The 230,686-nt window shown below is 55.8% G+C and carries 193 protein-coding genes, 1 tRNA gene, 1 pseudogene and 1 riboswitch (1 of these 196 running past the window's edge); of the genes and pseudogenes, 98 read left to right on the top strand and 97 right to left on the bottom strand.

Annotated elements, in window-relative coordinates; all coding sequences use genetic code 11:
• Positions 1-42: 42 nt before the first annotated feature.
• The 4 genes from Q0778_RS06080 (at position 43) to Q0778_RS06065 (ending at position 2,394) form a co-directional block, all read left to right on the top strand.
• Positions 43-606: a hypothetical protein gene (locus tag Q0778_RS06080; protein WP_298334775.1), complete on the top strand. Its 564-nt coding sequence runs from the start codon at positions 43-45 to the stop codon at positions 604-606.
• A 165-nt stretch (positions 607-771) separates the two neighbouring features.
• A complete protein-coding gene (locus Q0778_RS06075; RefSeq protein ID WP_298334773.1) occupies positions 772-1,200 on the top strand; it encodes a DNA starvation/stationary phase protection protein in 429 nt (142 codons plus the stop codon).
• An 85-nt stretch (positions 1,201-1,285) separates the two neighbouring features.
• Positions 1,286-1,906 (top strand): 6-phosphogluconolactonase, encoded by a 621-nt coding sequence (locus Q0778_RS06070; RefSeq protein WP_298334771.1) that lies wholly within the window; start codon positions 1,286-1,288, stop codon positions 1,904-1,906.
• Positions 1,894-2,394, top strand: coding sequence for an NUDIX domain-containing protein (locus Q0778_RS06065; protein ID WP_298334770.1), 501 nt, complete (start codon positions 1,894-1,896; stop codon positions 2,392-2,394). Before Q0778_RS06070 ends, Q0778_RS06065 begins: the two co-directional genes overlap by 13 nt.
• On the opposite strand, the gene dinB is transcribed toward Q0778_RS06065, so the two are convergent.
• Positions 2,376-3,500, bottom strand: a complete 1,125-nt coding sequence (gene dinB / locus Q0778_RS06060) for a DNA polymerase IV (protein WP_298334768.1) — start codon at positions 3,498-3,500, stop codon at positions 2,376-2,378. The two genes, Q0778_RS06065 and dinB, sit on opposite strands and share 19 nt — an antisense overlap.
• 137 nt (positions 3,501-3,637) lie before the next feature.
• Here dinB and Q0778_RS06055 point away from each other — a divergent pair, with 137 nt between their 5' ends.
• Complete coding sequence (locus tag Q0778_RS06055) at positions 3,638-4,873, top strand: multidrug effflux MFS transporter (protein WP_298334766.1); 1,236 nt, start codon at positions 3,638-3,640, stop codon at positions 4,871-4,873.
• A gap of 2 nt (positions 4,874-4,875) precedes the next feature.
• Here Q0778_RS06055 and Q0778_RS06050 read toward each other — a convergent pair whose 3' ends face one another.
• The 8 genes from Q0778_RS06050 to crtY all read right to left on the bottom strand — a co-directional run bounded on the left by Q0778_RS06050 (position 4,876) and on the right by crtY (position 13,991).
• Positions 4,876-6,426 carry a carboxyl transferase domain-containing protein gene (locus Q0778_RS06050; RefSeq protein WP_298334764.1) on the bottom strand — a complete coding sequence of 517 codons (1,551 nt, stop codon included), beginning with the start codon at positions 6,424-6,426 and terminating at the stop codon, positions 4,876-4,878.
• A 158-nt stretch (positions 6,427-6,584) separates the two neighbouring features.
• The gene (locus Q0778_RS06045) at positions 6,585-8,465 is read right to left on the bottom strand and encodes an acetyl/propionyl/methylcrotonyl-CoA carboxylase subunit alpha (protein WP_298334762.1); all 1,881 of its coding nucleotides are present in this window, start codon (positions 8,463-8,465) and stop codon (positions 6,585-6,587) included.
• A complete protein-coding gene (locus tag Q0778_RS06040) occupies positions 8,462-8,932 on the bottom strand; it encodes a nuclear transport factor 2 family protein (protein WP_298334760.1) in 471 nt (156 codons plus the stop codon). Before Q0778_RS06040 ends, Q0778_RS06045 begins: the two co-directional genes overlap by 4 nt.
• 137 nt (positions 8,933-9,069) lie before the next feature.
• Positions 9,070-10,023 carry a phytoene/squalene synthase family protein gene (locus Q0778_RS06035; RefSeq protein WP_298334758.1) on the bottom strand — a complete coding sequence of 318 codons (954 nt, stop codon included), beginning with the start codon at positions 10,021-10,023 and terminating at the stop codon, positions 9,070-9,072.
• A gap of 90 nt (positions 10,024-10,113) precedes the next feature.
• Positions 10,114-10,695: a TIGR00730 family Rossman fold protein gene (locus tag Q0778_RS06030; protein ID WP_298308901.1), complete on the bottom strand. Its 582-nt coding sequence runs from the start codon at positions 10,693-10,695 to the stop codon at positions 10,114-10,116.
• A gap of 1 nt (position 10,696) precedes the next feature.
• Complete coding sequence (locus tag Q0778_RS06025; RefSeq protein WP_298334756.1) at positions 10,697-11,053, bottom strand: hypothetical protein; 357 nt, start codon at positions 11,051-11,053, stop codon at positions 10,697-10,699.
• Between the two features lie 80 nt (positions 11,054-11,133).
• Entirely contained in the window at positions 11,134-12,705 is a 1,572-nt protein-coding gene (locus tag Q0778_RS06020; protein ID WP_298308907.1) for a phytoene desaturase, read from the bottom strand.
• Positions 12,702-13,991, bottom strand: a complete 1,290-nt coding sequence (gene crtY, locus Q0778_RS06015; RefSeq protein WP_298334754.1) for a lycopene beta-cyclase CrtY — start codon at positions 13,989-13,991, stop codon at positions 12,702-12,704. The genes Q0778_RS06020 and crtY overlap by 4 nt, the downstream gene beginning before the upstream one ends.
• A 102-nt stretch (positions 13,992-14,093) precedes the next feature.
• Here crtY and Q0778_RS06010 point away from each other — a divergent pair, with 102 nt between their 5' ends.
• From Q0778_RS06010 to Q0778_RS05995, 4 genes are all read left to right on the top strand, one after another.
• Entirely contained in the window at positions 14,094-14,693 is a 600-nt protein-coding gene (locus tag Q0778_RS06010) for a DUF2585 family protein (RefSeq protein ID WP_298334752.1), read from the top strand.
• A gap of 73 nt (positions 14,694-14,766) precedes the next feature.
• Positions 14,767-15,753, top strand: a complete 987-nt coding sequence (locus Q0778_RS06005; RefSeq protein WP_298334751.1) for a MipA/OmpV family protein — start codon at positions 14,767-14,769, stop codon at positions 15,751-15,753.
• Between the two features lie 72 nt (positions 15,754-15,825).
• On the top strand, positions 15,826-17,148 hold the full coding sequence (locus tag Q0778_RS06000) for an amidohydrolase family protein (RefSeq protein ID WP_298334750.1): 1,323 nt from the start codon (positions 15,826-15,828) through the stop codon (positions 17,146-17,148).
• Positions 17,149-17,162: 14 nt separating this feature from the next.
• Positions 17,163-18,050, top strand: coding sequence for an MBL fold metallo-hydrolase (locus Q0778_RS05995; RefSeq protein WP_298334749.1), 888 nt, complete (start codon positions 17,163-17,165; stop codon positions 18,048-18,050).
• 41 nt (positions 18,051-18,091) lie between these two features.
• Here the strand turns inward: Q0778_RS05995 and Q0778_RS05990 are convergent, their stop codons facing one another.
• The 4 genes from Q0778_RS05990 to Q0778_RS05975 form a co-directional block, all read right to left on the bottom strand.
• Entirely contained in the window at positions 18,092-19,027 is a 936-nt protein-coding gene (locus Q0778_RS05990; protein WP_298334748.1) for a hypothetical protein, read from the bottom strand.
• 166 nt (positions 19,028-19,193) lie between these two features.
• Positions 19,194-20,327 (bottom strand): nitronate monooxygenase, encoded by a 1,134-nt coding sequence (locus Q0778_RS05985; RefSeq protein ID WP_298334746.1) that lies wholly within the window; start codon positions 20,325-20,327, stop codon positions 19,194-19,196.
• A gap of 13 nt (positions 20,328-20,340) precedes the next feature.
• Positions 20,341-21,321: a glutathione S-transferase family protein gene (locus Q0778_RS05980; RefSeq protein ID WP_298334744.1), complete on the bottom strand. Its 981-nt coding sequence runs from the start codon at positions 21,319-21,321 to the stop codon at positions 20,341-20,343.
• Between the two features lie 11 nt (positions 21,322-21,332).
• Positions 21,333-22,559, bottom strand: a complete 1,227-nt coding sequence (locus tag Q0778_RS05975) for a cytochrome P450 (RefSeq protein ID WP_298308935.1) — start codon at positions 22,557-22,559, stop codon at positions 21,333-21,335.
• 160 nt (positions 22,560-22,719) lie between these two features.
• Between Q0778_RS05975 and Q0778_RS05970 the strand changes: the two genes are divergently transcribed.
• The 3 genes from Q0778_RS05970 to Q0778_RS05960 all read left to right on the top strand — a co-directional run bounded on the left by Q0778_RS05970 (position 22,720) and on the right by Q0778_RS05960 (position 26,404).
• Positions 22,720-23,328: a thiamine biosynthesis protein ThiC gene (locus tag Q0778_RS05970; protein ID WP_298334742.1), complete on the top strand. Its 609-nt coding sequence runs from the start codon at positions 22,720-22,722 to the stop codon at positions 23,326-23,328.
• A gap of 36 nt (positions 23,329-23,364) precedes the next feature.
• Positions 23,365-23,475: riboswitch (TPP riboswitch) on the top strand.
• A gap of 36 nt (positions 23,476-23,511) precedes the next feature.
• Complete coding sequence (gene thiC / locus Q0778_RS05965) at positions 23,512-25,401, top strand: phosphomethylpyrimidine synthase ThiC (protein WP_298334740.1); 1,890 nt, start codon at positions 23,512-23,514, stop codon at positions 25,399-25,401.
• Between the two features lie 100 nt (positions 25,402-25,501).
• Entirely contained in the window at positions 25,502-26,404 is a 903-nt protein-coding gene (locus tag Q0778_RS05960) for a hypothetical protein (protein WP_298334738.1), read from the top strand.
• A gap of 265 nt (positions 26,405-26,669) precedes the next feature.
• Here the strand turns inward: Q0778_RS05960 and Q0778_RS05955 are convergent, their stop codons facing one another.
• Positions 26,670-26,966, bottom strand: a complete 297-nt coding sequence (locus Q0778_RS05955; RefSeq protein ID WP_298334736.1) for a GIY-YIG nuclease family protein — start codon at positions 26,964-26,966, stop codon at positions 26,670-26,672.
• A 163-nt stretch (positions 26,967-27,129) separates the two neighbouring features.
• Between Q0778_RS05955 and Q0778_RS05950 the strand changes: the two genes are divergently transcribed.
• The 4 genes from Q0778_RS05950 (at position 27,130) to Q0778_RS05935 (ending at position 29,998) form a co-directional block, all read left to right on the top strand.
• Positions 27,130-27,639 carry a RidA family protein gene (locus Q0778_RS05950; protein WP_298334734.1) on the top strand — a complete coding sequence of 170 codons (510 nt, stop codon included), beginning with the start codon at positions 27,130-27,132 and terminating at the stop codon, positions 27,637-27,639.
• A 259-nt stretch (positions 27,640-27,898) separates the two neighbouring features.
• Positions 27,899-28,870, top strand: coding sequence for a hypothetical protein (locus Q0778_RS05945; protein ID WP_298334732.1), 972 nt, complete (start codon positions 27,899-27,901; stop codon positions 28,868-28,870).
• Between the two features lie 62 nt (positions 28,871-28,932).
• Positions 28,933-29,493: a hypothetical protein gene (locus tag Q0778_RS05940; protein WP_298334730.1), complete on the top strand. Its 561-nt coding sequence runs from the start codon at positions 28,933-28,935 to the stop codon at positions 29,491-29,493.
• Between the two features lie 160 nt (positions 29,494-29,653).
• Entirely contained in the window at positions 29,654-29,998 is a 345-nt protein-coding gene (locus Q0778_RS05935) for an HPF/RaiA family ribosome-associated protein (RefSeq protein WP_298334728.1), read from the top strand.
• A gap of 17 nt (positions 29,999-30,015) precedes the next feature.
• Here the strand turns inward: Q0778_RS05935 and Q0778_RS05930 are convergent, their stop codons facing one another.
• Positions 30,016-31,242 carry an FAD-binding domain-containing protein gene (locus tag Q0778_RS05930; RefSeq protein WP_298334726.1) on the bottom strand — a complete coding sequence of 409 codons (1,227 nt, stop codon included), beginning with the start codon at positions 31,240-31,242 and terminating at the stop codon, positions 30,016-30,018.
• A 140-nt stretch (positions 31,243-31,382) separates the two neighbouring features.
• On the opposite strand from Q0778_RS05930, the gene Q0778_RS05925 reads away from it, so the two are divergent.
• Together Q0778_RS05925 and Q0778_RS05920 are read left to right on the top strand one after the other, a co-directional pair.
• Positions 31,383-31,967 carry a fasciclin domain-containing protein gene (locus tag Q0778_RS05925; RefSeq protein ID WP_298334724.1) on the top strand — a complete coding sequence of 195 codons (585 nt, stop codon included), beginning with the start codon at positions 31,383-31,385 and terminating at the stop codon, positions 31,965-31,967.
• A gap of 97 nt (positions 31,968-32,064) precedes the next feature.
• The gene (locus Q0778_RS05920) at positions 32,065-32,496 is read left to right on the top strand and encodes a hypothetical protein (protein ID WP_298334722.1); all 432 of its coding nucleotides are present in this window, start codon (positions 32,065-32,067) and stop codon (positions 32,494-32,496) included.
• 89 nt (positions 32,497-32,585) lie between these two features.
• On the opposite strand, the gene Q0778_RS05915 is transcribed toward Q0778_RS05920, so the two are convergent.
• Complete coding sequence (locus tag Q0778_RS05915) at positions 32,586-34,046, bottom strand: S41 family peptidase (RefSeq protein WP_298334720.1); 1,461 nt, start codon at positions 34,044-34,046, stop codon at positions 32,586-32,588.
• A gap of 246 nt (positions 34,047-34,292) precedes the next feature.
• Here Q0778_RS05915 and Q0778_RS05910 point away from each other — a divergent pair, with 246 nt between their 5' ends.
• Entirely contained in the window at positions 34,293-34,886 is a 594-nt protein-coding gene (locus tag Q0778_RS05910) for a YbhB/YbcL family Raf kinase inhibitor-like protein (protein ID WP_298334718.1), read from the top strand.
• A 28-nt stretch (positions 34,887-34,914) separates the two neighbouring features.
• Entirely contained in the window at positions 34,915-35,166 is a 252-nt protein-coding gene (locus Q0778_RS05905) for an SWIB/MDM2 domain-containing protein (RefSeq protein ID WP_298308976.1), read from the top strand.
• A 113-nt stretch (positions 35,167-35,279) separates the two neighbouring features.
• On the opposite strand, the gene Q0778_RS05900 is transcribed toward Q0778_RS05905, so the two are convergent.
• Positions 35,280-35,681 carry a DoxX family protein gene (locus Q0778_RS05900; protein ID WP_298334716.1) on the bottom strand — a complete coding sequence of 134 codons (402 nt, stop codon included), beginning with the start codon at positions 35,679-35,681 and terminating at the stop codon, positions 35,280-35,282.
• Between the two features lie 132 nt (positions 35,682-35,813).
• Here Q0778_RS05900 and Q0778_RS05895 point away from each other — a divergent pair, with 132 nt between their 5' ends.
• Positions 35,814-37,166: a dipeptidase gene (locus Q0778_RS05895; RefSeq protein WP_298334714.1), complete on the top strand. Its 1,353-nt coding sequence runs from the start codon at positions 35,814-35,816 to the stop codon at positions 37,164-37,166.
• On the opposite strand, the gene Q0778_RS05890 is transcribed toward Q0778_RS05895, so the two are convergent.
• Positions 37,157-37,309, bottom strand: a complete 153-nt coding sequence (locus tag Q0778_RS05890; protein ID WP_298334712.1) for a hypothetical protein — start codon at positions 37,307-37,309, stop codon at positions 37,157-37,159. The two genes, Q0778_RS05895 and Q0778_RS05890, sit on opposite strands and share 10 nt — an antisense overlap.
• 61 nt (positions 37,310-37,370) lie before the next feature.
• On the bottom strand, positions 37,371-38,192 hold the full coding sequence (gene dapD, locus Q0778_RS05885; protein WP_298334711.1) for a 2,3,4,5-tetrahydropyridine-2,6-dicarboxylate N-succinyltransferase: 822 nt from the start codon (positions 38,190-38,192) through the stop codon (positions 37,371-37,373).
• A 559-nt stretch (positions 38,193-38,751) separates the two neighbouring features.
• Here dapD and Q0778_RS05880 point away from each other — a divergent pair.
• Entirely contained in the window at positions 38,752-40,881 is a 2,130-nt protein-coding gene (locus Q0778_RS05880) for a S8 family peptidase (RefSeq protein WP_298334709.1), read from the top strand.
• Positions 40,882-40,903: 22 nt separating this feature from the next.
• On the opposite strand, the gene Q0778_RS05875 is transcribed toward Q0778_RS05880, so the two are convergent.
• The 4 genes from Q0778_RS05875 to Q0778_RS05860 form a co-directional block, all read right to left on the bottom strand.
• Entirely contained in the window at positions 40,904-41,974 is a 1,071-nt protein-coding gene (locus tag Q0778_RS05875) for a phosphotransferase family protein (RefSeq protein WP_298334707.1), read from the bottom strand.
• Positions 41,975-42,042: 68 nt separating this feature from the next.
• A complete protein-coding gene (locus Q0778_RS05870; protein WP_298334705.1) occupies positions 42,043-43,377 on the bottom strand; it encodes an acyl-CoA dehydrogenase family protein in 1,335 nt (444 codons plus the stop codon).
• Positions 43,378-43,475: 98 nt separating this feature from the next.
• The gene (locus tag Q0778_RS05865; protein WP_298334703.1) at positions 43,476-44,915 is read right to left on the bottom strand and encodes an MFS transporter; all 1,440 of its coding nucleotides are present in this window, start codon (positions 44,913-44,915) and stop codon (positions 43,476-43,478) included.
• Positions 44,915-45,790 carry a glucose 1-dehydrogenase gene (locus Q0778_RS05860; protein WP_298334701.1) on the bottom strand — a complete coding sequence of 292 codons (876 nt, stop codon included), beginning with the start codon at positions 45,788-45,790 and terminating at the stop codon, positions 44,915-44,917. Before Q0778_RS05860 ends, Q0778_RS05865 begins: the two co-directional genes overlap by 1 nt.
• Before the next feature lie 186 nt (positions 45,791-45,976).
• On the opposite strand from Q0778_RS05860, the gene Q0778_RS05855 reads away from it, so the two are divergent.
• The 4 genes from Q0778_RS05855 (at position 45,977) to Q0778_RS05840 (ending at position 50,126) form a co-directional block, all read left to right on the top strand.
• Positions 45,977-47,170, top strand: coding sequence for an acyl-CoA dehydrogenase family protein (locus Q0778_RS05855; RefSeq protein WP_298334699.1), 1,194 nt, complete (start codon positions 45,977-45,979; stop codon positions 47,168-47,170).
• A 72-nt stretch (positions 47,171-47,242) separates the two neighbouring features.
• Positions 47,243-48,382 (top strand): acyl-CoA dehydrogenase, encoded by a 1,140-nt coding sequence (locus tag Q0778_RS05850; protein WP_298309001.1) that lies wholly within the window; start codon positions 47,243-47,245, stop codon positions 48,380-48,382.
• Between the two features lie 15 nt (positions 48,383-48,397).
• Entirely contained in the window at positions 48,398-49,204 is an 807-nt protein-coding gene (locus Q0778_RS05845) for an SDR family NAD(P)-dependent oxidoreductase (protein WP_298309003.1), read from the top strand.
• Positions 49,205-49,505: 301 nt separating this feature from the next.
• Positions 49,506-50,126 carry a hypothetical protein gene (locus Q0778_RS05840; RefSeq protein ID WP_298334697.1) on the top strand — a complete coding sequence of 207 codons (621 nt, stop codon included), beginning with the start codon at positions 49,506-49,508 and terminating at the stop codon, positions 50,124-50,126.
• A gap of 48 nt (positions 50,127-50,174) precedes the next feature.
• Here Q0778_RS05840 and Q0778_RS05835 read toward each other — a convergent pair whose 3' ends face one another.
• The 4 genes from Q0778_RS05835 to Q0778_RS05820 all read right to left on the bottom strand — a co-directional run bounded on the left by Q0778_RS05835 (position 50,175) and on the right by Q0778_RS05820 (position 53,261).
• Positions 50,175-51,539: a dienelactone hydrolase family protein gene (locus Q0778_RS05835; RefSeq protein ID WP_298334695.1), complete on the bottom strand. Its 1,365-nt coding sequence runs from the start codon at positions 51,537-51,539 to the stop codon at positions 50,175-50,177.
• Positions 51,540-51,616: 77 nt separating this feature from the next.
• A complete protein-coding gene (gmk, locus tag Q0778_RS05830; protein ID WP_298309012.1) occupies positions 51,617-52,261 on the bottom strand; it encodes a guanylate kinase in 645 nt (214 codons plus the stop codon).
• A 59-nt stretch (positions 52,262-52,320) separates the two neighbouring features.
• Positions 52,321-52,728: a hypothetical protein gene (locus Q0778_RS05825; protein WP_298334692.1), complete on the bottom strand. Its 408-nt coding sequence runs from the start codon at positions 52,726-52,728 to the stop codon at positions 52,321-52,323.
• 14 nt (positions 52,729-52,742) lie between these two features.
• On the bottom strand, positions 52,743-53,261 hold the full coding sequence (locus Q0778_RS05820) for a ClpXP protease specificity-enhancing factor SspB (RefSeq protein WP_298309022.1): 519 nt from the start codon (positions 53,259-53,261) through the stop codon (positions 52,743-52,745).
• A gap of 148 nt (positions 53,262-53,409) precedes the next feature.
• Here Q0778_RS05820 and hisB point away from each other — a divergent pair, with 148 nt between their 5' ends.
• The 12 genes from hisB to pal all read left to right on the top strand — a co-directional run bounded on the left by hisB (position 53,410) and on the right by pal (position 61,646).
• A complete protein-coding gene (gene hisB / locus Q0778_RS05815; RefSeq protein WP_298309025.1) occupies positions 53,410-54,015 on the top strand; it encodes an imidazoleglycerol-phosphate dehydratase HisB in 606 nt (201 codons plus the stop codon).
• 116 nt (positions 54,016-54,131) lie between these two features.
• A complete protein-coding gene (gene hisH, locus Q0778_RS05810; RefSeq protein WP_298334690.1) occupies positions 54,132-54,758 on the top strand; it encodes an imidazole glycerol phosphate synthase subunit HisH in 627 nt (208 codons plus the stop codon).
• Positions 54,755-55,483 (top strand): 1-(5-phosphoribosyl)-5-[(5-phosphoribosylamino)methylideneamino]imidazole-4-carboxamide isomerase, encoded by a 729-nt coding sequence (gene hisA, locus Q0778_RS05805; protein ID WP_298334688.1) that lies wholly within the window; start codon positions 54,755-54,757, stop codon positions 55,481-55,483. Before hisH ends, hisA begins: the two co-directional genes overlap by 4 nt.
• Complete coding sequence (hisF, locus tag Q0778_RS05800) at positions 55,480-56,337, top strand: imidazole glycerol phosphate synthase subunit HisF (protein ID WP_298334686.1); 858 nt, start codon at positions 55,480-55,482, stop codon at positions 56,335-56,337. The genes hisA and hisF overlap by 4 nt, the downstream gene beginning before the upstream one ends.
• Positions 56,338-56,352: 15 nt before the next feature.
• Positions 56,353-56,667, top strand: coding sequence for a phosphoribosyl-ATP diphosphatase (locus tag Q0778_RS05795; RefSeq protein WP_298309038.1), 315 nt, complete (start codon positions 56,353-56,355; stop codon positions 56,665-56,667).
• Between the two features lies 1 nt (position 56,668).
• Entirely contained in the window at positions 56,669-57,043 is a 375-nt protein-coding gene (locus tag Q0778_RS05790) for a histidine triad nucleotide-binding protein (protein ID WP_298309041.1), read from the top strand.
• A gap of 120 nt (positions 57,044-57,163) precedes the next feature.
• Complete coding sequence (locus tag Q0778_RS05785; protein WP_298334684.1) at positions 57,164-57,631, top strand: YbgC/FadM family acyl-CoA thioesterase; 468 nt, start codon at positions 57,164-57,166, stop codon at positions 57,629-57,631.
• A 3-nt stretch (positions 57,632-57,634) separates the two neighbouring features.
• A complete protein-coding gene (tolQ, locus tag Q0778_RS05780; protein WP_298309046.1) occupies positions 57,635-58,345 on the top strand; it encodes a protein TolQ in 711 nt (236 codons plus the stop codon).
• Positions 58,345-58,794: a biopolymer transporter ExbD gene (locus Q0778_RS05775; RefSeq protein WP_298334682.1), complete on the top strand. Its 450-nt coding sequence runs from the start codon at positions 58,345-58,347 to the stop codon at positions 58,792-58,794. Before tolQ ends, Q0778_RS05775 begins: the two co-directional genes overlap by 1 nt.
• A gap of 12 nt (positions 58,795-58,806) precedes the next feature.
• Positions 58,807-59,622 (top strand): cell envelope integrity protein TolA, encoded by an 816-nt coding sequence (locus Q0778_RS05770; RefSeq protein ID WP_298309053.1) that lies wholly within the window; start codon positions 58,807-58,809, stop codon positions 59,620-59,622.
• 2 nt (positions 59,623-59,624) lie between these two features.
• Complete coding sequence (gene tolB / locus Q0778_RS05765; protein WP_298309056.1) at positions 59,625-61,037, top strand: Tol-Pal system beta propeller repeat protein TolB; 1,413 nt, start codon at positions 59,625-59,627, stop codon at positions 61,035-61,037.
• Between the two features lie 78 nt (positions 61,038-61,115).
• Positions 61,116-61,646 carry a peptidoglycan-associated lipoprotein Pal gene (gene pal, locus Q0778_RS05760; protein ID WP_298334680.1) on the top strand — a complete coding sequence of 177 codons (531 nt, stop codon included), beginning with the start codon at positions 61,116-61,118 and terminating at the stop codon, positions 61,644-61,646.
• A gap of 67 nt (positions 61,647-61,713) precedes the next feature.
• Here pal and Q0778_RS05755 read toward each other — a convergent pair whose 3' ends face one another.
• On the bottom strand, positions 61,714-61,869 hold the full coding sequence (locus Q0778_RS05755; protein ID WP_298334678.1) for a hypothetical protein: 156 nt from the start codon (positions 61,867-61,869) through the stop codon (positions 61,714-61,716).
• A 223-nt stretch (positions 61,870-62,092) separates the two neighbouring features.
• On the opposite strand from Q0778_RS05755, the gene Q0778_RS05750 reads away from it, so the two are divergent.
• Entirely contained in the window at positions 62,093-62,626 is a 534-nt protein-coding gene (locus Q0778_RS05750) for a J domain-containing protein (RefSeq protein WP_298334676.1), read from the top strand.
• Between the two features lie 9 nt (positions 62,627-62,635).
• Positions 62,636-63,166: an NAD(P)H-dependent oxidoreductase gene (locus tag Q0778_RS05745; protein WP_298334674.1), complete on the top strand. Its 531-nt coding sequence runs from the start codon at positions 62,636-62,638 to the stop codon at positions 63,164-63,166.
• Between the two features lie 16 nt (positions 63,167-63,182).
• On the opposite strand, the gene Q0778_RS05740 is transcribed toward Q0778_RS05745, so the two are convergent.
• The 4 genes from Q0778_RS05740 to Q0778_RS05725 form a co-directional block, all read right to left on the bottom strand.
• A complete protein-coding gene (locus Q0778_RS05740; protein WP_298334673.1) occupies positions 63,183-65,075 on the bottom strand; it encodes a DUF1963 domain-containing protein in 1,893 nt (630 codons plus the stop codon).
• A gap of 158 nt (positions 65,076-65,233) precedes the next feature.
• Positions 65,234-66,079 carry an SDR family NAD(P)-dependent oxidoreductase gene (locus Q0778_RS05735; protein ID WP_298334671.1) on the bottom strand — a complete coding sequence of 282 codons (846 nt, stop codon included), beginning with the start codon at positions 66,077-66,079 and terminating at the stop codon, positions 65,234-65,236.
• A gap of 42 nt (positions 66,080-66,121) precedes the next feature.
• Positions 66,122-67,438 (bottom strand): cystathionine gamma-synthase family protein, encoded by a 1,317-nt coding sequence (locus tag Q0778_RS05730; RefSeq protein ID WP_298334670.1) that lies wholly within the window; start codon positions 67,436-67,438, stop codon positions 66,122-66,124.
• Between the two features lie 277 nt (positions 67,439-67,715).
• Positions 67,716-69,164 carry a DASS family sodium-coupled anion symporter gene (locus Q0778_RS05725; protein WP_298309081.1) on the bottom strand — a complete coding sequence of 483 codons (1,449 nt, stop codon included), beginning with the start codon at positions 69,162-69,164 and terminating at the stop codon, positions 67,716-67,718.
• A 128-nt stretch (positions 69,165-69,292) separates the two neighbouring features.
• On the opposite strand from Q0778_RS05725, the gene Q0778_RS05720 reads away from it, so the two are divergent.
• On the top strand, positions 69,293-69,847 hold the full coding sequence (locus Q0778_RS05720; protein WP_298334668.1) for a GNAT family N-acetyltransferase: 555 nt from the start codon (positions 69,293-69,295) through the stop codon (positions 69,845-69,847).
• 57 nt (positions 69,848-69,904) lie between these two features.
• On the opposite strand, the gene infC is transcribed toward Q0778_RS05720, so the two are convergent.
• Positions 69,905-70,423 carry a translation initiation factor IF-3 gene (infC, locus tag Q0778_RS05715; RefSeq protein ID WP_298309087.1) on the bottom strand — a complete coding sequence of 173 codons (519 nt, stop codon included), beginning with the start codon at positions 70,421-70,423 and terminating at the stop codon, positions 69,905-69,907.
• Between the two features lie 99 nt (positions 70,424-70,522).
• A complete protein-coding gene (gene pdeM / locus Q0778_RS05710; RefSeq protein WP_298334666.1) occupies positions 70,523-71,245 on the bottom strand; it encodes a ligase-associated DNA damage response endonuclease PdeM in 723 nt (240 codons plus the stop codon).
• A 142-nt stretch (positions 71,246-71,387) separates the two neighbouring features.
• Between pdeM and hemF the strand changes: the two genes are divergently transcribed.
• The 3 genes from hemF to Q0778_RS05695 all read left to right on the top strand — a co-directional run bounded on the left by hemF (position 71,388) and on the right by Q0778_RS05695 (position 76,588).
• Positions 71,388-72,245, top strand: coding sequence for an oxygen-dependent coproporphyrinogen oxidase (gene hemF / locus Q0778_RS05705; protein WP_298309098.1), 858 nt, complete (start codon positions 71,388-71,390; stop codon positions 72,243-72,245).
• A 290-nt stretch (positions 72,246-72,535) separates the two neighbouring features.
• Entirely contained in the window at positions 72,536-74,626 is a 2,091-nt protein-coding gene (locus tag Q0778_RS05700; protein WP_298334665.1) for a bifunctional (p)ppGpp synthetase/guanosine-3',5'-bis(diphosphate) 3'-pyrophosphohydrolase, read from the top strand.
• Positions 74,627-74,770: 144 nt separating this feature from the next.
• Positions 74,771-76,588 (top strand): HAMP domain-containing methyl-accepting chemotaxis protein, encoded by a 1,818-nt coding sequence (locus Q0778_RS05695; protein ID WP_298309104.1) that lies wholly within the window; start codon positions 74,771-74,773, stop codon positions 76,586-76,588.
• Here Q0778_RS05695 and Q0778_RS05690 read toward each other — a convergent pair whose 3' ends face one another.
• Positions 76,589-76,906 (bottom strand): DUF1905 domain-containing protein, encoded by a 318-nt coding sequence (locus Q0778_RS05690; protein ID WP_298334663.1) that lies wholly within the window; start codon positions 76,904-76,906, stop codon positions 76,589-76,591.
• Positions 76,899-77,996 carry a peptidylprolyl isomerase gene (locus tag Q0778_RS05685; RefSeq protein ID WP_298334661.1) on the bottom strand — a complete coding sequence of 366 codons (1,098 nt, stop codon included), beginning with the start codon at positions 77,994-77,996 and terminating at the stop codon, positions 76,899-76,901. The genes Q0778_RS05690 and Q0778_RS05685 overlap by 8 nt, the downstream gene beginning before the upstream one ends.
• A gap of 231 nt (positions 77,997-78,227) precedes the next feature.
• Here Q0778_RS05685 and Q0778_RS05680 point away from each other — a divergent pair.
• Positions 78,228-78,318: transfer RNA gene (locus tag Q0778_RS05680), tRNA-Ser, on the top strand.
• Positions 78,319-78,655: 337 nt separating this feature from the next.
• On the opposite strand, the gene Q0778_RS05675 is transcribed toward Q0778_RS05680, so the two are convergent.
• The 3 genes from Q0778_RS05675 to Q0778_RS05665 are packed head-to-tail and all read right to left on the bottom strand — an operon-like array spanning position 78,656 to position 80,870.
• The gene (locus Q0778_RS05675; RefSeq protein WP_298334659.1) at positions 78,656-80,257 is read right to left on the bottom strand and encodes a recombinase family protein; all 1,602 of its coding nucleotides are present in this window, start codon (positions 80,255-80,257) and stop codon (positions 78,656-78,658) included.
• Positions 80,257-80,673, bottom strand: coding sequence for a DUF2924 domain-containing protein (locus Q0778_RS05670; protein WP_298309170.1), 417 nt, complete (start codon positions 80,671-80,673; stop codon positions 80,257-80,259). The genes Q0778_RS05675 and Q0778_RS05670 overlap by 1 nt, the downstream gene beginning before the upstream one ends.
• A complete protein-coding gene (locus Q0778_RS05665) occupies positions 80,670-80,870 on the bottom strand; it encodes a DUF3489 domain-containing protein (protein WP_298309174.1) in 201 nt (66 codons plus the stop codon). The genes Q0778_RS05670 and Q0778_RS05665 overlap by 4 nt, the downstream gene beginning before the upstream one ends.
• A 48-nt stretch (positions 80,871-80,918) precedes the next feature.
• On the opposite strand from Q0778_RS05665, the pseudogene Q0778_RS05660 reads away from it, so the two are divergent.
• From Q0778_RS05660 to Q0778_RS05610, 11 genes and pseudogenes are all read left to right on the top strand, one after another.
• Positions 80,919-81,179 (top strand): annotated as a pseudogene (locus tag Q0778_RS05660) (integrase core domain-containing protein); the annotation flags it as partial.
• 262 nt (positions 81,180-81,441) lie between these two features.
• The gene (locus Q0778_RS05655) at positions 81,442-81,774 is read left to right on the top strand and encodes a hypothetical protein (RefSeq protein WP_298309177.1); all 333 of its coding nucleotides are present in this window, start codon (positions 81,442-81,444) and stop codon (positions 81,772-81,774) included.
• A gap of 21 nt (positions 81,775-81,795) precedes the next feature.
• The gene (locus Q0778_RS05650; protein WP_298334655.1) at positions 81,796-82,155 is read left to right on the top strand and encodes a hypothetical protein; all 360 of its coding nucleotides are present in this window, start codon (positions 81,796-81,798) and stop codon (positions 82,153-82,155) included.
• Positions 82,156-82,207: 52 nt separating this feature from the next.
• The gene (locus Q0778_RS05645; protein WP_298334653.1) at positions 82,208-82,570 is read left to right on the top strand and encodes a hypothetical protein; all 363 of its coding nucleotides are present in this window, start codon (positions 82,208-82,210) and stop codon (positions 82,568-82,570) included.
• Between the two features lie 23 nt (positions 82,571-82,593).
• Positions 82,594-82,953 (top strand): hypothetical protein, encoded by a 360-nt coding sequence (locus tag Q0778_RS05640; protein ID WP_298334649.1) that lies wholly within the window; start codon positions 82,594-82,596, stop codon positions 82,951-82,953.
• Positions 82,954-82,967: 14 nt separating this feature from the next.
• Positions 82,968-83,501 carry a hypothetical protein gene (locus tag Q0778_RS05635; RefSeq protein WP_298309191.1) on the top strand — a complete coding sequence of 178 codons (534 nt, stop codon included), beginning with the start codon at positions 82,968-82,970 and terminating at the stop codon, positions 83,499-83,501.
• 109 nt (positions 83,502-83,610) lie between these two features.
• Positions 83,611-85,680, top strand: coding sequence for a DUF6531 domain-containing protein (locus tag Q0778_RS05630; protein ID WP_298334647.1), 2,070 nt, complete (start codon positions 83,611-83,613; stop codon positions 85,678-85,680).
• A gap of 14 nt (positions 85,681-85,694) precedes the next feature.
• The gene (locus tag Q0778_RS05625; RefSeq protein WP_298334645.1) at positions 85,695-88,412 is read left to right on the top strand and encodes an RHS repeat-associated core domain-containing protein; all 2,718 of its coding nucleotides are present in this window, start codon (positions 85,695-85,697) and stop codon (positions 88,410-88,412) included.
• On the top strand, positions 88,409-88,645 hold the full coding sequence (locus tag Q0778_RS05620; RefSeq protein WP_298334642.1) for a hypothetical protein: 237 nt from the start codon (positions 88,409-88,411) through the stop codon (positions 88,643-88,645). Before Q0778_RS05625 ends, Q0778_RS05620 begins: the two co-directional genes overlap by 4 nt.
• A gap of 608 nt (positions 88,646-89,253) precedes the next feature.
• Positions 89,254-89,598 (top strand): hypothetical protein, encoded by a 345-nt coding sequence (locus Q0778_RS05615; protein ID WP_298334640.1) that lies wholly within the window; start codon positions 89,254-89,256, stop codon positions 89,596-89,598.
• Positions 89,599-89,637: 39 nt separating this feature from the next.
• Positions 89,638-89,985 (top strand): hypothetical protein, encoded by a 348-nt coding sequence (locus Q0778_RS05610; protein ID WP_298334638.1) that lies wholly within the window; start codon positions 89,638-89,640, stop codon positions 89,983-89,985.
• Between the two features lie 274 nt (positions 89,986-90,259).
• Here the strand turns inward: Q0778_RS05610 and Q0778_RS05605 are convergent, their stop codons facing one another.
• Genes Q0778_RS05605 through Q0778_RS05565 form a run of 9 tightly spaced genes read right to left on the bottom strand, consistent with a single transcriptional unit; the run spans position 90,260 to position 99,378 of the window.
• A complete protein-coding gene (locus Q0778_RS05605) occupies positions 90,260-91,672 on the bottom strand; it encodes an RHS repeat domain-containing protein (RefSeq protein ID WP_298334636.1) in 1,413 nt (470 codons plus the stop codon).
• 24 nt (positions 91,673-91,696) lie between these two features.
• The gene (locus Q0778_RS05600; RefSeq protein WP_298303442.1) at positions 91,697-92,092 is read right to left on the bottom strand and encodes a TrbC/VirB2 family protein; all 396 of its coding nucleotides are present in this window, start codon (positions 92,090-92,092) and stop codon (positions 91,697-91,699) included.
• Positions 92,089-93,066 (bottom strand): P-type DNA transfer ATPase VirB11, encoded by a 978-nt coding sequence (virB11, locus tag Q0778_RS05595; RefSeq protein WP_298303444.1) that lies wholly within the window; start codon positions 93,064-93,066, stop codon positions 92,089-92,091. Before virB11 ends, Q0778_RS05600 begins: the two co-directional genes overlap by 4 nt.
• On the bottom strand, positions 93,063-94,118 hold the full coding sequence (locus Q0778_RS05590) for a TrbI/VirB10 family protein (protein ID WP_298334634.1): 1,056 nt from the start codon (positions 94,116-94,118) through the stop codon (positions 93,063-93,065). Before Q0778_RS05590 ends, virB11 begins: the two co-directional genes overlap by 4 nt.
• Positions 94,115-94,816 carry a TrbG/VirB9 family P-type conjugative transfer protein gene (locus tag Q0778_RS05585; RefSeq protein WP_298334633.1) on the bottom strand — a complete coding sequence of 234 codons (702 nt, stop codon included), beginning with the start codon at positions 94,814-94,816 and terminating at the stop codon, positions 94,115-94,117. Before Q0778_RS05585 ends, Q0778_RS05590 begins: the two co-directional genes overlap by 4 nt.
• Complete coding sequence (locus Q0778_RS05580; RefSeq protein WP_298334631.1) at positions 94,813-95,550, bottom strand: VirB8/TrbF family protein; 738 nt, start codon at positions 95,548-95,550, stop codon at positions 94,813-94,815. Before Q0778_RS05580 ends, Q0778_RS05585 begins: the two co-directional genes overlap by 4 nt.
• The gene (locus Q0778_RS05575; protein ID WP_298334629.1) at positions 95,547-96,737 is read right to left on the bottom strand and encodes a type IV secretion system protein; all 1,191 of its coding nucleotides are present in this window, start codon (positions 96,735-96,737) and stop codon (positions 95,547-95,549) included. The genes Q0778_RS05580 and Q0778_RS05575 overlap by 4 nt, the downstream gene beginning before the upstream one ends.
• Positions 96,737-99,112 carry a VirB4 family type IV secretion system protein gene (locus tag Q0778_RS05570; RefSeq protein WP_298334627.1) on the bottom strand — a complete coding sequence of 792 codons (2,376 nt, stop codon included), beginning with the start codon at positions 99,110-99,112 and terminating at the stop codon, positions 96,737-96,739. The genes Q0778_RS05575 and Q0778_RS05570 overlap by 1 nt, the downstream gene beginning before the upstream one ends.
• Entirely contained in the window at positions 99,091-99,378 is a 288-nt protein-coding gene (locus tag Q0778_RS05565; RefSeq protein WP_298334625.1) for a VirB3 family type IV secretion system protein, read from the bottom strand. The genes Q0778_RS05570 and Q0778_RS05565 overlap by 22 nt, the downstream gene beginning before the upstream one ends.
• 712 nt (positions 99,379-100,090) lie before the next feature.
• Here Q0778_RS05565 and Q0778_RS05560 point away from each other — a divergent pair.
• The 4 genes from Q0778_RS05560 (at position 100,091) to Q0778_RS05545 (ending at position 102,812) form a co-directional block, all read left to right on the top strand.
• On the top strand, positions 100,091-100,504 hold the full coding sequence (locus Q0778_RS05560) for a DDE-type integrase/transposase/recombinase (RefSeq protein WP_298334623.1): 414 nt from the start codon (positions 100,091-100,093) through the stop codon (positions 100,502-100,504).
• Entirely contained in the window at positions 100,488-100,808 is a 321-nt protein-coding gene (locus tag Q0778_RS05555) for a DDE-type integrase/transposase/recombinase (protein ID WP_298334621.1), read from the top strand. The genes Q0778_RS05560 and Q0778_RS05555 overlap by 17 nt, the downstream gene beginning before the upstream one ends.
• A 459-nt stretch (positions 100,809-101,267) precedes the next feature.
• Complete coding sequence (locus tag Q0778_RS05550) at positions 101,268-101,483, top strand: DDE-type integrase/transposase/recombinase (RefSeq protein ID WP_298334619.1); 216 nt, start codon at positions 101,268-101,270, stop codon at positions 101,481-101,483.
• Between the two features lie 657 nt (positions 101,484-102,140).
• Positions 102,141-102,812 carry an AraC family transcriptional regulator gene (locus tag Q0778_RS05545; RefSeq protein ID WP_298303463.1) on the top strand — a complete coding sequence of 224 codons (672 nt, stop codon included), beginning with the start codon at positions 102,141-102,143 and terminating at the stop codon, positions 102,810-102,812.
• A 28-nt stretch (positions 102,813-102,840) separates the two neighbouring features.
• Here the strand turns inward: Q0778_RS05545 and Q0778_RS05540 are convergent, their stop codons facing one another.
• The 5 genes from Q0778_RS05540 to Q0778_RS05520 all read right to left on the bottom strand — a co-directional run bounded on the left by Q0778_RS05540 (position 102,841) and on the right by Q0778_RS05520 (position 112,150).
• Entirely contained in the window at positions 102,841-103,557 is a 717-nt protein-coding gene (locus tag Q0778_RS05540) for a LytTR family DNA-binding domain-containing protein (RefSeq protein WP_298334617.1), read from the bottom strand.
• Positions 103,551-104,567, bottom strand: a complete 1,017-nt coding sequence (locus Q0778_RS05535) for a histidine kinase (RefSeq protein ID WP_298303467.1) — start codon at positions 104,565-104,567, stop codon at positions 103,551-103,553. The genes Q0778_RS05540 and Q0778_RS05535 overlap by 7 nt, the downstream gene beginning before the upstream one ends.
• Positions 104,568-104,631: 64 nt before the next feature.
• Positions 104,632-105,699 carry a hypothetical protein gene (locus Q0778_RS05530; RefSeq protein WP_298303469.1) on the bottom strand — a complete coding sequence of 356 codons (1,068 nt, stop codon included), beginning with the start codon at positions 105,697-105,699 and terminating at the stop codon, positions 104,632-104,634.
• Positions 105,700-106,815: 1,116 nt separating this feature from the next.
• Complete coding sequence (locus Q0778_RS05525; RefSeq protein WP_298334615.1) at positions 106,816-111,231, bottom strand: hypothetical protein; 4,416 nt, start codon at positions 111,229-111,231, stop codon at positions 106,816-106,818.
• A gap of 25 nt (positions 111,232-111,256) precedes the next feature.
• Positions 111,257-112,150: an EAL domain-containing protein gene (locus Q0778_RS05520; protein ID WP_298303473.1), complete on the bottom strand. Its 894-nt coding sequence runs from the start codon at positions 112,148-112,150 to the stop codon at positions 111,257-111,259.
• Positions 112,151-112,660: 510 nt separating this feature from the next.
• Between Q0778_RS05520 and Q0778_RS05515 the strand changes: the two genes are divergently transcribed.
• Both Q0778_RS05515 and Q0778_RS05510 read left to right on the top strand, forming a co-directional pair.
• Positions 112,661-113,566 carry a hypothetical protein gene (locus Q0778_RS05515; protein ID WP_298303475.1) on the top strand — a complete coding sequence of 302 codons (906 nt, stop codon included), beginning with the start codon at positions 112,661-112,663 and terminating at the stop codon, positions 113,564-113,566.
• 106 nt (positions 113,567-113,672) lie between these two features.
• A complete protein-coding gene (locus Q0778_RS05510) occupies positions 113,673-114,494 on the top strand; it encodes a hypothetical protein (protein WP_298303477.1) in 822 nt (273 codons plus the stop codon).
• Positions 114,495-114,696: 202 nt separating this feature from the next.
• Here Q0778_RS05510 and Q0778_RS05505 read toward each other — a convergent pair whose 3' ends face one another.
• Positions 114,697-114,843, bottom strand: a complete 147-nt coding sequence (locus Q0778_RS05505; RefSeq protein ID WP_298334613.1) for a hypothetical protein — start codon at positions 114,841-114,843, stop codon at positions 114,697-114,699.
• A 138-nt stretch (positions 114,844-114,981) separates the two neighbouring features.
• Here Q0778_RS05505 and Q0778_RS05500 point away from each other — a divergent pair, with 138 nt between their 5' ends.
• From Q0778_RS05500 to Q0778_RS05460, 9 genes are all read left to right on the top strand, one after another.
• Positions 114,982-116,325, top strand: a complete 1,344-nt coding sequence (locus tag Q0778_RS05500; RefSeq protein WP_298334611.1) for a hypothetical protein — start codon at positions 114,982-114,984, stop codon at positions 116,323-116,325.
• A 3-nt stretch (positions 116,326-116,328) separates the two neighbouring features.
• Positions 116,329-118,089 (top strand): hypothetical protein, encoded by a 1,761-nt coding sequence (locus Q0778_RS05495; protein WP_298303483.1) that lies wholly within the window; start codon positions 116,329-116,331, stop codon positions 118,087-118,089.
• Positions 118,090-118,118: 29 nt separating this feature from the next.
• Positions 118,119-119,234: a hypothetical protein gene (locus Q0778_RS05490; RefSeq protein ID WP_298334609.1), complete on the top strand. Its 1,116-nt coding sequence runs from the start codon at positions 118,119-118,121 to the stop codon at positions 119,232-119,234.
• 73 nt (positions 119,235-119,307) lie between these two features.
• The gene (locus Q0778_RS05485) at positions 119,308-119,625 is read left to right on the top strand and encodes a LuxR C-terminal-related transcriptional regulator (protein ID WP_298334608.1); all 318 of its coding nucleotides are present in this window, start codon (positions 119,308-119,310) and stop codon (positions 119,623-119,625) included.
• A gap of 621 nt (positions 119,626-120,246) precedes the next feature.
• Positions 120,247-134,469, top strand: a complete 14,223-nt coding sequence (locus Q0778_RS05480) for an Ig-like domain-containing protein (RefSeq protein ID WP_298334606.1) — start codon at positions 120,247-120,249, stop codon at positions 134,467-134,469.
• Between the two features lie 29 nt (positions 134,470-134,498).
• A complete protein-coding gene (locus Q0778_RS05475) occupies positions 134,499-135,995 on the top strand; it encodes a TolC family protein (RefSeq protein WP_298334604.1) in 1,497 nt (498 codons plus the stop codon).
• Positions 135,996-136,035: 40 nt separating this feature from the next.
• Complete coding sequence (locus Q0778_RS05470) at positions 136,036-137,016, top strand: efflux RND transporter periplasmic adaptor subunit (protein WP_298303492.1); 981 nt, start codon at positions 136,036-136,038, stop codon at positions 137,014-137,016.
• Positions 136,997-138,385, top strand: coding sequence for an HlyD family secretion protein (locus tag Q0778_RS05465; RefSeq protein ID WP_298334602.1), 1,389 nt, complete (start codon positions 136,997-136,999; stop codon positions 138,383-138,385). The genes Q0778_RS05470 and Q0778_RS05465 overlap by 20 nt, the downstream gene beginning before the upstream one ends.
• Complete coding sequence (locus Q0778_RS05460; RefSeq protein WP_298334600.1) at positions 138,382-140,541, top strand: site-2 protease family protein; 2,160 nt, start codon at positions 138,382-138,384, stop codon at positions 140,539-140,541. Before Q0778_RS05465 ends, Q0778_RS05460 begins: the two co-directional genes overlap by 4 nt.
• 74 nt (positions 140,542-140,615) lie before the next feature.
• Here Q0778_RS05460 and Q0778_RS05455 read toward each other — a convergent pair whose 3' ends face one another.
• The gene (locus Q0778_RS05455; RefSeq protein ID WP_298334598.1) at positions 140,616-141,755 is read right to left on the bottom strand and encodes a glutathione S-transferase C-terminal domain-containing protein; all 1,140 of its coding nucleotides are present in this window, start codon (positions 141,753-141,755) and stop codon (positions 140,616-140,618) included.
• 527 nt (positions 141,756-142,282) lie between these two features.
• Between Q0778_RS05455 and msrA the strand changes: the two genes are divergently transcribed.
• The 7 genes from msrA (at position 142,283) to Q0778_RS05420 (ending at position 148,826) form a co-directional block, all read left to right on the top strand.
• Positions 142,283-142,948: a peptide-methionine (S)-S-oxide reductase MsrA gene (gene msrA / locus Q0778_RS05450; protein WP_298303499.1), complete on the top strand. Its 666-nt coding sequence runs from the start codon at positions 142,283-142,285 to the stop codon at positions 142,946-142,948.
• Between the two features lie 183 nt (positions 142,949-143,131).
• Positions 143,132-144,034: a sterol desaturase family protein gene (locus Q0778_RS05445; RefSeq protein ID WP_298334596.1), complete on the top strand. Its 903-nt coding sequence runs from the start codon at positions 143,132-143,134 to the stop codon at positions 144,032-144,034.
• A gap of 104 nt (positions 144,035-144,138) precedes the next feature.
• Entirely contained in the window at positions 144,139-144,471 is a 333-nt protein-coding gene (locus Q0778_RS05440; RefSeq protein WP_298303503.1) for a hypothetical protein, read from the top strand.
• A gap of 46 nt (positions 144,472-144,517) precedes the next feature.
• Positions 144,518-146,572, top strand: coding sequence for a glycosyltransferase family 2 protein (locus Q0778_RS05435; protein ID WP_298334594.1), 2,055 nt, complete (start codon positions 144,518-144,520; stop codon positions 146,570-146,572).
• A gap of 46 nt (positions 146,573-146,618) precedes the next feature.
• Positions 146,619-147,461: a DUF547 domain-containing protein gene (locus Q0778_RS05430; protein WP_298334592.1), complete on the top strand. Its 843-nt coding sequence runs from the start codon at positions 146,619-146,621 to the stop codon at positions 147,459-147,461.
• Between the two features lie 52 nt (positions 147,462-147,513).
• A complete protein-coding gene (locus Q0778_RS05425; protein WP_298334591.1) occupies positions 147,514-148,101 on the top strand; it encodes a TIGR04282 family arsenosugar biosynthesis glycosyltransferase in 588 nt (195 codons plus the stop codon).
• The gene (locus Q0778_RS05420; protein ID WP_298303511.1) at positions 148,098-148,826 is read left to right on the top strand and encodes a glycosyltransferase; all 729 of its coding nucleotides are present in this window, start codon (positions 148,098-148,100) and stop codon (positions 148,824-148,826) included. The genes Q0778_RS05425 and Q0778_RS05420 overlap by 4 nt, the downstream gene beginning before the upstream one ends.
• A 23-nt stretch (positions 148,827-148,849) precedes the next feature.
• Here Q0778_RS05420 and Q0778_RS05415 read toward each other — a convergent pair whose 3' ends face one another.
• Both Q0778_RS05415 and Q0778_RS05410 read right to left on the bottom strand, forming a co-directional pair.
• Complete coding sequence (locus tag Q0778_RS05415; RefSeq protein ID WP_298303513.1) at positions 148,850-149,890, bottom strand: SDR family oxidoreductase; 1,041 nt, start codon at positions 149,888-149,890, stop codon at positions 148,850-148,852.
• A gap of 16 nt (positions 149,891-149,906) precedes the next feature.
• Positions 149,907-150,953, bottom strand: a complete 1,047-nt coding sequence (locus Q0778_RS05410) for a methyltransferase domain-containing protein (protein ID WP_298334589.1) — start codon at positions 150,951-150,953, stop codon at positions 149,907-149,909.
• 118 nt (positions 150,954-151,071) lie between these two features.
• Between Q0778_RS05410 and Q0778_RS05405 the strand changes: the two genes are divergently transcribed.
• Complete coding sequence (locus Q0778_RS05405) at positions 151,072-152,031, top strand: radical SAM protein (RefSeq protein WP_298334587.1); 960 nt, start codon at positions 151,072-151,074, stop codon at positions 152,029-152,031.
• A 21-nt stretch (positions 152,032-152,052) separates the two neighbouring features.
• Here the strand turns inward: Q0778_RS05405 and Q0778_RS05400 are convergent, their stop codons facing one another.
• From Q0778_RS05400 to Q0778_RS05375, 6 genes are read right to left on the bottom strand one after another with little or no spacing between them, the layout of a single operon-like run.
• Positions 152,053-153,786, bottom strand: a complete 1,734-nt coding sequence (locus Q0778_RS05400; RefSeq protein ID WP_298334585.1) for an ABC transporter substrate-binding protein — start codon at positions 153,784-153,786, stop codon at positions 152,053-152,055.
• A 34-nt stretch (positions 153,787-153,820) separates the two neighbouring features.
• The gene (locus Q0778_RS05395) at positions 153,821-154,093 is read right to left on the bottom strand and encodes a DUF2160 domain-containing protein (RefSeq protein ID WP_298334583.1); all 273 of its coding nucleotides are present in this window, start codon (positions 154,091-154,093) and stop codon (positions 153,821-153,823) included.
• Positions 154,094-154,110: 17 nt separating this feature from the next.
• Positions 154,111-154,917, bottom strand: a complete 807-nt coding sequence (locus tag Q0778_RS05390; protein ID WP_298303523.1) for a carbohydrate ABC transporter permease — start codon at positions 154,915-154,917, stop codon at positions 154,111-154,113.
• Complete coding sequence (locus tag Q0778_RS05385) at positions 154,914-155,789, bottom strand: sugar ABC transporter permease (RefSeq protein WP_298303525.1); 876 nt, start codon at positions 155,787-155,789, stop codon at positions 154,914-154,916. The genes Q0778_RS05390 and Q0778_RS05385 overlap by 4 nt, the downstream gene beginning before the upstream one ends.
• Positions 155,789-156,868: an ABC transporter ATP-binding protein gene (locus Q0778_RS05380; protein WP_298334582.1), complete on the bottom strand. Its 1,080-nt coding sequence runs from the start codon at positions 156,866-156,868 to the stop codon at positions 155,789-155,791. The genes Q0778_RS05385 and Q0778_RS05380 overlap by 1 nt, the downstream gene beginning before the upstream one ends.
• Before the next feature lie 2 nt (positions 156,869-156,870).
• Entirely contained in the window at positions 156,871-157,968 is a 1,098-nt protein-coding gene (locus Q0778_RS05375) for an ABC transporter ATP-binding protein (protein WP_298334580.1), read from the bottom strand.
• A gap of 266 nt (positions 157,969-158,234) precedes the next feature.
• Here Q0778_RS05375 and Q0778_RS05370 point away from each other — a divergent pair, with 266 nt between their 5' ends.
• From Q0778_RS05370 to Q0778_RS05360, 3 genes are read left to right on the top strand one after another with little or no spacing between them, the layout of a single operon-like run.
• Positions 158,235-160,157, top strand: coding sequence for a DUF3604 domain-containing protein (locus tag Q0778_RS05370; protein ID WP_298334578.1), 1,923 nt, complete (start codon positions 158,235-158,237; stop codon positions 160,155-160,157).
• Positions 160,158-160,166: 9 nt separating this feature from the next.
• A complete protein-coding gene (locus Q0778_RS05365) occupies positions 160,167-160,967 on the top strand; it encodes a peptidylprolyl isomerase (RefSeq protein WP_298303532.1) in 801 nt (266 codons plus the stop codon).
• 5 nt (positions 160,968-160,972) lie between these two features.
• A complete protein-coding gene (locus tag Q0778_RS05360) occupies positions 160,973-161,965 on the top strand; it encodes a HupE/UreJ family protein (protein WP_298334576.1) in 993 nt (330 codons plus the stop codon).
• Positions 161,966-161,971: 6 nt separating this feature from the next.
• Here the strand turns inward: Q0778_RS05360 and Q0778_RS05355 are convergent, their stop codons facing one another.
• Together Q0778_RS05355 and Q0778_RS05350 are read right to left on the bottom strand one after the other, a co-directional pair.
• A complete protein-coding gene (locus Q0778_RS05355; RefSeq protein WP_298303537.1) occupies positions 161,972-163,459 on the bottom strand; it encodes a tryptophan halogenase family protein in 1,488 nt (495 codons plus the stop codon).
• A 17-nt stretch (positions 163,460-163,476) separates the two neighbouring features.
• On the bottom strand, positions 163,477-164,172 hold the full coding sequence (locus Q0778_RS05350) for a DUF6445 family protein (RefSeq protein ID WP_298334574.1): 696 nt from the start codon (positions 164,170-164,172) through the stop codon (positions 163,477-163,479).
• 467 nt (positions 164,173-164,639) lie between these two features.
• Here Q0778_RS05350 and Q0778_RS05345 point away from each other — a divergent pair, with 467 nt between their 5' ends.
• Positions 164,640-167,354 carry a TonB-dependent receptor gene (locus Q0778_RS05345; protein ID WP_298334572.1) on the top strand — a complete coding sequence of 905 codons (2,715 nt, stop codon included), beginning with the start codon at positions 164,640-164,642 and terminating at the stop codon, positions 167,352-167,354.
• A gap of 104 nt (positions 167,355-167,458) precedes the next feature.
• On the opposite strand, the gene Q0778_RS05340 is transcribed toward Q0778_RS05345, so the two are convergent.
• Genes Q0778_RS05340 through Q0778_RS05325 form a run of 4 tightly spaced genes read right to left on the bottom strand, consistent with a single transcriptional unit; the run spans position 167,459 to position 173,513 of the window.
• Positions 167,459-168,979: a tryptophan halogenase family protein gene (locus Q0778_RS05340; protein WP_298334570.1), complete on the bottom strand. Its 1,521-nt coding sequence runs from the start codon at positions 168,977-168,979 to the stop codon at positions 167,459-167,461.
• 1 nt (position 168,980) lies between these two features.
• Positions 168,981-170,009: a substrate-binding domain-containing protein gene (locus tag Q0778_RS05335; RefSeq protein ID WP_298334567.1), complete on the bottom strand. Its 1,029-nt coding sequence runs from the start codon at positions 170,007-170,009 to the stop codon at positions 168,981-168,983.
• Positions 170,010-170,013: 4 nt separating this feature from the next.
• Positions 170,014-171,630 (bottom strand): alpha-glucosidase, encoded by a 1,617-nt coding sequence (locus Q0778_RS05330; protein WP_298334884.1) that lies wholly within the window; start codon positions 171,628-171,630, stop codon positions 170,014-170,016.
• A gap of 38 nt (positions 171,631-171,668) precedes the next feature.
• Positions 171,669-173,513: an alpha-amylase family glycosyl hydrolase gene (locus Q0778_RS05325; RefSeq protein ID WP_298334565.1), complete on the bottom strand. Its 1,845-nt coding sequence runs from the start codon at positions 173,511-173,513 to the stop codon at positions 171,669-171,671.
• A 303-nt stretch (positions 173,514-173,816) separates the two neighbouring features.
• On the opposite strand from Q0778_RS05325, the gene Q0778_RS05320 reads away from it, so the two are divergent.
• Both Q0778_RS05320 and Q0778_RS05315 read left to right on the top strand, forming a co-directional pair.
• Positions 173,817-175,424: an MFS transporter gene (locus tag Q0778_RS05320; protein ID WP_298334563.1), complete on the top strand. Its 1,608-nt coding sequence runs from the start codon at positions 173,817-173,819 to the stop codon at positions 175,422-175,424.
• A complete protein-coding gene (locus Q0778_RS05315) occupies positions 175,421-176,794 on the top strand; it encodes an alpha-amylase family glycosyl hydrolase (protein WP_298334561.1) in 1,374 nt (457 codons plus the stop codon). The genes Q0778_RS05320 and Q0778_RS05315 overlap by 4 nt, the downstream gene beginning before the upstream one ends.
• Here the strand turns inward: Q0778_RS05315 and Q0778_RS05310 are convergent.
• Positions 176,791-178,476: a CRTAC1 family protein gene (locus Q0778_RS05310; RefSeq protein WP_298334559.1), complete on the bottom strand. Its 1,686-nt coding sequence runs from the start codon at positions 178,474-178,476 to the stop codon at positions 176,791-176,793. The genes Q0778_RS05315 and Q0778_RS05310 overlap by 4 nt on opposite strands.
• A 157-nt stretch (positions 178,477-178,633) precedes the next feature.
• Here Q0778_RS05310 and Q0778_RS05305 point away from each other — a divergent pair, with 157 nt between their 5' ends.
• Positions 178,634-180,706: a glycoside hydrolase family 97 protein gene (locus Q0778_RS05305; RefSeq protein ID WP_298334556.1), complete on the top strand. Its 2,073-nt coding sequence runs from the start codon at positions 178,634-178,636 to the stop codon at positions 180,704-180,706.
• 1 nt (position 180,707) lies between these two features.
• On the opposite strand, the gene Q0778_RS05300 is transcribed toward Q0778_RS05305, so the two are convergent.
• Both Q0778_RS05300 and Q0778_RS05295 read right to left on the bottom strand, forming a co-directional pair.
• The gene (locus tag Q0778_RS05300; protein ID WP_298334554.1) at positions 180,708-181,634 is read right to left on the bottom strand and encodes an alpha/beta fold hydrolase; all 927 of its coding nucleotides are present in this window, start codon (positions 181,632-181,634) and stop codon (positions 180,708-180,710) included.
• A 32-nt stretch (positions 181,635-181,666) separates the two neighbouring features.
• Positions 181,667-183,250, bottom strand: a complete 1,584-nt coding sequence (locus Q0778_RS05295; RefSeq protein ID WP_298334552.1) for a sodium/sugar symporter — start codon at positions 183,248-183,250, stop codon at positions 181,667-181,669.
• Between the two features lie 308 nt (positions 183,251-183,558).
• Here Q0778_RS05295 and Q0778_RS05290 point away from each other — a divergent pair, with 308 nt between their 5' ends.
• Genes Q0778_RS05290 through Q0778_RS05280 form a run of 3 tightly spaced genes read left to right on the top strand, consistent with a single transcriptional unit; the run spans position 183,559 to position 188,651 of the window.
• Positions 183,559-186,318, top strand: coding sequence for a bifunctional aconitate hydratase 2/2-methylisocitrate dehydratase (locus Q0778_RS05290; RefSeq protein ID WP_298334550.1), 2,760 nt, complete (start codon positions 183,559-183,561; stop codon positions 186,316-186,318).
• A 3-nt stretch (positions 186,319-186,321) separates the two neighbouring features.
• Positions 186,322-187,578 carry an adenosylhomocysteinase gene (locus tag Q0778_RS05285; RefSeq protein WP_298334548.1) on the top strand — a complete coding sequence of 419 codons (1,257 nt, stop codon included), beginning with the start codon at positions 186,322-186,324 and terminating at the stop codon, positions 187,576-187,578.
• Entirely contained in the window at positions 187,578-188,651 is a 1,074-nt protein-coding gene (locus tag Q0778_RS05280) for a hypothetical protein (RefSeq protein WP_298334546.1), read from the top strand. The genes Q0778_RS05285 and Q0778_RS05280 overlap by 1 nt, the downstream gene beginning before the upstream one ends.
• A gap of 23 nt (positions 188,652-188,674) precedes the next feature.
• On the opposite strand, the gene Q0778_RS05275 is transcribed toward Q0778_RS05280, so the two are convergent.
• The gene (locus Q0778_RS05275) at positions 188,675-189,367 is read right to left on the bottom strand and encodes a GntR family transcriptional regulator (protein ID WP_298303566.1); all 693 of its coding nucleotides are present in this window, start codon (positions 189,365-189,367) and stop codon (positions 188,675-188,677) included.
• A gap of 139 nt (positions 189,368-189,506) precedes the next feature.
• Between Q0778_RS05275 and hutI the strand changes: the two genes are divergently transcribed.
• From hutI to Q0778_RS05235, 8 genes are all read left to right on the top strand, one after another.
• The gene (hutI, locus tag Q0778_RS05270; protein WP_298334544.1) at positions 189,507-190,664 is read left to right on the top strand and encodes an imidazolonepropionase; all 1,158 of its coding nucleotides are present in this window, start codon (positions 189,507-189,509) and stop codon (positions 190,662-190,664) included.
• Entirely contained in the window at positions 190,658-192,202 is a 1,545-nt protein-coding gene (gene hutH, locus Q0778_RS05265) for a histidine ammonia-lyase (protein WP_298334542.1), read from the top strand. Before hutI ends, hutH begins: the two co-directional genes overlap by 7 nt.
• A complete protein-coding gene (hutU, locus tag Q0778_RS05260) occupies positions 192,195-193,862 on the top strand; it encodes a urocanate hydratase (RefSeq protein ID WP_298334540.1) in 1,668 nt (555 codons plus the stop codon). Before hutH ends, hutU begins: the two co-directional genes overlap by 8 nt.
• 2 nt (positions 193,863-193,864) lie before the next feature.
• Positions 193,865-194,794: a formimidoylglutamase gene (gene hutG, locus Q0778_RS05255; RefSeq protein ID WP_298334538.1), complete on the top strand. Its 930-nt coding sequence runs from the start codon at positions 193,865-193,867 to the stop codon at positions 194,792-194,794.
• Positions 194,795-194,976: 182 nt separating this feature from the next.
• On the top strand, positions 194,977-196,248 hold the full coding sequence (locus Q0778_RS05250) for a serine hydrolase domain-containing protein (RefSeq protein WP_298334536.1): 1,272 nt from the start codon (positions 194,977-194,979) through the stop codon (positions 196,246-196,248).
• Positions 196,245-197,678 carry a metallophosphoesterase gene (locus Q0778_RS05245; RefSeq protein WP_298334533.1) on the top strand — a complete coding sequence of 478 codons (1,434 nt, stop codon included), beginning with the start codon at positions 196,245-196,247 and terminating at the stop codon, positions 197,676-197,678. The genes Q0778_RS05250 and Q0778_RS05245 overlap by 4 nt, the downstream gene beginning before the upstream one ends.
• On the top strand, positions 197,675-201,493 hold the full coding sequence (locus tag Q0778_RS05240; protein ID WP_298334531.1) for a GMC oxidoreductase: 3,819 nt from the start codon (positions 197,675-197,677) through the stop codon (positions 201,491-201,493). The genes Q0778_RS05245 and Q0778_RS05240 overlap by 4 nt, the downstream gene beginning before the upstream one ends.
• A 190-nt stretch (positions 201,494-201,683) precedes the next feature.
• Positions 201,684-212,270, top strand: coding sequence for a LysM peptidoglycan-binding domain-containing protein (locus tag Q0778_RS05235; protein WP_298334529.1), 10,587 nt, complete (start codon positions 201,684-201,686; stop codon positions 212,268-212,270).
• A gap of 850 nt (positions 212,271-213,120) precedes the next feature.
• On the opposite strand, the gene Q0778_RS05230 is transcribed toward Q0778_RS05235, so the two are convergent.
• The 24 genes from Q0778_RS05230 to Q0778_RS05115 form a co-directional block, all read right to left on the bottom strand.
• The gene (locus tag Q0778_RS05230) at positions 213,121-214,425 is read right to left on the bottom strand and encodes a hypothetical protein (RefSeq protein ID WP_298334528.1); all 1,305 of its coding nucleotides are present in this window, start codon (positions 214,423-214,425) and stop codon (positions 213,121-213,123) included.
• Positions 214,426-214,483: 58 nt separating this feature from the next.
• The gene (locus tag Q0778_RS05225) at positions 214,484-214,825 is read right to left on the bottom strand and encodes a hypothetical protein (RefSeq protein ID WP_298303589.1); all 342 of its coding nucleotides are present in this window, start codon (positions 214,823-214,825) and stop codon (positions 214,484-214,486) included.
• A gap of 63 nt (positions 214,826-214,888) precedes the next feature.
• Positions 214,889-215,482 (bottom strand): hypothetical protein, encoded by a 594-nt coding sequence (locus tag Q0778_RS05220; protein ID WP_298303591.1) that lies wholly within the window; start codon positions 215,480-215,482, stop codon positions 214,889-214,891.
• A gap of 14 nt (positions 215,483-215,496) precedes the next feature.
• Entirely contained in the window at positions 215,497-216,246 is a 750-nt protein-coding gene (locus Q0778_RS05215; protein WP_298303593.1) for a sigma-70 family RNA polymerase sigma factor, read from the bottom strand.
• Positions 216,243-216,992 (bottom strand): flagellar type III secretion system pore protein FliP, encoded by a 750-nt coding sequence (fliP, locus tag Q0778_RS05210; RefSeq protein WP_298303595.1) that lies wholly within the window; start codon positions 216,990-216,992, stop codon positions 216,243-216,245. Before fliP ends, Q0778_RS05215 begins: the two co-directional genes overlap by 4 nt.
• On the bottom strand, positions 216,989-217,387 hold the full coding sequence (locus Q0778_RS05205) for a hypothetical protein (RefSeq protein WP_298334526.1): 399 nt from the start codon (positions 217,385-217,387) through the stop codon (positions 216,989-216,991). The genes fliP and Q0778_RS05205 overlap by 4 nt, the downstream gene beginning before the upstream one ends.
• A 21-nt stretch (positions 217,388-217,408) precedes the next feature.
• Positions 217,409-217,708, bottom strand: a complete 300-nt coding sequence (locus Q0778_RS05200) for a FliM/FliN family flagellar motor switch protein (protein ID WP_298303599.1) — start codon at positions 217,706-217,708, stop codon at positions 217,409-217,411.
• Positions 217,705-218,454 (bottom strand): FliM/FliN family flagellar motor C-terminal domain-containing protein, encoded by a 750-nt coding sequence (locus Q0778_RS05195; protein ID WP_298303601.1) that lies wholly within the window; start codon positions 218,452-218,454, stop codon positions 217,705-217,707. Before Q0778_RS05195 ends, Q0778_RS05200 begins: the two co-directional genes overlap by 4 nt.
• A gap of 2 nt (positions 218,455-218,456) precedes the next feature.
• On the bottom strand, positions 218,457-219,635 hold the full coding sequence (locus Q0778_RS05190) for a flagellar hook-basal body complex protein (protein WP_298334524.1): 1,179 nt from the start codon (positions 219,633-219,635) through the stop codon (positions 218,457-218,459).
• On the bottom strand, positions 219,635-220,084 hold the full coding sequence (locus Q0778_RS05185; protein WP_298303605.1) for a flagellar hook capping FlgD N-terminal domain-containing protein: 450 nt from the start codon (positions 220,082-220,084) through the stop codon (positions 219,635-219,637). Before Q0778_RS05185 ends, Q0778_RS05190 begins: the two co-directional genes overlap by 1 nt.
• A gap of 1 nt (position 220,085) precedes the next feature.
• Complete coding sequence (locus Q0778_RS05180; protein ID WP_298334523.1) at positions 220,086-220,682, bottom strand: hypothetical protein; 597 nt, start codon at positions 220,680-220,682, stop codon at positions 220,086-220,088.
• A 296-nt stretch (positions 220,683-220,978) separates the two neighbouring features.
• Entirely contained in the window at positions 220,979-221,377 is a 399-nt protein-coding gene (locus Q0778_RS05175; RefSeq protein ID WP_298334521.1) for a hypothetical protein, read from the bottom strand.
• A 41-nt stretch (positions 221,378-221,418) separates the two neighbouring features.
• The gene (locus Q0778_RS05170; protein WP_298334519.1) at positions 221,419-222,693 is read right to left on the bottom strand and encodes a FliI/YscN family ATPase; all 1,275 of its coding nucleotides are present in this window, start codon (positions 222,691-222,693) and stop codon (positions 221,419-221,421) included.
• Positions 222,694-222,728: 35 nt separating this feature from the next.
• Entirely contained in the window at positions 222,729-223,445 is a 717-nt protein-coding gene (locus Q0778_RS05165) for a hypothetical protein (RefSeq protein WP_298334517.1), read from the bottom strand.
• Positions 223,442-223,837 (bottom strand): hypothetical protein, encoded by a 396-nt coding sequence (locus Q0778_RS05160; protein ID WP_298334515.1) that lies wholly within the window; start codon positions 223,835-223,837, stop codon positions 223,442-223,444. Before Q0778_RS05160 ends, Q0778_RS05165 begins: the two co-directional genes overlap by 4 nt.
• Position 223,838: 1 nt before the next feature.
• The gene (fliF, locus tag Q0778_RS05155) at positions 223,839-225,083 is read right to left on the bottom strand and encodes a flagellar basal-body MS-ring/collar protein FliF (protein WP_298334513.1); all 1,245 of its coding nucleotides are present in this window, start codon (positions 225,081-225,083) and stop codon (positions 223,839-223,841) included.
• 15 nt (positions 225,084-225,098) lie between these two features.
• Positions 225,099-225,440, bottom strand: coding sequence for a flagellar hook-basal body complex protein FliE (locus Q0778_RS05150; protein WP_298303619.1), 342 nt, complete (start codon positions 225,438-225,440; stop codon positions 225,099-225,101).
• Positions 225,437-225,871 (bottom strand): flagellar basal body rod protein FlgC, encoded by a 435-nt coding sequence (gene flgC, locus Q0778_RS05145; protein ID WP_298303621.1) that lies wholly within the window; start codon positions 225,869-225,871, stop codon positions 225,437-225,439. The genes Q0778_RS05150 and flgC overlap by 4 nt, the downstream gene beginning before the upstream one ends.
• A 2-nt stretch (positions 225,872-225,873) precedes the next feature.
• Positions 225,874-226,218, bottom strand: coding sequence for a hypothetical protein (locus tag Q0778_RS05140; RefSeq protein ID WP_298303624.1), 345 nt, complete (start codon positions 226,216-226,218; stop codon positions 225,874-225,876).
• A gap of 20 nt (positions 226,219-226,238) precedes the next feature.
• Complete coding sequence (locus Q0778_RS05135) at positions 226,239-227,360, bottom strand: flagellar basal body P-ring protein FlgI (RefSeq protein ID WP_298303626.1); 1,122 nt, start codon at positions 227,358-227,360, stop codon at positions 226,239-226,241.
• Positions 227,361-227,362: 2 nt separating this feature from the next.
• On the bottom strand, positions 227,363-227,938 hold the full coding sequence (locus Q0778_RS05130) for a flagellar basal body L-ring protein FlgH (RefSeq protein WP_298303628.1): 576 nt from the start codon (positions 227,936-227,938) through the stop codon (positions 227,363-227,365).
• Positions 227,935-228,591, bottom strand: a complete 657-nt coding sequence (locus tag Q0778_RS05125; RefSeq protein WP_298334511.1) for a hypothetical protein — start codon at positions 228,589-228,591, stop codon at positions 227,935-227,937. The genes Q0778_RS05130 and Q0778_RS05125 overlap by 4 nt, the downstream gene beginning before the upstream one ends.
• Before the next feature lie 24 nt (positions 228,592-228,615).
• Positions 228,616-229,389, bottom strand: coding sequence for a flagellar hook basal-body protein (locus tag Q0778_RS05120; protein ID WP_298303633.1), 774 nt, complete (start codon positions 229,387-229,389; stop codon positions 228,616-228,618).
• The gene (locus Q0778_RS05115; RefSeq protein ID WP_298303635.1) at positions 229,389-230,087 is read right to left on the bottom strand and encodes a flagellar hook-basal body complex protein; all 699 of its coding nucleotides are present in this window, start codon (positions 230,085-230,087) and stop codon (positions 229,389-229,391) included. Before Q0778_RS05115 ends, Q0778_RS05120 begins: the two co-directional genes overlap by 1 nt.
• A gap of 547 nt (positions 230,088-230,634) precedes the next feature.
• Here Q0778_RS05115 and fliQ point away from each other — a divergent pair.
• On the top strand, positions 230,635-230,686 hold the start of the coding sequence (gene fliQ, locus Q0778_RS05110; protein WP_298303638.1) for a flagellar biosynthesis protein FliQ. The gene runs 218 nt beyond the window's last position; the window shows 52 of its 270 coding nt (coding positions 1-52); it begins with the start codon at positions 230,635-230,637; the stop codon falls past the right edge of the window.

Here is a 230,686-nt window from a genome sequence, read left to right as displayed (position 1 = left end):
GGTATAGCTGGCAAGCGGCTTTGCTCATGCTAGGGGAGGTCAATGGATGCTTTTTTGCTTGCCTTTATCCTGACATTTCTGATCGCGCTTGGCGGGCGTGAGCAGCTCATTATTGCGCAGTTTTCCAGCGCGTTAGAGCGCAATGTGCCGCTGCTGATCATCGGGGTCGTTTGCGCCATCGGAACGGCGGCTACGATGGCTTACGCCGGCTCCACAATGGCTGCGATCTTGCCCCGGAGAGCCGCTGAGATGCTCGTCGCGTTTGCCCTCGTTGCAGGGGCTGTTGAGCTTGCCTGGCCGGTCAAAGTAAAGCCCATGAAAGAGCCCACGCGCTCATATGTGGCGATTGCCGCCGTGCTGGTGTTTCGCCAGATGCAGGACGCGGCGCGCTTTGCAATTTTCGCCCTCGCTGCATGGGCTGTCTTCCCCACCACAGCGCTGATCGGAGGGGCTTTGGCAGGAAGTGCAGCGGTAGTTCTGGGATGGTCGCTGGGCGCGCCGACTTTGCAAAAACTGCCTTTGCGCACGATCCGTCTGGTCTTTGCGCTTTGTATGATTATTGCGGGAATAGTGATCGGCTTGAATGCTCGTTTCACGTTCCTGTGATCGGTTTGTACGATCACTGCCAATTGGTCTTTCTATCGAAAAATACCTTTAAATCGATCGCTTAACTCCCATCTCTTGTTGTGAAGGCAGCCAGCTATACTGTTGGCCCGACAAAGCAAAAGGAGATAAGCTATGCTTGACCCTAACAATAATTCAACAACCCAAATGGTTGCAGAAATCAATGCTCTGTTGGCCGATCATTTCGCTCTTTATGTAAAGACCAAGAACTTTCACTGGCATGTGACCGGCCCGCGTTTCCGCGACCTACACTTGCTATTTGACGAGCAGGCCATTCAGATCCGCGATGAGATCGACAAGATCGGCGAGCGCGCCCGCAAGATTGGCGGCGATACGCTGACATCCATCGGCTCAATCGCAGCGCACACCCAGATCGCAGATCAGGACAATGCAAACCTCTCAGCTGAGGAAATGCTGGCCGAGCTTCGCGATGACAACGCGAAACTGGTCACACGCCTCAAGGCGATGAAAGAAACCGCTGATGCCGCAGGCGATAACGCGACCGATGGTATGATCGACGATTGGACTGACGCCGCCGAAGAGCGTGTGTGGTTCCTAAAGTCAGCGCTCGGCTAAGTAACAAACACATGAAATCCTATTCATAGGTCGCTTGGACCGTTCCCGCTTTGCGGGAGCGGCACTTTTGCTATGCATCTTGCCCATGGGCAAAGTGAACTTGGTGAATGACCAGAGCGCCGGCGATATTGCGCATTGGATTGCGGGGCAGTTGAGCGCTGCGATGGCTGCATCAGACGGCGAGATCGCCATTAGTGTACCGGGCGGCTCGACGCCGTTTCCAATATTCGAAGAGTTGGTGAAGGCACCTCTTGATTGGCCGCGCGTTGCAGTGTGGCCGGGTGATGACCGCATTGTGCCAGAGGATCACGAAGCGTCCAATACAGGAAAGATCAGAGCGATCTTCGAACCGGTTGGTGCTCAAGTGGTGGCGCTCAGCGAAGAGGCCGAGCCTCCCCATTTCACACTGTGCTGGATGGGCATGGGCGGGGATGGGCATATTGCTTCGCTTTTCCCGAACACCGACCCGCAAGTCGATGATGCAAAGGTCATGCGCCGCCTCACGCCAGACCCACTTCCACCCGAAGCGCCCTTTGACCGCATCACTTTGACCATTCCTGCGTTGTTAAACAGCGCCGGCGTTATGTTTGTGATCCGGGGTGATGATAAGTTGGACGTGTTCAAAGCCGCTATGGCAGGCAAGCACGACTTACCCATTGCACGCTTGTTGGGAGCGGCGAACCAGCAGGTCACATGCTTCACCTAATCACCGACTGGGTTGAGCGGGCATTACCTGCGTCGCTCCATCGGGCTCTGCTGCCATTCGCGCACAGGATAAGGCATCGTTGGCGCAAGTGGCGCAAAGCACCGATCTTCGGGGTCGGCGTAATTCTTACAAATGATAGGGGTGAGGTCTTGCTCATCAGGCATTCCTACGGTCCACAAGTTTGGACTTTGCCGGCTGGAGGCAAGAAAGCGGGAGAGGATCCAACCGAATGTGCACGGCGAGAGGTGCGCGAAGAGCTAGGCGTTGAGGTCGGCGAAATGCAATCGCTTGGCGTGATCGAAGAGGAGTTGTCAGGCTCACCGCATACGTCGCACCTATTCACAGGAACAGGCGCGACTGTTCCCAAACCCGATCAGCGCGAAATAGTCGAGGCGCAGTTCTTTCCTGTCTACGACCTGCCCGAACCGCTCGGCTGGAATGTACCTAGGCGGATCGAGATTTGGCAGAATTACAGTAAGGACAGCTGAGCGCTGTCTGCCTCTTGCTCTTCCTCATCGCCATGATCGAGATTGGATAGGGTGAGCCCCATCAGTCTGATCGGCATGGGTAGGGGAAGCGCTTCTTCCAGGAGCTCACGGCTGATCTCGGACCATTCCTTTTTCGTTTCAATCCAGTGGGTCACTGATTTGGAACGGGTCATACTCTTGAAGTCGTTGAATTTTACTTTGAGCGTCACAGTGCGGCCGCGTGCTTTTGTTCGCTCGATGCTCTCCCATACATAATCGATTGTATTATATAGCGTTTCTCGCAGCGCTGAGCCGCTGGAAATATCCTCGCTAAATGTCCGCTCGCCGCCGACCGATTTGCGCACCCGGTGCGCGCGTACGGGACGCAAATCGATCCCACGTGCAGCGCGGTAGAGATAATCGGCAAAGCTCCCAAAATTTGTCTTTAGGAATGCGATGTCCTTGGTCACGAGGTCTGCGCCGGTTTCGATCCCAAGCCGTTTCATCTTCTCTTCGGCCTTGGGACCAACCCCATGGAAGCGTCGGATCGGTAAGCCTGCCACAAAGTCTGCACCTTGACCGGGCCGGATCACACACATGCCATCGGGCTTATTCTGGTCGCTCGCGAGCTTCGCGAGAAACTTGTTGTAGGAAACACCAGCGCTCGCCGTCAGCTTAGTCTTGGCGCGGATTTCCTGCCGGATTAGCTCAGCAATGCGTGTTGCTGAGCCTATGCCAAGCCGGTCCTCAGTCACATCCAAATACGCCTCGTCGAGGCTCAATGGCTCGACATGCGGCGTGTGATGTTCAAAGATCGCACGAATCTGGCGGCTAGCCTCTTTGTAAGCATCGAAGCGATGCTTCACAAAGATAAGATCGGGGCATAACCGCTTGGCCGTGACCGAAGGCATGGCACTACGTACCCCGAATTTGCGCGCCTCATAGCTGGCCGCCGCCACTACGCCGCGTCCGCCCGAACCGCCGACTGCGACGGGTTTGCCGCGTAGCTCCGGGTCATCGCGCTGCTCAACGCTGGCAAAGAAGGCATCCATGTCGACATGGATTATCTTGCGCAGACCCGGTGCCTCGTGAGGCAACTCTTCAGGGTCTTGAGCTTTGTCGGCCATGCAGTCGAAACTAGAACTTTTGCTTGCGCGAAGAAAGTGGGGCGGTGCCCAGATTGACCCAGGGGCTGCCAAACCCACTTTGTGCACATGCGAAAAGAACTGTGGCAAATGAACCGTCAAGCGTGCACAGCCGCTTGATGTCAGCATCAATCCCAATCAAACTAGCGCCTAAAGATCTGGGCGAGCGCGAGTTGATAGTGCTGATGGCGGCGCTGATGAGCCTTCAGGCCTTTGGCATCGATGCGATGCTGCCCGCGCTGGGCGAGATCGGTCAGGACTTGGGCGCAACCGGAAACGACCGCCAACTTGTGATCGGCACCTATTTCCTGGGGGCAGGAATCGGGGCGCTTTTCCCAGGCGCTTTGGCCGACCGATTTGGGCGGCGACCGATCCTGTTTATTTCGCTTGCGGTTTACATCAGTCTTTCTGCTGCATGCATGTTTGTACCCGATTTTCAGAGCCTTCTGGTAATGCGCTTTACGCAAGGCATGTGCACCGCCGGGCTCAGTGTGCTTCCGGCCGCGATCGTGCGCGACAAGGTGGGCGGGGATCGAATGGCAAGGCTGATGAGCCTTATCATGATGACCTTTCTCGTCGTGCCGTTAATCGCGCCTGCGATTGGACAAGTGATCATGATGGTTGCCGGGTGGGAGGCGATTTTCGGCGTAATGGCAGTGATGGGCCTAGGTGTTGGCGCATGGGCATTTTTGCGCATGCCAGAGACTTTGGCGCCTGAAAATGCCCAGCCGATCCGCCTCGGCGTAATCCTGCGCAACATGGGCGAGGCGCTCTCAAACAGACAGGCGATTGGCTATGTTATTGGTTCGGCTTTGGTCTTTGGGTCGCTCTTCGGATTCCTCAATTCCTCGCAGCAGTTGATTGCGGAAAGCTTTGGTATGGGCGACTACTTCGCGGTTATTTTTGGCGGCGCGGTGCTTGGCATGGTGCTCGCCAACTTCCTCAACTCGCGCATCGTAGAGCGCTTCGGCGCGCGCCGGGTGAGCCACTCGGCGCTGTTCGTATTCATTATCTCAGCCAGTCTGCAATTGTGGTCAGCATCCGATGGCGAGCAGACCTTGTGGGAGTTCCTGCCACTGCTCAGCATCAACATGGCCTCACTTGGATTTGTTGGTGCTAACTTCTCGTCGATTGCGATGCAGCCGTTTCAGCATATTGCGGGTGCAGCTAGCTCTATCCACACGGCTTTGCGCATGAGCACTGGCGGCGCATTGGGGGCGGTTATTGGCGCATATTACGACGGCACGGCCTATCCGCTCGCCGTGTCGATGTTGCTATGCTCGCTCGCCAGTCTTTGCTTTGTGCTGATGAGCGAGAGGGGTAGGCTCTTCACCCGTCCTAACGCGGGGAATTGAGTTCAGCCTTCCGCTTGAAGCCTGCGCCAAGCCAGATAAGCAAATTCACACAGCAAAGGCCGCGTGTCACGCGGGTCGATGATATCCTCAACGTTGAAGAGTTCTGCTGAGCGGAAGGGCGAGGTGACCTTGTTGAGGCGCGCCTTGATCTCTTCTAGCTTCGCAGCCGGATCATCTGCGGCTTCGATGTCCGATTTATAGGCGACTTCTAATCCGCCTGCGATGGGAAGACTGCCCCAATCACCGCTCGGCCAGCAATAGCGATATTGGTACAAATCCGCATTGCTCATCGCGCTGCCCGCAATGCCATAGGCGCGGCGCATGACGACGCTCGCCAAAGGCACGGTGGCCCTGTAAATCGCATTCATCGCTTGGACACCATATCGGATCGTCCCTGCCAACTCCGCCTCGCGCCCGATCATAAAGCCGGGGTTGTCGACAAGGTGCACTATAGGCAGGCGGAATTGGTCGGCGAGTTTGATGAAGCGTTCGACCTTTTCGGACGTCTTCGCCTCCCATGATCCGCCCAGATAGCTTGGGTCACTCGCCACCACTGCTACAGGCCAACCATCAAGGCGCGCCAAGGCAGTGATCGCGGCGCGGCCCCAGTTTTTGCCGATCTCAAACACGGTGCCCTTATCGAGGATCAAGTCCATCGCGCGGCGCATGGAATAGACCTGCTTGTCATCGCGCGGGACTAGGGAAAGCAGTGCCTCCTCGCGCCGGTCGACCGGGTCCGTGCATTCGGCGCGCCTCGCATGCTGGCCGACATGTTCAGGCATAAAGGAGAGGAAATAGCGCGCTCTTGCGAAGGCCTCTTCCTCGCTTGCAACCTCATCATCGACCACGCCGTTGCGAGTGTGGATGTCAACCCCGCCAAGCTCTTCTTTCGCCCGTTGATGGTCCGCGGCGCTCTTATAGGCTTCACCAAGACCATCGACCACCGCAGGGCCTGCTGCGAACAATTGGCTGAGCCCGCGCACCATGATCGAATAGTGACTTGCCGCAATGCGTGCAGCACCAAGGCCAGCGGTTGGGCCAAGCGCGAGCGCCACCACGGGAACGGTATCGAGGTTCTTGACCGTATCGCCCCATCCCGGAACCGCAGGGATATAGGTCGCACCGATCTGCTCCAGTGTTTTGACTGAGCCGCCGCCGCCGGTGCCGTCGATCATCTTGATGATGGGGAGCTTTAGCTCATGCGCCATCTGCTCGGCCTGCACCATCTTGCGCTTGATGCCAGCATCCGCTGCGCCTCCGCGAATGGTGAAGTCGTCTGCTGTGGCAACCACAGGCCGGCCGTTTACCGTCGCTTTGCCGAACAGGAAGGGGGCAGGGGTGACGCCTTGCAGATCGCCGTTCTCGTCATAGTGGCCTTTGCCAGCGATCTTGCCAATCTCGCGGAAGGAACCGGGGTCGCAAATCGCGTCCAGCCGCGCGCGGGCATCCATCTTGCCTCGCGAATGTTGGCGAGCAACCTTGTCCGCCCCGCCCATTTCTTCGGCCAGCGCCTCGCGTGCGCGCAGTTCTTCGAGTTCTTTTTCCCAGGTCACGGGTGTTCCCCCTCTCCTTTAGGGGAGGGGGTTAGGGGGAGGGGGCGGTGCGCGCAATGCCTGATGTGGGCCCCTCCCTGCTGCGACTAGGCAGCCCTTCGTCAAGCTCAGGACTGCCAAGTCTCGCTGCCCCTCCCCTAAAGGTGAGGGGGTGGGAGTTATTCGGAAGCTGGCGTCACCGCGCTGGGCTCAACAATACAGAGCACCGCTTCCACCTGAACTTGGCCGCCTTCGCTCGCTTCGAGCCCGGTGACAGTCCCATCAAACGGCGCGGTGAGCGCGTGCTCCATCTTCATCGCCTCAAGCACCATCAGGCGCTGTCCAGCGGTGACTTGGTCGCCCTCAGCAACGTCCACAGCGATGACCTTACCCGGCATGGGAGCGAGGATTGCTCCGTCGGCGGCGGAGGAGCCAGCAGCATCGTGGCGAGCAATGGTGGCGACGAATGTTGTGCCAAGGTCGTTGACCAGTGCACCCTCATCCACCGCAGTGACATGCCGACCTGCGAGGGGCGAATTCCAGTCATGTGAGTGCTCGAATTTAGAGCTACCGACACTGATATGTACGGCGGGTTTCGCCTTGGGTGCGTTTAGTCGAAGACCCTGTAGGGCTTCGTCAAATTCGTGGCTTTCAAGAAAGTGATCTGTCAGAGATTGAAGCGCCTCTGCAGAGGGCTCGCCTGTTGGTACAAGTGACTCGCTCTCGGCCTCTAGGAAGGCGGTGGTCATACTGCCTTCGCGGAAGATGGAATGTTCGAGCGAACGCCAAAGGAATTCGGCGTTCGTACGTACTGGCCAGCAAATTACATCGGCGCAGTCGAGTGCGAGCGAGCGAATGGCGCTCTCACGATCCTCGCGATGGACGACGAGCTTCGCAATCATGGGGTCGTAGAAGGGTGACACTTCGCCGCCCTGCTCAACCCCCGTTTCGATCCGATCTCCAACGAGATCGAGGTACGTCAGTGGGCCTGTACTCGGCAAAAACCCTTTCGCTGGGTCCTCCGCATAGAGCCGCGCTTCAATCGCCCAGCCGTTGATGGAGAGCTCTTCCTGTTTCACCGGGATCGGCTCGCCGCTCGCAACCCTCAGCTGCCACTCCACCAAGTCCACGCCGGTGATCTCTTCGGTGACGGGGTGTTCGACCTGGAGCCTTGTGTTCATCTCCATGAAGAAGATGCGGTCGGCGCGCAGGCCTTCGCTGGCGTCGGCGATGAATTCGATTGTGCCTGCGCCCTCATAGTCCACCGCTTTGGCGGCGCGCACGGCAGCTCCGCAGATTTCCTCGCGGGTGGCCTCATCCATGCCCGGCGCAGGGGCCTCTTCGATCACCTTTTGGTGGCGGCGCTGGAGTGAGCAATCGCGCTCGAACAGGTGGACGACATTGCCGTGGCTGTCCCCGAAGACTTGCACCTCGATATGGCGCGGGGAGGTGATCCACTTCTCCAGCAGCACCTCATCATTGCCAAAGGAGGCTTTGGCCTCGCGCTGGCAGCTTTCGAGGGAGGCCGCGAAATCGGCAGGATCATCAACTTTGCGCATCCCCTTACCGCCGCCGCCTGCCACAGCCTTGATTAGCACGGGGTAGCCGATCTTCTCGGCCTCGGCGGTAAGGCGCTCCAGCGATTGATCTTCGCCCAGATAGCCCGGTGTCACCGGCACTCCTGCGGCAATCATGCGTTCTTTCGCGGCGTCTTTGAGGCCCATCGCCTCAATGCTCTCCGGCTTTGGTCCCACCCAGATAAGGCCAGCGTCAATCACCGCGCGCGCGAAGTCTGCGTTTTCGGACAAGAAGCCATAGCCGGGATGGATCGCCTCTGCGCCGGTCTCTTTGGCGGCAGCGATGATCTTTGCGCCGACCAGATAGCTTTCCGCCGCTGGCGAGGGCCCAATATGCACCGCCTCATCGGCAGTGCGCGTGTGCAGCGCCTTTGCATCCGCATCGGAATAGACCGCGACCGTCGCGATCCCCATCTCACGCGCTGTGCGCATAATCCGGCAGGCAATCTCGCCGCGATTGGCGATGAGGAGTTTGGTGATCATAGCGCAGGGGCCTCTTCGCAAGGCTCAGTAATGTGGCTGTAGGTGATGGTGGCGATTTTCCATGCGCCGTCTTGCTGAACGAGCGTGAATATATCGACGCCACAATGGCTGCGTGTCCCGTCGACAAAGAGCGAGAAATCGGCCCAAACCATGGCGACTGGCCCGTCGACCATGACGTTCTTGATAGCGATGGGCTCTTTCAAATCAGCGGGCGAACTGGCGATATTCGCGGCAAGCTGCGCCAAAGGAAGGCTGCGCACGGTGTCACCGTCTTCGCGCGGGCGTACCAAGACAACTTGTGCGCTCTCTATGATCACCGACGTCATGCCAGCCTCATCGGCCCGATCAAATGCGTCGGTAAAACTACGAACAGCGGCAATGGCGTCTTGCGCGGGCTCGGCAAGGGCCTGTGCGAGCACCGGCGTAGCGGCCAGTACTGCGGCTAAGAATGTCAGAAGTCCTCTCATGGTGAAAAGGATTAGCGCAACTTTATTACAATGGGAACAGGTCCCTTTTGTCGTCATCCCGGACTTGATCCGGGATCCAGCTTCTTCAGCCACAACGCCCAAAAGAAGCTGGACCCCGGCCTTCGCCGGGGTGACGGTTATGTTGAGGTAGGCCGAAAATCCTTGATGCCCCATGTGATCTCACCATCGGGATGCTTTTCGCGGTTGATCGCGGCGGACAGGAAAGCGCGCACGCCGTAAGCCGCTTTCTCCCAGCGGGGTACGAAGGTGCGGCTGTTCCATGCCTCGGTCCCGCGTGTGCGCACCTTGCGGCCAATCGCGCCGTAAATGCGGGCGGCGGCAAGCACGGCCCAGCGGCTGCGAAAAGGTAGGCGTTCTGCGCCCACTCGCGCGGCGGCTTCGTGCTTTTCGACCAGAGCAACAAGGCGCGCGGCCATTTCGGCAAGCTCTTCGCGGTGGTGGGGTTTGGTGTGTTGGCCGGGCTCAATATCCTGCTCAACCAGCCAATTGATGGGGAGGTAACAGCGGCCAGCGGCGTCATCCTCAACGATATCGCGGGCGATGTTGGAGAGCTGGAAGGCGAGGCCCAGATCGTTTGCGCGGTCGAGTGTGTCTTGGTCCTTGGGGTCTACGCCCATGACGACCGCCATCATCACGCCGACCGCGCCCGCTACGTGGTAGCAATAGCGCATCATATCGGCCTCGGACCGCGGCCTCCAATCATCGGCATCGAGCGCGAAACCTGCGATGACATCTTCCGCCATCTGGGGGGTGAGACCGCATTCTTCAGCGACCACACCTAATGCATCGAAGGCCGGGTCCCCGGTGGGCTTTCCTTCAAAAGCGAGGGCAGTGAGGCGGCGGATATGGGCGAGGCGCTCCTCAAGATTGGATTGATCGCCCAATTCGCCTCCGAGCACTTGATTGTCCGCAATATCATCGCACTGACGGCACCAGGCGTAGAGTAGCCAAGCACGCTCTCGGGTTTCGCTGTCGAATAGTTGCGAGGCGGCAGAGAAGCTTTGCGAGCCATGTTTGATCGTGGCCCTTGCATGGGCGACCAGCTCAGCGCGCCTTTCGGGATTTGCCACTATGTCACCCGCGAGTCCCCGCGAAGGCGGGGACCTCCTGCCAAGATGAGAGAGGTCCCCGCCTTCGCGGGGACTCGCGTTTGGAACGCATCACAAATCATCAGCCTTCATCCGAAAGATCGGAGTGTGGGGCTCATACTTCGCCATTTTGTCGATGAGATCGCTGATGGTTGTCGCATGGACGAGGATGCCGGAATGAACCTCTCGGACAAAGCCAACATCGGCCATTTTCTGATTGAAAGCGATAAGCTCATCGTAAAAGCCAAAGACGTTGAGGAGCCCCACGGGGTCAGAGTGATAGCCCAATTGCGCCCAGCTCATCGCCTCCCACAATTCGTCCATGGTGCCGACCCCGCCGGGCAACGTCACAAAGCCATCGGAGAGGTCGGTGAAACGCTGCTTACGTTCGTGCATGCCGGAAACGGTGTAGAGCTCAGTGCAATCGTGATTGGCAACCTCGCTCTTGGCGAGGGCTTCAGGGATCACCCCAATCACTTCGCCGCCTGCATCAAGAGCGCCCTTCGCAACCGCGCCCATAAGGCCAAGCCGCCCGCCGCCATAAACTGTGCCAATGCCGCGTGTCGCAAGCGTTTTGCCGACGTCATAGGCAAGTTGGATATAGCGCGGATCCTCAGGCGAGGCGGAGCCGCAATAGACTGCTAGGCGTTTCATATCAGTCGACAATCTTCAATTCGAATTGAGACCCATCTGGTAGGTCCTTGATTTGCTCTGTAGCCGAGCCTGTAAAGTGGATTAGCTCTTCCAGCGATACAATCCAGAGATTCTCAGGAGAATAATTTCCTTCAAGTAGGCACATGGGCTTCAGATTGATCACTGAACCCTCAGGCGGCTCACCCAATCGCTCAAGACCTTTCTTCAGCAGCTCGCCGCCCCACCAAAGTTCATTGGCTTCTTCGCCATCGAGATGCGCCTGTGCCTCTTCTTTCGTTCCAAGCGGGAGGACTGCCATACCGTCTGGATCAATGTAGAAAAACTGCTCGTCCGGGTCACTGACTAGCAAGTGTCCCATTGGACTTTGTGCCCGAATCCTAGACGCAGTGATCCCGGTCCAACCCCAGGCTTCATTCACTGCGTCAACTAGGCTCACACTCAGGCCTTTACCGCCAAGTCTTCAAGCATCAGCCCCGCCGTTGCTTTCGCGCTGCCGACAACGCCGGGGATGCCAGCGCCGGGGTGCGTGCCTGCGCCGACGAGGTAGAAATTGTCGATCACATCGTCGCGGTTGTGGCCGCGCATGTAAGCGCTTTGCCACAGCACGGGCTCGAGGCTGAAGGCGCTGCCCATGTGGGCGTTGAGGTCGGCTTGGAAGTCCTTGGGTGCGTAGGAGAATTTGGTGACGATCCGGTCGTGGATGTCAGGGATCAAGCGGCGGCCTACTTCGTCGAGGATCGCTTTTTCAAACTTCGGACCTTCGACGTCCCAATCGATCGGCATCTTGCCCATGTGAGCGACGGGGACGAGCGCGTAGAACGTGCTCATGCCCTTGGGTGCCATCGACGGATCGGTCACGGTTGGGTGGTGGAGGTAGATTGAGAAGTCCTGCGGCAGAACGCCGTGTTTGTAGATGTCATCGACAAGGCCATGATAGCGCGGGCCAAACAGGATTTGGTGGTGCGCAATGCCGGGCCATGTGCCTTCGAGACCAAAGTGGACTACGAAAAGCGAAGGCGAGTAGCTCTTGCGGGAGAGCGACTTTGCGTACTTTTTGCCCCGGTCCGACTGTCCAAGCAGGTCTTTGTAGGAGTGCATGATATCGGCGTTTGAACACACGGCATCAAAGCGTTGTTTCCAGCCCGACTTGGTTTCAACCTCGGTCGCTTTTGTGCCAGCGGTGTGCACCTGAACCACCGGATCGCCAACGCGCATTGTTCCGCCGAGACGCTCAAAATGGCGCACCATTCCGGCGATTAAGCGGTTGGTCCCGCCGCGTGCCCACCAAACGCCGCCGTCTTTCTCAAGCTTGTGAATGAGAGCGTAGATCGCAGATGTTTTCATCGGCGAACCACCGACCAGCAGCGTGTGGAAGCTGAACGCTTCGCGCAGGCGCTCATCCTTGATGTAGGAAGAGACCATGTCGTAAACGCTGCGCCATGCGCGCTCTTTGACGAGAGCAGGCGCGGCTTTGAGCATGGACTTGAAGTCGAGGAAGGGCACGGTGCCGAGCTTCACATAGCCTTCGTCATGGACGCGGGCTGAGTATTCCAAAAAACGCTGGTAACCGATCACATCGTCGGGGTTCAGCTTAGCGATCTCGGCGTTCAATTCCTCATCATCGTTGGAATAGTCGAAGTTGGTGCCGTCGGGCCAGTTGAGGCGGTAGAAAGGATGGACCTTCATCAGCTCTACGTCTTCGGCAATGTCGTGACCGGTTAGCTCCCAAAGCTCTTTGAGGCATGGAGGGTCGGTGATGACCGTGGGGCCTGCATCAAAGGTAAAGCCGTCTTTTTCCCAGTAATACGCACGGCCACCTGGCTTGTCGCGCGCTTCAATGACTGTGGTCGAAATACCATGTGATTGTAGACGCAGCGCCAGTGCCATGCCGCCAAAACCGGACCCGATCACACAAGCAGTTTTGCCAGCATACTTTTCGGCGATGACCGGATTGATCCCGCGCTCACCGCTTACCGGTGGTGCGAAATTGAGGGTGGGATCGGCGTTCATGCCCCCGTTTCCTTCTGCATGACAATCTCCGTTTGCAGTTCGTTTTCCAGCTCTGCTTGTGCCGTATTCGACGCTTTCGACTTCAGAGCTGGACCCGATTTGAAAATGGCCACTATGGCCTTGTGGATAGGTACGGGGGGCTCCCCCCACAGGACGCGGACCTTGTCGAACATGGATGAACGCGCGGCGTAGAACCGCTCGATCAGCCCCTCGCGAAGCTTGTAAAAGCGCTGGAACACTTTGACTCGTTTTTCCGGCTCGGCCGCGAAAAACAGGAAACGTGCGAGTAGCCTGTAATATCCCGTCTTTGCCCAATGTTGTCTCGCGCGCGTATCGAAGAAGGCGGCAAGCTGCTCGCCTGACAGATCCGGCTGCTCTGCAATGGCAAGAGCGTTCTCAACCGCCACGCACATAGTGTAACTGGTAAGCGGGTGGGTAAAGCCACCGCGTGCACCGGCGATGGCAACACCGGGAATGCGTATTTCTTCCTGATAGCGGGCAAAGTTACCGCCGGTCAGAACCGGCAAGACCCCTGCCTCATGTCCCACAGGCGTGCCATCTGACCAACCATGAGCATGCGCATATTGGTCGATCCGGCCTGACAACGCGTTCCTGTCAAGCAGCGGGTCATCGGCATAATAGGTGTCTTCGATAAAGACATCATGCGCGCCCAGAGGGAGCACATAGACGAAACGATAGGAGCCGCCATTGCCGTGCGGGGCTAACTGATCGACGGTTGCATCCATAATCACCGGATGGTCGATCTCGTGAGGCTTCTCGAGCCGCACATGCCGTCCGAGGAAAACCTGCCATCCGCCCTTTAAATGGGGGCTCGGCTTGAAGCTGCGGCAATCGATGACGCTGCGTGCGCTGATGCGTTCAGCCGGGTCATATTGCGAAGGGGCAAGGTCCACCCCGCGCGCATCGAGGCTCTCGGCCTTGCGGTTCAAAATGACCGAACCGTGTGGCAATGCACGCATGATCCCTTCATGGAAATCAGGCGACGCCATCGACCGATAGGCGGTCTTCAGCTCGCGGCGATATTTGGGGAAGCGGACCTCATAGCCATCTTCCCAATCGATCTGCCGAAAATCGCTGAGGAGCGCTCTGCCTTGATTCGACAAATCGCTGTCAAACCAGCTCCAACGATGATTTCCGCCGATGCTGCGACCGGCCTCGATCAGGCGAATACGAAATTCGGGTCGCGCACGTTGGAGTGCAAGCGCAATCAAGCCGCCTGCAAGACCTCCGCCAACTATGACGCAATCAACCTGTGAGTCGCTCATCTGAGTAAAGGCCCTAGGACACAGGCGATGTAGGAGCAACTTTACAGTCGCTCAACCGGACTGCCCTTGCGTCTTTAGCGCAATTGATTCAGAACTTTGTCCATGGCCATTCTAAAACCCAACCGCACGACCGTGCTTGTCTCCATTATGATCGCCCTTGTGACGGTCGCGATCTTGATTGCCATGGGCCGCCCGCCAATTTGCGAATGCGGCTATGTGAAGCTGTGGCATGGCGACATCAACTCGATGGGCAATAGCCAACATATCGCCGATTGGTACACGCCCAGTCACATCATCCACGGGCCGATATTCTACGCCTTTGGCTGGCTGTTGTTCGCCAAGTGGAAGATTGGCGGAGAGAATGCGGTCAAATGGGGGCTCCCGCTCGCGGTCTTTCTGGAAGCAGCGTGGGAAGTGCTTGAGAACACACAGATGGTGATTGATCGCTTTCGTTCAGTCACCGCCAATTGGGGGTATTCGGGCGATAGTGTGCTCAACTCTTTTGCCGATATCGGCTGGATGGCCTTTGGGTTCTATCTCGCTATGCGCTTGCCGATCAAAGTGACTATCGTGCTGTCCGTGGTGCTGGAACTGCTTGCTGCATGGGTGGTTCGCGATGGGTTAACGTTGACTGTGATTATGCTTCTTTTCCCGGTTGATGCTATCGCGGAGTGGCAGGCGGCTGGCTCGGCTGGAGCTTAGACAACCACGCTTAGTTGCCTCCGGGGAACCCCATGAGATCCAAGCGGTTTTGTGGCAAGGAACGGAGTGCACCATGATGACTGCCAAATTGTTTTTGAGAGCTTCAGTCTTTGCCAGCGCAGGGCTCGCAGCCGTGCCAGCAGCTTCACAAGAGGCCGCCCAAGAGGTTGATGCCACTGCGAATAAGTCACCGCCCTTAGTCAACGGTGGAGAGAGGTTTCCGCAAGCGAGGCCCGATGGACCGCCTGCGGGACCGCCACCAGGTATTCCCTTCGAAAATCCCGTCTTCGATGACACATGGGCCACAGTCGGGATTGGTGCAGGATTGGTCCCCAGCTATTCGGGATCAGACAATTACCGCGTGTTCCCTCTACCATTGGTCGTCGGCCGCGTGGCAGGGATTGGGATTAGCCCAAATGGTCCCGGCTTCGCACTCAATTTCCTGTCGGAGGCCCCTGTTGCCGGCCCTCTATCAGCGGATCAAAAGCCCAGCTTCTCCTTCGGTCCTGCGTTCCGCATTCGTAGTGATCGGGTAAATCAGATCCAGGACGAGGTGGTCGAATTGGCAGAGCCGCTCGACACCGCGCTCGAAGTGGGAGCGAGTGCCGGAGTGAGCTTCCCAAGCGTGCTGCGCCCGCGCGACCGGGTGAGTTTCAATACGCAAGTGAGCTGGGACGTTTTGGGCGCGCATAACGGCATGCTGATTTCGCCGAGCGTGGGTTATTTCACGCCGCTTGGCCGCGCCGCCAGCCTGCAATTGAGCGCCAGCGCGAGCTTCGTCGATGATGATTATGCCGATTATTATTACTCGGTGACACCAACCCAAAGCGCGGACACTGGCCTTGTTGAATTCACCGCGGATGGTGGGCTGGACTCGGTCGGACTCACTGCGATCTGGACGCTTGATCTGGATGGCAATGCCTTGAACGGCGGTTTCAGCCTTTATGCGATCACAGGTTACTCGCGGCTCGTGGGTGATGCGGCAGACACGCCGTTCACTTCGGTGCAGGGCAGCGCCAATCAGGCCATCGCCGGGATTGGTGCGGCTTACACCTTCTAGGACCGGCCCCTTGCAAGACGGCGCCCAGCGCTGCATCAGATAACTCAAACGATAATGAGAGGGCCCTGATCCATGAAACTCCCAAAGCTTGTCCGCTACACCGTTGCTGCTTTCGCTGCATGGGGGCTTGCCAGTGTCGCTCAGGCACAAGAGCAAAATGAGACCGTTATCTTCGCAGGTTCGGTGATTAGCGACGCCGATAGTGAGCCTAGCGGTCCTGCGGTCATATTGGTCACAGACGGCAAGATCACCGGCATTTATCCCGTCGATAGCAGTGATGCGCGCGTGCTGAGCACCGATTCTGGCGTGGTGGGTAGGACGGTCATCGACCTCTCGGATAAAACCGTTCTTCCCGGCCTGATCGATCTTCACACTCACCTCTCAGGTGATCCGTCGGGCGAGTTCTGGCGCCAAGCCACTACGCCGCCTGAGTACTCTACGCTGATCGCCGCCAAGAATGCGCGCATCACCGCGCTCGCAGGCTTCACTACCATCCGCGATTTAGGGAGTCGCACGGATCAAGTTACCCAGTCGTTGCGTCAGGCAACCGAGCAAGGTCTTGTGCCCGGCCCACGTGTTGTGACGGCTGCGCGCACCATATCAATCGTTGGTGGACACGGCGATGTTAGCGGCTTCACAAGGCAAGTGAACGATGTGCTGACCAGCGGTTTCACTTGCACTGGCCCAATCCAATGTGCGGAGAAAGTGCGGCAAGCCTCGCAATATGGCGCGGACCTGATCAAGATCACTGCAACCGGCGGTGTCCTTTCACAGCAAGGCCGCGGCCTTGAAGCGCATTTCACCAATCCTGAAATGGTCGCGATTGTCGAAACTGCTACCAGCCTTGGCCTCAATGTTGCGGCTCACGCCCACGGGGCGCGCGGGATCGAGGCGGCGGCACGTGCCGGAGTGCAGACTATCGAGCACGGCACTTACATTGACGAAGACGCAGCCGAGGCGATGAAAGCCAGCGGGACGTATCTTGTGCCAACCTTGATGGCCTTTGAAGGCATCAAGAAAGGTCTTGGCAAAGGCGTTTACACACCGATTGTTGAAGAGAAGATCCGCGTGGTCGCATCCTATGCCGACAACCTTGTCCCGCGCGCGCTTGAGCTGGGTGTGCCGATTGCGTTTGGCACCGACGCGGGCGTTTTTCCTCATGGTGAGAATGCGGGTGAATTTGCTCTGCTTGTCAAAGGCGGTCTCAGCAATCGCGAGGCGCTTGCCAGTGCCACCACGGTAGCAGCGGACGTACTTGGCCTTGGTAACGAGATCGGCCAGCTCAAGCCGGGCTATTCGGCCGACATTATCGCGGTGGACGGCGACCCACTGCAGGACGTGACCGTTCTGGAAGATGTCGATTTTGTGATGGTTCGCGGGCGGGTGATTGAGTGAGTGCACATCATATCATGACCGGGAAGGGGATCATCACCCTTGCGCTTTGCGGAATGCTGGCTGCGTGCGGCGCGGCGCATTCGGGAAATGGCGAGGAACAAGCTGATCCCGCTTCGGCCCAAGCCGGGAGCCAAGCAACCTCGATCTTGAACGCCGGGGTTATGACTGCCCATGAAACGGCAGATGATGAGCGCGCAAAGTTCCTGTTTGATCCGCTCTATGATGACCATTTTGGTTCTCTGGCGCAGCTTAAACCTGACCTGATTGATCAGATCATTTCAGGCGCTGCGCCCTATGACGGCGTAGATGCAGTGTTTGTCAGCCACGCGCATGGCGATCATTTCTCCGTCTCGCAGCTAACGGCGATGCTGGCAGCCCAGGAACAGCTCACTCTCGTCATCCCCGAGCAAGGACTTGAGCAAATGCGCGAAGGTCCAGATTGGAGGGCAGAGTTTGAAACCCGTGTGCGCGGTATTTCGCTTGAGAATGGTGAAGCGAGCGAGCCCTTTGTGGTGGCTGGCGCGAGCGTCGATGCGTTCCGCAGTCCCCATTCTGGTTGGCCAGATCGTCATGCCAGTGTTCACAACATTACCTACAGGGTGAGCATCATCGACAACGTTGGAACAGCGAGCCGAGTGATGCATCTTGGCGATGCGGATCCGGATCCGGTTCATTATGAGGCGCTCCAGACCTTGCTTCAGGCCCAGCGCACGGGGCTTGCGATTGTGCCCTTCTGGTTCACAGGCCGCGAGGATGTTTCGCAGATCATCGACCGAACACTGAATGCCGAAGCAATGGTCGCCGTCCATGTGCCAGTGAGAGTGCCCGAACGCCTTAAGGAAGGCGAATGGACCTATTTCAGCAAAGTGGGCGAAGTTTTGGAGATACCGACAACCGAGTGAGAGGGAACGCAGAAGCGCCTCTTACCCATCTAGGTGTCCGATCAGTCCTGGAGCAGCCCTTCATCGTTGAGGCGGCGAGCCATGTTTGCGGCAATTGAGGTGCGCACAGCCGCCGCGTTCGACAACGGATTCTCGTCCGAATAGATCGCTGTCAGCATCGAACGATCTAACCGTGACATCTCATCAGGTGCATCAAGCTCTGGATCTTCTGTATAGAAGAGATTGAGGATCGAGTCAGAGGGAACCTCTTTCGCTTCGCCCGGCACAAATTCAATCATGATCTGCAGGGTCAGAAAATCGCCCAATTGTGTGGTCGACATGCCGTTGATCTTCTGACGGTCGACTACGGTGAAACTGTGCGAAATCGGCGGCGGAGGAGCTTGGTCAATCCGTGATGTGAGGGCACCAGCGGAAGAGGCAATGATCTGTTGATTCACAAGTTGTTCGCCAACACCGGCACCGCTACGCCCGGTTTCCACCTGGTCTGGAATGAAGACCCAGCTGTAAACCGGGCGCACATCACGCAAAAGACGCCGTCTCTCAGGCTTATACATAGCGCGGAAAGCAATCGGGCGGTTGTCGACAAGCCAGTTTACAAAGCCGTGAGGGTCGTCGTGGAACACAATCGAAGCGTTGACCGTGCAGCCTTCATCACCAATCGGGATATTGGCCTGTTCAAGATTCTGGCGGATGCGGGTAGCGATCTCGTCAGATACGCTTGCGAGAACGTTATCGATACCAAAGCACACAGGCTCCACGCGCCGAGCGATCTTGTCGCCGGTTTCCTTAAGGGTGCGCCACAGGAATTGGCGGACTTCCTTCTCGGTATAGCCTTCCACAATGATTTCGTTGGTGGTCTCAAACTCTGGAGCGGGTGAAGTGGTGTCTTGTGCGTTTGCAGGGACAGCGACAAGTGCCGTTGATGCGGCTATTAGTGAGCCAATCACAGCCTTGGTTGGTTCGTATGTGGCGATCATTCGCTGGCTCCTTAAAGGGACGGGGTCGTTCGTGATTGGTGGTGCGTGTAAGATTACGCGCCTGAACCAGCAATGGACGCTCGATTATTGGCAAAAGCGGATGGACCAGCGGCTTCGCTTTTAGACGAACGCATGAGTTACATCGAGAAACTTCAAAGGACTGAGCTCAGTTCTTCGATGTGTATTCAACCGCTTCGGCAAGTCCTTCAAACCCTCGCGCAAAGCCTGTTTTGAAGTCTTGTACAATCGTGCCCACGCCGCGTTGATCTTCGACCAAACCCAAACCTTGGCCGACCCAATAGCTTGAAAGAGCTTGCGCCTGTGCGTTGCCGCTAACCGCCGCTTGGTCGAGGGCGCGCATCACGGGTTCTGACAAGAGGCTCATCAGCGGCATCGGAAGGGCACGAAGACCCGCTTCATCCCATTTCTCGTGCCATTTGCTCTTGAGCTGGCGCGAGTATTTGCCGGTGCGGTGTTTAGAGCGAATGGTGTCGCGCGAGCCTGCTGCGACCATTTTCTCACGGAATACGGGCGTCGTTTCGGCTTCGGGTGAAGCAAGCCAGACGCTGCCGCACCATGCGCCCGCCGCTCCCATCGCCATCATGCCTGCCATCTGTTCGCCGGTCATAATGCCTCCTGCGGCGAGCACGGGAAGATCCACGCCCGCCTCCTTGATCGCGTGGACCACCTCGGGAATCAGAACTACCGTTGAGACATCGCCGCAATGCCCGCCACCTTCGCCGCCTTGGGCAACAATAATGTCCACGCCTGCCTCGACCTGTTTGAGCGCATGTTCTTTTGCACCCACGAGGGCAGCCACAGGTATCCCGTGCTTCTTGCCAGCGGCGATCATCTCCGGCGGAGCAGTGCCAAGCGCATTGGCGATCAGGCGCACTGGGTGGTTGAAGCTAACCTCGAGAAGCTCCTGTCCCAGCGATGTGTTGGGTGCTTGGCTCCCCCCACGAGGTTTTCCCGCCTCTTCAGAAACTCCGGCATCGCGCAAGATTTTGGCGGTGAGGTCGCGATATTCGGATGGAATCTGCGCAACGATGGCATCTGCGCTGACCGATTGATCGACCGCCTGTACCTCTGGGATCAGCACATCAACGCCGTAAGGCTTGCCCTCGACATGATCGTCGATCCACTTCAGCTCATGCTCGAGCTCTTCGGGTGTATAGCTAACAGCCCCAAGCACACCAAAGCCGCCTGCCCGGCTGGCGGCTACCACCACATCTCGGCAATGGCTAAATGCAAAAAGCGGAAATTCACATCCCACCATATCGGTCATTTTGAATGGCATTGTGAGGTCTTTCCTATCCCAAAAGCTTATTCCATCCGGTCCCAATCCAGCACTCGACGCGCGCGCGGTTTGTTTCAGTTAGAGCTGCATAGCGATTGCGTAGATCGGCGAGGCATTTCGCCTGATATTTGAACACGGGTTGGGAAAAACTATGGCCCAAGGCAGAAAAACTGAGGGTGTCTGCTCCCTCTTTAATTGCTGCGGCGTTAGCGGCGAGGAAGGGCGCGTAAACTTCTTCGGCAACACCCAGTATCGCGAGTGCGGCATCGCTCGGGGTTTCGTCCCAATCCTTGCCTTCCACACCTGACCAATCCTCCGCGTGGGCAAGCCATCGAGCTGTGTAGGGGAATTCCTCGCGAATCATCGCAAGCGGCGTTGGGTCAACTGCGAGTTGCGAGAATTGACCAAGGATCCCGAATTCGGCGAGGCTTGGTCGGTTTCCGAACAAGAAAAACCTTTTGGTGACTTGTTCCTCAAGCGCGGCGAGCACCGCTTTGGTGGAAGCCTCAATCAGTGCAAAGTTTGCATGAGTGCAACCCACCAAAGGCATCCGCCCAACTTGCCGGTCGCGAAACTTGCTTGCTTCTGCCTGTATAGCCTCTGCACCGCCCGATTTCATTCGGTCAAAAGCAAGCCAATTGCTCATCACATTTTGGTCTATTTGCTCAAGCCAGCGATAGCCAAACATGGCTTTGGTCAGCCATTCATCGGCGAAATCTTCTATCAAGTGTGCGACGAATGCCATCGCTGGATCGGGCGGCACGATTGAGCGATCCTTGTGTGTGTCCTCCAGCATGTAAAGGAGCGGCGTACTGTCATTCGCGAACTTACCTGCGGGTGTCTGTAGGACCGGGATAACAGGGGCGCGAACGTTGGCGAGGGCGGCGAGTGTCTCTTCCCCATCCTTCCATACAAATGGCAAGCGGCGATAGCGCAGGATTGCCCGCATTTTGATCGAATACGGCGAAGCGATCGCGCCATAGAGTGTATACATTGTCGCTGCTCCTATCCGCGTTTGTCGATCCGCACGGGCATAGTGGAAAAGGCGCGTAGGAACGGGCTCTTGACGCGCTCCACCCGACCATCTTGCACCACCCGCCAATTGCGCTCGACAATCTGATTGATCACCGTGCCGATTTGTATCTCAGCCAGACGCGCACCAACGCAGCGGTGGACACCGTGTCCAAACGCCAGGTGCCGCCGCGCATTAATGCGGGTAACATCAAATCTGTCCGCATCTTCGAAGATACTCTCGTCACGGTTGGCAGAGATGTACCACATGACCACTTTTTCACCTTTGGCGATGTGCTGACCATCGAGCTCGGTATCGCGCATGGCGGTGCGGCGCATATGAAGGACGGGCGACTGCCACCGGATGATCTCCTGCGCGGCATTGGGGATGAGCGCCGCGTCCGCTTGCAATTTGTCTAGCTCTTGCGGAAACTCATTCAATGCCGCGATTAAACCGCTCATCGAATTGCGGGTCGTGTCATTGCCACCCACAATCAACAGGGCAATGTTCGCCAGCCGCTCAAACGGGTTCATATTGCCCATGGCATCTGAGTGTACCATCCGGTTGATCAGGTCATCGGCGGGGTCAGCCTCGCGACGTGCATCGAACAATTGGTCAAAACGCGCGAGCATAGACTGCATATGTTGCATCCATTCGGCGCGCCATTCGTCGGTCAAATGGTCAGACGAAACGCCGCCTGCATAGTCGGACCAGAGTTTCATCTGAGGTCGTTCATCAAGAGGGATGTCAAACAAAATGCAAAGCATGCCCATGGTCAGAGGGATCGACACCCTGTCCACCCAATCGAAGGTTTCCGCATGGGGCAATCCATCGAAGAGTTCGGTGCACAAGCCCACCACCTGCTCTTCCCGTGTGTGCATCTGACTAGGTGAGAATGCGGGGGTGATAACCTTACGCTGTTCTGTATGCGTAGGAGGGTCAGCGGCGATAAAATTCGGCAAATTGCTCTCAGGCGGAGGGTCCGCAATCACAATATTGCCGTTCTTGTAGGAGCTTGAATACGTCTCCCAGTCGAGCTCAACCGCCCTCACCAAATCGTGTGTCACCACCGACCAATAGGGACCAAAGGGGCTTTCTGGACAATAGCTGACAGGCATTTCTGCACGCAGCTTTGCGAATTTATCGCGCCAGCTGTCTTCGACATAAAGTGTCTCATCGCTCACATCGAATGGTGCAATCGCTCGCGCTGCGGTTGCCATGGTTCTTGTCCTCTTTTCTCACCTCAACAGGGGTTTGCACTGGCAGCCGGTATCTGTCATCCCCGTTGTGAAAATTTGTCTTATGCAGTTCAAACGTGACCAAGTCTGTGTGGTGAACGAAATGCGGAGTTAACAGGTTACAAATCGGGGACTTTCAAAAATGGATATTACTTACGATCGCACTGTTAAGCTGACGGCGTGGCTGCTGCTGCTCGCAGCCCTCTCACAGCCCGTTTACACCGCGCTTTATATCCTTGCGCCTGAGGTTGATCGTGGCCCGCTATGGTCGTTTGAGGCTCTGCTCTTCACGCTAATGGCGGCGCTCGCTGGCTCGGCTTTGGTGCAAGCCAAGAGCCTTACGCTGGGCTGGTCGGCAATTGCGATGTCAGCTGTGCTCAACGTCATTCAGGTTGGTATTGGCCTCGTACAATTTGGCCCATTTCGCGAAGTCGCTGAGGCGAACGCGGCGCTAGAGCCCGCTGCAAGCGCAGTCGTAGCGCTTTCTTTCTTCGGATATAATGCGGCGAAGGTTTTGCTCGGTCTGGCCGCGATGGTTTTCGGCTATGCGAAGGTCCAACAGGGTTCCAAAGCGCTCGGCGGTCTGACATTTGTGGTCGGTGCATTATCGCTCTTTAGCAATGCGATCGTTATGGGCTTTGGCCTCGGCATGTCAGTCACCGGCGGGGGCTTGATGCCTTCAGGTGCTAGCGGAGTGGCCGCGACGCTGCTGTTGGCGGTGTGTTTATTCACACTACCCAAAGAAGATTGATCGAACTGGACAGCGGGGCCGTTGGGGCCTACTCCCAACGCATCCCCGGGGAGCCAGCTTGTGGCTGAGAGGGGCGGGATAAGCGCCGCCTGACCCGTTGAACCTGAACCTGTTAACACAGGCGGAGGGAGTGGGCTCGCTTGGACGCACTTGCCCGCAATCCGCCTTTAGGAGCGAGCAAACATGGCCGACATCAACTCACCCGTCGAAATCGGGGTCACCACCGGACCCATTCGCGGCAGCCGCAAAGTCTATGTCGGTGCGCGCACAGGCTCTGGCATTCGCGTCGCCATGCGCGAGATCGACCTTGAGGGCGATGAGCCATCGGTGCGCGTCTACGACACCTCCGGTCCCTACACCGATACTGATGCGAATATCGACATCAACGCCGGGCTCCCGGGCCTTCGCTCCGACTGGATCCATGCACGCGGTGATGTCGAGGAATACGACGCCCGCGAGGTAAAGCCAGAGGACAACGGCCAACTCGGCCCCGACCGCTCTGGCGGCGTTCCGCAATTCCCCAATGTGGTAAAGCGGCCTCTCAGAGCCAAAGCCGGCCATAACGTCAGCCAAATGCACTATGCCCGCAAAGGCATCATCACGCCGGAGATGGAATATGTCGCCGAGCGCGAGAACCTTGGTCGCGAACTCGCCGCTGATTTTAAGCGTGATGGCGAAAGCTGGGGCGCGGAAATTCCCGATGTGATCACGCCGGAGTTTGTCCGCGATGAAGTCGCACGCGGCCGCGCGATCATCCCCAACAACATCAACCATCCGGAAAGCGAGCCCATGGCGATCGGGCGCAATTTCCTTGTTAAGATCAACGCCAATATCGGCAATTCTGCCGTCGCCTCCGACGTTGCGACCGAAGTCGACAAAATGGTCTGGGCCACCCGCTGGGGCGCGGATACGATCATGGATCTCAGCACAGGGCGCAACATCCATGACACCCGCGAATGGATCATCCGCAACTCCGCCGTGCCCGTTGGCACCGTGCCAATTTACCAAGCGCTTGAGAAAGTGGGCGGGGTTGCCGAAGACCTCACTTGGGAGATATTCCGCGACACCCTCATCGAACAGGCCGAGCAAGGCGTCGACTACTTCACCATCCACGCAGGCGTGCGCCTCGCCTATGTGCCCATGGCCGCAAAGCGCGTCACCGGCATCGTCTCGCGCGGCGGATCAATCATGGCGAAATGGTGCCTCGCGCACCACAAGGAAAGCTTCCTCTACGAGCATTTCGACGACATCACCGAAATCATGAAAGCCTATGACATCGCCTATTCGCTGGGCGATGGCCTGCGCCCGGGCTCCATCGCGGATGCCAATGACGAGGCGCAATTCTCCGAACTCTACACGCTTGGCGAGCTCACCCACCGCGCGTGGGAGCAGGACGTTCAGGTCATGATCGAGGGGCCGGGCCACGTCCCCATGCACAAGATCAAAGAGAATATGGAAAAGCAGCTGCAGGTCTGCGGCGAGGCGCCTTTCTACACATTGGGCCCGCTCGTCACCGACATTGCGCCCGGATACGACCACATCACCAGCGGCATAGGCGCGGCACAAATCGGTTGGTACGGCACCGCCATGCTTTGCTACGTGACGCCCAAGGAGCACTTAGGGCTACCCGACCGCGACGACGTAAAAGTGGGCGTTGTGACCTACAAACTCGCCGCCCACGCAGCCGACATCGCGAAAGGCCACCCGGCAGCCAAGGTGCGCGACGATGCCCTGTCAAAAGCGCGCTTCGAATTCCGCTGGCGCGACCAGTTCAACCTCAGCCTCGACCCCGAAACGGCGGAGGAATTCCACGACCAAACGCTTCCCGCAGAGGGCGCGAAAACCGCCCACTTCTGCTCCATGTGCGGGCCCAAGTTCTGCTCGATGCAGATCAGCCAAGAAGTCCGCGATTTCGCCGCCAAGCAAAACGAAAGCCCCGAAAGCTTCCTTGCAGCCGAGAAACTGGGCGCAGAGACGGCGGAGGCCAGCAGGCAGGCCGCAATCAAGGGGATGGAGGAGATGTCCGACAAATACCGCGACGGCGGGGACTTGTACGTGAAGATGGTGGAGTGAGGCGGATCACCATAGAGATCACACTAGCTGAGCGTATGACATGACCCAATGTCCAGTTTGCCAATCGCGTGACGGTTTTCCCTGCAAAAAGTGGGGCGGAATGGGTGCGGATGGTTACCGCTATGATTGCGACGTTTGTGGGAGCTTCATTTTCACAAGAAGTGCTGCAGCATCTCAGTATTTGGATTTTACCCTGCCATTTCGTGCGGTGCTTTCACGCCGAATTAGGCTGCAAACAGATAGCTTGGGGTCTCAAGATGATATTCCGGTTGTAACGACATACGACATCGAAAACTTAATCGAAGAAGCTCCCTCACTTCCATCGCCTGCGCAACAAGCGAGCGGAATTATCCGCTTCGTCGGCGACTATGTGATCAAAGCCGCAGAGCCTCTTCGTCAGTTTCCGCCAGAATTTCATCCTTTGGTCGGTGCTGTGGATCGGCGCTCAGCCGAGAAAATTGCGAGCGAATTGATCGAAAGAGGGGTCCTCATCGGTATTGATGCCAGTGATCTTCAACACCAATACCAATCGATTGAACTCGATCTGACCTTAGCAGGTTGGGAAATTTACGAGGCGGAAAAGCGAGGTGTTACAAAGGCTAAAACCGGTTTCATTGCGCTTAAATTTGGTGATGCCACACTTGATGGCCTATTAGATCAACATGTGAAGCCCAAACTTCAGGAGATAGGACATCCTCTGATTGATCTGCGAGATGTCTCTCGCGCTGGCATCATTGACAACATAATGCGCGCCCATATCCAAGACGCTGCTTTCATCATTGCCGATCTCACTCACGATAACCCAGGAGCTTACTGGGAGGCAGGATATGCTGAAGGCCTAGGCAAACCCGTTATTTATATCTGCGAAAAGTCCAAGTTTGATGATCGCCAAACTCACTTCGATACAAACCACTGCACCACTGTTATGTGGACGAAAAACGAACCTGATGAGTTTGTGGAGAAGCTTGCAGCTACGATCCGACGTTCGCTCGATTACCAGTGACCTTCCTTCCCCGTCATCCTGAACTTGTTTCAGGATAACGGCGAGTTTGTGCCAAATGGCTAGTGTTATTCCGAAACGAGTTCGGAATGACGGTTTTGCCTTTAGGATGACGACTATGGGGGACGTTTCCTCTTTTTGTCATCCCGGACTTGATCCGGGATAACCCTCGAACCTTGGCTTATAGTTGGTGGGGTTATCCTGAAACGAGTTCTGGATGACAAATGGGGATGACGAACGGTGACGACGGCTGTGCGATGACGGCTCCTCACCGCAACCCCATCTCCGGCCCCAAATCGCGCCAGTCCGGATTAACACCCTCCACCAAGTTGATCTTCCAATCGCGGTGCCAGTTTTTTAGCTGCTTCTCGCGGGTGATGGCCTCGTCCATTGTCGCGAACATCTCAAGATGCACCAGCCGCTTGCAATTGCGGCGCCGCGCGAAGCCTTCGAAGGTGCCTTCTTGGTGTTGGTGGTATCGCGCGGCCATGTCTGAGGTGACGCCGATGTAGATGTAGCCGCGTTTGCCGCTGGCTAGGATGTAGACGCAGGGGTGTTTGGCCATAGCGCGAGGGTAGCGCCCTACACCCAATTCGTCATCCCGGGCTTGATCCGGGATAACCCTCGAAGTTTGGCGCTTGGCTGATGGGGTTATCCTGAAACGAGTTCAGGATGACGGTGCAGGGCGCAGGGTTCAGGATGACGGTGAATTGGTGTAGCGTCATGGGATGCCCCACCCAACCACTATCCTAACAGCAGCCCTCACCCTAGTGCTCGCCGGCACGCCTGCCCTCGCGCAAAACGCGCCAGCCACCACCCCTGAGTTCCTCCCCAACACCGGCTCCTCAGCGCCGTTCTCGCGGGCGGTGCAGGTGGGCGATACGCTTTATCTCGCAGGACAACTCGGCTTTGCGCGTTCCACCGACGCGGACCAAACAAACGGCATCGAAGCTGAAACGCGGCGGGCTATGGAGCGGATTGGGGAGACTTTGGCGCTTTATGGCCTGACCCACGATGCGCTGTTCAAATGTACGGTGTGGCTGGCGAATATTGACGACTTTGGGGCGTTTAACGCCGTCTATCGCACCTTCTTCAAAGAAGGGCGCTATCCCACACGGTCAACCATGGCGGTAAAGGCGCTTGCCGCTGGCGCTCAAATTGAGATTGTGTGCATCGCGTATAATCCCAAGACTAACTCAAGACTGGGTGCGCGATCTCCAACATCTTTCAGTCAGTAAAGCTGCATACGCCTTTACTCTGATTTACAAAGAACTGTGACCAACTGCACAGTAATCTTCGCAGGTGCACAATACGAATGGCCTTATGCGGGGTGCGTAGACCGCGTGGGCAACAATAGCCCAGTAAATGACCCAATCATGGGCTCCCAGCACGAGCCTGTATTGCAGGTTCAACCGGTGCACCGCTCCCCTTGACGAAGAATTTTGCGCGAGCTGCCCCTCTAAAACTTGCGCTGTACCAGAGGCTTAAGGAGTCACCATGCCTTGGAGAGGACCGCTTGGCGGAGATCCGCTAGAGACATTGCCTGGGCCGAGCAACCCTTGGCTTGCCTGCGATGGTAGCGGCAATGATCGAACCGGAAAGCCCGGTGAGAACGATCCAAAGCTCCCTGATTTCCCAGTGCCTGATGAAGGCTCGGTCGGGATCGATTGGAAGAAGATTGGTGTTGGTGTCGGCATGGTTGTCGCCGGGGTCCTTGTAATCGTCGCCGCTATTGTCGGAGCGCTTGCGGTCGCTGCGACCTTACCAGCGACGGCGACAGGCGCAGCTGCTGCGGTGGTGGTCGCCATCGTGGGCTCAATGTTGGCCGCCGGTGGATCGATCCTGATGGGGGCAGGAGGTGCAACGGTTATCGGCGGCATCGACCCTAAGATCAGCGACTATAAAAAGCATGTGCCCGCGGTGCCGATGCGCAAGCTCGCGCTGCCCGGTGATCTGCCCCCGGCAGTCGCGACATTCATGCAATCGGTGGCAGAGATCGAGCGGCTTTCGACAGCCGAGACCGACATTATCGACCACGCCAGAGCAGCGGCAAAGGCCAATGACAAAAGCTGGACCGAGTTGCATCTGCGTGATCTTTGGCATGTTCAAAACGCCAAGCAGCATTTCGTCGGCACGCTTTCCGGGGCCTTGCGTGAGATCAATGCGGCCTTTGGCCAGGACTTTGATCAGCACCATGTCGATCCACAAGAGCCGGTGCGTGATCTTATCAACCCGCTGATCGAAATGCGTGCGACACTCAATGAGGTGGCGAGCATCAGCAGTGCAGAGGTTAACGGAATTCTGGCGACCGTGCGCGTGCCTTCGCCCATGTCTGAAGCAATTGACACTTCGGTGAGGAAATTCGCGACTCAAGCCAAGGGCCAGCCTTCGGAAATGGTCAATATCGCTGCCGACCAGCTTGAGTGCCTGGACGTGATTGATCACGAAGCCTTTGGGAGAAAACCTTGATCCTGTGCTATCGCTCATAATCCCGAAGAAGGTGTGAGCTCCCCAAAGAAGGTTTGAGCAGCGTGACACAAGAGATCATTAGGAACAGCAGGACTGGCGCTACCTGGCCTCTTGTCCATGAGGCTCTTCTTGAAAAACTGAGCGAATATGACGGCAAGGCGACCACCTTCCTAGGCGAAGCAGAGGCGATGTTTTCGGGACCGGATGACTATCTCGATGCGCTTGTAGAGCTGGTGGGGGAGCCCAACGGAAATCTTGCAAATGGAGCGAGCTGGCTGATCAAATCTGCAATAGAGAAAGGCATGGTGTTGAGCGAGGAGCAGACTGAAGCTCTCATTGCACAACTGCCTGCGATGACCGACTGGGCCGCGCAATTGCACATTTGCCAGTTTATGCGGCGGCTGGACGTTAAGGCGAAGAGGGCCCACGATGTTGCAAGTTGGTTGACGGGCTTTCTGGGCCACAACAGACCTTTACTGCGCGCGTGGTCGCTTGACGCATTTGGCGCGTTGGCTGAAACGCACAGGGAATTCGCCGATGCCTTCAACGCGGCACTTTCTCGCGCACAGCACGACGAGGCAGCCTCCGTGCGCGCCCGAGCAAGGCATATCGCGCCGATCTAGGTTGCTCAAAACTTTGCTCCGGCTCCAATGGTCTTAACCCAAGAATCCTGCGCCGTAAGGAGCAATTGCCAGGATATTGCCAGGATACAAGGACTCAAAATTTGGCCCATCAATCGCCACATTCTTGTTGCAGACAACCGAAAACGAAGGAGAAGCGCACATGCAGTTTCAATTCAATTCCGACAGCTCGGTCATGGGTACGCATAATGTGGCAGAGCGGATTGAGGAGATGGTGCGAGAGAAGCTGTCGCGCTTCAACGAACGGCTCACTCGGATTGAAGTGCATGTGTCAGACGTCAACGGCTCCAAGCATGGTGCGGATGATAAGCACTGCATGATCGAAGCGAGACCACGCGGTGGCCGTCCGATTGGCGTGACTGGCAGAGCTGATAAGGTTGATGACGCGGCGAGGCGTGCAGCCAACACTTTGGCACAGCGCTTGGAGCGGTTGTTCGGCAAAGAAGCGCGGCACAAGCACGACGCCCGTCCCGATAAGGCCCTGTAGCCGGCGATGACCGGCGACTAACCGCTCTCCAGCCCCAGCTCGCCAAGAATGCCGGGAATGACTTTCTTGACCCGGAAGAAACCGGCTTTTGCATGCGGCCATGTCGCTCGGTCGAGTTGAGCCACGAGTTGGGTAAGTTCGCCATGCTGTTGCAGGATGGATAGCTCTGCCCACAATGCGTTGCGGGTCCAACCCGTGGGGAGATAGGGTGTCGCAAGGCACTCAATGCCGGCATTTTCTAGAAGACTGGCGAGGGTTTCTTTGGGCCCCCACTGAACCACCTCGCAACCGAAAGCTTCGCCAGCTGCCTTGCCACCGTTGAGCACCGCTTGGCTGGCAAAGTCTCGAGCTTGAGTACCAATATCCCGAGGTGAACGTGCTTTGGGGCGGGCGGCAGCGATGATCAGCGAAGGTTTGTGAGGCAGTTCCAGCGGCCCATGGCTCGCTCCTTCGTCGTGGAGCAGTAGCGCGTACGGCGCATCTACCGAACACTGAGAGGGCAAGTCGGGCATTGAGCGGGCGTGTTCGATTGGCTCTTCTAGCGGCTCGGCGTGCTCGGCTAGGCCCTCGGCTGCAAGAGGACCATCCGGGTGCCGATCAGTGAAGCGGGCGATGTTGTCGGCGCGGGCGAGATAGGTTTTACCCTTGGTGTGCAAGCCTGCGACCCAACGCCATGAGAGCGTGTTCGAGGCCGCATCACCATCGATCAGATGGCGCAAGAAGAAGTCTGCACCAAGCTGCCAGTCGAGCTTGAGTGTGAAGATCCAGATGCTCGCAAACCACATGCGGGCATGATTGTGGAGGTAGCCAGTTTGAGTGAGTTCGCGGGACCAATGATCAAAGGCGGAAATCCCGGTGCGTCCTTCGGTCGCTTTGGTGTAGGGCTCTGCCAGAGCGGCATCGGCATCCAGCACCGCGAATGCAGCGTCCCGGCCTTTACAGTAGCTTGTCCAGATCGAGGGACGTTGCTCGAGATAGCCTTTGAAATAGATCCGCCAGAAGACTTCCGAGATGAAGCTTTCTGCATCAGTTGGTCCATGGTGCTCAAGAATGGCCTTGATCACTTCGGTTTCGCCGAGAAGACCTGCGTGCAACCAGGGAGAAAGCTGTGAGACATTTTGGCGCATTTTCTCGGCAGCCGCCCCATCGTCGAAATTGCGCGTGCGAGTGTAGGCGTTGCCTGCATGAGGCACAAAATCGCTCAGGCGTTCAAGACCTGCGGTGCGGGTAGGGGCAAATGTCATGTGGCGGACTTTCGACGTGGTAAGGCATCCATCAGCGGGACTGTTGCGTATGTTAAACTGAAGTCATGAGAACCATTGCGACTTCGCGAAGTTCCCCTGCGACTCCCAATTGGTCGCTAATTGAAGGATTGTTGCCCCCGATGATTACGCTGAAGAAAACCCTCACCACCTCCTTCGTCACGGTGGGCGCGCTGGCGCTTGCTGCATGTGGAGCCGAACCAGCTAGTGACGAAACTGTTGCCGCTGACGAGAGTACAGCGGTGGAAGAAACAACGACCGGGAGTACCATCGTCGACGTAGCAGCAGGCGATGAGAGTTTCTCTACCCTCGTTGCAGCAGTGACCGCTGCCGACCTTGGTGAGACCCTTTCGGCTGAAGGCCCGTTTACCGTCTTTGCCCCTGTCAATGACGCCTTTGCCAAACTTCCCGAAGGCACGGTTGAAACGCTGACTACCGAAGACACCGAAACACTCACCAGCATCCTTACCTATCATGTAGTCCCAGGCACGATCGATGCCGCGACTTTGATCGCTGCAATCGAAGCAGCGGGCGAGGAAGGCTATACGATAACCACCGCTGGCGGTGGCACCTTCACTGCCGCAGTGGTCGATGACAGTGTCGTGCTCACCGATGCGACAGGTGCAACCTCGACGGTCACCGCAACCAACGTGGAAGCATCGAACGGTCTTATCCATGTGATCGACACCGTGCTGATGCCGGGTTGACCTGGCGACTGATCTAAGTCTGTCTGCGGGTGGTTTCCTACTGCCCGTAGACAATGCTACAGGCCCAGGGATGCTATCGCTAAAGCGCCATCGAAAAATGTGCCTCATTGGCGTTTCGCCGTTCTTTTTAGCGGCATGCAATAGCACTCAAGGCGAAATCAGCCGGGATAGCGAGCCGTTCAACGAGATAACCCAAGACGCGATCATCTCCGTTGGTGGAACTGAGCCCTTTTGGGCGCTTACTGTCACACCCGTCGATGAAGGCTATCAGGCGCGCTATTCCGCACCAGAATTGCCGGACGGGGTCGAGTTTTCGGTTTCACGCTTTGCGGGCAACAACGGCCTCGGTTTTTCGGGAACATTGGACGAGGAAGCCGTCAGTGTGGCGATTACTCCCGGTGATTGCAGTGATGGAATGAGCGACCGCACCTATCCCTACACAGCGACCGTCCTGCTTGGGGACTTGACGCTTTATGGTTGTGCGCACACCGATCTAGACCCTTTTGAGGAAGGGGAGACCATTCCCTAATGGTGCTGGTGGCGCTGGCCGGTTCGCTGACAGAATGATGAAATGCCAGCGAACCAAACCGTAGTAGACCGCTCGTACAGCCGAGAGATCTAGAAGAGGCCAGGGATCTGATATTGCGCAGCATTTGGCTGCGCCGGCGTCAGTATCTGGCGCCGGTTCAGGCTTTGCGCAGTCTGTCCGGGGCCTCCGCTAATCGGCGTGCAGCTGCGCCCCGCAAGGAAATCGAGAGCGGTTGCAATCGATGCCTCGCTTGGATCGCCGAGCGGGCTCGTGAAATCATCGACAGCTCGACAAGTGTTAGGCATGACGCTGGCGAGGCCCGTAAAGTAGTCGCCCTCGTCATCGGCATTCAACGTCTGGAAGGTTACGGCGCGCACTCGTAGATCGCATTCGTCCAGATCGAACGCAAACTGACCAACTGGCTTGCCTGAGGTGTCATCACCGACAAGAGCAATCCGATTGGGTGAGACATAGGAGAGCATCGAATTTGTAACGAGCTCGCTCGCTGACGCTGTGCTTCTAGTGCCGATAAGAACAAGCCCCTCGGGCTGAAGCGCGTTCATCTCGCTCTCAAAAAGGCGGGTTGTGTTGTTGTCCGAGCGCTCTTCACGCAGCACAGTCTGGCTAAAAATATTGCCGATCTGGTCGCGGCCCATCAAATCGCCCAGAGTCTCGGCCACGCTTACAAGACCGCCACCGTTGTAGCGAAAATCGAGTATCAACTCATCTACGTTGTTCGAAGCAAACAACTGGAACGCGCTTCGCAATTGGTCGGCCGCATCGCTTACAATGAAGGTGCGCAAGTTGAGATAGCCTACATTCCTACCGCCATCTTCGATGATGAGCGCTCCGTATCGGTCCGAAACGGGGTCGAGTGAGAAGTCCGACTTCGAAACGCTTGTCTCGATCACCGTACCATCATCCTGCACAAATCGGAGTACGCGTGTCACGCCCGCATCAGATGGACCAAGAGCGTTTACCACCGCTTGCGGTCCACCGTCGGCCAATAGATCACTGACTGCTTGTAGATTCGAAGCGTCTGTCCCGATCGACAGGATTTCTGTCCCGCGATCGATGCCCGCCTGAAAACCAGGTGCGTTCTCGAAGGCTTCCAGTATGAATAAGCGATTGTTGTCTTGGTCAAAGCTTAGTCGAACACCAAAGCCAGCGCTCGACCCCGAATTGATGAGCGCATTCTCGTCCGCGATCGAAGTCGCGAATGTAAAGCCCACATCCCTTGACTGGGCGCGTGCTGGAGCAACGCGCGCATCGAGGAAGGATTGTACTGTATCGAAGTTTGCAGCGTTGACGGTGTTGTCGAGCAGATCGGGAAACAGATACCAATCGTTCAATACATCATCGGCAAAATCGATCTGATTAGCTGTCGAACACGCAGAATTTGTGGGAGGAGGCGTAGGTGCCGGAGTTGCCCCCGGCGGCGGACCAGCGATAGGCGCACTGGATCCCCCGCCACCACCACAAGCGGCAAGCGCCAACGCAAGTGTTGCAGAAAGGGCCGAACGCCCGGCTGTCTTATAGTCGATTTTCATGAGACGGGTGCGACTCCGCAAATTTGTGATTTTGTAAATTACCCTAGCCGAGTTCACTCATGCATAGATATGTGCGTTGGGCAAGTTTTCACTTGTAACGCCGCAATCTTGGCAAATGATCGGTTCTAGACGTTCCTGCATTCAAAAATTGTGGAGTTTTCCTCAGAAACCGGGGCAAATCGTGGAGAGCTCTCTCGTGTTGCCCCCGTGTTCCGACTAGCAAAGGCGGAATGGAAAGACAGAATCATGCCTGACCTGCCAGATTGGCTGAGCGCTGCATTGCCTGAAGCGGCACGACATCACGGACTAGCGGTTGCTAGCCTCGGGGATGCAAAGACGCTTGGCAAAGGTGGTTTCAAGCTATGGAGCCCTGCCTTCAAAGTTGGAGAAGAGCTCGACCCTTGCTTTACTGCGGTTGAAGAGGACGCGGTTGCTCCTCCACTTGAGTGGAGTGCTCCCCCACCCGGTTCACAGGAATTGGTTATCTTTGTCGAAGAAGCGTCGAGCGGCGGCGATGAACCAGCGGCTCAATGGGTTGTGTGGGGACTTCCGGGCCAGAAGGGCAAGCTGCTCGAAGGGGAAGTGCCTCCCCGTTCTGGCAAGAACGCACTGGGCAATTCCGAATGGCTTTTGCCTGATCCACCGATTGGTGAGACGCGCCATTACGTTTTTCAGATTTTCTCCACTGATTTGCCACTGACGATTATGCCAGGGGCCAACCGGGAGGAAGTCAAGAAAGCAATTGAAGGATTCGTGACCGGCTGTGCGGTCCTCTACGCCCCCTTTACCGGGGTTGAGGCCGCGGATGCCGATTTTGAAGATGACTTTGATTTTGATTGAACTGCCATAATTACAAGGGAGACTATCCATGGCTGGCAAGACAAACGCACTGCAAAAGCCCGTGACGCTTTCAGGTGATCTTGAGGCGGTGATCGGCAAAGGCCCGATGACCCGTGCTCAGGTGACTTCGAAAGTTTGGGAATATATCAAGGCAAACAGCCTGCAGGACAGCAAAGACAAACGTCAGATCAATCCTGACGGTAAACTTGGCGCGGTGATCGGCAAAGATCAGATCTCCATGTTCAAGATGACAGCTGCGGTGTCTAAGCACCTTAGCTAAGGCCAATCTATCATTGGATTGAGGCGGCGCGCTGTGTGATTGGCACAGCGCGCCGCTTTTTCGTGTGCGATTGATAGTATCTGGGCAGATTGCATGCCGTTATCGATGTGATCTCAAGCGCTTCGCCTGAACCGGGGCGTGGGCAGCTCTCCAACCCAAAGGGCGAGCCAGATTAGAACTGGTTGCGCGAACATGCGCGGCACATGGTAAATAAGGCCGAGTCCACCATCTTCTCGTTCCATATCAAGGATGAAGTGGTTGATGTTGGCAGGCCAAACACACAGAGCATAGAGCGCAAGGCCAATCCCGCCCGCCTGCCTCAGACACAAATGAAACGGCTGCAAAAGCGCGATTGCGCCGAAGATTTCGGCGATCCCCGTCCAGAGGACAACGTGCTCGGGGAAGGGCACCATGCTTGGCATGATCGACAGAAAGGGTTCAGGCCGCACAATGTGCATGTAGCCTGCAAAAGCATAGAATGCGCTGAGCACGAGGCGGAGAATTTTCTTGATCATTTCGTTTGCTTCACAGGAGCGCTAAGTTCTGGTTCGGCGTCACTGCGCGATTGTTTGAGAAACACACACGCGCTATTCAGGGCTTGCAAATCTGCACCTTTCCAAGCCGATCTATCGGGAGACCTTCGCGCGATGCAACAGTTTGCTTTTTCCCTTGCGGCAATCGCTGCAATTGCTGGTACGCCTGTTTGTGCTCAAGAGGCCGAGCCTATAGGTTCGAACGGCTTGGAGGAAGTTGCAGTTGCAGAACCAGTTTCTCCGCCTGATCCGGCATTGGAGGAAGCGCTGGTTGCACTTGAGATCGCCCCAGTTTTTGACGGCCACAATGACGTGCCTTATCAATTGCGCATCCGATATGAGAACCAGATAGACGGGTTTGACTTCACTGACACGACCGGCACGGGCGAAAACCATCCCCAGGGACGCGTAATGCAAACCGATCTCGTTCGGCTCCAAGAAGGGCGCGTGGGTGCACAGTTCTGGTCGGTCTTTGTGTCAGTTAATCAAACCGAACCCGAAGCTGTGCAACAAACTATCGAGCAGATTGACGTGCTGAAGCGGTTGATCGAAGTCTATCCGGACCAGATGGCGTACGCAGACAATGTCGACGCAATCCAAAACGCGATGGCGAGTGGAAAGGTCGCCTCAATCATCGGCATTGAGGGCGGCCACTCTATCGGCTCAAGCCTTGCGGTGCTTCGCCAGATGTATGTACTTGGCGCGCGCTATATGACGCTTACCCATTTTCAGAATACCCCTTGGGCTGACAGCGCGACAGATGATCCGGAACATGGCGGCCTTACTGAATTCGGCAAGGACGTCGTGCGAGAAATGAACCGGCTGGGAATGCTGGTCGACCTAAGCCATGTGAGCGAAAGCACGATGATGGATGCGCTCGATGTGACGCGTGTTCCGGTGATCTTCAGCCACTCGGGCGCACGTGCAATCAATGGTCATTCACGCAATGTGCCTGATAGCGCCCTCCTTCGTCTGCCTGAGAATGGTGGAATAGTGATGGTGGATGCGGTGCCCGGTTATCTTAGCGAAGAACGTCGACTTTGGTTCGCTGAACGTGTGGCCGTCGAGGCGGGCCAGAATTCGCTCTACCCGGGACAACCCGATGTTGTTGAAGCGGCACTCGAAGAGTGGGATGCAGCGAATCCTGAACCAGAAACCACTATCAGCCATATGGCTGATCATATCGATCACATCCGAGAGCTCATTGGGGTCGAATACATCGGAATTGGAGGTGATTTCGATGGGATCCCCAACGGCCCCATCGGCTTTGAAGATGTGAGCGGCTACCCACAGCTATTCGCAGAGCTCGTCCGGCGCGGCTACAGTCAGGTCGAGCTTGAATTGATCGCTAGCCGCAATGCGCTGCGTGTATTGCGAGAGGCCGAGCGCTACGCGGCTCGCATCAAAGGCCAGCGTCCGATCGAGACCCTGATCCCTGAAGAAAGTGAGCTTTTGTCTCAGCCGTAAAGGGCAGGGATAATCCAGACGAGGCTCATTGCGATCACCGCAAACAGCAGGCTGAAGGCCAGAACATAACGGAGCACTCCCGGCGTGCTTGCGCCGCGAGCGTCGTCATCTTCGATATGAATTGCGTTGTCTTGATCGGGCATAGAACTCTCTCTTTCGTTTCCCTTACGGAAATCAATGAATGGAGGGTCTAATGGTTCCTACCTAGTCGCGCAGTAACTCATTAATACCCGTTTTTGACCGAGTTTGAGCGTCCACAGTCTTCACAATCACTGCGCAAGAAAGCGATGGTCCACCATTAGGATCGGGCAGCGTGCCAGGAACAACGACCGAGTATGGTGGAATATGGCCTTTGATGATCTTACCCGTATCGCGGTAAACGATCTTGGTCGATTGGGTGATGAAAACACCCATTGCAACCACACAGCCTTCGCCAACGATCACGCCTTCGACGATCTCTGAGCGCGCTCCGATAAAGCAGTTGTCTCCGATGATCGTGGGGTTGGCCTGCATCGGTTCAAGAACGCCGCCAATCCCTGTGCCAGCGGAAATGTGGCAATTTTTGCCTACTTGCGCGCAGGAGCCAACGGAGCCCCAAGTGTCGATCATAGTACCTTCGCCGACATAGGCGCCGATGTTTACGAAGCTAGGCATCAGCACACAGCCGGGTGCGATGTAGGAGGCATGGCGGGCAATCGCTCCTGGCACCACGCGAATGCCTGATTCGGCGAATCGCGCTTCGTCCCAGCCTTCAAACTTGCTCGGCACCTTGTCATAGGCGGGTGCGCCAGCAGAGCCGCTGTCCATGATACGGTTGTCATTGAGACGGAAGGACAGAAGCACGGCCTTCTTAAGCCATTGATTGACCTGCCATCTCCCTTCGGCCCTGGGTTCGGCAACTCGAGCCCTTCCACTGTCAAGCAGAGAGAGCGCTTCTTCCACTGCGCCGCGAACGTCGCTCTGGGGGGTTACCGTGTCGCGCTCTTCCCAAGCTTGTTCGATGTTTTTGATCAGGGTCTCGGTCATAAGTTCTCCGCAAGTAGAGGGCCTTGACTTCGTTCAGGGATAAGCAAGGCGAGAAAGTCAGAATCGCCGCTGCTGCTAGCTGCTCATGCGTATAGCGGCAAGGCCGACCGATCGTCTCAGCTTGGTCCCAAATGGATGTAGTGTTCGACGTCAGGACCTTGATCAGCGTCGAAACATCAGCTTATGGTGAGTCAAGCCTAGGGGGTTACGGGCAAAGGAACCAATTATGTCTCTCACCTCTCGGCTCATGACCGGAGCGTCAACGCGATCGCTTGTCAATTGGTCACGAATCTTACCGACCAAACTTGGAACAGCAACCCCCGCCAAAGAACCCGCTTCGCCGATCGCATGGAAAGTGGCAGCGGCTGCATTTGCCTGTGCGGCATTGACAGCGTGCGGAGGAGGTGGCGGTGGTGGTCCGGGTGTTGCTGCAATTCCACCAGCACCTCCAACACCGCCCCCACCGCCACCGCCTCCACCACCGCCTCCTCCTCCTCCGTCATCTTTTGATACTGCGGAATTTAGACGATCGGATGGGCCCGGATTTCACGGGGCGGAAGTGGCCTGGCTCGATGGGAGCACTGGTGCAGATGAGATTATCGCGATTGTCGACACGGGAATTGATATCGACAGCCCAGAATTTGAGGGTCGAATTCACCCCGACTCACAGGATGTAACGGGATCAGCGCGTCCAGTGGATCCTGAGGATGATCACGGAACAAATGTTGCCCTGGTTGCCGCAGGTGGGCGCGATGACATTGGCGTGCTTGGAATTGCCTTTGACGCGCAGGTATTGGCTCTTCGAGCTGATAGGCCGGGCTCGTGCGGCGAAGATACGCCGCAAGACTCGACGCTAGGCTGCGTGTTCGCTGACAGCGATATCGCGCGCGGCATAGATGTCGCAGTGGCTGCGGGGGCTGCAGTGGTCAATCTGAGCTTGGGAGGAAGCGCGGCATCACCTGAATTGCAGGATGCCGTGCGCCGTGCAGCGGATGCCGGTCTGGTGATTGTCGCCGCGGCGGGCAATGATGGACTTGGGCCAAACGAGACTGATGAGTTCACGCGCACATTGCTGGAGGCAGGCGGAGACAGTGTGATTGTCGTCGGATCGGTCGACGATAACGGTGACATCTCGAGTTTTACGAACGTCGCGGGAAGATTTGCCAACAGCTATATCTCTGCTCGTGGTGAGCGGATCTGTTGTGTCTACGACGACGGTGAGCTGTTCGTCGAGAACATCGATGGGCAGGACTTTGTGACGCTCTTCTCTGGGACGAGTTTTGCAGCCCCACAAGTAGCAGGTGCGGTTGCACTGTTGGCGCAAGCCTTTCCTAATCTCACCGGTCAAGAGATTGTCGAGTTGTTGCTCACGACAGCACGCGATGTGGGTGAGATTGGAACGGATAATATCTTCGGCACGGGTTTGCTGGATATCGCCGCGGCATTTGAACCTCAAGGCGCGACGACCGTGGCCGGGACTGGGAATGTCTTGGCGCTGGCAGACAATTTCGCAATGGGTTCGGCGGCCATGGGTGATGCGTTGAGCACAGCTTCGCTTACCACAATCGTGACCGACCGGTTTGACCGTGCTTTCACGCTGGACCTTGGCCAGAACACTAGCAATGCCCCTCAAGTTCAACGCCTGCGCGGAGCAGTGGAGCAGGGTGGGCATACGCGCGTGGCTGGTAATGATTTGCTATCGGTGGCTGTGACGGTTGGTGAAGGGCAGCGCGCAGCCGGGCTTGGCTGGGTTGAGAGCCTTCAACTGAACAGCGGAGAGGCATTCGGCGCTCGCGTGTTGGCGGGACGCGTGGCGGCGAGGATTGCGCCAGACATGCAGGTTGGATTGGCCATCGCTCAAAGCGCGTCTGGCCTGGTGGCCCAATTGCAAGGCTCAAGGCGTGGCGCATTCCAAATTGCACCCGAAGCTGGCAACGACAGCGGCTTCCTCGGCAGTAGCGAGATCGCGGTCGCCACCCGGCGTGAGATCGGTGACTGGGGCTTTACTGTATCGGCTGAGCGTGGGCGCGCATGGCTTACAGACTTCCGTAACGCAGACGATGCACGTACCGGCAGGCGCGATCGCAGACCGACCACTCGTGTTGGCCTCGCGGCGGATCGCCAATGGGCAGGATTTGACATCAATGCCGGAGCAACCCTTCTGTTAGAGCAGGACACGCTTCTTGGCGCACATTTCAACCCAGCTTTGGGATTGCAAGGGGCGCAGAGCATATTCCTGGATGGAAGGCTTTCACGATCTATCGGAAGATATTGGCAAGTGGGCGCGACCTATCGGGCAGGCTTTACCCGCCCCCTTGGCGGTTCTCTCATCGGAGCGGGTTCGCAGATCAATACGCAAGGGTGGTCTCTAGATTTGACCCGCTATGGGGTCTTCTCGCAATCCGACAGCCTTGGCCTGCGGTTTAGTCAACCCTTACGCGTAAACGGCGGCGCGTTGCAGTTTGAGCTGCCGGTTGACTATGACTACGCAACCGAGAGCGCGATTGCAGGCAGACAGTCGTTGTCGCTGACACCTTCGGGTCGTGAAGTCATTGGTGAACTTGGCTGGCGCGGGAGCCTCCCATTCGGGACGGTTTCAACCAGCGTTTATTATCGCAATCAGCCAGGGCATTTCCGCGATGCGTCAAGTGATGTAGGCGCACTGATCTCGCTTAGCTCTTACTTCTGAAGTTGATTTGGAGCGGGATGCCTTACTCCGGCATCCCCGCTTCAAGCGCGAATTCATAAGCACGATCGACCAAGGGCGCGACCCTCTCGCTCATAGACTTGGCATGGGCTGATGATGCCGTGCCATCGAGAACGCGCTTTTTGATCCCCTGCATAATCCCAGCTAGCCGGAAGAGATTGTACGCAAAGTACCACTCCATCGGGGGCACTGGGTAACCTGTGCGCGCAACATAGCGGTCAACAGCCTCCTGAACCGTGGGAATTCCAAGTGCCTCAAGATCGAGGTCGAGCAGGCCCGCCCGCCCTTCGGATGGCTGGAACCAGTTGAGCATCAGGTAAGAGAAGTCGGCAATCGGATCGCCAAGGGTGGAGAGCTCCCAATCAAGCACCGCAATGATCCGCGGTTCTGTTTTGTGAAAGATCACATTGTCGAGGCGATAGTCGCCATGGACGACCGAACTCTCATGTTGTTGCGGAATGGTCTCTGGGAGCCATTCAATCAACCGCTCCATCTTTGGCATATGCTCGGTCTCAGAGAGCTTGTATTGCTTGGACCAACGCGCGATCTGCCTGGCGCAATAGTCTGTCGGTTTGCCATAGCTGCCAAGTCCGATTTCGTCGGGCTTGTTTAGGTGCATGTCGGCAATGGTGTCGATGAGAGCGTTATAGATCGCCCGGCGTTCATCAGGTTCCATGCCGGGAAGGGCACCGTTCCACAGCGAGCGGCCATCGGCCATGCTCATGACGAAGAATTTGGAGCCAAGAACTTCTGGATCTTCGCAAAGACCATAGGTTTTTGGCACGGGGAAGCCGGTTGGATGCAGACCCTTCATCGCGGCGTATTCGCGGTCAACTGCGTGCGCGGAGGGCAGGAGTTTACCGAATGGCTGACGGCGAAGGACGTAATTGGTGGCGGTCGTTTCGATTTTATAGGTCGGGTTCGACTGGCCACCTTTGAACTTGGTATAGCTGATCGGTCCTTCAAAGCCGTCCACATTGGCTTCGAACCACGCGGTCAGAGCCTCCAGGTTGAGCTTGTCTTTGTCTGGCACCTCAATGGTGCCGACCATTTCCTTGTCGAAATCAATATCCATCAATTGTCCTCGCCGCTTCCATGGCGTTGCCTAGTAGGCGTCGCCAGTTGAGGCGACGCCTTCATTGATCACCGAGCTACGCCCATGTCGCCAGAGCTGAAGCTGCTCCCGGCATTGGCAGCCTTTGCACCGCCGCGAAGGGCGTTGGCCGTTGGTCCTTCGTTGGGAACGTGCTTACCAAATTCCATACGTGCGATGGACCGTGCGTGCACTTCATCAGGACCATCTGCGAGGCGAAGAGTGCGTTGATGCGCATAGGCATTGGCAAGGCCGTAGTCGTTCGACACGCCGCCGCCGCCGTGGGCTTGGATGGCATCGTCGATGATTTTGAGAGCCATGTTCGGTGCCTGCACCTTGATCATGGCGATCTCTTGCTTGGCTGCTTTATTGCCGACTTTGTCCATCATATCGGCCGCTTTGAGGCACAGGAGACGTGTCATATCGATGTCAATACGGGCACGCGCGACGCGCTCTTCCCAAACCGAATGCTTGTAGATTGGCTTACCAAACGCTTCTCGCTCTTGCAGACGCTTACACATCTTCTCCAGCGCCTCTTCAGCAACGCCAATGGTGCGCATGCAGTGGTGGATACGGCCTGGGCCAAGGCGCCCTTGAGCGATCTCAAACCCGCGACCTTCGCCAAGCAGCATGTTGGTGACAGGAACGCGAACATCCTTCATTTCCACTTCCATGTGGCCGTGCGGCGCATCGTCATAGCCGAACACTGGCAGGTGACGGATGATGTTCACGCCCGGCGCATCGTTTGGCATAAGCAGCATGGATTGCTGTGCATGACGGCCCGCGGATGTGTCGGTCTTACCCATCACGATGGAGACCTTACAGCGCGGATCGCCCAGACCCGACGACCACCATTTGCGGCCATTGATCACATATTCATCACCATCGCGAACAATGCTGGTTTCAATGTTGGTTGCATCTGATGAAGCGGTGAAGGGCTCTGTCATAAGGAAGGCAGAACGGATTTCGCCGTTCATAATTGGGCGCAGCCACTGTTCCTTTTGCTCAATCGTTCCGTAGCGGTGGAACACTTCCATATTGCCGGTATCAGGCGCGGAGCAGTTGAACACTTCTGAGGCCCAGCCAATGCGGCCCATTTCTTCGGCACACAGAGCATATTCGAGGTTGGTAAGACCGGGGCCTTCAAACTCAAACGTCTCTTCAACGTGGTGGTGGCCATCATTGCGCGGCGGCATGAAGAGGTTCCAAATGCCCTCTTCTTTCGCGATTGCCTTCTTGTCTTCGATAATCTGGATGACTTTCCAGCGGTCACCCTCAGCGTCCTGCGCTTTGTAGGTATCCATATTGGGGCGCACGTGCTTTTCAATGAAATTGCGCACTCGGTCGCGCCAATAGACCTGGCGTTCTGTGGGTTCAAAATCCATGGCTGGTTTACCTCTCTTATCTCGATCAAATGGGGTGAAGTTGGAAATCATCGTGGCATGGCTGAGCGGCCGCGCCAAGGTCTCATTTTTGTGAAGCTTTATACGGCGCCTTTTGTGAGGCGCTGAATGCGTGCCTCGTGTTCCTGACGAGTGATTGGGAAGCGCCACAGCCAATATGCAGAGTTTGCGAGCAATGCTGCTGTACCAAGCGCGAAGAATAGTATCAGATTGCCGATAACGGCCTCTGGTACCTCGCCAGGCTTGGCGTCCGTTGCGAACTGAATAGCGCTCAAGAACTGTCCAGTCAGGAAGATGCCTAGCCCTGTTGCGCACTTCTGGATCAACCAATTGCCTGAATAAAATGCGCCCTCAGCACGGCGGCCAGTGCGTTCGAGATAGGCCTCTACGATCTCAGCAAGCATGGACGTAGCTGAGATCAAAGTGACGATGGAAAGCGTGTTTCCGATCAGAAGCATCGCATAAAGCAGGGTAGCCGATGCAAGCGTGTCGAGCGCTGGCCAGAACCCGAAATAGAGCGCCATATAAGGAAGCAAGGTGAAGAGTGCTGTGCCTCCGGCCCCAAGCGCCGCGCTTGCTGGCTTGCCAAACCGTGTGTGCATGGGGCCAACCAAAAAGAACATCGCGAAAGCAGAGATCGCCAAAATCAACGGGTACAGGCTAAGCGCCGTGATGCTTTCAGGTAGACCTGGAATAGCAACCGTATCGAGCCGCCAGATGTATGCGGTGACATAGGGGGTGAGCGAGAAACTGATACCTTGATTGACATATGCCGTGAGAGCGCCTGCTCCGAAGATCAGGAAAGCCCGCTCTCTAAATGCCTCAAAGATCTCTTCGAAACAGGCCTTAAATGTAAATCGCTCTGGCTTTGTTTCCGGCAATCGCGCCAACACCTTGTGCTGTCCCAATGCTGAGCCCACGACTGAGATCACCATCAGGATACCGCCTACAATGGCAAAGTCGCGATACCCATCCGCGTTAAGCTGGCCGTTCTCGCCCCCAAGGAAGATTGTGTACGATAGGGTCAGCATCAAGATGCCGCCGAGCCACCCTTCGATGTAGCGGAAGCGAAAGAGTGTGGTTCGCTCGTCATAGTCGGCCGTGATCTCTGGAATAAGCGAAGCCGAGGGCACTTCACAGCACGATAGAAGGACCCGAACGACGACGGCAATTCCGAGGAGTTCCCAGAATGTCGGTACGCTCCCACCGGGCGCTGACCAAAGCACCACCCAGGCGAATGCCAGAGGTACGGGGGCTGCATAGAGCCACGGCAAACGCCTGCCCCATTTGGTGTATGTCCTGTCGGACAAATTTCCGAGGATCGGATCGATCACCGCATCGATCAGCAAGGCGCAAAGGAGGGCCAAGCTTACAAGCGAGGCATCCATTCCCATGACCTGGCTGTAGTAAAACAGCAGGAAGAACTGGAAACCAATGTCTTTCACACCGAACGCCACAGCACCGAAGCCGTGGATCAGTTTGAAACGAAGCGGAATGGGACCAGTGATGGCGCTTTGCATCAGGTGGCAGCCGCCGCTGATTTTTCAGCAGCCGCTTTGGCTTCCGCTTCCATCTTTTCAAGACCTTCAAACAAGGTCGCTTCATCGGGATCCCAGGAATGGCGCGGACCTAAAGTAATGCCACCATCAACAATGAGCGATGTGCCCGTAACGAAACTTGCTGCATCGCTGGCAAGATAAGCAACTGCTTCAGCAATATCTCCTGGCTGACCGCCGCGCTTGACCGGCTGCGCGTTCGACGACATTTGCGCAATCATCCCCTTGGCGGCCATCTTCATCTCTTCGGGCACCTCGATCGACTCAGTGAAGATGTTGGTGTTGATGAAGCCAGGCTGCACCGCGTTTACGCGGATATCGTGCTGCGCTAAGTCCGCGGCTGCACATTTGGTAAGGTGCAAAACACCCGCTTTTGCAACGGCATAGGCGGTGGGTGAATAGCCGGGGCCTACCGCAGCAACGCTTGAGACATTTACGATTGAAGCCCCTTTACGGCCCTTCATATGCGGCGCCGCATAGCGGATGCCAAAGGCGACCGATCGAAGGACCAAGTCCATCGTCCAGTCCCACTCTTCGGGCTCAATCTCATCGATGGGAGCCCGCGCTCCGCCAGCAGCGGCGTTGTTGAAGACCACATCAATCCCGCCGCTTTCGTTTGCGGCATGGTCCATCAGAACCTTTATCGAGGCTGGATCCGTGACATCGCAATGCACAAAGCGGACATCGCCGTCAGCTTCGGCAGCCAGTTTCGCACCGCCATCGCTATCAATGTCGCTGGCGAACACCACCGCCCCTTCGCGGGCAAAGAGCCTTGCGCTTTCAGCACCGATCCCAGAAGCGGCGCCGGTCACGACCACGGTCTTTCCCGAGAATCGCATGGTTGACTTTCCTCTCTCAATCTCAATTTGCAACCTAACGGAAGTGACCGGGTCGTCAACGCTAGTGAAGGTGACGTTACGGCAAACGGCTCTTCTTGCATTTCGCGTCGAACGAAGCTTGCGGCAAGAGCACAAATGACCATAACGTAAGCGTCAAGCCTTAGAACTCATTTGAGAGGAGTCGGCATGTCCGATTTGGAGAACTTCCGCCAAGAAACCCGCACATGGCTCGAGGCGAATTGCCCGCAAGAAATGCGTCAGCCCGTTCGCGATGATGGCGATGTCTATTGGGGGGGGCGCAACGCTACCTTCCAAAGCGATGCCCAAAAGGCATGGTTCGAGGCTGCCCGTGACAAGGGCTACACCGTTCCATCATGGCCCAAGGAGTATGGCGGTGCTGGTCTTAGCGCACCCGAAGCGAAGGTTTTGCGCCAGGAAATGGCTCGCATCGGAGCTCGTCCACCGCTTTCCAGCTTTGGCATCTGGATGCTTGGCCCAGCGCTTTTGAAATTTGGTACAGAAGGCCAGAAAAAGCGCTTCCTCAATGAGATCGCCCGCGGCGAAATTCGCTGGTGTCAGGGATATTCAGAGCCGGGCTCAGGCTCTGACCTCGTCTCGATGCAGACTTACGGCGAAGACAAAGGCGATCATTGGATCGTCAATGGCCAGAAAATCTGGACCTCTTATGCAGACAAAGCCGATTGGATTTTCTGCCTTGTGCGGACCAACAAGGAAGACAAATACAAGGGCATCACTTTCATGCTCTTTGATATGACGGGCGATGGCGTATCGACCAAGCCGATCCTCCTCATCAGTGGCAACAGCCCATTCTGTGAGACTTTCTTTGACAATGTCAGCGTCCCCAAAAGCTATGGCGAAGATTGCCCGGGCTTTGTGGGTGAGATCAATCGCGGCTGGGATGTTGCGAAGTACCTCTTGGGTCACGAGCGTGAGATGATCTCTGGTATGGGTGGCGGCGAACGCACCACCGCAATCGGCACCGCGATGAAGCGTCACGCTGGCAAAACCGGTGATGAGATCGACGCGGTTCTTCGTAGTGAAATGGCATTGTTCGACGTGGATGCACTGGCGTTTACCGCCATGGCCGAGAAGTTCATGGACGAGATGAAGGCTGGCAAAGGCCATCCGGCACTGCCCAACATGATGAAATACGTCGGAACCGAGATCAACAAGCGCCGCCATGAGCTTATGATGAGCGCTGGTGGTTCGCGTGCTCTTGAATGGGAAAGCGAAGAGACACGTGGTGGTAAAGCACCTCGCGATTGGCTGCGTACCAAAGCGAACTCGATTGAAGGCGGCACTTCGGAAGTGATGCTCAACGTCATTTCGAAGCGCATCCTCGAATTGCCAGGCGGCTAAGCATAATGACATTGGATGCCCCTTTTCCCTACATCCTGCGGGGTGGGGAAGGGCGGTATAGGAGACAAAACAATGCCTCTGTTTCACACAGAAGATCAGGCGATGCTCGCCGACAGCGCCTCCGGCTTCATGGCCGAAGAAGGCAACATCAATAAACAACTGCGCCATTGGCGTGATCGCGATTGCCCGGATGGGTTTGGTCATGCGCTTTGGAAGCAAATGGCTGAGATGGGCTTTACCGGTATGCTCGTTGCCGAGGATGACGGCGGGCTTGGCATGGGCCATGTCGAGGCTGGCATCGTGCTCGAAGAGATCGGCCGCAATCTGACACCTTCGCCATTTCTGACCTCGTCTGTATTGGCGGCGACTGCGCTCGGCCATGGGTCTTCCGATCTCAAAGGTCGTTACTTGCCTGGCCTTATCGAAGGCGATAGCGTCTTTGCCGTAGCAATTGACGAAACCGCAAAGCACCGCCCAAGTCGGATTTCGACCAAGGCGGAAAAATCGGGCAACGGCTTCAAGCTCTCGGGTTCCAAGAGTTTCGTCATCCAAGGCGCAAGCTCGGATATGATCGTGGTGGCTGCGCGCACAAGTGGCTCGGACGAAGACGAGGACGGCATCACTCTCTTTGCCGTTCCTAAGGACGCGAGCGGCATGCACCAAGACCCGGTTCGCCTGGTCGATAGTGCGATGGCGAGCCACATCAAATTTGACGGCGTCGAGCTTGATGGTGATGCGGTCATCGGTGAGGTCGATGGCGGACGCGAGATCCTCAACGCTATGCTCGCCGCAGGCCGTGTAGGCGTGGCTGCTGAAGGCGTAGGCGTTGCACAAGGCGCGATGGATATGACCGTCGACTACCTCAAACAGCGCAAGCAGTTCGGCAAGTTGATCGGGGAGTTCCAATCGCTCCAGCACCGGGCAGCCCACCTCTACTCCGAGGTCGAAATCGCCCGGGCTGTCACGATCAAGGCCCAGCAATTGCTCGACGAAGGCGCGCCATCGGCGGACCTTATGACGAGCGTAGCCAAATCCAAGGTTGCCAAGGCTGCAGGCCTTGCGGTCAAGGAAGGCGTGCAAATGCACGGCGGCATCGGGATGACCGACGAATACGATATCGGCCTGTATATGAAACGCGACCGCGCGCTCGCCGAGTTCCTTGGCGATGCGTACTTCCACGCCAACCGCGTGGCGGAACTCAGCGGCTACTAAGAGAGAGAATACAACATGGATATCAATTCACTTTTCAGCCTTGAGGGGCGCGTCGCACTCGTCACCGGCGGTTCGCGCGGCATCGGCAAGATGATCGTCGAAGGGCTCCTCGCTGCTGGCGCTGAGCGTGTTTACATCTGCGCACGTAAAAAAGAGCAGGTCGATGCGACCACCGCTGAGCTTGGCGATAAAGTGATCGGCCTAGTCGCTGATCTTAGTCAGATGGACGGCATTCAAACGCTCGCCGATGAGATAGCATCGCGCGAAGACAAGCTCGACATTCTCGTGAATAATGCTGGCGCTGCTTGGGGCGAACCGTTCACCGAATTCAGTGAAGCGGGCTGGCACCGTACGATGGATCTGAACGTAAAAACTCCGTTTTTCCTGACCCAGAGATTGCACGGTCTTTTGAAGGCGGCTGGTACTGCTGAGCGTCCTGCGAAGGTCCTCATGATTGCTTCGATCGACGGGATGAAGTCGAACCCTTGGCCGACCTATCCCTATCAGGCATCCAAGGCTGGCTTGATCCACTTGACCCGCCGGATGGCCGCCGAGCTTGTGAACGACAATATCATCGTCAACGGTATCGGCCCAGGCGCATTCCCAAGCGACATGAATAAGGCGGCGCGTGACAACGAAAAATTGGTCGAACGCGGCATCCCATCAAAGCGCGTTGGCGATACGATGGATATGGCGGGCGGTGCGATCTACCTGCTCAGCCGCGCAGGCGATTACGTTGTGGGTACAACCATCGCAATCGATGGTGGCGTGGTGAACGCCAACGTCGGCGCAGGAAACTTCGTCGACCCATCCGGCGAGTAGTCTGGCCGCCTGCACCGGCAGCAAGTCTTGAAAACACTGAAGGACGAAGGCATTTGGAAATGCTCGAATAACGCCTTTTCCCATATTATGAAAAGCCCCGCCGACCAGCGGGGCTTTCTACTTGGAAAGATAGAACGATAGTCAATGTGGTCCAGCAGAGCTTGCCGCTGTGAGGCAAGTGCGTTCCTAGCCCTGGCCCGAACGCAATTTCTCTCCAAACGTTGTAACGGCAACCCCATTTCCAACGAAACATGTTCAAGAGCTTTCACAAGTTTCACAAGAAGGAGAGTGCCCCGTGCCAATGCCCAAACGTCGTCGCCTAATGATCACTCTGGGCGCGCTTGGCCTGAGCGGGGCCGCCTATCAAATGGCCTTGGCTCAAGAGGTTCAGCCTTCTCCTGGACTCAGCGGTGAGGCAGCATCTCCGGAGAGTGATGGTTCGGCCGCGATCTCACCTGAGAACCAGGCTTCGCTAGACATGATTGGCGAAGTCATCGGTGCACTTGACGGTGAGGCCGAGCGCAATGGCAACAATTGGCAGTTCACCGTCGAAGAGCGGATGTTGATTGTGGTGACCGATGCAAGCGCTGGCCGGATGAGGATCATCACCCCGATCGCGGAAGCCAGCGCACTTCCTCCGCAAGCGCTCGAACGGTTGATGCAGGCCAATTTCGATACCGCGCTGGATGCGCGATATGCGATTGGTCAGGGCGTTGTGTGGGGCGCGTTCGTCCACCCGCTCGACAGCCTGACAACACGCGACTTTGCTTCAGGCGTGCTTCAGACCAAATCGCTCGCCGACACCTTTGGTACGACCTTCACAAGCGGTGTTCTCAACTACGGTGGCGGCGACAGCGGCGCGATTTTGGAGAACCAGTTGAATGAACTGCTTGAGCAATTAGAACGCCGGCAGACGACTTGAGGTAAGGCCCGAAGTCTCAGTGCATTGAAATAAACTGCGCCGCCTCATTCACTCCCGCGTTGATATTTCTCCGCGTTCGCCCGCTGAGACGATGTGAAGGTCCATCCCGACGGCCCATCGGCGTTGAAATCCGCGCCAATGGCTATCCTGCTTTTCGCCAGCCAAGGTGCCGTTCAGGTGTTCGTTGAAACCTATCGGCCATTCGCTTTCGTTTGAGTCGGTTGTCGGCACATCAAGGTATGCGGCAGCCTCCGCGCGCCCCTTGAGTTTCCAATCGAGGAACGATGTAACAAAGTGCTGATTGATCGCGTTCAACCGGTCGGTGCGCCAGACAGGTTCGCGCAGGAATTCAGTCGCACTGAAGGGAACGTCAGGCCCAACGTCAAATTGGTTGCCAGCGATGTTGTGGCGAGCCTCGCGATAGACCAAGAGATAGCGGTCGCTGTTCACCATATTGTTGAACAACCAACTCACACCCTGATCGAAGTTTACGATATCGTCCTGATCTCCCGAGATAATCAGCGTCGGCACCTCAAGCTCTGCCAGTGACCGTTGAGACCAAGCGCGGTTGTCAGGTTGACCACCCCACGGCGCAAGAGCAACCAAGGCGTCGATATCGAGCTCAGTTGCCTCAGCCTCAGCCATGCGTTCGATTGAAGCTGTGGGGAGGTTGGAGAGCGGGCCCTCGTCAGTCCTGTATGAAGCGCCTGCTGTGGTAATTGCGCCATATCCGCCCATCGAATACCCGATCACCCCGATCTTTCCGACATCGATCAAGGTGGGATAGCCAAGCTGCGCCGTATTTGCATTTGTGACGAGTTGTTCGAGCACTTGAAGCTGATCGACCGTACGATCGGCAAGCACGTTTCCAAATGAGACGATAAAGCTTGCGGGGCTGTCTACGGGCATGTCGTCATGATCGATGGAGGCCGTGACATAACCGCGCGTCGCGAGGTGCTCAGCGAGGTTGCTCAGCTGCGTGTTCCAGCCTCCGAAGCCATGAGAAATCAAGACCAATGGGTACTTCTCACCGGTCGCCGCTTCGGCATCTGGTCGGGCGATGCTTTGGCTGACAATCTCAAAGGGGGCTAGTCTCGGCATTTCCATCAGGTGGGCGAGCGGTTGGGGGTCTTCGCCGGTGCCAGGGACTGCAGGATACCAGATTCGAACCTGGATCGAGCGATCAACCGGTTCAAGATTGCCTGTAACAAGGCTCGTGCCCGTGATTGCGCTTCGGTTGGCAAGTTCAAAAGAAACCTCAACCGTGCCGATTGCATAGGAGCCGTGTCGGCCAAGTTCGGGAGCTTCTCCGGTCTGCCCGGGATGGATTGTTGGCGCGACGACATAGGCACCGCCGCCAACTACAATCGCGGTAAGGCCCAACGCGCCAGCTAAGAGATATCGCTTTTTCATTTAGTGTCTCCTCGCAGCCAGATGTCTATTTGCAGGCAGGCAACACCGCTGCACTTGGGTCGACAACAGATCCAAAGCTACCCCATCAATTCGCGCACAAACGGGATCAGCCCCGTCTGCCGTTTCCGCCGCATTCTTTCTGCGTGGAGGATTTCGCACACTTGCGCAAAGCAGCCCTCCATATCGTCATTGACCACGACATAGTCGTATTCGGCCCAGTGGCTGATTTCATCGCGTGCGCGCTCCATGCGACCATCAATCACTTTGGCCGAATCTTGCGCGCGGTTTTCCAAACGGCGGCGCAATTCAGTGAGGCTGGGAGGAAGTACGAAGACGGTAACGACGTCTTGATCATCCTTCTGTTTCAGCTGCTGCGTGCCTTGCCAGTCGATGTCGAAGAGGTAATCCTGCCCGCGCTTCAACCCTTCGCGGATCGCACCTTTCGGTGTGCCATAGCGATGGTCAAATACTGGCGCCCATTCGTAGAAATCGTCTTTTTCAACCATCCGATCGAACTCTGCGTCCGAAATAAAGTAATAGTCCTTACCATCCACTTCACCAGGGCGAGGCGGCCGTGTTGTGGCGGATACAGAAAGCCGAATATCCTCATCCTTGGCCAGCAATTCGCGCGACAAGGTGGTCTTGCCAGCGCCCGAAGGCGAGGAGAGTATGAACAGGAGGCCGCGGCGGGCGAGTTTATCGTTGCTCTTGTCGTCGCTCATAGGTCCCGATGCGCTTGGCTGGCGCTGAAATCAAGACCTCCAAGCAGGTTATCGCGAGCCTATCGTCTGCGCTTGCGTCTTTCGCGCACCGCTTTGCCACGGTCATAGAGTGATTTTGCCAGAAGCCCTCCAGCCACAAGCCCAAGTCCCGCCCGCGAGCGCTTGGCGAGACGCGCTGCGCCATAAAGGCCCACCGAGGTTAGGAGTGAGCGCCCATCGACCGCGTCGGCTTGATCGGCTTTGCGTTTTTCTATGACGGCCTTGGAGATATCTGCCTGAACCTTGCCACGCATCCGGTCTGCAACGCCCCGCAACACGATCTCGGCAATAGCGAGATTTACCGCTGTTCCGGCAGTTGGAGCAGGGGGGAGTTTGCCTTTAGAGGGCTTGGCGTTGGACGCACCCCCCTGGTGATCGGGTGCACTTGCGTCACGATCGCTCGATTGGCCCTGGGATGGCGAGGTCATTGGACCCAGCTTGCCTATTTCTTGCGCCCAAAATCAACCGTCACAACGTTGGAGCCATCGCTGTCATCGGGCTCCTCGCCGATTGCGCTTTCGGCTGTATCGCTGCCAAGCTCGGCATCGTTCTCGGCAAGATCGTGCTCTTCGTGCTCGAGATCGGAAACTGACGCCTGAAATTGAAGGCCAAAATCGACCGCCGGATCGACGAATGCCGTTATCGCAGCAAACGGAATCTCGAGCTTGGCCGGAATTTGATTGAAGGACAGCCCTACAGTGAAGCCGTCGTCCCGCACTTCCAAATCCCAGAATTTGTTCTGGAGTACGATGGTCATCTCATCGGGGAAGCGTTCGCGAAGGTGATCGGGGATCGATACGCCGGTCGCACCTGTCTTGAAGGTGATGTAAAAGTGATGATTGCCGGGCAGTTCACTGCCACCGCGCACAATTTCACCGAGCACGCGCCCGACCACAGCGCGGAGCGCTTCCTGCACGATCTCGTCATACGGGATCAGGCTATCGGGTGTATCTTCTGTCATCACGTTGACTAGTGGTGACGAGAGGCGGGAGCCGGGTCAAGCATTTCGTGCGCGATTCGCCTCATAATCGGCGGGATAACTACAAACCGATGCTGCTCATGGTCCAATCGCTTGCAAGCCTTGAGGGCACGGTTATAGGCTTTCTCTCATGAGCACAGGCACACGCATCGGCAAAGTTGAGCGCAACACCGCTGAAACCTCCATCCTGATTAAAGTCGATCTGGATGGGACCGGGGCCTATGATGTTTCGACCGGAATTGGCTTTCTGGATCATATGGTTGAGCAGTTTTCCAAACACTCACTTATCGATGTAACGATGAAGGTCGAAGGCGATTTGCACGTTGACCAGCATCACACGACCGAAGATTCGGCGATTGCCCTGGGGCAGGCGCTTTTGGATGCACTGGGAGATAAGGCTGGGATTGGCCGTTATGGCAGCGCCTATTCGCCCATGGATGAAACGCTGAGCCGTGTGGCGTTGGATATCTCCGGGCGGCCTTATTGTGTTTGGAACGCGAAGTTTTCTCAGGAAAAACTGGGCGAATGGGACACAGAGTTGATCCAGCATTGGTTTGAGAGCATCGCGCAATCAGCAGGTCTGACATTGCATTGCGAGCTGCTCTACGGCCAAAACAACCACCATATTTGTGAGAGCCTATACAAAGGCTTTGCACGCGCCATGCGCATTGCGGTCGAGCGTGATCCTCGCAAAGGTGAAGCAATCCCAAGCACGAAGGGGCAGCTTGGTGGTTAGGAAAACGCCTCTCGGTCGCGCTGCGATCGCAAGGCCGATCGGCCGCCCGCAGCGGGGGCAGTTTGTATGCCCGTCTAGCGAGGACGCGCGCCCGGATGGGCGCGCGCAAAGTAAAAATGACTAATACCGTCGCCCTGATTGATTACGGGGCAGGCAATCTCCATTCGGTGCACAATGCTCTTAGAGCGGTCGGTGCCAATGTCACCGTAACGGCCGATGCCGATATGGTGCGCGGGGCGGACCGGATTGTCCTGCCGGGCGTTGGCGCGTTCAAGGCGTGCGCTGATGGGCTGCGCGCGGTCCCTGGGATGATCGAGGCGCTGGAAGAGCGTGTTCGCCTTGGCGGCGCGCCTTTCCTTGGTATCTGTGTGGGCATGCAATTGCTTGCGACCCGCGGGCTGGAACACGGCAGCCACGAAGGGCTCGATTGGATTCCGGGGGAGGTCAAACTGATCACCCCGCATGATCCTGCAATCAAAATCCCGCACATGGGCTGGAATGATGTTGCGCTTATGCCCCATGCGAAGAACCACGAGGTTGTGGAGGCGGGTGAAGCGTATTTCCTTCACTCCTATCATTTTTTCGCTGATGACCCCTATCATGTCGCGGCTCTTACCGATCATGGAGAAGGGCTTGTCGCTGCTGTCACCAGAGGTAATATTTGCGGCGTTCAATATCACCCTGAGAAGAGCCAAGATTATGGGCTGGCAACCCTCACACGTTTTCTGGAGTGGAAGCCATGATCGTATTTCCAGCCATTGACCTTAAAGGCGGCGAAGTCGTACGCCTTGCCGAGGGCGATATGGAACGCGCCACAATCTATGGTGACGACCCAGCCGCCCAAGCAATGATCTTTGCCGAAAGCGGGGCAGAGCATTTGCATGTGGTGGACTTGGACGGTTCATTCGCAGGCGAAGCGCGCAATGTCGAAGCGGTGAAGTCGATCATCGAACGCTTCCCCGGCTATGTGCAATTGGGAGGAGGCATCCGCGATGCAGCGGCGGTTGAAGCTTGGTTCAATCTTGGTGTGGCCCGCATCGTGATGGGTTCAGCGGCATTGAAAGACCCCGAATTCGTCAAAGAAATGGCCCGCGAATGGGAAGGCGGCATTGTTGTGGCTGTGGATGCCAAAGATGGCATGGTTGCGACCGAGGGCTGGGCGGAAGTGTCCGATGTGCCGGTGGCGGACTTGGCGCGCCGGTTTGAAGATGCAGGCGTTGCCTCATTGCTCTTCACCGACATTGGCCGCGATGGTCTCCTCAAAGGTGTCAACATTGATGCAACGGTGGAGCTTGCACAGCGCGTTGACATTCCCGTCATCGCCAGCGGCGGGGTGAAGGGCATCTCCGACATCCACATCCTATCGATCCAAGCGCACCTTGGCATCGAAGGCGTGATTACCGGGCGGGCGCTTTATGAGGGCAAGCTTGATTTGGCCGCAGCAATCCAAATGGGAGCGCGGGAGTGACCGTCCGCATCCGCGTCATACCCTGTCTCGACGTTGCCGATGGACGCGTCGTCAAAGGCGTGAACTTCGTCGATCTCAAAGACGCTGGCGATCCGGTGGAGCAAGCGCGCGCCTATGATGCAGCGGGGGCGGATGAGCTTTGCTTCCTCGATATCTCCGCAAGCCACGAAGGGCGCGGGACGTTGCTTGATATCGTCAAACGCACAGCAGAGGTCTGTTTTATGCCTCTCACCGTTGGTGGCGGGGTGCGATCGCCCGAGGATGCGCGTGCACTTTTGCTCGCAGGCGCAGACAAGGTTGCGATCAATTCAGCGGCCGTCGCTCGGCCTGAGCTGGTGAGCGAAATTGCCGCCAAGTTCGGCAGTCAATGCGTTGTGGCGAGTGTCGATGCTCGAAGAGTGACCGAACCAAGCTCCGTTCGCCCTGAGCCTGTCGAAGGGCGCTCTCAGCTATCTGACCAAGGTTTGCGTGCTTCGACAAGCTCAGCACGAACGGATGTGGGTAAATGGGAAATCTTCACCCATGGCGGTCGCAAACCCACCGGGATTGATGCGGTCGAATACGCGAGGCACGTCGCTGAGCTTGGAGCGGGCGAATTGCTTGTGACCAGCATGGACGGCGACGGGACGCAAGCGGGTTATGACCTTGAGCTAACCCGCACCATTGCGGACGCGGTCTCGATTCCTGTCGTCGCCAGCGGTGGTGTTGGCAATCTCGATCACCTCGTGGACGGCGTGACCAAAGGCGGAGCAAGCGCGGTTTTAGCCGCCTCAATTTTCCACTTCGGCACGCACTCGATCGCAGAAGCGCACGCAGCGCTACGGAATGCGGGCTTGCCCGCGCGCAGCACTTGAGTGAAGAGAGCCGAAATGGACACACTCCAACGCCTTGAAGCCACGATTGCCGAGCGCATGACCGCCTCGCCCGAGACTTCTTACGTCGCAAAGCTCTACTCTCGCGGCACCTCTAAGATCGCTCAGAAGGTCGGCGAAGAGGCGACCGAGGTAGTGATCGCGGCGATGACGGGGGTGAGCGATGAGCTGGTGGGCGAAAGCGCCGACCTGCTCTTCCACCTGCTGGTCTTGTTGCAAGCGCAAGGGGTAAGCCTTGAAGACGTGCTCGCCGAACTCGACCGGCGCGAGGGGCTTTCGGGCCTCGATGAAAAGGCCTCTAGGAACGAATAAGATGCCCATTGATCCAACGCTACCCTACGACCCAAACAACATATTCGCGAAAATCCTGCGCGGTGAAATCCCTTCGAACAAAGTCTATGAGGATGAATGGGCCTACGCCTTTGAGGACATCAATCCTCAGGCCGAGGTCCACACTTTGGTGATCCCCAAAGGTGAATATGTGAGCTGGGACGATTTCAGTGCGAAAGCCTCAGACGGAGAGATTGGCGGTTTTGTGCGGGCCGTCGGCGCGGTTGCGCGGGCCAAAGGGTTGGTGGAGCCGGGCTATCGCCTGCTTGCCAATATCGGCGCGCACGGAGGCCAAGAAGTCCCCCATCTGCATGTCCATATCTTTGGCGGGCAGCCTCTGGGTCGGATGATCGCCTGACTGTTTCATCCCCAGATTGGCTCGCTCCACCGTATCAAAGATTCGTTCTGTCGACATTCATGTGTGCGCAGTCAGATGCGGCTGGAATGCTCCAATCACACGCGCTAACCCGTCCACGTAATGGTTAACCAAACTTCCCGCACTCCCAACACTCCGGGCGGCGTCATCGATGGCTCTCGCCACCTCTATGCTGTTCGGGTTTACTACGAAGACACCGACCTTTCGGGGATCACTTATCACGCCAACTATCTGCGTTGGTTTGAGCGGGCACGCTCGGACCTGCTTCGATTGCTTGAGATCGATCAGCGATCGGCGATCGAGAGTGGGGAGGGAGCCTATGCGGTCACCGAGATTTTGGTGAAATACATCAGCCCTGCCAAGCTTGATGACGACGTGGTGATCGAAACAACTGCCATCCAGGTGGGCGCCGCTAGCGTTCGGATGGAGCAGGTCGCCAAACGTGGTGATGATGTACTTTCAACGGCCGCCGTGCGTGCGGGGTTCCTCACCCCCGATGGCCGACCGCGCCGGCAACCGGCCCAATGGGTCACAAGTTTCAAAGATTTCATTGATGGAAAAGGACACTAATACGTGGGCTTAACCCTTTTGAGTGCTGCTGCAAGTGAAGCGCTCGGTTCGACCCGGCTTGATCCGCTGGAGCTGTTCCTCGATGCCGATATCATAGTGCAGGCTGTGATGGTTGGGCTTATCCTTGCCAGCATCTGGAGCTGGGCGATCATTATCGCTTTCGTGCTTCGGGTAGGCAAGCTGAACGGTACGAGCCGCGAGTATGAACTCGACTTCTGGAGCAGCAACGATCGCGAGGCTGCGCTATCCAAGAGCAAGCGTCAGGCCATTCCCTCGGCGCGTGTCGCAGGAGCAGGGCTCGACGAATGGAGGCGCTCGACGAAGAATGGCAGCCCAGACCGTGCAGCGACCCGCGAGCGGATTGGGCAAGCGATGGAAAGCCAAGTCGCCGAGGAAGCCGATGAGCTTGCGGGAAAGCTGACTTTCCTTGCCACCACCGGTTCGGTCGCGCCATTTGTCGGACTTTTCGGGACCGTTTGGGGCATCATGAACAGCTTTTTCCAAATCGGCGCGCAGCAATCGGCTTCGCTTGCCGTGGTGGCTCCCGGTATTGCTGAGGCGCTTTTTGCAACCGCAATTGGCCTGTTTGCTGCGATCCCTGCGGTGATTTTCTACAATCGGTTCAGCAATACTGTGAACCAGTATGAGGCGAAGCTCCAACGGTTTGCCGACAAAGTTCATGCTGGGCTGAGCCGCGAACTGGATAAAGCGTAATGGGGATGGGTGTTGCCTCATCCGGTCGTCGGCGGGGCAAGCGCACTCGGCGCGCGGCGATGGCTGAAATCAACGTCACGCCTCTGGTCGATGTGATGCTGGTGCTGCTCATCATCTTCATGGTGACGGTGACATTGCCAGCTGTGGGAGTTCCAATTGAGCTTCCAGAAAGTCGCGCAAACCCTGTTGAGGAAACGCCTACACAGATAACAATCAGTATCGATGATGCTGGCCGCGTTTATCTCGAGAATGAGGTTGTGGCCGTTGGCGGCCTTCCCGATGCACTCGCTGCGATTGACCGAAATGCGGGCGGCGAATTGCCGACTATCGTGCTTCGCGGCGATCGGACTCTTGATTACGGCCGAGTGATGGCAGTGATGGGGGAACTCGGCCGTGCGGGTTTTACCTCTATCTCGCTGGTCACCGACGGTTCAGTTAGCGCGCCATAGCCAGTGTCAGGTATGGAGCTCAGGCATTTTCACAAAGAAGACCGCATCGGCTTGATTGCCGCTGTGGGCCTGCACGTCCTGCTCGTTGCGGTTTTGGCAGCACAAGTGCTGTTTATGTCTAACGAACCCGATATACCTGAGCGCATGACGGTGAGTCTTGCGACTGAAGTCAGCCTTGAGTCGACCGCACCAGATCCGGTTGTCGAAAGCCGCGCATCCATTGGTCCAACCTTGACCGAGGAACCTGCACCGCCGGCGGAAGAGGCACCCTTAGAGCCCGAGCGTACTGAAACGACCCCGCCTCCGCGTCCACAAACTCAGCCCGCACCTCGACCCCAGTCACGAACCGCGCCTCCAAACGCAAGCCCACGTCGACGTCCCGAAGCCGAGCGCCAGCCCCCTCGAGAACGGCCATCGGAGCGCCCCGGTGGAAGTAGGATTGGGAACAACTTTTTGCCTGGTGAGGGTGCGGCAACAAACACTGATGAAACCCGCATTCCTGCAAATGAAATCGGCCGGAGCGCACGGGCATCGCTCCAACAGGCGATTAACCGGCAATTGCGCCCTTACTGGGATGCGCCTTCGGGGCTCGATGCCGAGCAGTTGGTGACCGTGCTCGCCTTTCGCCTCAATGAGGACGGTTCACTCAATGGTCGTCCGCGAGTGGTGAGGCAGTCGGGCGTTACCGACAGCAACCGGCCACAAGCTCCGCTGCACGCTGAACGGGCCATTCGTGCGGTTCAACGCGCGGCCCCTTTCGATTTGCCGGATGAGTACTACAACGCTTGGAAGAACATTACCGAGTGGAGGTTTGATAGAAGGCTGTGAGTATGAGAATTTCACTTGGTATCGGTTTGGCGTTGACCTTGGGAGTCGCGCCGTTGGCTGCGCAGAACGAGGATTTGGGTGACCCCCTCTCCGATGGTGGCGCAGTGGAGACAGCGTTTGAAGAGACTGCCGAGCAAGAAGATGGTGGAGGGCTCACAGGCTCCACCACCGACGAAAGCGACTGGGAGGATCTCGGCATTGCCATTCCTGCTTTTGCCACTGATAATGATGTCTCGACCCCTGCAAACGCCAATGGCACGGGTGCCTTGGGTCGCGAGATTGCTCGGGTGATCACCGCAAACCTGCGTAATAACGGCCTCTTCGAGCCTACCGGGCCCGATAGCCTACCGAGTCCAGACTTCCCACAAATCACCGATCCCAGCTGGTCAAGCTGGACTGGGCGCGGGGCTGAGATGCTGGTGCACGGTTATGTTCGCGCGCGCGCCGATAATCGGCTGGTTGTAGGCTGCTATCTCTATGACGTGATCCTGAAGGATGAGCTGATCCGTGAGGGTTGGGTTGTGCGTCCGGCCGATTGGCGCAGGGCGGCACACAAATGCTCTGACCTGATCTACGCGCGGCTCACCGGGGAGGACCCGTTCTTCGACAGTCGGATCGCCTATATCGCTGAGACTGGTCCAAAAGATAATCGAGTGAAGCGCCTTGCGGTCATGGATTCAGATGGCGCGAACCACCGCTTCCTGACCTTGGGCAGCGCCACCGCGCTCACCCCGCGTTATTCGCCCGATTATTCGAAGATCATGTATCTGTCCTATGTTGATGGGAACCCGCGCATTTATGTCTATGACATTGGCTCGGGCAAACAGACGCTGGTCACTGAAAATCGCAATCCCACTCTCGCGCCGCGCTGGTCGCCGGATGGGCAGTCGATCCTCTATTCGATGGCGGTGGGTGGTAACACTGATATCTACCGTGTTTCCGTAAACGGCGGGCGCAGCACCCGTCTGACTGATACGCCCGGAATTGATATCGGCGGGTCTTACTCTCCCGATGGCCGTCGGATCGTATTCGAAAGCGACCGTTCGGGTTCACAGCAATGCTATATAATGAATGCTGACGGCTCGAACCAGAGGCGCATCACATTCTTCGGCGGACGCTGTGCAACACCGGAGTGGAGCCCTCGCGGTGACCAGATTGCCTTCACGCGTATTGCCGGAGACTTTAATGTTGCGGTTATGACACCTTCTGGCGGTAACCTTCGGGTGCTTACTAACGGATGGCAAGATGAAGCCCCCACTTGGGCACCCAATGGTCGCATTGTCCAATTCTTCCGGACAACGCGCAATTCGGGACGTTCGTCTCTTTGGCAGGTCGATTTGACCGGCCGAAATGAGAGGCGACTGCCAACCCCGGTGGACGCTTCAGATCCCGCATGGGGCCCCATTCGGCCCTAAACATGAGCGCAGCATTAGTTGTTGACCCCCTTGAGACCCCCGCGCATGATTGCCCGGCAAAAAACGGAGAGTAAAATTATGACCTTCTCTGCACGCAGCACCGCCACCATCGTTCTGATGACTTCTGCATTGGCTCTGGGGGCCTGTTCGAAGAAAGCACCCGAAGAGCTTCCTCCTCCACCAGCTGCAACCCCGGCACCGACGCCGCCACCGGTCACAACCCCTGCGCCTACTGGCCCGACGGTTGGTACTCAGGCACACTTTGAACGGGCTGTTGGATCATCGACCACGATCTTCTTTGACACCGACCGTTTCAACATCGACAGCACTGATGCAGCCGCACTTCAGGCTCAGGCACAATATTTCGCACAATTCTCGCAGTTGACCTTCACCATTGAAGGCCATGCCGATGAACGAGGCACGCGCGAATACAACCTGGCTTTGGGCGAACGGCGCGCCAATTCGACGAAGAATTACCTCGTCAGCCTTGGCGTCTCACCGGACCGCATCAATGTTTTGAGCTATGGTAAAGAGCGCCCTGTCGCACTTGCGTCGAATGAGACTGCCTGGGCGCAGAACCGCCGTGCGGCCAGTGTCATCATCAATTAGTAGTGTTTTACAGAGTTAGGCGCGCCTGTTCTCCTTTTCGGAGGGCGGGCGCTTTGCTTTTAGGCGATCAAGACTGACTGGCAGCTTGAGTGAGCATTTGCACAATTGGGCCTTCGCCCTTGGCAAGCCGCAGTTCTCCGTCGCCATCGGCGCGCGTGAACAGGCACAGGCAAACGAGCGCAAGAGCGCTAAAAAGGCTGGAGATTTGCAACTGCTGGCTCATGGAGCGGGCCTGATAATCCCTAATTGGAATGTCGTATTGAGCGAGGTGCTCTACGCAGCATGTATGAACGAACTATTGCAATGCAACATTTCATTTCGCAACTTGTTCCTCAGGCCATTCACATATCTTTCTTTTGCGCGCCACACAGCCTAGATAGCCTGCGTGACTGATCCGACGAATGACATGGCTTTTGGGACTGACTTCGCCTTCAGCTTGGTGATCCGTGCCTAAGGCGCGGCGCTCCAACGACTGGGGGTTTCCGCGCTGGAGGGGCTATGGCTCTTCGCGTGAAGCAACCAATGTCCGCATCTGTGACCGTCATGGTTGCGAAGAACCAGGTGACTGCCCTGCGCCCAAGGCACCCAATAGTCCGGATCGCTGGTACTTCTGTCAAAAGCACGCGGCCGAATACAATTCCAGATGGGATTATTTCGAAGGGCTCGACAAGGCTGAAAAGGCTGAACGGACCAAGGCTGAGCGTCAACAGTCCGAAGGTTATGCAGAGGCTTCGCATTATGGTTGGACGGGTTCTGGCGATGGCTCGCGCAGCGCCGATGAGATGCGTGCACTGGAACTGCTCGAAGTAGAGGCGGATGCCGATTTTACTGCGGTAAAGAAGGCCTACCGGGCGAAGGCCAAGCTCGTGCACCCCGATGTAAAACCGGGCGACAAGAAGGCTGCACAAGAGTTTCAGAAGTTGCAAATCGCCTATGACGTACTTCGCGTTGCGGAAGAGCGCCGCGAATGGAAAGGTTAGACACCACTGATGCGAATACTTGCGTTTGCCGCCAGCAATTCCAGCGTTTCAATCAATCGTCAGCTGGTTGAGTATGCAGCTGGTCTTGCGCGTGATTCTGAGATCGAGACGCTCGACATTCACGATTATGAGATGCCCATTTACCGTCATGATCGCGAGGAAGAAAAGGGCATCCCCCAAAAGGCCTATGATTTCCTCGCCCGGATCGGCGCGGCTGATGCTCTGATCATTTCCTTCGCCGAGCACAATGGGGCCTACACTACCGCTTTTAAAAACCTATTCGACTGGTGTAGCCGCGTGGGCCGTGAAGTTTGGCAGGGCAAGCCCATGGTTCTCCTGGCCACATCACCCGGCGGGCGCGGAGCCCAAGGTGTGCTCGATTTCGCGGTTGAAGCGGCCCCGCGGTTTGGTGGCAAAGTGATCGGGTATTTGTCGGTGCCCAGTTTTGGCGAGAACTTTGACAGTGGGGCAGGTAAACTCTGGGATAAAGCGCTTGATGCCGAGTTGCGTAGACTAGTCCAAGCTCTGAGGTCCGGCTAGCCCAACAGACCTCCGATCAATATCCGCTCAGCACCGATTTGACCTGATCGAAGCGACCGGCGGCGAGGTCTTCCGGTTTGATCAGATATTGGAGAACGCCCTCGCCGAAGTGATGCTCGGGGCCTGAATAGCCGGGCAGTTCGAGTAACAGAAGGTGGTCGTCGACCATGCCTTCGACGTAGCCCTGAACGAAGCTCGGCGGGCCAAACATATGTTCTGGCGTTGGAGCATGAACATGCCTTACGCGCTTCAATTCTCCAGCCTTCTTGCGTTCCTGCCACTCATCCCAACCTCCTGGTTTCGAATGATCCGGGTACTCGTCTGTAATGTATTCGCTGGCAAAAGCATGTTTGCGCATTGTGTCTTCGATCAACTCATGCGGTACACCTGGGAGTGCTTCGCTACCAACGCCAAGGCTGAGATCGATAGATTCCTCAACAAGTTGATAGAAGCCGAGCTCGATCATCGTTTTGCGCGCTTCGACCCATTGCCAGATGTCGTCGGAGATTTCTTGTTCGACAGAGTGGCCAAGAGGGCGTTGGCATCCGAGATTGTAGAGTTCTTTGGCTTCCTCAAGCCAGCTCTCAAACTGTTGTTTACGATCTTCATCGCTCAAGTCGGGATATGCCTTCTTCACCGTGGATCGATCTGTCCGCTGCAATTGCTCAATCATTTTCGCAGCAAGTACGCGGATCGCTCCGAAATCATGCGGAAATGAAGGGAATGGGCGGGCAAAGCCCGGCTTTGGCGCATCGAGATCGCGGATATCAGCGTCATCCTCAATGCCGCTTTGTTGAGCTGCCAATACCGCTTCGGCGCAGTGGTCTTCAGTCCAGAATAGCTGCTCGCTTTCTTCGTCTGCAAACTGAGGCGACGGATATTCGAACGCGATTGGCTCAAACGGGAACCGCGGCATAAGGCGTGGTACAAAATCCTCGGCGTTGTCCACCTGGTTGGAGCAGCCGCTCATTTGCCAAGCACCTTCGGGACCAAAGACAGGCGGTGCATCTTCTGGGGTGTCGATCTCAGTCCAACCATCTGTCGGGCCCGAGTGATGAATAAAGCGATGGCCCTCGATGAATTCCTCGCCGTTGCCCCAATCCAGATTGAGAAAGCAATAAAGCACGCCGTCCTCAGGCAGCAGCCCGGTCTCGTCTTGTTGCGAAAGCTGAGTGCAATCCCATTGCATGATAAAGGTCAGCGGCTGACCGCCTTCGGCGCCACGCCCGCGGGGCCATTCGAAGCCTTCGGGACCAATGGGCTTACCTCCATAGAATGACAGACCGTCATCCGCAGGAGATTTCGGCAAGAATTGCCGAAATACGATCGGACGCATCCGAGCTGCGGTGATTGTGGGCGCGATCGAATCCTCATCGTCTGGGCTCTTGCTCGTCGCGACCGCTGCAACGACAACTGGCGTGACCTCTTCCGCTAGTTCGGGCTCCGAAGTCTCATCAGGGTTACCCTCGATCCCGTGCGGCTCAGGCACGTTCTCTACAGTGGCTTCGTCACAATCGGTGAATTCGGCCTCTTCAATTTCTGCCTCATGCGCCTCTGGTTCTTCTGCCTCGGCAAGCTCAGCTGCTGGTACAGGCTCTTTCTCAGGCTCTGCTGTTTGAAACTCTCCTGAAGGTGTGCCTTCTTGGCGCTCTGCATCGGCCACCAGCGAACGGCGGCGGCCAGCCTGTACTGGAGCACTCTCAGGTGAGAATGCAGATTTCGTTTCATCAGGAAGGGCATCTTCGACCACTTCAAATTCTGCAACCCCGCTTTCAGGATTGGCGGTCTTCTTACGCCGCCAAAAAACGAAAGTCGCGCCTCCTACGGCAAGCAAAAACCCGCCCGCCATAAGCAACAGCGGCGCAAGAAGCCCGGGGGCAATTATCGCGAGAAGAGTTTCAAAGTGCATTCCAGCATTCCCAAAGAGGCTTTCCTGGCTGAGACCCGATCCGCATGCACGGGAAAGCTCAGTCAGGATTAAAGAATGCCTGCACCTACAAAAACTTGGTCAATTCAGAGTTAACGCTCCAAGCTGGATTTGCCAAAGATCACCCAGTCTTCGGGGCGTTAATCTTCTTGTGAGCCCTGTACCTGTTTGGGGCTGCGCAAACTGGTGTTGGTGGCGGATGGGGGATTGTCATTCCACCACGGCACATCGGTCCAGGGCCGAATGTCGATCTCATGTGTCCAGCAATTGCGCGGTTGCTGTGCGAGGTTCCAATAAGTCTCGGCAACATCGACCGGCTCGACTACGCCTTCGTTGCCTTTTAAGGCTTTGTAAGCCTCGAACTTGTCACCCAGAAGCTTGCCAAGCGTATCAGGCGCGTTGACTGAACCATCGACCACTATGTGCGCGATATGGACACCTTGCGGGCCAAATTCGGCATTCAACGTCTGACACAACATTCGCCGTCCCCCCATGGCCGCGGCGTGACTATGTTGCCCTGCATTACCGCGCACCGCCGCTGTAGCAGAGGTAACCAGCAAAGTGCCGTGCCGCCCGACCCTAGCGCGTTCCACCATGTAAGGGAAGAGCGCGTGAGAGAGACGGAATAGCCCAAAGCAACCAAGCCGCCAGCCCAGTTCAAAAGTGCGGTGGGGCGTATCGAGCAGTGCGCGGTTTCCGATTTGTGCACCCAGATTATAGAGCGCTGTGTCGATCGGACCGATATCGCGTTCGGTGCGCTCGACTAACTCCTCAATAGAACCATCCTCGCTCGCATCGACCAGCGCGCCAGAAGCGCTGCCACCTGCCTTTTCAATCTGGGCGACCAGCCGTTGCAGTCCCTCTTCGTCAGAACGCCGTGCAAGCACCGCGTGATATCCGCCGGCCGCAAAGCGGGCAGCGACATTGCCACCAATGCCAGCACCCGCTCCGAACACCAAAAATACAGGTTTGCGACTATCGCTCATGCCTCTCTCCCATCGACAATGAGAGAGAGGTTAGTCTGGAAATCAGACGTAGTCCAGAGCCTGTTCGAAGTCGGCGATCAGATCATCCGGATCCTCGATCCCGATACTGATCCGGACAAGGCTGTCTGTGATGCCGAGCGCGGCGCGGCGATCCTCGGGAACCGAAAGGTGGGTCATCGAGGCAGGGTGGCTGGCCAGCGTCTCTGTACCGCCTAGGCTTACCGCAAGCTTGGCAATTTGCAGGTTGTCGAGGAAGCGGAAGCACTCTGCCTCGCCGCCTTTCAGGAACACGCTGAAGGTAGAACCTGCACCCATGCAGTGACGGTCGTAGATATCCTGCTGGCTCGCTTCCTCGATCATGCCGAGATAGCCGAGGCCTGTGACCTTCGGATGGTCTTTTAGGAAAGCACAGACCTTAGCGGCATTCTCGCCAGCGCGGGCCATGCGCAATTCAACCGTTTCAAGACTGCGAAGGAGCATCCATGCGGTGTTGGGATCGACGATCCCGCCCATAGTGTTGCGAAGCGCGCGCACGGGGTCCATCCACTTCTTTGCGCCTGCAATGCTTCCTGCGACCAGATCGGAGTGCCCGCCCACATATTTAGTGAGCGAGTAGGCGACAATATCCGCGCCGTGGTCGAGCGGGCGCTGCCACAATGGCCCGAGGAATGTGTTGTCGATCGCGATGGGGCAGGGCTTGCCGAGCACCTTGTCGCGGGCTGCCTTCACAGCCTCAACATCGACCAAAGCATTTGTCGGATTGCCCGGGCTTTCAAGGTAGATCATTGCGACCTTGCCGCCATTTTCGCCCGCTTGGCATTTCGCGCGCGAAATGACCTCCTCAATCTCTTCAGCGCTCGCCCCCGCGGGGAAGTCGACATAAGTCACTCCAAACTTTGAGAGGACTTTGGCAACGAAGCCTTCGGATGCGGCATATAGCGGGCCAGAGTGGACGATCACGTCGCCCTGGCTGACATAGGCCATCATCAGGATACAGATTGCCGTCATTCCGCTCGAGAAGGTAAGCGCATCTTCTGCTCCGTCCCATATCGCAAGACGATCTTCGAGGATCTCTTGATTGGGCCCGTTGAAGCGCGAATAGACAAGGCCTTCTGCGCCGCCTTCGCGTTTACCAGTGATGCCTTCAAAGTGACGTTTTCCATCGGCTGCGCTTGGGAAGGCGAATGTCGAGGTAAGGAAGATTGGCGCTTTCAAGGAGCCTTCAGACAAGGTTGGATCATATCCATGTCCCATCATCAAGGTAGATGGCTTCAGGGGGCGCCCACCGATTTCTGTGCGCTCCGGCTTGGGTTTGCGGCGCGGCGTTGGGTTTCCAGTTGCGTCGATTGCATCGGTCATGATGCTGATCTCCTTCCTAAATATACGTCCCTAGGAAGGCAGGGACTTTTCGCTGTTGGATCCGATGGAGCGCCCGCTTCTAACCTCCGCAGAAGCGCCTCTCCCCAAAGACCGCGTGCTGTAGCTTTTGGATATGTCGATGCGGTTTCATTTGCAACCGGATTTGTGGTGGCAATCCCTAAGGAACCTATGCCGCATATGTTGGGTGACCATCTTAAGTATGCACTCAGACTACAGCTTTTATGCATTGTGGAATACCCACAGGGATCAACCTGGCTCAGAAGATGAAAGCCACCCCCCAGACCAACGCGACGATCAGAAAAATACCAAGAATATCAAGCACCAGACCCGCACGGACCAATTTCTCGATCCGTAACCTCCCGGTGCTCCATGCGATGGCATTGGGCCCCGTACCGGCAGGCAGGATAAAGCCCCAGCTTGCGGCAAGCGCCGCGGGCATTGCTATCAGTATCGCCGCCTCACCAAGGCCGAGCCCCGCGGCAAGGCTAGCGACCACGGGGATGATCGCACTTGCTGTTGCGACATTGCTGGCGAATTCGGTGACCAGAACCACCATCGCAACCACCGCCAGCGCGACGATAAACAAGGGCAGGGTCTCCAAGGGAAGCAAGGATTGCCCCAGCCAATCGGCAAGACCGCTTGCTTGCATGCCTGCAGCCAAGGCCAGCCCGCCGCCAAACATCAGGATCACGCCCCAGGGTGCGCGGTCCGCTTCATGCCATTTGAGCAACGCCCGGGTCTTGCCATTGTCGTTGGACCCATCTGGCAGGAGAAACAGTGTGAGTGCCGCAACCACAGCAATTGTCCCATCGGTCCAGCTGCCCTCCGGCAAGTACGGCGCAACCCAGCGCCGCGTCATCCAAAGAGCAAAGGTGATGGCGATGATAGGCACCAGCCGCTTCTCAGCAGGGGTCCACGCGGCGTGATCGTCAATTGCTGACCGCGCAGCGGCCACGTCAAAGGTATGTGCATTGACCTTCTGCACCCGTGCGATGATCACGCAGGCGAGCGGCACACCGATCAGAACTATCGGCAGTCCAAAGGTCATCCACTGGGCGAAAGAAATCTGCAATCCGATCATATCGTCGAGCAGCTGAACCGCGATCCCATTGGTGGGCGAACCGACAATCGTGCCAAGTCCACCAATCGTGGCGGCAAAGGCAATCCCCATAGGGAGTGCGCCGTATATTCCATTGGTTTGAGGCGCTTCTCCTTCGACCATTTGCAAGGACGCGCCCCCTGCAAGAACTGCAAGCGCCATGGGCATCATAATCAGCGTGGTCGATGTGTTCGAAATGAGGCCTGAAAGGATTGCGGCGCTGATCATAAAGGCGAACAGCAATCGCACCTGCCCTCCTTGGCTCCCGATTGCCTTCAGGATCGCGAGGCTCAACCGTCGGTGCAGTCCGGTTCGCTCAATCGCGAGCGCTATGAAGGCTCCCCCAAGCAAAAGGAACAAGATTGGCGCGTAATAAGCGCTTGCCGTCTCGCGCGCGGTCATCACTCCGGAAAGCGGCAAACATACGAAGGGCAACAGCGCGGTGACAGGCAGTGGCACAGCCTCGGTCATCCACCATGCTGCCATCCATACAACCAGCCCCGCAACGAGCCATGCGGCTGGCTCCATCCCCGCGGGTGCAGGCGCGAACACGGAAATCGCAAAGGCGAGGGGACCCAGAAAAAGGCCAATCCTTTGGGCTGTCATAGGGGCACAACGTCCTTTGCTTACGCGCTTTCCCCTATCGTGCCAGCTTCCGCCACAAGCGCAAGATTGCGCACGCCATCGCTGTGGATCGATTGGATGTGCGGGCGAAAGCGGGTTGATAGTGAGGCATGCGTCAAGATCGACCGATTGAGATTGTGCCCGAGAACGTTGCATTGGTGCCTTTCACGGGCACACTTGCAGCCCCTTTTCAGGATGATCCGGCACTTCGCTGGATCGAACCAGACGCAGCCAAGCGTCGCACGATGCTGACGGGCTTTTTCAAAGTGATGGCCGAACACGCACGCCGCCATGGAGAGATCCTGGCATCACCCGATGAGGCCGCTGCCAGTTTGTGGTATCCGCCAGGCAAGGTGAGTGATGGGTTCCTTGCTACGGCTTATGACAATCTGCGAATGCTCGCAGGGTTTCGCTTTGCTCTCCCGCGAGGTCTCTCTGTTGCGGAAGAGATGTACAAACGCCACCCAAACCCGCAGCTTTACTCCTACCTGCGCTATGTCGGTGTCGCTCCGGATGCCCAGGGCAAAGGCTGGGGCGGTGCGATCGTGCGTGCCGGGGTCGCGAAAGCGGCGGCGCAGGGGCTGGGCGTAATGCTAGAGACCGCGACACCAGACAACGTCACGATTTACACGCGGCTGGGTTTTGAGATTTTCGAAGAATGGTAGGTGCCGGGAGGCGGTCCTCAATTCTGGACAATGATCCACCCGGCTCGCTGAACGTTCTTACTTCGGTGCCAACACCATCAGCATTTGACGGCCTTCAAGGCGTGGGAACGCTTCGACCTTTGCGGTTTCTTCGACATCTTCCTGCACGCGTTTGAGCAAGTCCATGCCTAAATGCTGGTGCGCCATTTCGCGACCGCGGAAGCGCAAGGTCACTTTCACCTTGTCGCCATTGTCGATGAATTTGTTCACATTGCGCATCTTCACATCGTAATCATGAGTGTCGATGTTGGGACGCATCTTCACCTCTTTGATGTCCTGCGTCTTTTGTGTCTTACGAGCCGCGTTGGCCTTTTTCTGGGCCTCATAACGATATTTGCCGACATCAAGGAATTTGCACACGGGGGGGTCTGCGTTGGGAGACACCTCAACCAGGTTCAGGCCCTTGTCCTGAGCCTGCTCAACCGCTTCATTCGTGAACATTACGCCCAAGTTTTCGCCTTCATCGTCGATGACGCGCACTTTGGGCACCTGAATAAACTGATCATAACGAGGGCCGCTTTTCGTTGGCGGGGCCATCTGACGCCGAGGTGGACGGGCTATGTGGGTTCTCCTGTTGTAGCCTTTTGCTGAGTCTCAAATATAGGCGCAAAGCCCTTAAGATACTAGGCGTGCGCGTCAAGCTGCACTTCGATAAAGCGGGAATGTGACCAATTTGCCCTTTGCGGGCAGCACAGCGTCTACTTCGCTCGCCGGGCTCAGCGCCTCAAGTATCTCTGGGGCGCCTGCATCCATGCCGCCAGTGTAAGCGCCAAAGGCTGGTGCGATCATGCGGTCTGGGCCGCTGTCAGAGCGGCTGAGCACGGCGCAGGGCCTCGCAATATGCCGGTCTCTCACCCTCACGCGCATCTTGGGATGGTAGTGTCCGGAAAGTTCAGGCCGCGTTTCACCTGTGCGGGCTTCGTGGCGCAAAATGATCCCCCCAATCTCGAGCTCATCAGTGCTTTCAGCGCCAAACGTCCGGTGCATTTGCTCATCATGATTGCCCGTGACCCAAATCCAGTCATGGGTGCGGATAAGCCCTTCGAGCATTCCGGCGGCATAGGGCTCTAGCCGGCTGGTCCCCGCATCATCGTGGAAATTGTCTCCCAGAGTGATTACCCGGCGCGCGCCTGTCGCCTTGATCGTATCAGCCAATCGTTCGAGCGTTTCGCGACTGTCATAGGGCGGGAGCATCTGCCCCGTCTGCGCATACCAGCTGCCCTTTTCGAGGTGCAGGTCGGCCACCAACAGTGTCCGCTCACGCGGCCAGTAAAGCGCGTTTGGCTTGGTAAGCACCAACTCCTCCCCCGCAAATCCAAGCGGCGCACCAGAATCGGATGGGAACGAAACAAGAACCATACTCTTCAATTGCCGCTTCCACGCGCGGTTGGCAAGGGGCTGCAAGCTTAGCTGCCCGGTTGACTTGATCTTTGTCAAAGCGGATGGACAGCGGATATGTATCTGCAGTCTTGCAGAATTAACGAGAGTCACGGGGATCACTATGAGCGATTGGGCAGGTCACACGCAGCGGGCAAAGACCTGGTTCGGAAGCCTTCGCGACCAGATTTGCGCCGAGTTTGAGAGCATCGAGCGCGAGGCGGGTTCCGAGGCTAGCTTTGAGTACACCCCTTGGACCCGCGAGGAAGAGGGCAATGAAGACCCTGGCGGCGGCGTTCAGGGTCTGATGAAGGGAAAGGTGTTTGAAAAGGTCGGCGTTAATGTCTCGACCGTGCGCGGAATGTTCTCACCGCAGTTTGCCGATCAGGTGAACGGGGCGAGTGTCGAACATCCCAATTTCACCGCAACCGGCATCAGTCTGGTCGCGCATATGCACAATCCGCATGTGCCAGCGGTACACATGAACACCCGGTTTCTGACGACTCAGGCCGCATGGTTCGGGGGCGGCGCGGATCTTAATCCGCCACTTCCCTATGAAGAGGACACCGAGGAGTTCCACGCTTCGATGCGAGCGGCTTGCATGGGCCACAATCCGACCTATTACGAGCGGTACAAGAAATGGGCGGATGAGTATTTCTACATCCCCCACCGTGAGGTGCATCGCGGGGTCGGCGGGATATTCTATGACCATCTCGAATGCGATGACGATCCAAGCTTTGATCGCAATTTCGCTTTCACGCAGGATGTCGGCAAGGCCTTTCTCGACATCTATCCTAAGCTGGTGCGCAAGCGGATGGGACACGAATTCGATGATGCAGACGTGGTCCAACAGCTCGAGTATCGCGGGCGTTATGCAGAATTTAATCTGGTTTATGACCGGGGCACGATTTTCGGCCTGAAAACCGGCGGAAATATTGAAGCGATCCTGATGAGCCTGCCTCCACGCGCGACTTGGAGCTGATCCCTGAGGCCAGTTCCTCTATTCTAATGCACCATGCGAGAAAGTTCCGCGAAAGTCGCATTCTTACTTGCAACTGCGAGTAAGTCGCAACATCAACGCGCGTAAGCGTATCTATATATTCTGGGCTTCCCGGGTCGAGCGGTCCACAGGGTAATCACACCCAGTCAGCGCCAGAGCGGCCGCAGTTACAACGAGCCAAGACTGCTTAGAAATTCTAAATCGACCCTTTTGCATGCTGCCCCCGCGATTTGGCCTTGCCTATCGCTGTTAGGGGCACCAAACTTGAGTCAATGCTGCGCCAATATGAACTTGTGGAACGGGTCCTTGATTACGATCCAAGTGCCGATGAGGCGGCGCTTAACCGCGCCTATGTTTACACCGTGCAAAAGCATGGCACGCAAAAGCGCGCGAGCGGGGATCCCTATTTCTCGCATCCCGTCGAAGTGGCCGGACTGATGACCGATTTGCAGCTCGATCAAGAGACGATCATGACTGCACTCCTGCATGACACGGTCGAAGACACCTTGGCGACAATTGAAGATATCGAGGCCAATTTCGGGCCCGATGTCGCAAGGCTTGTCGATGGAGTGACCAAGCTCTCCAAGATTGAGGCCATGCCCGAAAATGAGCGAGCGGCGGAAAACCTGCGAAAGTTCCTGCTTGCTATGTCCGAGGACATCCGCGTGCTGTTGGTGAAGCTGGCGGATCGATTGCACAATATGCGTACGCTTCACTTCATCAAGAAGCCTGAGAAACGCCAGCGGATCGCACGCGAGACCATGGATATCTACGCTCCGCTCGCTGAGCGGGTGGGCATGTATGAATATATGCGTGAAATGCAGGCGTTGGCGTTCCAGGAGTTGGAGCCAGAAGCCTATGCGACCATCACTGATCGGCTCGAAGCTTTGCGCGGCGAAGACAGCGGCGAGGTCGATGCGATTGCGCTGAAAATCAAACAGGCGCTGGCCGAAGCGGGACTGTCGGTTGAGGTAACCGGGCGCGAGAAGCACCCCTATTCGATCTGGCAAAAGATGTCAGAGCGGCACGTGAGCTTTGAGCAAGTCACAGACATTATGGCATTCCGCGTCATCACCGAGAATGTTGCCGATAGCTATGCATCCATGGGCATTCTGCACACCACGTGGCAGTTCCTTCCTGGCAAATTCAAAGACTATATCTCTACACCCAAGACCAACGGATACCGCTCGATCCACACTTCGCTCATGTATGAAAACTCGATGCGGGTCGAAGTGCAGATTCGTACGCGTGAGATGCATCATCGCAATGAGTTCGGTCTTGCCGCGCACTGGGCGTATAAGCAGCATGATCGAGCTGATGGACAAGTTGGCTGGCTGCGCGATCTTATCGAGATTGTCGATGCCAGCCATGATGCGGAGGAATTGCTCGAGCACACGCGCCTGGCGATTTATCAAGACCGCATCTTTGCCTTCACCCCTAAGGGGGCCCTGTTTCAGCTGCCCAAGGGGTCAACTGCGGTCGATTTTGCCTTTGCCGTGCACACCGATATGGGTCTCTCAACCGTCGGCGTGAAGATCAATGGGCGGCACATGCCGCTGCGCACCCAGCTTTCCAATGGCGATGTGGTGGAGATCATCAAGGGCGGCGAGGCGGAGCCGCAGCTTTCCTGGCTTGGCTTTGTCGTGACTGGCAAAGCGCGCGCCTCTATTCGAAGAGCGGTGCGCCTCAAAGAGCGCGATGAAGTAGCCGAGATCGGGACCAAACTCTTCGATGAGATTGCAACCCGCGTCCCCGCTAAGATTGGCAAAAAGGCAATTCGCATCGCAATTGAACGGCTTGGAATGGAAGAGCCGGAAGATCTCATGTTCGCCATCGGCGCCGGCAAGATCAGCGACCGAGAGGTGATGGAAGCATTGGTCCCAGGGTGCACCTCGGAATTCGACGAGGATGAGGAATGGACTGGACGCGAGCGTCAGATTTCTATCAGAGGTCTGACACCCGGTGTCGCTTTTGAACTCGCCGAATGCTGCCATCCGGTTCCTGGCGACCGGATTGTTGGCCTTAGGAGGAAGGGCGAGCGGGTAATCGTTCACACGATCGATTGCCTTGAGCTTGTCAATGGAGTCGACAGCGATTGGCTTGATCTCAATTGGGGGAAACGATCGCATGGGGCTGTGGGGCGGTTTGCGGTTACGATTTATGATCGCCCGGGTACTCTGGCCGAGATGGCGGGAGTGTTTGCGCAGCACAAGATCAATGTGACCAATCTACGGCAGACCCATTTGGAATTGCCTTTTGCGACTTATGAGATTGATGCCGAGGTCAACGATGTCGCGCACCTATCGCGCATTCTTTCTGCCCTACGCGCAAGTGATGCGGTGGCGCAGGCCGACCGGATCTGATTGCGGCACATTCTGACAGCTGATCCTTCGATACCGCATAGTGTGTGGTTAATTTGGGTTTACCATGTCTTAAGCCTCTCTGCGTAAATCTCCTCAGGTTACCGGTTCCGTTGAAGGACCGACACATCGAAGGGAATTGGGGCAGTGACTTCGCTCAACCATCAGTTTGAGAACGATTTTTCCTCTAGTGATTCTGAGGAACGCACCGTTGAGTTGAGCAATAGATGGCTCGATCGGCTCTCGGTTGAAAAAAAGCTGCGGTTTGCGGTTCTGGGCAACACGCTCGTCTTGGCATTTCTGGTCAGCCTGATTCTATGCGCCGCTTGGTTTTTCACTGAGACTGGGCGTGAACACTCGATTTCTAATGCCGTTGAGGCGCGCAGTAACAACGCCGTTGTCGCTCTCTACGATGCGGTTGAAAGCGTTGATGCGGCTGAAGATGCAAGGTCTCAGATCCGACGTGATGAGGCTCTTCTTCAATCTAATGAGGCGCTTATCCTTGCTGTTGCGCTGCTTAATGAGCCTATTGCCCAAGCGTCAGCTTCTCTGCCGCAGGATTATAGCCAAACGTATATCGGTCTTCGCGATGATGTGCAGGCGCTGCAAAGTCGAGCTGATGCAGCGCGCGGCACAACCGCCACATTAGCGGAATTGCGTGGCGAGATTATCGAAACCAAAAACGACCTTAAGGACTTCACCGCTTTTCTTCGCACACGCATGAAATCCAGCACAGCCGCTTTGTTTGGAGAGATTACGACATTTCTTCTCGTATTGGTGATCATCAGCGCTGGCTGCATAGCCGGTTCAATATTTGGCGCACGGCGCATTGCTTCCAGTGTTTCGGCCAAGATCAAAAAGCTGACCTCGACGATGGAGAAGATCGTCGAAGGTGACACCTCTATCGAAATTCCAAGTCGCCATCGCCAGGATGAAATCGGCGGCATGGCGCGGGCCCTAGAAGTGTTCCGCCGCTCATCTTTGGAACTGAGCGAGCTAACACAAAGGCGCGCAGCCGAAGTTGAAGAACAGCTTGCGCAGCAGCAGTACACTTCAGACGAAATGCGCGCCTTGCGACAGCAGAAAAGTCAGCTGCTCGAAGATCTCGCCAAAGGGTTTGAGGTCTCGGTTGGTGAGCTGATCACCTCAGTATCGGCAGCCTCGGAGCAGCTCAAAGCGACATCTGCGCAAATGGTTAAGGTGGCCGATGGGTCGAATGAGCAGGCCGATAGTGCCAGCGCGGCTATGAAAAGCGCCTCTTCTAACGTCACTGCTGCCGCAGCGGCGACAGACGAGTTTGCACTTTCGATTAATGAGATCAGCCAACAGGCAACTGCCTCGGCAACTCTCGCGCGCGATGCGACTGCCCTAGTGGCCTCTGCCAACACCCGTATGGACGATCTTTCGAGCGCAGCCGAAGAAGTCGGCGAGATTGCCGGGCTTATTCAAACCATCGCTCAACGCACCAATCTGCTCGCGCTAAACGCGTCGATTGAAGCTGCACGCGGGGGCGAGGCGGGCCGCGGCTTTGCGGTGGTGGCCAGCGAGGTCAAGGAACTCGCCATGCAGACAAGCGCGGCGACAAGCTCAGTGGCCGAGAAAATAACCGCAATGCAGGATTCCACCCGTTCCAGCGCAGGGGATCTCACCTCGATCTACGATCAGATCGGAGAACTAGAGAAGGTTGCGGTCGTGATCGCAACAGCGGTTGACCAACAATCGGTCTCGGGCGAAGAACTGGCGCGCAACATCGACACGGTTGCCGAGGGTTCTCGCCAAGTGAGTGAGCGTCTTGTTGCGCTGCGCGAAGCGAGTGAGGAAACGGGTTCGGCTGCGGGGGATGTTGTAGCGAGCGCCAATGCACTTGGCACCCACGCTAATGATCTGCGCGAAAAAGCCGGCCGGTTTATTGCCGATGTTCGCAAGTCCGCGCGCGAATTGGAAGCTGATTGCGAAGCCGCGTAACTAAAGCGGTGTCACGCTCAGCGCGAATTCGTCTCCAGGCACCAAGTTTTCGGCCCTGCGGATCGCAGCTTTGACCGGCAGTAGCCAGCCGCGTTTCTTATCAGGAAAAACGCTGGTATTCCATTCGCTTTCACCGATCCGAGCGAGCACTTTCAGCGAACCAAAACCTGCGCGGCGACCGAATTCGAGCTTTCGCATCAGGGCGATGCCCGTGAGCGCTTCACCCGCTTCACCGTCGATTGTAATGAAGTGCCAGCTGCCCTTTTCTTGCGCACGCCAGACCCAGATAGGGCCGGTATGGTGCACGGTTTCATCCATCGCCAATCGCCCGGACCGGCACAGGGATATTGCAAATATCTGCGCCGCCTGCCGGCACGATGAAGAATGGATCGCGGCGATTAGCGCGGGCGTCGGCATATTTGGCGAAAGTCTCGCCTTCGGTCGACAGATACTCGAACTGCGGGCGCTCGCCTTCGGGGAGGTCTGACGCCACACGGATCGAGACGATCGGTGTGCGCAAGCCAGCCTCTTCCTCAGTGTAGAAGCCCAAGACACCAGAGCCGCGACGGAGTGAGGAGAGATGCTCCATCCCATCGATAATGCGACCAGCAAGCGCGATGTTGCGATCAAGATGGCGCGGCGCATGGCCGATGACGGTGTAGAGCTCTGCGCCAGAGCCAGTGTCTGGAGAGAAATTGCGGCCTACGCCGACCATCCCGTAGCAGTGGATTGGCCAGCTTCCTTGCCGGTTAACACCAATCGGCCAACCGTCGTATGGCATTGATAGACTTCCATAGGGTTCGAGTAGAACCAGAGCATTGGCGGTTGCTGCCATTGCTAATTCTTTGAGGTCATCAAATGTCTCAGCTTGTCCTGCTGGTCGTAGTGTGGCTGTGTGGAGAGCTGCGGATTGATAGCGCTTGCTTGCTTCGTCAAAGACTTTCTGCCCATCAGCATTTCCGTTTGAGACGAGGTATCCTTCCTCGTCCATTACATTCAGTCCATCAGGCAAAGACTTCGTTTCGATCCCTTCACCTTCGGGATTGTCATGCCCCGGATCGCCCCATTGGACGACGTAATTGTCCTGTACTCGGTTGACGCTGATGCCGTCGTACCATCCGCTGCGAGCAAGAGTGCGGATGTTCTCCACCCACCCTTGAGAGAATGGCGCTGGCAAGAGCTGGATCACAACGCTGCGTTCATTCCCATCGCGGTCTGGAGCGAGGGTCATCACCAGCAAGTCCTCGGCATCAATCACCACCCATTCCTCAGGCGACGCATTGGCTACGATCTCGTTCGGGCTCATTGCTTCTGAAGGCAATGGGGGAGGTGGCTCGGTCCCGATCTGCCCGATAGCGGCAGTTGAAAGGGAGATCGCGGCTGCGACAGTAAGGACATGCTTCTTCATGGCCACCTTGTGCCATTGGCATCTCAAAACAAAAACCCCCTTCCACGCGTTTTTGAGGGTGGAAAGGGGTTCTTGGTAAGCGGCGTTCGCAGCGAATGCCTTATGCGCGCAGCGCCGACCAATGAGACTCGAATACCACATTTCCACGGTCGGCCCAATAGACTGTTCAACGGAGCAGTTGCGGTCTGATCCGTTCATGGCTAAAGGCACGCTTCCCAAGTCAGGGCATGCGGAGACGTGGCCGAGTGGTCGAAGGCGCACGCCTGGAAAGTGTGTATACGGTAACCCCGTATCGTGGGTTCGAATCCCACCGTCTCCGCCACCTAGTCCTGCCCGAGTAGGGATTTCCAAAACCACTGCCTGAAAGCCCCGCGTTCCGGCGGCTTTTTCGCGTGCACTCAGCACCGTTGAGACTCCAGATTTCCGTCTCAATACGACGTTTTCCGCGATAGTCTCAGAACGAAATTTGGCCGGTGCTGAGACGCCATTAGCAGGGAATTTTGCGTTTTTTCATGACCCTCATCGTGGCAGAAGCCGTTAAACTCCTGCGAACAGGCCAGAATCTGCCAAATTTCGGGTTTCAAAACAGGGAATTCATTTTCAGATATCAGGGAATTTACCCCTGCAGAACAGGGTATTTTGCTCGCAGAACAGGGAATTCAATTTCCCTGTTCGAGAAGGAGCTTTTCCTGGGCTTTCCAGCATAGAGGAAGCTGAGAGGAGATGATGCGTTGCAGGGTCAACGATGCAGGTTGTGTGCCTTTTGCGATCGTCATCTGGATCGTTGGTGAGAGAACAGCGAGCCGCATTCTTCGGGCTGTTACCTGGACACTCAAACTATCGGCCTTTGCGATATCGGTCATAGTGTCGCCAGCAACCAGACGGGCTTTCCATCCGATAGCCTTGAGAAGGGCTTGCTGAAGCACGGGATCGGGATAGGTGACAGTCGCATCGTAGACGAGCTTGAGTTCGTGCTTGCGTTTGATCAGCTCGACATCGAACTTTCGTTTCAGTCGAGTGTTGGAATGAAGATTGGTCTCGATCGCATCTTCTAACTGACTGCGCGAGAGCTGAATTCTGATATCACTGGGACCCAGGGCAATGGTCTCGACCAGATCAAGGATCTTGGCGCGTGAACGCTCAAGCAACTCCGCCTGGGCGGTTTCAAAAGCCTTGATCTGCGAAGGACTGTTTAGTTCATCGACATCGCTAGGCCGTAACCCCTTGATGATCTGCCTTGTTGACCAGGTCACGCAGCCTTCGATGTCCGTGGCACGGATCCGCCAGTCGTGCGGGCTCACTTCGCCAGAGAGATAGTAGGTGTAGACCTTTCCGCGCGGATTGGCGGTATGGCGCGTCATTGCGATGCCGTCAGCATCGTAGAGCCGTCCTGATAGCGTGCCCGACACGTAGCGACCGCCTTTGGTGCAGTTTGCAGCGGCCAGCTTTGCCTGCACCTTATCCCAAGTCGCCTGATCGATGATCGCCTGATGCTGCCCCGGATAGCTCGTATCCTTGTGCGGAATACGGCCGATGTAATGGGCGTTACTGAGGATGCGGTAGATCAATCCGCGTGTAAATGGACGGCCACCCAGCATGCGACCCGTCTTGGCCTGATAGCGCTTCGTGAGAAGCCCTTCGCGCGCGGCTTGCTCAACCACTTTGGGAACCTGCCCAAGCTCCAGATAGAGGTCGAACAATCGACGTATCGTGTTGGCTTCCTCGTCGTTTACTTTGAGGCTTCGCCCATCTGCATCATAGCCGGTTGGTACCCTGCCGCCCATCCAGAGACCTTTGGCTTTGGAGGCTGCAATCTTGTCCCGGATGCGCTCTGCTGTGACCTCCCGCTCGAACTGCGCGAACGAAAGCAGCATATTGAGCGTGAGCCGTCCCATGCTGGTGGCGGTGTTAAAGCTCTGCGTTACCGAAACGAACGTCGCATCAACCGAATCCAAGTCTTCAGCCAGCTTGGCAAAGTCAGCCAGTGAGCGAGTGAGTCGATCGATCTTGTAAACGACGATGCGATCCACCTGACGGGCACGGATCGCCTCCATCAACCGCTGGAGAGCAGGGCGCTCCATATTGCCACCGGAGAACCCGCCATCGTCATATCGTTTTGGATCGAGCTGCCAGCCCTCATGCGCCTGGCTTTTGATGTAGGCTTCACATGCCTCGCGCTGGGCATCCAGGCTGTTGAAGTCCTGATCGAGGCCTTCTTCGGTGGATTTGCGGGTGTAGATGGCGCATCGAATGCGTGCCATCAGCTCTGCACGCCGAAGAAACGTGGGCCCGACCAACGCGTGCCGGTGATGAGCAAGGCTATCTTGGAGAGGCTGCGATAGGTCTCGCCCTCCCACTCGTAGCCATCCTCGCTTACTCGAACCGTATGGCGCCTACCCTTCCAATCGCGGGAAAGCACGCTTCCTGAATTGACCAGCGGAGCCTGTTTTTCTGATCCGGTATCGAGGCTGCGTCTCAGGGTCCGTAAGATGCTGCCGTCGGTTGGCAATTTGGGATGCCGCTTACGCTGGATCGCACCGGCAAGTAGGTGACGCATCAGTTCGGGACTTAGCCTTGGTGGTAGCGCTTCGAGGCTGGCTTTGGCGCATCCAATGCGAAGCTGATGGTAGTTCAGGTTTTCCAGACCATCGAGCTCGCTCAGCGCGGTATTGCTCATGCGTCATCGCCAGCCTTGAGGACGTAACGATTGCCTTTGGCAGTATTCGTAAGCTCGATTGCGTGGCCGTCTTTGCGCAGCCGCGATATGGCAGCGCGGACAGTGTGCGGCTGCCATTCAAGCGCTTTCGATGCATCGGCAAGGCTCACGCCCTCTTTCCGCTTCATCAATTGGATCAGTTTGGCCTTCTTGCTCATGGCTTGTCTCCGTTTCTGTGGGACATTGGCGTCCCACTGAGACAAGCCCAGGGCAAGATCAAAAGATGGCACCAAACCTTGAAGAACCGTGTGCTGCTGGAGAACTACTTCCTACCCGGTGATCTTGAGGCTCAGATCGAAGCCTTTGTCGAGCATTGCAACAGCCAGCGCTACCACGAGAGCCTCGACAACGTCACACCTGCCGATGCCTACTTCGGCAGGGCCACAGCCATCATCCAGCGAAGAGAAAGGATCAAACGACAAACACTCAAACATCGCCGCTTGCGTCACCGAAAGCTTGCGGCCTAAACAGAAACCAACAGACGAGGACAATCCTCCAAACGATCAACACTCAGTCTGTGCCAAATGTCCTGACGACGGACAATGCATCAAAGTAAGTTGTGGAAAAATACAGTAATTAGGCGGTCTGATATTCGTTCTGCGACCACTTTTTTACTCATTCACCCAGTGTAATTCATGCGAAGGGTGCAATATATGAACAGTTTTGGATGACCTTGATTGTCGGAAGAGAACTCGCTTAGATCGCCATAAATCGAGCAAGAGTGGCTACATGAAAATTGTATTACAAAGCTGTATTGGAGCGACTATCATTCTGGCAGCAACAAGTGCAGCGTCAGCCCAGCAGAGTACCGAAACCTATACCTACGATGCCTTAGGTAGGCTGGTTAAAGTGCAGACCACGGGCGGCGCTAATGGCGGCGTGGCGCAAGATTACACATACGACGATGCCGGCAACCGGACCAACGTGAGAGTGGCCGGCGCCTCTTCTTCATCGGGAGATGGCTCCGGCGATCAAAGTGGTGACAATGGTTCGAGCTCAAACACAGCAACCGGCAGGCGGCCATACTTCAATGGCCTCTTCACGATCTTTGTTTCTCAATGATCACGGAAAAAGGGTGGGGCTATGATTAGAAATCTACTTGGGGCCACTCTGCTCATGGCTATGGCTGCAATACCTGCAAATGCCGCAACGCGAGCTTGTGTCGGTTATGTTGATTTTGTGTACGTCCGTGACGATGGCTCGGCCTATGTGGATACGACATGGTCGCAGTCATCCCATCAGGTTTGTAACGTCAAAGCTGACTGGAAAGGCATCACTCCCGATCTGTGTTTGAGTTGGATGGCTCAGCTTGGTGTGGCGATCGCCTATGGCAAGAACACCCGCATTGACTACCGTGACATACCTTCATGCGGCACTCTTCCCTCATACAACAGCGCTCCAGCACCCTTATTCATAATGGTGCGCCATGAGGACCGCCCATAGGCTCGAGGGAAAGGCAAACTGTCGATCGTTTACTTTAGGAGTGAATAGAAAGATGAGAAATTTGGCAATTGCAGGGGGACTTATTCTCGCTGCCGCAGTGCCCGCAAGCGCCCAGTCGCAATCGTGCCAAGGGTTTCTTACAGGTAGTTACATTTATGACGAGGGGTCGGCGGTTGTGAACACAGATTGGTCGCCGACCTGGTTTCAGATTTGCAATGTAAAGACCACTTGGAAGGGCATCACGCCAGACATTTGTTTGAGCTGGCTTGCGAAGGTCGATGCGGCCGTAACGCACGGTAAAAATGTCAGATTTTACTACCAAGGCAACAAGATTTCGGCATGCAACCAGATCCCGAGTTATGTGGACGCCCCAGCGCCAAACTATGTGATGTTGTTGCCTCAGGACTGGCCGTAGACTTCTTGATCGAAAGGTTGACCATGAGAAATATTATGATTGGAGTGGCAGCGCTCACCGCTTTCGCCGTCCCGGCTAATGCTCAGCAGCAATATTGCTTCGGCTATGTTGATGGAAGTTACATCAGCAAGAGCGGGGATGCTTACATCAAGACCAACTGGACCTCTGGCTCCTGGTATCAGGTTTGCAATGTCAAAGCGGTCTGGAAGGATGTCACTCCTGATCTCTGCGTGAGTTGGTTAGCAAAGATCGACGTCGCGATCGCTTATGGAAAGCGTCTCGGCATTTATTACAGCAATGCGCCGGCTTGTAGCTCCATTCCGACATACAATGATTCTCCCTCGCCCGACTATGTGATGCTTCTCAAAGATACGCAGCCGTGAGTGGAAGCCCTTCAGTGATAAGATCTGCATTTGCCTTGGCTGCGGCAGCGACTGTTTTTCTGCCGCCGAGCATTCAGGCAAGTTCAAGTAGAAAGGTCTACGACTACAATGCTCTGGGCCGACTGAGGCAGGTCTGTAATCACGCAGACAGCAATGCATTCGCCGAAGAGCGCGATTATGCCTATGACAAAGCAGGAAACCGATCAGCAACCGGTTCGCGCGACAATGTCCGTAGTATCTCCGCTGGGCAGCAATGGACGTCTGACAATGGGCAGTTCCGATTGGTGATGCAGGGTGACGGCAACCTTGTCCTCTATCAAGGCGGAGCTGCACTCTGGGCAAGCAACACGGTCGGCAGCGGTGCCAACAGAGCCATTATGCAGGCCGATGGCAATCTTGTCCTTCGAACCTCTTCGAACACGCCAGTTTGGGCAACAGGCACTCACCGCAATCACTGCGCAAGACTACAGATCCAAAACGATGGAAATGTAGTCATCTACTCGAAAAATAGCGCGGTGCTCTGGGCGACTAATACCAGTGGTTTGTGATGACAGTTGACCAAAAGCTCTGCCCGTCTTGGTTTAGGCAAACTTCTTTCATGAGTTCGAACATTCCCTGTCGCGAATTCGCGAACCATAAATCTGATCTGAGGACTATATGTTGAAGACATTTACCAAGCCAATTGTTCTCACAGCTGTGGCTGGACTTGGGCTTGCCAACGCATCCGCTCTCTTAGCGCAGACTATCCCAGGCGATGGTGGGGGTGGCGGGAACTCATCGGCGCCTCCGCCCGTTGGTGTGAATCCGCCGCCTAGTATCGAAACAACGAGCCCCGGTGGCGTGGACCTTTCCACGGGCGCTTTTTCCTTGCAGGAGACCGATCTTTCGATCGGCAAAGGGAGTTTTGCTGAAGGCGGGCTTTCGCTCGTTCGCAGCTATAACAGCTCAAGCGGTGGTGAATTCGGATGGCTGTCAGGATACCGCGCCAGAGGCTGGTCGCACAATTGGGCAATGTCTGTTCGTCAATCAACAGTCCCACGAGATTACTATAATATCGGCACCGACCCGGCTTGCCCGAATGGGGACCCGACCTGCATCGAGCTAACAAACGAGTTTTACACTGTGGTGTCGTTTGGGAACGGCTCGGCGAAATTCACCAATGGACTCTCCGGAGCGTCAAGTGCACAGAATATACTTGGAGTGTATGAGGCGCTGGAGCCTCAGAACCTCAATCAAGAGCTTGAGTTTGTGGCGGCACCAGGAAGCTCAAATCAGCATACTGACGGCCACTTCGAGCTGACTGACTCGGATGGCACACTATACATTTTCGGCGCTGCCAACGCCTCGCCTGGGCCCGTCGTCACAGCAATTGTTGCACCAAATGGTCGGCGAGCAGATTTCACATATCAAAACAGCGCGGTCAAAAGTGTCTTTACCAGCGATGGCTACGCTTTGCTCTTCGAGTATTCATCCATATTGGGTGCACAGCGTGTCACCAAAGCATGCGTTGTGAACCGCGCTCACCATAACGTCAGTACAAATAGCAACTGCCCTGCTGCTGCTCAGTCAGTGACTTACTCCTATGGAAATGTGGCGGTTAACTACCCTGCTATTCAGCAACTCCCAGCGCGAACTATTCAAGCTCCTCAGCTTTTCTCGGCATCAAACGCTTTGAGCCAAACAACAAGTTATGAATATGACGACGGTCAGCACGTCGATTGCGTCAAGCAGCCTGGCCAGTCCACATGCCAAGTCCGGCTAACGTACAATAGCTGTCGTTATCGGAACGAGTTGGTAAATACGTCACCACTTCCCTCGACGCTGCCAGATATTCGGCTAAGTGAAGCTGTGCTAAGCCAGGTCTACGCGACGGGTGAGTCATTGACCTACGCGGGATGGGGGACAAGTCCGGAATGTCCGGACGATCCCGCCGATGATTTTGGCTTCCAAGGTTCGTTTTCCGATGCGCAGGGCAACACTACCGCGCTCACAATGAGCTATAACAAACCGGCAAGCATCGCCGATCCTCTAGGTCGTACGACTACCCAGACGTATTGGAAGCCTGGAAATATGGCGAACGTCCCAGGGGTCACTGGTGATGGGCTCCTTAGCGAAACGGTGCTGCCAGAGGGTAACCGCACGGAGCTTGAATACGATGCTCGTGGGAATCTCAAGCTCTCCCGAGCGATTGGCAAGCCAGGGAGCGGCGCACCCACGCTGACCACCACCGCGTCTTTCCCCTCAAGCTGCTCAAGTTCGACACGAAAGACTTGCAACCAGGCGACATCGGTGACCGATGCCAATGGCAACACTACCAACTTCGAGTTCAGCAATACCCACGGAGGTATGACGCGGTCACGAGCGCCAGCCGTTGGCGGAATACGGCCGGAAACCCGTTATACTTACGGTCAGTTCTATGCGTGGGCTAAGAGCTCGGGCAGCAGCTTCAGCCGTGTGAATACGCCTGTGTGGCTGGTAACTTCACAATACAGCTGCCGGACAAGTGCCATGCAGAGCAACGGCAATTGCGCCGCTGGCTCTGCGGACAAGGTCACCACGACTTACGAATATGAACAAGGCAGCTCTTCAAAGGGCAGCAACCTCCTCCTTTTGGGGACGGCAGTAACGGCAGGCGGGCAAACTCTAAGGACGTGCATGACCTACGATGACCAGGGGCGACCGATCTCCGAAACGCAGCCCAACGCCAATCTTGCAAGCTGCCAATAAGGGGGGGGCGACCGATGAAGACACTTCTTTCCGCCGCCGTCCTCGCAACCGCGGGCCTTGCGACACTCACTCCTACCATCGCGAACGCACAGAGCTCAGCCTCTCCTTATACCTCAGCAACGCGATATGACGCGCTTGGACGGGTTGTCGGCACAATTGCGCCTGATCCTGATGGCAGTGGTGGTATCTTAAAGCACCTCGCCACCCGCACGACCTATGATGTGCGCGGCAATGTCACCATGGTCGAGACGGGCGACCTGTCGGGCTGGAGAAGCGAGGCCATTCAGCCGAAAGACTGGACCGGCTTCACAGTCCACACCATCGCTGAGACGACCTATGATCTCTCCAACCGCAAGACCACGGACAAAGTCAGCGGAAAGAGCGGAAACACAGTCACTACCATAAGCCTCACGCAATACAGCTATGACAGCGTGGGCCGTCTCGAATGCACCGCCGTGCGCATGAACCCGGCGCGGTTTAACAATCTTCCTGCCAGCGCCTGCACCAAGGACAGTGTTGTCGGCGAGCACGGCGAAGATCGCATTACCCGCACCTACTATGATGCCGCTGGCCAAGTCCTCCAAGTTCGCCGCGCAGTTGGCACAAGCGTGCAGATCTCTGAGGTCACTTACACCTACACACAAAACGGCCAAATCGAGAACCTGGTCGATGCCAATGGCAACCGCGCCCACTACGATTATGACGGTCACGATCGCATGTCCCGCTGGAACTTTCCCAACAAGAATGGCGGAAACAGCTTCAACCCCAATACGACCAGCATTGGCGGCAGCACCTCACCCACTGGGACCGATTACGAGGCTTACACTTACGACAACAACGGCAACCGCCTGACCTCGCGGAAACGCGATGGCTCGGTACTGACTTACCAATACGATGCGCTCAACCGGATGACCCGGAAAATCGTGCCGGAGCGTTCGGGTTTGTCAGGCACTCATACACGCGATGTTCACTACACCTACGATCTTCGAGGTCTGCCGCTCAGCACATACTTTAATTCTGGATCAAACCCAACGCAGAACAATACGTATGACGGTTTTGGCCGGCTGATCCAGACTGCGGATAATGTCGCAGGCACTTCGCGGGTGCTTTCCTATCAGTATGACAAGAACGGCAATCGCACACGGGTCACCTATCCCGATAGTGCGTACTTCACCTATGAGTATGACGGGTTAAACCGGCCGACAATTCTGAGAAACCAGTGGAGCACACCTCTGGTCCATTCCCACTATAATGACCGAGGACTGACCAACAGCATTAGCCGCTTCTCGTCCGCACCTAACCAATCGATGAGCTATGACCCAGCTGGCCGATTGGCTTCCAGTGGATGGAGTACAGGTGAAAATCCCGTTACCTGGTCCTACACCCGCAATCCCGCCTCGCAAATCCGGACTGAGGTTCAGTCTAACGATGCATATAGCTGGGATGGTCATAAAAATGTGAATCGAGCCTACGCGCCCAATGGTCTCAACCAATATGCGAGCGTTGGCGGCAAGAACTTCACTTATGATGCCAATGGCAATCTGACTTCGGACGGCGACACAGCCTACCAATACGATATCGAAAACCGCCTGGTGAAAGCGATTGGTGGTGGACACACCACTGACCTCTATTACGATCCGCTCGGCCGTCTGTATCGCATCCAAGACAGCCAGACGGGCCAAACCAACTTTCTTTATGATGGCAATGCCATGGTTGCGGAGTACAACGCCAGCGGGGCGATCACTCAGCGGCATGTGCACGGGGCCAACCCTCAGGCGGACGATCCACTCGTCTCCTTTAGTGGTACGAACCTATCTTCGGGCAATGCGAAGCTGCTCTATTCCGACCCACGCGGCAGCATCGTCCATATCGCCACCAGCTCAGCGCAAATTGCTCTCAACACTTATGATGAGTTTGGCATCCCCAGTGCGAGCAATGAGGGACGTTTTCAATATACGGGGCAGATGTGGATCCCTGAGCTGGGGATGTATTACTACAAAGCCCGCATCTACTCCCCAACGCTAGGCCGCTTCCTCCAGACCGACCCGATTGGATATGAGGACCAGTATAACCTTTACGCTTATGTCGGGAATGATCCGATTAATATGGTTGATCCGACGGGCATGGTTGGTGGCCCATCGTGCGCTGCATCGCGACTATGCGAAGGCGGTGGCTCCTTGTTTGGCGCTACATTCTCAAGCGAGCCTGTTTTAAATCCTGGGAACAAAACGGAATCAACAAACCTTGGCCGCGGGGGGAGGTCACGACGCCGTTCTGGGCGAAGCTTGGATCAAGCATTTCGAGATGCCGAGTACCAGCAAATAAGTATAAACTTGAAGATATTGTTGCCTGGAAGTGCTCAGGCTCGGTCAACTGGACCAGTTTCGCAACAGGCAGTTGACACTCTCCGGGCACAGCAGACAAGAGCGTTGAACAATCTGGAGGCTTCTGCATTGAGTCCCGCAAGCCAAAGTGGCTTTACGCGGGCTGGGCGCAGTTTGCAGAAGCATCAAGGAAGAGGTGAATTTGGAAATCTTGCGACTTCAGGCGGCAATCCATCTGCATTTAATCAGCAGGGTGCGCAGCTCATTAGAACAATAATAACTAGTCCGAATGTGAAGGTCAGTCTCACACAGAATTCGGGTCTTATTCGCGTTACCGCACCTGGGGTTGGTTCCGCGAACTTTACTCGCAGCGGGCGGTTTCAATTTTTCTCGGAGATCAGTCCATGAGTTTCACAATTAAGCCAGTGTTTGTTTTGGACCTAGACGCGTGGGCAGCAGAGCTTGAGTTTACATCAGGTCATGAATTTCTGGTCGGTCTTGATCAGGGGCAGCCAGCAATAGTTTGGTTTGATGGTGAGGGAGTGTGTCAGAAACTGCGATTGGACCTTCTGTCCGAAGGTATCAGTGCTGCAGGAAAACTAGTCTTAGAGGAAAATGCACGCGACAATGAACAAGAATAACCTGGCTACTTTATCTCTAGAACTCCATTTCTAGCTAACATAGACCTCATTCTTGGATGCCTTGGAAATGATCAAGTCTCGGGAACACCTACTTGTTCACTCGGTACCAATGTTCTGGCTATGAAGTGAGACTGGTCCACACATAAGTCCGCCCACCTGCAGAGGTGGAAAGTCTCCTCAGGTGTGCAATGTCAGAATGGAATGGAAGGGTGTTTCCCTTGATGTGTGCCCAGCGTGGGAGGCCAAGATTGATACTGCCATCAACCTCTCTAGGCGGATCGAGGTAAAGTACGATGGTGTGCCCGCTTGTGATCAAGTCCCAACCTTAAAGCTCCCCACTTATCTAAGACTGCGGCCCTAGCTCGGGGCGGGTTTAATTGCTCCTCACTTGATCGAATGAGATGCGCTGGGGGCAACTGCATCTCTGTCGAAGAGACGAAAACACGCACTCGTTCACATTAGCAGACGCCACATCGTAGGCGCATAGTGCCGGCCCAAATGAACTCGCATTTAAGACAGTCTCTATGTTGATAAGTGCGCGAGGGGGTCTGTGCGATATCCCAACAGTACCGTAGGTTTAGCCTCATAATACTTAAGGAGAAATTCCGATGCGCAAAGTCGTTCTGGCAAGTCTACTTGCGGGAATCCTCACTACCCAAGCCAACGCCGCCACGCATTGGTGCACGGGCGGGGTGGAAGCCTTCTATGTCAATCACACCGGGGCCGCCATCTTCAAGCCGACATGGTCCCCGGTCTATTTGCAGATCTGTAACGTAGAAGTGGAATGGAAGGGCATCACAACCTCCACCTGTATGGCATGGGTGGCGAAGGTCGATGCGGCCATTGGCCTTACGAAGCAAATCCGCATCAGATATGCCAGCGTAAACGGGTGTGACCAGATCGCGGCAAATGGCTCCGCACCAGCGCCATACTATCTCATGCTCTTGCCATGAGATCTCCGCTAAAGAGATGAGTTACCTGTGAGGTTCACTATGAAACGCGTTTTACTTGGTTCGCTACTCGCACTGTTAATAGCATCTCCAGCAGCGGCATTTCCCCGGTGGTGTGATGGAACAGCCACGAATTTCCACATCAGAACAAATGGCGATGCGATCTACCAGCCCTCTTGGAGAGGCGGAGAATATGTTCAGGTGTGCAATGTCAGTGTGGAATGGAAGGGCGTGCCGCCCGACGTGTGCCTAACCTGGATAGCCAAGATTGATGCGGCCATTGTGTTCGGCAAGAGGATCCGGTTGAAATACAATGATGCGCCACCCTGCGAACAGATGCCGATCAACACAAACGCACCTGGACCCGATTATGTCATGCTGATGCCGTGAGGTCAGAGCTGAATCCTCGCGGCTAGTCTTGAAGACGGGTGAAGCGGAACCCTAAGCGCAGGGATCATCAGGAGCCCCATTTTCCTACTGGCAATGCGCTTGCTATTGACGAGGCATGACCGTGCACCTTCATTCCGCTCCGCAATTGCTTTTTCAGATTAAAACGCGTCCAACTGATCGGAAGGGTTTTTGCACTTAGACAGTGTCTCAAGTGTTCCAAATCGTCGTCGCGATGAGTGCACAATGGATGGCGTCGGGGTACGAGCGGGCTCCCTCACCGTCGAACGGCGATCTTCCCATCGCGCTGTTGCCCGCCTGCATGCGTGTTCACGATAATGTCGGCAAATTTCTCATTGCCGCTTGCAAAGAAGCCTCGGGCAAAGACTTCGTGCAGGCCATCGCCGCTCGCATCGTCGTCCCACAGCACAATGAAGGTTCCACTCCCAAACATGGCTATTTCAGGGCGCAACTGCTGACCGGTGCCCACCGAATTGACTGTGCGCTGCGAGAACCGCTGGCTGCCGTCAGCATTGAAGCCGCGCATTACGACTTGAGACCAGCCATTCTTGTCAGCATCATCTTCCCAAACGACCACAAAGCTCTGATCATCCGCAACTGCAACATCGGGTCTGCGTCTTTCATCGCCGGCAGAGTGGGCGGTGCGCTGGGAAAACCGCTCCGTTCCACTCGCATAGAAGCCACGAATCTCCACTTCGTAGTGCCCATTGCCATCGGCGTCATCCTCCCACGCGACAACAAAGCGGCCATTGTGTGCCATACCGATTTGGGGCTTCAGTTGTTGACCAGCCCCGACGGAGTTGGCCGAGCGCTGGCTAAACTTTTGAGTGGCGTTAGCGTAAAAACCGCGCATGCCGATTTGATAGTATCCATTCTTATCGGCATCATCTTCCCAGACCACCACGAAGTCCCCATTGCCTGCCATTGCAATTTGGGGTCTGACACGACCGTCTCCGGTGCTGTGCACTGTGCGCTGCGAGAAACGCTGGGAGCCATCTGCATTGAACCCACGCATCTCAATTTCGTAATGGCCATTGCCATCGGCATCGTCTTCCCAAACGACTACGAAATTGCCATCGTCAGCCATAGCAATCTGCGGTTTCAATTGCTGGCCGGCTCCGACTGAGTTTACTGTGCGCTGAGAAAAACGCTCACTGCCATCAGCGCTAAAGCCGCGCATCATGATTTGAAAATAGCCATTGCTATCGGTGTCATCTTCCCAGACGACCACAAAATTGCCGTCTGAGTCTGCTGCGATGCTTGAGAATTGTTGCTGCCCATTTGCATCCGCGTTGACAGTCGTAGGCGCGAACGCCTGGGTGCCGTTGGAGAAAAGTCCACGCGAATGGACTTGGTAAGCGCCATTTTCATCGCGATCATCGCTCCACGAAGTGATTGCATAGATAGGTTCCGTTGATCCTCCCGAACCGCCGGTGCCATCACCAGCTCCTCCATTTTGTCCAGTTGCTTCGACCTTGGTTCGGTTGCCAGCGGCGTCGTACTGGTACTCGCGTCTCTCGCCATCGTTTTCGCCCCCCGTCTCGTCCACCTTTACCAATCGACCTAAAGCGTCATAAGTGAAGGTATCGATTGTCGACTGAGCGAAGACGCTGATCCCTGAAACAACTGCCGCGGTGACGATGAGCGATTTGAATAATGCCTTGATCATAAATTTCCAATCTTGCGAGCTCTTTCAATTTCGCCTGAGGGAGGCTCCAGAATAAGGGTCATAATCCGATGGCGGCAGTTCGGGTCGTGCAGGTTCAGCCGCGATAGTGTTTGGCGCTTCATATACCACTTGAGGCGAAGCATCCTGTCCCCGCCACATCAGCGCAGATGCAATTGCAGGCGCGCCAAGGAGGATGAAACACCCTAGCACCGCCCGCATCCCCATCCGCACTGGCAGCCGCCCACTCAATGCCGCAAACCCTACCAGTGCGACGGCGATCACGCACAAGGTTGTCACCAATGGTCCATCTAACAGGGCCATCATCCAATTCGCGGCGCCTTCCAAGGGAGAAGTGCCACTCGGTTCAAACAAGCTCCTTTGCACCGCCAGCAGATTGAAGAGAGCGCCTTGCATGCTCATTGGGCCGCCAACACCTGGGAAACGCGCCGCTTCCCATCACGTCGTTCCAACTGGACGAAGACATCGACGCTCCGTCGAACATAGTGCCGGACGTCTTCTCGGGAAAGCTTGGAGCCCGCTTGCAGAACCAGCAGTGCGAGCTGCTCAATGGCTCTGGCCGGTGTGTCGGCGTGGATAGTGGTCATTGAGCCGGGATGCCCTGTGTTGACCGCACGAAGGAAGGTGAAGGCCTCTTGCCCACGCAGTTCGCCCAGAATGATGCGATCAGGCCGCATGCGTAGCGCGGCAATCAGCAAGTCCTCCGCAGTTATCTGCGCTTCGCTCAATTCTCCTCGTGCTGCGATCAAACCAACCGCGTTTTCATGTGCGAGATGCAGCTCAGCGGTGTCTTCGATCAGAACGAGACGTTCGTCACGCGGGATCTCGGCGAGGAGCGAATTGAGGAAGGTGGTCTTCCCTGTCGACGTGCCGCCAGCCACAAGGATGTTACGCCGCGTACGTACCGCTTCGCGCAATGCTGCGGAGGCTTCAGGACCAGCGAGCGAATGGAACCGACGTTCTGCTTCAAGCTCGCCATCATCGCGCACAGCCTCGTCAAAAGCACCTGCCTCTTCCCAATCGGCTAGTGCGAGATTGGCCGAGACATGTTTGCGAATGGCGAAAGAGTACCCCTCACGAGTGGCAGGTGGGGAAGCAATTTGGACACGTGACCCGTCAGGCAAAGTGGCGGCCAAAAGGGGCTGCGCTCGGCTAATGCCTTGTGAGGAGTGTGCGGCAATCTGGCGGGCAAGGCGTTCGAGGAGCTTGAGGTCGAGCGCGTCATTATGAATGCGCTCTATCCCGCCACCAAGGCTCTCCACCCATACTTCACCGGGACGGTTTATCCAGATGTCGGTCACATCGGGGCGGTCAAGCACCGGCGCTAAAGGCGCAAGAAAGCTATCGAGATAATACCCAACGTTGGCAACGTTCATCGGTCCACACTCGAAAAGTCGAGATCACGCGCAACGAAGACAGAGACGCTCGTTCCATGGCGCACCTTGAGAGTGGGCTGGATCGCCTGAGGGTCTGTGATCTGCACATTCTGAGTGCTCCCGGGCAGTGCCACAAGCACGCCATTGCTCGCCTCATTGACTGCCAGGCCAACGCCAATATCGAGCACAGATTGGAGGATTGCTCCGCCGAAGCGCTGGAAGAACTTGGTATCGACTTTGCCACGAACCCCAGCTCGTCCCAGCGGATCTGAAGACGGGGAATTCAATGCAATGGTGACTCCGTCGGGTCGAATTAGCCTTGTCCACTGAACAAGTGCCCGGTTCTGCCCGCGCTGGAGGTTGGCTTCATACTCGCCATAGAGGCGACTACCGCGCGGGATCAGAACGCGGGTCCCGTTGAAACTAGCAACATCACGCTGGACCAAGGCTCGCACTCCTCCGGCACGGGTGGAGTCGAGGGCGGTCTCGAGGACGGCTGGTATCACTGTTCCTTGGGGGATAGTGAAAGATGGGTTTTGCAGACGATCAGCGGTTATGCGCTCAACCGCGTCGTCATCTGCATTCCTCGCATTTGCTGCACTGGGCAAAGTGGTAGGAGCCTGAAACACCACCTGGGGCTCGATCGCCGCTGGCGGTTCTGAAGTGGGTTGTGGTTCGAATGTTGGCAATGGCTGAGCTGGCTGGATGGGAAAGGTGACCGGCGGCACCACCTGAGGCACAAAAGCGGGCTGTCTTTGAATAAGCGGTGCGGGCGGGGAACTTTGTGGTTCCAGCCGTATCGGCGCATCATATCCATCAGGCGTCCGCAAAGGCGGAGGAGAGGCGATACGCGCTTGCGATGCTTCGCCCGGCGCAAAGACGCTAGGCACTTCTGTCTGTTGCTCAGAAGCACTGAGAGCATTGTAGAGCATAAAGCCACCGAAAATAAGTACGGCGCCAAACGCCCACATGCCCCAATCACTTTGCGAACCAGTCGGCACGACCGGCCTTATGTCTTGCGGGTCAGCGCTTGCTGCTTCAGAAGTGCTCATTCTTCACCATCCTCGCGTCGATTGCGTTTGGCAGTCGCCTTGTCGCGGTTGATCCTGAAAACGAGCTCTTTGTGCACACGGTCGATCACAAAAACATCGCCTCTCATGTAACCGTCCACTACCTCTTCATCGCCCGTCGGACCGACGGCGAAGACAGCGGGCAATGCTTGATCGGGAGCATATGTAATCACCGTTTTACTGCCATTGTCGCGAATGGACTGGGGCCGAACTTCTTTGTCACCGCGCAGGCGATAGCCCCATGTGAGATTGTCGATTGCCCCTTCACCGATCCACTCCTCCAAAGGCATCGCCGGTTCATAGTGAAGCTTGACCAGATAGGCTCCCATCAACCCCCCATCGACCTCGAGCACAAACTCATAAGTCCTCGCATCGGTTTGGACGGTGAGGTTCGCAGCCAACGCACCCGCCCGCGGCGTGATTTGGATGCTGTTTCGCTCTGTCGGCACTGATATGTCCCAAGCCCGATTTCCGCTCAGTGTCGCCCGGGTGACCTGCTCTGATGGTTCAAGAATGACCGTCAGCGTGCTCTCCGGAAGCGCTGTGACGATCACTGGCTGCCCTTCTGACCAAGGCGCGCTCTGGATGCGCGGGTTGTCCGGGTTAGGCGTAGGAAACGTCTGTGCCGACGCAGCGCTGACAGAGAATGCCAGAAGCAATATCGCCAGCGAGCTCTTCATTGAGCCTGCTCCTCGTTCGGAACTGGCAATTGGGTTCCATTCACAATTCCCTCTTCCGCCAGCGTCTCAGCATCACGGCGATAAGCCGTGACCCTGAAGCCAAGAGGATTAATGTAACGGTCCGCTTCACTCATCTCGGCGGCGACGAACTCATAGTCGACGATTGCAACCCAAAATTGCGGCGATTGAGCTCTGCCGCCTAGGTCGGTCTGTGTCGTCATGAATCGCACCATCGCTCTATTGTCAGCAAGGTTTGAAACGCTCCTGATCTCGGTCCTCAGGTTAGCCCCGCGTGGTAAGAAGGCTATCGGAGAGTTCGGATTGTTTGCCTCCATACTTCGCTGATAATTCTCAGCTACGCCTCGCGCTGACCAGAGCGAGACTTTGCGATAATCATCTTGAAGACTGTTTTGCGCAAAGCTTTCTCGCGCGATGACATATTGCACGATGAATGAACGAGTGAGCGCCGCGTCGGGCGCAACCACGTGCGCATTGAGCGGAGCAAGCGCTTCGACATTGCCGGTCTGACGATCGACCAGCAGAGTGTAAGGTTCGACGGTCTTGAGCGGGATCAAGAAAACAAGAGCGAGAGCTTCAAGCAAGGCAATCAACGCAGCGACAATCGCGACGTACCACGCGCGGCGGTTTGAGCGCTCAAGGTCATCGGTTACGCTGGTTGCCCAGCTGTCAGCAACGGGCAGATCAGAGATGTCTAGATCGGGTTTGGCGTTCATGATTGCTGGTCCCTCAAACGGGCCGCCCTAGACACCCTATGGCTTGAGCGTCGGTGCGTACTGCCTAGACAAGGCGCAGTGGCCTGGTGCACTTCAACTGCTCGACTGTTTGTAGGCGTTGCATTCGAAGGGACGAGTTGTCTTTGGCCAGCGATCATGCGCTCACGGCGTATCGAGCTTTCGATGGAATGGCTGATGCGTTCTGCTCGAAGAACAGGAGCCGCCTGCGTGCTTTGCTGCGTGCGAAAATCGGATGTTTGACTTTCAGAAATCGCATGGGTGGTAGGAATGTTAGGAAGGGTCAACCAACCGCGATAGAAGACCACTTTTGACAGTAGCCAAAGCATTGCGATCTGAACGAACAAGAAGGCGAGCATTATGGATATAAGCTCAGTAGGCGCAGCAGGTGTCGCATATCCCAGACCGCGAACATTGAGCGCATCTGCAAGCCATGGTTGAATGATTGCGAGCTTCACGGACAAAACGATTGAAATGCCGATTGAGCCCACGATTGTGAACACTAACCCTTTGAGCCACCCTCCAAAAAGACCGCGTGATTGAGAGAAGAAGAGCATCGCAGCTGCAAGAGGTGCAAGCGCGAGTAGCAGCCCTGCGCCGATCCTGAGCAGTCCCAAGGTGCCGATGACACTGGCCAGATACAGCACCCTTGCGCTGCCATACCCAGTGTCATCATCAATTGCTGTAGCCTGGAATGTGCTCCCGGAGCTTTGGTTGTCGATCAGCTCTCCAGCATTGCGCCCCGACCCCATTGCCGTGAGCGAGATTATTGCATTATCAGCCTTCTGAAGTCTCTCGGTAAAACTCTGAGCGCTCCCATTACCGCTAGATATTTGAACAACAGACGCAATCTCACCAGGGCTTTTGAGGGTTACATCGTAGATCACTGTCCGAAAGGCAGGCCACGAGAAGGCGAGCGTCAAAACGACTCCAATCTTGAGAACATCAAACACGACATCGCGAGCAGCTGGATGAGGACCGAACAAAAGCCTGATCCCAAAAAGCGCTACGAAAACCGTAAGCAGGCTTGCAACAAGGAGCGACGCAGTTGATCCAGATTGACCTAGGGCCTGATAGCCGTAGCTACCAATGAGTTGTGCCTGACAGTCGATATGCGTGAGAGTCCGCTCCAGAAACTCGTCGCCAGTTATGATGGGTGCGCACGCCATTAAGCAGCCTGCTCAATCAGGCGATGTAGCCAGTTTGCAGGATTAGAGCCGGTTTGCTGCACGAGTTCGTCGAACAGACGCACTGTACTTTCCCGGCCTGAGAGGATCGTAAGAAGATCGCTTTCTCCAGAGAGATCAAGCCTTGCTACGACACTTTCGCGCCCGTGCTTTATCAGGAAACACCGCGAAGTATCCGGGAGCGTACGGACAAGATCAAACTCATGGCGACTAAGGCCAAAGCCGTTGATGTAGTCTTCGGCGCGCGCTTTCGGATTGATCATAAATATCTGGGTGGCCGCTTGCTCAATTATTGCGCTTGCGATCTGGCTTTCGAGTGCATCCGAAGCGCTTTGCGTTGCAAAGCCGACAATGCCATTGCGCTTACGGATGGTCTTTTTCCAATCCTTGATCCGGCGCACGAAAACTTCATCATCGAGCGCCTTCCAGCCTTCATCGATTACAATGATGGCCGGGCTGCCATTTAAGCGCTCTTCCACGCGGTGGAAGAAGTAAAACATAGCGGGCGTGCGGCAGGCCGGGTCATCGAGGATCGCGGTCATGTCAAAACCGACTGTCTCTGCCTCAAGGTCAGTCAGATCGCGTGCATTATCAAAAAGCCATGCGCGTTCGCCGTCCCCCCACCATGGCCTTAGTCGGGAATACAAATCATCTGCTTCGGCGCGCGCTCCGCCTCGAAAGAGCTCGACCAAGTGCCTGAGCCGCCGCTTTTCTAAAGGCTGCGCAAAGCTCGTTTCCAACGCATCACGTATCGCATCGAGTTCATTTGTGTTCGCGCCACCGGCAAGAATAGAAATCCAGTCCAAGAGGAACTGCCGATTGGCAGGCGTATCCTGTATCTGGAGGGGGTTGAGGCCTGATGGTGATCCCGGGCGCAGACGATCGTATTGCCCACCAATTGCGCGAATGAAGAGTTCGGCTCCGCGATCCTTGTCAAAGAAAATGATGCGTGGACTGAAACGCCGGGCTTGCGCCAACAAGAAGTTGAGCACCACCGTTTTGCCCGAGCCGGAGGGGCCAATGATGGTAAAGTTGCCCAAGTCGGCCTGGTGGAAGTTGAAGAAATATGGTCCTGCCGCAGTCGTTTCGAAAAGAGAAACAGCTTCTCCCCAGTGGTTGCCACGAGAGCTACCAACCGGGAAGTTGTGAAGGCTGGCAAGACCTGCAAAATTCGTCGTAGAAACCAATCCCCGCCTACCAATGTAGCGAAAGTTTGCCGGGAACTGGGCCCAGAAGGTTGGCTCCAAAGCAATGTCTTCGCGAACCGCATTGATGCCCAAATCGGCGAGCAATGCGATCACCTCTGCAACATGGCTTTCAAGGTCTTCAAGCCCGTCAGCATGAACCGCAATCGTCGTATGATGCTCACCAAAGCCTGCACGACCTGCTGCAACCTCATCTTTTGCATCTGTCAGCTCATCACGAAGAGAGAGGGCCTCATCCTCAATGGATTGCATTCGACGCAGAGCCAAGTTCATTCTGCCAAGTGCTTGCCCCCGTTCGACCATTGCAAAGCTTTGGGAGACGTGGAGCTCAAACGGCAGGCGATAAAGTTCATCAAACATCCCCGGGAATGTGGCACTGGGATAGTCCTTGATCGAAACGATTGCCACAAAGCGTCGCGGCAAATCCCCTGACGGTGCAAGTTCAACAGCGTCTTGCCCAAAGCTCACACGGCGCGCGGGAATGAAATGGCCTAGATCGCCGTGCGGTAAAGCGACTGGGCGCATATCCGCGTTGAACAAGCATGAAAGAAACTCAAGCGGTTCGGAACGCCTGCCTTCTGGCGTATCATAGGCACTGAGCAACGCTGGATTGTATGCACCGAGAGACGCCATTAGTGCCTCACGGGCACGGTCTAGCGCATGCTTTTCTGACGCTATTAAATTGGCGTTGCGTTCGGACTTTCCCGCAAACCAGCTACGCAGCTGATCAACCACACCAATTTTGCCTTGAAGAGGGCGACGGATGATCGTGATGAAAAGATCATTCACAAAGAGCTGTTTGTCAGCAAGTTTGCCCTGCCATTGACTATCTAGCCGAGCAGAAAAGTCATCAGAAGTCACCGGCCCGAGAGACGCTTCCGCTCTTCGCCTGACAACATGATGGTAGACGGCAAAACGCGAACTCCCGAGCGTCCTAAGCATCGCATCTCGCAAACCTGCCCGATAGTTTAACTCATCAGTATCGGCGGTCTCGAAAAGCAGACCGCCGAGCCGGATCGTTTGCATAAGCAATCCGTCACGAGTTTGGATGGTCACGTCATCAATATGCCGAGCGTAAGGCAAGTGAACGCCTGCGGGCGTCTCTTTGGGAATCGTCTTTGGATTTCTCGTCAGGGCCGGTAGGAATTGCATTTCCAAAGGCCATAGTTTTTGACGCGAGGACAATTGCGTACGCGGGCAAGCCAAAGATCAAAGATGCGAGGCTCACTCAAGCACGCAATCATCCCGACGCCATGAATTCCAAGAGCAATAAGCAAAACCCACCAAGCCTGAAAAACTAGGAACAGCTCAACCGCAATGATCGCGTTGATGATAAAGAAAGTGTAGGTAACACCGGCAAACATCTGTGGGCGGGTCAATGCTACAAAGAGTGTTTGGCGTTGCAGTTGATCTTCCATGAGTGGCACTTCGCAAAGAACTGTAGATCAGGAGCTGGAATATGTGTCGTTCGACGCTTGAGGCACGGCTAGTTTAGCATGACATAAAGCGGGCTCGGTGCAGAATTAGTCGCTGGGATTGCATTGCATGACGGAGCATCTGCGTACCTGATTGTAAGGTCTTTACTGAACCCGACTGCTGCATCAAGTTTAGCGATCCAGCTTAAGCATACATCTGGCGAAACGCCTTTCCAATCCTGCTTCACATTGCAGATTTGAACCGAATTTGGACTCCACGATGGCTTGAACATAACATCACCATTTACATGGATGAATGAATGTGAAGCAGCACCAGTACACCACTGGGGTGCCGCGCTAACTGACGACGAGAACATTGCTGCAAAAAGCAAGCCTGCGAGCATTTTCTTCATTTGCGACCCTTTCCGAAGTCAACACTCAATCAAGCGGTTGAATTCTGCTCGACCCTGAAACAAGAATCAGTTTCGAACCTCAGCTGCTTTACATCCGCCATGCAATTGGGGAAGGCAACTTGGATTTTTTGTTTTTCCACTGGAGTGCGAAAATGGTGTGGAAGAAAAAGTCGGCAAGAGCTCGTTCTTTGCTTGATTAGGTATCAGCGAAAACTCCACCCGAAGGCACTGCGTTCTTTTGCGGGGGTGTTGTTAGACTAACTATACCGGTTGCGGATTGGGGGCGAAGCTATGGCGGTTAGATGCCTAGACATCGTAAGTCGGATAGCCCATTCAAACGCTTCAACTCATCTCCCGAGGCCATACGGCTTGTGAGGATGATGTATGTCCGTTTTCCCCTGAGTTTGCGAAACGTTGAGGACCTTCTATTCGAACGAGGCATCGAAATTTGCCACGAAACGGTGCGGTTTTGGTGGAACAGGTTCGGTCCGATGTTTGCAGCGGACCTCAAGCGCCAGCGCATCCGCAGGATCCGCGGTTTCCGTAACTGGCGTTGGCATTTTGATGAGCTGTTCGTGAAGGTCAACGGAGAGACGCACTATCTGTGGCGTGCGGTCGATCACGGGGGTGAGATGCTCGAGAGCTACGTCACCAAGAAATGGGACAAATCTGCGGCTTTGAGGTTCTTCAAAAAAGGCCTTGAAGCATCATGGTAGTCCGTTTGAGATCGTCACCGATGGGCTCAAACCTTACCCATCGGCGATGCGCGAACTCGGCATCGAAGATCGTCGCAAGATGGGGTGGTGGTTCAACAATCGAGCCGAGAACTCGCACTTGCCGTTGCGGCAAAGAGAGCGGGTGATGCAGCGATTTCGGAGGATGAGGTCCTTGCAGAGATTCGCCTCTGATCACGCCAATGTCCACAACCATTTCAACTCCGAACGCCACTTCACCGACAGACAGACTTACAAGTTCAACCGCTCTGCTGGCCTTGCCGAGTGCCAAGGCCTCATGGCCTGATCTCGGGCTAGGGTAGGGCGCTCCACGTCTGACAGAGACAAGTTCGCGCCGGACTGCCTCCACCGCCACCGCCTTGTTTTCTCTGATTGCAACCTGGATCAAAACGTCGGACTTGTCAGACTAACTGTACCGGTTTGACGACAGAGGCGTGGAGGGTAGGTTGGTTGGATGCCCAGACGTCGCAAACCGGAGAGCCCATTCAAGCGGTTCAATTCATCGCCCGGGTCATTCGGTTTGTCGCGATGATGTATGTGCGATTTCCGTTGTGCTTGCGGAAGGTAGAGGACTTGCTGTTCGAACGCGGAATCGACATTTGTCATGAGACGGTGCGTTCCTAGTGGAACCGTTTTGGCCCGCTGTTTGCAGTGGATATCAAACGGCAAAGCGTCAGCCGGATGACGGGTTTCCGTCAATGGCGAGACGCGCTATCGTTGGCGAGCGGTCGATCATGAAGGGGAAGTGCTCGAGAGCTATGTCACTAAGAAACGAGATAAAAGGGCTGCTCTCACGTTTTTGAAAAAGGCGCTGAAGCGGCATGGCAAGGCCGAAACATACATGACTGACGGTCTGAAATCCTGCCCATCAGCTATGCGGAAACTTGGCATCGAATATCGGCGCGAGACGGGAAGGTGGCTCAACAATCGAGTGGAGAACTCCAACTTCCCTCTGCGGTGACGGGAACGCGTCGTGCAGCGATTTCGGAGAATAAAGAGCTTACAGAAGTTCGCCTCCGTCCACGCCGACGTTCACAATTACTTCAACACCAACCGTCACCTCACTGACAGGCAAACTTACAGAACCAACCGAACGACGGCCTTGGCCGAGTGGCAAAGCCTCATGATCTGAAAAGTAGTTAGGGTAGGGTGCCCTATGTCTAACGGATACGAGTTCGAGTTAGACTGACAGCATCCTTTCTAGGCTCAATCACGCTGTGGCTGTCGAGTATTGAACTCGCATAAATCGGCTAGACATGCCGTTCATCATTTCAAATTGCAGTTCCTCATTTCAAGTTTCCACCCGATAGTTTTTCTCGATTAACACTCTGCCTATCAAATCAAATGTCCCGAATTGGGATGAGAGGGGCGGGAAATGCAAGTATTGACAAGGGATATTGTTCAGCAAAATCTGTCCGGGTTTCTCGATAGCCTTGTTTTTTTGCCGAATCGCCGTTCGGTACTCACGCCTCAAAACTGTGTTCGTTGGAGAGATTGCACACTGCTATGCGTACCTCCCGGCCGGTTTGGCACACCAATCTGCGTTGCCAAGTCGACGATTGCTATTGCGCTGGGCCCATCTTCTGCGGCCCTTGGGGTCTCGCGCGAATTCCCAGCAATGCAAGACCTTACAACTGACGATACGGCAATTCTCAGCGCGGGCGTGAAAGGGCCGCTCGAGTTCGATAGTCACGCTCCGACCATTATCCTTGAAGTCGGCGAGCGCACTTTGAGTGAGTGGCAAGGCCTCGCTGGCTTGAACGCCGAGGACGCTCCTCTCATGGACGGCACATTCAATGACTCGATAATGGGGTATTATGGCCGCATTTTGTTGCATCACATTGCCACTGCATCAGAACGCGCATTCGCCCTTGATGACCTCTCACTGCAAGCGATCATGCTGGGTATTGGTACGCGTTTGATGGCGCAAATTTCACAGACCGGAACCAGCGCCCCGCGTCCGGCACGGGTGAATACCAACCGCATTGCCGAGGCGAAGGTTTACATCGATCAGAACCTCAGTGATCGTGACCTTTGCGTTGAGTCAATTTCGTCCGCGATTGGTCTCTCAGCTCCGAGGTTTACGGACCTGTTCAAGGAGCACGAGGGCGAAACGCCTTATGCCTATGTCTTGAGGCAGAGAACCAAGCGAGCGCATCTTCTAATTTGTGAAACCGCGAGGCCGTTTGCGATCATCGCGTTTGAGTGCGGGTTCTCTAGTGCCGCTCATCTGTCGACCGTCGTGAAGCGGCAGTTTGGCGCATCGCCCAAGGCGATCCGAAACAGATAAAGTGCGTTCCGATAAAAGAGATGTCGAGCTACTTCGGGTCAATAAACGATAACAGACTCTCTCGGAACGTACGACCAACCGCGCAGACTTCGCCGTTCGAAAGGATAACTCTTGACGGCGAAGTCTCGCGGACTTGGATCCTATTAACGATGATGGATTTGTGGATTCTCACGAACCCGAACCCCGCCAGCCTCTGCGCCAGTTCGCGCAGACTTTCGGAAACCAATGTCCTACTGCCATCTTCCATCACCAGTTCTGAGAAATTCCCGCCAGCCTCGATCCAGAAAATGTCCTGAGGACTGATCAGCCGGTGGCCGGTTCCGTCCTTAAAGCTAAGCACCGCTGGAAGTTCGGCTTCGCTGCGCGCTGCTTCTAGCAAGGGAGTGAGATTCTCCAGAGTGAGTGCCAGACGGTCTGGCGCTACTGGCTTCAGAACATAGTCTCGCACGCCGAGCCGGAACGCTTCGATCGCATATTCCGCCTTCCCAGTTATGAAAGCCGTAACAGGGGGAGAAATCTCTTCCTCGCGGACGCGTTCCAACATAGCCAATCCAGTCATCTTGGGCATCTCCACGTCGAGCAACAGCAAGTCGGGTCGAGCGTCGCGAATTGATGCGAGGGCCTCTTCGGGATCAGTAAAGGCTGCAAGCATCTGGAATTGCGGATGAGACTGCATAAGGGACTTGATAACGCTCAACGCTGGCGGTTCGTCGTCGACAATTATGAATGTGAAGGGGCTTACCATGTTTCGATCTCGGCATGAAAGCGACCGTGGCCGAGCGTTTTGCAAACAAAACGGTGTCGGTCCGGGTGCAGATACTTCAGCCGTTTCGAAATGGATTCAATTCCAGACCCGAGTCCATCCAATTCAGAAATCTGATCGGCGCCACACTCGTTCGTTACGACAAAAACGAAGCCATCCTCAGTCTCTGAGAAATACGCCAACACGTCCAATTCTCCGTTTCTGTCTCGTCCATGTGAGATGGCGTTCTCGACCAATGTAGAGCACAACAGCCTGGGGATCTGGATGTCGGTTTCATCGGGAAAATCCAACTCAATACGGACCCGTTCGTCGCCGCGCTTTCTGGTTATGAGGCATAGGTTCCGGATGAAATTCAACTCATCAGACGCATTGGTAAAATCGCCTTCAGATGTATCCGTAATGTGCCGGAGCATGGTCGATAGTGCCAGGATCAATTCGGGTGTTGCCTCGGGATCAGTTAGGCTTTCGGCATAGATTGCGTTTAGTGTATTATACAATACATGCGGACTTAGCCGCCGATTAAGTGCTTGTTGTTCAACCTCTTCCTTGTCCTTGCGCGCTTGACGCGCGAGCTCTTTCATTTTCACAAAGGTGTATGCGGCTCGCGATGCGTAGATCACCCCGATGATGATCAGCGCCGTGATCATGTCCTTGGCAAAGTCAGTTGCCCGGCCTGTCACAACTGAAGGCAGATAAAGGCAAAGACAGGTGGCTGCGTAGATTCCGGCAACTCGCACCAAAGTCAGACGCCATGCCGAGGGTCTAATGGTCACCCATATCGCCAGCGCACCGATCACGAGACCGGTAGTTAGGTGGCGAACTGCATTCCAGAAAACGTCGCTCCGATCAAGTTCCGTGGTTTGTGGCTGGTAGGCTTGAATCAAAAGCAAGTAAAAAGCGCAACAAATAACAAAGGTGCCGAGATAGAAGGTAACTCCCAACCGATTGAAGCGCAGCCCCTTTCCGGTCATCCAATGCGTAATCCCTTCCATCAGGCGCGACCGCCAACAAGAGAACAAGGAATTTCGAACCATGGCCACATCGCGGCAGACTCCCCTACCATGTTTCAATAATAATCAAGGTGCTACCGCTAGGTGAGGGATGATAACTGAACTCGTGACTTTCTGGGTAAAGCGATGATAGCCTTTCCGACAAGGCAAGTGTTTTTTGCTCGAGCGCTCCGTGGTCGAATCCTTTCGGCAAGGTTATTGAAAACCTGAACCCTTCGGGGCTTTCTTCAAAGCTTAAGGTTAACGCGCGGCTGAGCCGATCTTCCTTGCATGCTGCAATGCAGTAGTGAAACAAGTTCATGCAAACGAGATGCGGGACCTGGATGTCAGGTTTGTCTGGGAAATTGCATTCAATCGCAAAACCACCGGCCTCTTCCCCAGACAGCAATGTGCTATACCTTGCAATCGCATCAAGTTCTGCTCGTGCGTCGCAAAAATCCCGATCAGCCGCATCCGTAAGATGTTTCACCATGATCGACAGGGACAAGACAAGCTCAGGCGAGGTATCAGGATCAGCTGTGGCCTTGGTGTGGATGACACTTAGCATCTCGAGGATGCTGGTCGGAGCGAGCCTTGAACCCATTGTGCGTTCTGCAACTGCCATTTGCTCAATCCGAGCCTGGTCAGCCCAAGTTTTAGCTACGATTGCAAGATATGCCAATCGAATTACGTTCGTTAGAATAACCACCAACGATGTGCTTACTAATTGCTCTAGAATTACTGGCGACACACCAGTCGCTATCGTTGCGAGTGTTGAGACAGTGGTGACCAGTATCGTGATAACGAACATAGCCACGACGCGCTGCCACGCTCGATTGAATTTATCAGCTGCTTTGATTGTGAGTAGAGCGGTGAGAGTAACGCCGAGGATCGCTTCAAACGGGTAAGATAGACCATACCCTTTATCAAGAGCATCCCATCCAAATAAAATAAGCAAAATGGTAAGAGGTGTGAAGAAAAAAGCGTAGCCAAACCAGCGAGGAATGCCTTGTGTTTTGTTATCATCTGGAATTGAAGATTGACTCACAGCTGTTGTTTGCACTGAATTACCTTTCCCTACGTAGCTGAAGCTCACTTTTAATGTGGCCTGTTGCAACCCTTTGGATTGGTCCATTGCTATCGCCAGAACCTACTTCATGGCTAAGTAGATTCACATAACTCGCAAATTTTTGAATTTTTTTCAACACTTGCAATCCCCACTTTAACTCCTGATGTGATCATTCATCCATTTTATCAATATATTAGTCGAAATAATCGGTGCGCGCTTCGTGCATTTTGAAAGAAATTGGTAGAATTCTGTAAGAGAATTTTTGTTGGCATTTTGCTTATGAATAGCTTGGACTCGCCAACTGCGTGTTTTCTGCCTGATTGACGCAGTCATTATAAGTGATTGGCCTTTAATTCCCGGCGGAACACGTGAAATGTGCGACTTCTCAATTCTAGCAGAATGTAAACCATGCAGCTGAAGCGAAAGCGGCAATTCAAAAGCACAAGTCATGATATCAAGCACGCATCGAGCGCGCACATGATTTGTCGTAAGCGACATCGCTACTCGACCTTTGATTTTTATGTAGCTCTTAGGGATACCCGTCTAACGGCAGATCGCTGATTTTGCGGATAATTATGAGACTTGAGAAATCATTTCGGGCGCATGAATTAATTTGGTCAGAACATGATAATCGTGTTGTTAAAACATTCAAAATAAAAATTCTTTACAAAATATTCGAGTGCATTTAGATTGATGTCATCACGTTTCGTGGTAAACATGAGGAGAGTTTTATGTTTAACGACATCTTATTGCAATTAGATGAAATGATGGAAAGTGTTGGATCTTTGCTTTTACAGTTCCTGCTGTAAAAATGATTTATAATTCGCAAGGCGCAATTTATTTGTGCCTTGCGTACAAACCTTGCCTTGCAAAATTATAAAATCAATAGATAGTATAACACTTTCAGTGCCTTGCTCGATTATTCAAAGCTCTCCTCGAGAAATTTGAAATTATTCGATGGTCTCATGAAGAGGTTTCCGATCCACTTCGAAGATCCATAACGCTTCTTTGGCTCAAAAATGGTCGCTAGCTTTCCCGCCCGATCGTTTCAGATGTCATGACATCGTTCCGTTCGGATTTTTCGCAGACGCCTAACAAAAAAGCGGCCGGGGCGCCTCTAGGGGGCGCCCCGGCCTACAGTTAGCCTCAGCTAATGACGGCACGGGTTTGGAACCAAGACCGTTATTCCAGAAGAAAATCGAGACCGACCGACGCGGCTACACCGCTATTCGGTCCGCCCGAAATACCGCCACTGAAACTCCACTGATTGTCATCGTCGGTTGCGCGTAAGCTGAGACCAAACGAAACTTGCCCACGATATGTACCGACCCCAACTCTGCCGGTAACGGCACCAGGCTTGATGAGGGCTGGCGATTGCAATGCCAAGGCAGAAGCGATCCCAGCATTTGCACGATCCTCAATGCTTTTGAGGTTGAACGCCAATTCCTGAAACCGCAGATCAGTATATTGATTGGCTGACGTCAGAGTGCTGGACATGGATTGCTGTAATTGAGCAACGTTGACAGCATCGCTTGCGCTTATGCCGGAAGCAACGTTGCGCACCCGGACCGGAGTGGAGCTGCCGACACCCCCTAGTGTCACCGAGGTGGGGGGCTCGTCTGGGCCGGCAGGTTCATCGTAGGTGATTGAATTGATCGATTGTTGTTGGATTGCAAATAGCTGGCTACCGTTGACAGCTTCGCTGGAATCAGCCGCAATTGCGCCATCCGCAACACCGCTAAGCACGCGATCTCCATCGGTGCCGGCCAAGCTTACAACAGTTCCGCCTGTTTCTCGGCCAACCGAAATATCGCCAGTCCCCGGCGAACCACCATCCTGTTGCACAAGACCGGCAGTGCCGTTGGTCAGCGCCGCGATACTTGTGTTCGCGGTGACCACATCATCTTGCAATGCCGTAAAATCAGTTTGTATCGTGCTCACTTCGCTTTCGAGTGTCGAAACATCCCCTTCGAGCGCTGATGTGCGGCTCATCAAGGCAGAATCCACATTCTGAAGATCAACGACGTCGCTTTCCAAAGTTGTGGTCCGCGCCGCAAGCATTGCGTCCGCGTTCCTGAGATCGCCAACGTCCGTCTGGAGCGTGGAGATATCGCCTTCAATTGAGGTGATATTGCCTTGTAGTGACGTCACATCGCCCTGAAGTGTCGCGATGTTACCCTGGGCCACGCCAAGGTCACCCTGGAGCCCCGTAACATCGCCTTCGAGCGTGGTGGTTCGCGCTGCGAGAGCTGAGTCCGCACTCCTGAGGCCGTCAACATCGGTTTGAAGCGCGGTGACATTCCCCTCAATCGATGTGATATCGCCCTGTATAGAGGTCACGTCCCCTCGCAGTGCCGAGACATCTCCCTCCAGATTGACGAAGTCTGTTTGGAGCGTTCCAACATCGCCTTGAATGGTGTTTACAGCGGTGCCAATCGCAAAGAGTTGACTGCCGTTGATTGCGTCGGTCGAAGTCTCGCTCACTTCTCCCGCCGCGACGTTGGCAATCTGTCGTTTGAATGTACCGGAACCAACCGAGAATACCGCATCTGCCGTTGCGCCGGCAATGTTGCCTCCATTGATCGAACGTGGACCAGTGCTTGCCGCCTCGGCAATCGAATCTGCGCCGATCGCTACGTCGTTCTGACTTGTGACCGAAGCTCGCGCGCCAAGCGCAATACTGTCTACACCATTTGCGGCACTGGACACGCCGATGGCGACACTGCCGAGTCCCGCGCCAAGGGCCAGGTTGCCGATTGCGATCGCTCGTTCGGCTGTGGCGCGGCTTTCACGACCGACAGCAATCGCCCGATTTTCCGTAGCGTTACTCAATGACCCCATTGAGACTGCGGCGAAGCCACTTGCAATAGCGGTTGGGCCGACAGCGACCGTCTCAGTGTTGGACGACACGGAATTTCGACCAAGAGCGACGGCGGCCACACCGGTCGCACGCGCCGCTCGCCCAGCGGCGATTGATTGCGTCCCAGAAGCCCTAGCGCTAGACCCGAGAGCCAAGGAACCGCCCCCGCTAGCATCACTATTGGCACCAAATGCTGCGCTTTCGGTGTTGGTAGCATTGGCATTAAAGCCGACCGCAGCACTACCGAGGCCGCCTGATACTGCTTCGGAGCCCAGCGCCGTGCTTGAGCTTCCAAAAGCTGATACGTCTCTGCCGATCGCAACGCTTGCCGAGCCGGACCCAGATGCACCAGATCCGATCGCGATGGAGGAGAGGACCCCATTGGCAAGGCTGTTTTCGCCCAACGCAATTGAACCGGCAGTAATACCGCGAGCGGAATTGCCGATGCCGATCGTCCCTGTGCCGACGGCCCCAGATCCATCGCCCAGAGCGACCGCACCTTCGCCGATTGCTTGCGTTTCGTTGCCCAATGCGACAGCGCCCTGGCCATTCGCATCGCTATCCTGGCCGCGCGACAGCGCGCCCTGGCCGGTTACAGTGTTGTTTACACCAAGGAGGAAAGCAATGTCGCTTTCAGCTATGTTCAGCGCAGTGCCCACGGCAAACAATTGGCTGCCGTTCACTGCGTCGGTTGAACTTTCCGTGACCTCGCCGGCTGCGACGTTGGAAATCTGTCGCTTCAATGCGTTGGAGCCGACCGACAGCACCGCATCTGCCGTTTCGCCCGCAATGTTGCCTCCATTGATCGAACGTGCGCCGGTGCTGGCCGCCTCGGCAATTGAGTCTGCGCCAAGTGCCACGTCGTTTCGACTTGAGGCCGACGCTCGCGTGCCAAGTGCAAGCGCACCAAACTCTGTTGCTGTCGCATCCTGCCCGATGGCCACACTGCGCGCGACTGACGCGAGCGTGTTCCTACCGATCGCGATCGTATTCGCAGCGGTTGTTGCTGCGAAACTTCCGATGGCGATGCCATCACCAGCACCAGTTGAAGATGCACGATCACCTATCGCGATTGACCCTGTTTCGATCGCGTCGGCCGAACTACCTATGGCGATACTACCGACACTTGAAGCTGTGGCTCCTGCGCCCAATGCCAGAGCACTGGTATTCAGCGCACTCGCATCAAATCCAAACGCTGAAGCCTGGGCACCCGATGCAAAGGCATCGGAACCAACCACAGTGCTATTCTCCCCTCTAGCTTCCGCACGCAAACCAGCAGCCAGTCCGAAATCACCGGAGACTCTCGACGACGGGCCTAATGCGACAGAGGAGTCAGCGGTCGCAAAGCTCCCAGTGCCCACGGAGACACTTCGGTTGGCAGTCGAGTTGCTTAGCGCGCCGAGCGCCAACGCTTCAACACCAGTCGCTATCGCCAACCGGCCGACAGCCACTGTTCGAGTGTTGCTTGCTTCAGACGTATTGCCAACCGCGAGAGAAGTGTCTCCAGTTGCTTTAGCGCTCGTGCCGAAAGCTGCTGACTGTAGTCCGGTCGCATCGGCATTAACTCCAACGGCGATCGATACACCGCCCGAAGCGGTGGATCCAGCGCCAAATGCTGAATCTAAAACCGAGGTCGCTTCCGAACCGAAACCAATGGCGATGGTATCTCGGCCAGAAGCAAGGCTCTCTGGTCCGAGGGCTGTTGCATTACGCCCACTGCTGTTGGCCTCCACGCCAATGGCGAGTGATCGAAATTCGCTCGACCTCGAGGCCTCACCAATGGCTACACCCGATATTCCGCTGGCATTGCTGCTTGCTCCGATCCCAATAGCGCCTTGCTGCGCAGCGATCACCTGCGAGCCGATGGCAATCGCTGTATCGGCAGTCGCGGTGCTCTGGTTACCTATGGTAATCGCCGCCAATCCCTCCGTGAAATTCTCTCGACCTATGGCGAGAGCAGCATCTCCTATAGCGTCATTGAAATAACCTGCAGCAATGGCACCTTCCCCTTCTGCCACGTTGGAGAAACCCTGGACGATGGCGCCATCACCAATCGCATTGCTATCTTGGCCCAACGCGACGGTGCCATTTCCTGTGGCCTCAAGACCTTGACCCACCGCAGCCACGCCGCCTCCAGAAGCTGTATTGTCAATCCCGACCGCAACTGCGCCATCGCCTGTAACGATGTTACCACCGCCCTGTGCAACAGACCCATTGCCGTTGGCCACGTTTCCCTCGCCAAGACTCACGGTTCCACGACCCGAGGCCGTATTACGAAAACCCATTGCAAGGTTGCCTTCGCCGATGGCTCCATTCTCAAAGCCGATTGCGATCGTTCCACGCTGCGTCCCGCTAGCGTCTAGACCAATCGCACTATTGCGAATGCCCAGCGCGACGTTCCCAGCAACTTCAGCTTCATTGTCACGACCAACTGCAACGGTTCCATCTTGCGAAGCTGTGTTGCCAGAACCTTGTGCGACCGACCCACTCCCATCAGCATCGTTGTTATCGCCCTGCGCAACAGAGCCTGTACCATTTGAATCGTTGTTGTTGCCGACCGCTACAGAACCGCTGCCGGTTGCGTTGTTGAAAGTGCCCTGAGTGACCTGACCGTGCGCCGGTAGCGGAGCAAGGGCTGCAGCGACTGCAATCACCGCGCTTGAGTTAAGGAGCCTGGAATTGCGGATTACGGGGAAACGGAATGACAACATGCCAACCTGTTTGGATGAGGAGTCCATTCTTATGTACCTTTCGATTAAACTCTTAGAGGGACCAATCACGCCGAAAAACATAGTCGCGAAGATTTTGGAGCCTTAGGATCTTTCCAAAATAAAAACCCTGGTATTGAACGCTGGGGTTTTTATTTATTGAGGAGAAGTCTTTTTTTGTTTCAACACCTTCAAATACAACTGTTTCAAATCTTTGATTAAATAAAGTTGCGAGTCCATTCAGCAATCGCAATTGCTCTTTATTGTTCCTTGCTCCGTGTAGTAGGGATTTGTCGAACTTAATGATGTCGAGTGGAAGATCACCGAGAATGGACATCCCAGCGGCGCAAATTCCAAAGTCATCAAGGGCAATGGAAGCGCCCAGCATCTTCAATTCCTTCAAACGCGCGCGCATTTTGGGAATTGCGGAGACAGTCATCTTCTCGGATACCTCGAAGATCACCCTTCCGATGTCGAAGCCCGTCAGATTTGACGATTTGACCAGCTGAGAGACCAATGTGTGGTGCAGCAACTGATCCTGCGTGAGGTTGATGGTAACCCGGATGTGGTTTGGCAGATCAGCGCAGCGTTGGAAGGTCTTGACCAGCACATCTTCGAGCAGTTGTCCGGTAAGCCCGTGACGATCAGCGATTGCCTGTGCTGCCTCAGGTCGGACAAAGCGGCCGCTCTCTCCGGCCCAAACGGTGAATGACTCAAATTTTGAGACGTCTAATCGGCCATTAGTGAGTTTGAAGATTGGCTGAAATGAGAGTGAAACGCGACCAGATTTGATGATCGACAACACGATATCTTCATCGGTTCTTCCGCTCGCTTCTTGCGGTCCGACTTCGGGAAATTCAACGAACGATCCAACGTTCAGGTGATGAATATTGGTCTGGTCTTCTGTGCGCCAGTCCTGCGCTTCTTGGTAAAGAGAACTCGATTTCATTTGCCAACTCCTTCGACTTCGGAGTTAGGCGTGGACATTTAACTGCTAGGTAATCGAAATTTTCAGAATCGCCGCATCTCTTTCATATTCAGTCGGAGTGCTGATTCACTGGACATTCTCGGCTGCAATGATCCGCGATGTTCACTCAAGCGCAAAAATGAACGGCGATCGCGGAGTGGTCGAAAATTGCGCTCCAAGCGAAGAGAAAGTCGCGTATTTCATATCCTCCGTTCCTATTTCTTGCTCGCCATAGGGGCTGGCAGCTCAATTGTTTGGTCAGTCAAATGCTCTGACTTTTGGATGTACGAAACATGCAGAGTTGACGCCGCAACCTTAGTTGAACGGATCTTTCAGATTCAATGACATAGCGTGTGTGGGGTAACCCGTTCGAGGGAGCCTAAGCGGACCACTGCGTGCAGGCGACTATCGGTGCACTTCACATTTTGAGATCCTCAAAGAGAAGGACAGCCGAGTCTGGCTGACTATCGAACCCTTGAGGGAGAAACCGAGATGAGCAGCATAGACGATTTAGACCTTCTCGAGCGAGAAGAGGCGATGGATGGGCTAGGATATGACGAGGAGTTCGATAGCCTGTCTCAAGGCGACGAGTTTGACGAATTCGACGATTATGATGCTGCGGGTTTTGACGAGCTTGAAGGCTTTGATGGTCTTGATGACTACGATGACTTTGACAGTTTTGGGGACGACATCGATGCCGATATGTTTGACGGGATCGATGAGTTTGGTTTCCTCAAGAAGGCATGGCGCGGCATCAAGAAAGTGGCAAAAAAGGTCGCGCCGATTGCCAAAAAACTAGCCCCGTGGGCTGGCCGCGCGATCGGAATGGCCTTGGGAGGTCCGGCTGGAGCCGCAATCGGCGGAAAACTGGGCAGCTTTGCCGCCAGTCTTGAAGACGGATATGACGGCATGGATGGTGAGGACACCATCGATGAAATGGATGCAGAAGGCTTCTACAATGTCGACTCCGTTGACGAAGAGGCTGCGGAAATGATGGCCCACGTCGCGTCCAAGTCAAAGAAGTCTGCGGAAGCTGGAGCGCTCGCGGCAGCCTCCGCAGCGACCCTTGCTTCCAAGGCCCCCGCCAAGGTGAAAGCCGTCGTTCCAGTTGTGAGCGCGGCCTCCGGGAATGTCGCACGGGTCATGGGCAAATCGGGCAAGAGCAAGGTGCTGACCAAAACTCTTCCAACGATCCAGAAGAGGACAATCGCTACGCTCACCAAAAAAGCTGCCAAAGGCAAGCCGGTCGATGCCGGTACAGCGAAGCGCGTTATGGCGAAGCACACCGCGAAGGTGCTCAATTCGAGCAAGCAGATCGCCAAGGCTTTGGCCAAGAACGAGACCAAGCGTCGTTCGCTCGACAAGAAAGCAGTCATGCGGGCGGAACGCTACGCCTGATAGGACCGCATTCTCTTGGCGAAGGGGATTTGCCTACCCCTGACCTGCTGGTCCTCTTCGCCCCAATTCCACCAGATGACAGCAATACCAATCCAGGAGAAAGACCGTGGACGCGTTCGATACTCTGGAAGCCGAAAGCTTCGACACCGATGACGATTTTGACCTCGAAGAGGGTTTCGAGGACAGCTGGGACGACGAAGACGACTTTGCAGATGGCCTCGACGAGTTGGATGAATTCAACTGGCGCGAATGGGCATCTCCTATTGTGAGCGTGGGCCAAACGATTTATGGCAGCCCGCTGACCAAGTCCTGGCGTGGGCGGAACAAAGGCGCGGACGCTGCGATCCGCGGCGTGTTCGGCGCTCTGAAAGGGATTGCTGGTAGCAGTTGGCTCAAAGACGGAATGGATACTGATCCCTTCGAGCCGGAATATGAAAGCGATGCCATTGATTCAATGGAAGCTACCGCCGAGGACGCAATCGATGGCGATGGCATTGATAGCATGCTGGCCGCCGACGAGCTCATTTCTCGCAGTTTCGGCCCGATGCGTACTTCGCCACAACTGCGACCGATCCTCGCCCTGCTTCATCGCGAAATGCGGCGGTTGATCGCCGGAGCGCGCCGCAATCCGCGCCTTCGAACATTCGCGCGCGTTGCTCCGCTGGCTTTGCGGCGCACAGCAGTTGTGCTGACGCGAATGGCAGTGGGCCGCCGGCGGGTTTCCCCGCAACTTGCGCTGCAGATTTTCAGAAAGACTCTGCAAACAGTCGTGAGGTCCCAGCAATTGCGGGCCAGGGCTTTGCAACGTGCACGTCTGCGGGCTCGCCGGTATCAGAGCCGCCGTCCAAGCACTGGCCGCAGCGTGATGGTGCATCGTCGCGGCTATCCCTCTCGTCGGAGCCCATCGCTTCGTCGGCCCTACTACTGAAACGCTGGGACGAGGGGATTTCGCCATGGCTCGCATAGTCACCGCCAGAAGACCAATGCGCCGTGTAAAAAGGGCGATGCCAGTCTCCGCAAAGGCATCGACGCGGCGACGCATTGCCCAGAGGATGGTGAGATCCAATGCTCAAAACACCATCAACCGGAGGCTACGCGGCTCTAGTCGCCGTGTGCGTGCTCCGATCAGTTCAAACCGAAGGCGAGTGGCATTGATCTCTCGCAGGCCAAGGCACGCTACTTTGCGCCGCCGCAACCAGATCCGCCGCAACCAGATCCGGCGCCAGCGGATCAGGCAGCAGCGGATCAGGCAGCAGCGGATCAGGCAGGCTCGCCATCGGCGTTTGGCCCTGCTGAGGCGCAGAAGAAACGCGTTACGGATCCCAATTCGCAATCGTCGAAGACGGCGTTGGAGAATTCGGTACGGTCGGATTTTTAGTCTGCCTCCATACTATTCCTGGCCGCAAGATCGAGTGGTGATCAACGTCAACAATCGCCGCAAACGCGAGGTCGCGCGCCAGAGCTTCCGTGGCGCGAAGCGTAAAGGGAAGGTCGTTTTGAGCGGCGATCTAATCGCTCGCCGATGGGTTCGTGCGCAATTGGTCAACGCGGCGCGCCACCTGGACCGGCTCACACCTTTCAAGCGCGAGAATTACGGCGAGGGCATTGCCCGCCCACGTGAGGCGAATGTGCGTGCCGCCAACAAATTACTGCTTAAGGTCCGCAATCGCCAGATGCAGCGTGTCGCCAGCCTGCGCCGGGCTGCTGCTGCTGCCGAACGCCAAGGGACGACCGAAGCGTTCAGCCGGTTTGCGCGCCTCAAGGACGGTGCAGTGAGCGGCACGCGCAAGACTGAGCAGGTCTGGCATTTCTATGACGAATTGTTCGCGCAGCGGCTGGGCCCCATGGCGAACGAGCTCGCCGCGATGGATCGTATTGCGCTTGATTGTTATCAGACCTGCTTCATGGGCTTGGGGCGCGCGCAATCGCTTCCCACTCCGCCGCCGATGAGTTTTATGGAGCCTGCATCAGGGCCAGCCACCTATCGGCGCGGAGTCACTGTCCCGAAACTGGCCAGAAGCGCCAATCCGTTCCCATTGGTCCGCCTGCCGTTTCACCGAATTACGAGCCCCTGGTCTCTAGGCGCCGTGCCGCATGAGATTGGACATAACCTCCATGCAGACTTGAAACTTTGGCAGACAACACCGGTCCTCATTCGACAGCGTTTGAAGCGCGAAGGGTTGCCTGAGTCGACGCAGGCAATCTGGGCTCGATGGCATAAGGAAATCTACGCTGACTTGATTGGAGTTCTCCTGCTTGGTCCATATTATTTAGAGAGCCTATTGGATGTGGTGGGCAAATCGCCCTCAAGAGTGGCGAACTTCAACCCGAACTCGGTTCATCCAACATCCTACGTCCGCCCATTCATCTCTACTGCACTTTTACGTCGGATCGGGTTTGAGGATCGCGCGCGCCAGTACGACCAAGGATGGCGCAAAATCTACCCGCGCTCAATCGAACAGAAGCTGCCCGGTTCCTTGCGAAATGGCTTTGCGCGCTCGGCGGCGGCGGTGTGTGACGTCTTATGCTTCAAGCCCATGCGCGCCTATGGCGGCAAATCTCTGTCGCAAGTCGTCAGGTTCCGCAAACAGGACATGGCAACAGTGCGGGAAGCAGCAGAGCGGCTTGCTGACGGGACTAACCCCGGAATCGCTCCATCACGGTTTTTCATTTGCGCTGCCCGCGAAGCTCTCGATCGACAATTGGCGAAACCCAAGGTCATCGCTGAGAACTTCTACACGGCACTTACGGGGAATTGATCAATGACAGGCACTAACCAAGACGACGTCCTGAAGGTGATCGAAAACGTTCGGTTCCCGCTCAAGCAATATGCGACCTATCATAGTCGTATCCTTCAAGAGCAGGAAGAAGTTGCCAAAGGCGGCAAAATAGATCGCGTCGCAGCCTACCTTCAACGTGAGGCTGACGCGCTGCAAATTGCATGTGAACATCTCGATGCTCTTACGGGGATGGACGAGCTAACCAAGCAACAGGTTGAACAAACCCGCGACATCTTCGCAGAGCTCCAAAAATTCTATGTCAAGGATGGCTATCACCAGCGCGAATTGAGCGATGCGTTTCAAGGCGAGACAAAGCTCAATGCTCGCCAGTGCGCGCAGGTTAAAAGGTACCACACTCAGCTGGACAATCGGCTGTCCGAAGCGCGCAAACTAATCTTGGTCTACCTCGACAGCGGAGACCAAACACAGCCTTTCAAGACTTCCCGCGAGCCTGAGCGTGACAATCCGAATGCTCGCCTAAAGACAGGAGAAGAACCAATGTCCCATTCGGATGATGCCTGCAATGAATCGCTAGATGATGTCGTCGACGCCATTTCGCGTTTGCAAGACGGCCAGCATGGCTTGGCGAGCGGCGCGGGAGGCAATTCTTACAACGCGTTTGGCCGGATGCTGGATCAGCGACTGCTGACGGTGCTCGGGATGCCAGACTTAAAGAGCGACGGTGCTCTGGCGATGGACAGCGACGAACTGACGACAAAGTTGCTTGAGGGCCTGGATCGCACAATCATTTCAGAAGCGGTTGGCGGAGTGAACACCTTCCGCTTCAATCCTCTTCGCGCAAGAGGTTCGCTGATTGAAGGAACGGGGTCGGTCCTAGGTGCTCAAGGCGTTGCGGCGGAGACAGTTTCCGCTCTTAAGCCACCGATCATGGCACAACTTCATCGGCTTGAGCCCGAAAATGTTTACTCGGTTCAGGATGAAGCAGGCGATCTGATCCGTGCAATCGAGCTGGGCCTGGATCGCGTCGCTGGCGAAGCCAGTGCAGACCTGGGTGCATTCGAAGTATGGGTGACCGAGCTGTTTGAGCAGATATATCGTGACTTGCTGTCACTGTCATCACTCTACGGCATCAAGACTGCCCGAGAGATCTTACCATTCGTCAAGCTTCTGGCCCGCAGGGATGATACGATCGAAACCATCCTCTCAGCCATCCCGATCAACCTTGCTAGGGATCGGATGTTACGAGATCCCGATATTGGAATTCTCACTGCCGAGGCCAATGACAGGGCTATCGCGGCAATCATGTGTCACCTGATGACAATCTACTCGGTGCTTGTTGCCGGTGAATCCCTCGGACCGCTGCTGGGTCGCGCGCGTGCAGTGAATGCTGCCATTGGTACGGCCGTCGCTTCTGTCCGATCTGCGCTTGATCGGGCAGGTATCTCGATCCACGATCGGACAATCGCATTCAGCGGCGTTGGTGATAATAGCATCAGCCTGAGCAGGCTGTTGTCATGGATTGAGAATGAAACGGTCACGTCACGACCAACATTGCTTCGCTCAGATCTCAATGGCCGTGATCTGGAAAGGTTGCGCAGCGCTCGTAAGACGCAGCTTCAAGCCCTCGAAAAGGTTGATGACCTCGATTTCGCGACGATCACCTGCAATCGCTACGCCGCAGGTAGGCGCGAGATGGCGGAACTGAACCGTCATCTCAGGGATCTTGCCGCGCTCTATGATGCACTCGTGCAAGAGAGCTTCCAGCCGCAGCCTGCTGGTTAAACCAAGGACAATAGGAACAGGAGGTACCGATGACAGATGAATTTCGGACCAATGGAGATGTTGAGGCCGCTCTCGGCCAGCTGGCCGCATTGCGGGAGTATCTTGTGGAGGATGCGCGGCCTGCGCTGCTCAAGGATCCTCAACTGGCGGAGGCCATAAACCAACGGGTCAGCGATCTGATATCGTTGATAGATCAAAGCGAGTCAGAAAAGGAGCCACCAACGGATCACGGGTTGATGGATTTGATCGGTTTGAGTGACGATCCGCCAGACCATGTCGATAGTGCGCGCTATGTACCGCCGGTTCCTGTCTATGATGATCAGGTCAGTCGAGAGCGGCTGCTTGCCATCGCTGACCTCTATTATCTGTTCCAGATGGAGCAGGCGAGCGTATTCCGCGCGGTGCTCAAATTGCAGGAGCTTTTCCGTGCAGGCACGGTCAGGCTCTCTGACGGGGAAGGGGCTATCAAACTTTTCCGGTTCGACCGGCACTCGACCCTGCGCTACACGATGCGTGATCGATATGCGGCCTATCGTAAGGTTTTCAGCTACACAGATGCAGAGCCACCGAAGGGTGCTCGGCCGAATGCGCCTTTCCATAAGCTCTTCACGAATTTCAACCTTCAGGTCTCGCAGTTCTTCCAGGACAAACGGGTCAGCGAGGTCATTCGCAAGGATGGTTCCAGCGAGAGCTTCGGTTCGATGGCGGTCGTGAGGCGCGCGGGGCTCGATCTGCGATACAACCTGCGACATGTCTCCTACGGGCATATCGCGGTCCTTCGCAATGAGGTGATGGGATTGCTTGAATCCGCGTTTGCAATCCTGGGCTCTGACGACATCATGAACCTGTTCGGATCGCCATCGCCTTGGGATACGCTCGAAGAGATCCAGCAGCGTTACCTGAACGAGGCTCCGTTGGCTTCGCAACGCTCGCGCATGGCCGAAGCGGGTCGAGATGTGTTGCGTTGGCTTGCAGAGCCCTATATTCTGTCTAGAGTTCGGATTGACTTCGAGACCTACCTCGAAGACATTGTCGATCAATGCGATGACTGGCTCACATCTGCAGAAAGTCTCGGGTTACAGAAAACATCTGGCGTAAATAGGCCAACAAATGTCATACCGCTAAGAGCAAGGGTTCGCCGTTAAACCAGAGGATTAAAGCAAAAATGCTTGATTCTCATTGACCTAGTTAGGTCATCTGGTCGGTGGAGGGAATACGATGAAACCCAATGGCGCGAATGTTGCCACAAGAAAAGATTTCAACAATGCAAATCATGAAGTCGTTCCACACGGAATTAGTCAAGATTTGCTAACACCAAGGGAAATGGAGATAACAAGACTAACAGCGCAAGGGATGACGAATAAGGAGATAACGTTGGCGCTGGAGATCAGCCATTGGACGGTCGCGACACACCTCCGACGGATCTACAACAAGACTCAGATTCATCGTCGGGCCGCGTTGGGGAGTGCGCTAGTGGCTGGACAGGCGCCGGTCACCCTCCATCCCTCGGGTGTGGCGACCAAGACACTTTCGTGATCGAGTAAAGTCTCGCTCGGATGCAATGGTTGGGGCGTTTCAGTATCCATCGCTCTGCGCAGTCCGTTGGCTTTCCTTTAGTATCTGCGGGGTTGGGTGGGCGCGTCACCTCACTGGGGGTGTGTCCATAGCTTTTTGGGATCGGAGGGGGCTGCCGCCCAGCCTCAACACATGCCCTAAGCTAGCGCGATTGCGATAGGAATGGGCTGTCATTTCATTTCGGTCGATCGCTTGATCTTTCGAGCCACGCAGGGTGGCTGATTTCATTGCATCCAGTTCTTGCAGTCGGAAGAAGGGCTGTGTGTTGGCTAAATACCTACTTACTTGCGTGCAACTTTACTAACGTTGTGGGGTTCAGTTGGTATTAATGCGCTTCGAGCATTTTATTATTCCCCACTCATAAGTTGTGTATTGCCGCAATTTTGATGTTTCTAATCGAAATGATGCGGCCAATCGTTCTTGAATCTAGGTGTATGGTGTTGGATTGCCGTGCTTTTATACAGACTTTTACGATTTGTAGAGTGATTATAGCCGCGTAAGGTGGTAACGAGGATTGCTATGGGTCGGATTGAGCGCATGTTAACTTAACCGCAATCGGCCAATAATGAGGGTAGGTCGTTTATGTCGCATAAGGCGGTGCTGAATTCGCATCTGATCGCGCTCGAGCCAAGGATGATGTTCGATGGGGCGGGGGCCGTCACTGCAGTCGCTATTGATGTGGCCTCGGTGGCCTTTTTGTCACAAGAATTTCAACTTAACGGCGTTGCTGTTGCGCCTTTGGCGCTTGATTCGCGGCATGATCAGGCTCTGCTGCCATTCGTTACGCCAAACGCGCTGGGTTCTGTTGGGTCAGATGGACGCGCCAACGGGGTGAACGCCGGTGGTGATGTTCGCGGTGATCGCAGTGAGGTTGGCGATGACAGCGCGCTACTCTCTCTCGGCGCGGTTGGGCTTGATCGTGTCCCAATGGATGAGATTGAGCCGACAGGTGTCGGCTTTGTTGCTGACGCAATCCGAGGTTATCTGGGCAATTTGCGGCAGGACCAGCCGGTTTCGCTGGCCCGTGAAGTTGAGCGAGCATTAGGCGGGTTGAGTGTGCAGCCTTGGGCTCTCGAGGCGGATCGCTGGTTCAGCGAAGGTGGTTTGCTGGCCAACCTTGAACTCCTCGAAACTCAGGGTGGCGGATTTGATCTCGATACCGGCTTGCTCGATCCGTTTGCGGACCGGGCGAGTACCGGCAATGACTACATCTTCATCGATACCAGCGTTGAGAACTATCAGGAGCTGGCTGCGACTTGGCGGGATCGGGGCACAATCGTGTTTATCGACAGCTCAAGTGATGGCGTTGACCAAATGCTGGCTGCGCTCGCCGGAGCGAGTGATATTGGGGCGATCCATATTGTTAGTCATGGCGAGAACGGGATGTTCTGGCTGGGTGACACCAGGATTGATTCCGCTGCTCTAACTGGCGAGTTGGCAGCATCTTTTGCTTCTCTCGGCGCGAAGTTGAGCGTTGGCGGCGATATTTTGCTCTATGGCTGTGATGTTGGTGCCGATGCGGTTGGTCAGCAACTGATCGACAATTTGGCGGCGATCACTGGGGCTGACATTGCTGCCTCGATTGATGATACCGGTAGCATCCTGCGGGGTGGGGACTGGACGCTTGAGAACCGTCTGGGTTTGGTCGAAACTGCGTCGCTAGTTGCTGAGAACTGGCAGGGTTTGCTCGCGCCAACGGCGCTGGTTTCTGGTGCGTTTGACGTTTTCAATGAGAATGGCACCCAAGTACCTGATGGCACTCGCGTAACGACGGCAGGCTCCTCGGCGGTCTGGTTCAATGTTGCCACTGTCAATGGTCAGAATATCAGCGTGAGAGCGACAATTGTCTCGATCACGGCAGGAGCAAATGTTCAGTTCAGCGGCCCTGGTGATGACTTTGGCATCTTTTTGCGTAAGCCAGTCAATGGTCTTGGAACAGTCGAGATCCAGTGGGATATCTTCTTTACCAATACCGGTGCTCCAGCGAATGTAGATGTGAATTTCACAGTTGCCGATATTGACGGAGCTGGTGCGCCGCAGACGCGTGAGTTCCTTGTAATTGACACTGGTACGCTGTCTTCATTCCAGTCGGCCAACGGCACAAACGTGGATTTTGACACCAGTGATCCAGGGATTGTGATCGCTTCGGGAACTGCGGATGAATCCGGTGGTGTTCCTTCGGCAGCGCGCTTTAACTGGCTCGACACCAACAGCTTTACGATCGAGTATAATCTGGCCAACGGGTTTACGGGAGCCTTTTTCCGGCATGATGGCGATGCTGACTTTGATCTTGGTACCGGCGGAACCACAGTGTCCATTCCGCGGCTCGACCTTGATCAGAACAACAGCACGGCGAGCGGTTCGGCTTATTCTGGAACGTTCGTGGAGAATGGCGCGGCGGTTGGTATTGTCGATAGCGATGTCCAGATCACCAACCCTGTTGGCCAGGTTGAGCAGGTATCGATCACACTCACAAATCCGCAATCGGGCGATGAGCTGCTTGTAAATGGTTCGACGGCAGCCAGCGGATCGTTGGGGGGAGGGCTCACATATACCCGGACGGCGACAGAGATAATCATTACGGGTTCGCGTCCAGCGTCTGTCTATGAAAATGCTCTGGAAGCGATCACCTTTCAGTCACTCGGAGAACGCCCTAGTGAAGTTGATCGCACGATTGATATCTTCTTCGAGAACTCCGCGCTGAGCTCGAACGTTGCGACCGCGACAATCAACGTGATCGAAGTGAATGATCCACCAACTGCGGTGGATGATCCCACTCAGACGACCGACGAAGACACGCCCCTTGCCAACATAAATGTGCTTGGCAATGATTCTGATGGAGATGGCGATCCGCTCACGGTGATCAGCGCCAATGCCAGCAGTGGCACTGTTACGATCAATGGTGATGGCACGCTGAACTACGCGCCAAATGCCAATTTCAGTGGCACCGACACGATCACCTACACGATCAGCGATGGTCGCGGCGGAACCTCCACCGCGATCGTTCCGATTGTGATTGACGCTGTCAACGACCGACCAACTCTCGATGGCAATCTGCCTCCGCAAGCGAACCAAGATGCACAGCAAGGCATATTCGTCGACGTCTCCGGCGGCTTCGATGATGTCGAAGACAGCAACCTCACATTTTCCGCCAGCAACCTGCCGGCCGGACTGTCAATCGATTCTGGCACGGGGTTCATCACCGGCACGATTGACAATTCGGCCAGTCAGGGGGGTAACGGGGGCATCTATACAGTCACAATAACTGCTACAGATTCTGGCGGCTTATCGGCTACGCAAGATTTCAGCTGGACGGTCACTAATCCGCCGCCACAAGCAAACAATGACGGCGGGTCTACACTCGAGGATACTCCGGTCACTTTCGATGTTTTGGCCAATGACCAGGACCCGGATGGCGATGACATTAGCGTCGTCGCCGCAAGCGCGCCGAACGGCAGTGTCGTTATCAATCCCGATGGCACGATAACCTACACCCCGAATGCCAATTTCAACGGCCCCGAAACGATCACTTACACGATCAGTGATGGCGAAGGCGGGACCAGTATGGCGACCGTGAGCCTCTTTGTGACGGCTCAGAATGACGCGCCAATGCCAGTCGGGAACTTGCCGCCGCAAACCAATCTGGATGCCGATGGAGGGATCAGCGTCGATACGGCGGCTGGCTTCAACGATATTGATGGGCCGACCACGATCTACAGCGCGGCCAGCCTACCTCCAGGCCTATCCATCAACACCAACACCGGCGAAATTACTGGCACAATCGATAACTCTGCAAGTCAAGGCGGCACTGGCGGTGTTTACACTGTCACCGTGACGTTGAACGATGGTGCCGGTGGGTCAGCGGAACAGACATTCAGCTGGACCGTCAGCAATCCCGGGCCAACCGCTAATGACGACACTGCAGCCACCGATGAGGACACGCCGGTCAACATCGCAGTGCTAGGCAACGACACCGATCCCGACGGCGATAGCCTGAGCGTTGTGTCTGCGTCCGCGCCCAATGGTATGGTGGTGATCGAAGCGGATGGCACGCTCACTTACACGCCAGATGCGGATTTCAACGGCACCGACACCATCACTTATACGATTAGCGATGGCGAAGGTGGGACCAGCACTGCTGAAGTTGAAGTGACCGTCTCGGCCGAGAACGATGCGCCTGTTCCAACCGGGACATTGCCGCCGCAAACCAACCTTGATGCGGATGGCGGGATCAGTGTTCCAACCGCCGGGGCATTTGCTGACGTTGACGATACAAGCCTGATTTACAGCGCCACCGGCCTGCCTCCAGGCCTGTCGATTGATAGCGCTACCGGGGAGATAACCGGGACAATTGACAATTCTGCCAGCATAGGCGGAACTGGCGGGGTCTATGACGTTGTGGTTACCGCTACCGATGCCTCCGGGGCGAGCGCAGACCAATCCTTTAGCTGGACCGTCACCAATCCCGCGCCAATTGCAGTTGATGATACCGCAGCCACTGACGAAGACACGCCAGTCGTGATTGATGTCTTGCCGAACGACAGCGATCCTGATGGTGATGCGCTTACCGTCATTTCCGCATTTGCATCGGTCGGTCAGGCCACTTTGGTCGGCAATCAGATCAGCTACACGCCGCCCGCGAACTTCAGCGGCACCGCAACTATCACCTATCGCATTAGTGACGGCGAAGGCGGAACCTCTGAAGCGACCGTCACGGTCACCGTTAATCCGATCAATGATGATCCCACTGCAACCGCTATCCCGCCAGTCGATGCAGAGGATGGCGAAACTATCGCTGTCGCGGTTGCTGATGCCTTTAGCGATGTCGATGGCGACGATTTGTCGTTCAGCGCGACCGATCTGCCACCTGGCCTCTCAATCGATCCAGACACGGGATTGATCACAGGAACAATCACTCCCGACGCGAGCCAGACAAATGGCGGGGTGTACACTGCGACGATTACGGTTTCCGATGGAAATGGAGGAACCGTCTCGGAGACGATCACTTTCAATGTTTCCAATCCGCCGCCACAAGCGGTTGATGATAGCGCGGCAACCGATGAGGACACCCCGGTCAACATCGACGTGCTCGCCAATGATAGCGATCCCGATGGCGATCCGCTTACGGTCACCTCCGCTGACGCGCAAAATGGCACAGTCGTTATCGAAGCCGATGGGACCGTAACCTACACCCCAAATCCTGGATTTAACGGTTCTGATACAATTACTTATGAGATTTCTGACGGCAATGGTGGTACCTCTATTGCGACCGTCACTGTCACAGTGGCAGACATCAACGACACGCCGGTTACAAGCGGCTCAATTGGCGATCAAACACACCTCGACAATCAAGACATCAATCTGCCGGTAGCCGGCGCATTCAGCGATCCTGATGGCGATTCATTGTCCTTTAGTGCTACCGGCCTGCCAGCCGGTCTGACGATTGATCCAGACACTGGCATAATCTCGGGCACCATCGATAACAGCGCGAGTCAGGTGAATGGCGGGACCTACATGGTCACGGTTATCGCGGACGATGGCCGCGGCGGCACAGTCTCTCAAAGCTTCACATGGGAGGTTTCCAACCCGGCACCAATCGCCAGCAATGATACCGCAACCACCGATGAAGACACGCCGGTCAACATTCCGGTGCTCGCGAATGATGTCGATCCAGACGGTGATGACCTGGCGGTGATTGAGGCTTCGGCGGGCAATGGCACCGTCACGATCAATCCTGATGGCACGCTCGTTTACACGCCAAATCCGGACTTTAACGGCACAGACACAATCGTCTACACGATCAGCGATGGTGAAGGCGGCGAGTCTTCCGCTAGCGTTGATGTGATCGTTACCCCGGTCAATGATGCACCGACCACGATTGGCCTGCCAAACCAAAGCGGCGAAGACGGTCAGACCGTCACCATTCCAACAGCCGGCGCATTCAGTGATGTCGATGGTGATGACTTGACCTTCAGCGCCGATGGGCTTCCGCCGTCGCTCATAATTGACCCAGACACCGGCGTAATCTCAGGTACTCTAGCGTCTGACTCATCACAAAATGGACCATTCGTGGTGACGGTTACCGCGACTGATCCATCGGGTCAGGAAGTCAGCACGACCTTCATCTATTCGGTACAGAACGTCCCACCGGTTGCGCAGGATGACAGCGCGACCACTCCTGAAGATACCCCGGTCACCGTTGCAGTTCTTGCCAACGATAGCGACCCCGACGGCGATCCACTAACGATCACAAGCGCCAGCGCAGATAATGGCACCGTCGTGGTCAATCCGGATGGCACGCTGACCTACACTCCAGACCCCGATTTCAATGGGCAGGCCAATGTCACTTACACCGTAAGCGACGGCCAAGGCGGCGTAGCGACCGCGACGCTGACAATTGATGTTACACCGGAGAATGATGCGCCGGTGGCGGTCGATATTCCGGACGTCACGAATGAAGACAATCAATCTGTCTCGGTCGCGACCGAGAGCTTTTTTGCCGATGTCGATGGTGATGATCTGACGATCACCGCGACGGGGCTCCCACCGGGCCTGACGATTGATCCGGCAACTGGGATCATCTCCGGCACGCTCGATATCGACGCCAGCCAGGGCGGGCCGAGCGGCGACGGAGTTTACCCCGTCACGCTGACAGCTGACGACGGCAATGGGGGTACGGTCTTACAGGACTTTATCTGGACCGTGACCAATCCGGCCCCGACGGCGGTCAACGATGTGGCATCCACGGACGAGGATACGGCGGTCAACATCGCAGTCCTTCCCAATGACACCGATCCTGATGGCGATCCGCTCACGGTCGTCTCTGCCAGCGCACCTAACGGCACGGTTGTGATCGAAGCCGATGGCACGCTGACTTACACACCTGATCCCGATTTCAATGGTCAAGACACGATCACCTACACAATTAGTGACGGCAATGGCGGTAGCTCTACGGCTGCGGTGATCGTCACAGTCAACCCAGTCAATGATGCGCCAGTGGCCGTTGATGACAGCGTCACAACTGACGAAGATACGCCGGTCACAATTGGTGTCCTTGGCAATGATAGCGATGTTGATGGTGACGACTTGACTGTCACCTCGGCTACATCACCGGACGGCACCGTCACGATCAATCCTGACGGTACGCTTGAGTTTACGCCAGACCCGAATTTCAATGGCACGACAACCATCACTTATGAGATTTCGGATGGCAATGGCGGTACTGCCACTGCCACAGTTACCGTCACGGTCAATCCGATCAATGATCCGCCGGTCGCCAATCCGGACAGCGCGACCACTGATGAAGACACTCCTGTCGACATCAACCTGATCGCGAATGACACCGATGCTGATGGTGATCCGCTAACGATCACCGCTGCAAATGCGCCTAATGGCACGGTCGTGATAAACGGCGACGGGACGGTGACTTATACGCCTGATCCTGATTTCAACGGTACAGACACCATCACTTACACGATAAGTGATGGTAATGGCGGTTTTGCAACGTCGACCGCGACGGTGACTGTCGATCCCGTCAACGATGCGCCTGTTGCAAACCCGATTGCGCCACAAACAAACCCCGATAGCACTCCGGTTTCACTCGATGTCTCGGGCAATTTCTCGGACGTCGATGGCGATGATCTCAGCTTTAGTGCGACTGGATTGCCACCGGGCCTCTCAATTGATGCCAATGGTAATATCACCGGCACACTCGACCCAGATGCCTCGCAAGGCGGACCGCTTGGCGACGGCGTCTATGAAGTCACTGTGACGGCGGATGATGGCAATGGAGGTACAGTTTCAGCAACCTTTGCCTGGACCGTGATCAACCCGCCACCTGTCGCGAGCAATGATAATGCGACCACAAATGAAGATACGCCTGTCAACATTGCAGTGCTCGCGAATGACAACGATCCCGACGGCGACCCGCTTACAGTTATCGCCGCAGACGCGCCCAATGGCACGGTCGTTATCGAGACTGATGGCACCGTCACCTACACGCCTGATGCTGACTTTAATGGCACGGATACAATTACTTATACGATTAGTGATGGCAATGGTGGGACCTCCATCGCGATAGTCACTGTGACCGTCAATGCGGTCAACGATGCGCCGGAAGCAACGCCAATCGGAGCCCAGAACAATCTCGATAGTGCCACTGTGAGCCTGCCTGTCGGTGGAAATTTCTCAGATATTGATGGCGATACGCTGACATTTGATGCCACCGGCTTGCCTCCTGGCCTGACGATTGATCCTGCGACGGGTGAGATCTCGGGCACAATTGATCCTGATGCCTCGCAAGGTGGCCCGGCGGGCGATGGCATCTATGAAGTCACGGTAAGCGCCGATGATGGCAATGGCGGCACAGTCTCGACCACGTTCAGTTGGACGGTGATTAACCCGCCGCCTGTGGCATTGGACGATAGTGCTACCACCGACGAAGACACGCCCGTTAACATTCCAGTGCTCGCTAACGATAATGACCCCGATGGCGATCCGTTGACCGTCACGTCCGCGACCGCGCCCAATGGCACGGTTGTTATCGAGGCGGATGGGACCATCACTTACACGCCCAATGCCAACTTCAATGGCGCGGACACGATCACATATACTATCAGCGACGGCAATGGCGGCACCGCCACAGCAACCGTCACGGTGACAGTTGATCCAGTCAATGATGATCCAACTGTTGATACGCCTCTGCCAAACCTCGCCAATGTGGACGATGCCACCGTCAATGTTCCGGTTGCAGTCAATTTCAGTGACCTTGATGGTGACAACCTGACCTTTAGTGCGACGGGTCTACCACCCGGACTTAGCATCGACACCGACGGCAACATAACAGGCACGATCGATCCATCAGCCTCACAAGGCGGACCGGCTAGTGATGGCATATACACTGTGACGGTCACGGCCGATGATGGCAATGGCGGGACGGTGACTTCCAGCTTCGCCTGGACCATAACCAATCCTCCACCAGTGGCTAACGATGATAGCGCGACGACTAATGAGGACACACCGGTCAACATTTCCGTGCTGGCCAACGACAATGACCAGGATGGCGATGCGCTGAGCGTCGTATCCGCAGTGGCCACCAATGGTACGGTTGTGATCGAAACGGACGGCACCGTCACTTACACGCCCAACGATGACTTCAACGGCACTGATACAATTACCTACACGATCAGTGACGGCGAAGGCGGCACAAGCACCGCGACTGTCACTGTCACAGTAAGCCCGATCAACGATGATCCGATCGCCGATCCGCAACTAACCAATCAGACCGACGAGGATGCTGATGTGATTGCGCTCGACGTGTCGGGCAACTTCGATGATGTGGACGGCGATACGCTCACATTCACCGCAACTGGTCTGCCGGCTGGTCTCACAATCGATGCAGCGGGCAATATCACCGGCACAATTGACCCCTCCGCTTCGCAAGGCGGGCCAGCAAGCAACGGGATATACACGGTCACTGTGACCGCCGATGATAGCAATGGCGGAACCACGAGTTCCACCTTTGTATGGACCGTCACCAACCCTAGTCCAACTGCCGCGCCTGACACCGCGACCACCGATGAAGACGTACCGGTACAAATCTCGGTCCTTGCCAATGACAATGATCCAGATGGGGATGCGCTGACTGTCAGCAATGCCAGCGCCGGCAATGGTACTGTCACAATCAATGCGGACGGCACGGTCACATACACGCCCGATGGTGACTTCAATGGCACGGATACCATCGTCTATACTATTGATGATGGCGAAGGTGGGACCGCGACTTCGACCGTTACGGTAACGGTCAATCCGCTTAATGATGCGCCGACCACGGTCGGTCTTCCAGACCTGACTGATGGAAACAATGAAGTCATCACAGTGCCGCTCGCCCCGGCGTTCGCCGATGCTGAAAATGACACGCTGACATTCAGCGCGACGGGACTGCCGGACGGCTTGTCCATTGATCCGATGACCGGAGAAGTCACCGGCACAACAACGGTCACGGCGTCTTCCGGCGGACCGGGCGGCGATGGTGTCTATACTGTCACGGTGCGGGCAACCGATCCGAGTGGAGAGTTCGTCGAGACGACTTTCACCTGGACTATTAACAACGAGCCTCCAACCGCCGTCAATGACAGTTTCGTCGGAGTTGAAGACACGCCGCAAGTGCTGAACGTGCTCGACAATGACATCGATCCTGATGCCGATCCGAACACGCCAATACAGATCATCGCTGTGGAGGCCACCAACGGCATCGCGGTCGTCAACGCCGATGGTACGATAACATTCACACCCGATCAGAACTTCAACGGCACGGCAACGGTCACCTACACAATTGAAGATGCCAATGGCGATCCAGCCACCGCAGTGGCGACGATTGTGATTGCGGCCGTAAATGACGCGCCAGATGGCACCCCGCTGCCGGACCGCGCCGATCAAGATGGCGATCCTATTGCAATCGATACGGGAGTGCTGTTCTCGGACCCCGAAGGCGATACACTAACCTTCAGTGCGACCAATTTGCCCGCTGGCCTTAGCATCGATCCGGACACGGGCGAAATTACCGGGACGATTGATCCTGATGCGAGTCAGGTGAATGGAGGAGTCTACCAAACCACTATCACAGCCGACGATGGCAACGGCGGGGTGACTGATGTCACCTTCGTTTGGACTGTAACAAATCCGGGGCCGACTGCGGTTGATGACACAGCTTCGACGACGGAAGACAATCCGGTCGACATTGATATTCTAGCCAATGACAACGATCCCGATGGCGATGATCTGACTGTTGTTTCAGCCAGCGCGCCAAATGGTAGCGTCGTGATCAATCTCGACGGCACCCTTACCTACACTCCGGACCCTGATTTCAATGGCATCGACACGATCACCTATCAGATCAATGACGGCCAAGGCGGGACATCAACCGCAAGTGTGATTGTAACGGTCACGGCCGAAAATGACGATCCAACCGCGCCAGCACTGCCAGCGCGCGGAAATCTGGATGCTGATGTGATTGCACTCGACCTGTCGGGTGGATTTGCAGATGTCGATGGCGATCCGCTGACGTTTTCTGCAACCGGACTTCCGACCGGTCTGTCCATCGACGCGGCCGGTAACGTAACTGGCACAATTGACGCGGGCGCTTCACAAGGCGGACCCGGCGGTGACGGGATCTACGAGGTTACCATAACGGCTGATGATGGAAACGGTGGCACGGTCTCCGCCACCTTCACCTGGACGGTGACCAACCCGGCTCCGTTGGCAAGTGATGACACCGCGTCGACCGCCGAAGACACGCCGGTGAACATCGATGTACTCGCCAATGATAACGACCCTGACGGCGACGCGCTGACCGTCACTCAGGCGAGCGCCGGGAATGGCAGCGTGGTGATCGAAGCCGATGGCACTGTCACTTATACACCCGATCAAGACTTCAACGGCACTGACACGATCAGCTATGCAATCTCTGACGGCAATGGCGGCACGTCGACTGCGACCGTGACTGTCACGGTTAGCGCCGAAAACGATGACCCGACTGTCACTCCTATTGCCCCGCGTGAGAACGTTGATAGCGCGGTCGTAGTCGTACCGACCGCAGGCAATTTCACGGATGTGGACGGTGACCCACTCACCTTCAGCGCCGCTGGTTTGCCCGCAGGCTTGGACATTGATCCAAACTCCGGTGAAATCACCGGGACAATCGATCCCGCGGCCTCCCAAGGCGGTCCAGCTGGCAATGGTATCTATGAAGTCACTGTCACTGCTGATGATGGCAATGGCGGAACGGTTTCGACCACCTTCAATTGGACCATCACCAATCCAGCGCCAACTGCCACCGATGATACCGCCACGACTGCAGAAGACACGCCGACGAACATTGATGTGCTGGCGAACGACAACGACCCTGATGGCGATCCGCTGACTGTCATAACTGCGTCTGCCGCCAACGGTACTGTCACTATTCTGCCAGACGGCACGATTGACTACACACCAGCCCCCGACTTCAATGGTATCGACATAATATCGTACCAAATCTCGGACGGTAATGGTGGTGTGGCCAATGCGGTCGTCACTGTGACAGTCGACCCCGTTAATGACCCACCAGTTGCGGTCAATGATACGGCCACAACCGGTGAAGACACGCCGGTGACGATCTCGCTGCTTGGTAATGACAGCGATGTGGACGGTGATGACCTAACGGTGACTGATGCAAGCGCGCCGAACGGCACAGTGACCATCAATGCTGATGGCACGGTCACCTACACCCCGGATCCTGATTTCAACGGGACCGATACGATCACCTATACGATTTCCGACGGTAATGGCGGTACAGACACAGCCACGATCACGGTCGTTGTCGCTCCGATCAATGATGATCCAGTCGCGCTGCCGGACACAGTCGATACTCCTGAAGACACTCCGACCACTATCTCGGTCCTCGATAATGATAGCGATGTCGATGGTGATGACCTTACGGTCACAAGCGCGACATCGCCGGACGGCACGGTCACGATCAATCCCGACGGGACCATCACTTTCGTGCCTGATCCCAACTTCAATGGCCTGACCACGATTACCTATGAAATCGACGATGGCATGGGCGGAACTGCAACAGCGGCGGTAACAGTCAATGTCACCCCGGTTAACGATCCTCCAGCCGCACAAGACGACACGGCAACAACGGATGAGGATACGCCGGTTACCGTCCCAGTGCTCGACAACGACAGTGATATCGACGGTGATGATCTGACGGTAACCAGCGCAACCGCAACCAATGGCACGGTTACAGCTAATCCCGATGGGACAGTCACTTACACCCCTGATCCCAACTTCAACGGAACGGACGTCATCACCTATGTGATTGATGATGGCATGGGCGGAACTGACACTGCGACGGTCACTGTCACGGTTGAGCCGATCAATGACCTGCCGATCGCCGCTGATGATGTTGTGGACGGGGTGGAAGATCAGCCGGTCACCATCCCGGTTCTTGCCAACGACAGCGATCCCGATGGCGATCCGTTGACAGTGACCGAGGCGACATCGCCGAATGGGACGGTCACGATCAATCCTGATGGCACAATTACCTTTGTGCCGGACCCCAACTTCAATGGACCGACTACGATTACCTATGTCATTGACGATGGCATGGGCGGAACTGCGACGGCTACCGTTACAGTCGATGTCGAAGCGGTCAATGATCTGCCGGTGGGCGAAACTGACGTTGCAGTGACCGACGAAGACACGCCGGTTACTTTGTCTCCATTGGCCAATGATGGCGACCTGGATGGTGACCCTCTGACGATCGTATCAGCCAATGCGCCAAATGGTACCGTCACGATTAATCCAGACGGTACAATAACCTACACCCCCAACCCGAACTTCAATGGAACGGATACGATTGCCTACCAAGTCAGCGATGGCATGGGAGGGTTTGATACCGTCACCGTCACGGTCACAGTCAATCCGGTCAATGATCCACCGATCGCTGCCGATGACGTGACCAGCGTCGACGAAGAATCCGCAGTTACGATTCCCGTTCTGGTAAATGACACCGATGCGGATGGTGATCCGCTTACGGTGACCGATGCAAGTGCGACCAACGGAACGGTCACCATCAATCCAGATGGGACAGTGACATACGTCCCCAATCCCGATTTCTTCGGGATGGATACGATCACCTACACAGTTAGTGATGGCAATGGCGGCACCTCAACCGCAACCGTCACGGTGACTGTGATCAACACCAACGAAGTTCCGGTCGACGAGTCTGAAGCTGTCAGTTTGATCGGCGGTACAACTACCACAATCAACGTACTCGACAACGCAAGCGATCCGGACGGTGATCCACTCGAAGTGATCTTCGTCAGCGCCGATGTGGGCACCGTCACCCTTAATCCCGATGGCACATTGACCTATGAGGCGCCGCTTGGCTTCGGTGGTGTGGCCACGATCCGCTACATCATATCGGATGGCAATGGCGGGTTTGTCGAATCCTTTGCAACCATCACGATTGTCGAAGCTGCTGCCGATATCAACGCACTGCTCGATGATGGCACCGCACTAGGTATTCCGGATCCGTGGCCAGTCGACCGCGTACTGGACCAGTCGGAGGACTTCATCAGCACCCCGCTTGTGATCCTCGATACCGTAAACGGCTTCCGCGACCTCGGCGGCTTAGGCACTCTGAACGTTGGCCGGCCACTGCTCGAAGCGATCAATGGCATCCGTTCGTTGAATGGAATTGGCGGATTTGGACTTGGCGAAAACCCAATTGGTGATGTGGTCGACTACCTTGATCATATTCGCGATATCCGATTTGGTGCCGATCGCTTGTTTGATCCGCGCTTCGGTGATTTCCTGACTGAAAGCCTGACGGGCTTCTCCGTCCGTCAGCTCGACACGGGTTCCGATCGCTTGATGGTTGAATCGATAGTGCGCGACCGAGTGCTGTATGTCGAAATGCGCGACATCGGCGGCGATGGTCAGGCGCGCATTGTTGAGTTCCAGCTCCTTACCCGCGATGGCACGCCGCTGCCAGATTGGGTGAGAATGGACCCCCGTGGGCTCGCCATCATAGAACGACCAGCCGATGCAGAAACCTTGCGGGTGATAGTTCGAGCGATCGACGCGAACGGGCAAAACATTGAAATCCCTATTATAATTCAAGGCTCAACGGGAGAAATCCAGATTGATGTCCCGTTCGACCGATCGCTGGTTAGGGCTCCGACGCTCGACACTATGATGGCTCAAGCTAAAGCTGAAGCAGACAATGAAACCGGCGAATTGCTCGCCGCATTCACATGAGTGCAGAAAGACGGATGAGGGTAAAGCAAATGAACAAGTCAATTGTGCTGTTGGGCGCTGCGACGCTGATGTTGGGCGCCTGCGCAACCGTTCCCGAGCCGTTCACGGCAGCTGAGCTGAGCACGACGGCTGAACGCAATTTTGCGCAAGTCGATGTTGACCAAGAGCCTGTTACGGCCCCGGTCGACTTGTATGAGGCGATGGCTCGTGCGCTCAAATACAACCTCGATTACAAAGTCGAGCTGATGGAGATTGCACTGCGCGATCGTGAGCTCGACTTGCAACGCTATGACATGCTTCCGCAGTTGGTCGCGAGCGCAGGTTACGCAGGACGAAGCAACTTTTCAGGCGCCAGCTCGTTGTCGCTCATTACGCGGCAACAGTCGCTCGAACCGTCAACATCGCAAGAGCGCGATCTGTTCACGGCGGATCTTTCTTTGAGCTGGGATGTGCTTGATTTCGGGCTCTCCTATGTCCGCGCCAAGCAGGGCGCTGACGAGATTCTGATCGCACAAGAGCGGCGACGCAAGGTTGCTAATCGTGTCATCGAAGACGTACGCTCGGCTTACTGGCGCGCTGTCAGTGCAGAGCGTCTTTTGACCAAACTCAAAGAGCTCGAATCGTCAGTGACGACCACGCTCGAAAATTCAGAGAGGCTTGCAAACCGCCGACTGTCTGCTCCGCTCACAGCATTGACTTATCAGCGCGAATTGCTGGAAATTCAGTCGGAGATCCGCAAGCTCCAACGTGAACTGGTGGTCGCGAAATCACAGCTCGCCGCGTTGATGAACTTGCGCCCTGGTACCGAGTTCTCGCTGGTCCTTCCGGATCGAGCACAAGAATTGCCGGCGGTTAGTTATCCCGGCGAAGATATGATGATGACGGCGCTGCTCAATCGTCCTGAGCTGCGCGAAGTCAGCTACCGTCAAAGGATCAATGCGCGCGAGCTGGATGCTGCGCTGCTTTCCGCCTTGCCCAGTTTCCGAGGTGTGCTGGGCGTCAACGTGGACTCGAACGATTTCTTGTTCAACAACAATTGGGTGAATTACGGTGCACGGGCCAGCTGGAATGTGCTCAACCTATTCCGCTTGCCCGCCCATAAACGTGCTGTGCGCGCGCAAGAAGAACTACTCGAGCAACGAGAGTTAGCACTGACGATGGCCGTCATCACTCAAGTTCATGTAGCGCGCGCTCGCTTCGGCCATTTGAGCAAGGAACTCGATACTGCTGGTCGACAGATGGGTGTTCAAAGCAAGATCATGGATCAGATCCGGGCCGGTCATAGAACAGGTGTCATGAGCCGTCAGACCTTGCTCCGCGAAGAAATGAACACGCTCGTGTCGGAGGTGAAGTATGACATCGCCTACGCTGAAGCGCAGAACGCTTATGCAAATCTTTTCGCTTCGATGGGAATTGACGAATTCAGTCCAGACGTGACCGGGCGTGAAGATGTCGGTACATTGCAGGCATCGCTTTCGCAATTATGGCGAGAACGTGAGCAAGCGGTACGTTTGTCCGGGCAATAGGTAGCCTATGGCACTGGAATAGAGACGGAACGACAAAGCTATGAATGAAGCGATCGAACCTTCTGATGACGCCACGGAAGTGAGCGATGACAAGCGCAAGTACTGGCTTGGCGGGGGCGTCGCGGTCTTGCTCGCCATCATTGCCGCAGCTGTCTATGCCAATAGTGGTGAAACCACCTGGTCTGACAACACCGCATCGATAGAAGGTGCTGTTGAAGAGCAAGTCGCTGCTGAAGATGCCGTGCCGGAGCCCGAAACAGAGCCTGAATTGGATGCTCGTGGGGTCATTGCAGCGAAGGACGAGTCCACGGTCGCCTCGCGAATGACTGCGCGGATCATCGCTATGCCTTTTAGCGAAGGGCGCAGTTTTCGTCGCGGGGCTTTGCTAGCACGATTTGATTGCTCTGCAATCCGTGCAGAGCTTGAAGCCGCGCGTGCGGCGACAACTGCCTATCAGAAGACCTACGAGACCAATGTTGAGCTCGACAGCTATGAAGCGGTGGGCAAGAATGAGGTTGAAGTCTCACGAGCCAATTTGGGACGCGCACGAGCAGAAGCCAATGCTGTTGCTGCTCAACTCAAAGACTGTGCAGTGTATGCGCCGTTCTCCGGTACGGTGGTGGAAACCCTATCGAACCGCGGCGAGGTTGCGGCCAGTGGGCAGCCACTCATGAGAATTCAGAGCGGTGGCGATTTGGAGGCCGACTTAATCGTCCCCAGCAATTGGTTGACTTGGTTGCGACCCGGTGCCGGATTTGAATTCCTGATCGACGAAACTGGGACGAAGATTTCGGGTGAAGTTACCCGGCTCGGCGCCTCTGTCGATCCGGTCAGTAAGACCATCCGTGTCGCGGCCAGCATCGATCCAGGTGAAGCTCTGGTCTTGCCAGGAATGAGTGGCACCGCCACGTTCGCGGAGGCGAAGCCGCCTGCTGAATTGGGCCAGAATGAGCCATCGGTAGAGGAAGATGCTGGCGACGGCGCAACGGGTGACAAAGACAATGGCAGCCAGTCGACCTAAGCCGAGCAGCACCAACGGGTCTCCCTCCCCACTCGAAGCTATTCCCCGTGGCGGAGATGCGGCGAAGCTCGCTGGCCTGCTGCAGTTTGAGGCTGAGATACGGCGGCAGGCAACCCTGCCGGAATTGCAATATCTGGTTGCGAATGAGGCGCGCAGTATACTGTCTTATGGCCAGCTGTTTATCCTACGCCAGGCGACAATTGGCGAGAGCTTCAAGGTTAAATGTGCATCCTCGCTCGCGACCGTGGATCGCAATGCTCCTCTGATCCATGCGCTTGAAAAAGAGATATCTCTACTAGCTGAGCATAATCGTCTTGATGAGGCACGCAGCTTTGCTGCAGGGAGCCTGCGCGAGGACGAGGCGCTGACAGATTATCCTTATCGTGAATTGCACTGGCAGCCGTTGCTAGACCGTGCTGGTGATGTCTTCGGCGGCTTGTTGTTCGCGCGCGACGAGACTTTACGCGATGGCGAAAAGTACCGTGCTGAGCGCCTTGCCGAAACCACCGCGCATAGCTGGCTGGCGCTGACCGCAAACCGACCCGTGCGCCGATTGCCGATACTCGATACGAGAAAAAGACGCTGGATCGCGGTGGCGATTGTTGTGGCGTTGCTCTTTCCCGTACGCTTGACCGCGCTCGCCCCCGCCGAAATTGTTGCCCAACGACCCTTCATTGTTGCAGCCCCGTTTTCTGGTCGGATTGCTTCGATAGAAGTCATGCCGAATGCACCGGTCAAGCAAGGTGAGGTTTTGCTCCGCTTTGATGATGTGCGTCTCGCCAATGAGCTTGAATTGGCAGAAGAACGCTTGGCTGTTGCCAGATCGCGTTTGGAGCGTTCGACCAGTTCAGCTTTCGGCGGTGAGGATGAGACTTCCGACATGGCGATAATGCAGGCGGAGGTTGAAGTGGCTCAGGCCGAGTTTGACTATGCCAGCCAACTCGCCGGGCAATCAGCAATCACGGCTCAGCGCGATGGGATGGCCTTGTTCAGTGACCGGAGGGATTGGGAAGGGCGCGCGGTGAATGTCGGCGATCCCATCATGCAAGTGGTCGACCCTGAGCAAGTTATGATCAGAGTTGATTTGCCTGCGGCTGAGCAAATGACCTTGGCGCAAGGGGGAAAGGTCAAAATGTGGCTCGACTCTCAGCCGCTATGGGCGATCGATGCGGAGCTTGAGTCTGCCAGCTATCAGGCGCGTCAAACGCCCGAAGGCACCTTGGCGTTTGCGCTAACGGCACGGATAACATCGGGCGAAGCGCGCATCGGTTCACGTGGAACGGCGCAGGTCTATGGCCGCTGGGTCCCCCTCATTTACTCTTTGCTCCGCAGACCGATCTCGGCTCTGCGGCAGTTCATCGGGCTATGACGGGCACCGCAATCCCAATAAAGCTGCCGGGGGCTCCCACGCCGCCGCCCCTACCGGGTCTGAGGCAAGAATTGCGGATCGAACCAGGAGCGCCGCTGGTCAATGGCGCGCCCAGTTGGACGCTGTTTGATCCGGTCCGGCATGCCTTTTTTCAGCTTGGCCGGGTTGAGTTCATTATTCTCACCCATTGGGCCAGTGGCCAGCTTGGTGGCATTGGTGCGGAGCTTTCCCGTTATGGCCTTGATGACGAAGCTGCCAATCGGGCCTTCAATGGAGTGGTCGAGTTTGTCGCTACCAATAGCCTCAGCGTTGCCCCAGTCGGTCGAGATAGCGTCTCGACCTTTCTTGAACAGCGAGCCAGCAGCAAGAAAGCCGCCTGGGAGTGGCTTCTCGACAACTATCTTTTCATTCGCCTCCCCTTGGTCAAGCCAGCAGACTTCCTAAATCGTACAGCAGATCGAGTCAGTTTTCTTTGGTCGTGGCAAAGCGTTGTTTTCTTTACCTTACTGGCTTTCGCTGGACTGCTTCTCGTGGCGCGACAGTGGGACGCATTCCTTGCCTCCTTCCTCTATTTTTTCAGCTGGCAAGGTGTGATCGCGTACGGCTTAGGATTGGTCGTGGTCAAAATCCTTCATGAGCTGGGTCATGCCTATACCGCCACCCGCTATGGCTGCCGTGTCCCAACAATGGGCGTGAGTTTTCTTGTGATGATGCCAGTGCTGTACACGGACACCACTTCTGCCTGGCGGTTGAGGTCACGCAAGCAGCGACTTGCGATTGATTGCGCTGGAGTCGCTACCGAGCTGATGATCGCCAGTGTTGCCACGATGCTGTGGGTGGTTCTTCCCGACGGCATGTTGCGCAGTGTCGCATTTATCCTGGCAACCACCAGCTGGATCATGAGCCTTGCGATCAACTTAAATCCGTTCATGCGGTTTGATGGATATTACGTGCTGTCAGACCTGCTCAATGTGCCGAACCTACAGCCCCGCGCCTTTGCGCTTGGCAGATGGAGGTTGCGAGAGGCGCTGTTTGGCTTGAGTGATCCTGCGCCAGAAATCGTCCCAACCAAACTGCGTCGAGGCATGATTATCTATGCCTATGCGACCTGGATCTATCGCTTGTTCCTGTTCATCGGCATTGCAGTGCTGGTCTACAATCTCTTCTTCCAGCCCCTAGGCCTGATCCTCGCAGTGGTTGAGCTCGCCGTATTCATCGGCCGCCCTGTGTGGAGTGAGTTGCGCGCTTGGGCCCAGTTGAAAGACCGGATTTTCTCGTCAAAACGCGGGCGTGCATGGTTGTGGATCTCAGGCGGATTGACCCTCGCGGCGTTCCTGCCGCTTGATCGCCATATCTCTGGCTATGCAGTGTTAAGCCCAGTGGGAGCTGCACCGATTGTCTCGGGTGAGCCAGCTATGATTGTCGACGTTCTGGTCGAGAATGGTGAGGAGGTTGCTCCGGGAACCGCGCTTATTGAATTGCAGGCACCCGAACTCGCCGCGCAAGCAGCCGAAACCAAAGTTCGCATAGCCCAATTGCAGTTACAGGTTGACCGGAGTGTCGCAGACCAACGCGATCGGTCCAATCGGGCTGTGCTTGAACGCGAATTGGCCCGTGAGCGGAACAAACTGAGCGGGTTAGAACGACGTAGCGAAAAGCTGGTTCTTCGTGCACCGAATGCTGGGGTCGTGGCGGGATTATCGCCTGATATGCACCAGGGGCGCTGGATTGGAGGGGCTGAGGTCATTGGGCACGTGGTGACACCGAGCGACTATGATGTGCAGGCGTACCTCGTGGAGGACGACATATGGCGGCTAGAAGATGGAGCACTTGGCACCTTCGTAGCGGCCGACGCCGGTGGGCCCGCCCGCAAGGCCAAGTTGGTTGAAACTTCCTCTAGCGCGATTCAACGGCTCGAACAGCCAATCCTCGCGTCAACGAATGGCGGGCCGATTGCGGTTGACCGTGACGGTGACGAGTTGACTCCGCGCGAGGCGCTTTACCGGGTTCGATTGATTGCAGAGAAAGGCGCGGCGAGTGCAGAGGGCGATCAGATCCAAACGGTGCCAGGCTCAATTCAGATCAAGACCAGCGGGCAATCCTTCGCGTTTTGGGCATTCAAGGAAACTGCGCGCAGCCTGCGGCAGATTTTCTAGCTTTTGTCAGCGTCGATTGCGCATAGCATTCCGGCATCTTCTTCTTTCACTCCTCAAATGGGCTTAAACAATCCTCAGCCGTCTGCTTTCTCACCCCAAATCTCATCATTTTCGTGACGTTCAATTCTGCGGTTTGTTTTTAGATCAAGCAGACTGTCGAGCTCGACACCTTGAAGCGTCGTTCGAATTGCACCTTGGTTTTCAGTGGATTGAGCTTCAAAGGCATCGTGCAGCCTTTGGAGCAAACAGAAGCGATAAGGGATAACTACCGTTTCAATCTGAGCGCCTCTCCACGCGAAAGGCGCAAGACCCATGCCGCTTTTCATGGATTTATTGTTGGTTGAGGATCCGGTTTCGATATCTGGATGACGCTCAAGCCAGCTGTTGGCACGCTCCACATGAGCTGTGATCTCAGCGAGATAATCTTCGGAGATGAACCGCATAAGATCAAAAAGGCTGTCAGGCAGGGTTTCACTATCGATCAATTCACCGTCAGAACTGGCCATAGCTCCGTCGACAAATGTTTCGGCCATATTCATCCGCTCGACCCATCGGAACACATTGGGCGCACGAGTTTGCATTAGATGAAGCGGGGCCGGATCACGGCCAAGGTGCGCATACATGGCCCCTATCAATCCGTAGTCAGCAATCGTGGGATGACCACCCAGGATGAAGGGATGGATCCGCAGGTGCTGCTCCATCAGCGATAGAAATTGCACGTAGCTTTCCTCTACAAGATTGTAGGTCTGTGGGTTTACCCCAAACACCTCCGCAGCCTTTCTCATCCGCCCGCTGGCGTGAAGAAATGCCGCGTCTTCTGCTTCTTTCGGTAGGCCTGATGGAAGGACGTCGCGGAACGTCTCTCTAAGGAAAGGCAGGTTCACGTCATCAAAGTTCCAGCGATAGTGCATCGCGGGACGCAGCAACCCGTGCGAGCCAAACAGCTCGAACAGGTGTGCAATTACCAGCAGTTTTGGATCAGCTGGATAAATCGGCTTCTTGCTGAAACCGGCAGCATCAAGGTGGTCGATAATGTCTGCACCATCCTGAATGATTGATCCTTCAGGTGTTTTGATTACCGGAATGATCCAGCGGCCGATTTGCGGGACAATTTTGCCTAGAAACTCCTCACTCCCCGCTTTGACTTCGGTGAATGGTACCGCATTAGTGCGCATGTAGGACCGTGCGCGGGCGGTGTAGAGTGACCCGGCCATTCCAAAGAGAGTATAAGTCAAAATCTGGCCTCGCTTGGCAATTAGAATCTGGTTGAAAACTTCATCGTCAGTAGTGTTTATGGATAACTATCGCAATGCAAATCGGGCCGAGTCCCGATAGCATCCTGTCTGTGCAAAAGGCCAAGTCACCCTCCGTCACGTTTGCCAGTATTGAGCCACACTTATCAGCATGAAATTCAGCGGATCTTCCCGCTCGAAACCTGAAATCACCAATGAGAAGTTATCATCGCACCTGACGGTTTTCGCTACTCCTGCGAGCTTTCGATAGGAAGCGTAACCGGTTTGTTCTTTTCGACGTACATATGTTTGCGCTGTATGCGCATATCGGTTTTCGGGAACACTGAATGAAAGCGTTGCTCAATAGTGTGGGCGCCAGCAATCTGGCCGCTCTTTGTAATCACCTTTAGCTGGGCTATTGGTCTTGCCCTTGACGGATTTTCCAGTCGGGGGCGTTGGGCAGAAGCGACGCTCCACAATCCATCCAAAGTAGATAAGGAATCCATCAGATGATTTCGTTTCTTTCCAAAGGGCGCACTCAAATCGTGTTTGCTGTCGCCTCAGTCGCGTTGGCAGCATGTGCGCTTCAGTCTCCAGCCGAAGGCTCTGCCAATGGCGAAAGCACATTGGTGAGCGTCGAGGATCTGGCACCCGGCCAGGCAACCGCAGTTTTCGCCATGGGTTGCTTCTGGTGCGCTGAATCCGACTTCGAAAAGGTCGATGGTGTTGTCGATGTGATCTCCGGCTATACTGGTGGAACCCTTGAAAATCCGACTTACGAGCAAGTCACTTACAACGAGACCGGCCACTATGAGGCGGTTTTGGTCACCTATGACACATCCAAGGTGAGTTACGAAGAGCTGCTTTCCGTCTTTTGGAAGAATGTCGATCCCTTCGATGATCGAGGTCAGTTTTGTGACAAAGGCACCAGCTACCGCGCCGCTGTCTTTCCCGGAACTCCCGAAGAAAAAGAGGCGGCTGATGGATCTAAGGAACAGCTTGAAGAAAAGCTTGGTCAGCCGTTTGTCACCATGATCAAAGATCGTGCAGCATTTTATCGAGCCGAAGATTACCACCAAGACTATTACAAGACCAACCGACTGCGCTACAACTACTATCGTACGGCCTGTGGCCGTGATCGGCGACTGGTTCAGGTTTGGTCGGCTAGGGATTGAGGCGAGGCGCAGGAGTGCTCAATCCCGGGCCGCAGTGTAACACATGCCTCAATTGTCGCGAAGTGCACATAGAGAGTCAAAAATCATGGGGAAGACGACAACGCAGTGATCTCTGAGCCAGCAATAGCTACGAGTTCCGAAACCACTCAGAGCGTAACGCCGCGCTCTTTGTGGCAATTTGTCGTGACATTTGCCCTTTTGCTTCTGGGTGCGGAAGGCGCGCTTCGGTTTGTTGGTTGGGTGCAAGATGAGACCGGCTGGGCGCTGTTTGACGCTGGATACTCCTTCGAGATTGCTGGATGGGCCGCGGCGCTCGTTAATGCCGTCCTGATGCTCCTTGCTCTCGTGGTCCTGTTTGGCCTGTTCGAATGGCGTCAGATGGGCTTTCGCAATTTTCGCGAACGCTATGCACAAGGGCTGTTTTTTGGCGCGACAGCCTTGCTGATCGCAACCTCGGTGCAGGTTTTTGCATTTTCCTGGCTGAGCGCCGTCGAGTTTACTCCGTTGCTACGAACCGACAGCCTTGGCCCGGTCGCGGTCGTATTCCCGATCCTCTACATGCTGGTGATTGGCTTTTTTGAGTACTGGCTGCACCGGGCGCTGCACGATGTACCGATCTTGTGGAGGTTCCATGCGGTTCATCACCAGATTGAGCATATGAACGCCGCACGCAGCTACTCGCATTGGGCGCAGGATGTTTTGTATCTGGCTGTGATTACCATACCGCTCGTGTTCGTGATCGAGGCTCCGCAACAGCATCTTGCGATCATCACGACATTCTACATCGTGTCCAACTACTACATGCACAGCGACAATCCGGCTGTCTCATTTCCTCCAGTCTTGCGTCATGTGCTCGCGGACAATGTGTATCACCACTATCATCACTCCCTTGCGGTGGAAGATTGGGGACGCAATTACTGCTCGTTCTTCTCTTTCTACGATAGGATATTCGGGACGCAGCATCTGCCTTCAAATGAGACTCTTCATCCCACAGGGATCGCCGGCTACGAGCCGATTTCGGGTTTGAGCGACTATCTCACGCGCCCGTTTCGGCGTGCTCATAATGGTGCGGTGGACGGCTCTTGAAAACCTATGAAAAAGATCATTGAGTCTGACTGTAACGTTTTTGCGGTTCACTCCGAATGGGATTTGAGTTCGGAATTTTGAGAGAGATTGGAAAGGAACATTCCATGAGAATGATTGCACTGACAGCAGCCGCGGTTGCGCTTGTCGGACTGGCATCACCAAGCTTCGCATCGGGCAGCAGCGGTAGCAGCCGTGGTGGCGGCGGCTTTAGTGGCTCTGTCCAGACCCAACAGGACCGTCAGATTCAGCGGCTCCTTCGACAAGGCCGCTCCCAAGTGCGCAAGCACATCACTTGCAAGGGTTGTGAATTCCACAGGCGTCTTAACAAGGACACGGCCCGTGAAGTTGCCGAGAATGTGGCTAAGGGACAATACAATATTGCCGAAGAAGATCGCACTGCGGTTCTTTTCTACTTGCGCGATCGCTACCGGCTTTAGCGCCGTTGGAGGTGCCTCTTTGGGGCACCTGATCGGGCAACAATCCATGGTATCTTCGGCTTGGCGAGGGTGGCTGGCAGCCTTCGCATTTCTTGCGAGTGTGACCGCGCTTGTCATTCTCTCGCGAAGCACTAACCCGTCGATTGGGTTTTATGTCGCAGCGATGAGCATCGGTAGCGCGGCGGTCGCGCTGAGCTTGTGGAAGTCTCCAGCAATCACTGCCCGTACGGTGATGCTGGTCGCTGTTGCGGCGCATGGGCTTGCACTGTTCGGGGAGACGCGCTTCGAAGACGATTTCTATCGCTTTATCTGGGATGGCTGGCGTGTTCTCGAAACGGGGACACCCTATGGCGTAGCGCCCCTTGATTTCTACGATAATCTTGCGGTTCCTCCGGCGATGCAGCAGGTGCTGGAGTGGATCAACTATCCTGAACTGCCCACCATCTATGGTCCCGTGCTTCAGGGCCTTTTTGCGATCACCACACTATTCTCCGGCGCTGACCCCTTAGGGCTCCGTATCCTTTTTGGTGGAGCCACTCTGCTGATTTCAGCGCTTTTGCTCCGCCGTTTCAGCCCCGAAAAGGTGGCTTTGTTTGCATGGAGCCCAATGGTTGTGGCCGAGAGCACGCTCCATTTGCATCCTGATATCTTGCTCAGCTTGACGCTAGTCGCTGCGCTTTATTGGGGGCGACGGCATCCGGTGATGGGCGGGGCGCTATTGGGATTGGCTGCGGGAGTAAAGCTCGTGGCTTTGGCTGCTTGGCCCGTGCTCTTGCGTTTGCCACCAAAGGCTATGATCGCGGCGATTGTTGCTCTTCTTGCTCTTTACAGCGTGTTCGCAGTGCAAGGGCAGGGAGTGGGCTTTGAGACCACCGCGACGTTTGCGTCTGATTGGTACTTTAATGCTGTGACCTATGAGCTGCTCGATGCCGCCTTTGGGCCTGAATTTGGCCGCTTGGCAGCGCTCGGGATTGCGGGAGTTCTGGTCCTTTGGGCGCACGCGATCGCGCATGACTTTGAGCGTGTGCCTTTGGGCTTTGTATTCGGTGCGATCTTGCTCTTCGCTCCCACTGTCAATCCTTGGTATCTTGTTTGGATACTCCCCTTCGCGGTCGGGCGGCGCGAGGTTACGCCCTATGTCGCGAGCGTGGTTCTGCCTCTCTCGTATTTTACAGGGTTCAATCTGGATGACTTGAACCTGGCTGACTTTGATGTTCATCCCTACGCGCTTGTCGCTGAGCGTTTGCTGTTGGCCGCAGCCATTGGGTATGACATTTTCCGCGCTTGGCAGCGCAGCCCAGCCGCACAGAAGCCAAAGCTGTGTCCGATTAGCGAACCTAAGGTTTCGGTGATCATCCCAGCACTCAATGAAGAAACTTCCATTGGCAAGACCGTGCAAGGCATCCTCAAGGCTGCCCCGACCGGGCTGTCTCAAGTCATAGTTGCGGATAACGGTTCTAGCGACGACACCGCGCAGCTCGCACGAGAAGCAGGCGCGAGCGTCGTCTATGAGCCCGAACGTGGGTATGGCGCCGCTTGCCTCACCGGATTGAGCGCTGTTTCACCGGACGCCAATATAATCCTGTTTATGGATGCTGATCTTTCAGACGTGCCCGAAGAAGCAGCGTCGCTCTTAGAACCGATTATATCGGGAGAGGCAGAGATGGTGATCGGCTCGCGCGCGCTTGGTCAGGTTGAGAAGGGCGCTATGACCACGCCACAGCGCTTAGGAAATTGGCTTGCTCCCGCATTGGTGCGGATGATCTGGCGCATGCGATACACCGATCTTGGACCATTCCGTGCCGTACGTAGAAGCTCGCTTGATGCGCTTGCCATGGCGGATCGTGACTTTGGCTGGACGATTGAGATGCAAGTGCGTGCCGCGAAGCTCGATATGCGCGTGGTTGAGAGGCCGGTCAGCTATCGTCGCCGTATTGGGCAGTCCAAGATATCTGGCACCATCCGAGGTGTGCTCGCCGCCGGTACCAAAATTCTCTATGTCATCGCGCGCGAGGCATTCGGTGATTTCGGTGCGGCGGACAGGCGCAAAGCCCGGCCATCAGATGCAGCGAAGACCAAAGATGTAACAATATCGGCATGAACGTCGAAAGCCCAATGACCCTGACTGAAACCCGGAGCCAAGTGCGATGAACCACCCGACCTCACCACAACCCATTCCCGGACCGGTGCTCTCCCGCCGCACCTTTGTGGCCGTGATCCCTGCGACCGCGATACTAGCGGCATGCGCACCAGAGGCTGGCGGCTTGGGCGATGAGAGTTTTGGTGCAAAGGAAGGCTCTATAGATGCAATCGACCACTCTCGCTTTGATGCATTGCTCAAGCAATACGTCGTCGAGGGCGATAATGGCGTGAACCTGGTCAGATACGAGCAACTCCAATCCGAAGCGGCGGACGAACTTACCGCCTACCTCACCGCCATGCAGGAAATCGCGATCGAGGATTTTGGCCGAGATGAGCAGTTTGCGTTCTGGGCCAATCTCTACAACGCGGCAACGCTTGATGTGATCATCCAGAACTATCCGGTGGATTCGATCCGTGACATCGGCATTCTGAGCCTTGGTCCATGGGATGACGAAGTCGTAACGGTTTCAGGTCGGACTTTGACACTCAACAATATTGAGCACGACATTATGCGTCCGGACTGGCAGGATGTACGTGTCCACTACGCAGTGAATTGCGCCTCGATTGGCTGCCCCAACCTGGGAACAGAGGCCTTCACCGGTGCGAAGCTGGAAGAGCAGCTTGAGGCCGCAGCTAGCGCCTACGTAAACCACCCGCGCGGCTTCGGCGGTGAACCTGGCAAGATCGTGGCTTCGAACATCTACGATTGGTATCAAGGCGACTGGGGCACGGAACAAGACGTGCTGGATCATGCGCGCGAGTACGCTGTTGGCCCGACTGCTGCTCTGCTCGAAAATGCTGAAATCATCTCTGGCTATGACTATGATTGGGGCCTCAATCTCGCTTGATTGCAAATAGCGAATTGCACTTCGGCGAGGGATCATCCAACAGGCGGCTTCGATGCGAAGCGAGCCGACCCTTATCCTGTTTGTCAGATATCCTGAGCCGGGTGAATGCAAGACGCGTTTGATCCCGGCTGTCGGCCCCGAAGGAGCCGCAGCAGTGCATCGCCAATTGGCGAGCCGAACTGCCCATCTTTTGCGCGACAGCGGTTGCGCCAGGATCATCGCCTACACTGGCGGTGCGGAGGCCGATTTCGAGGCGTGGCTCGGGCATGGTTTCGAATTGGTTCGGCAGGTTGATGGTGACCTGTCAGATCGGCTTTGCGCGTTCTTGGGCCGTGCGCCGTTGGTCTTTTTTGGAGCGGATACGCCTGACCTTGCCACGCATCATATTGAGGCAGCGGTCGCAGGGCTGAAAACCCACGAGGTCGTTATTGGACCAGCTGAAGATGGCGGCTATTATCTGATTGCGATGAGCCGTCCTTTGCCCGAATTGCTGACCGAAATGCTGTGGAGCACCGAGCATGTGCTGCCCGAGACTTTGCGTCGATTGAAAGCGCTCAGAATCGAGCCGCTTTTGCTCGAAACGCTCTCCGATTGTGATCGCCCCGAAGATCTCGCGCGTTGGCCAGAGTTGTTGTCGTGAGCACCGTCACAATCCTCGTCCCCACATTGAATGAGGAAGAGGCGCTTCCAGCGACGATTGCTAGTTTAAAGAGGCTCAATCCAGCTCCAGATGAGATTTTGATTGTCGATGGAGGCAGCGAAGATCGCACGCTCGCGATTGCTGAGGAAGCTGGCTTGCGTACGGTGAATGCACCAAGGCGAGGACGCGGCGCGCAGATCAATTACGGGGTTCGCGAAGCTATCGGAGAGATTGTTTGCGTGCTTCACGCTGACAGCGAATTGCCAACCGATGGTGTCTTGGTGATCGATAACGTAATGGCGGATGAGCGCACCGCCCTGGCAAGTTTCTTACCGCGTCTCGTGGGCAAGAACGGGACCCGCTGGGGCACAACTTTTCACAACTATATCAAGACTTGGTACGCGCCTCTTATCACCCGACCTCATCTCTTTGTGCGAGGGGTAAGGCTCCTATTCGGTGACCACGCCATGTTCTTTCGTAAGGAAGATTTCTTGCGCATCGGTGGCTGTGATGAACGGCTTGCGGTGATGGAAGAGGCGGGGCTCTGCATCAATTTTGCCAAGCTTGGCCGGACGCGGATCGTCTATCGCTGGGTCACCACGTCAGATCGCAGGATCGAGCAATTAGGGCGCTGGCGTGCGAACTACGTTTATCTCAAAGTGGGTCTGATGTGGTCATTCGGCGTGCGCGAAGGCCTAGCAGAGCACTACCCCGATATACGCTGATTGCTGTGCCAACTCGGTGGTTTTCAATTGGTCGCCTGGCGCGGCTTGATAAAGCCCTCATCCACACAAAAGGATATGTGTTTCAGAAGGTCTTGTGCATCCAATTGCGGTGCCTTCAGTCCGACCAAACGGGTGATCGCATTGGTTTCAAACTGTGGCGAGCGTTCGAAATAGGAGAGGTAGGGCTGTATAAGCCGCTCAGTCATGCCAGCGAGGCCATTTGCTTCAACACAAGGCGCAGCGATCTGGGGAGCGCGCAAGCCCGGAGTCCTACCAATAAGGCTCAGGAAGAGCTCTGAAGAGATGGCCTCTCGCGCCGCCAAGTGGACAATCTCAGACTGCGCATTGGTATCGCACGCAAGCGCGACAATGCCTTCAACTACATGGTCAATCGGCACGAAATTGAGCGTTGATCGAGGATCTACGCGAACCGATTTGACCCGCCCTTCCGCGATGAATTTGAAAGCAGTGTAGACCGTGTCAAAGCTGCGGATCTGACCACTTTTGTGCTCGCCCACTATGATACTGGGTCGAGCAATTATCGCATCGGGCCGTAGTTCAAGCAGGCGGTGTTCGGCGAGGGCCTTGGAGCGCTCGTAACCGTTGCCAAACGAGTCGTTCGGTCCGTGAGAGGTTTCAGAAATAGCACCTTTGCGAAGCCCGCAGGAATAGGCGGTGCTGACGTGCACAAGCCGGGCATTGGGAAACTGCTTTGCAACATTGCAGGTGCCGTGAACGTTGATCGATTCAAGGTCTTCCGACGGGGCTTCAAAGCGAACCAACGCGGCGCAATGGATGACGCAATCTACGCCTTGCGCGACAGCCATGCGCTCACTCTCTGAGAGCCCTAATCCTGGCTCCGCAATGTCACCTCGAAGCGTTAGAATCTCTCCATCTTGCGGCGGATCACCATCGAAGCTCGACGCTTGCAAAGCTCCACCATCATTTCCTCTGATATCAGCGGCGTTATGCACCAGCCCAATCACACCGTGGCCTCGACGGACCAGCTCGTGAGCAATCGCTCCACCCAGTAATCCCGCAGCGCCGGTGAGAAAGATGATCATCAGTCAAGCAATTGGCTTAGCAGCAGGAAACCGCTTCGCTCTCTTCGTGGCTGTCAAAAGGAAGGCTTCCGCCGCATCCTTCGAATATTCCATAATGGTGATCGAAATTACCGACAAAGTCGAAATGCTGGGCGAAGCGTGTATCTGCGAGCATCTTCCAAGTGTTTCCGCAAACCGGAAATACGCGGCCTCTCTCGATTTGGTGCTTGTTATCCAGATTGAAGACCCGCTCTTCGCCTTGAACTCCGCCACGATAGATCACCGCTTGACCATAGTCTTCGCATTCAGGCTCAAGCCCTTCGAGCTTGAACAGTCGACAGGTGGCCGAAAGAAAGCGGAAGCCATCAAGTTTTGCGGCGATTGCAGAATCGTTGATCGAAAGTGCGCGGTGAATCACCGTGCGGGGATCGGTGAAGCCGGCTTCCTTCGCGAACATCATGAAATCGCCCCAATAGAGCGCGCCCGACAGGCACTCGCCATGCAGCACCGGGTCTTGTTGGAGCGCCTCGGGAATACGGCGATCACCGTATACATCCGAGAAGAACATCTCTCCGCCCAGTTTTAGAAGCTTGTGCGCAGCGTGGAATATTCGCGCTTTGTCAGAGGCCAAGTTGATCACGCAATTGGAGATAATAATGTCGAAGCTTCCCGGCTCGAAACCCAGATCTTCCAGCTCCTCAATATTGCCCTCGATGAAACTCACATTGCTCGAGTCATAACCGAAGCGTTCGCGGTGCCATTCGAGATGTTCGCGAGCGACCTCTAGCTGCTCCGGGGTGACATCCACGCCGACCACTTCGCCCGTGGGACCAACCAATTGAGCAAGAACATAGGCATCCTGTCCCGACCCGGAGCCCAGATCGAGTATACGCGCGCCTTCAATGCCAGTGGGAGCAACCAGGCCACAACCGTAATAGCGCGCCTTCACTTCAGGATGGACATTCGCGAGCGCTTCCACGACATGAGGCGGAGGTATATCAGCCATTGTGCAGGCATCGGTCCGAAGATCGTCTGTCCGCTTAAGAACCTGTCCGTAATACTCTTGGCTGTTCTGAAGGTTCATTTGCGTCCTCCGGATCGCATGATGGGCATCGAGGTAAGTTCGCGTCAATTGCGACGCCGGTTACATAACAGGTGGGCAAGAATTGTAACCGACTCAGTTGAAGGAACGTAGGAAAAACATGGATACTGAAGCATCTCCATTCATCCTTCGTGACGTCTCACCCATTGATCCATACAAATTCACCGATCCGCACCGCACCGCAAAGGGGGAGAAGCGCGCGAGCATCGCTTTGGAGAAGTTGGAGACGCTGTGGTTCAACACCGGCACGCTGTGCAATCTGGCGTGCAAATCCTGCTATATCGAAAGCTCGCCGAAGAACGACGCGCTTGTCTACATTACGTTGGACGAGATGCGGGCCTATCTCGATGAGATTGCGCGCGAAAGTCTACCCACGCGAGAGATCGCTTTCACCGGCGGCGAACCGTTTATGAACCCGGATATGATCGCAATTATCCGTCTGTGTCTGGATCGCGGGTTTAAGGTGCTGGTTCTTTCCAACGCAATGCGGCCGATGCGGCGGTTTGAGCAGCAATTGCTCGATATGCCGCACCGCGAGCGGCTGACCATCAGGGTGAGCCTCGATCATTACACCAAGACTGTCCACGAAGCGGAACGTGGTGTCAGCTGGGACAAGGCGATTGATGGCCTGCAATGGCTTGCCAGCAATGGTTTCAACATTGCGGTCGCTGGTCGCCATCTTGAACATGAGACCGACAACGATGCTCGTGTAGGTTTCGGAGCGTTGTTCGGTGACTTAGGCCTCACGATTGACGCAAATGATCCGGCTCAGCTGGTGTTATTCCCGGAAATGGATGAGACTGCCGATGTTCCTGAAATCACCGCCGGTTGCTGGGATATTCTTTCGGTCGATCCGCACGCTATGATGTGTTCATCAAGCCGCATGGTGGTGAAACGCAAGGGTGAGGAGACCCCGCGTGTCGTCGCCTGCACATTGCTGCCTTATCAAGATGGCTTTGACCTTGGCGAGACGCTGGCCGAAGCGAGCTGCGATGTATCGCTCAATCATCCCCATTGCGCGCGGTTCTGCGTGCTAGGCGGAGCGAGTTGCACCGCCTAGCGTTGGCCGATCCAGAACCGTTTAGCGCCAGGTTTCCAGCAGCTCGTCATATTCGATTGTGATGGGTTCAGGATCCTCATTGGCGAGCTTCGCCTTCGGAGCACCCGGTTGGTTCAGCCAATAGTCTGCGGAACGCTCTTCATTGAGCTTAGGCCCAAGATCGCCTTGCAATCCTGCGCGCTCAAGCCGTTCGAGAACCCGTTCTTGTTGCTCACAAAGCGCATCGAGCGCTTCTTGCGAGGACTTGGTGCCCGACGAGGCATCGCCAATGTTCTGCCACCACAGCTGCGCCAAGCGCGGGTAGTCCGGGACATTGGTGCCCGTGGGTGACCAGCGGGTGCGGGCGGGGGATCGGTAGAATTCAACCAGTCCGCCCAGTTTCGGTGCACGCTCGGTAAAGCTTTCGTGCTGGATCGTGGACTCGCGAATAAAGGTCAGGCCCTCATGCGCTTTCTTCACATCAACCGTCTTCGAGGTGACAAATTGGGCATAGAGCCATGCCGCCTTGGCGCGGTCGGTTGGAGTGGATTTCATCAGTGTCCAGGAGCCTGCGTCCTGATAGCCGACCTTCATTCCCTCCTCCCAATAGGCGCCGTGCGGACTGGGGGCCATGCGCCAACGCGGGCTGCCGTCGTCATAGAGGACGGCTGAGGCCTCTTCGCCGACCATGTTGGCGGTGAAGGTAGTGTACCAGAATATCTGCTGCGCGATTGCGCCTTGGGCGGGCACTGGCCCGGCTTCCGAAAAGGTCATGCCAGCCGCAGAAGGTGGCGAATATTCGTTTAGCCATTTGGAGTATTTCGCGAGCGCGTAGACCGCCGCAGGTGAATTGGTCGCGCCGCCCCTTACAACGCATGATCCCACCGGCTGCGAGGCGTCATTCACGCGGATGCCCCATTCATCGACTGGTAGACCATTTGGCTCGCCAACCGAACCCATTCCCGCCATCGACATCCACGCATCGGTGAAACGCCAGCCGAGCGAGGGGTCTTTCTTGCCGTAATCCATACTGCCATAGACCGTTTGCCCGGCAATCTCGCGTCCAGTGAAGAATTCGGCGATGTCTTCATAGGCGGACCAATTCACCGGAACGCCAAGGTCATAGCCATAGGCGGCTTTGAAGTCGGCCTTGATCGCGGGATCGGTGAACCAATCGTAGCGGAACCAATAAAGGTTCGCGAATTGCTGATCTGGCAGCTGATAGAGCTTGCCATCGGGGCCGGTGGTAAAATCGGTGCCGATGAAATCGGGAAGGTCCAGCGTCGGGCTGGTCACATCTCCACCTTCGCCCGCCATCCAATCGGTGAGATTGCGCACCTGCTGATAGCGCCAGTGGGTGCCGATGAGGTCGCTGTCATTGACGTAAGCGTCGTAGATATTCTCATCTGACTGCATTTGCGTTTGCAGCTTTTCGACCACGTCGCCTTCGCCGATCAGATCGTGCGTGACGTTGATGCCGGTGATCGCGGTGAACGCAGGAGCGAGTACCTTGCTCTCATATTCGTGGGTGGCAATGGTTTCCGACACCACTGAGATGGCCATACCTTGGTAAGGCGCGGCGGCTTCCATGAACCAGTCGATTTCAGCCTGCTGCTCTTCACGGGTCAGGGCGGACATATCGCCGATTTCATTGTTTAGAAAGTCGCTTGCGGCTTGTTGGCGCTCCGCGTCGCTCAGGACAACAAAGTTGTCATCCGCGGCATCCGAACAAGCGGCCACAACAAGGCTAGCGGCCAGCACAATCGCAATTCTCATCAATCTCTTCCCGATTATTTGGTCTTGGTTTGCTTCATACCCAGCGGAAAACGCAAAATGCAAACACTGCGCAGATGCCAAGGGCAAAGTATTGCGGAAGATCGGTGAAGCCGATCCACGCCAGGTTGATAAAGGCAGACCCAAGCAGCGTTAGAAACAGACGATCCCCACGCGCTGTTTCGATGCCCAAAGCGCCCACGCGCGGCGTGCTGGGGCGTTTGATGGCTAGCAGGCTCATTACGGCCAACGCTGATGCAATGCTCGCGAAGAACAGCGCGGTGGGCAAGGTCCAGGCGATCCAATCCATGTCAGACCCTCCGCATCTCAAACCCGTCCTAGGGCAAAGCCCTTGGCGATGTAGCCGCGGACAAAATAGATCACGATTGCACCCGGAATGATTGTCAGCACCCCGGCAGCAGCGAGCACGCCCCAGTCGAGACCCGAGGCAGAAACAGTGCGCGTCATAATCGCGGTGATGGGTTTGGCGTCGACGCTGGTCAGCGTGCGGCTCAGCAGCAGCTCCACCCAGCTGAACATGAAGCAGAAGAACGCCGCCACCCCGATCCCCGGCGCGATCATGGGCACGAATATGCGGGTGAAGAAGCGGGTGAAGCCATAGCCATCGATAAAGGCCGTCTCGTCAATCTCGCGCGGAACACCGCGCATAAAGCCTTCCAAAATCCAAACCGCGAGCGGCACATTGAACAGGCAATGCGCCAGCGCCACCGCGATATGCGTATCGAACAGGTTTACGCTGGAATAGAGTTGGAAAAAGGGAAGGGCGAAGACGGCAGGCGGTGCCATGCGATTAGTCAGCAGCCAGAAGAACAAATGGTTGTCGCCCATAAAGCGATAACGGCTGAAGGCGTAGGCGGCAGGCAGGGCAACGCATAGCGAAATGATCGTGTTCATTGTCACGTAGATGAAGCTGTTCACAAAGCCCATATACCACGATGGATCGGTCAGGATCGTGCGGTAATTCTCAAACGTCAGCTCCTGCGGAAAGAGTGTGAAGGCTCCCAAAATCTCGGAGTTTGGCTTCAGGCTCATGATGACCAGCCAATAGATCGGCACCAGCAGGAAGAGCAGATACGCGACCATAATGATGGGAGAGAGGCGAAGCTTCTTCACGACTGCGCCTCCTCTTTGTCGCTTGCGATCATCACGGTGTAGAAAACGTAAGAGATGAGCAGGATCACTAGGAAATACATCAGCGAAAACGCTGCTGCTGGCCCCAGATCAAACTGTCCTAACGCCATCTTCACCAGATCAATCGACAGGAATGTCGTCGCATTGCCCGGCCCGCCCCCGGTGAGCACGAATGGCTCGGTATAGATCATGAAGCTGTCCATAAAGCGCAGCAGCACCGCGATAATCAGCACACCGCGCATCTTGGGAAGTTCGATATGGCGGAATACGCTCCAACGGCTCGCCTGGTCGATCTCTGCGGCTTGGTAGTACGCGTCGGGGATTGAGCGGAGGCCAGCATAACAAAGCAGCGCCACCAGTGAGGTCCAGTGCCATACATCCATGGCGACAACCGTCACCCACGCATCTGCGGCGTTCTGCGCGTAATTGTATTCGAAGCCGAGGTCTGTCACGAAGCGGCCCAGAAGGCCAATGTCCGAGCGGGCAAACACCTGCCAGATGGTCCCAACAACATTGTACGGAATGAGCAGCGGCAAGGCCATCAACACCAGACATAGAGAGGCAAGCCAGCCCTTCTTCGGCATGCACAAGGCGACGAGGATACCCAGCGGTATCTCAATCAGCAGGATGATGGAGGAGAACATGAGCTGGCGACCCAGCGCATCCCACAACCGCTCTGAACGCAGCAACTCGCGGTACCATTCAAGGCCTACCCAAAAGAACTCATTCCCGCCAAAACTGTCCTGAAACGAATAGTTTACGACGGTCATCATCGGAATGACCGAGGAGAATGCCACCAGCAAAAGGACTGGAAGCACTAGGAACCATGCACGTTGGTTGGCGGTCTTTTCCATCAGTTCGCGCTCCGTCCCTCAACTCGCCAATCATTGTGGAAGACACTGATTTTGTCCGGGTCGAGCACGATATTGGTCATATCGGCATTGATCTCCTGATTGGCATCAACAACGATGTTGAATTCGGTGTCAAAGACTCTGGTGTTGACGAACTTATGCCGACCAGCATCCTGAATCCTGTTGATGCGAATGGGCAAGCCTTTGTCCTTTGTTAGCCGGACAAACTCAGGCCGAATGCCAAGCGCAAGTTCGCCATCTGGCTGGCCATAATCCTGTCCAAGTTCAACGCTCTCACCGTGGACAGAAGCGGTGCATCCCTGAATGGTGACGGGCAAAAAATTCATACCCGGTGAGCCGATAAAATAGCCGACAAAAGAGTGTGCGGGCTTTTCAAACAGCTCTTGCGGAGTACCGATTTGGAGGACCTTGCCCTCATGCATGACGACAACTTTGTCCGCAAAGGTCAAGGCCTCGGTCTGATCGTGGGTCACGTAGACCATAGTGTGACCGAACTCGCGGTGTAGTGACTTTAATTGGGTGCGCAATTCCCACTTCAGATGCGGATCGATCACGGTGAGAGGCTCATCAAACAGGATCGCATTCACATCATCGCGCACCATTCCGCGGCCCAGCGAGATCTTCTGCTTAAGGTCCGCCGTCATACCCTGTGCTTTCTTGCCCAGTATGCCCTCCAGTCCGATCATCTGCGCAATGCGATCCACCCGTTCGGCGATGTAGGCTTGCTCCATCCCGCGATTGCGCAAGGGGAAAGCGAGGTTGTCGCGCACCGTCATCGTGTCATAGACAACCGGGAACTGAAAAACCTGAGCAATGTTGCGCTCGGCGGTCGAGGCGGCGGTCACATCCTGATCGCCAAATAGGACGCGCCCGCGCGTCGGTTCGAGCAGCCCAGACATGATGTTGAGCAGAGTTGTCTTTCCGCAGCCGCTGGGGCCAAGCAGCGCGTAGGCGTGCCCGTCGTCCCATTTGAGGTTCACCTCTTTCAAAGCGAAATCAGAATCACCTTGAGGGTTTGGGCGGTAGCTATGCGCGAGATTCTCTAGAGTAATGGAAGCCAATTCTACGCTCCTGCCCGCGCCGGGTCGGCGCAAAGCTTGCCGACCGTTGTGCCACTCTTATCAAACAGGAAGATATTCTGAGGCGCGACACTAACGGTCAGAGCCTCTCCCTCAACAAAGGACCGAGGACCTCCGACCAAGCCGATCCAGCGTTGCCCAACTGCTTCGACGTGAAAGAATGTATCCGACCCGGTGAGCTCGGTGGCAATCAGCTTCGTTTCGAACGCGATGTTGCCCTCGGCATCCCCGCTCAGTTCAAGATGGTGAGCGCGAAAACCGGCGTGGAATTCGCCATCGGGAAATTGGGCCGTTTCTTGGTCGAGCATTGCCAATTGGCCGTTCGGGAAATGAACTTCTGTTCCCATTTTGCGGACCGTCACAGGATTCATTGGTGGGTCGGAATAAACCCGGGCCGTGGTCTCGTCCGCAGGTTGGCGATAGACTTCTATTGATGGGCCGAACTGGGTTACGCGTCCTTCCCAAAGAGTCGCGGTGTTTCCGCCAAGCAGCAAGGCCTCTTCGGGCTCGGTCGTCGCGTAAACAAAGATTGCGCCTGAGGCGGCGAACAGCCGCGGGATCTCGATGCGCAGCTCTTCGCGCAACTTGTAATCAAGATTGGCGAGTGGTTCATCCATCAAGACAAGTCCAACGTCTTTCGCGAGTGCACGTGCAATTGCGCATCTTTGCTGCTGCCCTCCGGAAATCTCGCTTGGTTTGCGATCGAGCAGACCGGTAAGCTTCAAAAGCTCTGCCATCTCTTGCACCTTCGCGTCGATCTCCTGTCGCGATTTCTTCTGTAATTTCAGTGGAGAAGCAATGTTTTCATAGACGCTGAGTGAAGGGTAATTCACAAACTGCTGATACACCATGGCAACATCGCGATCCTGCACGCGCTTGCCGGTAACATCGTCTTCGCCCCAGAAAATCTTGCCAGTATCGGGCTTGTCGAGCCCCGCCATCAGCCGCATTAGACTGGTCTTGCCTGCCAGTGTGGGGCCGAGGAGAACATTCATCGTCCCCTTTTCAAGCTCGAGATTGACGGGGTGGATGTGCAGAAGCCCGTCTACCGTCTTTGAGACATCTTGAAGACGGAGGCTCATGATAGGGCCTTCCAAAAGAGATGGTTCAACATGCTCACCCGTTGTTCGAGCCGTTATTCGAAGAAGGGGGATTGCGCAGGGCCGACGCATTGGTGGCTGCTGTCCCCAGAAGTGTGAGTGTCTTGCCCACCTGAAGCTTGGAAAGCAACTGTGCGGTGTGGGGAAAAGTGTGTCCCGTTTCTCCTGCGCAATTGACCATCGTGCTTGACGGAGCGGGTGTCCGGGGCAATGCTCGGCCTTGGGAACAAAATGAAGGGAAGAGGGCGATGCGCAAGGCTTGGGCTGCGATCGCATGTGCGAGTATTCTGGCAATTGGTGTTTCGGCTTGCTCGGATGGCGAATCTGAGACGAGCGCAGAACAGGCGGGTGATGGTACGGACACCATAGAGCTCGCTGAATTCCCGGATAGGCCGTACTGGGGGGACACCCATCTCCACACAGACAACTCTGTCGATGCCTTTGGCTTTGGTACACGGCTTGGGCCTGAAGAAGCACTACGCTTTGCGAGAGGCGAAGAGGTAACAGCGACAACCGGCGCGCCGACCCAGCTTTCCCGTCCGCTCGATTTTCTTGTGATCGCGGATCACTCAGATGCGCTTGGCGCGACACGACGTTTGTATGATGCGCCGCGTTGGTATGTGAACTGGGTCATCGGTGATGAAACCGTGCTGCGCTGGTATGACATGATGCACGAGAGCCCCGAACAATCGACCCGAGCGATCGGCGAGTTGATCTCGGCCGCAGCTGAGGATCGTGTGCCCGAAGCGATGGCTGATCCAGAATCAGCCGCCGAGGCTACCAAGGATATCTGGAATACGCAGCTTTCAATCCTGGATCGCTATAATGAACCTGGTGTGTTCACGGCGCTTGCAGGGTACGAGTGGACAGCCATGCCCAACGGCAACAATCTCCACCGTGTGGTCATGTTTCGCGATGGTTCCGACAAAACGCGTCAAACTGTGCCGTTCCCGGGCCTTCAAACCACCGCACCTCAGCTGTGGGAGTATATGAAGGGGTATGAGGAGGAGACCGGTGGGCGCGTATTGGCGATCCCGCACAACCCGAACCTTTCCAATGGCCTGATGTTTCAGATGACCATGGAGGATGGATCGCCGATGACGCCCGAATATGCGGCTCTTCGTGCGTGGGCAGAGCCGGTGATTGAGGCGACACAGATTAAAGGGGATAGCGAGACCCACCCCTACCTCTCACCCAATGATGAGATGGCTAGTTTTGGCGAAAAAGGCTGGGACTTTGGCAACCTCTCCTTGAGCGAGAAGACCGATCCTTCGATGTATGCAGGTTCCTATGCGCGCTCGGCTCTGCTCCGTGGTTTGACATTGGAGCAGCAAATGGGTGTCAATCCTTACGCCTTTGGCATGATCGGATCGACCGATAGCCACACCTCGCTTGCCACCGGTGATGAGGATAACTTCTGGGGCAAGCATACCGGGAATGAGCAGTCCTATACCGAGAGGGCAATGCAGGGGCAGAACCTTGGTACGCGTGAGGGCCGCTTTGGTTGGCATTATCTCGCGGGCGGCTATGCGGCGGCTTGGGCAAAGGGCAACACGCGGGCAGAGATTTTCGATGCCTTTGCCCGGCGCGAAGTCTACGCGACAACTGGTCCGCGCATGACCGTGCGTGTGTTTGGCGGTTTTGGATTCACGGCAGCGGACTGGGACGGTAACTGGGTTCGCGAAGGCTATACTCGCGGCGTTCCCATGGGAGGTGAGCTTGAGGATCAGGGTGATGCGCCCAGCTTCCTGATCAGTGCGATGAAAGATCCCGATGGTGCCAATCTTGACCGGGTCCAGGTGATCAAGGGCTGGCTCGATGCCTCTGGCGTGATGCAAGAGCAGGTCTATGACGTGGTTTGGAGCGATATGGATACGCGGGGCCGAAGCGGCGGGCGCGTCGCTCCTGTTGGCGATACGGTGAACCGCGACGATGCGACCTACACCAACGATATCGGAGCAGCTGAACTGCGTACAACTTGGACCGATCCCGATTACCGGCAAGGACAGCGAGCATTCTATTATGTTCGGGTGCTGGAAATTCCGACCCCGCGTTGGACCCTGTTCGATGCGGTACGATTTGGGGTGACGCTTTCTGAAGAGGCCATGGCTGATGCAGTGGCTCAGGAACGTGCGTACACCTCGCCCATCTGGCTTAAGACGCAAAGCTAAGAGACATCCATGAATCTTCCCAATTGGACGCGCGAGCCGTTAGTCCACTTTGCCGTCATGGGCGCTGTACTATACGTCGCTCTAACATGGGGCGGAACGCCGCCAGACCCCTCCTCGCGAGTCATCAGTGTTGGCGCCGCCGAAGAAGAGAAGATCGCGGAAAGCTGGACCCTTACCATGGGTCGTTCGCCCACTGACGCTGAGCTTGATCAAGCGATAGATGCCTTTGTGCGTGAGGAGGTGCTCTACCGTGAGGCTCTGCGGCTTGGCTTTGATGAGGGCGATGCGATTGTTCGCAGAAGGCTGGTTTCAAAGATGGATTTGTCGGCAAGTCTTGCCGCTGAAACAGCGGACCCCACTGAAGAGGTTTTGCGTGCCTTTCTGGCAGAGAATCCGGAGCTTTATGCTGATGAGGCCTCGGTCAATGCCAGCGTGAGCTTTGATCAGCTTCTCTTTTCGAGCGAGGCCGAAGCGCACGCTGCGCTCAGCCGCGGTGCGCAAAGAGGCGAGGCGACAAGCCTTCCGGGCAGTGTTACAGAAAGCATCATGCGCGATGTAGAAGCGCGCTTCGGTTTGCAGTTTGCACAAGGTCTGCGCGATCTTGAGCCGGGCCTTGATTGGCAGGGTCCGCTTGCATCCGGTTTTGGTTGGCACTTGGTGCGCCTGACAAGCCGCGAAGTGCCCGAACCCAATTTCGAAACTCTACAGGTTTCCATCGCAAACGATTGGCGAAGCGCTCAAATCAAGGAACGCAAAGAGCGCGCCTATGAAACGCTACGCAGCGCATACCGCATCGATATCGACAGGTGAGCGCTGTGATCCGTTGGCTGATCTGCCTCTTTGCCATCCTCTTGGCGTTCCCGCTTGGCGCGCATGAACTGCGACCCTCGGTCGTGGAATTGCGCGAGGTGGAGCCGGGCGAATACACGCTTGATTGGAAAGTCACCCTTTCTGTGGGTAGCGCGGGACTTCTTGCCAACAGATTGGAGCCAGTGATCCCGGACAATTGTGAGATTGCGGGCGAGACCGTCAAACGCATCCAATCCGCTGCACTTATGGGGAGGGCGAACCTCAATTGCGAAGGTGATCCGGCTGGTGGTCAGTTCGGCCTGAGCGAACTCCTTGGCAAATCGGATGCCATTGCGCGCTTTGTGCCATTGGATGCGCCTACCCAGAGCTTCCGCCTGACCGCTGATGAAACGGCAACCACGATCCTGGCTGAGCCTTCTCCGTTGAGCGTGCTTGGCAACTATTCTATCATCGGCGCTGAGCACATTGTCTTTGGTTGGGACCATCTGCTGTTTGTCATCGCACTTGTGCTGTTGGTGCGTAGCCCTTGGCCTGTAATTAAGGCGGCGACGGCCTTCACCATTGCGCACTCGATCACATTGGTTGCTACAGTGTTGGGGTATTCGGGCCTTCCGGGACGCCCAGTTGAAGCGTTGATCGCTTTGTCTATCGTGTTTCTGGCGGTCGAAGTGGCGATCATTTTGCGCGATCCTGATCGGCAAACATTAACCCGGCGCTTCCCTTGGGCGGTCGCCTTCGCCTTTGGACTGATCCATGGCTTCGGCTTCGCCGGTGCGCTGGCAGATATTGGTCTGCCGCAAACTCAACTTGCGGCTGCGCTCTTCGCATTCAACATCGGTGTTGAGGCGGGTCAGCTTCTGGTGGTCGCGCTGACTATTCTCATTCTCGCCGGACTCAAGCGCTCGCCGGACCTTGTACAACGCCGGGTGCTCACCACAACCACCTACGCTATTGGCGCAATCGGCAGCTTTTGGCTGATTGAGCGCATTATCGGCTGAGCGCCTTTACTGAGCCAGAAATGCCTCATGCGAGGGCAAGCTTCCAACGGCACGCTCAATCACTGTGCGCACATTGCCAAGAAATTCGGTGAGCTGCGCGTCGGTGAGACCGTTGGCCATAGGGTCATAGCCACGCGGGGTCACACCCTGACCCAGCATCACCTGCACCCAGCTTGCCTCGCGGAAGAGATCGTCCGCATCGCGGCCGACCCTGCCGCTTGAGCCGAACAGCTCCATCTTGTGGGTCAGGCTGTCTGGGATATCCATGTTCTTGCAATAGCGCCAGAATTCTGAGTCTTCTCGCTGCGTCTGATGGTAATGAAGGATCAGGAAATCCCGGATCTGCTCAAACTCACTGGCGCACCGGCGATTGTATTCCTCGCGCTCTTTCGACGCATCCTTGCCTGTCGGGAACAGCTGCAACAGGCGGCTGACATGCGATTGAATGAGGTGGATGCTGGTCGATTCCAGCGGTTCAAGAAAGCCGCTCGCCAAACCAATCGCCGCGCAGTTATGCGACCAAAACTGCTCACGCCGCCCAGTGGTAAAGCGGATGGGGCGTGGGTCTGCCAATGGCTTGGTATCGAGCCCAGCTATAAGCACTTCGCCCGCTTGGCCATCAGAGATAAAGTCACTGCAATAGACATGGCCGTTGCCGGTGCGATGCTGCAAGGGAATGCGCCATTGCCAGCCCGCTTTCTTTGCGGTCGCCCGCGTGTAGGGGACAAGCGTTTCGAGCCTTTCGCTCGGCACCGCCTGAGCGCTGTTGCATGGCAGCCATTTGGACCAATCCTGATACCCGATGCCTAGTTCTTCTCCTAAGAGAAGCGCGCGGAAGCCGGTGCAGTCGACAAAGAAGTCACCTTCTACCTCTTTACCGCTGTCTAGGGTGATCGACGCGATATTGCCTGTCTCTGAGTCACGCGAAACCTCTTTGACAATGCCTTCAGTGCGGGCCACGCCATGCTGTTCAGAGAATGCGCGCAGGTAAGCAGCATATAAGCTCGCATCGAAGTGATAGGCGTAGGCAAGGCCGGTCATGGAGGTGTTGCCGACGCGGTCCATCTTGCCGAACTTTGCCTGATCCGCTGCCGCCTGGTGCAAGGAATAGTGCCACAGATCTTTGTCATGTCCCGAAGCCGCAGCGCGGGCCCAATACTGATGGAAAGGCACGCTCGCGAGGTTCATCCCTGCATCGCCGAATGTGTGAAGATACTTGGTTCCCAATTGACCCCAGTCGACAAACTCAATTCCGAGTTTGAAGGTGCCGTTGGTCTTCTTGACGAAGTCGCGTTCATCCAGGCCGAGGATCGTGTTGAGACGGATAATCTGAGGGATAGTGGCTTCACCAACCCCGACTGTCCCGATCGCGTCCGATTCCACCAATTCAATCTCGATAGCCTTGCCCATCAGCCGAGCAAAAGCGGCCGCGCAAATCCATCCGGCGGTTCCTCCACCGACAATCACAAGCTTGCGTAAAGTGCTCTCGCTCACTGTTCTCTCTTTTTGCACTAAGGGCTGGGCCTGAAAAAGGCGTTGATCGTCAATCGCCCCTCTTTCGGGTCCGCTGACAAAGGCTTATCATTGTCAATGATCCCGGAATGTAGCAAATTTCCGCGATAGAAGATCGCTTCATTAAAGCTCCCCTCGCTTTTGTGGATCCGTTCAAAATACGGAGCGCCATCCGAAACGTATTCAGCCTTGGGTAAGCCGCCTTGCTGCACATTTTCCTGAAGCGCGCGGCGATATTCCGGAAATGTCTCATCGGTAAGTGCCTCGAGCCCGGTTGAACGGTGCCTGAAGAAACCCGTTCCCCCGTGATCGGTGTGATGAAGATAGAGCATCATCGCCAGCTGATTTGGGTCAGTTCCATCAACATGAGGGAAGCGTTGCATCGGAATGAGCTCTTGAGGGCTTGCAGTCACAAGCGAAAACCATGCCTGAACCTCCCAGCCATTGGATGCCTTCCCGAACACACTATTCAAGAGAGGTGACAGTTGTTCCTGCCAATCGAGCGCGACTTTTGGCGGCAGAGGTGAGCGCACTCCAGGATATTGCGGCGTAATCGTTGCAAATTTTTGCAAACAAGCGAATTTCGTCGCCGTTTCTGGCGTGTTCATGAACTCATTTATGCGGATATAGCTGTGATTTAATTGAGAAAAATGCCCAACTTCCGCGCATTCCAGGGAAATTGCCCAATCTTCCATGATTTGAAGGCCTTTCAGTCAAGCCATTGTGTGGATCGTGAGAATACCAAATGCTGCTCGGATAGCCAATGAGGTGACTTAAAATATTAATAAATATAAGAAAAATGTCATTCGTGCGATTGCTGATTGGGGCATGAAGTGCAGCAAGACGGGAATCTGCCTCCGTGCATCCACGTGAGTGTGACCAAGCTGCCACACTCGCGACTTTGAGCGGGGCGCATTGCACAGAATGCAATCGCGGAATAACTGGAAGATAATGAAAACAAACACTAAAAATACCTATTCTGAGACTAGTGGACGGCTCAAAATTTCCTCTTTTATGTCATGCAAATTCTCGGCTATGAAAAAAACTGCAAATCACGCAACGTCGTGATGCGATGGAGAGGACGGAAAAAATGGGATTGAAGCGTTTCAAAGCAAACGCTCGTCTGCTGTGCGGAACAGCAACGGGTCTTGCGCTTGTAGCAATGGCATCACCGGCTGTTGCGCAGGATGACGACACAGAGGCAACAGATACTGAAGTCGTCGAGAGTGGTGGAAACCAAATCGTTGTGACGGGTCTACGTGGAGCGATTGAAAACTCGTTGCAGACAAAACGCGACGCGACATCGATCGTTGAGGTGATTTCAGCAGAGGATCTGGGGCAACTCCCGGATTTGTCGATTGCTGATTCGCTGGCGCGTCTTCCTGGGGTCACTGCACAGCGTGTGCGCGGTCGTTCACAGCAGATTTCGATCCGCGGTCTTGGCCCGGATTTCTCGCTTGCACTGCTCAACGGTCGTGAAGTCGTATCAGCCGGTAACAACCGCGGCATTGAGTTCGACCAGTTTCCATCAGAGCTGATCGCGCAAGGTGTGGTCTACAAAACAGGTGACGCACAGCTTGCGGCAATAGGGATTGCCGGCGCGGTAGACCTTCGTACGGTCCGTCCGCTTGATGCCACCGAGCGTAAGATCACCCTGTCGGGGACCTATGTTTACAACGACAGCGGTTCGCGCAATCCAGACTTCCCTGATGATGGTTATCGGTTCTTCGGTTCCTATGTTGATCAGAATGCGGCGGGCACTCTGGGATGGTCGCTTGGTGTGACGGTTCAATCGAACCCAACCCACTTCATTTCGCGCGAGTTGAAGACCAACCAATTCCAAGTCGCGACTGACGCGAATGGCATCATCTACCCTGCGGACAACCCGCGTCAGGGTGCCGTTAGTCGCGAGTTCGAGCGTACATCAGTTAACGGTGCACTCGAATTCGAGCCAAGCGATAACTTCTCGTTTATGATCGACGCCTTTTACACTGACACCCAAGACTCGGGCATTTTCCGTGGTACGGAAACTCCGATTGCGTCTTGGAGTGGGGCACAGTTTGACGGAGCGACTGGAAGCGGTCCATTTGCTGACACGGCAACCTATTCAGCGGTTGTTCCGATCCTTCGGACCGACACGGAAGGCAATGAGGCCGAGATTTTTGCATTGGGTACCAATCTCGACTTCAATGTGACCGACAGTCTTAGCTTTGTGGTCGATTACGGTTATTCGACACTTGATCGTGATGACATCGATTATGAAAGCTATGCAGGGACAGGGCCTGCTCGTTCGGGCGCACAGGATACGCTGGCATTTGCTTTCCCTGAGAATGGCGAATATTCGATCAATGGCCTGCTGGACTACACTGATCCGGCCAATGTGCTTCTGACCGACCCAGGTGGCTGGGGCCAAGTCGGATTTATCAAGCGTCCGAAGATCAATGATGAACTCCATCAGCTTCGTGCTGAAGCCAATTATGAGTTTGGCGGTGGCCTGATTGATAACATTCAGGTCGGCTGGCTTTATACTGATCGCCAGAAAGACTTTGACTCTAACGAAGCCTTCTTGCGTGCGTCGCCTGCCTTTGTCGACGGAGCGTTGGCGGTGCCAGCCGGTGCGATCGTCGGTTCCACAGACACAGGCAATCTGGGCCAGAACATTCTGGCATACGACCCATCGTCGTTCCTAACCGACGGGACTTATGTCGTTGAGCCGGCGACATTCGACACAGAATGGGTTGTGAATGAGGAAGTTCACAACTTCTACATTCAGGCCAACATTGATGGTGACCTCGGCAATGTACCTGTGCGGGGCAACATTGGTCTAAGGTATGCCGATACGGATCAGTCTTCGACAGGCACGATCGGTGGCGGTTTCACGAATACCGTTTCTGAAAGCTATGATGACTTTTTGCCAAGCGTTAACCTCAGCTTCGAGGTTGCACCGGATACTTTCATCCGCCTTGCGGCGGCTAGGACTGTAACGCGTGCACGCCTTGACCAAATGGCGGCGAACCAGAACATCAATTTCAACCCGCTAAGCTGTACGGATACGGATGGCGACCAATTCCCCGATACGGTTATTGGTTTCAATCCGCCTTCGCTGGTTTGTTTCAACCTAAGCGGCGGTAACCCATTCCTACAGCCTTATGAGTCCACTTCATTCGACCTCTCGGCAGAAAAGTACTTCTCCGCTGGTTCAGCTGTGATCGTGGCGGTCTTCCATAAGGACCTGTCAGACTGGATCATCGACTTTAACGAGACGATTGATCTGACCCAGCCGATTACCAATGCTGGGTTTGGCTCAATTCTGACCACTGCACCGGAGCTGGCAACTGGAGCGTTCAGCGGTCCTGTGAACTTTGCTGACGGTTCAATCACCGGTATCGAAGGAACGGTTCGCGTTGACTTTGCGGATGTTACTCCTGCCCTTGAAGGCTTTGGTGGTTTCTTCAGCTTGACTTACGCGGATGCAGAGGTCGAAGATGAGACCATGACACCGCTTGATATTCCGGGATATTCGGAAACAACGTGGTCAGGTGATCTTTTCTATGAGCGCGATGGTTTCCGCGCGAAGATCGCCGCGCGTTATCGCAGCGGGTTCCTGTCCGAAGTGCAAAATTTCGACGGATCTCTCAGCGGTGCTCAGGCTCAGGATGAGACGATCATCGATGCGCAGATAGGCTACACCTTTGAGAACGAAAGTGGGCCGCTTGAAGGTCTTGGCGTGCTGTTTGAGGTCTTCAACCTGACCAACGAGCCGTTCGTTACAGAAAACGATCTGCTCGGTCCGAGTGGCGATGTGATTGGGACATTTCCAAGCCGTCACGAGGTTTATGGCCGGACGTTCAACTTCACGATCCGCAAAAACTTCTAATCTCCCTGGGTCGCACCCCAAACTCAAAGGCCCGCTGGAAACAGCGGGCCTTTTTGATTGGCTAAAGGAATGTCAGATCTGAGTGATAATCCCGTGGGCCTGGCTCAAATTGCAAGCGGGGAGGGGCAATGTCTGGCGATGAAGTCTGCGTGCGTGGGCATCTCTTCCACTGCGCTCCTCATGGCCTTTGCAATCATTCCAAATCGTTCTTCCACCTTCACCGCTTTCCGCATTTCGGTGATTGCAGGCGCGCGGTTCGGAACAATGTTTTGTCCAAGGTAAACCGCGATCCAGCTGGGATTGGCGAAAAGCTCGCGTTCGTCTGACACGAGCATCCCATACTCGCGGAAGTGGTCCATTTTGTATTGCAGACTGTTCGGAATTTCCATCGCACTGCAATAGCGCCATAGCTCAGCATCATCACGTGTCGTGGCTTTGTAATGTAGGATCAGGAAGTCGCGAATACGCTCATATTCATCAGCCGTTTGACGGTTGTATTCCTGCGCCAGAAGCGGCGACATCACGCTGTCCGGCAAAAGGGCGATCAGTCGCAGAATGCCGTATTGGATTAAGTGCAAGCTGGTCGATTCAAGTGGCTCCATGAAGCCTGCGGAAAGCCCAATAGCAATGCAGTTCTTGTCCCAGAATTTCCTGCGGCAACCGGTCACGAACCGCAGAGTGCGGGGGTCAGCTTGTGGCTCGCCGTCCAGTGAACCCATCAGGACCGAAGTCGCTTCGTCCTCGCTTATGTATTCGCTGCAGTGAACATAACCATTGCCCGTCCGGTGTTGGAGCGGGATGCGCCATTGCCAGCCAGCCGATTTCGCAGTCGAACGGGTATAAGGCGTGATATCCTCTTGCTTGGCGCATGGCACCGCGACCGCGCGGTCGCAAGGAAGCCAGCGCTGCCAATTCTCATAGCCGGCCTCAAGAGTGCCTTCGATCAGCAACCCCCGGAAGCCGCTGCAATCAATAAAGAGTTCGCCGCCGACCACTTCGCCATTGTCGAGGGTTACGCTTTCGATGAAGCCATCCTCGGCACGCTGAGCGACATCGGTGACCCGGCCCTCGATACGCGTCACACCGCGCGCCTCGGACAGACGCCTCAAGAAAGCTGCGTAGAGCCCAGCATCAAAATGATACGCATAGTCGAAAGTCGACTGGATCTTGCGCCGGTCGGCCTGAGGATGGGCAAATTTGCCCGCCTTCGCCATGGCCCAGCACATGGAGAAATCATCAATCGGGCCCTCGATCCTTCCTGCGAGGCTCTCTCGCATCCAATAATGGTAGAACGGGACTTTATCGAATTCCGCACCATACTGCCCGAAGGGGTGGAAATAGCTGTGTCCCAGCCGCGCCCAATCGACGAATTGGATACCCAGCTTGTAAGAGCCCGCGGTTTCCTTGACGAAGGTCGCTTCATCGATTCCGATGCGTTGGTTGAAATTTCGAATGGGAGGAATGGTCGCCTCGCCCACACCAACCGTCCCAATGGCTTCGGATTCGACGAGGGTGATATCGCAAGATTGACCCATGGCATCAGAAAGAGCCGCCGCCGTCATCCAACCCGCGCTTCCGCCGCCGACAATGACGATCTTCTGAAGCGGTCTTGGGTCTTGGGCCATTCTAGGCTCCGCAGCTCTCTCGGATTAAAAGGCTCGTCTCCAGCCGCTCAGAAATGGCTTGGCCATCTTGGGTGTCGATGAGTTTTGATACCAGCATACGCCCGGCGAGGTTGGTGTCTTGGTCGATTGTGGTGAGGCGCGGTGTGACGAGGCGTGAGGCCGCAATATTGTCGTAGCCAACCACGCACACGTCCTTGGGAATGGTTCTGCCTGACATGCTGAGCGCCCTCATTGCACCGATTGCAATAAGGTCGCTCGCAGCGAAGATGGCGTTAAATTTCACACCACTTTCGATCGCAGACCGTGTAGCAGATTCTCCGGATTGGACATCAAAATGCGCTGGCACGACACGTGTGTCGTCAACCCCCTGCCCGGCTTCTTCCAATGCGGAACGGTAGCCGCGAAAACGCTGATCGGCTTCGGGTGCTTCGGTATCGCCCAAAAAAAGGACCTTGTCGCGTCCCAATCGCAAGAGGTGAGACGTTGCGCGCCGCCCGCCGGCCACATTGTCTGAACCTACGGTGCAATATCGCGCATCGGGAAAATCTGCGCCCCAGACGACGAACCGGTCATTGCGCGAAACCAGCTCGTTGAAGCCGTCGTGAAGCGAGCTTTGGCCAATAAATATCATGCCTTTCGCTCGGCTTGTGGTCATCGCAAATTCAAGATCTTCAATCGAGCGCGGGAAGATATGACTGATCACCAGATCGACTTTGCGATCCCGAGCTGCTTCGGCGATCCCTGCGAGCAATTCGAGGAAGAAGGGATCTGCCACCCGCGTCTCACGCGCCTGCGGGGCAGGAACGATGACCGCGATGGTCGCTTCGGCCCCAATCGGCCCATTGGGCATGGTGGAGCGAAAGTCGTAGTCATGCGCGCGCGCAATGCGCCAGACTTCCTGCTTGGTGCGGCGGTTTACCGCGGGGCTATCGTTGAGCGCTCTTGAGACGGTTGAGATTGAGACACCGGCTTGCCGCGCGATGTCTTCCAGTCTTGCATTCTTGCCTGGCTTGGTTCCGGCTGCACCCATTCAGTTAACTGCCCTTCTTGACCGCCCAATATCCGCTTTTGGGGGCCATCTCCCTTAAAACTCTCCCATGCTCTTCGCCGATTGCTTCGCTTGCGACAAGCTGTGCGTCGCAGAATTCGACAGGCGGTGACCAGCTAAGCGTGCGATCTCCGAGATTGAAAGCACACAGTACGGCATCATCTCCGGCGCGGCGCACAAATGCGACGATATCGTCATCTGTCTCGAGAATCTCGCTCGACCCGATCAACAGCGGCGCAAGTGACCTGCGAAGAGCAAGCAGTTGACGCGTGTAATGGAGCGCCGATTCCTTGCCATCGCTCTGAGTGTCCACTGCCCGTGTCGCTTGAGCTGGGTCCACTTTGAGCCACGTCTGATTGGCGTTGGAAAAGCCTGCCTGCGGCTCGTGCGAGGACCAAGGAAATGGTGTGCGCGCGCCGTCACGGCCCAAAGTGTGAGGCCAATTGGCGATTGCCTCTGGGTCTTGCAGATCTTCAAAAGCGACTTCGCCCTGCGGCAGTGCAAGTTCTTCGCCTTGGTAGATGATCGGGTTCCCGCGGAGCGAAAGCAGGAGTAGCAAGCTCAGCCGAGCGACTTCCTCAAAATTATCAGCGTTAGACCAGCGCGTGGTCGAACGCGGAGCATCGTGGTTGGAAAATGCCCAGGATGGCCAGCCTTCGCCTGGCTCACCGTTCCAATTTGCAAGCGACGCTTTGACGCGCGGCCCCGTCAATTCTGGCGCGTACAGGAAATCGAAATTATAGGCAGAATCCAGCCTTTTTCCATCCGCCGTGAATGCCTTCATTTCTGCCAATGGTTCGGGGCCACCGACCTCGGCGACCGTGAAGCTACCCGGATATTCGTCAATTACGCCACGAATGCGCTCGATAAAGGCCGGAATGTCATCATGACTTTGGTTGAAGCGCTTGATCTGCATGTCAAACGGCCGTGTGACGGTCTCTAAAGGGGCTCCAGAGGGCGGATTGTCGCGCAACTCAGGATCATGCATCGAGAAGTTTAAAGCATCGAGACGGAATCCGTCGACCCCGCGGTCAAGCCAGAAGCGCGCTGCATCCAACAGAGCGTTTTGCACATCGGGATTGTGCACATTGAGATCGGGCTGGCTCTTCAAAAAGTTGTGTAGATAATACTGTTTGCGCGGACCGTCCCATTCCCACGCCGATCCGCCAAAGACCGATTGCCAGTTGGAAGGCGGCGATCCGTCAGGCTTGGGGTCAGCCCAAACATACCAATCGGCTTTTGCGTTCGTGCGAGACTGGCGGCTTTCCTCAAACCAGGCATGCTCATCGGACGTGTGCGAGTACACTTGATCGATGATGACCTTCAGGCCCAGCGCATGCGAGCGCTCGATAATGGCATCGAAATCGTCAAAATCGCCGAAGCTTGGATCAATGCCGCAGTAATCTGCAACGTCGTAGCCAAAGTCCTTCATCGGTGAGGTGAAAAAGGGTGATATCCAGATACCATCCACACCAAGCGAGGCGACATAGTCGAGCCCCTTGAGGATGCCCTTAAGGTCACCAATTCCGTCTGCATTGGTGTCTCGAAAGCTGCGCGGATAGATCTGATAGATCACCGCACCACGCCACCATTCGCGGGTCATTCGCCCGTCGGAAGCGGCGAGAATATTGACTTGCTGGTTCACTTCCCCGCCTCGCTAGTTGTCGCTTCGGTTGTTTTGGCAATACACCATCCAAAAGGCGGGAGTTGGAGACTGACGCTTCCCGGAGCGCTTACTTCACTGGGGCATGATCCATGAAGGGTTTCAAGTGCTTGCACGTCGTATCTTGCAGCCGAAGTGGTTTGTAGTGGCGCGGACCCAGTGTTGAAAGCGAGCAAATATTCGGTTCCATCTTCCGGGTCAAAACGTGAAAAACTGACAAGGCCTGGCGCTTGATCGTTGTAGCTGCGCACGACCTGCTTACCGCGCCGCAATGCTGCATGACGAGTCCGGATCGCCGATAGCTCGCTGATTAGGTCATACAGCGGATGCGCAGTGTCGAAATTCTCGCCCGCCGTTGTCGCATCTGTGCCGACCAGATTGTTATCATTGTAGCTGTCGGTAAGGCTCGGGAACATGTCTTCACGTGCAGCCTGATCGTTTCCATCACCGACAAATCCCTGCTCATCACCGTAATATATCACTGGACTACCTCGCAGCGTCATCAGCATCACGTGCCCAAGCTGCACCCGGTCGAGCAGTTCTTCCTGAGAAATCGAGGGATTGTCCTCTTTAACGAGAGTCGAAAATCGTCCCATATCATGATTGCCAAGGAAAGTGGGCAATGTCCGAGCCGCATCCTCGCCGCCTTCGTAATTCACGTCGCCATCAAACATCTCAACCAGAACGCCAGCTGGCATGTTGCGACCCAGGGCATCGCGCACCGCGGCTTGAAAGGCAAAATCGAGGACAGCTGGAAAGCCATCACGGCGGGTGAAGCGCGCAAGATAGCCACTGTTACGCTCGTCCGAATAGACCTCACCGAAAATGAGGAAATTGGGAATGCCCTTTTCTTCAGCTGTCTCCAACATTGCGGGGACAAATGCCTGCCAGAATTCCGGGTTTACATGCTTGGCGGTGTCGATGCGGAAACCGTCAATGCCAAAGCGGGTGATCCAGCTGGCGTAGATATCGATCATACCTTTGAGCACCCGGGGATGCTCTGTGTAGAGATCATCAAGCCCCGCAAAATCGCCATAGCGGCTGCTTTCGCCGCTAAACGTCGTGCTGCCGCGATTGTGGTAATAGATTGGGTCGTTGAGCCAGACTGGAACTTTTACGCTTGCTTCTGCTTCTGGAACGAATGGTGTGTAGGCGAAGTCAGGTGAGGTCAACTTGGCGAAGTTCTCTTCGGTCTGAACGCTGTCACCCAAGAATCCCTCGTTAATGGCTTCCCCGTCCGAACCCTGGCGTCGAGAATAGGGGAAGTCTGAAAGACTGCGATAGGAATACTCGCCACCGGCGTAACCGATCACATCGGCTGTGTGGTTGGTGATGATGTCCATATAGACCTTCATCCCGCGTGCGTGCGCCGCATCGACGAAGGCCTTGAATTCTTCATTGGTGCCGAAGTGCGGATCAATGCTGGTAAAGTCGGTTACCCAATAGCCATGGTAGCCTGCACTTTCCTGACCCGAAGCTCCTTGAACCGGCTTATTCTCAAAGATTGGTGCAAACCAGATCGCTGTTACGCCAAGGCCTTCGATGTAGTCGAGCTTCTGAGTAAGGCCGGCCAGATCGCCGCCGTGGTAAAAGCCCTTGTGAGTCGGATCGAATCCATGATCGAGCGCACCCCCCTCAATCCCGCCACGGTCATTTGAGGTATCGCCATTGGCAAACCGATCAGGTAGCACGAAATAGATAACTTCGTCCTCAGGTGGCCGCTCTCGCAAGGCGCTTTCCGCCTCAGGCGGACTCTGCATAGCGGCGACTGCACCGCTCACGACTGCCAATGCCGCCAAGCCGGCGATCCAGATTCGTTTCATTTCATCCTCTCCCGGCCCTCATTTGCCATTAAGTGAAAAAATTTGCAAATATTTGTGCGACGCGCCTTTGGTTGCCCATGGATCACTTAAGCAACAGAAAGTATAAGAAATAAATTGATAGACGGGTAATTTCGGCACGACCTCAATCCGTGAATCCACAAAGAAACTTGCAAAAATTTGCAGGCACGGCAAATTGGTCACTGAGAGTGATCATCGCTTCAGCTGCGAAGCTGCGTAGCGAAGCGCATATTGAGGCCAGCTCACGCGCGGTTCGATCTGGTGTGGCTGGTAGGGAGAGGGATAATGGCAACCGTGGAGAATCCGGGAACGGGTCGCAAACCTGCGATGAATGCAGGTCAGATCTGGAACATGAGCTTCGGCTTTTTGGGAATCCAGATTGGCTTCGACCTGCAAAACGGCAACGTCAGTCGGATTTTCCAAACGCTGGGTGCGGAGGTCAACGAGCTCGCAATCCTGTGGATTGCGGCGCCCATGACAGGCCTCTTGGTCCAGCCGATTATCGGCCACCTTTCAGATAACACTTGGGGCCGCTTTGGTCGCCGTCGCCCGTACTTCTTAGTTGGCGCAATCCTCGCAAGCCTTGCTCTGTTCATCATGCCCAATTCTCCCACGCTTTGGATGGCGGCGGGCATGCTGTGGATTATGGACGCATCGCTCAACATCACCATGGAACCATTCCGCGCGTTTGTGGGAGACAATCTTCCCGACCGACAGCGGACCAAGGGCTATGCGATGCAGAGCTTCTTCATCGGTGTGGGTGCTGTCATTGCCGGCGCTTTGCCGTGGATAATGACCAATTGGATGGGGCTGTCTAATGTCGCTCCAGAAGGTGAGATTCCAGAGACGGTGCAATGGGCGTTCTACATTGGCGGTGCAGCCTTGTTCGCCGCAGTCGCTTGGACCGTGTTCAAAACCAAGGAGTATTCCCCGGCACAAATCGCCGGGTTCGAGGCGGCCCGCAATGAGGCCCTCGGCATTGAAAGCGATGCCAGCGACACTGTTCAGCGCACTTCATCACAATTCAACACGGGTGGCTTGGTTTGGCTTGTCATTGGTCTCCTCCTTGCGGCCTGTGTCTTCGCCGGGCGCGGCGATGTGCGCCCTGAGTGGCTTGGCGAGTTGGAAATCGCGCAAGAGCTCTACGTGCTTGCTGGCCTTATTGCGGCCTTCGGTGTGATCCAGCTGATTGCTGGTATGATGCGTTCAAGCGGGAGCGATGAGAATGGCTTTATGGAGGTCGTGAATGATCTCTTCGCTATGCCAAAGACAATGCGTCAGCTTGCCGTGGTTCAGTTCTTCAGCTGGTTCGCCATGTTCTCGATGTGGATTTACGGAACGCCTGCGGTCGCCGAGTTTCACTTTATGTCGCCTGACCCAACCACCCAAGGGTATCAGGATGCGGCAGACTGGTGGAGCCTACTGGGCTCTGTTCGCAACGGTATCGCAGCGGCGGCAGCGCTCGGCTTCATCATCATCGCAGCAAAGATGGATCGTACGCGTCTTCACGCGGCCAATCTTGCCATTGGGGCGGCTGGTTTTGCCAGCATGTTGATGATCCGCGATCCGGATCTTCTGTGGTTGCCAATGGTCGCGGTTGGTGTCGCCTGGGCTTCGATCGTCTCGCTTCCCTACGCCATTCTGGCGGGCTCAGTTCCGGCGAAGAAAATGGGCATTTACATGGGGATATTCAACATCTTTATCGTGGTGCCGCAGCTGATCGCTGCGACTTTGCTGGGCTTCCTGCTCACAACATTCTTTGACGGTGAACCGATCTACGCGATGGCGATTTCAGCGGTGTCTTTCGCACTCGCAGCCATTGCGACCTTCTTTGTAACTGACGGATCAAGCGTCGCCCTTGAAGAGCGCAAAGAGGCATCGGCAGTCGCATGAGAATAGTCAAAGGCCTAGTCGGCCTCGCAGCAGCTATTGCTTTGACAAGCTGTGAGAGCGCGGCTCCAACTTCCTACGAGCCGAGCGATGTTGTGCAGGTCCAGTCACCTGACTGGGTTGCGGATGCGGTCATCTATCAGCTCAACACGCGCCAATTCACCGCTGAGGGAACCTTTGCGGCGGCTCAGGCACAGTTGCCGCGGCTGGCCGATATGGGTGTCGACATTGTGTGGCTAATGCCGATCCATCCGATTGGTGAAGAGCAACGGAAGGGCGGAATGGGCAGTCCCTATGCGGTCAAGGACTACCGGGCGGTCAATCCTGACCTGGGGACAGAGGAGGAGTTTCGCGCCTTTGTCGAGGAGGCGCATTCTCTCGGCCTAAAGGTCATTCTCGATTGGGTTGCGAACCACTCGGCGTGGGACAATCCGCTGACCGAGGAGTATCCGAATTGGTACTCGCGCACCCCTGAAGGCGAGATGATGCCACCCGAAGGCACCGATTGGTCGGACGTGGTCGACTTCGATTACTCGAATGCAGGTTTGCGCGAATATATGACAGGTAGCCTCACCTATTGGGTGCGCGAATTCGACATTGACGGGTACCGTGCTGATGTTGCTGGCTTTGTCCCGCTCGATTTCTGGGAGACGGCACGCGGCGAGTTGGACGCGATCAAGCCGGTTTTCATGCTTGCTGAATGGGAGCAGCGCGACCTTCATATCAAAGCCTTTGATGCAACCTACGGCTGGGGCTGGAAGGAAGCGATGCAGGAACTCGTCGCGGATAGCAGCGGTGCGGGAGCGATGCGCGGATATTATCTAGGGCAGAAAACCACCTGGCCGCATGCCGCGTTGCGCATGGTCTATACCGACAATCACGATCAGAATTCTTGGGATGGGGTGGCATCCGAAATCTACGGTCCTGCCTATGAGGCGGCGATTGCGTTGAGCTTTGTGGGGCCGGGCATTCCGCTCATTTACAACGGCCAAGAGTCTGATCTCGATCGCCAGCTTGCCTTCTTCGAAAAGGATGAGATCGAGTGGAAAGAAGGGCAATACGCGCCGCTATTCGAACGTCTAATCGCACTCAAGACTGCCGAATCTGTATTGCACAATGGCCGTCATGGCGCTCCTTTGGTCGGAGTGCCGAATTCAGCTGAGGCCGATGTGCTGAGCTTTGTTCGGGGTGAGGGCGAGGAGCGGGTGTTCGCAGTCTTTAATCTCTCCCCGCGTGCGCAGGAGGTCAGCTTTGAATCGGTCCGCCATCACGGCGCTTTCAGCGATGCAAAGGGCGGTGAGGGTACGATCATCAACGCCGAGAGCACGCTCTCGCTCGGACCATGGGATTACCACATTTACACCGCCAATTAGGGCTGCTCGATCACTAAAGTTTCGCCAGCCGCGACGCCGGGCCTAATCGTCTCGGTCCCGTCGGGCCAGATAATGCGAAGCGCGCCTTCGGTGTTCGGACCAAGTCCAAAGATCTGGTCGGTCGAATTGTGCGAGGTGAAGTTGCTGTTCACCGCGACCATGCGGGTCTGCTTGGTGTCGGTTACAGTCAGCTCAATGATCGCTCCCACAGCGAAAGTGTTGGGGGCTTTGCCGCGCAGGCGGACCTTTACCGCGTTGGCATCGGCGAGCTGGTTTTCCCAGAAGTAGGCTGACCCGTTGGGCTCGGCGGTGAGAAGGATGACGTCCACATCGCCATCATTGTCAAAGTCATCGCAGATCACTCCGCGCCCCTGATCGGTTTCATCAATGGATGAGTCTTCTGCTTCGTCGGTGAACGTGCCGTCGCCTGCATTCATCCAAAGCCGGGTCACATCGTTTACGTAGTTGGAAGCAGAGGGGTCTTTGCCTGCTTCCCAGCCATTGGTTTGGTAGATGTCTAGCCATCCATCAGCGTTGAAATCGGCAAAGCACGATCCCCAGCCCCACCCGCCGGGCTCGACACCTGAGGCAGAATTGCGTTGGAAGTCTCCGCTGCCTAAGTTCTCAAACAGGCGGTTGCCGTTGATCGAAGAGACGAACCAGTCGAGGTCGCCATCGTTGTCGTAATCGCCAATAGCCGCGCCCATGCCGTTTTCATCGTCCGGGCGGAAGGAACTGGCGCTGAAAGTGCCGTTGCCGTTATTGATAAGAACTCTGGAACCACGAAAATCTGAGACCATCAGGATGTCGAGGTCGCGGTCGCCATCGATATCGGCAAAGCCGGGCGCGAAAGTGTAATCGTAATTGGCGCCAAGCACGCCTTGAGGAAGGTCGAAGGCGAGCAGGGCAGATATCCCGCTGGTGTTGCTGACGGGGGCAAAGGACATCGAGCCGGGCGTGCTATCATTGCGCCAAAGGGTCTCGGTCTCGCCGGGCACATCTGGATTTCGGGGCGTGCCCCAATGCGCCATGAGCACGTCGAGGTCGCCATCGGCATCATAATCGCCAAGTGCAATGGAGATGGTGTGGTCAGAACTGGCAAGGTCGAAACCTGAGCCTGCGCTCACATCAGAAAAGCTGCCCGTGCCATCATTGGCGAAGAGCTTGATCGGTCCACCCTCTAGTCCGCCCGTGATCAGGTCGAGATGGCCATCCCCGTCAAGATCGCCGAAAGTTGGGCCAGAATGGCGCCCGTTAGTGGTGCCCTGTGTGAAGGCTACCCCGGCAGGCGCGGCACTCTCAACAAAGCTTCCGCCTTGATTTATGTAGAGGAGGTTGGGGCCACTGTCCCCACGCGTCACAAACACATCAAGATCGCCATCATTGTCGATATCACCCGAAGCTGCACCCCCGGCAAATTGCGACACCATCGGGTTAAGGCCCGGACCGAATCCGAAGCTAAATGTGAAACCAAATGCATCGGCACGATTGATGAAACTGGAGTTCTCACCCGCCGGCATTGTGACGCTCGCAGGAGTTTGTGTCGGTGTTGGTGTTGGCGCAGCGGTTCCAGTATTAGGTGCGGCGCTCGACGGGGAGCTTCCTCCGCCTTCACCACAAGCGGCGAGCGCCATTGCGAGGACCGTAATACTGGCCAACTGAACTTTGTATGTGAGTCTCATCTCAACCCTCTCCCCAAGGATTGTGCAAAAAATTGCAGAAAAAACCCTTGGAGAAAAGCCCAAAAACGGGAATAATCCCATTTGAGCGAGAGATATTTGCATTTTTTTGCATAAATGCACCATCAGACGTCAAGACGCCTCGCTGTGGGAGAGAGATATGTTGGGCATTTGGACCAAACTTGTAGCGCTAGCGATGCTTGCCTTCGCGGTGGCGATGCCTTTGAAGGCAGAGGAACTCACAGCCACCTCGCCTGATGGCAGGATTGTGCTGACTGTCAGTGATGGGGGTGGCCATGCAGCTTACTCGATCTCCCATGATGGCAATGAGGCCATTCGCTCCTCTCGGCTTGGGATGCTTTTCAACGATCATCACGGGTTTGAAGACTCACTTGCGATCGCGGGATCGACCACGGCTAGCCACGACGCGACTTGGGAGCAACCGTGGGGTGAGCGCCGCATGGTACGCGATCATCACAAAGAGCTCGCTGTGACCTTTGCCGCCCAAGAGGGTCCTGCGCGCCAGATCACCGTCCGTTTCCGCGTGTTCGATACCGGCGTTGGTTTCCGCTATGAGCTGAATGAACAGGCTGCTTTCCAAGGGCCAATCGCGATCACGGACGAGCTGACCCAGTTCGCGATCGGTGCAGATGCCGATACATGGTGGACGCCGAGCCGCCAATTCAACCGCTACGAGTATATCTACCGCAAGGGCCTCGCTGGCACGGTCGATGATGCGCATACGCCGGTGACGTTCCGTCGGCAGAACGGCGTGCACATCTCGATTCACGAGGCGGCTTTGGTTGACTTCTCGGCAATGTCTCTATTGGCTGCACGTCCGGGCGACTTCGAGGCGCAATTGCGCGCAGGCTCTGACGGGGTAAAGGTGCATACCACCGCGCCTTTCAAAAGCCCATGGCGCACGATCCAGATCGCCAGCGATGCAGTTGGCCTGATCAATTCTGACATTATCTTGAACCTCAATGAGCCCAACAAGCTTGGTGATGTGTCCTGGGTGGAGCCGGGCAAATATGTTGGCGTCTGGTGGGAGATGCATATTCGCGACCGAACATGGGGCAATGACGGTATTCACGGCGCAAACAATACTGACGTGATCCGCCATATCGACTTTGCGGCCGAGCATGGTTTCAAAGGCGTGCTCGTTGAAGGATGGAACATCGGCTGGGACGGCGATTGGTTTAACAATGGCGCACTGTTCAGCTTTACCGAGACTTACGATGACTTCGACCTGCCGATGCTGAGCGAATACGCGGCGGAACGCGGTGTGCGCCTCATCGGTCACCACGAGACCTCTGGCAATGTCGCCAATTATGAGGCGCAGATGGCCGATGGATTCGCGCTCTATCAGGAGAACGGTATTCGTGAAGTCAAGACCGGCTATGTTGCCGATGCGGGCGACATCGTTCGCTATGACGAAAACGGCGTGAAGCAATATGAATGGCACGACAGCCAATTCATGGTCGGCCACCACCTGCGTGTGGTTGAAGAGGCAGCCAAGCACCGCATCTCGATCAATGCGCATGAGCCGGTGAAGGACACAGGGCTTCGTCGGACCTATCCCAATTGGATGACCCGCGAAGGCGCGCGCGGAATGGAGTTCAACGCCTGGGGCACGCCGCCCAATCCGCCCGAGCATATTTCTATCCTCGCCTACACCCGCATGCTGTCAGGCCCGATGGACTTCACCCCCGGCATTTTTGACCTCCGTCCCAATGAGAAGCCGCCGCTTCGCCCTGACATGCAGCGAGGCGGCGCGGATAATCGCCCGCAAACAACGTTGGCCAAGCAATTGGCGCTTTACGTTGTGCTTTACTCCCCGCTCCAGATGGCGGCTGACCTCCCTGAGAACTACGAGGCGCGCATGGATGCGTTCCAGTTCATCAAGGACGTTGAGGCCGATTGGGAAGAGAGCGTCGCAGTCTCGGGTGAAGTGGGCGAATATGTCGCAATTGCCCGTAAGGGCCGGGCAGGGGGCGAGTGGTTCTTGGGAGCGGTCACCGATGAGGAGGAACGCGAGCTCTCGATCCCGCTCAGTTTCCTAGACGAAGGCAAGAGCTACACCGCGCAAGTTTACCGCGACGGTACTCATGCGCATTGGGATCACAACCCTTATGACATTGTGATCGAAGAGATCGAAATCACGGGTGGCGATGACATGACCGCTTTGCTCGCCTCATCAGGCGGTATTGCGGTTCGCTTTATCGCGAAGTGAGCTAAGACAGGACCCAGTTGAGCACCTCGGGAAGGCGCGCTGCCCACGCGTTTTCCTCGTGCTCGGCTCCAGGGTAAAATCGGCTTTCCCAATTCGTGCGGCGTTGCCAGTCGGTGGCTTCCATCTGAGCGTCAATTGCGGCTTGGTATGGCGGGTAGAAGGCATCTAACGTTGCGTCGCCGTGGTCGAACCACAATCTACGGTTGCCTGCCTGACCCAAACGTTTGTCGATGAAACTTTGCCAAATGCCCAGCATTTCCTGATCAACTTCCCCGACTTCTTGAGGCGCGGTACCCGGCCAATGGGTGCTGACACAGCCCGCGCGGCCGAAGGTGTTGGGGTGATCGAGAAAAGCATAGAGGCTGATCAAGCCTCCCATGCTCGACCCGATGATGGCGGTGTCCCGAGCACTGGTTAGAGTGCGGAAATGCCGATCGATCCGGGTTTTCAGAATGCCCGCGATCCAATCTATGTACTGCTTGCTGACAATCGGATCACCATTGCCAAAGGCATCCATCTTCTCGCGCAATTCCGGGCTCGCAGCAGAATAGGCGGGTTCGGGCATGTATTGGCGGTAACGATCTGCACCCGGTGACCAAATGCCTACGATAATCCATGGGTCTTCGCCTGTGCTGACCGCATGACCAAGCATCGCTTTGTCCGCTGCCCAGACTTTGTTGAAATTCGACAGAGCTGGGTCAAACAGATTCTGCGCATCATGCATATACAGAACGCGGTAGCGTTTAGCGCTCGTGTCATAGCCTGGTGGAAGCCAGATCGAGATCCGCTGATCAGGGAGGTGGGGTGCTGTAATGCCAGCGCAATCGAGCAAATGCCCACTCGTTTGCTCGGCACTCAGCGCAGCCGGGAAGGCCGCCCAGAGCCCTGAGGCCGCGATAGTCTTAAGAGTAGTTCGTCGGGTGTGCATATCGCTAACCTTATCGGATCACTCTTCCAGCGTCACCACAGCCAGAGGTAGAGTCCTACGAGCATGGCGACGGTGATTGCGGCAAGGGTGTTGAACAGGGTGCTTGTTGCAAAGGCGATGTCTGAGAGTCTTACCGTATGCTCTTCGTCCGGAGCCGTCGTGGCGCGCGATACCACAGCTGCGGCCACCAATGCGCCAAGGAAGACGAACCAGATGCGGATGATGAAGGGTACATCGGGCATGCCGAACTTGAGTGCGACGTTGACCGCAAGTGAGCCAATCAGTGCGGTGAAGGCGCCAGCAGCGTTTGCCTTTTTGTCGAAGAAGCCGAGGAGGAACACCACCACGATGCCCGGAGCGATAAAGCCGGTGTATTCCTGAACCGTCTGGAAGCCGCTCTCAAACCCGCCGATAAAGGGACGCGCCAGCACAAGGGCGATGGCCATAGCACTGAAGGCTGCAATCCTGCCGATGTTCACATAATGCTGATCGGGCCGGTTGGGGCGTGCTGCACGGTAGAGGTCCATGGTGAAGATGGTCGAGATTGAGTTCATCATAGACGCAAGCGACGACACAACAGCTGCTATCAATGCCGCAAACACAAGTCCGCGAAGGCCCGCCGGTGCAAAGGCCATAAGCTCGCCATAGGTGCGATCCGACTTTTCAGCCAGAGCCGCACCATCCAGCATGCCTTGCTGCGCCAGGATCACCGCCGCGATGCCGGGCACCACAACGATGAAGGGTACAAGGATCTTGAGCAAGGCTGCAAAGGCGAGCCCCTTTTGCGCCTCACCAAGGTTCTCAGCTCCGAGCGCACGCTGGATGATGTATTGGTTGAAACCCCAATAGCTGAAGTGAAGCACCCAAAGACCACCGAGCAGCGTCCAGATACCCGGCAGATCGTTATAGGCAGGATGCTCTGGCTCAAGGATCATCTCAAAGTGACCCGGCATCTCTCCCATGAGATAGCCAAAGCCCGCCATTGCACCGTCAGCAGGCAGCGCATCCAAAGCAAACCATGTGATCGCAAGACCGCCAAGAACAAGAATCACAACTTGGATAATGTCGGTCAGAGCAACTGCTTTAAGACCGCCATAGAGCGAGTAGAGCCCAGCAAATCCAGCGAGCGCCATCATGCAATACATAATCCCCCAACCGGTGAGTGACTGCACCGCAAGCCCGCCCAGCCACAGGACCGTTGTGAGGTTTACAGCGGTGTAGAGCGCGACCCAGAAGACGCTCATCAGGTTCTTCACTCCATCGCCATACCGCTGCTCCAGGAACTGCGGCATGGTGTAGATTTTTCGCTTGAGGAAGATCGGCAGGAAGAACTTGGCGACGATAATCAGGACAATCGCCGCCTGCCATTCATAGGCGGCAATCGCGACACCCACCGCAAACCCCTGACCCGACTGGCCAATGATCTGTTCTGCAGAAATGTTGGAGGCGATGAGCGAGGCACCAATGGCCCACCACGGAAGCGCGCGGCCAGCAAGGAAGTAATCCTCGGTGTCCTTCTCGTGACCAGCAGGCTCGCGGCTCACAAACAAAGCGATACCAAGCAATGCAATCGCATAGCCTGCAATGATCACGATATCGATTGTCTCCAGCGTCACCCGCGCTCTCCCCGTTTTTTCTTATCGTTCGGCGCTCAATTCAAAACGAGCACTCGGTTCCCTCGGCAATCTCTTCACGCGTGATCTGGCTAATGTCGAGTGTGAATTCGTCTGCAGAGCTTGATGACCCACTGTTTCTGCTTTTTCAGGAGGAAATGGCGGGGTTACAGCAGCATTTCATCCAACCATTGGCGAATTGCCTTGCACGGGCAACGAGTCTTTAATACCCGCGCAATCGAATCCCCCGCCTCCCATAGCCATTCGTATGCCTGTGGGTGCCTCTCCACTCTAGCCACCTGGGACCTGTTATGAGCCTCTACGCCTCCTACCTCGATGAGATTGAAACCCGCAAAATCCAGGGGCTTTCGCCAAAGCCAATTGAGGAGGGCGCGCTGGTGGCAGAGCTGATTGCTCAGATTAAAGATACCGGGCACGAGCACCGTGAGTGTTCGCTCCAGCACCTCATCTACAACACGCTTCCCGGCACCACGAGCGCAGCGGGTGTCAAAGCGGCGTTCTTGAAAGAGATTATCCTTGGCGAAGAAGATGTCGCCGAGATTACCTCTGAGTTCGCTTTTGAACTGCTGTCACACATGAAGGGTGGTCCATCGGTTGAGGTGCTTCTTGATCTGGCGCTTGGCGGCGATCACGGTATCGCTGCGAAAGCCGCCGAAGTTCTGAAAACGCAAGTGTTCCTCTATGACGCTGACACGGCGCGCCTTGCAGCTGGTCATGAGCGTGGCAACGCCTTCGCAACGGACATTCTTGAAAGCTACGCCAAGGCGGAATTCTTCACCAAGCTTCCCGATATTGAGGAGGAGATCAAAGTCGTCACATACGTCGCTGGCGAAGGCGATATTTCGACCGACCTTTTGTCACCGGGCAATCAAGCGCACTCGCGCTCTGACCGCGAACTTCACGGCAAATGCCTGATCTCTCCTGAAGCGCAAGATGAAATCACTGCGCTCAAGGAAAAGCACCCTGATGCGCGCGTCATGCTAATCGCGGAGAAGGGCACAATGGGCGTGGGCTCCAGCCGTATGTCGGGCGTAAACAACGTCGCGCTTTGGGCAGGCAAGCAAGCGAGCCCTTATGTGCCATTCGTCAACATCGCCCCTGTGGTGGCCGGTACCAATGGCATTTCGCCGATCTTCCTCACCACCGTTGGCGTGACCGGCGGCATTGGGCTCGACCTTAAGAACTGGGTCAAGAAGGTCGATGAGAATGGAGAGGTTGTAAAGGATGGCTATGGCGATCCAATCCTTGAGCAGGCCTATTCGGTGGAAACAGGCAAGGTTCTGACCATCAACACCAGGACCAAAAAACTCTACGAAGGCGATGAAGAACGCGCTGATGTGTCGAGCGCTTTCACCGCGCAAAAGGTTGAGTTTATGAAGGCAGGCGGTTCTTACGCCGTGGTCTTTGGCAAGAAGCTTCAGACCTTTGCGCAGACGACCTTAGGCCAGCCGCTCAAATCTTCCTACGCGCCCAATCGTGAGATCAGCCATGAGGGCCAAGGTCTCACCGCGGTTGAGAAGATCTTCAACCGCAATGCTGTGGGCGTTGCCGAGGGCCAAGTGCTCCACGCGGGCTCAGACGTTCGCGTAGGCGTGAACATCGTGGGTTCGCAGGACACCACCGGCCTGATGACCAGCCAAGAGCTTGAAGCGATGGCCGCGACCGTGATCTCGCCAACTGTGGACGGCGCGTATCAGTCGGGCTGTCACACGGCATCAGTTTGGGACAAAAAGGCGCAGACCAACATCCCCAAACTCATGACATTCATGAACAAGTTTGGTCTGATTACGGCGCGTGATCCGGATGGCGAATATCACGCCATGACCGATGTGATCCACAAGGTTCTGAACGATCTTACGATTGATGACCGCGCGATTATCGTTGGCGGTGACAGCCATACGCGGATGTCGAAAGGTGTCGCCTTTGGCGCGGACTCGGGCACGGTTGCGCTGGCTCTGGCCACGGGCGAGGCGACCATGCCGATCCCTGAAAGCGTCAAAGTGACCTTCAAGGGCACTCTCAAAGACCACATGGATTTCCGTGATGTGGTCCATGCGACGCAAGCGCAGATGCTCAAGCAGTTTGGCGATAACGTCTTCCAAGGCCGCGTCATCGAAGTGCACATTGGCACGCTCCTGTCCGATCAGGCATTCACCTTCACCGACTGGACCGCAGAAATGAAGGCGAAGGCCTCGATCTGTATCTCAGAAGATGAGACGCTGATTGAATCGCTGGAAATCGCCAAGGGGCGGATTCAGATCATGATCGATAAAGGCATGGACAATGCCAAAGGCGTGCTCGCCGGGCTGATCGCAAAAGCTGATGAGCGCATCGCGGGCATCCGTTCAGGCGAAGTGCCTGCTCTGCGCCCCGATGCAGATGCGAAATATGCGGCTGAAGTGGTTGTCGATCTCGACATTATCGCCGAACCAATGATCGCTGACCCGGATGTGAACAATAACGACATTTCAAAGCGTTATACTCATGACACAATCCGTCCGATCTCATACTACGGTGGCGAGAAGACAGTTGATCTGGGCTTCATCGGGTCGTGCATGGTGCACAAGGGCGATATGAAGATCCTGTCAGAAATGCTGCAAAACCTTGAAAAGCAAAACGGCAAGGTTGAGTTCAAAGCGCCGCTGGTGGTGGCTCCTCCGACTTACAACATTGTCGATGAGCTTAAGGCCGAAGGTGACTGGGAATTGCTTGCGAAATATGCTGGTTTCCAGTTCGACGACACCGATCCCAAGAACGCAGCACGCACGGAGTATGAGAACATGCTCTACCTTGAACGTCCAGGCTGCAACCTGTGCATGGGCAACCAAGAGAAAGCGGCCAAGGGCGACACAGTGATGGCGACATCAACCCGTCTGTTCCAAGGCCGCGTTGTTGAGGATGCTGCGGATAAGAAGGGCGAAAGCCTTCTGTCATCGACGCCGGTTGTGGTGCTTTCAACGATCCTTGGCCGCACGCCAACGATTGAGGAATACACAGCCGCCGTGGACGGCATCAACCTCACCAAGTATGCGCCGCCTGTCGCTGCATAAGCGGTGCGAGAACACAACGGGCCTGACCATCAGGCCATCGTTGATGATGGCCGTGCGCGCATCGACTGGGTGGAAGCACATTCCCCCGTCATGCGCGGGATGGTCCGTGAAACGCTCGGCGATGGCTCGCTCAAAGGCAAGCGCATTGCCGTTGTCGTCCATTTAGAGGCGAAGACGGCCTTTCTCGCGCTGCTCCTTGCAGAGGCGGGCGCAGATGTCATCGCGGCTGGCAGCAATCCGCAAACGACCCATGCCAGTGTCGTTGCAGCCTTGCGCGATAAGGGAATTCGAGTGGTGTCCGATGCAGGCGGTGATCACACCTCTTGGGAGCAAGAACTCCTCGCCGCAGCGGACCTAAAACCAGAATACATCATCGACGATGGCGCAGAGCTCACAATTCGGATGGGAATGCACCGGCCGGAGCTCTACAAACGGCTGAAAGGTGTTTCTGAGGAGACCACGACAGGAACCGCGCGCCTTCATGCTCTGCACGAGATGGGTAAGCTGCCTTTCCCAGCGCTCACCGCCAATGACGCGCGGTGTAAGCATCTGTTCGACAACCGCTATGGCACCGGGCAAACCACGATGCAGGCCGTGCTTGCGATGAGCGGGCGCAAGGTTGCAGGCGCGCGGGTTGTGGTGGTCGGATATGGATATGTCGGGCGCGGTATTGCCGAATATGCCAAGGCCATGAACGCAAAGGTAAGCGTGATCGAAATGGATCCGGTCCGCGCTCTGGAAGCGCATATGGACGGGATGCGTGTCGGCACAGCCGATGATGTGCTGCCAGATGCTGAGTTTGTTGTCACAGCGACAGGCGGAATGCGCGCTATCGGTGCGCCTGAGTTTGCGCTCCTTTCGCACGATGTGATCCTTGCCAACGCAGGGCATCATGATCTCGAAATCGACGTCGATGCTTTGGGAGAGATCGCTAAACGTGAGACCGACTCCCGGCCGGGGATCCACACCTTCAACCTTGATGAACGCGACATCCACGTTTTGTCGCGCGGCGCTCTGGTCAATATCGCAGGGGGCAGCGGGCACCCGGTCGAGATCATGGATTTGACCTTCGCGGTTCAGGGGCTAGGCGCGCATCATTTGGTCAATACGCCGATGAAACCGGGCGTTCATATCCTTCCCAAAGCGGTCGATGATTCCATCGCTGCGGCCAAGCTGAATTCGCTGGGCATTGGCCTTACTGAGGGGCGAGAGGAGCAAGCGGACGATTTGACCGAGTGGGTTAAAGGCATGCAACTGTGATGGGTGTCGAAGACGGACAAGCCCGTATCGATTGGGCGCGGCGCTCCATGCCGATTAGCGCCAAAGCGGCGGGGCAATTGCAGGCAGAGGTAGCCAGCCACATCGGCATTGCCGTACCACTCGACCCTGCGACCGCGAGCATGGCCCTGTGGCTGATCGAAGCAGGCTTCAAGGTCAGTGTCCTTGGCGTTGCTCTCGCGCATGACACAGCGCAAGGCGCGGCGGAATTACTGGCCATATTGAGCGATGCGGGAGCCAATATCTGCGACAGCCGCGATGCGTTTGTGAACGCAGGGTTTGATATTGCGCTCGACGACAAAGGGGAGGACCTCCCTGATGGTCTGAGTCGTGCGGTCGTCTTGTTAGCCCATGAAGCGACGGCACCCGACATCCCAATCATCCACTTGGGCGCGTCCTCGCTGCTCCAAGAATGTGTCTCGAAGCATGGGCAAGGCCAGTCTTGCGTCTCCGGCTTTCTCGACATCACCAATTTGCAAATCGCCGGAAGCCATGTGCTGGTGATCGGATATGATGCCGCTGGCCAAGGCATCGCCAAATACGCCAGCAGCTATGGCGCGCGGGTCATTGTTTGTGAGCAAGATCCGGTGAAAGCGGTCAAAGCGACACTCGATGGGCATCAGGTCGCAGTCCTGGATGTGGCCCTTCCAAAAGCTACGGTGGTTTTCCATGCGTTGGAGAATGAAACTTGTTTGACCCTGCCACAACTGGAGCTCCTCCCAAGTGGCGCATTTCTCTGCTCAGCAGGACACAGTCAGCATCATTCCCTGTTTGACCAAATTGGGTTCGAAGTACCGGGAAAGATCATTCGCGATCATGTCACGCAGCACGAGCTTGGCTCTGGCACCAACGTCAAGCTGGTCTGCAATGGCATGCCTATTCACAGCCAATTGGGTAAAGGCTTTCCCCTTGAAATTGCTGATGTTCAGATCGCGGCTCAGTTGCATGCGCTAGCAACGCTAATCGCTCCAGAGTGTGACCTTGGCCCCGGGCTACATCCCCTGCCGAATTCAATCGAAATCGAACTGGCAAAGGCCATGTTGGAACAAGCTTAAGGCAACGCTGCACTGAATCTGCCTCACCGAAATTGGCTGGTCTGGGTCGCTATCGAAAAGCTCGCCGCAGGGTGCGTCATCTTGACGAGTGTGACCGGCAAATCATCGAGCTGCGTTTGACGTTCTATCACAAAGACCGGATCGCCATGGCCGAGCTTGAGGTGTTTTGCCTGCATTTCGTCCGCGCTTTCAGCCCTTAAGATAGTGCGCACGGCAGAGTAGGGCACTTTCTCGACCAACCATTCGTTGGGACTGATCTCATTGAAATCCTGCGCGTCTGCTTGTGGCACTGCGTCAAGGCTGATCAGGCGGTCCTCCAACTGGTAGGGCCGTCCGTCGGCCAAGTGGATAGACCGAACGTGGAGCAGTTTTGAGCGCCCGAACCGTCCCGTGGCATCAAGCTCTGGCCCACCCAATACCCGCGACAAGAGTTTGTAGCTGTATTGCGCGCCGCTGTCCGTGATCTCTACGCGCACAATTGGGATATTGAGCGTTGAGGAATGCGCGCGTCTGGCAGCAACCTTGGTCCCGGCTTTTCGCTTTCGCTCAATAAGCCCTCTCTCGGTCAAGTCCGCCATGGCCCGCCGCATAGTGCCACGCGCCACGCCGAATTCGTCAGCGAGCACCTCCTCATGGGGCAGGGTCATGCCTTGAGGCCAGACCTGGCTAGTGATCCGGCGCAGCATCTCGGCTCTGACTTTTTCATAGGCGTGCACGGGCTTGGGGCATCCTTAATCCTACGATTGACTCTGTCTATTATGTATAGACATAATAATTTTATGTCTAAGTTACAGCTACACCGAGTCCCTCGTGTCTGATCCTGTTGTTCTCACCGATTGTTGCCTTGCACCTACGGTGAGCGCAAGCTCCGCATCCTACGCGCAGAAAGAGACTTTGGCTTTCGAAGGCGGGGTGATCGTCTTTGTAGGAGAAGAGGCATCGCTACCCCGAGATTACGCCCAGGCGCCGAGGCGTTCCGTAGAGGGCAGGGTGGTGACACCGGGCCTTATCGATTGTCACACCCACCTCGTTTACGCAGGCTCAAGGGCCCGCGAGTTCGAAATGCGGCTAACCGGTGCAAGTTATGAAGAGATCATGCGTGCAGGCGGTGGCATTTTCTCTACGGTAGAAGCCACAAGGGCGGCGGGTGAAGACGAGCTGCTGGAGAGCGCTCTATCACGTCTCGACCGATTAATGGCCGGAGGAGTGACCACGGTAGAGGTTAAATCCGGTTACGGGCTCGATATCGAAACCGAGCTGAGAATGCTGCGCGTTGCGCGTGCATTGGAAGTGCATCGCAAGGTCACAGTTCGCACTACATTCCTTGGGGCCCATGCCTTTCCAAAAGACATGACAGCCGACGACTACCTTACTCACATTTGCCTGCCCGCGCTCGATCAAGCGGCGAACGAAGGGCTTGTTGATGCAGTTGATGGCTTCTGTGAGACGGTCGGCTTCTCTCGCAAACAGATCGGGCGCGTGTTTGACCGGGCCAAAGCGCTCGATTTGCCGGTTAAGCTTCATGCCGAACAAATGTCGGACCAGAAGGGCGCGATGCTCGCTGCCAATCATAGGGCGCTATCAGCGGATCACCTGGAATATCTGTGTGCGGATGGTGTCGCGGCCATGGCTGAGGCTGGCACAGTGGCAGTTCTCTTGCCGGGCGCTTTCTACGCGCTGGGCGAAACGCAATTGCCGCCAATTCAGACCTTGCGAGACGCGGCCGTTCCCATGGCTCTCGCAACTGATTGCAACCCAGGCTCCTCACCTACGACATCGCTCTTGCTCATTATGAACATGGGCGCGGTGTTGTTTGGTTTGACCCCGCAAGAGTGCCTGAAAGGTGTGACTGTGAACGCTGCGCGCGCCCTGGGCCTTAGAGATCGTGGGACGTTCGAAGTGGGGATGCGCGCGGACATTGCCATTTGGGATGTGACCGACCCGGCAGAGCTAACCTACCGAATGGGCGATGCCCCGCTTAAGCAACGCGTTTTCCGGGGCGAACTGTGCTGAATGTTGTCCCCGGAGAGGTTACTCTCGAACAGCTCGAACGCATCTGGAGAGAAGAAGCCGCTGTTGCGCTTGATCAGTCGGCGATGGTGCGGATCGAAGCCTCTGCTGCCCGCGTCGCAGCGGTTGCCGGAGGGGACGAGGCGATCTACGGAATCAACACTGGCTTCGGAAAGCTTGCTTCGGTCCGGATCGCGCCGGAGGACACTGAAGCGCTCCAGCGCAATCTTGTTCTCTCCCACTGCGCAGGCGTTGGCGAGGATGCTCCGCTTAAGATCAAGCGGCTGATGATGGTCTTGAAGCTCATCTCGCTGGGGCGAGGGGCCTCGGGGATACGATCTGAGACGGTCGTGCTTTTGCAAGCCATGCTTGACCGACGTGTGCATCCGATTGTGCCTGTACAAGGTTCGGTTGGGGCATCGGGAGATCTTGCCCCGCTGGCCCATATGGCGGCGGTCATGATGGGCGAAGGTGAAGCGGAGTTTGAAGGCGAGATCGTTTCAGGGAATGTGGCCTTGGCAAAAGCAGGGCTTACCCCAGTTGTTCTCAGCCCCAAGGAAGGGCTTGCTCTTATCAATGGCACGCAGTTCTCAACCGCCTATGCGCTCGCCGGGCTGTTTCAGGCATGGCATGCCGCGCGGACCTCGCTTATCTCATGCTCGCTCTCGATTGATGCCGCCATGGCGTCAACTGTGCCATTGATTGCAGAGATTCACGATCTGCGCGGCCAGCACGGGCAGATATTCGCCGCCTCAGCTATGCGCGCACTCCTTGAGGGGAGCGAAATCCGTGAGGCGCACCGCGAAGATGATACCCGAGTGCAAGACCCCTATTGCATGCGATGCCACCCGCAAGTGGTCGGTGCGGCGATGGATATGCTTGGGTACGCTGCCACGACACTTCAGCGCGAGGCGAATGCCGCGACCGACAACCCGCTCGTTCTAGCGACCGAAAATCGCATTGTTTCTGGAGGGAATTTTCATGCGGAACCGGTCGCGTTCGCTGCGGATATGGTGGCTTTGGCTATGGCCGAAATCGGAGCAATTGCTCAGCGGCGCATCGCGCTTTTGGTTGATCCCACTCTCAGCTTCGACCTTCCCGCTTTCCTTGCAGAAAATCCCGGCCTTAACTCAGGCCTGATGATCGCCGAGGTCACAAGCGCTGCACTGATGAGCGAGAACAAGCATCTCGCCAATCCCTGTTCAACAGATTCCACTCCCACCAGCGCCAATCAGGAAGACCATGTCAGCATGGCCGCCCACGGTGCGCGGCGTTTGGGGCGGATGGCGGACAATCTCTTACGCATATTAGGGATTGAGATTTTCAGTGCAGCGGAGGGCATTCGGTTTCGTGCGCCTTTGCAAACCAGCCCGGCACTCAGCAAGGTTGCCAGCAGGTTCTTCGATGAAATTGCGCCGCTCCATCAGGACCGTTTTTTGAGCTCTGATCTTGAGGCCGCGAGCCGCCTCGCATCGAGCTCAGAGCTTCTTGCGGCCTCAAATCTGCAAGGCTTGAATATTCAGGAGTTTCTCGATGCATAATCGCGCGCACAACCGCCGTGCTATAGTTCCACCCACGGGAAGCTCTCTCACCACCAAGAGCTGGCTGACAGAAGCCCCATTGCGGATGTTGATGAACAATCTTCATCCGGACGTGGCGGAGAACCCGGACGAACTCGTCGTTTATGGTGGGATTGGGCGCGCCGCGCGCAATTGGGAGGCATTTGATGCGATTGTCGCGAGCCTCAAGACGCTCAAAGAGGATCAAACTCTAATGGTCCAATCGGGCAAGCCGGTTGGGGTGTTCCAGACCCACAAAGATGCTCCTCGTGTCCTTATCGCGAATTCCAATCTGGTGCCCAATTGGGCCAATTGGGATCACTTCAACGAGCTCGATAAGAAGGGGCTCGCCATGTACGGTCAGATGACCGCCGGCTCGTGGATATACATCGGCACGCAGGGGATCGTTCAAGGCACTTACGAAACCTTTGTCGAGGCGGGTCGTCAGCATTACGGTGGCGACCTGAAAGGCAAATGGATACTCACCGCTGGCCTTGGGGGCATGGGCGGGGCGCAGCCTTTGGCAGCAGTCATGGCGGGTGCATGTTGCCTGGCTATCGAGTGCGACGAAACGCGCGCCGATTTCCGTCTGCGAACCCGCTATGTCGATCAGAAAGCACGCGATCTCGATGAGGCCCTTGCGATGATCAATCGCTGGACCTCAGCCGGAGAAGCCAAGTCGGTTGCGCTTATCGGTAATGCGGCGGAGATCGTACCAGAACTTCTCAGGTGCGGTGTTAAACCCGACATTCTTACCGATCAAACCAGTGCGCATGATCCCTTGCATGGGTATTTGCCCATCGGTTGGGGTGTCGCGGAATGGCGAGCGAAGCAGGAGAGCGATCCTGAAGCGGTTGAGGTTGCTGCACGGGCTGCGATGAAGACTCATGTCGCAGCGATGGTCGATTACCATCATTTGGGCGTTCCCACTGTCGATTATGGCAACAATATCCGGCAGGTCGCTCTTGAGGAGGGGCTGGCCGATGCCTTTGCCTTCCCGGGCTTTGTGCCTGCCTATATCCGTCCGCTATTCTGTCGCGGAATTGGGCCGTTCCGCTGGTGCGCATTGTCGGGTGATCCCGAGGACATTTATAAGACCGATGCCAAAGTAAAAGAGATCATTGCGGGCGATCCGCACCTTCACAATTGGCTCGATATGGCTCGTGAACGCATCGCCTTCCAGGGCCTGCCCGCGCGCATCTGTTGGGTCGGATTGGGGCAGCGGCACAAGCTTGGTCTGGCATTCAACAAAATGGTGCGGAACGGCGAACTTTCCGCTCCCGTTGTGATCGGGCGAGACCACCTTGACAGTGGGTCCGTGGCCTCCCCCAATCGCGAGACTGAGGCGATGAAGGACGGTTCGGACGCGGTATCGGATTGGCCGCTTTTGAACGCGCTTCTGAACACGGCATCTGGCGCAACCTGGGTAAGCCTTCATCACGGGGGCGGTGTTGGCATGGGCTTCTCGCAGCATTCGGGCATGGTGATTTGCTGTGATGGCAGCGAAGACGCAGATCGAAGGATCGCCAATGTGCTTTGGAACGATCCTGCGACGGGCGTGATGCGTCATGCCGATGCGGGTTATGAAGATGCGATTGCTTGCGCACGCGAGCACGACCTTGATCTACCGGGGATATTATAGCGGTGCCGGTCTCCCATTCCCCCGCACGCAAGTGGCAAGGCCGCTCTGATCCAGAGGATGGTCCTGATGCCAAGAGGATGCATCACCTTGTGTCGGAAACAGGGCGCAGAGCGCTCCTTGGATTTGCCTGTGAGGCGGGCGTGATCCGCAACAAAGGCCGCACAGGGGCGTCACAGGGTCCAACAGCATTGCGCAATGCGTTGGCCAATTTGGCAGCTCCAGCGCGGGCGGAGCCTTTCGCTGATCTGGGCGATGTTGTCGTGAGGGGCGACGACTTGGAGGAGGGCCAAGCTAAGCTAGGCGGGCGGGTGACTGATGCTCTTGCAACCTACGAGCGCCTTGTGGTGATCGGTGGCGGGCACGAAACGGCGTTTGGCGACTACCAAGGCCTTGCCTCATTTTACCCCGAAGCCAAAATCGGGATCATCAATCTGGATGCGCATTTTGACCTTCGCCTAGTTGGTGAAAACGGCGCGTCATCGGGCACACCATTTGCCCAGATCAGAGAGCTCTCGCCCGACACGTTCGACTATCTGTGTCTTGGGATTGCTGAAGAAGCCAACACACAGGCACTGTTCCAGCGTGCGCAGGAATGGGGCGTAGGGACCGTAAGCGATCACGCGCTTATCGCGTCGCCTCAGGCCGGAGATCAAGCGATTGAGGGGATCGTCTCCCGTTCGGACTTGATCTACCTGACAATCGATATCGATCTCTTGCCAGCCTATCAGGCACCTGGCGTAAGCGCTCCGGCCGCGCGCGGTGTGCCTCTCGCTACGGTCGAGCACATCGTCACGAAGATTCTGTCCATGTGTGAGGCGCATGACTGCAAAATTCCACTCGCCGATATTGTTGAATTGTCCCCTCCCAATGACCGTGATGGGTTAACCTCCTCTACCGCGGCGCTATTTACCCGGCGACTGCTTTGCTCGTAAAAAGCCAGTAGTAGAAGGGCGACACTTTTACTGTACCTGTGATTGAGGCTCGGGGTTCACTCGGTATTATTTTGAGTAACGATGGGCTAACAACTTGCACGTGCAAGACAAGGGTCGGCCCCTAACCTCCTATTAACCAATCTCCTTTAGCCCAGTCCGGGAAGCATGAGGTGCTTTGCCTCATGCGCGAACGGGGTTTCACTATGCACTCATTTTCGGGTTTGCCCAAGCAAGAGGGCGCTTCAGAAGCGCAAGTTTGCGAAGGGGCACACGGCTTTGTCATGCCGGGTTTCGAGCCAGTGGCTCATGCCTTTGCAGCCAGCATTCTCTCAGGTGAGGCGTTGGGTGCAGCTTGTACAATCATCCACAATGATGAGGTCCTGGTCGACTTGCATGGCGGTTGGCAAGACACCTCTGCTAGCCGAAGTTGGCACGCCGATGACATCACGCTTGTTTATTCGCTGACCAAGGGTTTGACCGGGATAGCAGGCGCGGTCGCTGTTTCGCGCGGATTGTTTTCCTATGAGGAGAAGGTCGCCGATATCTGGCCTGAGTTCGCGAGCCACGGCAAAGGCGGTGTGACCGTGGGTGAAGCGTTGTCAGAGCAAGCTGGCCTTGCTGCGATCGATTTCAAGCTCACGCTTGAAAACCTTGGCGATGAAGATGCAATCTGCGCTGCCATCGCTGCGCAAAAGCCCAATTGGACGCCGGGCGATCATTCCGGGAACCACGCCTACACTCTTGGATGGATTGCAAGCGAGCTGATTCACCGTCGCGACCCCCAAGGCCGGCGCTTGCCACAATTCTTTGCCGAGGAAATCGCGGGTCCGCTTGGGCTCGACGTGTTTGTCGGTCTCCCTGAGAGCTTTGACCGCGAGCGTATCGCGCGGATCAAGGGTTTTGGTCTCCAAGACCTGTTCATCCACCACACCACTATGCCTTGGCCGCTCACTTTTGAGATGTGTTTGCCGGGCACTTTGGCTTTCCGGACACTCAACAATCCGTTGGTTCTTGAAGGACCGGGCGCGCTTGATTGCGAAGACTTCTGGCGCATCGGGCAGGGCGCTGCAGGCGGAATGGCATCGGCCAGGGGGCTTGCGCATGCCTACAACGCTTTTGCGAGGGGCGGCGAACCACTTGGCATCACGCCACAAGTTATAGCCACCCTCAAGCAAGGGCACAGCTACCCGCGCAAAGGTCTGAAAGATCAGGTCCTCACGGCTGACATGTATTACTCCTACGGTTTCGAGAAGCCCTTTAGTGAGTGGGAATTCGCCCGCACCCGCAGCGCCTTTGGCAGCTTTGCGGTCGGCGGCAGCCTCGCCTTTTGCGATCCTGATGATGGCGTTGCCTATGCCTGGATCACCAATCAACTCGGCACCGGCAAGTGGGATGACCCCCGCGAAAAGATGGTGCGCGACGCCTTTTACACCTGCTTGGAGAACCGCTCATGAGTATCGCCCACGTAGTTCTGTCCGACATTCACCTCGGCGCGCGCGACAGTATTATGACGCACTTGACCGTTCACGATGAGATTGCTGATGGTCCATCCGAGGTGCTGAGTGCCTTTGCCAATGGTATGCGCGAGACGCTTGGCGGGGTGAAGCCTCAGCTTGTGCTGCTCGGCGATGCGCTTGATCTGGGGCTCTCCCCCTTTGGCGATGTGTCAAAGAGCTTTCTGCAACTGCTCGATGCGTTCTTCCCGGTCGATGGTGCTGATCTGTTCGCGCGCGAGATCATCTATGTCGCGGGCAATCACGACCACCATCTGTGGCGCATTGCTCAGGATCAAGGCTTCTTGGAAGCGGTTGAAACGGGAGAAATTCCCAGCGATCTGGCTTCGACAAGTCGTATTTTTGGCACTCCATCGCGCCGTTGTCGGATGATGGAATCGCTGTTGAAGCACCGTCCGCATTTGGCCGATGCCAGCGTACGCATCGCCTATCCCAATTGGGGCATCGCCGACAAAGACTTGAACCGTGCGGTTGTCATGCACCATGGCCATTATCTCGACGGTATGTACCGCGCACTTTCCAATATGCGTGGGTTCTTGGGTGACAGCGATCCGCGTCCTGCGACCATGCAGCAGCTGGAGCAGGAGAACGGCCCTTGGATCGACTTCCTGTGGTCCGACCTTGGCTCCGCTGGCGAGGTTGGCAGTGAAGTGGGTTCACTTTACGAAACCATGCTGAGCGCTGGTGCTAGCCATGACTTTGCTGAGAGCCTGTCACGCAGGATTACGGGCGGCCTGCATTCCAAGCTTGGCATCAATCCCAAGATGCAGCTCAAATACGGGATTACGCTCGATAATCTTATCCGTGCCGGCGTCGATCTGACCGCTGGACGTGCAGCAGAGCGACAACGCGATGGCCATAGCCATGTAATGGGCCAAGACGAGGTGGATGATCTCGGCTGGTACCTCGCCACTCCGGTGGCTGCCGAGATGCGGAAGGAACTTGGCGGTATCCCACGTGAGGTCAATTTCATCTTCGGCCACACGCACAAACCGTTCCAGGATGAGCTGCTCGTTGATGGTTTTGAGGTGCCTGTAGGTGTGTTCAACACTGGCGGTTGGGTTCTGGATGAGCCGACACTGATGCCGGTCCAAGGCTGCGCTGCAATGCTGGTTTCGGACAAGCTCGAAGTCGCCTCCTTGCGCCTTTTCAACGATCCAACCGATGGAACCATGGCGCCAGTGCGGGTCGAAGGAAGTGGACGCCAAAGCAGACTTGTCGATGAGACCAGCGAGGCCGTGAGCCACGCCGCAAGCCATTGGGCCGAGTTCTCCGACATCGTCCACAAACGCATCATTGAGGAAGCCGACAAGCGCGTCGTCAAACTCCTTAAAGACTCAAATGAATACGCACGGGAGGCAGCAGAATGAGCATTGAGCAAACCCCATTCGGGCAAAAACGTATCGCCAAACCGCTCAGTGAAGCGAAGTCCCACTACACCGTTCTGGTGGTCGGCTCCGGCTATGGTGCAGGTGTTGCAGCATCACGTCTTGCGCGCGCAGGGCAAGATGTTTGCGTGCTGGAGCGCGGCAAGGAAATGCTTCCTGGCGAATACCCCAATAAGATTGGCGACGCACAAGATGCTGTGCAGTTCAACGTCAAAGGCGGCCGCATTGGCGCTCCCAATGCGCTGTTCGAAGTGCATGTAAATGATGATCAATATGCGCTCGTTGGCTGCGGCCTTGGCGGGACTTCGCTGATCAACGCAAATGTCTCCTTGGAGCTGGACAAGCGCCTTCTTGATCAGGCTCATTGGCCTCAAGTCTTTCGAGACAATCCTCATATGGTGGACGCGTACTATGAACGTGCCCGCGAAATGCTGTCGCCCAATGCTTATCCAGATACGCACCCCACGCTGGGGAAGTTGGAGGCTCTGGAGCACTCAGCCAAGGAAATGGGTGAGCGGTTCTACAAGACACCGATCAATGTGACGTTCGAGGACAAAACCAACAAATTTGGCGTGCCTCAACCGGCGTGTACCAATTGCGGTGACTGTGTCTCCGGCTGCAATGTGGGTGCGAAAAACACCACGCTTATGAACTACTTGCCCGATGCAGCGAACCACGGGGCGGAGATATTCACCGAGGCCAAAGTGTCGCACGTAGAGCGCGTTGGCGATGTCTGGCACGTCCATGTGTCGCACAATGACGGCGGTGAAGACCATGCGCCTGTCGTCATCACTGCTGACCACGTTGTGCTAGGCGCTGGCGCTTTGGGTTCCACTGAAATTCTCCTGCGTTCTCGTGAGAAGGGACTTCCAGTCTCTGACCGCCTCGGCGCAAGCTTCTCGGGCAACGGCGATGCACTTGGCTTTGCCTATGACAGCTATTTCAAGTCCGAGAAAAAGGAGGATGAAGTTCGCGCAGAGCCATTCTACGCTATCGGCATTGGCATGAACGATGTGGCGAAAGAGGCCTATCCTGGTCCCTGCATCACGGGTGTCATCGACATGCGCGATAATGAAGATGTGACCAAAGGTCTCGTTATCGAAGAGGGCGTTGCCCCCGGCATCATCGCGGCGGGCCTTGGCCCGGCTTTCTTCTTTGGAGAAGCATTGGCAGATGGCTTCACCCGCTTTGGTTTTGACCAAGTCAAACCACGCTTGATGGACGCAAAAGCCATGGGCGAGGCGGTGCAGACCGATCCTGCCTCCATCGCAGAGCTCGCCTATAAAGGCCCAATGTCGCGCACGCTCACATACCTTGTGATGAGCGTTGACGATTCTGGCGGTCAACTTAAGCTCGAAGACGACCGTCTCACCATCGAGTGGAAGCACGCTGGCGAGCAGCGCACCTTCCGCCGAGATGACGACAAGATGCGCGAGGCGGCAGAGGCTATCCAGGCGCAATATTTCTCAGATCCGCTGTGGTCAGAGCCGATGGGCCAGAAGCTTATCACCGTGCACCCGATTGGTGGCTGCGCAATGGGTGATGATGCCAAGACTGGCGTAGTTGATGACACATGCCGTGTGTTTGCAGGGACCAGCGGTACGGAAGTGCACGAAGGTCTTTATGTGTGCGACGGTTCGGTTCTTCCGGGCGCCGTGGGTGTGAACCCGCTTCTCACCATCACTGCTGTGTCTGAGCGCGCAATTGAAAAGCTCGCTCAACGTCGGGGTTGGCGGATCGATTATTCTTTGGACGCAGAAGGCCCACTTCCACCAGAAATGCCAGCTGACGAGGATAATGCCGAAGTGCAGGAGGTTCCTCACAAGGAGCACCTAAAGCTTGGCATCGCCAAGTGGGTGGCAGGGCACGCAATCGGCCCAGTTGCTGATAGCGTTGTTGCGGCGGCTGAACACTTCAAGTCCGGAGCGATTGACGAAGGCAAAGCGGCCATTCGTCAACTCGTCAAAGACCACCCAGAGACAATGAGCCCAGGAATGGACTTTACTGAGACCATGGCCGGCACGATCAGCGCAACCGGGTGTCATCATCGCCCCTGTGGCCATGCAGAGCGCATTCGTGACGACTTTGAGAACGGGGCGGCTTGGGGCCAATCCGAAAAGAGCTTCTGCAGCTTTAAGCTGACGGTCGCGACCGACAATCTCCACCGGATGATTGAGGACAAATATCACCGTTCACTCATCACGGGCGAGGTGCTGATTACTTCGATCTCGCCTGAGCCGTTGAAGGTGCGCGAGGGTGAATTCCAGCTACTGGTCACCAATCCTGACCGGGCGGAAAGCTGGACCATGAATTACACCATGGTGCTAGATGGCCCAAAAGGCCCGATCCACTTCCATGGGCACAAGACCTTGGAGCAGCGGGGCAATTCCGATCCATGGACCGACCTCACCACACTCTTCGTCACCATTCGACATGGAGATGAAGACGGCGAGCTCATTGGACGCGGTGTTCTCAAACTCGGCATTGATGAGTTTATGCGTCAGCTGACCACGATCACCGTGCACGACAGCGACACGTTGGTTGGCCATGTGGTCAATCTGATACCAAAAGCGAAGAAAGCCATCGAGACCTATTTCATGGCGAAATACGCAGGTTTTTTCGCGATGAATGTGTTCCGCGCCTACGGTGGTATGCTTGCAACGCTCAACGACTTCCCGACCAAGGATGCTGAGAGCCTCGTTTTGCGCGAGCTGCATTTGCCAGGGGCGGAGCGCTATGTTGTTCCGACCGCAGACGGCGTCAACGTGGGCCTTACCCGTTATCGCGGGGGCACACGTGGTCCGATCATGCTGGCACCGGGCTTCTCAGTCAAAGCGTCGAGCTTTGCGACGCCCACGGTTGAGAAGAACCTCACCGAAAGCCTCGTTGAGCAAGGGTATGACGTGTGGCTGTTCGATTACCGGGCAAGCGCAGATTCTGGCAATGATCGAGAGAACCCGCCTGAGTTCTGCATTGACGATATCGCGCGCTATGACTGGCCTGCTGCCGTCGCCAAAGTGCGCAGTGTGTCGGGCGCGGACAGCGTTCAGGCGCTCGCGCACTGCGTCGGTTCAATGAGCCTTTTGATGGGTATTGGCGCTGGCTGGGTGAGCGACGTGCGCTCGCTCATCAGCTCGCAATTGACGCTCCACCCGGTGACCGATTGGCTCAACTACATGAAATCTGACCTCGGCATCGCTGGTGCCTTGGGCGAGGTCTCCTTGCTCGATGGCCATATGGACTTTGTGAGCCAAGGCACCGATGCCGACAATCAGATCGATGCTGTCATGTATCAGGTTCCCATGCCCGAAGGTCAGGAATGCAAGAGCCCGACCGTGCGCCGCGTGTTTGGTGTGTTCGGGCCGAGTTGGGATATCCGGCAACTGGGGCATGATACCTACCTGGCACTAGGCAGCATGTTCAGCCGCGTTTCCCTTAGCCCATTCGAGCAATTGCAGGAGATCATGCGCGCCGGCCTTGCGGTGAACAAGGATGGCGATGCCGTCTACACCAGCGAGGACGCAGCGCGCCGTCTGGCCTTGCCGATCACCTTCCTGTCAGGGGCGACAAACCAGATATTCTACCCCGAAAGCGGAAAGCGTACGCGCGTGTGGTTGAGCCAGCACAATAGCAAAGAGCTGTATGACCAACGCATCATTCCGGACTACGGTCATATGGACCTGTTCATCGGCCGCAATGCTAACCGCGAGGTGACACCGATGCTTCTGGACGAGCTTAACAAGCTCGACCAGAAGACATGCAGGCACACAACAAATGAAAGTCGCCGTTCCGCTTAGGAGACGTCTTCCCGCCGCACATTGCGCCCGTTCTTTTGGCCAATGTGCGGCGGGAAGATCAGATTATCTCCTGCCGCTACGGATTTGGCGGCATTGCACCAACTTTCGCTAAACATTTTTGAAAGCCGTCGGACCCTCAATAAAGGGGCAACGTAGACACTGCCCTTGGAAACCGTTTTCGGAGGGGTAGATGACAGCGATTTTCACTGGCCTTGGTTCAGGTCTTGAGCGCGGTTCTTCTAACATTTTGGGTGGCGCAGGCCAGATTGGTGGCGGTACTCTTGGTCGGGCAGGTGAGAATGTCTCTGTTAATGCTGCGACTGGCAATCTGGTTATCAATCGCCGTGATGAGTTTCTCACCGGGCGCGGTCTCGATATTGCGGTCTCGCGTACCTACAACAGTCTCGCCGAGCTCCACGATGGCGACAATGGCGACCAGTGGCAGCAATCGACAACCCGCAAGGTCTTTGGTCTCACCGGAAGCCAGAACGCCAACGGCTCGACAATTAAGCGTCAGGGTGCCGATGGCTCGTCAATTACCTACAGCTGGAACTCTTCCTATGGCGCTTACGTCTCCACCGATGGGTCTGGCGCGTATGACACGCTCAAGAAAGTCGGTTCGCAATGGGTGTGGACCGATGGGACTACGCAAGTCAGCGAGACATACTCGGCTTATGGCACGAACAGTTGGCGCATCGTCAATCAGAAGGACAGCGATAACAACACTCTGACCTTCACCTATTCAGGTGCAAAGCTAAGCAAGGTCACAACCGCCAATGGTGAGTTCAGCCAGTATCACTGGTCGGGCAACAACATCACTAAGATTGTCACCAGCGCCGGCTCGACCCTGACGCGGACCTATTATTATTACGATGGCCAAAACCGTCTGACGCGGGTTGCGACGGATCTGACGGAGAAGAACAACTCGCTGGGGTCTGACCGTTATGAGGTCAATTACAGTTACGTTGGCAACTCGAAGCGGATTGCGACGATCAGCCAGACTGATGGTTCGAGCTTGGCGCTTGTCTACGATGGTTCCGGCAGGATCACCCGGCTGACGCAGACGGTTGCGGGCGGTGATACGCGGGTGACGCAGCTCGCCTACAATTCAGGCTCGACCACAGTCACGCACCCTGATGGGACAACAAACAATCTGTATTACGATGCGAAGAAGCAACTGACGCAGATCAACTTTGTTGGCCCACAATCGGGCGATCCCGTCACCACCAATATCTTCACTTATGATTCCAGTGGGAATGTAACTTCGGTTCGCGACCAGAATGGCAAGACCACCTATTTCACGTTCGACAATCGGGGCAACTCAACGTCTATCACCGATCCAGGTGGGAGGACGATCGTTAATCAGTATGACCTCAACAACAACCTCGTGCAAAGGTCGGAGCTGTTCTCCGACCTGATATCTCAGCCGGTTGAGTTTCTGACGGGCTCCTCGAATGGCTCACCATCAGGCGTGGCAGCGGTGAACGGGGAGTGGAACTTCAGCGATGGGACGGCAACACAGGCCACCAACGGCAGCGTCTGGGCCGCAATAGGCTCGCGGGCCGCGCTCACGGTACAGACCGGGCGCACCTATACGATCTCCGCCGAAATCAAGATCGACAACGCGACCTATGATGCGGCTCAAGGACCGCCATTCGGACTAGGCTTTCTAACGATGGACGACGCGTATGCGCGTGTTTCGCATCTTGCTAACTGGCCGAGCGGGAGTTTTACGAACGGCCAACTTCTCGACAATGGCTGGGTCCGAGTAGAATACTCATACACTGCGGTGGCCGCTGACAAGTTCCTTCGCCCACATTTTTACCGGCGCCCCTCGCTTGGCGGGAATGGAACAATCTCAATCCGCAATATGAGTGTTGATACCAGCGGAGAAGTCGGAGCAGGAGCTGAGGTCGAAAGCACCCGGTACGTCTATGATGGGGAGAACCATCTTCGCTATATGATTGATGGCGATGGCGGGGTGACCGAGTATCGCTATAACAGCGACGGCACGATGGCGTGGAAAATCCGTTATCCAGAGCATGCCTACGCCGTAAGTTCGACCCGTCCTTCTCTCTCCCAGATGGATAGCTGGCGCAATGGGCTGAGCAATCGTCAGTCCTCTCAGATGGTCAACTATCGCTATGATGCGCGCGGCAATCTGAGCCAGAAAGTTGATTACGGCTATGCCAATAACTCTGGCGGTGCGACCACCAATGAAGGTTATGCGCACCACTACTACACCTATGATCAAGCCGGACAGTTGCTTTCGCGCCGTACCGCTGCTCTGGGTACAGAGACATTCGTGTATGATGGCATGGGGCGCACGATTGCTTCGACCGATCTGGATGGCGGTACCACCAGCATCGTCTTCCAGGACAGCGCGACCAAGACCGTCATTACCAATGCGGCAGGCGCGGTCACCACCAATACATACAACAAGGCTGGCGAACTGATCAGCCAGACCACAAGCGGATCCTACGACCACACAGGCACGTCCTCGTACAAATACGACAAGATGGGCCGACTGCGGATGTCCACCGACGAGACCGGCTACAAAACATACTATCTCTATGACAAGCTTGGTCGCAAAGTCGCGGACATTAATCACTACGGCCATATTGCGGAGTATCGTTACGACAAGACTGGCAGGGTTAATGCCACGGTCAACTGGACCTATGGCGTCAGTTCCGCAAACCTTACGACACTGGCTGGCCCCAACAATACGCTCCAGATCGCCAATATCCGGCCAGGCAGCCACTCCTATGACGTTTGGACTTGGACTGTTTATGATGCGAAAGGGCGCGTTCTTCAGACGATTGACGGCGCCGGAGGCGTCACCAAGTTTGAGTATGACAAAGCCGATCGCCTCGTCAAAACCACCAATTACTACAACAAGCTGTCGTCATCGCAGCTGAGTAGTTTCAAGGCTTCTGCGCCAACCGCGCAAGTGCTTCCTTCAGCAAACTCGAAAGACACGGTTAGCCGCGTCTTTTATGACCGGGCAGGGCGCGTGGTCGGTGCGCTTGATGGTGAGGGTTATCTGACCGAAACGGTCTACGACAATGCGGGTCAGAAGATCCGCGAGGTCGTTTACGCCAAGAAAACCAGCTCATCTCTGTGGGCTGCTGGCACATTCAATCAGTTGCGCTCCAACGCTGGCACGACGAATTCTGCGAACCGCTCAATGTACTATGCCTATGATGGCAAAGGGCAATTGCGTTTCACAGTCGATAACGCAGGTCGGATTTCTGAGAATGTATATTGGGAAGGGACCACTTGGCATTCGGTTGGTCTGGTTCGCAAGACCATCGCCTATGCGGCGAGCATCTCCACCAGCGATTACACCTATGACGCGTTGAAAGCGAAGGCAGCTGCTGCGGCTAATGCGACCAATGACCGTGTGTCGTCCTTCACTTATAATGCGGCAGGTAAGGTTGCGACGGCGACTGACGTTGCTGGCACACGCACGACTTACACTTATGACAATCGTGGTCAGGTGAAAAAGCAAGTTTTGGGCACGGGTGCAACCGCGCGGACCACGCGCTACTGGTACACCGGTCAAGGAGACCTGCGCTTCTCTGTTGATGCTGAAGGTTATGTGAAGCGGTATGATTATGACAATGAGAACCGCCTGACACGGGAGGTGAGCTGGTCGAACAAGGTCTCCCCCAGCGATTCCACCAGTATCTCTCAGATCAGTTCCATGGCCAGCGGTGCGGGCAGCTGGGCCGATGTGCGCTATACCTATGATGCTGCTGGCCGGCGCAACTCCATGTACGATGGTGAGGGCAATCGGACCGTTTGGGGGTGGCACCGCACGGGGTTATTGGCTGACGAATATGTTGGCTACACCGACTCCAACGGCGCTACCACTGACCGTAGCCGCACACACCATGTTTATGACGGTGCAGGCCAGCTCATCAGGAAATATGAGGCGCATGGCACCTCAGAGGTTGCGGTACCGCACTACGGTTACGATGGTCTCGGAAATCTTACAACTCTACGGGATGCTAACGGCAAATATACATATTACACCCACGATGAGGTTGGCCGTGTCCTAACCGAAACGAACCCCGAAGGTGGCGTAACCCGGTACGAGTACAACGCTTTTGGCGAAGTGGTGAAGACCACCGATCCGCGCGGGCATTCGACCTATACGTATTACGACAACCTTGGCCGCGTCACGAAAACGCGTGATGCTGAGAATTATATCACGGAGACCACCTACACCCAGTTTGGTGAGATTAAGACGGTTACGCGTCGATATAATCGTACGACAAGCGCGGTTAGCACGACGACTCCGCCAAGTGTTTCGGGCCACTCCAAAGATGCGGTTACCCGCTTTGAATATGACAAGCGCGGTCTCGTCACCAAGACGACTGATGCCGAGGGTAACTTCGAGACCTACACTTATGATGCCTATGGCAACCGTGTAACCGCGCGGGCGAAGTCTTCGACCACTTCCAAGGTTGCAGGCGGCACTACCACCTACACCTATGACAAGCGTGGGCTTTTGCTATCTGAGCGGCTTCCTGTCCCATCGTACAACAATGCTGGTTCGGCGGTCTCTTCGACGGTTACCAACCGTTATGAGTATGATGCGCGCGGCAATCGCACGAAGATGATCGAGGCCTCTGGTCTCGCCGAACAGCGCACGACTCAATATGTCTATGACAAGGCAAATCGTCTGAAAGAGACGATCGGCCAAACCTTCCTCGGCAAAACCCCGCGCGAGTACATCTATTATGATGCGCGCGGGAATGTCACCGAGACGAAAGATGCAGGCGGTGGCCGGACACTCTTCTTCTACGATGATCTGAACCGCAAAGTGGTCGAGATCAATGCGGTCGGCACCTACACTCGTTACACTTATGACAAGAACAGCAATGTCACGCAGGTGCGGGTCTATGACAATGCTGTTGGCCTGCCATCGGGTGGCGGGGCCTTGGCCGAAGCTCCGGGAGCCCCATCTGGCGGTTCGCGGGTCACCAACTTCACCTATGACAATCTCAACCGTCTGAAAACAAGCTCGATTACGGGCGCGCGCACCGGTTATTGGAATGGCTCAAGCTGGGTCACCACCACCAGTGCAATAACCACGACGTACACTTACGATGCCAATGGCAATGTGGTGAAGCTGACCGACCCCAATGGGAATACGGTCTGGAATTATTACGACAAGGCCGGCCGCAAGACCGCAATGGTGGATGGTGAACGCTACATCACCAAATACATTTACGACACCAATGGAAATGTCACGCATGAGCGCCGCTATGTGAACCGGGCCGCAACGCCAACCAGCACAACCACACCGCCTTCGGTTAGTGGCAATAACAGCCTCGATCGCATGACGGACTTCACTTATGATCGCAACGGCAACCGCCTAACCGAGCAGCGGCGCAGTCTCCTAGTTTTCAACACCAGCAACAATCAACACAAGACCGTCACTGCGACCATCTCGTACCTCTACAACGGTCTGGGCCAAGTCACTAGCAAAACCGAGGCTACGGGCGAGCAGACCAATTACGTCTACGATGCTGGCGGGCGTCTGACGCAAGAAAAGCGGGCTACCTTTGCCTCGTATAGCGGCAATGTCACTCCGATTGTCGACTACTATTATAACGGTGTAGGTGATCTTGCCCGGACGCGGGCCAGGGGCCAGAGTGGTGTCTCTGAGCGGGTCACTCGCTACACCTATGACGGTGGCAAGCTGCGCACGATGATCGATGCAGAGGGCTTCACGCGCATCTATTGGTATCACCAATCAGGCCTACAGAGCCATGAGTACTATAAACGTGTTAAGTCTGATGGGACTTTTGCTGCCAACTACGATGGTGTTCGGACCGACTACGACAAGCTTGGCCGGGTGACTCAGAAATTTCAGGTCACACATAATGGATCTACTTGGGTTGATTCCGGTCCCAAGGCTATCACGACCTACAACGCGCATGGCGACGTTGCTTCGGTGGCTGTTGGCGGGCGCACCCAGACACAGAACAAATATGATGCCGCTGGCCGCCTTTGGGCCACCAACAGCGGCGATGGGATCTGGAAATACATCGGCTACGACAAGAACGGCAACCAGACGCTGGCGATCACAAGTGCCGGGTTCAACACGGCTAACCGCACGTTTGACTATATCCGCGGGCAGATCGGCCGCAGCGATGTCAACGCAACCTACACGCAATATGACAAGCGAAATCTTGCAACCAAGGTTGTAGAAGAAGGTCGTCAGAACAGAGGCACGACGTCGACCCTTACCTCGACGCGGACCTACAATGCGTTTGGTGAGGTTGCGAGTGAGATCAACGCCAAGGGCGCGAAGATCGAGTACACCTACAATAATATGGGTAAGCTGATTAAAGCGGTGAACCCGACTGTCCAGATCACCAACGAGAATGGCACAACGCAGTGGATCAAGCCGACTGAAGACTATTATTATGACGCCTCTGGCCGCCTTGTGGCTTCGCGCGATGCCAATGGTACTTATGCCAACGGATCGTCGAGCAATGGTGGGGCGAAGACCGCAAGCACCGGTAAGCTGACCAAGCTCTCATTGCTTGCAGGTACGGGTTATGGCGGCAGCCAAGCGCTTGTCACCAAAGAGACTTTTGCCGACGGTGGGATCAAGCAGACCAAATATGACATTCATGGCGACGCACGCACGCTGATTGATCAACTCAATCGGACAACAACGCAATCCTTCGACAAGATGGGCCGGGTTGCGCAGGTCAATCACGCTCATGGTCTGATTGAGAATTTCGCCTATGACGGGCTTGGTCAGCAGATCAAGAAGTGGAACAATTTCCTTGTCGTAGGGGCATTTTATGATCCTTACACTGGGATCAGCAATCCGGGCACGCCCGAGGTTCAGACCACAGATTATGACACGCAAGGCCGTGTCGTGCGTCAGAAAGACTTCGGCGGAGATGTTACCACTCATACATATACTTGGGACAGCAATCTCTCGACAGGGAGCGCTGGCACCTTTGGTGGTTGGACCGAGGTCAAGACCTACGCCAATGGGCGTAGCTCGACCGAGAAGACCGATTTCTTCGGCCGAATGGTCTCCAAGAACGATCTTGGCAGTCGCACCACGAGCTACACTTATGATGTCGCTGGGCGTTTGCGCACAAGCTCGGTGAGCGGGCTGACGACCACGTTCAACTATTTCAACACGGGACAGCACTCCAGCATTGTGACTGCTTCGGCAACTGCTGGGCAGACAAACACCAATTGGACCCGCGAGACCGCCAGCTACACATATGACCAGCTCGGCCAACGTCTGACGGAGCATCTGCGCAAGGAGAACGCGGCTTATACGCCCGGCCAGACAATTTATTGGAATCCCTATGAACCGGACTTTATTCCGCCCAGTTACATCGTAACCAACGTCGTATTGAAGAATGCGAATGCGACCTACGACCAGCTCGGCAGGGTCACCAATTGGTCTGAGGCAGGGTCTTCGATCTCACCTGCCGCAAGCACTGCGTACAAGTATGATGCAGTTGGTAATATTCGCCGAACCACCGCAACCTACAAGAACCTAGATGCCAATGGGAATCCCACTGGCAATATCACTAAGGACTACTGGTTCCGCTACGACAATATGAACCGCGTGGTCATTGATCGTGGGGTGCGTTCAGGCAGCACTATCGTTCGCGGTAATGGCGCAGCCTATGCCAATGGCAGTATCGATACCGGCAAGGAGATCCTCTACAACAAGGCGGGCGAGCGCACGGCTGTGCTCACCACGAAATACACCGCAGGGTATTACTTTAAGGGGGCGGGCTTCCCTGGCTCATTCAGCGAGCAGCGCGAGAGCTACACCTATGATGTTGGCGGTCGTCTAACCCAAATCGCGGTCTCAACCGGCGCCCCTGTTACGGAAACAGCCTTTGGTAGCGGCACGCCTTCAGGCACCATTCCAGCCGCACCTGTCAACGGCACGCGGCGCTCTACATTTGCTTATGACCTCATGGGCCGCCAACTTACCCAAACGGATTATGCAGCCGATGGCACAACCATCGTCTTCAGCCGTCAGGCAAGCTATGACAGCGCCAACCGCCTGACCTCTGACACGACCAACACCAAACGTGGGAATGACACCTATCGTTCGATCACGAGCTATAATTACGGTGCTGGTTCAACCTATGCGCTGGGCAGCGTCGTCTATCAGATCGGCACGAACTATAAGAACAACAATTCCAGCCAGGCCCCCAACACGCGCACAGACAACACTTTCTACTGGCGCGATGGCGCGGTGCAGGCGACCATTCGGCACAAGCCCAACAGTTCGCAATCGACGACCTACACCACAAGCTTCATCTACGATGGATTGGGCCGCCTGACGCAGGCGAATGTCGGAGATTATTACTCACAGACCGTCAAGTTTACCAATGACGAGAACGGTCAGATCATCCGCCGCGATGAAACCTCGATCGCCAACTCCACCGGAGCTCCGCATGAGGTCTGGTATCGGTTCGGTGGACGCCAGCTGGGCTATGTCGGCAATAATGGCACTGCGGACGTTTCGACCGAGAAGTCGATTCAAGAGCGCACCGCCGCACAATCAAGCGCGCCTCCCGGTGTGTTCCGCAATGGCGCGACCATCGGCAGCTCCTATGCGGACTTTGCCCAGAGCTATGATCCGCTCAACAGCTACAGCCAGGGCGCAGGTGGGGGCAGCTACACCGTCAACAAGGGCGATACGCTGCAGTCGATCGCTCAGTCGGTCTATGGCGATGCAAACCTGTGGTACAAGATCGCCCAGCAAAACGGCATTAGCGGCAATGTGCCGCTGGCCGAAGGCATGCGCATCAACCTGCCGACGGGCGTTGTAAAATCGGCGCATAACTCAGGAACCGTATCGCCATACAATCCAGGCGAAGCCATTGGTGACCTGACGCCAACAACAACTGCGCCGCCGAAGAAAGGCAACAAGTGCGGCGTCTTTGGGGTGATTCTGCTGGCGGTTGTTGCTGTTGCCGTGACGGTGGTGACAGCCGGTGCGGCTCTGGCAGCTGTTGCGCCAAGCGTAACTGGCTTGGCCTCTGGCATCTCAACCGTCCTTGGAACCTCAGTATTCGGAGGAGCGGTCGTTGGCGGAGGCGTCATCGGAGCCCTTGGCGGAGGTGTGGCTGGTGTACTCGGTGGAATCGCAATCGGAGCGGGATCCGCGGCGGTCGGCTCGATAGTAAGTCAAGGTGTCGGTGTTGCGACTGGCATCCAAGACAAGTTCAGTTGGAAAGCCGTTGGCTTGGCAGCGCTAGGCGGTGGGATATCAACTGGAATAAATCACGTCTTTAGCGGCGGTGGTTGGCTGGCCGCGGCAGGCAGAGGTGCCGCGAGCAACGCAATCACGCAAGGCGTAGGCGTGGCGACCGGCCTTCAATCTAAGTTCGATTGGGCAGGCGTGGCAGCGGCAGGCGCTGGTGCAGCTGCGGCTCATATAGTTGGCGGAAAGTTTGCTAAAACAAGCTACGCCCAAGACGATATAGGAAACTTCATTGTCACTGAAACGTCCACAGCGGGCGGTCGGATTATGGCAGGAGCAGCCCGCGCAATAACAAGTGCTGCCGCGAGGAGCCTCGTCAATGGCACAAGTTTCGGCGATAATGTGTTGGCATCACTTCCGGATGTCGTTGCGCAGAGCATTGGTGATTTAGTAGCAGGAAAGGTTGTTTCAGAGCGAGTGATCCTTAAGCAGAATGCGGCAGCGAATATCAGTGGCAACAATTATGATATTCCCTCACGTTCTGACCTAACCAGCGGTGGTAATTTCACTAAGGCCGAAGCCGAAGCGATGTTGCTTAAGTTTGCGGATGGCACTGGAACGGTGTTTGATGCGAATTCGGGCAAGATACAGATGGATCCTGCCTTGAAGGCATATCTAGATAGCAATCCTGTGACCTCAACGGAGATAAGCGCAAGGTCAGCAGAAATTCGAAACGCGATAGCCAATGGGGATATTGACGCGTATTATGATTTTAGTAGGCCTAACAATGGTATAGCGCCCGCCGACCGATTTGATCGCCGGATGACACAACTGGGCGACGACACGCGTGCTATTGAAATTGCATTGGATCGACAAGGTCTCGCTCCCACGGCCGCCAACATCACAATGGTCCGCGAAGCTGCTCTCAATAATAATAAGCAATCCTATCCAAAGGGTCAGAAGAGTGACTTCAGAAGAGCTGTTCGAGATGTCAAAAGATTCGACACCCATCGAACAAGATTTGTGGAAGGACTAGCGAGGGCTTCTTTAGCAAATGATCGACTGGGCGCCTTCTCATCCAGTAGCATGAATGCGGTAGTCAACTACGGTGGTCTGCTTACATCATCGATCCAAATGAGCTTGGCAATCAATGATGGCTATTTCACGCTGAGACCGTACGTTTCGGTGTCGCCAGCGAATAGTAAAATACTTATGCGACAATACGGGTTTAGCAGCGAGTCTGAGATTGAAATGTACAAGGAATCCTTCCAGCTAAGCGATAAGAATTTCGGAGAATCTCTCGTGCACGAATTGATTCACGCAACGACAATGAATCACGAAATTCTGTCAATGCATCTGAAAAGAAATCTCTCCGGAAGAACGAATTATGATCCTAACCCCAAGCAGCACTATGATGCACGTCACACCTACACCGGTGCGGCAGGAACAGGGCAGAAAATCAACTTGCCAGCCGGATATTTCAACGAAAACCTCTACGAAGATGGCGCGGTGAATTGGTACACCAAGCAGGTGTTGAAACCATTAGGGTTGTTCTAGACTTTATGACCAAATTAGTGAGTAATATCGCGTTCTTGTTGGTGGTGCTTACATTAAGTGCCTGTACCAATGCGATAAACAGCAATCGTAGCATCGACTCCCTCGACTATGATCTTTCTCTAGTTGGTACTCCGGAAGAAGTTGGTCTGGAGTCGACTCTGATGGCTGGTGAGGCGGTTTCTTGGAGGAGAGTAACGATACTTCAAGCGGACGCCAGCTCTGATCGGCGGGTCACGTTTCTTGACCCGCGTTCACAGACTTCCGCTCTAGCAACTCGGTCAGCCCAGCCGTGTGACTTTTCGGAACCAAATGTCCGCTACCTCGTCTGGGTAAAGAAGCTAAAGCAGGGTCAGCGAATAATTGATGCAATACCCTACATCCTGGTTGCTTGTATTGAGTTGGATCGCGAGAGCTCATTTGGTTTTATAAAAGACTGAGTCAGCCTATACGCAACCGAGCTGTGATATAGTATGGTCGTGCGCCATTTCTGTCCTTTATGTCGGTCGATGCCTGCCAGTTTGGTGATCCTAGGCGGGCAAGTTTTTTTACCCCTCCACCCGCTCAGTATCCGGCAACCCAAACGGCGTCGTCGTGCCGCACGCACTCAGCTCCCAGCTTATCGTAATCCGATCCGCTGTGATGATTCCGCCCCACTAGGATTGGGCTAGGGCCGCATTTTCCTACATCCCAAATGCCTGTTATCGCCTGGGCCATGAACCAGGTTTTTTGCTTGACCAATCAATCGCTTTTCTCGATCAAAGCGCGCCCCATTAATCGAAGGGATTTTAGCCCTAAGACAGTGTCTCAAGTGTGCCAAACGGCAAAGCAAGGCTTGGGATGCCGACCGCTCTCAAACCTCAACTCGCTCAATATTTGGCAAGATAAACGGCGTAGTCCTCCCACATGGACTCCGCTCCCAGCTCACCGTAATCCTGTCTGCCGTGATAAGCCCGCCCCAATAGGTCTGGGAGGTAAGGTCCATAAACGCGGCAATACCGGTCTGAACGCCTTCTTGCGGGTACGCTTCGCCTGTTTCTGGATCGATGACAAAGGGAATGATCCACGGGGGCACGTGGTAATTGCCGGTTTCTGCTTCGATAAAGGCGGTGGTCATCTCGCTCATGCCGTAGATGCCGTTGATGTGGGGCACGCCAGTGAAGCGTTTGATCACCGCTTCCTCGTCTCCGACCGGTGATACGCCCTTGAAGCCGCCAAAATTCAGGATGCGACTGCCTTCCGCCAGCACGCCCTCAAGGCCCATCGCAAGGCCCGCTTTGGCCAAGTTATAGAGGAGCACCGGACCACCAGCGAAGACGACCTTTTGCCCGCGCCATTCACCTGTGATGCGCTCGAGCAGTTCTTCGACGCGCTTTGCATTTGCATCTCGCAAGACAAAGGATCGATCAATGATGCTTTTTACATAATCGCTGGGGGCATCGATGAACTCTTGACCAGACGCGCGCGCATTCTCGATCTGCATGACGTAAAGCTGATGATCGACGCTTTGCCGGTCGGGGATCTGCGCAAAGAAATCTGTATCATTGGCGCACAAGACCTCGCGAAGCATGTCGCCAAACGTCAGCACTCCGGACCAGCCTCCCGCATAAGCTGGCCAGACGACTTTATAATCAGGTGCCGCGCGGTCGAAACGCCCGGGCTTTGCGACTTCCGCGAGAGCCATCTGCGTATGACGGATTGAAAATTGGTGTTCCAGCTTCCCCCGCGGAATAAGGGACAACTGGCCGGTGGTGCCTGAGCTGTGTAGGAGATGCATCGCGGTATCGGTGTTCAGAGCATCAAACCAAGCATCAATGGTAGAGAAATCACGGCCGCGCATTATGCTGAGATCGTTGGTCGTGAAATTGCCAAGCCAATCGATCAGAGTGTCAAATTCTCCTTCAAAGAGAGCCTCTTGCGGGTAACTCTTAAACATCGAATGATGAAACAGGACTTTGGCTAGGTCATCGAATGATCCAATTTCGGAAACACTGCGATGCTCTGCCAACGCCGCAAGTGGTGGAAGGCGATCGACCAGATCGGCAAAGCGCCTTTTTGCCGCCGCAAGCTGGACCGGTAGTATCTCATCTGAGCTTTGGTGGTGCGCGGCGTAGAGATCGAACTTGAAGTGCTCCGCTGGGTCGTCTGCAAAACTCATTTAGATCATCCCTTATTGGAAGTCGGACTCGAGAAGTTGGGGGAGATTGAGCGCTTTTCTAAGCTTTGCCTCGTCGCAAGTTGTCCAACATGGCTCTCACTTCTCTGTCACTCGCGATGCTGTTTGCGGTGCGGTCAATTACGCTTTGAAAACCGGGTGAATTGGCCAGGCTTTCGCCAAACTCTTCGGTCAGGAGCGCGCGGACAAAGCCGCGCGTGAAATCTTCCTCAGATAGGCCCTCGATTGCTGCCAGTGCATCCACCATCTGGCGGGTACTCATGGACTTCGCTTCGGGTTTAGCCGTTTTTGAGGTTGCGTCGGCCTTTGTTCGCTTGGCCATTCGCTGGAGCTGCGCACGTATTGCGGCGATCACCTGATCCGAATTTGTGATCCGGGTCATGACATGCGCCGCCCGTAAGCGCTGGACAATGAAGGCGTGATGAGGAGCATTGCGCGCTGGCTCTTAGTGTTTAGTCGGGTTGCCGCCGAGCTGGCCCAGCAAGAGGGAGGCTGCCGAGGTTGCACTGGCATCGTCGTTGCTCTTTTTGTCCAAGGCGTTGTTCCCCCCCGCTCCGGCATCCATTTTGGCTTTCAGTTCGCGCATCAGAAGTTCGATATCCCCGTTCATGGGGAGGTTCTCCTGATTGAGGGAAATCCCATTCTCAAACTTGGCGATGGCTTCTGAAAACTCGTCACGAATGACGTGAACCATGCCTTCAACAAAGACGCGAAGATAATTGTCCTTGGGTGCTCTTAGTATCGGCCCCCAGGTGGCGAGCGCACGGTCGGCTTCGCCACTCGTTAGCTCGAAGAAGCCCAATTGATATCGGGCAATGGCGTATTCAGGGGCAATCTCGACCGCCCGGGATAGTGATTCATGGGCTTTGATATGATCTGCCTGGCCCGCAAGAATTGAGCCGCGCATGAAATGGAGACGTGGATCGTTCGGGTATTCACTCAACAGAATGTCGATTGAACCAATGTCGTCTCCATCGCTCGCGGACAGCGCGGCGACGAGCTTCTCCATTTCACTATCTGGTGCGAGTTGTTCTGCCATCGGCTTGTTGTCCTCTATCGAAACTTGGCAATCGACTTGCGCATCCGCGCGAGCGCTTTGGAGTGAATCTGAGAGATCCTTCCACGTGATAGGCCCAGGAGAGACGCGATCTCGGCAAAGCGAAGCCCTTGTTTATAATGGTAATCCATCACGCTATGTTCGGGGTCTGGAAGATTGGCAAGCTTCTCGCTGAGCGCATTTGCCATCTGCTTCCACGCTGCGCCATCAAATGCTGACGGCGCTTCGCTTGCGACGTTGTTGGCCTCTTCGTCGGCGTTGTCTTCGAGGATAAAGCCCAATGCCATCCCTACCACTACTTCGCGCAACGCTTCCATCTGCTCCTCTTCTGAACCCGTCTTGTTCTTGCGCTTCAATGAGGTAAGCCTGTCACGCTCAGCGCGTTTGCGAGCATTGAACGAAGCGCGCGCTTCCGTCGCTTTTGCAAGCGCGTTGCGGATAGCGCCTCTTATGCGAGGCCTTGCATAAATCGTAAATGCGATACCGCGATCTGGGTCAAAACGCTCAATTGATGCAAGTAATGCCTCATAAGCCTCGTGCACACAGTCAGAGCTTTCAAGGCCCATACCAACGATACGGCCAAATTCCTTTAATGCCGTGCGCCGAGTGAATTCTCGGTAACGCGCAAATAGGGCTTTTCGTGCGTCGCCAGGTGCGGTTGAGCGTAAGCGGCGCCACTCGGCTGCCTCTTCGCGCTGGTCATCAATCAACAAGCGCAAGCCGTCGCCCGACCTCAGTGCCGTCACACGAAGCTCCCTATCAAGCCCTGGAGCACGAGGCTCCAACCATCGATCAGGACAAACATCAGCACTTTGATTGGCAATGATATGGTCTGTGGTGGAACCATCATCATACCAAGCGACAAGAGAATTGAGGCCACCACGAGATCAATCAGAAGGAACGGCAGCATAATCACAAAACCGATGGTGAATGCGACGCGCAGTTCGTTCATCACAAAGGCAGGGATGAGTTTTAAGATCTCGATGTCGTCTGCGGTCTCCGGCAATGGCGTACGCGAGATCGAATAGACCATCTCAATATCGCTCTCTCTCGTATGACGAAGCATGAATTCCTTCATCGGCTCGGATGCGTTCTCAAGCGATTGGGTGGTCGTTGCGCTGCCATCAAGAAAAGGTGTGAGCGCTTCATCATTCACCCTGTCAAAAGTTGGCCCCATCAAGAACGCACTCATAAACAGAGCAAGGCTCACCAATACGATATTGGGCGGTGTTTGAGGCATGCCGAAGGCGTGACGCACCATGGCGAGAACAATGACGATGCGAATGAAGCTGGTTGTGCTGACGATGAGAGCCGGGATTACAGCCAACAAGCCCAGCAGCAGTGCGGTACGTGTTACTTCGGTTTCGCCAGCCGTGCTGGGAGCAATCACGGGTCCTACCGCTTCCGCGAGGGGCGAGGTCGCAGCCAGCACGGACGAAGGCAGCGCAAGGCTCATCAGTGCGACGGCCAAAAGACTTGCGAACCGGATCATTTCGCATCCCCATGGGAAGCAGGAGAATCTGTCGTGCCAACGGTGTATCGATCTATTACCGTCGCGCCGCTTTGGGAGATATGCAACAGATAGCGCTGCTCGTCGCGCGCAAGCACAATAATCTGGCTTGAAGGGCCTGTCGCCAAACGGTTTATGATCGCGAGCTTTTCTTGCGCCGGGTCCGGCACAATGCCTGCACTTGTAATCGGATTGGTAAAGCGATCAGGCAAAAACGGAAGCCCATAGCGAATGCGCAAGAAGCCCACCGCCGCAAAGGCAAGGAATATGCACAAGATCATCACCAGAGCGATCCGAATCCAGGGGATGTCTGGTGCACTGCCTTGGAACGAGCCCAAGGACATCAGAGTAGCGGTTGAGATGATTGAATTGCCCATTCTTACCTTAGGTCCGCTTGCTCAACCTATCTCTGTCAGCCGGATCGCGAAGCGGTCATCAACGGTCACGATTTCGCCGCGAGCAATGGTCTTGCCGTTGACCCGGATATCAACCGGGTCAACTGGAGTGCGGTTGAGGGTGATCACATCGCCTTTGGACAGTTTGGAAAGCTGGCCAATCGTCATCTCGCCCGAGCCAAGGAGGGCTTCGCAATCGACAGACACGTGATCGACAAGTTCCACCGGGTCAGTGCTTTTCGCGTTATTTCCGGGAGTCTTGGATCCCTCTTTTTCGGGTGTATTTTCAGAGTCTTGTGTCATTTTTCTTCCTGAAATTCCAAAGTGTATTGTGTGCCGGTTTCGCTGATCACGAAGGCAAGTGAGGAGCGCTGTCCCTCAATAATCAACTCGGCCGTGTCGTCGGGCTTTGTATCGAGGAGAAGCAAGTCTCCCTTCTCGAGACCGGCCAACTCTTTGAGCGTTATCGCTGCTGACCCGAGCCGGGCTGAAACGCCGACAGTGAGTTCATCAATAGCTTTTGTTGCGCTTTCCAATTCGCAGCGTTGTTGCGTCGTGGGATACGTTGCGCCCGTAATCATAACGAGCTGCGGGAGCGAGCACTCAAGCGCGATTTGCGCCTTGCCTAACGGCCCGATGAGGAGCGAGAAGACGCGCGGAAATATGGTAGAGAACCGAGATGTTGAGGCGTCTGCTTCTTGAGGAAGGAAGTCGGCAATCCGCTTTTCCAAATCGCTCAAGGCACGCTTTCCGAGCTTGGTGGCCAGATCCTTGTCTTCGCTGGTAGACAGTGTCTCTTCCTCGGCACCAAGGATGGCCAACGCCAGTGCAATTACTGCGTCCGGTTTCCCCGTTAGCTCAAGCCCTTTTGCTCGGCCCAAAGTCTTGTGGTCTTGTGACATTTGCGGGGACGCTTCGTCCCAGTTGCCAAGCGCTTGCCACGGCGAAGTTTTGAACCAATCTGCAGCCCAGCCTTGCACCACATCTGAAATCGGCTGCGCTGCTCTGCGCGTGGTGAGGCAGGCATCAGGTAACCAAGCTTGCATCATCCCTAGCCCTGCCCACGAATGCCGAACAACTGTTGGATCATATCGTTGGAGACCGAGATGATCTGGCTGCTCGCTTGGAAGCCACGCTGGATCAGGATAAGGTCGCCGAACTGGTTGCCCAGATCAACGTTCGAAGCCTCGAGCCTTCGTGACAGGATTGATCCTACGCGTGTGTCTTCTGCACCCAAGAACTGGACTTGGCCAAAGCCATTGAACTCAAAAAGTGCATTGCCACGTTGCTCCAACGATTGCGGATCGCGAAAATCAGCAAGGGCGACCGATCCAAGTTCGAGCGTTTCTTCGTTGGTATATGTGATTTCCAACTGGCCTTGTTCATTGACAGCAAGAGTTGCCAATGAACCAGTGCTGTGCCCTTCCACATCGCTCGCACGCAATGAGGACACCGTTCCGGATGAGAAGCTTGTGACGCCCTCGGAAAAATCGAATGTTACGCTGAGGCCTTCATCTTCATCTTCGAAGGAGAGTTCTGTTGTATCGCCAGACACTTCACCATTCGCAAATATCAACGTCTCGCTGCCCAGCTCTGTGCCCGATCCATTTGTGACAGTGACGGTCCAGGTGTCCACTTCATCCTGATCGCGTTCAAATTGAACCGTCCAATTATTCTCCTCCCCATTGGGGCCAAAAACGGTGAGATCGGGAATTGTGAAATCGTCGGCTGTAGATGAGAGGTTATCGGCAAATGTCACACGAGTGGTGGCTTCAGGAGGATCGGTGCGAAATTCATCGATATTAAGCTCTTTTGGACGGCCTTCCTCATCAAGCACGCCAAGGCGGAAATCTGTATTCTGGAGAACAATGAACCCTTCGTCATCGACGACGAAGCTACCGGTTCGCGCGAAGAATTGTTGATCGCCATCGATTAGAACAAAGAAACCATTACCATCGATCGACAGGTCAAGATCGCGACCGGTCTGGCGTAGTTCACCCTGACTAAAGTTAATCGATAACTCGTCCAGACTCACGCCGTAGCCGCTTCCTTTGGGTGAATTGCCAAATTCAAGCCCACCCTGGCTACCAGCGCCGAAGACGTTCTGAAACGTTACGTCATTGGCCTTGAATCCCACTGTATTCAGGTTGCTGACATTGTTGCTGACCGCTTGCAGGCCATCGGAATAGGACCCAAGCCCAGACAGCCCAATATAGATTGCTCCAAACATTATGGGGTCTCCCTGATTTGTGAAATATTTGCGAGAGGCAGTCCGCTGATCGTCTGCCCCGTTGGTGTTTCAAGAGTGATGGTTCCGGTCCCGTCTTCAAACGCGACTGCGCGTACAACGCCGCTTATGGTGCTGGCACCCGCCGATACGTCGACCGTCTGGCCAAGCACGGCCGAGCCTTGGCTGGTAGTTTGTGCAGCGACCAGACGTTCAAGATTGTCGTTGGTCTCTTGGCTGAGTTGGATCTGTGAGAACTGCGCCAGCTGAGAGACAAATTCAAAGTTGTCCATTGGTTCCAACGGATCTTGGAAAGTCAGCTGCGTAAGCACGATCTGGAGAAGGCTTTCGAAGCTCAGGCCAAACTGATCAGTCGCGCTCCCCGGATCGACCGCAGGGGTCTGAGGTTGATTGACGGGTGAGCCGGGGCCAATGGGCGGTGCTTCTTGCATTTTATCTTTGGCCTTCCTGTTCGAAGACCTCGAGAGGCTTTGAAGGCAGTCCGAATTCGGAAAGTCCGCTGCGCACTGCGCGCATGACTTGGTCGCGCTGCTGTTCGCTGAGGCGTGCGCCCCTTATCATCACACGGTATTCCGATGGACTTGCGAGCAATTGGGCAAATGCTGAATTTTGTGCAGACCACATTTGTAGAGATTGTATTGGCGCGGCGTTAGCTGTTCTGGATGCAGCACGTGTGCTTTGCTCTTGCCCAGCGCTCGCTTTGGCCGAACTACTCCCAATTTGCGCTAGACCAGGTGCAGCAACTTGCGCGGATTGAAGACCTGACGTCGCCGCGATTGCATATCCAGGCACAGGCGTTGTTCGAGTAGCTGCTGGTTCGAAGAGGCCTGCTGGTGTCGCGTTCGAGTATTGGTTGAACACCCTATGGCCGTCTATAATGCCAAATGAGCCGACAATTTCCGCGCGCATGGCAGCGAACTCGGGGCTATCGATCCCATTGATCGGAGCAGAAATGGTTTCAGGAGTATGGCTAAAGGAAGCAGGGCCCACAATTGGGCGAGCGCTAAAGGCAATCGCATTGTCACTCACATCTGGAGCTGCTCTGTAACTCGCCTGATCTTCAAGCATCGTTGGTGAATTCAGCCCAACTTGGGCGCCAGCCTCATCGCGATTGACGGCGCTTTGAGAGATGCTCGGAGGGACGCTCTGGCTAGTTCCTCGGCTTTCTTGAGTTTGTTCAGCCCGATTTTTGCCCTGCGCGTCGCCATTCAAGAACGCCGCAAATTTACTTCCACTGCCCCCGTTTCGCTCGGCCCTCTGCGGCTGCGGTGCTGCTTGCGTGGTTCCGAAGGGGCTATGTTTTGGAGGAAGCCATCCGATATTACTCATGCTTGAGTTCCCTTTGACGCGGCTACTTGAGAGAGAAATTCGCGCGCTGCGCCATCCTCTTTCTTGCGGCGTTCCTTGCGCAATACCGCGCAATAGCGATCAGCGAGGTGTTCTGACTGTCGCTCTGCCTTGATGCGGTTTTGTCTTGCGGTGGTCTCTTTGTCTTTTGCATCAGCGTGCACCTCACGTCGCTTCTGAAGCTTAGTTTCGGTGTTGGTTATCAGCTGAGAGAAGATCTGAAATTGCTCGATCTGGAATTTGCCCTGCGCCGCATAGTGGTCAAGCGCATGATACTGGGCTGTAAGCTCTGCTTCGGCATCGCTGGACGCCTTAGCTGCGGTTCTTTCCTCACAAACAGCACGAGCATGCTCGGCTTTGCTTTGTTGCTCACGCAAGGATTGGAGCCTTCTTAGGTCGGCTAATGTTTGAGAAGAGGTCACAGTGAGGCACCCCCAATCAAACACTGCTGCAAAGCTCCGTCACTCGCAGAAAGAGAGCTCGGCGAAGCGCCCGATTGCATTAGAAATTGCTGGATCTTTGGCCAAAGGGAAACAGCACGGTCGATTTCTTCACTTCCACCGGATTGGTAAATGCCACTTTCAATCATGGCACGGGCTTCCTCAAAGACCGCTACATTTGCCTTTAGGTTCCGCGCGCTTTCTTGTTGTTTAGAATCAAGAACCTGATCGGCCACTCGGCTGATTGAGGCGCGAACGTCTATCGCGGGGAAATGTCCTCGTTCTGCCAGTTTTCGGGAAAGGACAATATGTCCGTCGAGTAAGGAACGCATGGTCTCGACGATAGGGTCATCGACATCATCGGTTTCGCTCAGCACAGTAAAGACTGCAGTTATCGCACCCTTGCCTGCAATCGCACCGCACCGTTCGACGAAATCGGGAAGGGCGGTAAATACATTTGGAGTGTAAGATCGCAGTGCCGGCGGCTCTCCTGCAGCGAGACCAATATCGCGCAAGGCCATGGCAAGGCGCGTTACTGAGTCCACAAAAAGCACGACGTGCTCACCCCGTTCACGCCAGTATTCGCACAATGCCAGCGCCTGCTTCATGGCGCGAATGCGCACACTTGGTGCTTCATCGGACGTTGCGGCGACCAATGTGACGGGGACCTTGCTATCGGCCTCCGTGTTGATATTCCAGAGGCGCTCCACCTCGCGACCGCGTTCACCAATGAGGCAGATGACCACCTTGTCACAGGCTACTCTTGAGGAGAGCTGCTCGACTAAAGTCGTCTTGCCCACACCGCTTGCTGCGAAGATCCCAATGCGTTGTCCTTCAGCAAGAGGCAAAAGCGTGTCGATAGCGCGGATGCCCGTTTCTACTCTCTTGGCGACGATCGTTTTGGCCATGCTTGTTTGGCCGGCGCGCAGCGGTGTCTTAGTTGCAAGAATGCTCGGTTTGTCATCAATTGGTTCGCCAAACGCATTGACTGCCCGGCCTTCGAATTGATCACCCACCGCAAAATCTGAATGGTCGCGGTTGAGGGTGACCGTGCCGCCCGGACGAACTTCCTGCATATCGCCAAGCGGGACCATCTCAACCCGGCCTTCTTCCACCGCAACAACTTCGGCCAAGGGAGGAGACTCGTTGGTGCCAATCGAGCAGACATCGCCAACCTGACAAAGCGGCCCATTTGCGCTGAACGATTTCTGCCCAATCGCGATGATTTGCCCAGTGAAATCGGCGAATTGCACTGCTTTGGCAGTTTCAAGGAGGGCGCTCGCTCTTATCATCTTTGCTCAGGACTTTGCACTGCTCGATCAAGGAAGCCGATTGCGCTTCCAAGCTGCCGATCGATGGACGCGTCGAGCGAGCCGAGTTTCAAATCGAAAAAGCAAGCGCCTGATTTCAGGTCCGACTGCGACACTATTTCGACGCTTGGGAACTCTTGGGATAGGGCATCAAGCGCACCCTTGTCGGGAAAGTCATCAGCTGACACGCGCAACCCAAGGACTGAGCCCGCCGCGAGTTCACTTTTCCAATGTGTCGCTGCACTCACCACATGTGCAGGCATCTCAAACCTGTTGCCAAGGATGTTGCCAAGAATTGCCCGGCTTATTGCGATGCCAGCCTCGACTTGGTTGTTGAGACTCTCTTTGAGACCCTTTTCGCTTTGCGAAAGGCTTGCTTTCAGCAGTTCTATGGCCTCCTCGGACTTTGAATCTGCGGCTTTCTCCCCGGCTTTGAATCCTTCCTTATAAGCCGCGGACTCTGCGGCGGTTATCTCCTTCTCCTTTTCACTTAGCGCTTTTTCAAGCGCAGCAATCTGGTCAAGGAAATGGTCCTCTTTCGCCAATGACTGGTCCTGTGATGGCGCAACGCCCACCGCAGTCTTTGCCTCGATAGGCTTGCTGACTGCTTCTGGCGGCAAATCGCGGACAGGTGCGCTAAACTCGTAATTCTGTGTTACGGAGTTTGTTGAGTGCGCTGCTTTCACGATGCTCATGCGCGCTGCCCCCCATTGGTGGCGAGCCATTTATTGACCCGTTCAACCATGCCGCGCCAACCGGTGCGCGGTATGTTCATGCCTGAACCGACTTTGGCTGAATGAATTTCCCAAAGCGCATTGGAGCAGGTTTGGCTCATGCCAATTGGCGCGCTGTTTTGGGATTTCTCGACGAGTGACGCGAGCCAGGGAGAGTAGCCAAGGAATTGTCGATCAATGCGCTTCTGGCGCTCTTCTTCGAGGCGCTCAGCTTCGATAAACTGATCGAGTGCGTTCTCAGCGCCGATACGCTCGTCGGCTGACATTCTGCCAAGCACGGCCTCTCTGTCTTTTTCGCTCAGCGCTGAAAGCCGTTCAATCAGTTGCGTGGTCTGGTCTTGCGCTTCATCCATCTTAGCTGGCCTCCCGTTCCAAATTGGCGCTTCGGAGCAGCTCGGCAAAACTGTCAGCTTCCTCGTCTGATAGCTTGCGACGGGGGCGGGCGGCGAACAGGGCCAGCACAACGATACCAAGAGGTATCGCCAGCCACAGCCATGAGAGACCTGCAATGTTGGTGAGTGGATCAGAATTGGCCGTCCAGTCTCCTTGCGGAGAAGGAGGTGCCTGTTCTGTAACTGTACGAGGAGGCGGCTGATCTGCTGCGGCAAGCGCACCAGTGGTGAAATCCAGCATATCTCCTGATGCGCCAGAGAGGGCGATTGCATCGGTCAAAGTATCGGAAATGATCGAACGTTCTTCCGGGCTCAGCTCTTGCGGAGTTCTGACCATGATACGCAAGGACCGATCTTCAAGGCCAAATATCCGTCGACTATCAGTTTGAGAATTTGTGGTTTCCTGCCCTTCCTCATCAACAACGGCCGCGGTTTCATTCGCCACTTGATCAAAGGCGGAGACCTGAAGGTCAAATGGCTGTTGGGGGAGAACATCCGCGATCGCGCCGCGGGCCCGGATCGCGACCAACTGCTCCACCGCCTCACGTTCACTTGAGGCAGGGGAGCCCGAGTTCAACTCGCCAGTGTTGGGGACGCCCATCAGTCCACCCGCTTCATTGAGAACCACCACATCCGCAAGCAGGAGCCCAGGGACCGACGATGCCACGAGTTGCCGTATGCCATCGACCCGGTCGGATGAGAGTTGCTGGGTTGGTTCCATCTCGACTGTGACCGCCGCGGTGGGATTGTCCTGCTCAGACCGGAAGAGGGTGCGCTCTGGCATTGCCAAATGCACTCGGGCGAATTCAACTCCACTCATCATCATGATGGTGCGAGAAAGTTCGCCTTGGATTGCTCGCTGAAGGTTTATCTTTTGCGCAAACTCCGTCAGGCCGAGTTCATTCTCATTGAACAGTTCAAACCCAGTGGTGCCGCCCATTGAGATGTTCGCTCCCGCAACTGCGACGCGGGCATTGGCTGCTTCGTCTTCGGGAACGAGAATATCATGACCGTCATTGGCTAGCTGGTAGGCTATCCCCGCGGTATCCAGTTCAGCCACGATCTGAGATGCGTCGCTTTCCCGAATGTTCTCATAGATCGGCACATAATCTGTTCGAAGAACAAAGAACCACAGTGCCGCAAATAGGGCAATAATCCCCAAAAACAGTAGGATGAATAGACGCAATTGACGAGGTTCAGCGAGCATAGAGAATTGGCCAGATTAGAGCTGCATGTTCATAAGCTGACGGTAGCCTTCGGTGAGACGCTGGCGCACTTGGGTCGCCAATTCGACCGCCATGCGGGCTTCTTCCAGAGCTACAGTCACGTGGTGGATCGGCGTTGTGTTATCGACGACGAAGCGCGCGACCAGATCATCCGCCCGAGCGACTTTGCCGTCGACATTGGCGATCCCGTCGCTCATCATCTTGCCAAAGTTCGAGGTCGCAAGATCCGAGGATTGTTGTACCGCATTTGGCAGTTGTGCTGCCTGGCTTGATCCGAGATTGCCCATCGTAATCTGCGTCGCAGAGGTCACAGAGGAAATAGCTTCGATACCGTTCATGATTGTCTCCCCACTTGGAGGGCTGAGGAGAACATGCGTTGCGCTGCCTGAAGAGCCACAAGGTTCGCCTGATAAGCACGTTGCGTCTTGATCATCAGAGACATCTCGTCCGACTGTGAGATATTCGGATAGCTCACGAAGCCATCTTCATTGGCGTGCGGGTGGTCCGGATTAAACACCTGGCGTGAGCCGGAGTTGGTTTGGGCAATCTGATAAACCATAACGCCGCGCTCTGGTGGGGCATCGGCGGAGCCCTGTGCCCGCAGTTCGGCGCCAAAATCGGCAACCGGACCGGACACAAGACGCTGGGCAGTGTAGGTTTCACCATTTCCAGTGCGCGTTGTGTTCATGTTCGCCAAGTTTGTGGCAATCACTTGAAGGCGCTGCCATTCGACATCCAGCGCGGAACGACTGATCTGTGTGGCTTCCATGACTACTGACCCCCTCTTACGGCTGCTCTGGCGATCTGCATCTGCCGGCCCAGGAGGTCCGCCAAGGCGGCATAACGGCCTGCAGTGGAAGACGCGCTTTGCATTTCCAGATCGAGCCGAACGTCATCTCCTGAGATGCGCGGGCCGTCCGTTTCCATGTTGAAGACGAGCGAACGCACAGCTTCTGGGCCATCTTCGGCGGCTTCACGAAGCGCGTCCTCAAAGCTGACCTCCCGGCGCTGAAAAACTTCAGAACCGGCATTGGCAATGTTATGCGCTATGGCCGTCTGACGCATCGCCAAAGCGTCCATCGCTTTGATCGCCAGTGCTTGTGAAATCTCGGACATGTGACCCCCTCAGATCTGAGTTATTGAATGATGATATCTGCATGAAGAGCACCGGCGGCCTTCATCGCTTGCATGATGGAGATGATGCGTCTCGTGCCTACTCGTGCTTGCGATAAGCCTTGCACAAGAGACCCCACATCAGTGTCAGGAAAGCTCGCAACCGTGTCGTTTTCGCCTTCTTCGACCATCAGGTCGACATTGGTTACGATCAAGCTCGAAATGTCATTGGCAAAGCCCCCGATAAAGCCGGGCTGGCTGGCTTCGTTGTCGCTCTTGACGGTAACCTTGATATCACCTTGGCTGATGACGACGCTTGAAATGCGAACGTCAGAACCCGCAACAATTGTGCCTGTGCGCTCATTGATCACAATTCGCGCCAACCGGTCCGGCACGATCCGTAGGCTTTCGAGCTGCGCGATAAAGCGCGACAATTCGGCCTGAGTGCCGGGGAACTGGATCGTCACTTCATCGGCGTTCTTTACTTCTGCGATCTGGAACCCCTGGCTGCGATTGATCGCTTGGGCGATCCGCTCAGCAGTGGTGAAGCTGGCCTCGGAAAGCAGGAAAGAAATCTGACCGTTGTCCTTTAGAATGCTGGCCTCAACGGGATATTCAATCATGGCCCCGGCGGGCAGAACCGCGGTGGTCGGAAAGTTGCGTTGCTGACGCTCAAGCTCAGCTTCAAAGGCATAACCGCCAACCGTCAGTGACCCTTGCGCGAGCGCGTAGGGCTTTTGATCCGGGCCCAGCAACGGTGTCATAAGCAAAGTCCCTCCCGCAAGCGAACGTGCATCGCCAATGGAGGACACAATCGCATCCATCCGGTCGCCTGGATTAGCAGAAGGGGGAAGCGTGGCGGTGACGATCACGACAGCAACGTTGCGACTGTTGATCTGCTCTTCACTGACAGTCGTACCAAGCCGCTGCAGCACATTGCGCAACGCCTGCCGGGTAACCTCGCTTCGACGAGTGTCTCCAGTTCCGGGCAGGCCTGTGACAAGGCCATATCCGATCAGAGAATTCTCTCGCCAGCCGTCAAATCGGCCGAGGCCGGTAAGCGAAACGTCCTGCGCTAATGCGCCGGACGGCACAAAGACTGTCATTGAGGCAATCGCAGCAATAAGGAGGCAAAGCTTCTTCATCGTCAAAGCCCCAGAAAGCTAAAAATGCGGTTGAGGAGCCCTGGCTTTGCGCTCCGGGTCGCAAAGCCTTCTCCGTCGTAGTTGATCTCAGCATTCGCCAGCCTGGTGGAGATCACGGTGTTGTCAGGAGAGATGTCGATTGGGCGGATTTGGCCGCGAACCTCTATGTCGCGATGCTCGCCATTCACGAGCATGTATTGCGCGCCTTCAATGATGAAGTCCCCATTGGGCAAAACTTCGACGATGTGCGCCGCCATGCTCGCAGCAAATCGATCAGAGCGTTCGGTTTCGCCAATGCCGCGATAAGTGCTGCCGATCCCAAAACTGAGGCTTTCGTCGATCCCGCCAGCTCCAAAATTCCCGTTGAGCGAGGTGTCTTTGCCAGACCGCGTGCCGACCCGGTTGGTGGCACTGGCACTTTCAAATATGACTACGGTGACAATATCGCCAACCTCATGCGCACGGTTGTCGGCGGCCATATTTGCCCAATTGTCCCTGTCATATAGCTGCTCTGCGATAAGCGGCTGTGACATCAACAAGGGCACGCTGGCTAAGGTTATGAGAAGAGACTTCTTCATTTATCTTGAACCTCGACAATGTGAGAAACAGGGGCAGGAAACACTTCGCCGTCGCTAGTGCGGATAAAGACGTTGCTGCCTTCGCGTGCCGTCTGCATCGTGGTGACTGTGCGCGTGATGGTAACCGGGCCAGCTCCCGTTACGAGTAACACCTCTTTGCCTTTGGCAAGGCGCTGTTCGCGGGCAGGCCGGATGGGGCCGAGATAAGTACCTGAGGCGATGGTTTGCCTGGCGACGGGTGCAAGTGCTTGGCGATCATAGCCGACAATCTCAGCAGCCCCTCCGTTCTCGCAAGGCGCCTCGGCGACAAGCGAAGCGGTGACAAACTCCCCCTCCGCTATCGGGTTCGACGCTACAAAACACTGGCTCGGGCGGCGCAGGGTGGAAGCGGCGGGAGCAACCAGCACAACGCTATTTTTAAATGCGAGTGTCACCGCAGCCATGGGCAACCGATTGCGGATCAGTTGGTGCGCCGCGTCCTGATCCAATTCCAGCCTTGAAGAACCGCGCGGCACCTGTGCGATGATGGGATCATTGTGGCCTGTTGTGACCACAGCAAGGTCACTCAGCCGGACGTGACGGTCCTGCAAATGCACTTCCGTCGGCACGTCAGCGATCGCCATCAAAGCCAGACTTGTAAGACCGATAACCATGTGTGCGCCCCCTCCCGTGCTCGTCTATCGACTGAGGCTGTTGGTTATGGAGGCCACCTGATCAGCGGTCTGAATGACCTGAGCGCTGGCGGCGTAGGCACGCTGAAGGATGAGCATCTCAACCATCGCTTCGGTCATCTCGACGTTGGATTGTTCCATCATGCCTTGGCGAATGAAGCCAATTCCGTCTTCGCCCGGCACAGCGTCCGTTGTGAAGGCACCTTCTGCCAAGCGATACTGGCCTGATCCGAGCGGGATGAGATCGCTATCCGCCTGCTGACGCACCAGCATGATCTGGCCAAGCTCAAGCAGTTCTCCGCCTTCAATCTCCGCCTGAACAGTGCCATCGTTGGCAATGCTTAGCGCTCGGGTATCGTCTGGCACCGCGATCATGGCACGCAACGGTGATAGGCTTTGGGCCGCCAGCAGGCCGTCACGGTCAACCTCTAATTTCCCGCCACGCCAAAGCAGGCTTTCGCCATCCGGCCCCATCAGCTCGATAAAGCCGGACCCGTCGATTGCGATGTCGAATGACGAGCCGGTGGGTTGAAGCTCACCATGATCGGAAAGCGCCATCCGTGTAGCCATACGTACACCGCCATTCTGAACGGCAGACTGGCGCGCTAGCCTCTCATTCTCGGTCAACGGATTGGTTTGAGTTGAGACAATCTCTGAAAATTCCACTTCGGCGCGTTTGAAGCCCGGAGTGTTGATGTTTGCCACATTGTTAGCGTGGGTTTCCAAAGCTCTTTGCTGAGCGCGAAGGGCAACCGCCCCGACTTCGTAGGCACCGTTCATTATCCACTCCGTCCAAATGTATTTATCGCTCGGTCAAGCAATTGGTCGTAGGCGCGGATGATCTGAGCACCGCTTTCCACTTGCCTTTGGGCCTTCATCAGCTCGACCATCTCGTCGGATAAGGTCACATTTGACCGCTCAAGCATAGCCTGGCGGATTTCGCTGTTCTGAGCCTCGTTCAGGTCCGCAATCTCACTGTCGCTAAGACTACGAGCGAGCATTGGGTTTGAAGGCTCAAACAGCCCTATCGTCCCCATTACTGCTGTTCCATCGAGCATCGTTCCGTCAGGAAGTACTTCCATTCGATAGGTGGATGTTGTGGCATCACCGCCAGAAGCCAACTGAAGAATTCGCCCCTGAATATCGATTAGCGCCCCATCTGCCGCGATGCCGAACTTGCCAGCTCGTGTGAGGCTGTAATCGTCGCCATCTCGAACGAGAAAGTAACCTGTGCCATCGACCGCAAGATCAAGCGTTTCCCCAGTGTCAAAAATGGCACCCTGGGTGGCTTTCTGTTGTGAACGCGTTTGTGGGACGTTCAGCTCCGAAGTCGAAGCGTCTTCCCCTGCCTGCACTTCACTAAACGCGATCTGGGCTTTGTAGCCCGGCGTTTCCGCATTCACAGTGTTCTGCGCTGCGATTTCAATGCGTCGCTCCCCGCCACGCATGGTGGCAGACGCAATTTCTAACAAACCCACTTAGCAACCCCTTGCAAATGAATGTTCATAAGCATGGGACTTGTTTGATTCGGGTCAAGTCGGGGATCGATCTTTCACCACTTTGAACAAAGATTGACCTTCGAAATATGCGTCTAAACTGCCGACTTCTCGATTCGAAAGATACAAAACACTAGGAGAAACGGGGGAGTTGGGTCAGATTTTGTTGTCACGAAAAATCTGTTGATAAAAATCCGATCAAATCGCTGATTTATTTTGCACTAGTACATCTGTACTAATGAGCGATCAGCTCAAAAATCATCAGAATCTGGAACTCGATATGCGCTTTAAGCCCCGGTTTTGGCGGGTTAGACAGGTTTATTAGTCTCGTGAAATCGAAGGCCTGAAAGACTGCCTGTTTCACCACATCCATACCCATTGAGTTGAGAGTTTGCCGAAAAAGCCGACCGAAAAACTCTGGCCAAGTGGTTTTTGCACAGACTTATCCAGCCCTGACCTCATGCTATGTTTGCCAAGAGCTCAACTCTTGATGTTTCTACGAAGTGCTTTCGAAGCAAGGGGTCGCAAAATGTCATCGGAATCAGCGTTAGATCTTCTAACGAACATGTTGTGGTCAGCAG

The sequence above is a fragment of the uncultured Erythrobacter sp. genome, assembly GCF_947502395.1.
Lineage (GTDB): Bacteria > Pseudomonadota > Alphaproteobacteria > Sphingomonadales > Sphingomonadaceae > Erythrobacter.
Note: the sequence above shows the minus strand (reverse complement) of the source record. Positions and strands in the feature narration are given on the sequence as shown.

What these genes read in the sequence shown, in the direction of transcription:
- Q0778_RS06080 (WP_298334775.1), top strand. Translation starts at nt 43, where the DNA reads ATGGATGCTTTTTTGCTTGCCTTTATCCTGACATTTCTGATCGCGCTT.
- Q0778_RS06075 (WP_298334773.1), top strand. Translation starts at nt 772, where the DNA reads ATGGTTGCAGAAATCAATGCTCTGTTGGCCGATCATTTCGCTCTTTAT.
- Q0778_RS06070 (WP_298334771.1), top strand. Translation starts at nt 1,286, where the DNA reads ATGGGCAAAGTGAACTTGGTGAATGACCAGAGCGCCGGCGATATTGCG.
- Q0778_RS06065 (WP_298334770.1), top strand. Translation starts at nt 1,894, where the DNA reads ATGCTTCACCTAATCACCGACTGGGTTGAGCGGGCATTACCTGCGTCG.
- dinB (WP_298334768.1), bottom strand. Translation starts at nt 3,500, where the DNA reads ATGGCCGACAAAGCTCAAGACCCTGAAGAGTTGCCTCACGAGGCACCG.
- Q0778_RS06055 (WP_298334766.1), top strand. Translation starts at nt 3,638, where the DNA reads ATGTCAGCATCAATCCCAATCAAACTAGCGCCTAAAGATCTGGGCGAG.
- Q0778_RS06045 (WP_298334762.1), bottom strand. Translation starts at nt 8,465, where the DNA reads ATGATCACCAAACTCCTCATCGCCAATCGCGGCGAGATTGCCTGCCGG.
- Q0778_RS06040 (WP_298334760.1), bottom strand. Translation starts at nt 8,932, where the DNA reads ATGAGAGGACTTCTGACATTCTTAGCCGCAGTACTGGCCGCTACGCCG.
- Q0778_RS06030 (WP_298308901.1), bottom strand. Translation starts at nt 10,695, where the DNA reads ATGAAACGCCTAGCAGTCTATTGCGGCTCCGCCTCGCCTGAGGATCCG.
- Q0778_RS06025 (WP_298334756.1), bottom strand. Translation starts at nt 11,053, where the DNA reads ATGGGACACTTGCTAGTCAGTGACCCGGACGAGCAGTTTTTCTACATT.
- Q0778_RS06020 (WP_298308907.1), bottom strand. Translation starts at nt 12,705, where the DNA reads ATGAACGCCGATCCCACCCTCAATTTCGCACCACCGGTAAGCGGTGAG.
- crtY (WP_298334754.1), bottom strand. Translation starts at nt 13,991, where the DNA reads ATGAGCGACTCACAGGTTGATTGCGTCATAGTTGGCGGAGGTCTTGCA.
- Q0778_RS06010 (WP_298334752.1), top strand. Translation starts at nt 14,094, where the DNA reads ATGGCCATTCTAAAACCCAACCGCACGACCGTGCTTGTCTCCATTATG.
- Q0778_RS06005 (WP_298334751.1), top strand. Translation starts at nt 14,767, where the DNA reads ATGATGACTGCCAAATTGTTTTTGAGAGCTTCAGTCTTTGCCAGCGCA.
- Q0778_RS06000 (WP_298334750.1), top strand. Translation starts at nt 15,826, where the DNA reads ATGAAACTCCCAAAGCTTGTCCGCTACACCGTTGCTGCTTTCGCTGCA.
- Q0778_RS05995 (WP_298334749.1), top strand. Translation starts at nt 17,163, where the DNA reads ATGACCGGGAAGGGGATCATCACCCTTGCGCTTTGCGGAATGCTGGCT.
- Q0778_RS05990 (WP_298334748.1), bottom strand. Translation starts at nt 19,027, where the DNA reads ATGATCGCCACATACGAACCAACCAAGGCTGTGATTGGCTCACTAATA.
- Q0778_RS05985 (WP_298334746.1), bottom strand. Translation starts at nt 20,327, where the DNA reads ATGCCATTCAAAATGACCGATATGGTGGGATGTGAATTTCCGCTTTTT.
- Q0778_RS05980 (WP_298334744.1), bottom strand. Translation starts at nt 21,321, where the DNA reads ATGTATACACTCTATGGCGCGATCGCTTCGCCGTATTCGATCAAAATG.
- Q0778_RS05975 (WP_298308935.1), bottom strand. Translation starts at nt 22,559, where the DNA reads ATGGCAACCGCAGCGCGAGCGATTGCACCATTCGATGTGAGCGATGAG.
- Q0778_RS05970 (WP_298334742.1), top strand. Translation starts at nt 22,720, where the DNA reads ATGGATATTACTTACGATCGCACTGTTAAGCTGACGGCGTGGCTGCTG.
- thiC (WP_298334740.1), top strand. Translation starts at nt 23,512, where the DNA reads ATGGCCGACATCAACTCACCCGTCGAAATCGGGGTCACCACCGGACCC.
- Q0778_RS05960 (WP_298334738.1), top strand. Translation starts at nt 25,502, where the DNA reads ATGGGTGCGGATGGTTACCGCTATGATTGCGACGTTTGTGGGAGCTTC.
- Q0778_RS05955 (WP_298334736.1), bottom strand. Translation starts at nt 26,966, where the DNA reads ATGGCCAAACACCCCTGCGTCTACATCCTAGCCAGCGGCAAACGCGGC.
- Q0778_RS05950 (WP_298334734.1), top strand. Translation starts at nt 27,130, where the DNA reads ATGCCCCACCCAACCACTATCCTAACAGCAGCCCTCACCCTAGTGCTC.
- Q0778_RS05945 (WP_298334732.1), top strand. Translation starts at nt 27,899, where the DNA reads ATGCCTTGGAGAGGACCGCTTGGCGGAGATCCGCTAGAGACATTGCCT.
- Q0778_RS05935 (WP_298334728.1), top strand. Translation starts at nt 29,654, where the DNA reads ATGCAGTTTCAATTCAATTCCGACAGCTCGGTCATGGGTACGCATAAT.
- Q0778_RS05930 (WP_298334726.1), bottom strand. Translation starts at nt 31,242, where the DNA reads ATGACATTTGCCCCTACCCGCACCGCAGGTCTTGAACGCCTGAGCGAT.
- Q0778_RS05925 (WP_298334724.1), top strand. Translation starts at nt 31,383, where the DNA reads ATGATTACGCTGAAGAAAACCCTCACCACCTCCTTCGTCACGGTGGGC.
- Q0778_RS05920 (WP_298334722.1), top strand. Translation starts at nt 32,065, where the DNA reads ATGTGCCTCATTGGCGTTTCGCCGTTCTTTTTAGCGGCATGCAATAGC.
- Q0778_RS05915 (WP_298334720.1), bottom strand. Translation starts at nt 34,046, where the DNA reads ATGAAAATCGACTATAAGACAGCCGGGCGTTCGGCCCTTTCTGCAACA.
- Q0778_RS05910 (WP_298334718.1), top strand. Translation starts at nt 34,293, where the DNA reads ATGCCTGACCTGCCAGATTGGCTGAGCGCTGCATTGCCTGAAGCGGCA.
- Q0778_RS05905 (WP_298308976.1), top strand. Translation starts at nt 34,915, where the DNA reads ATGGCTGGCAAGACAAACGCACTGCAAAAGCCCGTGACGCTTTCAGGT.
- Q0778_RS05900 (WP_298334716.1), bottom strand. Translation starts at nt 35,681, where the DNA reads ATGATCAAGAAAATTCTCCGCCTCGTGCTCAGCGCATTCTATGCTTTT.
- Q0778_RS05895 (WP_298334714.1), top strand. Translation starts at nt 35,814, where the DNA reads ATGCAACAGTTTGCTTTTTCCCTTGCGGCAATCGCTGCAATTGCTGGT.
- Q0778_RS05890 (WP_298334712.1), bottom strand. Translation starts at nt 37,309, where the DNA reads ATGCCCGATCAAGACAACGCAATTCATATCGAAGATGACGACGCTCGC.
- dapD (WP_298334711.1), bottom strand. Translation starts at nt 38,192, where the DNA reads ATGACCGAGACCCTGATCAAAAACATCGAACAAGCTTGGGAAGAGCGC.
- Q0778_RS05875 (WP_298334707.1), bottom strand. Translation starts at nt 41,974, where the DNA reads ATGGATATTGATTTCGACAAGGAAATGGTCGGCACCATTGAGGTGCCA.
- Q0778_RS05870 (WP_298334705.1), bottom strand. Translation starts at nt 43,377, where the DNA reads ATGGATTTTGAACCCACAGAACGCCAGGTCTATTGGCGCGACCGAGTG.
- Q0778_RS05865 (WP_298334703.1), bottom strand. Translation starts at nt 44,915, where the DNA reads ATGCAAAGCGCCATCACTGGTCCCATTCCGCTTCGTTTCAAACTGATC.
- Q0778_RS05860 (WP_298334701.1), bottom strand. Translation starts at nt 45,790, where the DNA reads ATGCGATTCTCGGGAAAGACCGTGGTCGTGACCGGCGCCGCTTCTGGG.
- Q0778_RS05855 (WP_298334699.1), top strand. Translation starts at nt 45,977, where the DNA reads ATGTCCGATTTGGAGAACTTCCGCCAAGAAACCCGCACATGGCTCGAG.
- Q0778_RS05850 (WP_298309001.1), top strand. Translation starts at nt 47,243, where the DNA reads ATGCCTCTGTTTCACACAGAAGATCAGGCGATGCTCGCCGACAGCGCC.
- Q0778_RS05845 (WP_298309003.1), top strand. Translation starts at nt 48,398, where the DNA reads ATGGATATCAATTCACTTTTCAGCCTTGAGGGGCGCGTCGCACTCGTC.
- Q0778_RS05840 (WP_298334697.1), top strand. Translation starts at nt 49,506, where the DNA reads ATGCCCAAACGTCGTCGCCTAATGATCACTCTGGGCGCGCTTGGCCTG.
- Q0778_RS05835 (WP_298334695.1), bottom strand. Translation starts at nt 51,539, where the DNA reads ATGAAAAAGCGATATCTCTTAGCTGGCGCGTTGGGCCTTACCGCGATT.
- gmk (WP_298309012.1), bottom strand. Translation starts at nt 52,261, where the DNA reads ATGAGCGACGACAAGAGCAACGATAAACTCGCCCGCCGCGGCCTCCTG.
- Q0778_RS05825 (WP_298334692.1), bottom strand. Translation starts at nt 52,728, where the DNA reads ATGACCTCGCCATCCCAGGGCCAATCGAGCGATCGTGACGCAAGTGCA.
- Q0778_RS05820 (WP_298309022.1), bottom strand. Translation starts at nt 53,261, where the DNA reads ATGACAGAAGATACACCCGATAGCCTGATCCCGTATGACGAGATCGTG.
- hisB (WP_298309025.1), top strand. Translation starts at nt 53,410, where the DNA reads ATGAGCACAGGCACACGCATCGGCAAAGTTGAGCGCAACACCGCTGAA.
- hisH (WP_298334690.1), top strand. Translation starts at nt 54,132, where the DNA reads ATGACTAATACCGTCGCCCTGATTGATTACGGGGCAGGCAATCTCCAT.
- hisA (WP_298334688.1), top strand. Translation starts at nt 54,755, where the DNA reads ATGATCGTATTTCCAGCCATTGACCTTAAAGGCGGCGAAGTCGTACGC.
- Q0778_RS05795 (WP_298309038.1), top strand. Translation starts at nt 56,353, where the DNA reads ATGGACACACTCCAACGCCTTGAAGCCACGATTGCCGAGCGCATGACC.
- Q0778_RS05790 (WP_298309041.1), top strand. Translation starts at nt 56,669, where the DNA reads ATGCCCATTGATCCAACGCTACCCTACGACCCAAACAACATATTCGCG.
- Q0778_RS05785 (WP_298334684.1), top strand. Translation starts at nt 57,164, where the DNA reads ATGGTTAACCAAACTTCCCGCACTCCCAACACTCCGGGCGGCGTCATC.
- Q0778_RS05775 (WP_298334682.1), top strand. Translation starts at nt 58,345, where the DNA reads ATGGGGATGGGTGTTGCCTCATCCGGTCGTCGGCGGGGCAAGCGCACT.
- Q0778_RS05770 (WP_298309053.1), top strand. Translation starts at nt 58,807, where the DNA reads ATGGAGCTCAGGCATTTTCACAAAGAAGACCGCATCGGCTTGATTGCC.
- tolB (WP_298309056.1), top strand. Translation starts at nt 59,625, where the DNA reads ATGAGAATTTCACTTGGTATCGGTTTGGCGTTGACCTTGGGAGTCGCG.
- pal (WP_298334680.1), top strand. Translation starts at nt 61,116, where the DNA reads ATGACCTTCTCTGCACGCAGCACCGCCACCATCGTTCTGATGACTTCT.
- Q0778_RS05755 (WP_298334678.1), bottom strand. Translation starts at nt 61,869, where the DNA reads ATGAGCCAGCAGTTGCAAATCTCCAGCCTTTTTAGCGCTCTTGCGCTC.
- Q0778_RS05745 (WP_298334674.1), top strand. Translation starts at nt 62,636, where the DNA reads ATGCGAATACTTGCGTTTGCCGCCAGCAATTCCAGCGTTTCAATCAAT.
- Q0778_RS05740 (WP_298334673.1), bottom strand. Translation starts at nt 65,075, where the DNA reads ATGCACTTTGAAACTCTTCTCGCGATAATTGCCCCCGGGCTTCTTGCG.
- Q0778_RS05735 (WP_298334671.1), bottom strand. Translation starts at nt 66,079, where the DNA reads ATGAGCGATAGTCGCAAACCTGTATTTTTGGTGTTCGGAGCGGGTGCT.
- Q0778_RS05730 (WP_298334670.1), bottom strand. Translation starts at nt 67,438, where the DNA reads ATGACCGATGCAATCGACGCAACTGGAAACCCAACGCCGCGCCGCAAA.
- Q0778_RS05725 (WP_298309081.1), bottom strand. Translation starts at nt 69,164, where the DNA reads ATGACAGCCCAAAGGATTGGCCTTTTTCTGGGTCCCCTCGCCTTTGCG.
- Q0778_RS05720 (WP_298334668.1), top strand. Translation starts at nt 69,293, where the DNA reads ATGCGTCAAGATCGACCGATTGAGATTGTGCCCGAGAACGTTGCATTG.
- infC (WP_298309087.1), bottom strand. Translation starts at nt 70,423, where the DNA reads ATGGCCCCGCCAACGAAAAGCGGCCCTCGTTATGATCAGTTTATTCAG.
- pdeM (WP_298334666.1), bottom strand. Translation starts at nt 71,245, where the DNA reads ATGGTTCTTGTTTCGTTCCCATCCGATTCTGGTGCGCCGCTTGGATTT.
- hemF (WP_298309098.1), top strand. Translation starts at nt 71,388, where the DNA reads ATGAGCGATTGGGCAGGTCACACGCAGCGGGCAAAGACCTGGTTCGGA.
- Q0778_RS05700 (WP_298334665.1), top strand. Translation starts at nt 72,536, where the DNA reads ATGCTGCGCCAATATGAACTTGTGGAACGGGTCCTTGATTACGATCCA.
- Q0778_RS05690 (WP_298334663.1), bottom strand. Translation starts at nt 76,906, where the DNA reads ATGGATGAAACCGTGCACCATACCGGCCCTATCTGGGTCTGGCGTGCG.
- Q0778_RS05685 (WP_298334661.1), bottom strand. Translation starts at nt 77,996, where the DNA reads ATGAAGAAGCATGTCCTTACTGTCGCAGCCGCGATCTCCCTTTCAACT.
- Q0778_RS05675 (WP_298334659.1), bottom strand. Translation starts at nt 80,257, where the DNA reads ATGGCACGCATTCGATGCGCCATCTACACCCGCAAATCCACCGAAGAA.
- Q0778_RS05670 (WP_298309170.1), bottom strand. Translation starts at nt 80,673, where the DNA reads ATGAGCAATACCGCGCTGAGCGAGCTCGATGGTCTGGAAAACCTGAAC.
- Q0778_RS05665 (WP_298309174.1), bottom strand. Translation starts at nt 80,870, where the DNA reads ATGAGCAAGAAGGCCAAACTGATCCAATTGATGAAGCGGAAAGAGGGC.
- Q0778_RS05655 (WP_298309177.1), top strand. Translation starts at nt 81,442, where the DNA reads ATGAAAATTGTATTACAAAGCTGTATTGGAGCGACTATCATTCTGGCA.
- Q0778_RS05650 (WP_298334655.1), top strand. Translation starts at nt 81,796, where the DNA reads ATGATTAGAAATCTACTTGGGGCCACTCTGCTCATGGCTATGGCTGCA.
- Q0778_RS05645 (WP_298334653.1), top strand. Translation starts at nt 82,208, where the DNA reads ATGAGAAATTTGGCAATTGCAGGGGGACTTATTCTCGCTGCCGCAGTG.
- Q0778_RS05640 (WP_298334649.1), top strand. Translation starts at nt 82,594, where the DNA reads ATGAGAAATATTATGATTGGAGTGGCAGCGCTCACCGCTTTCGCCGTC.
- Q0778_RS05630 (WP_298334647.1), top strand. Translation starts at nt 83,611, where the DNA reads ATGTTGAAGACATTTACCAAGCCAATTGTTCTCACAGCTGTGGCTGGA.
- Q0778_RS05625 (WP_298334645.1), top strand. Translation starts at nt 85,695, where the DNA reads ATGAAGACACTTCTTTCCGCCGCCGTCCTCGCAACCGCGGGCCTTGCG.
- Q0778_RS05620 (WP_298334642.1), top strand. Translation starts at nt 88,409, where the DNA reads ATGAGTTTCACAATTAAGCCAGTGTTTGTTTTGGACCTAGACGCGTGG.
- Q0778_RS05615 (WP_298334640.1), top strand. Translation starts at nt 89,254, where the DNA reads ATGCGCAAAGTCGTTCTGGCAAGTCTACTTGCGGGAATCCTCACTACC.
- Q0778_RS05610 (WP_298334638.1), top strand. Translation starts at nt 89,638, where the DNA reads ATGAAACGCGTTTTACTTGGTTCGCTACTCGCACTGTTAATAGCATCT.
- Q0778_RS05605 (WP_298334636.1), bottom strand. Translation starts at nt 91,672, where the DNA reads ATGATCAAGGCATTATTCAAATCGCTCATCGTCACCGCGGCAGTTGTT.
- Q0778_RS05600 (WP_298303442.1), bottom strand. Translation starts at nt 92,092, where the DNA reads ATGAGCATGCAAGGCGCTCTCTTCAATCTGCTGGCGGTGCAAAGGAGC.
- virB11 (WP_298303444.1), bottom strand. Translation starts at nt 93,066, where the DNA reads ATGAACGTTGCCAACGTTGGGTATTATCTCGATAGCTTTCTTGCGCCT.
- Q0778_RS05590 (WP_298334634.1), bottom strand. Translation starts at nt 94,118, where the DNA reads ATGAGCACTTCTGAAGCAGCAAGCGCTGACCCGCAAGACATAAGGCCG.
- Q0778_RS05585 (WP_298334633.1), bottom strand. Translation starts at nt 94,816, where the DNA reads ATGAAGAGCTCGCTGGCGATATTGCTTCTGGCATTCTCTGTCAGCGCT.
- Q0778_RS05580 (WP_298334631.1), bottom strand. Translation starts at nt 95,550, where the DNA reads ATGAACGCCAAACCCGATCTAGACATCTCTGATCTGCCCGTTGCTGAC.
- Q0778_RS05575 (WP_298334629.1), bottom strand. Translation starts at nt 96,737, where the DNA reads ATGGCGTGCGCACCCATCATAACTGGCGACGAGTTTCTGGAGCGGACT.
- Q0778_RS05570 (WP_298334627.1), bottom strand. Translation starts at nt 99,112, where the DNA reads ATGCAATTCCTACCGGCCCTGACGAGAAATCCAAAGACGATTCCCAAA.
- Q0778_RS05565 (WP_298334625.1), bottom strand. Translation starts at nt 99,378, where the DNA reads ATGGAAGATCAACTGCAACGCCAAACACTCTTTGTAGCATTGACCCGC.
- Q0778_RS05560 (WP_298334623.1), top strand. Translation starts at nt 100,091, where the DNA reads ATGCCTAGACATCGTAAGTCGGATAGCCCATTCAAACGCTTCAACTCA.
- Q0778_RS05545 (WP_298303463.1), top strand. Translation starts at nt 102,141, where the DNA reads ATGCAAGACCTTACAACTGACGATACGGCAATTCTCAGCGCGGGCGTG.
- Q0778_RS05540 (WP_298334617.1), bottom strand. Translation starts at nt 103,557, where the DNA reads ATGGTAAGCCCCTTCACATTCATAATTGTCGACGACGAACCGCCAGCG.
- Q0778_RS05535 (WP_298303467.1), bottom strand. Translation starts at nt 104,567, where the DNA reads ATGGAAGGGATTACGCATTGGATGACCGGAAAGGGGCTGCGCTTCAAT.
- Q0778_RS05530 (WP_298303469.1), bottom strand. Translation starts at nt 105,699, where the DNA reads ATGGACCAATCCAAAGGGTTGCAACAGGCCACATTAAAAGTGAGCTTC.
- Q0778_RS05525 (WP_298334615.1), bottom strand. Translation starts at nt 111,231, where the DNA reads ATGGACTCCTCATCCAAACAGGTTGGCATGTTGTCATTCCGTTTCCCC.
- Q0778_RS05520 (WP_298303473.1), bottom strand. Translation starts at nt 112,150, where the DNA reads ATGAAATCGAGTTCTCTTTACCAAGAAGCGCAGGACTGGCGCACAGAA.
- Q0778_RS05515 (WP_298303475.1), top strand. Translation starts at nt 112,661, where the DNA reads ATGAGCAGCATAGACGATTTAGACCTTCTCGAGCGAGAAGAGGCGATG.
- Q0778_RS05505 (WP_298334613.1), bottom strand. Translation starts at nt 114,843, where the DNA reads ATGGCGAGCCTGCCTGATCCGCTGCTGCCTGATCCGCTGCTGCCTGAT.
- Q0778_RS05495 (WP_298303483.1), top strand. Translation starts at nt 116,329, where the DNA reads ATGACAGGCACTAACCAAGACGACGTCCTGAAGGTGATCGAAAACGTT.
- Q0778_RS05490 (WP_298334609.1), top strand. Translation starts at nt 118,119, where the DNA reads ATGACAGATGAATTTCGGACCAATGGAGATGTTGAGGCCGCTCTCGGC.
- Q0778_RS05485 (WP_298334608.1), top strand. Translation starts at nt 119,308, where the DNA reads ATGAAACCCAATGGCGCGAATGTTGCCACAAGAAAAGATTTCAACAAT.
- Q0778_RS05480 (WP_298334606.1), top strand. Translation starts at nt 120,247, where the DNA reads ATGTCGCATAAGGCGGTGCTGAATTCGCATCTGATCGCGCTCGAGCCA.
- Q0778_RS05475 (WP_298334604.1), top strand. Translation starts at nt 134,499, where the DNA reads ATGAACAAGTCAATTGTGCTGTTGGGCGCTGCGACGCTGATGTTGGGC.
- Q0778_RS05470 (WP_298303492.1), top strand. Translation starts at nt 136,036, where the DNA reads ATGAATGAAGCGATCGAACCTTCTGATGACGCCACGGAAGTGAGCGAT.
- Q0778_RS05465 (WP_298334602.1), top strand. Translation starts at nt 136,997, where the DNA reads ATGGCAGCCAGTCGACCTAAGCCGAGCAGCACCAACGGGTCTCCCTCC.
- Q0778_RS05460 (WP_298334600.1), top strand. Translation starts at nt 138,382, where the DNA reads ATGACGGGCACCGCAATCCCAATAAAGCTGCCGGGGGCTCCCACGCCG.
- Q0778_RS05455 (WP_298334598.1), bottom strand. Translation starts at nt 141,755, where the DNA reads ATGGCCGGGTCACTCTACACCGCCCGCGCACGGTCCTACATGCGCACT.
- msrA (WP_298303499.1), top strand. Translation starts at nt 142,283, where the DNA reads ATGATTTCGTTTCTTTCCAAAGGGCGCACTCAAATCGTGTTTGCTGTC.
- Q0778_RS05440 (WP_298303503.1), top strand. Translation starts at nt 144,139, where the DNA reads ATGAGAATGATTGCACTGACAGCAGCCGCGGTTGCGCTTGTCGGACTG.
- Q0778_RS05435 (WP_298334594.1), top strand. Translation starts at nt 144,518, where the DNA reads ATGGTATCTTCGGCTTGGCGAGGGTGGCTGGCAGCCTTCGCATTTCTT.
- Q0778_RS05430 (WP_298334592.1), top strand. Translation starts at nt 146,619, where the DNA reads ATGAACCACCCGACCTCACCACAACCCATTCCCGGACCGGTGCTCTCC.
- Q0778_RS05425 (WP_298334591.1), top strand. Translation starts at nt 147,514, where the DNA reads ATGCGAAGCGAGCCGACCCTTATCCTGTTTGTCAGATATCCTGAGCCG.
- Q0778_RS05415 (WP_298303513.1), bottom strand. Translation starts at nt 149,890, where the DNA reads ATGATCATCTTTCTCACCGGCGCTGCGGGATTACTGGGTGGAGCGATT.
- Q0778_RS05410 (WP_298334589.1), bottom strand. Translation starts at nt 150,953, where the DNA reads ATGAACCTTCAGAACAGCCAAGAGTATTACGGACAGGTTCTTAAGCGG.
- Q0778_RS05405 (WP_298334587.1), top strand. Translation starts at nt 151,072, where the DNA reads ATGGATACTGAAGCATCTCCATTCATCCTTCGTGACGTCTCACCCATT.
- Q0778_RS05400 (WP_298334585.1), bottom strand. Translation starts at nt 153,786, where the DNA reads ATGAGAATTGCGATTGTGCTGGCCGCTAGCCTTGTTGTGGCCGCTTGT.
- Q0778_RS05395 (WP_298334583.1), bottom strand. Translation starts at nt 154,093, where the DNA reads ATGGATTGGATCGCCTGGACCTTGCCCACCGCGCTGTTCTTCGCGAGC.
- Q0778_RS05385 (WP_298303525.1), bottom strand. Translation starts at nt 155,789, where the DNA reads ATGGAAAAGACCGCCAACCAACGTGCATGGTTCCTAGTGCTTCCAGTC.
- Q0778_RS05375 (WP_298334580.1), bottom strand. Translation starts at nt 157,968, where the DNA reads ATGAGCCTCCGTCTTCAAGATGTCTCAAAGACGGTAGACGGGCTTCTG.
- Q0778_RS05370 (WP_298334578.1), top strand. Translation starts at nt 158,235, where the DNA reads ATGCGCAAGGCTTGGGCTGCGATCGCATGTGCGAGTATTCTGGCAATT.
- Q0778_RS05365 (WP_298303532.1), top strand. Translation starts at nt 160,167, where the DNA reads ATGAATCTTCCCAATTGGACGCGCGAGCCGTTAGTCCACTTTGCCGTC.
- Q0778_RS05350 (WP_298334574.1), bottom strand. Translation starts at nt 164,172, where the DNA reads ATGGAAGATTGGGCAATTTCCCTGGAATGCGCGGAAGTTGGGCATTTT.
- Q0778_RS05345 (WP_298334572.1), top strand. Translation starts at nt 164,640, where the DNA reads ATGGCATCACCGGCTGTTGCGCAGGATGACGACACAGAGGCAACAGAT.
- Q0778_RS05340 (WP_298334570.1), bottom strand. Translation starts at nt 168,979, where the DNA reads ATGGCCCAAGACCCAAGACCGCTTCAGAAGATCGTCATTGTCGGCGGC.
- Q0778_RS05335 (WP_298334567.1), bottom strand. Translation starts at nt 170,009, where the DNA reads ATGGGTGCAGCCGGAACCAAGCCAGGCAAGAATGCAAGACTGGAAGAC.
- Q0778_RS05330 (WP_298334884.1), bottom strand. Translation starts at nt 171,630, where the DNA reads ATGACCCGCGAATGGTGGCGTGGTGCGGTGATCTATCAGATCTATCCG.
- Q0778_RS05325 (WP_298334565.1), bottom strand. Translation starts at nt 173,513, where the DNA reads ATGAAACGAATCTGGATCGCCGGCTTGGCGGCATTGGCAGTCGTGAGC.
- Q0778_RS05320 (WP_298334563.1), top strand. Translation starts at nt 173,817, where the DNA reads ATGGCAACCGTGGAGAATCCGGGAACGGGTCGCAAACCTGCGATGAAT.
- Q0778_RS05315 (WP_298334561.1), top strand. Translation starts at nt 175,421, where the DNA reads ATGAGAATAGTCAAAGGCCTAGTCGGCCTCGCAGCAGCTATTGCTTTG.
- Q0778_RS05310 (WP_298334559.1), bottom strand. Translation starts at nt 178,476, where the DNA reads ATGAGACTCACATACAAAGTTCAGTTGGCCAGTATTACGGTCCTCGCA.
- Q0778_RS05305 (WP_298334556.1), top strand. Translation starts at nt 178,634, where the DNA reads ATGTTGGGCATTTGGACCAAACTTGTAGCGCTAGCGATGCTTGCCTTC.
- Q0778_RS05300 (WP_298334554.1), bottom strand. Translation starts at nt 181,634, where the DNA reads ATGCACACCCGACGAACTACTCTTAAGACTATCGCGGCCTCAGGGCTC.
- Q0778_RS05290 (WP_298334550.1), top strand. Translation starts at nt 183,559, where the DNA reads ATGAGCCTCTACGCCTCCTACCTCGATGAGATTGAAACCCGCAAAATC.
- Q0778_RS05280 (WP_298334546.1), top strand. Translation starts at nt 187,578, where the DNA reads ATGGGTGTCGAAGACGGACAAGCCCGTATCGATTGGGCGCGGCGCTCC.
- hutU (WP_298334540.1), top strand. Translation starts at nt 192,195, where the DNA reads ATGCATAATCGCGCGCACAACCGCCGTGCTATAGTTCCACCCACGGGA.
- Q0778_RS05250 (WP_298334536.1), top strand. Translation starts at nt 194,977, where the DNA reads ATGCGCGAACGGGGTTTCACTATGCACTCATTTTCGGGTTTGCCCAAG.
- Q0778_RS05245 (WP_298334533.1), top strand. Translation starts at nt 196,245, where the DNA reads ATGAGTATCGCCCACGTAGTTCTGTCCGACATTCACCTCGGCGCGCGC.
- Q0778_RS05240 (WP_298334531.1), top strand. Translation starts at nt 197,675, where the DNA reads ATGAGCATTGAGCAAACCCCATTCGGGCAAAAACGTATCGCCAAACCG.
- Q0778_RS05235 (WP_298334529.1), top strand. Translation starts at nt 201,684, where the DNA reads ATGACAGCGATTTTCACTGGCCTTGGTTCAGGTCTTGAGCGCGGTTCT.
- Q0778_RS05230 (WP_298334528.1), bottom strand. Translation starts at nt 214,425, where the DNA reads ATGAGTTTTGCAGACGACCCAGCGGAGCACTTCAAGTTCGATCTCTAC.
- Q0778_RS05225 (WP_298303589.1), bottom strand. Translation starts at nt 214,825, where the DNA reads ATGACCCGGATCACAAATTCGGATCAGGTGATCGCCGCAATACGTGCG.
- Q0778_RS05220 (WP_298303591.1), bottom strand. Translation starts at nt 215,482, where the DNA reads ATGGCAGAACAACTCGCACCAGATAGTGAAATGGAGAAGCTCGTCGCC.
- fliP (WP_298303595.1), bottom strand. Translation starts at nt 216,992, where the DNA reads ATGATCCGGTTCGCAAGTCTTTTGGCCGTCGCACTGATGAGCCTTGCG.
- Q0778_RS05205 (WP_298334526.1), bottom strand. Translation starts at nt 217,387, where the DNA reads ATGGGCAATTCAATCATCTCAACCGCTACTCTGATGTCCTTGGGCTCG.
- Q0778_RS05200 (WP_298303599.1), bottom strand. Translation starts at nt 217,708, where the DNA reads ATGACACAAGACTCTGAAAATACACCCGAAAAAGAGGGATCCAAGACT.
- Q0778_RS05195 (WP_298303601.1), bottom strand. Translation starts at nt 218,454, where the DNA reads ATGATGCAAGCTTGGTTACCTGATGCCTGCCTCACCACGCGCAGAGCA.
- Q0778_RS05190 (WP_298334524.1), bottom strand. Translation starts at nt 219,635, where the DNA reads ATGTTTGGAGCAATCTATATTGGGCTGTCTGGGCTTGGGTCCTATTCC.
- Q0778_RS05185 (WP_298303605.1), bottom strand. Translation starts at nt 220,084, where the DNA reads ATGCAAGAAGCACCGCCCATTGGCCCCGGCTCACCCGTCAATCAACCT.
- Q0778_RS05165 (WP_298334517.1), bottom strand. Translation starts at nt 223,445, where the DNA reads ATGAGCATCGTGAAAGCAGCGCACTCAACAAACTCCGTAACACAGAAT.
- Q0778_RS05160 (WP_298334515.1), bottom strand. Translation starts at nt 223,837, where the DNA reads ATGGATGAAGCGCAAGACCAGACCACGCAACTGATTGAACGGCTTTCA.
- fliF (WP_298334513.1), bottom strand. Translation starts at nt 225,083, where the DNA reads ATGCTCGCTGAACCTCGTCAATTGCGTCTATTCATCCTACTGTTTTTG.
- Q0778_RS05150 (WP_298303619.1), bottom strand. Translation starts at nt 225,440, where the DNA reads ATGAACGGTATCGAAGCTATTTCCTCTGTGACCTCTGCGACGCAGATT.
- flgC (WP_298303621.1), bottom strand. Translation starts at nt 225,871, where the DNA reads ATGGAAGCCACACAGATCAGTCGTTCCGCGCTGGATGTCGAATGGCAG.
- Q0778_RS05140 (WP_298303624.1), bottom strand. Translation starts at nt 226,218, where the DNA reads ATGTCCGAGATTTCACAAGCACTGGCGATCAAAGCGATGGACGCTTTG.
- Q0778_RS05135 (WP_298303626.1), bottom strand. Translation starts at nt 227,360, where the DNA reads ATGAAGAAGCTTTGCCTCCTTATTGCTGCGATTGCCTCAATGACAGTC.
- Q0778_RS05130 (WP_298303628.1), bottom strand. Translation starts at nt 227,938, where the DNA reads ATGAAGAAGTCTCTTCTCATAACCTTAGCCAGCGTGCCCTTGTTGATG.
- Q0778_RS05125 (WP_298334511.1), bottom strand. Translation starts at nt 228,591, where the DNA reads ATGGTTATCGGTCTTACAAGTCTGGCTTTGATGGCGATCGCTGACGTG.
- Q0778_RS05120 (WP_298303633.1), bottom strand. Translation starts at nt 229,389, where the DNA reads ATGAACGGTGCCTACGAAGTCGGGGCGGTTGCCCTTCGCGCTCAGCAA.